This is a genomic window from Pseudomonas sp. AB6, assembly GCF_034314105.1.
GTDB lineage: Bacteria > Pseudomonadota > Gammaproteobacteria > Pseudomonadales > Pseudomonadaceae > Aquipseudomonas.
Genome location: NZ_JAVIWJ010000001.1, coordinates 517,272 through 715,000 on the forward strand (window position 1 = coordinate 517,272; position 197,729 = coordinate 715,000).

A 197,729-nucleotide genomic window follows, 5' to 3' on the forward strand; every position below is an offset into this window, starting at 1 on the left:
GGACAGGCCTTCAGCCTTGATGGTCAGGCTGCGAGTCAGGGATTCACCGACCAGGCTGTGATCGGGTTCGGGACTCCAATCTTCGCTCAGGCTCACATTACGGGCTGGCAACCATGGGCTGTCTGCGGGGTAGTCAGCCGGTTTGGCCTTGACCGACAGGTTAATTTCGGTCGAGCTGACGTGCACCAACTTGCCCGCCTTCGGGGCCGACGGCTGGAGGTTTTGGCCTTGGTCGTGAGTCTGGTTCGGCATGCCTTGCACTAAGGTTGCGCTGAATACCTGCGCCGGAATCAGTAGGTTACCGCTTTGCTGCGGATAGATCGCGTAGCGCATTTCGATGACGCCATGGCGAACGCCGTTGATCAGCTTTTCATAGGTGCGCGTATCCCCTAGTCGTTCGATTCGAGTGTCAGGGATAACCAGCGGCGTCAGGTTGCTGTCATCAAACAACGCAACTGAGTGATAAATGCGCAGCGTGAGTACAGCTTGAGCCTGAACGTAGACACTGTCTTGATCGACGCTGGCCTCAATAAACACGGGTGCCAAGGTGCTGCTTTTAGCGGGGCCGGCACCTTGGGTAACTTGCAGCGTGATGGGTTGGCTGGTGAGTTCCCCTAATTGCAAAGACGGAATCACAACGGTGCCGTTGCGTTTGGGCAGCAGGGTAATGATCCAGCGTGTCGTGGCTTGGGAGCCGCTGCCCAGTGTCTTCAGATGGTTAACCTGGCGAGTGCCTTGAACGATGAAGTCATCTTCTAGTGCACTAAGGTCCGGTTTGCCGAACAGGGTAGGGTTATCGGACTCCAGCGTCAGTTCCACGGTTTCTCCAGCGTTTAGCAGTGCACGGTCGACGCTGGACACCAGCATCGCGGCCTGGGCCGATAAAGCCACGCAATAAAGGGCGAGGCTAATCAATAACGTGGGTGCGCGACTCATCTAATCGGTCCTTGATGCTGCTGTTGTTCATACCAGAATTTACGTCGCAACAGCTCGCCGGGATCGTCCGGGATTTGCCGCAACCATTGCTCCAGCGCCTGACGCCGCTCGCCGTCGAGGGAGGTGTCACCGGGGCGAATCGGTGGTCGTGTAGTGGCCTCGTCGTCAAGCTGCGAGCCTGGAGCATCATTGCCGCCAGCCGTCGCTGTCGGATGGTTGAGACCCTGGTCCTGGGGGGTGGTGTCATCCCCCGACGGCGGGGTCGGTTGTTGCGGCGTTTGCTGCTCGATGGTCGCGCCCGGTTGAGCGTTCCGTCCGAGGTCTTCGGCTTTGCTATCGGCGGACTTGCCAAGCACGGCGTCGCGCCGCTGCTTTCTTTGTTCCAGCACCTGTTCGACCAAGGCTTTGTTGGCCAGTGCCGGTTTCAAATCCGGTTGCCGTTCGAGTGCTTGTTCATAGGCATCCAGCGCCGCTTCCAATTCACCGGCCTTGGCCAACGCATTGCCACGATTGTAATGGTCCGCGGCGGTATTACCTTCGGCGAATCGCTGAGCGGCACGCGTGTAGTCGCCGGCGTCATATAGCGCCACGCCTTTCCATTGGCTGTCTTCAAAGCGCCTTGCTGCCTCGGCAGGGCGACTTTCTTCGAGCAAATACTGGCCTTGCTGGTCGGGGCGTAACCACAGGTCGTTGAGTTCGAAGGCGTAGCTGGGCTGGGGCAGCATAAACAACAGCGGCAGGAAAAATAGCCAGCCTCTACGGCCAGCGCAGCCAGCCAGTAGCAACAACGGCAAGATCAGCCACGCCCCTTGATCGTCCCAGCTGTCCAAGTGCAGCGTTTGACCGTTTTTACGCAGTCGCTGTGGACTGTCCAGTAGGCCTAGGCCCCGCAGGTCCGATTCGTCCACGCGAGCTTGGCGATAGAGTCCGTCAACCTGGCTGGCGAAGTCCTTAAGACCTACGCCGTCCAGGCGCGGAAGAAGAATTGCGCCTTGGTCATCTTTGAGAAATCCCCCCTTTTCCTGGGCGACTGGCACCCCTTCAGCTGTGCCGATGCCAAGTAGCAATAGCGGCGGGGTGTCTCGGCCCATCACCTGCAGGATGCCTTCGCGCTCTTGCTCATTGAGTGAAGAACCAATCCACAACAAACGCCCCTGACCCTGTGCCCCTTGCTTGAGCAAGGCCAAGGCTTTTTTGACGGCCAGGTCGGCGCGGTGCCCGGCCTCGGGCATGATCGAGGGTTTGAGCGCGTCGAGCAAATTCCGGCTGGTGCCCAAATCATCGGACAACGGCACCAATGTGTGGGCGCTTCCCGCGTACACAACAATAGCGGTCTGCGATTCACTACGGCTTTGCAGTAGATCGAGCAATTTGCGTCGCGCTTGTTCGACCCGTGTGGGAGGCGTGTCGGTGGCCAGCATTTCCGGGGTCAACTCCAGCATCACCACCAGCGGATCAGCAGGTTTCTGGCTGATCTGTTCGACCCGTTGCCAACTGGGGCCGAGTAACGCTAGCACGGCGAGCGTCCAGCCCAGACCGAGCACAAGCCATGGCATCTTGCTTGCGCGGCCCCTGCCACCGCCGAGCAGCACCGCATGGAAGGCCGCTGGCAGAATCATCTGCCAGCGGCCGGCGCGTTGTTGCCGATGCCACAATTGCCAGAGCAGCCATGCCAGCACTGGTACCAGGATCAACCAGACGGGCCGAAGCCAGTGCGGCCAGAGCGCGATCATCGACGTCTCCGCAAACGCTTGAGCCGCTGCCGCCATTGTTCATTGGAGGACAGGAGCGTTTTTTGTTTGAAAAACCGCTGCAACAGTGTGTTCGGCCAGCGCTCTCTTACCACCAGAAGCAGGCTCAATAATAACGCGCCCGCCAACGGCCAGCGATAAAGCACCTGCGCCGGGCGCGCCTGGGTCGGTTGTTGAGCGACAGGTTCGAGTTTGTCGAGGGTCTGTTTGATCTTTTGCAATTGCTGGGCATCGCGGGCGCGAAAATACTGGCCGCCGGTGATATTCGCGATGTCCTTGAGGCTTGGTTCGTCCAAATCGAGGCTGGGGCTAAGGCCAAGCATGGCCAGCGAACCGCCTTGGTTAGGGTCAGCACCAATGCCGATGGTATAGATTTTCACGCCTTCGCCAGCGGCCAGACGTGCTGCGGTTACCGGATCGATTTGTCCGGCGTTGTTGGCACCATCGGTAACCAGAATCAGTACGCGGCTTTGCGCCGGGCGTTGGCGCAGACGTTTGATTGCCAGACCGATAGCGTCACCAATGGCAGTATTTTTACCGGCAATGCCGACTTTTGCTTCATCCAGCCAGACATGCACTGTGCGTCGGTCGAAGGTCAGCGGTGCCTGAACATAGGCGCGGCTGCCAAACAGAATCAAGCCGACGCGGTCACCTTGGCGACTGGACAAAAAATCCCCTAACAGGTGCTTGACCAAGGTCAAACGGCTGACGTCTTCGTCGTTCCAGCGCATGTCCGGGTAGTCCATGGACCCGGAAACATCCACTGCCACCAGCAAGTCGCGGCCACTGGCGGCAATTGGCAACGGATCACCCAGCCATTGCGGGCGTGCCGCTGCCATTAGCAACAACAGCCACAGCAAGATGAACGGGGCTTGCTGACGCCATGCGGGCAGATTCGCCCGCGCTCGTCGCCCGGCTAATTCTTCCAATTCGCTCAAAAATCCAATTTTCAGTGCTGCTTCGCCGCTATCTGCCGCAGGCAATAACACCCGCAATAACCAGGGCAGTGGCAGCAGGATGAATATCCACGGCCAGGCGAGTTCAAACATGTTTACGAATCCAGGTATCGACCGCCTGATTCAGGCCGGTAATGGCTTTGTCGTCGAGTTTGCATTCTGGTTTGTAGGCACCTTCGACCAATATCATCCAGCGTGTCAGGCCCGCAGCGGGACACCGGTTGTCCAGAAACGCCAACCATTTGCGACCGTTGAGGGTGTGGCTTTGGCTGTAGGGGTAGTGGTTGCGGCAAAGGCGTTTGAGCAGTGCGTTGAGTTGTTGTAACCATGCACCCGCTGGTGCACCGTCATAAGGTTTGGGTAGGTGTGCAAGTTCTTCCAGTGCGGCCAGGCGCAGTGGGTCCAGCGGCTGCTCGGACCTGACAATCAGGCGCTTCCCCGACCAATAACGACGAAGCCACAACACGCCCCATGCGGCGAGCGGCAATAAAACCAGTAAAATCCACCAGCCTGGTGCCGGCGGCCAAATGTCGATTGCCGAAGGCGATATCAGCGGTTGCAACTGCTCCAGGCTGCTCATCGTTTTTTACCGGGGCGCTGGGCGTTCAGGTATTCGCGCAATTGCTCGACCATTCCGCTTTTTGTGCTGAGCGGAATCGACAACACACGCAGTTTTTGCGCGAGCAATTTCCAGCGCGCAACCCGTGCTTCGCCCTGAGCGCGATAAGCCAGACGCAAATCTGGATTCAAGGTGTCGAGTTCCAATTGCGCGCCACGCTCGGCGAATCGCAACAAGCCAGCTGCGGGAAGTGCGTGATCAAGTGGGTCGGACAACGGCAACAGTAGTAGGTCGCAATGCCGTGAAAGCAGCGTTAACTGCTGCTCTGCGGCGTCGGAAATCGCTCGTTCATCGCAAATCACAAATACTAGGCTGCCGGGCCTTAATACTTCACGGGCACGGCGCAAGGCGATGCCGAACGCATCACGGTCGGCGGCGATTTCAGTGTCTAGCGATTGGTTGACTCGCACCAATCGATTGAGCAGTTGCAACAGGCTTTGTTTACTTCGCCGAGGTTTGATTTCGTAATGCTCATGGTCGCCGAACACCAGTCCGCCGACCCGGTCGTTATGGCCCAGCGCTGCCCATCCAATCAGCGCGGCGGTTTGAGCGGCCAATACTGATTTGAACATTAGTCCGGAACCAAAAAACAACCGACGGCTTTGTTCGACCAGGATGAAAATCGGCCGTTCGCGTTCTTCATGAAACAGCTTGGTGTGCGGTTCTTGAGTGCGGGCGGTGACGCGCCAATCGATAGTGCGTACATCATCGCCGGCCTGATAGACCCGCACTTGATCAAAGTCAACGCCTCGGCCGCGCAGTTTCGAGTGGTGCAGACCGATCAGTGGGCTGCGCTGACCGGGTGTGGAAAACAGCTGCACTTCGCGCACGCGATGACGCATCTCGATCAGTTCGTCGAGACTGACGCGAATTCCGGGGTCGGCAATCGGCTGCGGTTGCATGGTGTCAGGCGACAGCCACAACGTCGAGGATGCGCTGGATTACACGGTCTTGATCAATTCCGGCGGCTTCGGCTTCGAACGACAAAATGATGCGATGACGCAACACGTCGAACAGTACCGCTTGAATGTCCTCCGGGCTGACGAAGTCACGCCCGGCCAGCCATGCGTGAGCTCGTGCACAACGGTCCAGGGCAATTGAGCCACGGGGGCTGGCGCCATAGGCGATCCAGTCGGCCATCTCTGGGTCGAACTTGGCCGGCGTACGCGTGGCCATTACCAGTTGCACCAGGTACTCCTCCACGGCGTCGGCCATGTAAAGGCCGAGAATTTCTTTGCGCGCGGCAAAAATCGCCTGCTGGCTGACCCGGCGCTCGGGCTTGGTTTCGCCATTCAGCGCTTCGCCACGGGCCTGCTGTAGGATTTTGCGTTCGACGGCGGCGTCCGGAAAACCGATTTTGACGTGCATCAGAAAACGGTCCAACTGGGCTTCGGGCAGTGGGTAAGTGCCTTCCTGCTCAATGGGATTTTGGGTCGCCATCACCAAAAACAGCGGCGACAGTTCATACGTGCTGCGCCCGACACTGACTTGGCGTTCGGCCATGGCCTCCAACAACGCCGATTGCACCTTGGCTGGCGCACGATTGATTTCATCGGCCAGCACCAGATTGTGGAAAATCGGCCCCTGTTGGAACACGAAGCTGCCAGTTTCGGGGCGGTAGATCTCCGTGCCGGTGATGTCGGCAGGCAACAAGTCGGGGGTGAACTGAATCCGATGAAATTGCGCTTCGACGCCTTCGGCCAGTTCTTTGATCGCCTTGGTCTTGGCCAGACCCGGTGCGCCCTCGACCAACATATGGCCGTCGGCGAGGAGGGCAATCAGCAGCCGTTCGATCAGTTTTTCCTGGCCGAGAATCTGCGTTGAAAGAAAAGTTCGCAGCGCAATCAGCGCTTCACGATGTTCCATCGGATGACTGTTCCTGGCAGATGATCAGCGGCGCCAAATGACGCCGAAGCTGGGGGGGGTACTTTAATCCATCCGAGCGGTGCCGACTAACGGCTATAGGGTTTTTTTGGATTTTCGGAGGGGTGATCGGCTCCGGCCTCGCACAGATCCTCTGTAAGCGCGAGCGTGTTCGCGAAGCGGTTTGCCGGTCACACTCATGCGTCCGGTGTCAATCAGTCAATTTCACTGACGTACGTGCCCACATCATCAAGAATCAGTTGTAGGGTTTCGGCCACTTCCTGCAGGTCGGCTCCTGACATGCCGTGACGAATCTCATACTCAGTGTGGCCTTCCAGTTGTTTAGCGTCCTCAGGATCGATTTCGATCAGCAGGCGCTCAGCGCTAAGGGTCGCTTTCAGACTCTTCAGTTCAAGTGATTTGTCATCGCCCACGGTGATTTCCACTTGGGTCTCGTCCGGGAAGCGTGTCAGTAAAAACAGATCGCCGGTTTCGCCGTGGCAACTGAGCATAGCCATGTCGTCGTATTCGTCGTCGCAAGGATTAACGATGATGCTTGCAGTGTTGATCAGCATGATTGGACTCCGGGCTATCGAAAACGGGCAGGGCGTGATGATACCGCAGTGGAAGGCTCAGGTTTTCAAGGGTTCGTTTGTTGCACCCTCTGGCGTTAATCGTTAATCCTCGTTTCGCTCTCTCATGACGCCGTTACGCACCTTTTACGTACCGATGACCGAATATGTCGCCGTATCGCAAGCACTGGCACGTCTGCAATCGTTAAGCTGCGCAGCAGATAAATGCCGGTTGAGACACTGCCTGCTTGGGCAGTGCCTTTTTAGATACAGCGATCTTTTTTTCACCACGCCGAGTCAAAAAACAGATGTGACTACCCGTTCGCGACAAGCGTTTGTTCTATAGCTTCACTACCCTGTCATGCTGTGCTGCTTTTGTTCAATTCCAGCACGCGTGATGGCGATCCCCTAGAAGGGGGATGCGACGTTTCCATCAATAAAAGCCCAAGCGGAGTACCACAGATGGCGTTCTTCACCGCAGCCAGCAAGTCTGATTTCCAGCATCAACTGCAAGCAGCACTGGCGCAGCACATCAGTGAACAGGCACTGCCACAAGTGGCGCTGTTCGCTGAGCAATTCTTCGGCATTATTTCTCTTGATGAACTGACCCAGCGGCGGTTGTCCGACCTGGCCGGTTGCACCTTGTCTGCCTGGCGACTGCTAGAACGTTTTGAAAGTATTCATCCGCAAGTACGGGTCTATAACCCTGATTACGAGCGCCACGGCTGGCAGTCGACCCACACCGCGGTCGAGGTTCTGCATCATGATTTACCGTTCTTGGTGGACTCGGTACGCACCGAACTGAACCGTCGCGGCTACAGCATTCATACCTTGCAAACTACCGTGCTCAGCGCCCGTCGCGGCGCTGATGGCCAACTGCTGGAATTGCTGCCTAAAGGCAGCACTGGCGACGAGGTGCAGCAAGAATCATTGATGTACCTGGAAATCGATCGTTGCGCCAACTCTGCCGAAATGAATGTGCTGGCGCGTGAATTGGAACAAGTGCTGGACGAAGTTCGAATTGCGGTTGCTGATTTCGAACCGATGAAAAGCAAGATTAGCGAACTACTGGCTGGTATTGACACCCTGGAGTTCGCCATCGAAGAAGGCGAGAAATCCGAGGTCAAAGTATTCCTGCAATGGCTGGTGGATAACCACTTCACGTTTCTCGGTTACGAGGAGTTTGAAGTCCGTAACGATCAAACCGGCGGCTACCTGGTGTACGACGAGTCTTCTTTTCTCGGTCTGACCAAGCTGCTGCGTGCCGGGCTGACGAAAGACGACCTGCACATCGAAGATTACGCAGTGAATTACCTGCAAGAGCCGATGCTGCTGTCGTTCGCCAAGGCTGCCCACCCAAGCCGTGTTCACCGCCCGGCATATCCGGACTACGTGTCGATCCGCCAGATCGACGCTACCGGTAAAGTCACTAAAGAATGCCGCTTCATGGGCTTGTACACTTCGTCGGTGTATGGCGAAAGTGTGCGTCAGATCCCTTATATCCGTCGCAAGGTAGCGGAAGTAGAGCGTCGGTCAGGTTTCGACTCCAAGGCGCACTTGGGTAAGGAGCTGACTCAGGTCGTGGAAGTGCTTCCGCGTGACGATCTGTTCCAGACCCCAGTGGACGAGCTGTTCAACACGGTGATGTCCATCGTGCAGATTCAGGAGCGCAACAAGATTCGGGTGTTCCTGCGCAAAGACCCCTACGGCCGCTTCTGCTATTGCCTGGCTTACGTACCGCGTGATGTTTATTCCACTGAGGTTCGGCAGAAGATCCAGCAAGTGCTGATGGATCGCCTCAAAGCCAGCGATTGTGAGTTCTGGACCTTTTTCTCCGAGTCAGTCTTGGCCCGCGTGCAGCTGATCCTGCGTGTGGACCCGAAAAGTCGTCTCGACATCGATCCGCAGCAACTGGAGAACGAAGTCGTCCAGGCCTGCCGTTCGTGGCAGGACGACTATTCGAGCCTAGTGGTCGAAAGCTTCGGCGAAGCCCACGGCACCAGCGTGCTGGCAGACTTCCCGAAAGGTTTCCCGGCCGGTTACCGCGAGCGCTTTGCTGCGCACTCGGCCGTGGTCGATATGCAGCATTTGCTTAGCCTGACCGAAGCCAACCCGTTGGTGATGAGCTTTTATCAACCGCTTGCACAAGCGGGCAAACAACAACTGCACTGCAAGCTGTATCACGCGGACACGCCGCTGGCCTTGTCCGACGTCCTGCCGATCCTTGAAAACCTCGGCCTGCGGGTACTGGGTGAGTTCCCCTATCGTCTGCGTCGTACCAATGGCCGTGAGTTCTGGATTCACGATTTCGCCTTCACCGCTGGCGAAGGTCTGAACCTGGACATCTCGCAACTTAACGACACCCTGCAAGATGCGTTTGTACACATTGTCAGCGGCGACGCCGAAAATGATGCGTTCAACCGTTTGGTGTTGACCGCTGGTTTGCCATGGCGCGATGTCGCGTTGCTGCGGGCCTATGCGCGCTATATGAAACAAATTCGTTTGGGGTTCGATCTCGGCTACATCGCGAGCACCCTGAATAACCACACGGAAATTGCCCGTGAGCTGACGCGGTTGTTCAAAACGCGCTTCTATCTGGCGCGCAAACTCACTGGCGATGACCTGGAAGACAAGCAACTGCGTCTGGAACAGGCGATTCTGACGGCCCTTGACGACGTTCAGGTACTCAACGAAGACCGCATCCTGCGTCGTTATCTGGATCTGATCAAAGCCACCCTGCGGACCAACTTCTACCAGCCTGACGCCAACGGCCAGAACAAGAGCTATTTCAGCTTCAAGTTCAACCCGCGTCTGATTCCTGAGCTGCCGAAACCGGTGCCGAAATTCGAGATTTTCGTTTATTCACCAAGGGTTGAAGGCGTGCACTTGCGCTTTGGTAACGTCGCTCGTGGCGGCCTGCGTTGGTCGGACCGTGAGGAAGATTTCCGTACTGAAGTGCTGGGCCTGGTCAAAGCCCAGCAGGTGAAGAACTCGGTCATCGTGCCGGTAGGCGCCAAAGGTGGGTTTATTCCGCGTCGTCTGCCGCTGCTGGGTGGCAGCCGCGATGAGACTCAGGCCGAGGCCATCGCCTGCTACAAGATTTTTATCTCCGCGCTGTTGGACATCACCGACAACCTTAAAGACGGTGCCTTGGTGCCGCCGCTGAATGTGGTGCGCCACGACGAGGATGACCCGTATCTGGTAGTGGCTGCCGACAAAGGCACCGCGACCTTCTCCGACATCGCCAACGGCATCGCCATCGAATACGGCTTCTGGCTAGGCGACGCTTTTGCTTCCGGTGGTTCGGCCGGTTACGACCACAAGAAGATGGGCATCACCGCCAAAGGCGCTTGGGTCGGTGTACAGCGTCACTTCCGTGAGCGCGGGATCAATTCCCAGACGGACACCATCAGCGTTATCGGCATCGGTGACATGGCCGGTGATGTGTTCGGTAACGGCTTGTTGATGTCGGAAACCGTGCAATTGGTCGCTGCGTTCAACCATATGCACATCTTCATCGATCCAAACCCGGCGCCGGCCAACAGCTTCGTCGAGCGTCAACGCTTGTTCGATCTGCCCCGTTCGTCCTGGACTGATTACGACACCAGCATCATGTCCCAAGGCGGCGGAATCTTTGCGCGCAGCTTGAAAAGCATCCCGATCAGCCCGGAGATGAAAGCGCGTTTTGACATCAGCGCCAACAAGCTGACCCCAACCGAACTGCTGAACGCGCTGCTCAAGGCGCCAGTAGACTTGTTGTGGAACGGCGGCATCGGCACCTATGTTAAATCCAGTGAGGAAAGCCACGCCGATGTTGGCGATAAAGCCAACGACGCCTTGCGAGTCAACGGTAACGAGCTGCGCTGCAAAGTAGTGGGCGAGGGCGGTAACCTCGGCATGACCCAGTTGGGTCGCGTCGAGTTCGGCCTCAACGGCGGCGGCTCCAACACCGACTTCATCGACAACGCCGGTGGCGTAGACTGCTCTGACCACGAAGTAAACATCAAGATCCTGCTCAACGAAGTGGTGCAGGCGGGCGATATGACTGAAAAGCAGCGCAATCATCTGCTTGAAAGCATGACCGACGAAGTGGGCCACTTGGTGTTGGGTAACAACTATAAGCAGACTCAGGCATTGTCCCTGGCTGCCCGTCGTGCTTACGAGCGGATCGCGGAATACAAGCGCTTGATGAACGATTTGGAAGCGCGGGGCAAGCTTGACCGCGCCATCGAGTTCCTCCCGGCTGAAGAACAACTTGCTGAACGTATTGCGTCAGGCCATGGTTTGACCCGGCCTGAGCTGTCGGTGCTGATTTCATATAGCAAAATCGATCTCAAAGAAGCATTGCTTGAGTCTCGAGTGCCGGATGATGACTACCTCGTTCGTGACATGGAAACGGCCTTCCCGCCGTCCCTGGCCGCGAAATTCTCTGAGGCCATGCGTCGTCACCGATTGAAGCGTGAAATCGTCAGCACCCAGATCGCCAATGACCTGGTTAACCACATGGGCATCACCTTCGTGCAGCGGCTTAAAGAGTCCACCGGCATGAGCGCTGCTAATGTAGCGGGTGCATACGTGATCGTGCGGGACATCTTCCACCTGCCGCACTGGTTCCGTCAGATCGAGGCGTTGGACACTAAGGTTCCAGCTGAAATCCAATTGGCGCTGATGGATGAGCTGATGCGTCTGGGCCGTCGTGCCACGCGCTGGTTCCTGCGCAGCCGTCGCAACGAACTGGACGCCGGTCGCGATGTTGCACACTTTGGTCCGCACATCGCGACATTGGGTCTGAAACTCGACGAGTTGTTGGAAGGCCCGACCCGTGACGTCTGGATGAGTCGCTATCAGGCGTATGTCGAAGCCGGTGTTCCAGAATTACTGGCGCGCATGGTTGCCGGCACCAGTCACCTTTACACGCTGTTGCCAATCATCGAAGCGTCGGACGTCACGGGGCAGAATGCTGCCGATGTGGCTAAGGCTTACTTCGCCGTGGGCAGCTCGCTGGACGTGACTTGGTACCTGCAACAGATCAGTAACTTGCCGGTGGAAAACAACTGGCAAGCGTTGGCCCGCGAAGCCTTCCGTGACGATATCGACTGGCAGCAACGGGCGATTACCGTATCGGTCCTGCAACAGCCTAACGCTCCGGCAGAGATCGAAGCGCGTCTGGATGCGTGGCTTGAACAGCACATGCCGATGGTTGATCGCTGGCGTGCCATGCTGGTCGAGCTGCGTGCAGCCAGCGGGACCGACTACGCAATGTATGCCGTGGCCAACCGCGAGTTGCTGGACTTGGCTATGAGTGGGCAGACCAGCGTGGTGTGATGTTTGAGTTGAAGCGGTAAATCCAAAGCCCTGCATCGAGAGAGATGCGGGGCTTTTTTATGATCTGGAGCCAACTTGTTGGCAAGGCAAGCCACGCAGTACATTTTGAGCATTGTGTAGCTGCTTATATCGCCAACAAGTTGGCCCAGATAAATTAAATATCCAGGCCATAAAAAACCCCATCGCGTGGGATGGGGTTTTTTCAACGCTGTGTTTCTTTACGCTTGAATAACCGGGATGTTGGCATTGGCTGCCGACTCACGGAATTCTGCGATTTGATCGAAGCTCAGGTAGCGGTAAACGTCCGCTGCCATGGTGTCGATTTCTTTCGCGTAGGCCATGTACTCTTCGACGGTCGGCAGGCGACCGAGGATCGATGCTACGGACGCCAACTCGGCCGAGGCCAGGTAAACGTTCGCGCCATCGCCAAGGCGGTTCGGGAAGTTACGGGTTGAGGTCGAGACCACGGTGGAGTTTGGTTCAACGCGAGCCTGGTTACCCATGCACAGCGAGCAGCCCGGCATTTCCATGCGCGCGCCAGCTTTGCCGTAGATGCCGTAGTAACCTTCTTCGGTCAACTGGTGAGCGTCCATTTTGGTCGGCGGCGACAGCCACAGACGGGTTGGAAGCTGACCTTTAACCTTGTCCAGCAATTTGCCGGCAGCGCGGAAGTGACCAATGTTGGTCATGCACGAGCCGATGAACACTTCGTCGATCTTCTCGCCAGCAACGCTGGAAAGCAGACGGGCGTCGTCCGGGTCGTTTGGCGCGCAGAGCACAGGCTCTTTGATTTCGTCGAGGTTGATTTCGATGGTTTCGGCGTATTCGGCGTCAGCATCGGCAACCATCAACTCAGGGTTGGCAACCCAGGCTTCCATCGCTTGAGCGCGACGTTCCAGAGTCCGTGCATCGCCGTAGCCTTCGCCGATCATCCAGCGCAGCAGGGTGATGTTGGAGTTCAGGTACTCGGTGATCGACTCTTTGGACAGCTTGATGGTGCAACCGGCAGCAGAGCGTTCGGCCGAGGCGTCGGACAGCTCGAAAGCCTGTTCGATGCTCAGGTTGTCGAGGCCTTCGATTTCCAGGATGCGACCGGAGAACGCGTTCTTCTTGCCTTTCTTCTCTACGGTCAACAGGCCAGCCTGGATCGCGTAGTAAGGAATGGCATGAACCAAGTCGCGCAGAGTAACGCCCGGCTGCATTTTGCCTTTGAAGCGAACCAGGATCGATTCCGGCATGTCCAGTGGCATAACACCCGTGGCAGCAGCAAACGCGACCAGACCGGAACCTGCTGGGAACGAAATGCCCATTGGGAAGCGGGTGTGGGAGTCACCACCGGTACCGACAGTGTCCGGCAGCAGCATGCGGTTCAGCCAGCTGTGGATGATGCCATCGCCCGGACGCAGGGAAACGCCGCCGCGGGTCATGATGAAATCAGGCAGCGTGTGGTGAGTCTGCACGTCGATCGGCTTTGGATACGCCGCGGTGTGGCAGAACGACTGCATGACCAGGTCGGTAGAGAAACCCAGGCAAGCCAAGTCTTTCAGCTCGTCGCGGGTCATCGGCCCCGTGGTGTCCTGGGAGCCGACGGTGGTCATTTTCGGTTCGCAGTACGTGCCTGGACGGATGCCGGGAACGCCGCACGCCTTGCCGACCATTTTCTGCGCCAAGGTGAAACCCTTGGTGCTGGCAATCGGTGGCTCAGGCAGCTTGAACAGAGTTGAAGGAGGCAGACCCAGTTCGGTACGGGCTTTCTCGGTCAAACCACGGCCGATGATCAGCGGAATACGGCCGCCAGCGCGAACTTCGTCCAACAGCACTGGGGTCTTCATTTCGAAGGTGGCCAGGACTTCTTCGCTGTCGTGCTTGGTGACTTTACCGGCGTATGGGTAAACGTCGATCACGTCGCCCATGTTCATGTGCGTCACATCGAATTCGATCGGCAATGCGCCGGCGTCTTCCATGGTGTTGTAGAAAATGGGAGCAATTTTGTTGCCGAAGCAGAAACCGCCAGCGCGCTTGTTCGGCACGTTTGGGACGTCGTCGCCGAAGAACCACAACACGGAGTTGGTGGCTGACTTACGCGACGAACCGGTACCGACCACATCACCGACGTAGGCAATAGGGAAGCCTTCGCCGCGCATGCGCTCGATTTGCTTCATCGGGCCGATGGCGCCTTGTTGATCCGGCTCAATACCGTCACGGGCCATTTTCAGCATGGCGAGTGCGTGCAGCGGGATGTCCGGGCGGGACCAGGCATCAGGCGCTGGGGACAGGTCATCAGTGTTGGTTTCGCCGGTGACCTTGAACACGCGCAGGCTGATTTTATCGGCCAGGGTAGGGCGATTCTGGAACCATTCGCCGTCAGCCCATGATTTCAGGACTTCCTGGGCGTGAACGTTGCCGTTCTTGGCTTTCTCAGCCACGTCGTGGAACGCGTCGAACATCAGCAGGGTGTGCTTGAGTGCTTTGGCAGACTCGGGCGCCAACACGGCATCGTCCAGCAGGTCAACCAAGGTGACGATGTTGTAGCCACCTTGCATGGTGCCCAACAGTTTAACGGCGTGTTTTTTGTCAATCAGCGGGGAGGTGACTTCGCCTTTCGCCAGAGCGGACAGGAAGCCGGCCTTGACGTAAGCGGCTTCATCAACGCCTGGTGGAACGCGATTGGTGATCAGGTCGAGAAGAAAGGCTTCTTCGCCAGCCGGAGGGGTCTTCAGCAGCTCGATCAAGCCTGCGGTTTGTTCGGCGTTAAGCGGCTGGGGCACGATGCCCAGAGCGGCGCGCTCTTCGATGTGTTTACGGTAGGCTTCAAGCACAGTTATTACCCTCATCAGTGGTCCCAAATGGGTGTCCGGGACGCTCATCCAGAAATAACTCGCACCCTGCATAACGAAGCTTTTGAGCCCCTTGGTCAGAGAAACGGTTATTCCTTACAGAAGCTGTTTTCAAAGTTTGACGCCTGCAGGACGGCTGATGAGTGTCGACTCAGGGGATTTTACGAGGAATTCCTGGGTCGACACCGGACTGCGGGGTTACTTAACTGTGCTCGTGACGCTTTGAAAACAGCTTCTAACGGACATTGGCGCCTTAAAAGGCTCGCTGATTCTACGGCAAAAATTGCCTAAAAGTAAGTTAACCCCACCACGTTCAGGGGTGACCCTCGTTAGACAAAGGGCTAACATGCTGGCCTGTTTCGCCTGTCGTAGCCTTGTTTCCTATGTCCAATCAAACCATCAAAACCCCTTGCGTCGGCCTCTGTTCCACTGTTTATGGGGATCTGGTGTGCCGTGGCTGTAAGCGCTTTCACCATGAAGTGATCAATTGGAATGGTTACAACGAAGACGAAAAACGCGCGGTCTGGTTGCGTCTGGAACAACTGCTGGTGCAGGTCATGGCAGGCAAGCTTCAGGTTTTCGACGCTGCCAAGCTGCGCCTGCAATTGGAACAGCGAAAAATCCGCTTCGTGCCAAATCAGTCGGTGTATTGCTGGGCGTACCAGTTAATTGCTCGCGGAGCGCGGGTGATTACCCAGCTTGATGCGTATGGTGTGGTTCTGATGCCAGAGTTTCGCGACTGGAGCCTTCCAGATCTGCGGGATGCCATTGATCGCGAGTTTTTCCTGTTGTCTGAAGCCCATTACGAACGTTACATCGCGCCGGGGTTTTTGAAGGATACGTTTGGCGGTTAAGCGGTGGTGCGGCTTTCCCGAATAAATTCGGTCCCACAGAATGAACTGCGCATTACCCGGCGGGAGCGAACTTGTTCGCGAAGGCGCCATCGCAGGCACCGCATCAAATCAGCCGTTGACGGCCAATTCTTCCAAATGCGCAATAACCTCTTCGGTTTTCAGCACCAGCACATCACTTTCCAGCGAATCCAGAATCACTTCAGCGGTGTTGCCGATCAATGCGCCTGAAATCCCGGTACGTCCCACGGTGCCAATGATGGTGACTGCGGCATTAAGGGTGTGCGCCGTGTGCGGAATGAGCACGTCGGCTGGACCTTCTGCAATGTGCAAATGGCTGTCGTCAACGTCGAACTCGGTCTGAAACGCCAAGCATTGCTCTTGGTAACGCGCTTCGATGTGCAGGGCTGGATCTACCGCCGTGAGTAAGGGCGAGGGGTGAGCCGCAATGACGTGCAACTGCCCCTTGGTCATTGCAGCAATTTCAAAGCCGTAATCCACGATGCTGAAGTGCAGCGCCCGGTGTTCATCGTCAGTGTTACCCACATCCACCGCTGCTAAAATGACGCCGCCGGTCCACGAGGTCGCGGTCTTGACCATCAACACTGCGCTGGGACACTTGCGCAGCAGTTTCCAATCGTCGGGTGTCAGCAAGGCTTTTTTCAGGGGGTTGTCCGCAAAGTGCTGCTTGATCACCAAGCCGCAGTTTTCTGCTTGTTGCACATCAATGATGGTTTGATGCGTGCTGTCATTCCAAGCTTGCTGGGCAGTGGCGTTGAAGTCAGCTCTGAGCAAGTCTTCCTTCAGCTCTTCGAGCAGCAGCGAGTGATCGTGTTTTTTGTCGCAGATCAGCAGGTGCAGGTGCGCTTGGGTCACGCACGCGATCAGCTTGGCTCGGGTGAGGGCCAGGCTCTGGGCGTCATGAGGTTCGATTATCACAAGAATGCTGCGAACGGCTTGCATGGGAGAGAGCCTCGGCCGATGGCGGTAGTCACAACTATAGTTGCAGTCTGCTCACTCGGTCGTTGATTCAGATCAGGACAAATCCGCTACCTGGCGCTGTTTCATTCCCACGGCCCTCGTATAATGCTGCGCCTTGCCCACCCTGGCCGACTGTGAACCTATGCAACTGAATCCAGCAATCGACGCTCCGCTTTCTGCCGCCAAGGTCCAACGGGCTTGCGTGATGCCTGAAATCCATGAGTTCCTTGGCTGCAAAACCCCTGACGCGTGGGTTGAAGCCGCGCTGGCTGATCAACCGACGATGCTACTCGATCACAAAAATTGTGAATTCAAAGCCGCCAGCACCGCCATGAGCATGATCGCTAAATACGGTGCATACACCGACATGGTCCTGATGATGTCGCGGCTGGCACGGGAAGAGTTGGTGCACCATGAGCAAGTCGTGCGCTTGATGAAAAAGCGCAAGGTCGATTGGCGCCCGCTGTCCGCTAGCCGTTACGCGTCGGGCCTTCGATCTGCCGTGCGCAGCCATGAGCCAGTCAAGCTCAGCGATACGTTAGTGGTGGGCGCGTTCATCGAAGCGCGCAGTTGCGAACGCTTTGAGAAGCTGGTGCCACATCTGGATGAAGAACTGGGCGCCTTTTATCACGGCTTGCTCAACAGCGAAGCGCGGCATTATCAGGGTTACCTGAAGTTGGCCTACCAGTATGGCGATGCCGCCGATGTAGCACAGACCATCGAAAGGGTCCGGGTGCTGGAAGCCAGCCTGATCGACAGCCCTGATGTCGAGTTCCGGTTTCACAGTGGTGTCCCGCAAAACCTGGCCCAGCGCTAAAAAGCCGCGCCGCTGAACGCCGTTCAGCGGTCTCTTCGAAATAAAAGCAAAGCTTCCTATTTAATGCTTGGCCATTCGCTGCTTAAGCAGTAATATCTTGCCATATTCCTGTCTAGGCAGCTTTTTGGTGACTCGATGAAACACTTCACTCCCGAGAATTTTCACGCCGGTCTCATGGGCTTGCTGATAGGCCGCGTTGACGGCCTGAAGAATCGCATCCTCGACACCCATCTGGTGCCTTACGGCGTGACCTCTTCGCAATTCAAAGTGCTGATTATTGTGGGCCAGTATCAGAGTGATACACCGGTTGAACTTTGCCGACATCTGTCCCTCGACAGCGGTTCGATGACACGGATGATTGATCGTCTGGTGCAGAAGGGCTTGCTGGTCCGCGATCGATCGGAAACCGACCGTCGTCAGGTCAAGCTCGCGCTGACCGAAGAAGGCCAGAAATTGTCGGAGCGGCTGCCGCAGATTGGTGCCGAGGCAATGAATGACTTGTTCGGGGCACTCGACAGCGCCGAAGTAAAAAGTCTGGAGCAGATTCTGACAAAGGTGCTAGTGGCCGCTGACGATCAAATTACCATTGCCCGCCTCGGCTTTAACAAGGCGGGTAAGCAATGAACATCTTAGTCGTCCTAAGAGCCCCGTCTAAGCCGGCATTGTTGTTGCTGGGCCTCGCTATGAGCTTGTCCGGTTGTGCCAGCTATCACGGCCTGGAAACGAAGGGGACGAGCCTGGATGCGCAAAGCTTGCAGGCTACCCAGAGTTTTAAGGGCGTAAAACTGTCGCCAGCGGCCTGGCCAAAAACTGATTGGTGGAAAAGCCTCGGCGATCCTCAGCTCGACAGCTTGGTCACTGAAGCCTTGCGTGACAGCCCAGACATGCAGGTTGCCAGTGCCCGAGCGCATCAGGCCAGTGCTGCCGCGTATGCGGCCGACGCCCAACGAACCCCAACCCTGGATGCCGAAGGCGGTGTCACCCGTTCCCGTTTGGCTTCTGACCAGAGTCCGACGGGTAAAGGCGGTACTTACTCCACGGTACGTAACTTGGGTTTGAATTTTAACTACAACTTCGATTTGTGGGGCGGGCAACGGGCCACGTGGGAAGCGGCGTTGGGTCAGGCGCGTGCGGCTGAAATCGATCAACAGTCCGCCCGACTGACGCTCGCCGCCGATGTGGCGCGAGCCTACAGCAACCTCGGCCAGGCCCACGTGGTTTACGACTTGGCGAACGATGACTTAAAGCGCACCCGGCAAATGCTTGACTTGGGCAACCGCCGCCTCGCATCGGGCATTGACAGTCGCTTCCAGTTTCAGCAGACCCAAAGCCTGGAAGCAGGCTCCGAAGCCCAACTAATCGATTCCGAAAAGCGCCTGCGCAGCGCAAAAATAAGTTTGGCAGTATTACTGGGCAAGGGCCCGGACCGTGGCGATGAGATCGCCCGGCCGAACGTTCTTAAGCCCAGTGCCGTGGCGTTGCCTTCATCGTTGCCCGCAGAGTTATTGGGACGTCGTCCTGATCTGGTCGCGGCGCGCTGGCGGGTAGAGGCAGCGAGCAAGAATATTGTGGCCGGGAAAACCAATTTTTATCCCAACTTGAACCTGGGTGCTGCAGTAGGTACCGAGTCGCTGCTGGGGGATGCGATGTTTGGCTCGGCCAGTCGCTTCTTCAATATCGCCCCGGCGGTTTCCCTGCCGATTTTTGACGGTGGGCGCTTGCGTGCTGATCTCGATGCCCGCGATGCCGATTACGACCTCGCGGTGGCGCAGTACAACAAAAGCCTGGTTCAAGCCTTAGGCGATGTCAGTGACACCTTGTCCCAAATGCGCTCCATCAGTCGCCAAATCGAGGCGCAACAGCGCGCCAGCGAGATTGCCACTGCCTCCTATGATACGGCGACCCAACGCTTTGGCTCGGGTATTGGCAACTATGTCGACGTTTTAACCATTGAACAGCAATTGCTCCAGTCCCAACGCCAATTAGCCGACCTCACCGCTGAGCGAATCGACCTCTCGATTCAGTTGATGCAGGCCTTGGGTGGCGGATTTCAAAGCAGTTCTGCTGACCAGAACGCCGGACCGGGTACCCCTTCAACCGATTCGCAGACTGAATAACTCAAGGTAATCGTCATGGCTACTGCCGCTACCGAAAATGCTTCGACAAGCGACCCGAAAGATCAGAATGATCAGAAAGGTCAAACGCTGCAAAAAGATCAGACTCCTCCAAAGGACGCCAATCCCGGCAAACGAAAGTTCTGGCTGTTGCTGGTACTGGTGCTGGTCGTGGTGGGCGCGCTGGGTATTTGGTTCTGGTATGAAAAATACGGGCGCTGGAATCAAAGTACCGATGATGCCTACGTAAACGGCAACGTGGTTGTGATCACGCCATTGGTGACCGGTACCGTGGTGAGTATTGGCGCCGATGACGGTGACTTGGTCCGTGAGGGGCAGGTGTTGATGCAGTTCGACCCAAGCGATGCTGAGGTCGGGTTGCAAAGTGCTGAGGCAAACCTGGGCAAGACCGTGCGCCAAGTGCGCGGTTTGTACAGCAATGTCGACGGTATGAAAGCGCAGTTGGCCGCACAGCGGGCTGAAGTGCAGAAAGCTCAGGACAACTACAGTCGGCGTAAAAATCTCGCGGCGGGTGGGGCGATTTCTCTGGAAGAGCTCTCCCATGCACGGGACGATCTGACCACTGCACAAAATAGCTTGAACAATGTTCAGCAACAGCTGGCAACCAGCTCGGCCTTGGTCGATGACACCGTCGTTTCGTCGCACCCCGACGTCAAAGCTGCCGCCGCGCAGTTGCGCCAAGCTTACCTGGCCGACGCCCGCAGTACCTTGGTCGCGCCTGTCACCGGTTACGTGGCCAAGCGCACGGTGCAACTGGGTCAGCGGGTTCAGCCAGGTACTGCATTGATGGCGGTGATTCCGCTCAACGAAGTATGGATCGACGCCAACTTCAAGGAAACGCAGCTCGGCATGATGCGCATCGGTCAGCAAGTGGACATTGAAGCGGATCTGTACGGTGGCGACGTGAAGTATACCGGCACGGTTGATAGCATTGGCGCCGGCACGGGCAGTGCGTTTGCCTTGCTTCCTGCGCAGAACGCCACCGGTAACTGGATCAAGATTGTGCAGCGGGTCCCGGTGCGCGTTCACGTTAACCCGGATCAGTTGACCGAGCACCCATTACGTATTGGTTTGTCCACCGTGGTCGATGTCAATCTGCACGACCAAAGTGGTCCGGTATTGGCCCAACAGCCGCCGAAGAAACCGGTGTTCAGCACCAACATTTACGATAAACAATTGGCCGACGCCGACGCGATGATTACTCGGTTGATTCACGAAAACAGTGCCGCCACCAGCAGCAAAACTGCTCAGCGCTGATACGCCAATCCGTCAGCTCCGGTACCTGTGCCGGAGCGCCGCTGAAGATTTAAAGGATTCGCGATGAGCTCGAACGCCCCGGCCTCTTTTACACCGCCCAGTTTGTTGATGTGCACCATCGGCCTGTCGTTGGCGACTTTCATGCAGGTGCTCGACACCACGATTGCCAACGTCGCTTTGCCGACCATCGCCGGTAACCTGGGCGTGAGCTCGGAGCAAGGCACTTGGGTCATTACCTCGTTTGCGGTGAGTAACGCGATTGCGTTGCCGTTGACCGGCTGGCTTAGCCGTAGGGTCGGCGAAGTGAAGCTGTTTATATGGGCTACGATTTTGTTCGTGATGGCCTCGTTCTTATGCGGTATTTCAACATCGATGCCTGAATTGGTGGGTTTTCGGGTGTTGCAAGGGGTGGTCGCCGGGCCGTTGTACCCGATGACGCAGACGCTGTTGATCGCGGTTTACCCTCCGGCGAAAAGGGGGATGGCACTGGCACTGCTGGCGATGGTCACGGTGGTGGCGCCGATTGCCGGTCCGATTTTGGGCGGCTGGATTACTGACAGCTACAGCTGGCCGTGGATCTTCTTCATCAACGTGCCGATTGGTATCTTCGCGGCCTTGGTGGTGCGCTCGCAGATGAGCACTCGGCCGGTGGTCACCAGTCGTCAGCCGATGGATTACGTGGGGTTGATCACGTTGATTATCGGAGTTGGTGCGCTACAAATCGTGCTCGACAAGGGTAATGACCTGGATTGGTTCTCGTCCCATTTCATCATGATCGGGGCGGTGATCTCAGTAATCAGCCTGGCCATCTTTGTTATTTGGGAATTGACCGACAAACATCCTATCGTCAATTTACGTCTGTTCGCTCACCGCAACTTTCGCATTGGCACCATTACCCTGGTAGGCGGCTATTCGGCGTTCTTCGGTATCAATCTATTGCTACCGCAGTGGCTGCAAACGCAGATGGGCTATACCGCGACCTACGCGGGTTTCGCGGTGGCGCCGCTGGGTGTACTGCCGGTGTTGATGTCACCCTTTGTCGGCAAGTACGCGCATAAATTCGACATGCGACTGTTAGCGGGCATCGCCTTTTTCGCGATTGGGCTCAGTTGCTTTATGCGCGCTGACTTCACCAGCCAGGTGGATTTTTATGACATCGCCATGGTGCAGTTGTTCATGGGCGCGGGCGTTGCGCTGTTCTTCATGCCGACCTTGACCATCCTGCTGTCTGATCTGCCGCCCCACCAGATTGCCGACGGCTCCGGGCTTGCGACCTTCCTGCGTAACTTGGGCGGTAGTTTTGCGGCATCGTTGACGACGTGGATCTGGATCCGCCGGGCTGACCAGCACCATGCGTATCTGAGCGAGAGCATCAGCACCTATGAGCCCGCAACTCGCGACGCGATCGCCACATTGGGCGGCGCAAGCAGCAAGGCTTATGCGCAACTGGAAGGGATAGTCAATGCCCAGGCGTACATGATGTCGACCGTGGACTACTTCTACATGCTGGGTTGGTGCTTCTTTGCGTTGATCATCTTGGTGTGGATGGCCAAACCACCGTTCACCGCCAAGGCAGGGCCTCCGGCGGGGCATTAATGTAGAGCCGTAGCGCAAATACCGGTAGGGGCCAATTGGTTGGCGAGAGGCCTGAGGGGATGTCTCAATAAATCGCCTCCCCAACAAGTTGGCTCTACAGAGGAATTGGGTGATCCGGCACAAAATCAAACGCCGCTAACTGAAAACCCTGTTCATCCACCTGCAATGCCCAGCCCTGACGATCCCAATCCCCTAACACAATGCGCGTGGCCGGTTCATCACCGACGTGCAGTTTGTGGATGGCGGGGCGGTGGGTATGGCCGTGGATGAGCGTGTGTACGCCGTATTGCGCCATGATGCGTGGCACTTCTTCCGGTGTAACGTCGACGATGTCATTAGCTTTCATTCGGGTTTGTGTCTGGCTCTCACTGCGCAGTTTGCGCGCGAGCTTATGGCGGGTGCTGAGCGGCAAGTGACGGAGTACAAACAGCGTCAGTGGGTTGCGCAAGTAACGGCGCATGCGCATGTACGCTTCGTCTCGGGTACACAGGCTGTCACCGTGCATTAACAGCACCGGTTCGCCGTTGAACTGCACCACGCTGGGATCGCTCAATAACGTGCATCCCGCTGCTTTGCAGAAGGCGCGCCCGAGCATGAAGTCGCGATTACCGTGCATCAGGAAAATGTTAGTGCCGCTGTCGCTGAGTTGGCGCAGGGCTTGGCAAATCGACACCTGAAAAGGCGACATCGCGTCGTCGCCGATCCACGCTTCGAAGAAGTCGCCGAGGATGTACAGCGCGTCGGCTGCCTTCGCTCGCCCTTCAAGCAGATCAACAAGCGCCCGGGTAATGTCCGGGCGTTGTTCTTCCAGGTGCAAATCAGAAATCAGCAAGATCACTCAACGATCTCGGCGTTAGTGATGATCACGTCTTCAGTCGGTACGTCTTGATGACCGGCTTTCATCGTGGTGGCGACGCCTTTGATCTTGTCCACCACGTCGGTTCCTTCGACCACATGACCAAACACGGTGTATCCCCAACCTTGAGCGGTCGGCGCCGTGTGGTTTAGGAATTGGTTATCACCCACGTTAATAAAAAACTGTGAGGAGGCCGAATGCGGCTCCATGGTACGTGCCATGGCGACCGTGTACTTGTCGTTCGAAAGACCGTTGCTGGCTTCGTTCTTGATGGTGGCGCGGGTTTTTTTTTGCGCCATGCCGGGCTCAAAACCACCGCCCTGGATCATGAAATTGCTGATGACCCGATGGAAAACGGTATTGCTGTAATAGCCTTCTTTAACGTACTGCACAAAGTTGGCAACAGTTTCTGGCGCCTTTTCGGCGTTCAGTTCCAAGACGATGTCGCCGTGGTTGGTGCTCAATTTGACTTTGGACATTGAAAAATCGCTCGTTTTGAATTTTTGGAAGAGGCGCGCTGGTCGCAACACCTTGACAGCTTCGGCTATGATAAGCGCTTTGATTTAGTCGGCCTACCCAGGTCGCGCACTTGTACGCCCAAGGATCCTATGAGCAAGCCCACTGACTCCGCTGCGACTTCCAAGGCAGGCCCCGCCGTTCCGACCAATTTTCTGCGCCCTATCGTGCAGGCGGACTTGGATTCGGGCAAGCACACCAAGATCGTGACGCGCTTTCCGCCTGAGCCTAACGGCTATTTGCATATCGGCCACGCCAAAGCGATTTGTGTGAACTTTGGTCTGGCCCAAGAGTTTGGCGGTGAAACGCACCTGCGCTTCGATGACACCAATCCGGCCAAGGAAGATCAGGAGTACATCGACGCTATCGAAAGTGACGTTAAGTGGCTGGGTTTTCAATGGTCCGGCGCCGTGCGCTATGCCTCACAGTATTTCGACCAATTGCACGATTGGGCCGTCGAGCTGATCAAGTCTGGCAAAGCCTACGTCGATGACCTGACCCCCGAGCAAGCGCGCGAATACCGTGGCACCTTGACCGAACCGGGCAAGAACAGCCCCTTCCGTGAGCGCAGTATTGAGGAAAACCTGGACCTGTTCGCCCGCATGAAGGCCGGCGAGTTCATTGACGGCGCTCGTGTGCTGCGGGCCAAGATCGACATGGCCTCGCCGAACATGAACCTGCGCGACCCGATCCTGTATCGCATTCGTCACGCACATCACCACCAGACCGGCGACAAGTGGTGCATTTACCCGATCTACGACTTCACCCACGGGCAGTCGGACGCCATCGAAGGCATCACCCACTCGATCTGCACCCTGGAATTCGAAAGCCATCGCCCACTCTACGACTGGTTCCTCGACAATCTTCCGGTGCCGAGTAAGCCGCGTCAGTATGAGTTCTCGCGCCTGAACCTGAACTACACCATCACCAGCAAGCGCAAGCTCAGGCAGTTGGTCGATGAGAAGCACGTGTTCGGTTGGGATGACCCGCGGATGTCGACTTTGTCGGGGTTTCGTCGTCGCGGTTACACCCCCGCGTCGATTCGCAACTTCTGCGAAATGATCGGCACCAACCGTTCCGACGGCGTGGTGGATTTCGGCATGCTGGAATTCAGTATCCGTGACGACCTCGATCACAGTGCACCACGTGCCATGTGCGTGCTGCGTCCGCTGAAAGTCGTGATCACCAATTATCCGGAAGGTCAGGTCGAGAATCTTCAATTGGCCCGTCACCCTAAAGAAGACATGGGCGTGCGTGAACTGCCGTTTGCCCGTGAAATTTACATCGACCGTGATGACTTCATGGAAGAGCCACCAAAAGGCTACAAACGCCTGGAACCAAATGGCGAAGTGCGTCTGCGTGGCAGCTACGTGATCCGCGCCGACGAAGCGATCAAAGACGCTGACGGCAACATTGTCGAACTGCGTTGCTCTTATGACCCGCAAACACTGGGCAAAAACCCTGAAGGGCGCAAGGTCAAAGGCGTTGTGCATTGGGTGCCTGCAGCCGCCAGCGTTGAATGTGAAGTGCGTTTGTACGATCGCCTGTTCCGTTCGCCAAATCCGGAAAAAGCCGAAGACAGCGCCAGCTTCCTGGACAACATCAACCCTGATTCCCTGCAAGTCCTGACGGGTTGTCGTGCTGAACCGTCATTGGCTCAAGCGCAGCCGGAAGACCGTTTCCAGTTTGAACGCGAAGGTTATTTCTGCGCGGACATCAAAGACTCGAAACCTGGCCAACCGGTCTTCAACCGTACGGTAACTCTACGAGATTCGTGGAGTTAAGCCACGGCACTTGTGGTGGGGGCAGGCTTGCCAGCCCCCACAGGTATCAGCAAACCGGGTTAGGGATTTATCGTGCTTTCGATTTACAACACGCTCAGCAAGAGCAAAGAAGTTTTCACCCCGCTGGACGGCAACAAGGTGCGGATGTACGTATGCGGCATGACCGTTTACGACTTCTGCCACATTGGGCACGGTCGTAGCATGGTGGCGTTCGACTTGGTCACTCGCTGGCTGCGGTTTAGCGGCTATGACCTGACGTATGTACGCAACGTCACGGACATAGACGACAAGATCATCAACCGTGCACGGGACAACGGCGAGTCGTTCGAGGCCCTTACCGCACGCATGATTGCAGCGATGCACGAGGATGAGGCGCGGCTGAACATCTTGCCGCCTGATCTGGAGCCGCGTGCCACCAATCATATCCCCGGCATGCACGCCATGATTCAGACCCTGATCGACAAGGGCTACGCCTATGCGCCGGGTAACGGCGACGTGTATTACCGCGTCGGCAAATTCGTCGGTTACGGCAAGCTATCACGCAAGAAGATCGAAGACCTGCGCATTGGCGCGCGGATCGAAGTGGATGAGTCGAAAGAAGATCCGCTGGACTTCGTTCTCTGGAAAGGCGTCAAACCAGGCGAGCCAAGTTGGGAGTCGCCGTGGGGCGCCGGGCGTCCGGGCTGGCATATTGAGTGCTCGGTGATGTCGACCTGCTGCCTGGGCGAGACCTTCGATATTCATGGTGGCGGCAACGACCTTGAGTTTCCGCATCACGAAAACGAAATCGCCCAGAGCGAGGCTGCTACGGATAAGCCGTACGCCAATACCTGGATGCACTGCGGCATGATTCGCATCAACGGCGAGAAGATGTCCAAGTCGTTGAACAACTTCTTCACCATTCGCGACGTGCTGGAGAAGTATCAGCCGGAAGTGGTGCGCTACCTGTTGGTGTCCAGCCATTACCGCAGCTCGATCAACTACTCCGAAGACAGCCTGAAAGAGTCCAAAGGTGCACTGGAACGGTTTTATCACGCGCTCAAAGGTTTGCCTGCGATGGCTCCGGCCGGCGGTGAAGCGTTTGTTGAACGCTTCTCTGCTGCCATGAATGACGACTTTGGAACTCCAGAAGCCTGCGCGGTGCTGTTCGAGATGGTGCGCGAGATCAACCGCCTGCGTGACACCGATATAAACGCCGCAGCTGGTTTAGCAGCACGTTTGAAAGAGTTGGCCAGTGTGTTGGGTGTCTTGCAGCTTGAGGCCGATGATTTTTTGCGTGCCGGTGCTGAAGGCCGTGTGGACGCGGCCGAAGTTGAAGCGCTGATTCAGGCCCGACTGGCAGCTCGCGCTGGCAAAGACTGGGCTGCCTCCGATCGCATCCGCGACCAACTCACCGCCATGGGCGTGATGCTGGAAGACGGAAAGGGCGGGACGACCTGGCGTTTGGCTGACTGATGCAGTGCGCACAAGCTGCGCACGGCATTACCTGTGAGATCGAAATCATTTACGCCCTGATGCTGTCCATCAGGGCGGCGCAGTGTGCGCAGATAATTCGTTCTCACTGAGGGGATACGGCTCAGATGTGCAGCGTTTCCGCTGCGTACAAGGTGTTTTCCAGTAAGCAGGCACGAGTCATGGGGCCGACGCCGCCTGGAACAGGAGTTATCCATCCTGCTCGGGGCAGCGCAGTTTCGTACACCACGTCGCCCACCAGCTTGCCGTCTTCCTGACGGTTTATACCGACGTCAATAACGATTGCGCCTTTCTTGATCCACTCGCCCTTGACCAGGCCCGGTTTTCCAGCGGCAACCACCACTAGGTCTGCGCGGCCTACATGGCCCGCCAAATCCCGGGTGAAGCGATGGGTAACAGTGACGGTGCAACCCGCTAGTAATAGCTCCATCGCCATGGGGCGCCCAACGATGTTCGAAGCGCCTACCACCACGGCGTCCAGCCCATAGAGGTCAACACCGGTGCTCTCTAGCAGGATAATGATGCCTTTGGGCGTACAAGGGCGGAGCAGGGGAATGCGCTGTGCCAAACGCCCGACGTTATACGGATGGAAACCATCAACGTCTTTGTCCGGGCGAATGCGCTCTAGCAGTTTTGACGCATCAAGGTGTTCAGGCAGGGGTAGCTGCAAGAGCACGCCATCAATGTTGTCGTCGTCGTTGAGACGATCAATCAGATTGGTTAGCTCGTCCTGGGTGGTATATGTGGGCAGATCATAGGCTTGCGAGAGAAAACCAACCTCTTCGCAGTCTTTGCGCTTGTGCGAGACATAAACCTGAGAGGCGGGATCGTTGCCCACCAGAATCACAGCCAGCCCTGGCGTACGCAGGCCCTGCTGGTGACGCTCGGCGACACGTTTGGCGATCTGCTGGCGCAGATTGGCTGCGATCGCTTTACCGTCTATTAGTTTTGCAGTCATTACGCGTGATTAACCGTCGGAAGGGATTGAAAAAGAGCGCGCATTCTCGCATGTCATGACGCAAGGGCAAAGGCGCTTGGTTTGGATATTCTGCTAACTCCTTTATCTAGCTGAATTTTTTTCGAAAAACAGTTGACGCCTATCAGGGCCGTCTATAAGATCCGTCGCACTTGTCGGGCACAGCCTAGCACTGGTCAAGAAAGTCAGGCAGAGTGGTTGGTTAGCTTAGCGTGACTGAAGCTCTTAATTTGTAGTCAGTAAAAGATGCAGATTAAATAAGCGCCCGTAGCTCAGTTGGATAGAGCATCCGCCTTCTAAGCGGATGGTCGCAGGTTCGAGTCCTGCCGGGTGCGCCATTAAGGCAACTTTGGCACAAGTAAGCTGTATGCGGTACCGGTCACACGTTATATGGTGGGCGTAGCTCAGTTGGTAGAGCACGGGATTGTGACTCCCGTTGTCGAGGGTTCGATCCCCTTCGTCCACCCCATATTAGAAAAGGTGCCAGACCTAAACATCTGGCGTCTTCGCTCCAATAGTTTGAAGCGCGGATGTGGTGGAATTGGTAGACACACTGGATTTAGGTTCCAGCGCCGCAAGGTGTGAGAGTTCGAGTCTCTCCGTCCGCACCAAATATAACTTTGCGAATGATGTATTCGCAAAGTAAAAAGAAGCCGCCTAGTGCGGCTTTTTTTGTTTCAACATATTGGGTTTTAGATTTGTAGGCATTGGCTCTAGCTGATTTTATTCGCCGTCAGGCGTGTTTTTGATAGGCGGTTTTGGCTGGAGGTTGGCGGTTGTAAATCGGCGTTTTCTGCTTCCTTTTACAGGGCAGGGCTGCGCCAGACACTTCGCCTGCGCACCGGCTTTAGCTGTTCACAAGGATCGTCGTCGATCCCTCGCGCCGGTTGGACTCCAAGCCTTTTATTTGCCCTTTTTCAGTAGGGTGACTTCTTGAGTTTGACCCTCTAGAATGCATGCCCTTGATTCTGGGGTCGGAAACGGCCGGCTAACGTTTGTGCAACGAGGAATATCCATGCAAGTTTCTGTTGAAAATACTTCCGCTCTTGAACGCCGTATGACCATTGGCGTGCCTGCTGAACGCATCGAGACTGAAGTCAACAAGCGTCTGCAACAAGCGGCCCGTAGTGCCAAGATTCCAGGCTTCCGTCCGGGTAAAGTGCCTATGAGCGTTATCCGTCAGCGTTATGAAGACGGCGCCCGTCAAGAAGCCTTGAGCGAGCTGATTCAGGCAACTTTTTACGAAGCGGTGGTTGAGCAGAAGCTGAACCCGGCTGGCGCTCCGTCTGTAGAGCCAAAAACCTTCGAAAAAGGTAAGGACCTGGAATACATCGCTACCTTTGAAATATTCCCGGAATTCACGGTTGCAGGTTTTGAGTCCATCGCTGTCGAGCGTCTGAGTGCGGACGTGGCTGACTCCGATCTGGATAAAATGCTGGAAATTCTGCGCAAGCAGAATGTTCGTTATGAAGCCGCCGAGCGCGTTGCTCAGAATGACGATCAATTGAATATCGATTTCGCGGGCAAGGTTGACGGTGAAGTATTCGCTGGTGGTTCGGCTACCGGCACCCAGTTAGTACTGGGTTCCGGTCGTATGATTCCGGGTTTCGAAGAAGCCCTGGTCGGTGCTAAAACGGGCGAAGAGCGCGTTTTGAACCTGACCTTCCCGGAAAACTATCAGAATCTTGACCTGGCTAACAAAGCAGTCGAGTTCACCGTGACCGTCAATACCGTCTCTGAGCCTAAATTGCCTGAGCTGAACGAAGAGTTTTTCAATCAGTTCGGCATCAAGGAAACAGGCGTTGAAGGTTTCCGCACTGAAGTTCGTAAGAACATGGAGCGTGAGCTGCGTCAGGCGATTAAATCCAAGATCAAGAACCAGGTGATGGACGGTCTGCTAGCCTCCAATCCGATTGAAGTGCCTAAAGCGTTGCTCGACAACGAAGTCAACCGTCTGCGAGTACAGGCTGTTCAGCAGTTCGGTGGCAACATCAAACCGGACCAGCTGCCTGCAGAGCTGTTCACCGAGCAAGCCAAGCGCCGCGTGGAGCTGGGCCTAATTGTTGCTGAAGTGGTCAAGCAGTTTGACCTCAAGCCTGACGACGCTCGCGTTCGTAGCATGATTCAGGAAATGGCATCGGCTTACCAAGAGCCTGAGCAGGTTGTGTCCTGGTATTACAAGAACGATGAGCAACTGAACGAGGTTCGTTCTGTTGTGCTGGAAGAACAAGTTGTAGATACTGTTTTGCAGAAAGCTAGCGTGACCGACAAATCGGTCTCTTACGAAGAAGCTGTCAAGCCGGTTGAAGCTCCACAAGCCGACTGATCGTTTTCTCGTTCGAAAACACCCATAAGCCAGCCTTCGTGCTGGCTTATGTGTATTCAAGAAATGACTATTTGGGAGTGAATGCAGGACATGTCCCGCAATTCTTATATTCAGCAGAACTCTGACATTCAGGCCGCTGGCGGCTTGGTCCCGATGGTTATCGAGCAGTCCGCCCGTGGCGAACGCGCCTATGACATCTACTCGCGACTCCTTAAAGAGCGGGTGATCTTTCTAGTTGGTCCAGTAGAAGACTACATGGCCAACCTGATTGCGGCGCAGCTGCTGTTCCTTGAAGCCGAAAATCCGGACAAGGACATCCATCTTTACATCAATTCACCAGGCGGTTCGGTGACTGCGGGCATGTCGATTTACGACACCATGCAGTTCATCAAGCCGGATGTGTCGACTATTTGCATCGGTCAGGCTTGCAGCATGGGTGCCTTGCTGTTGGCTGGCGGCGCCGCTAAAAAGCGTTATTGCCTGCCGAATTCGCGAATGATGATTCACCAGCCGTTGGGCGGTTTCCAAGGTCAAGCGTCGGATATCGACATTCATGCCAAGGAAATCCTGTCCATCCGGGCTCGCCTGAATGAAATTCTGGCTCACCATACCGGGCAATCGATTGAGACGATCGAGCAAGATACCAATCGCGACAACTTCATGAGCGCCGAACGCGCTGCTGAATATGGTCTGATCGATCAGGTACTCACTCAGCGTCAAATGGCTAAGTAAGCCGCCCAATCGTGGGTGGTTGGCATTTCTTACCACCTGCGGACTTGAAAAAGCCCGCAATAGCCTTCATCTTGTGTTGCAAGCCTACCGGATTGGATCGATCGAATGACTGACACTCGCAACGGCGAGGACAACGGCAAACTGCTCTATTGCTCCTTCTGTGGCAAAAGCCAGCATGAAGTGCGCAAATTGATTGCCGGCCCCTCGGTTTTTATCTGTGACGAATGCGTCGACCTGTGCAATGACATCATCCGCGAGGAGGTGCAAGAAGCTCAGGCTGAAAGCAGTGCGCACAAATTGCCATCGCCAAAAGAAATCAGCGGCATCCTTGATCAGTATGTGATTGGTCAAGAGCGTGCAAAAAAAGTTTTGGCCGTAGCGGTGTATAACCACTACAAACGCCTCAACCAACGTGACAAAAAAAATGATGATGTTGAGCTGGGTAAAAGTAACATCCTGCTGATCGGCCCTACGGGTTCCGGCAAGACGTTGCTGGCCGAAACATTGGCCCGTTTGCTCAACGTCCCGTTCACAATCGCTGACGCCACCACCCTGACCGAAGCCGGTTATGTGGGTGAGGACGTAGAAAACATCATTCAGAAGCTGTTGCAGAAATGTGACTACGATGTAGAAAAAGCCCAAATGGGTATTGTCTATATCGATGAAATCGATAAGATTTCGCGCAAATCTGACAACCCTTCGATTACTCGCGATGTTTCTGGTGAAGGCGTGCAACAAGCTTTGCTAAAGCTGATCGAAGGCACCGTAGCTTCTGTTCCTCCTCAAGGGGGACGCAAGCATCCACAGCAGGAATTCTTGCAAGTGGATACGCGTAACATTTTGTTCATCTGCGGCGGTGCTTTCTCGGGCCTCGAAAAGGTTATTCAAAGCCGTTCCACTCGTGGCGGCATCGGCTTCAACGCTGAAGTTCGCAGCAAGGAAGAAGGCAAAAAGGTTGGTGAATCGCTGCGTGAGGTCGAGCCAGACGATTTGGTCAAGTTCGGCCTGATCCCGGAATTTGTGGGCCGTCTGCCGGTTCTGGCTACGTTGGACGAATTGGATGAGGCTGCTTTGATGCAGATTCTCACCGAACCGAAAAACGCGCTGACCAAACAGTATGCAAAATTGTTCGAAATGGAAGGCGTAGACCTTGAGTTCCGTGCAGATGCATTGAAGTCTATCGCCAAGCGTGCGCTTGAGCGTAAGACTGGCGCTCGTGGACTGCGCTCCATTCTTGAGGGCGTTCTGCTCGACACTATGTACGAGATCCCTTCGCAATCCGAAGTGAGCAAGGTAGTGATCGACGAGAGCGTCATCGAGGGCACGTCCAAGCCGCTGTTGATCTATGAAAACAGCGAGCCGCCTGCCAAGGTTGCTCCGGACGCGTAAGTAGTAATATGTAATGAAAAGGGGGCCTTCGGGGCCCCTTTTTCTTTATCTGCTTCAACGCTTGTTTTTTTGGGAATCTACCCCCATCTTGGTTTCAAGCTTAATTCTATCTGTCCGCGGCCTTGTGGCCGCCGTAGAGGCGAAATCATGAAGACAACCATCGAATTGCCTCTCTTGCCATTGCGTGATGTTGTGGTTTATCCGCATATGGTTATCCCGCTGTTTGTGGGACGTGAGAAGTCTATCGAAGCCCTTGAGGCCGCGATGACCGGTGACAAGCAAATTCTCTTGCTTGCTCAGAGAAATCCCGCAGATGACGATCCAGGTGAAGAGGCGCTTTATAGCGTCGGCACTGTTGCAACGGTATTGCAGTTGCTCAAACTGCCTGACGGCACCGTCAAGGTGCTGGTTGAAGGTGAGCAGCGTGGAACCGTCGAGCGCTTCATCGAGGTTGACGGTCATTGCCGCGCTGAAGTAGCGCTGATCGAAGAGGTGGATGCACCCGATCGCGAGTCCGAAGTGTTTGTGCGTAGCCTGCTGGCTCAGTTCGAACAATACGTGCAGTTGGGCAAAAAAGTGCCCGCTGAAGTTCTGTCTTCGCTTAACAGTATTGATGAACCAGGTCGCCTGGTAGACACCATGTCCGCGCACATGGCGTTGAAAATCGAACAGAAACAGGAAATTTTGGAGATCGTTGATCTTTCTGAGCGTGTCGAGCACGTGTTGGCGTTACTGGACGCTGAGATAGATCTGCTGCAGGTTGAGAAACGCATACGTGGCCGCGTCAAAAAGCAGATGGAACGCAGCCAGCGGGAGTATTACCTGAATGAGCAGATGAAGGCTATTCAGAAAGAATTGGGCGACAGTGATGAAAGTCATAATGAAATCGAAGATCTTAAAAAGCGCATCGATGCGGCCGGTTTGCCCAAGGATGCCCTGACCAAAGCCCTGGCTGAGCTGAACAAGCTCAAGCAGATGTCGCCGATGTCCGCTGAAGCCACGGTGGTTCGTTCTTACATCGATTGGCTGGTGCAAGTGCCGTGGAAGGCGCAGAGCAAGGTGCGTTTGGACTTGGCCCGCGCGGAGGATATTCTTGATGCCGACCACTACGGTCTGGATGAAGTCAAAGAACGCATCCTCGAATACCTCGCTGTTCAAAAGCGCGTGAAGAAGATCCGTGGCCCGGTGCTTTGTCTGGTGGGTCCCCCTGGTGTAGGTAAAACTTCCCTAGCGGAGTCGATTGCCCATGCAACTAATCGTAAATTCGTACGAATGGCGTTGGGTGGTGTGCGTGATGAAGCTGAGATCCGTGGTCACCGCCGGACGTATATCGGTTCGATGCCAGGAAGGTTGATACAGAAGATGACAAAGGTGGGCGTTCGCAACCCGCTGTTCTTGCTTGATGAAATCGACAAAATGGGCAGTGACATGCGTGGCGATCCCGCTTCGGCATTGCTTGAAGTGCTTGACCCAGAGCAGAACCACGCCTTCAACGACCATTATCTGGAAGTCGATTACGACCTTTCCGATGTGATGTTCCTGTGCACGGCGAACTCGATGAATATACCTGCAGCCTTGTTGGACCGGATGGAGGTCATCCGCCTGCCTGGCTACACTGAAGATGAAAAAATTAACATTGCGGTCAAATATTTATCGCCTAAACAGATTCAGGCTAATGGCCTGAAGAAAGGCGAAATCGAGTTTGACGAAGAAGCTATCCGTGACATCGTGCGTTATTACACTCGCGAGGCTGGGGTGCGGAGTCTGGAGCGGCAAATAGCGAAAATTTGCCGCAAGGCCGTTAAAGAACATGCGCTAGAAAAACGTTTCTCGATTCGGGTAACCGCTGAAATGCTCGAGGATTTCCTTGGCGTTCGCAAATTCCGATACGGTTTGGCTGAAGTTCAGGACCAAATCGGTCAGGTAACCGGCCTGGCTTGGACTCAAGTGGGGGGCGAATTGCTGACCATTGAAGCAGCCGTTGTTCCAGGTAAAGGACAACTCATAAAGACCGGTTCACTGGGTGACGTTATGGTTGAATCCATCACGGCTGCGCTGACGGTTGTGCGCAGTCGAGCCAAAAGTTTGGGAATCCCTCTGGACTTCCATGAGAAGCGCGACACTCATATCCACATGCCGGAAGGGGCGACCCCTAAAGACGGTCCTAGCGCAGGCGTAGGCATGTGCACGGCACTTGTTTCAGCTCTTACACAGATACCCGTGCGTGCTGACGTGGCAATGACGGGTGAAATTACCCTGCGGGGGCAGGTTTTAGCCATCGGCGGTTTGAAGGAAAAGCTGCTAGCGGCTCACCGAGGCGGGATCAAAACAGTGATTATCCCTGAGGAGAACGTACGGGATTTGAAGGAGATTCCGGACAATATCAAACGGGACTTGCAGATTAAACCGGTTAAATGGATTGACGAGGTCCTGCAAATTGCGCTGCAATACGCGCCACAGCCCTTGCCAGATGTGGCTCCTGAACTGGTAGCCAAGGATGAAAAGCGTGAGTCTGACGCTAAGGGCAGAATTAGCACGCATTAGTCTGCACGGCCTTCCTTGACACCTTTTTAGAGCCCTTGTTATAAAGCGGCTCTAAAAGAGTCTGCAGGCATTCAGCACTCGTTTTGCTTAATACCAAAAACTTAGAAACGTACTCAAAATAGATATAAGGGGACTTAGAGTGAACAAGTCGGAACTGATTGATGCTATCGCTGCATCTGCTGATATCCCGAAAGCTGCTGCTGGCCGTGCGCTGGACGCAGTAATCGAATCCGTCACTGGCGCTCTTAAGGCTGGCGACTCCGTTGTACTGGTAGGTTTCGGTACGTTCTCCGTAACTGACCGTCCTGCTCGTATCGGTCGCAACCCTCAAACCGGTAAGACGCTAGAAATTGCAGCGGCTAAAAAGCCAGGTTTCAAAGCCGGCAAAGCGCTGAAAGAAGCTGTTAACTAAGTTCCTTTCAAGCTTCTGCCTATCCAGTCAGAAACATTTCTGTCTGGCAGCGGAGCGGCAGGTCAACCGGCTCAAGTGCCGTGTTTGCCCACGGAGGTCGCGGATTCGAGCCTCGACCGCTCCGCCAGTTACGAGAAGGCGCATCCTCGGATGCGCCTTTCTTCTTTCCGGATTCTACCCACGCTCCGCGGTTGGTTTAATTCAGTACAACCGTTTCTGGGGGACGCATGCTGCAGAATATCAGGGATAACTCCCAAGGCTGGATTGCCAAGACAATCATTGGCGTCATCGTGGCGCTCATGGCATTGACCGGCTTCGATGCGCTTTTTCGGGCTACGAGCACCAGTCAGGATGCTGCCAAGGTCAATGGCGAAGAGATCACTCAAAGCGAGCTGAGCCAGGCGGTTGAGATACAGCGTCGACAGCTCGCGCAACAGCTGGGCAAGGATTTCGATCCTGCACTTCTGGACGAAAAAATGTTGCACGACTCGGCCCTTAAAGGCTTGGTTGATCGCAAGCTGTTGCTTGAAAGCGCCGCCGATTCCAAATTCGGTTTCTCCGAAGCAGCGCTGGATCAACAGATTTTGCAGACACCTGAGTTTCAGGTGGACGGCAAATTTAATCCTGACCGCTTCGATCAGGTTATCCGCCAGTTAGGCTTTAGCCGTTTGCAGTTCCGCCAGATGATGGCTCAGGAAATGTTGATTGGTCAGGTGCGCGCCGGTATGGCGGGCAGCAGTTTCGTAACCAACGCCCAGGTTGACGCGTTCGCCCGTCTGGAAAAGCAGACACGTGATCTCGCCACGTTGACGTTTGCTCCTGATATGGCGGCGGCAAAAGTGACCGATGCTGAAGTCAAAGCGCACTACGATGAGCACGCCAAAGAGTTCATGAGCCCAGAGCAGGTCGTGCTGGATTTCATTGAATTGAAGAAGTCCGCCTTCTTTGATCAGGTTGAAGTCAAGGACGCCGATTTGCAGGCAGCGTATCAGAAAGAAATCGGCAACCTCGCCGAGCAGCGCCGTGCTGCGCATATTCTGATCGAAGTGAACGACAAGATGACCGATGCCCAAGCCAAGGCCAAGATAGAAGAGATTCAAAAGCGCTTGGTAAAAGGTGAAGATTTTGCGGCGTTGGCCAAAGAGTTCTCACAGGATTTCGGTTCATCCAGTAAAGGCGGGGACTTGGGTTACGCAGGTGAGGGTGTTTACGATCCCGCGTTTGAAAAAGCATTGTATGACCTGAAGAAAGACCAGGTGTCTGCTCCGGTGCGCAGCAGTTTCGGCTGGCACTTGATCAAGCTGTTGGGTGTTGAAGCCCCGTCTGTTCCGAGTTTCGCCAGTTTGAAAAGCAAGCTGACCCATGAGCTGAAATCGCAGCAGGTTGAGCAGCGTTATGTTGATGCAACCAAAAAGCTTGAAGATTCGGCGTTCGAGGCGTCGGATCTGACGCAGCCAGCCCAAGAGCTGGGGTTGAAAGTGCAAACTGCTGCGCCGTTCGGTCGTGAAGGCGGCGAAGGTATTACAGCTAACCGCGCGGTGATCCAGGCTGCGTTTAGTCGGGAAGTGCTTGAGGATGGCTCCAACAGTGCCGCTCTTGAGCTTGATCCGGAAACGGCTGTAGTGGTGCGGGTCAGGGAGCACCGCCAGCCAGAGCAGTTGCCGTTGGAGAGCGTTGCTGGCAGCATTCGTACGCAGTTGATGAAGAATCACGCCAGCGATGCAGTCAAGGTCAAAGGCGAAGCCTTGTTGGCCGGCCTGCGCGACGGCAAGGTACCGTTTGCGGTAAAGCAGGATGGCCAAAGCTGGAAAGTGCTTGAGGCCGTGAGCCGCAGTCAGGAAGGTGTTGATCCTGCGGTGCTGCAAGCGCTTTTCCGTATGCCTAAGCCAGAAGGTAAAGGTAAGCCGGTCTACAAAAGCCTTAAAACTGCTGACGGTAGCTTCGTGATCTTGCGCCTTAACGGTGTCAATCAAGCCGCAGCGCCGACAGATGAAGAAAAGGTTCAGTACCGCCGCTTCCTCGCTTCGCGCGCGGGTCAGCAAGATTTTGCTGCTTACCGTGCACAATTGGAAAGCCAAGCCAAGATCAAACGTTACTAACGTCTGATCCAGCGACAAAAGAAGGCCGCTCTTTGAGCGGCCTTCTTTTTAACTTTTGTCCCGTCCTGAATAAGGTTTACACCTTCTGACCTATCCTCAGGAGGACGTAATGGATTCAGGGAAAAGGCGCAGTCAGCGCGATTACACACTGGCTTTTAAATTGTCGGTTGTTGACCAAGTCGAAAAAGGCGAGTTGAGTTATAAAGATGCTCAACGGCGCTATGGCATCCAAGGCCGGTCGACGGTGTTGGTTTGGTTACGTAAGCATGGTCGGCAGGATTGGAGCCAAGGCGCGTCTATTCGCGTGCTGAGGGTCAAGCCCATGACCGAGCCAAACCTACCGCTGACACCCGAGCAGCGGATCAAAGAACTTGAAGAACAACTCGTACTGAGTAATCAAAAGGCGCAGTTTTTCGAAGCCGTCGTGAATGTTTTGAAAAACGACTACGGCGTCTCTATCGTAAAAAAGCGACCCGGCAAGTCCTCTCGCAAGGGCAAATCCAAGACCTGAGCATCGCCAGGGCTTGCCTGTTCATGGGCATTTCGCGTCAGGCGTATTACAAGCGCAACCGAACGTATGATGCGCGTGTTAATAGTGACCAAAAAGTAGTGGATTTCGTTTTGGAAAAACGCCGCCGCCAGCCAAGGCTCGGTACGCGCAAGCTGCACTATTTACTGCATACCGAAGCAGAAGCAGCGCTGCAGGTGGGGCGAGACCGCTTGTTTAACATCTTGCGTGACGCTAGAGAACTTGTGCTCCCCAAACGCGCTTATCACAAGACGACACACAGCCATCACCGCTTCCGTCGCCATCCCAACCTGCTCAAGGCAGGTCCTGATCAGATCGTCGCCAGCGGCCCTGAGCAAGTTTGGGTTGCAGATATAACGTACTTGCCCACGCAAGAAGGCGTGGCGTATTTGAGCCTGATAACAGACGCTTACTCACGCAAGATAGTGGGTCATCACGTGCATGAGAGCCTGCATACGGAATCAGTGATCAAGGCATTCAAGAACGCAATTGAAGAGCGAAAAACCACACAGGCGCTGGTTCATCATTCTGACCGCGGCGCCCAGTACTGCTCTAATCTGTATCAGCGCACGCATATCAAATACGGGATCACCTGCTCGATGACAGATGGCTATGACTGCTATCAAAACGCTCTGGCCGGACGAGTAAACGGGATTTTAAAGACTGAATTCCTGCTACACCGTCCGAAGAATTTGGAAGAAGCCGTAAAAATGGTGAATGAATCGGTACGGATCTACAACGCTGAGCGCCCGCATCTGGCCCTAAAATACAAAACGCCCGATGCAGTGCACCGAGCGTTTTAAGACTGAGATAGGTGTAAACCTATTTCAGGACTAGACATTTTGCCCAGCCTTTCAGGTAACGGCGTGCCTAAAGAGGTTATCGGTTTTCTGTGGGAGCGACTTCGTTTGCGCAAAGGCATCGCGACGCTCCCGATCTCAATAAAAAGCCCGCAACTCCTAAGAGCAGCGGGCTTTTTCGCCTAACTAAAATCAGTCTTCGAGGTTGCCCATCGCGGTGGTGTTGAAACCGCCGTCGACGTACATAATCTCGCCGCTGATGCCGGACGCCAGATCGGAGCACAGGAAGGCGCCAGCGTTGCCGACTTCATCGATGGTCACGTTGCGACGCAGTGGGGTTTGCGCTTCATTAGCCGCGAGCATTTTGCGGAAATTTTTGATACCAGAAGCAGCCAAGGTACGGATCGGGCCAGCCGATACCGCATTGACGCGCGTGCCTTCCGGGCCAAGGCTGCCGGCCAGGTAACGTACACCCGCTTCCAGGCTGGCTTTGGCCATGCCCATCACGTTGTAGTTAGGCATGGTGCGCTCTGCCCCCAAGTACGACAGGGTCAGCAGGCTGCCATTGCGGCCTTTCATCATTTCACGGCCGGCTTTGGCTAACGCCACGAAGCTGTAGGCGCTGATGTCGTGAGCGATGCGGAAGCCTTCGCGGGTGGTTGCTTGGGTGAAGTCACCGTCAAGCTGGTCACCTGGAGCGAAGCCTACCGAGTGGACGATCACGTCCAGGCCGTCCCACTTCTTGCTCAGCTCTTCGAAGACCTTGGCGATCTCTTCGTCGCTGGCCACGTCGCAAGGGAAGCACAGTTCAGGGTTTGAACCCCAGCCTGCAGCAAACTCTTCGACACGACCTTTCAATTTTTCGTTCTGATACGTGAAGGCCAGCTCTGCGCCCTCGCGATGCATGGCGGCAGCAATGCCGGATGCGATGGACAGTTTGCTAGCGACACCGACGATCAGGACGCGCTTACCGGCGAGAAAACCCATGTGTTGTTCCTCTTCAGGTTAATCGACAGCTACCGGCGCCAAAAAGGCGGCCTCCAGCAGCTGCTGTGTATAGGGATGTTGCGGCGCGGCAAAAATGCTGCGCGCCGAACCTTGCTCAACGACTTGCCCTTGTTTGATCACCATTAACTGGTGGCTCAACGCTTTGACTACCGCCAGGTCATGGCTGATAAACAAATAGGTCAGGTTGTACTTTCTTTGCAGTGACCGCAGCAGCTCCACTACTTGGCGCTGAACGGTCCGGTCAAGCGCCGAAGTGGGCTCGTCCAGCAAAATCAGCGCCGGTTTTAACACTAATGCCCGGGCAATGGCGATTCTCTGCCGCTGCCCACCGGAAAATTCATGGGGGTAGCGGTGCCGAGTCTCCGGATCCAGACCTACCTCCTTAAGCGCCTCAATGATCGCGCTTTCCTGCTCGGTCGGGGTGCCCATGCGATGAATGCGCAGGCCCTCACCGACAATTTCACTCACCGTCATGCGTGGGCTCAGGCTGCCAAACGGGTCCTGAAACACCACCTGCATTTGCCGACGCAGGGGACGTATCTGCTGCTGCGTCAGGCAGTCTAGCGTTTTGCCTTGAAACCGTATCGCACCTTGGCTCCCGATCAGCCTGAGAATCGCCAGGCCCATGGTCGATTTGCCCGAGCCGCTTTCACCGACAATTCCCAGTGTCTGCCCTTGGAGCAGGCTGAAGTTAATGCCGTCCACCGCTTTGACATGATCGACAGTGTGCTTGAACAGCCTCTTCTTGATCGGAAACCAGACGCGCAGGTCTTCTACTTCAAGTAACGGGGCGCCTGCAATCGTGTTCGCCGGGCTTCCGCTTGGCTCTGCACCGAGCAGTACTTGGGTGTACGGATGCTGCGGTGAACGGAACAGCTGCTCACAGGACGCTTGTTCGACGATACAACCGCGCTGCATGACACATACGCGATGCGCAATTTGCCGTACCAGGTTCAAATCGTGGCTGATCAACAGCAGCGCCATGCCCAACCGGGCCTGTAATTCCTTGAGCAGTTCGAGGATTTTCAGTTGCACCGTGACGTCCAGCGCGGTGGTCGGTTCGTCGGCAATCAACAGTTCGGGTTCGTTAGCGAGGGCCATGGCAATCATTACACGCTGTCGCTGGCCGCCTGAGAGCTCGTGTGGCAGGGCTTTGAGTCTTTTGTGTGGCTCATTGATACCAACCAACTCAAGCAGCTCTAGCGTCCGCACAGTGGCCGCCTTGCCTTGCAAGCCCTTATGCAGGTTAAGCACTTCGTTGACCTGTTTTTCGATGGACTGCAACGGGTTCAGCGAGGTCATGGGTTCTTGAAAAACCATCGCGATCCGGTTGCCACGAATCGCACGCAGGCGTTTCTCACTGAGCTTGAGCAAGTCATGCCCGGCGTAATAAATCATCCCGCTGGGATGGCGTGCCAGCGGGTAGGGCAGCAGGCGCAATATTGAATGCGCGATGACAGACTTGCCCGACCCGCTTTCGCCGACCAACGCCAGGGTTTCGCCGCGACGGATATCGAAACTGATGCCCTCGACAACTCGATGGATATTTCCGTCGGCTACAAACTCGACGGCGAGATCACGGACTTCGATCAAATTGTCCTTGTTCATCTCATTTCCTTGGGTCAAAAGCGTCGCGGGCGGACTCGCCGATGAACACCAGCAAGCTGAGCATCAGGGCCAACACAGCGAACGCGCTGATTCCGAGCCATGGCGCCTGTAAATTGGATTTACCTTGCGCCACCAGCTCGCCCAGCGACGGCGAGCCAGCGGGCAGACCAAAGCCAAGAAAATCCAGTGCGGTCAGGGTGCCTATAGCGCCGGTCAGGATGAACGGCATGAAGGTCATGGTGGAGACCATGGCGTTGGGCAATATATGTCGAAACATAATCGCTACATTCTGCATACCCAATGCCCGCGCCGCGCGCACATATTCCAGGTTGCGCCCACGCAGAAATTCGGCACGTACCACGTCTACCAGGCTCATCCAGGAGAACAGCAGCATGATGCCCAGCAGCCACCAAAAGTTGGGTTGGACGAAACTTGCCAGGATGATCAGTAAGTAAAGCACCGGCAACCCGGACCAGATTTCCAGAAAGCGCTGGCCGACCAAATCCACCCAGCCACCGTAAAAGCCCTGAAGCGCGCCAGCGATGACGCCGATGATGGAGCTAAGAATCGTCAACGTCAGTGCAAACAACACCGAGACGCGGAAGCCGTAGATCACTCGAGCCAGTACATCGCGGCCTTGGTCATCGGTGCCGAAGTAGTTTTCCGACGAGGGCGGACCGGGCGCCGGAACTTTCAGGTCGTAGTTAATGCTTTGGTAACTGAACGGGATCGGTGCCCAAAGAGTCCAGGCGTCTTTGGTCTTCATCAACTCCTTGATGTACGGGCTTTTGTAATTGGCTTCCAACGGGAATTCGCCGCCGAACGTGGTCTCGGGATAACGCTTGAACACCGGGAAATACCATTCGCCGTCGTAACGCACGGCCAGCGGTTTGTCATTGGCGATTAGTTCGGCGCCGAGGCTCAGGCCGAACAACACCAGAAACAACCACAGCGACCACCAGCCACGCTTGTTGGCTTTGAAGCGGGCGAAGCGGCGACGATTGAGCGGTGAGAGCGTCATATCAGTGCTCCCTGCTTTCGAAGTCTATACGCGGGTCGACCAGCGTATAGGTAATGTCGCCGATCAATTTCACTACCAGTCCGAGCAGGGTAAAGATAAACAAAGTGCCGAACACCACGGGATAGTCGCGGTTGATCGCCGCTTCGAAACTCATCAATCCCAGTCCGTCGAGGGAGAAAATTACCTCCACCAACAGCGAGCCAGTGAAGAAGATGCCAATGAACGCAGACGGGAAGCCGGCGATGACCAACAGCATTGCGTTTCGGAACACATGGCCATATAGGACAGCCCGCTGACTCAAGCCCTTGGCCTTGGCCGTGACCACGTACTGCTTACCGATTTCATCAAGGAAGCTGTTTTTGGTCAGCAAGGTCATGGTCGCGAAGTTGCCGATTACCAGCGCGGTTACCGGCAATGCCAAATGCCAGAAGTAATCCAGAATCTTGCCGCCCCAACTGAGTCCGTCGAAGTTGTTCGAGGTAAGGCCGCGTAACGGGAACCAGTCGAAATAGCTACCGCCGGCGAAGACCACGATCAGCAATATCGCAAAAAGGAAGGCTGGAATCGCGTAACCGATAATGATTGCCGTGCTGGTCCACACGTCGAAATGGCTGCCATGGCGCATGGCTTTGGCGATCCCCAGTGGGATCGACACCAGATACATGATCAACGTGCTCCACAGCCCGAGAGAAATTGAGACCGGCATTTTCTCTTTGATCAGATCTATTACTTTGGCGTCGCGAAAAAAGCTGTCACCGAAATCCAGGGCGGCGTAGTGCTTGATCATGATCCATAGCCGTTGCGGCGCGGATTTGTCAAAGCCGTACATGTGCTCGATTTCTTTTATCAGCGCCGGGTCTAGACCTTGGGCGCCGCGATAGCTGGAACCGGCCACCGACACTTCGGCACCACCGCCAGCGATTCGACTCGTGGCGCCGTCAAAGCCTTCGATTTTGGCAATCATTTGTTCTACTGGACCGCCGGGGGCGGCTTGGATGATGACGAAGTTGATCAACAATATGCCGAACAGCGTGGGGATTATCAGCAGTAAGCGCCGAAATATATAGGCCAGCATCTTATTGCTCCACGCTCGCCGGCTTGGCTTGCTCAGGGGTTCGGCCGGGGATGGGCGCGGGAATAGCTTGGGTGGCGTCGGGTTTTACCCACCAGGTCGAAGGTGCCACATTGTACAGTGCAGTGGTTTTCGGATGACCAATATGGTCCCAATAAGCCACGCGCCACGTTTTGATGTGCCAATTGGGAATCACGTAATAACCCCAAAGCAGCGCCCGGTCCAGGGCTCGCGCTTGGGTAACAAGGCTTTGCCGCGAATCGGCGTTGATCAGGCCCTCGACCAAGGTGTCGATGGCCGGGTCTTTGAGCCCCATGAAATTGCGGCTGCCTGGTTTGTCGGCGCTGGATGAATCCCAGTATTCTCGCTGTTCATTGCCTGGGGAACTCGATTGCGGAAAACCGCTCACGATCATATCGAAATCCCGCGAGCGCAGGCGGTTAACGTACTGCGAGACGTCGACCCGACGCAGAACGAAATCAATGCCTAGGTCGCTGAGATTGCGTTTGAACGGCAGCAATACCCGTTCGAACTCAGTCTGTGTCAGTAAGAATTCGATTTGAACCGGCTTGCCTTGGGCGTCAACCATCTTGTCGCCGGCGATGCGCCAACCGGCTTCCTGCAATAGCTGGAATGCCTGACGTTGTTGTGGGCGAATCATCCCGCTGCCATCGGTCACCGGCAGCTTGAATTCATCGGTGAATACCTTGGCCGGGATCTTGCCGCGCAGGGGCTCAAGAATCGCAAGTTCATCGTTAGACGGTAAGCCACGCGAGGCCATCTCGGAGTTGTCGAAATAGCTTTTGGTGCGGGTGTAGGCGCCATTGAAAAGCTGCTTGTTGGTCCATTCGAAATCCAACAGCAGGCTGAGCGCTTGACGTACCCGAGGGTCTTGGAAAATAGGGCGCCGCAAGTTGAATACAAAACCCTGCATGCCGGTAGGGTTGCCGTTGGGGATTTCTTCCTTGATCAGCCGACCGGCTTTGACCGCAGGAGTGTTGTAGGCCGTGGCCCAGTTCTTCGCGCTGATTTCTAGCCAATAGTCGAATTGTCCAGCCTTAAGCGCTTCCAAGGCGACGGTGTTATCCCGGTAAGAGTCGAAGGTCATAGTGTCGAAATTATAAAAGCCACTGTTGACTGGAAGGTCTTTGCCCCAGTAGTCCTTGACCCGCTCGTATCGAATCGAGCGCCCAGCCTCGACATCTGCGACCTTGTACGGCCCGCTGCCCAGCGGAATTTCCAGAGTACCCTTGCTGAAGTCGCGGTGTTCCCACCAGTGTTTGGGTAGAACCGGTATCTGGCCGAGAATCAATGGCAGCTCACGGTTGTTGGTATGTTTGAACGTGAACAACACGCGCAAAGGGTCTTCGGCAATCACCTGATCGACATCCGCGTAATAGCCGCGAAACATTGGCGCACCGCTTTTGATCAAGGTCTGAAAGCTGAAAACGACGTCTTCAGCACGTATTGGGTGGCCGTCGTGGAAATGCGCTTGCGGGCGTAGATAGAAGCGTACCCAGCTGTTGTCGGGGGCTTTTTCGATTTTGCTGGCAATCAATCCGTATTCTGTGAACGGTTCGTCCAGACCTTGACGAGCTAGGGTGTCGTAGATCATGCCGATGCTGTCGGCAGGCACCCCCTTGCTGATAAAAGGATTTAGGCTGTCGAAACCCCCGAATCCTGCCTGACGAAACGTGCCGCCCTTGGGTGCGTCTGGGTTGACGTAGTCGAAGTGCTTGAAGTTCGCGGGGTATTTCGGCGCCTCGTTATACAGGGTCACGGCGTGTTCGGGGGCGGCTTGGGTGATGCAGGCTAACCCCATCAGCACGATGCCACTGGCCTGCAACCGCAGGGAGCGCATGGCAGTCATTGAATCTTCTCCGAAGGCTTTAGCCACCACGCGCGCAAACCCAGAGTATAGGGCGGGGTGGTGACCATGACGAACCGGTTGCGGTACGCCAGGCGATGATAATCGAGGTACCAATTAGGGATACTGTAATACTGCCAGAGCAAAACCCGATCCAGCGCACGTGTGGCGGCAAGTTGTTGTTCGTGGGTTTGTGCAGTGATTAGGTGATTTAGAAAGCTGTCAACCACCGGGCTGGAAACGCCCGCGTAGTTCTTGCTGCCCTGGGTCGTCGCCTGACTGGAATGGAAATACTGCCACTGCTCTAGGCCTGGACTCAGGCTCTGATTGAGAGTCATGGAAATCATGTCGAAGTCGAATTGGTCCAGGCGTTGTTTATACTGGGCAGGATCTACCGTGCGCAGGCGGGCTTCTATACCTATGCGTGACAGATCTTCAACGTAGGGTTGCAAGATACGTTCTAGGTTTGGATTCACCAGCAGTATTTCGAAGCGCAACGGCTGTCCGTTGCGGTTCAGCAGGCGTTGGTTAGACAGCGTCCAGCCCGCTTCGGCCAATAGACCAAGAACCCGGCGTAAGGTTTCTCTGGGAATTGCGCCGCCGTCAGTCCTGGATACGCTGAATGGCTCGGTAAACAGCTTGGGTGGCAGCTGGTTGCGCCACGGCGCCAACATTAGCCATTCGCGCCCCTCAGGCAGGCCACTGGCAGTGAATTCGCTGTTGGGGTAGTAGCTTAATGAGTGCGTATAGGCGTCGCTGAACAGCGTTCGGTTAGTCCACTCAAAATTGAACATTAGGCTGAGTGCTTCTCGAATTTTTACGTCTACAAAGTTGCTACGCCGCGTGTTCATGAACAGCACTTGGCTTTGTGTCGCGATCTTGTGACGAATCTGCGCTTTAATCACATCGCCGCGTGCCATCGCTGGGAAGTTGTAGCCCGAAGCCCAGTTCTTGGCTTGATGCTCAATGTAGATATCAAATTCATTGGCTTTAAACGCTTCGAACGCGACGTCGCTATCGCGGTAGAACTCAACCTCCACGCGATTGAAGTTGTACTTGCCGCGGTTGACGGGCAAGTCCTTGCCCCACCACTCCTTGACTCGCTCGAAGACCAAGCGCCTGCCGGGCTGCACCTGGGTAATTCGATAAGGACCACTGCCCACAGGAGGTTCGAACGTAGTGGCCTTGAAGTCTCGGTTTTTCCAATAGTGTTGAGGCAGCACAGGCAGTTCGCCCAGACGCAAAATCAACAGCGGATTGCCGAAGCGCTTGAACACAAAGCGAATCCGGTGTCTGCCAAGGATGTCTACCCGTGCCACTTCCTGCAGGCTGGTGCGGTATTGCGGGTGGCCTTCTTTGAGCAATATCCGATAGGAGAATGCGACGTCGTAAGCGGTGATTGGCTTGCCATCGTTAAACCGGGCCTGCGGGCGGAGGTTAAAAACTACCCAGCTGCGGTCTTCGCTGTACTCAACCGTTTGCGCGATTAAACCGTAGCTGGAGGTTGGTTCATCGCCGGAAGGGTCATATTGGCCGGTGCCGACCATCAGTGGTTCGTTGAGTTCGTTGACGCCGTATTGCAGTAGATTCGGCGTCGAAACCGGGCTGCTACCCTTGAAGGTGTAAGGGTTAAGCGTATCGAACGTGCCAAACGCCATGAGCCGCAAGGTGCCACCTTTTGGCGCCTCGGGATTGACCCAGTCGAAGTGAGTAAAACTAGCTGGGTACTTGAGTACACCGAACTGCGCATAGCCATGGCTTTCGCTGATGGTTGCGGCTACGGGAAAACTCGACACCAGGCTGACAAATAACAGGAGGAAACGTATCAAGTCTGGCATCCGACTTAGGCAGCTTAGACTGCTGGGTCGGTACAGTAACAGCTTGTATCGGCTGGAAAAAGACGTGAGCCTGTTCGGCAGGTCGAACTCAATCGTTTCTAAACACCGTCAAGGTCTCGCCAGGCTTCAACGCCATACCGCTGCGTGGATTCCAGCGTTTGAGGTGCTGCATTTCAACGTTGAAACGCTTGGCCACCAAGTACATCGAGTCGCCTTTTCGGATCGTGTATTGGGTAGTCGATTTTCTGCTGGTTTTGGATTTTGCACTGGCGACAGAGGTTGATCGGGTTTTGGTTTTTTTGCCAACACCTTGCATGACCAGCATCTGCCCGATTTTCAAATGCTGGCCGGAGAGGCCGTTCCAGTGCTGCAACTCTTTGACTTCGACCTTATGCGCTTTAGCGATGGTCGCCAAACTGTCGCCTTTTTTAACCTGGTAGCTGCGGTTCGTAGATGAGGCGTCACGGCTGGCTATTTCCTTGAACGCAGGTCCTGCGGGGGGCATGCCGGGGATAGTTGGAATGCTTAACGTTTGGCCCGCGTGTACACCTTTTGAGGACAGTTTATTCACGTCCCTAATGGTGTTGACCGACACCCGATAGCGGCTAGCCAAGCTTGCCAACGTATCGCCACGGCGCACCTTATATTGCTGCCAGTCCACCAACTCCTGCGGTTTCATATTCGACAAGCTGGCGGTCAATAACTGCGCCTTGGCCGTTGGCACCAGCAGTTGCTGGGGGCCGTCGATGGTCATGCGCTTTTTGAAGGCAGGGTTGAGCTGGAATAGTTCGTCTTCGTCGATATCGGCCATCGCGGCCACTTTTGACAAGTCCATCGTCCGATTAAGCTCGACGACCTTAAAATACGGCACGTTAGCAATTGGATTCAGATTGACGCCATAGGCTTCTGGCGCCATGACTACTTGCGAAAGTGCTAAGAACTTAGGCACGTAATCCTGGGTTTCCTGCGGCAATGACAGGTTCCAGTAGTCAGTGGGCAAGCCGAGCTTCTGGTTGCGCTCAATTGCGCGGCTGACTGTGCCTTCGCCAGCGTTGTACGCTGCCAAGGCTAGCAGCCAGTCGCCGTTGAACATGTCATGCAGACGCGTCAGGTAGTCCAGTGCCGCGATAGTTGACGCCGTGATGTCGCGGCGACCGTCATAAAAGCTCGTCTGACGCAAATTGAAGTAACGTCCGGTGGAAGGAATGAATTGCCACAAACCAACAGCATCGCTGCGCGAATACGCCATGGGGTTGTACGCGCTTTCAATCACCGGGAGCAGTGCTAATTCAAGTGGCATGTTGCGTTCTGCGAGGCGCTCTACGATGTAATGCATATAGAGACTGCCACGCTCGCCCGCCGCTTCCAAAAACGCCGGATTGTTAGCAAACCAGAGACGTTGTTGGTCTATGCGCGGGTTTTGGCCGTTGCCTTCTTGCAGTTGGAACCCCTGACGCATTCGCTCCCAAACATCCTGTGGCGCAAGCGGCGTCGGTTTTTCACTTAGGAAAATCGGTTTTTGCTTGAATTCTGTCGCCAGGCTAGCTGCTCGATGGCTGCTGACGGGCTGAATACTGCTCGTGGTCTGGCAGCCCGCCAGTGTGGCACTCAGGACTACAGCTATAGCCTGGGCTAACCGAGTCAATGCGTCTGAATTGATGGTTGTGCGTATGGATGACGACATTGGCTGGGGGGGTGTTCCAAGCGAAAATGTCGGGCGATTCTAGGAACCGCTTGGCCAATGGTCAACCTTTCAGAATTTTTGTACCGATAAAGGTCGCAATTAGAACTTATCTTTCCACGCGCGCAGGCTAGCAAAAATAGCTGTGGACGACCGATTGTCGGTGCCGGTCCGTTCGTCTGCTTTTTCTTTGACAGCGATTTCGTGGGTTCGAATAAACGGGTTGGTGCGTCGTTCCAACGCTAGATTGGAGGGCAAGCTGATGCGATTTTCACTGCGCCAGTGACTGACTTGAATGAAGCGTTCAGCGATATCGAGGTTGGCTGGCTCTACTGCTTGAGCGAAGCGAAGGTTACTGAGCGTATATTCGTGTGTGCAGTAAATTAGGGTGCTATCGGGTAGCCCTGCGAGGCGACTGAGCGAATCATGCATTTGCGCTGGCGTCCCCTCGAACAGGCGGCCACATCCCGCAGCGAATAAGGTATCGCCGCAGAACAATAGGGGGGCCTGCGGATCGTCATGGTAGAAGGCTATGTGGCCCAAAGTATGACCAGGTACTGCAAAGACGTCGAAACCCAGACCGAGAACGGTAATCGAATCGTTATCGTTGAGCGCGATGTCTCGCGCCGGGATTTTCTCCGCTGCAGGGCCGAGCACTCGGGCGCCGGTGACGGTTTTTAGCTGTTCGACCCCGCCTACATGGTCATCGTGGTGATGGGTGACCAGGATGTCGCTGAGCTGCCAGTCAGGGTGCTGTTTCAACCATGCTAAAACCGGTTCGGCATCGCCGGGATCGACCACGGCGCAGCGTTTGCTGGAAGCGTCTTGTAACAACCAAATATAGTTGTCAGTAAAAGCGGGTAGGGCATCAATTTGTATCATGGCTCAGTTCGCTAAGCAGGAAACAATGGTGCATCTTAGGGTTTGTTGAGGCGCTAAGCGAGCGCCCACTTGGAGATCACAGATGACTGATGAAGCTTTCGCCCAGGCTGATCCTGAATGGCTTGCTTTGATCAGCTCGGCCCGCGAATGGTTGTCTGAGCCGCTAGGGCAATTGTTGCTGGAGGAAGAGCGGAGGGTTCTCGAAGATGAGTTGGGCCGTTACTTTGGGGGCTACCTGGTCCATTACGGACCTTCCGCCGACGCGCCGCCGCAAGCCAAACAGGTTCAGCGTAACGTGCGCCTTGGCGCGCCGTTGCCCGGTGTTGAAATTGTCTGTGAAGAGCAAGCCTGGCCGCTTAGTGAGCATGCGGCTGACGTTGTGGTTTTGCAGCATGGCCTGGATTTCTGCCTATCGCCTCATGGCTTGTTACGTGAAGCAGCGGCGAGTGTTCGCCCCGGCGGCCATTTACTTATCATAGGAATCAACCCATGGAGTGCCTGGGGACTGCGACATTTTTTTGCCCATGACGCGCTACGCAAAGCCCGTTGTATTTCTCCTTCACGGGTCGCGGACTGGTTGAACCTGCTGGGCTTCGCGCTGGAGAAACGACGCTTCGGGTGCTATCGTCCGCCGCTTGCATCGACCGCTTGGCAAGCGCGACTGGCCGGGCTTGAGCGCCTCGGCGATAGTTGGCAAAGTCCGGGGGGCGGCTTCTACCTATTGGTGGCACGCAAAATAGTGGTTGGCCTGCGCCCAGTACGCCAAGTCCAGCGCCAGCCCATGGGCAAGCTCCTGCTATTGCCGATGGCAAAGGTCAATCGACGCAATTCGCAACCCTAAAAGCCTGATGGCCATATTTTTAAGATGGGAAGTTTGATGGAACAGGTTGTCGCGAACGAACGCGTTGAAATTTTTACCGATGGCGCCTGCAAGGGTAACCCTGGTCCCGGTGGCTGGGGAGCGCTATTGGTGTGCAAAGGCGTGGAAAAAGAGCTTTGGGGTGGCGAAGCCAATACCACCAACAATCGCATGGAATTAACGGCGGCCATCCGTGGACTGGAAGAGCTTAAGCGTCAGTGTGACGTGCTGGTGGTGACCGACTCCGAGTACGTCATGAAGGGCATGAAGGAGTGGCTGGTTAACTGGAAAAAGCGCGGCTGGAAAACGGCAGCCAAGCAGCCAGTAAAAAATGCTGATTTGTGGCAATTGTTAGATGAACAAGTCAATCGCCATACCGTGACCTGGAAATGGGTACGCGGTCATACCGGGCATGACGGCAATGAGCGCGCAGACCAATTGGCAAATCGTGGGGTTGATGAGATCAGAGGAGTGAAGCAGGGCTAAGGGCTTTCGGGCGCTAGTAGCACTTATTGTATAAATCCGGCGTCGCTCGGGGGATTTCGCGCGGGGCTCCCATGTCCCGTTCCCCCGCAGGATAGAATTCATCGCGAAGCTCCATGCCCCTCCCTAATCTCCCCACATTCAAAGCCTAAAGTTCCGTCTATTCCCATCAACAGCAGGCATTGCGACTATTGATACGCGTCAATGGCCCCTATTGCCTGGGCTGGATAGAGTCTTCACCCATAGCTCACGCCATGAGGTGTCAAATGCAACACTCGATTCGTCCCGAATCCAAAGACACCGCCGGAACAGTCGAATCCCAAGACCGTTTCGTCGGTCAACTTACTGCCCACCAAGTACTGATACGGATTGAATCCATCGGCATCAGCCCCTATGACGCCTTATGGCGCCTGAACCCGATTGCAGCTCAAACGCAATTGCCCCAAGGGCTAGGGAAAGAAATTGCGGGCATTGTAATCGCGGTTGGCAATGAGGTTACTGACGTGTCTCGCGGTGACAAAGTTGCGACCTATTCCTGCGAAGGAGATTACACAGATACCTTGAGCGGCAAGTACCTGGCATTGCCACGTTCGGCACTAACGGTCTACCCCGATGTATTGACCGCGGCCCAAGCCAGTGTTCATTACACATCATTGCTACTGGCGTATTTTGCTTACATCGACTTGGCCAAGGTCAGCTCGGGGCAGACTGTACTGATCACCGACGCAAGCCAGTGCGCTGGTCCTGCTTTTTTGCAATTGGGTAAAGCGCTTGGCCTGAACGTTATTGCGGCCGCCAAGAACAGCGTCGACAAGCAGCGCTTACTCGACCTGGGCGCGAAGATAGTCGTGTTGACGCAAGAGCATGATTTGATTCATCGGGTGAACAAATTGACAGGTGGTAAAGGGGTCGATGCCATATTCGACGGTTTGGGCGGTTCACAGATGAATCTGTTGGTGGATGCCCTTGCTCCACGGGGTAGCGTGGTCCTTTATGGTCTGAAAAGTGGCAATCAGACTCCGTTCCCGGCTCAAGAGGCATTCCAAAAGAACATCAAGTTTTTCGTACATTGCCTGAGTAACTTCACTGGCAAAGCCGAATTGGGCGTTGAGCCCAATCACGACGCGGTGTGTAAGGCGTTAGACGTCATCAACAAGCTTACGGCGCAAGGCCTGTTAACGTCGCAAGTCGATAAAGTATTTCCGCTGGAGAAAGCCCTGTCAGCACAGCGCTACATGGAGGAGTTTGAGGTCATCGGCAGGGTGGTGTTGAGGCCGTGATGTTCAAGTGTTGAATTCTGCGTCACCCCTGGGTCGCCATGCGACCGCTATTTGGCGCGGCGGTGTGTGCTAAAATTCTGCCCCTGTGCGGTGTTGAAGCGTTGAGAATTCACAATTTATGGTGCTTAGATCTGTTGTACTCGATACCGAAACCACTGGTATGCCCGTTACTGACGGGCATCGGGTGATTGAGATTGGCTGTGTTGAACTGATCGGCCGACGCCTGACCGGGCGGCACTTTCACGTGTATTTGCAACCGGACCGCGAAAGCGATGAAGGGGCCGTTGGCGTTCACGGTATCACCACCGAATTTCTGATTGGTAAGCCGCGCTTCAACGAAGTCGCTGAAGAGTTTTTCGAATTTATCAAGGGTGCTCAGTTGATCATCCACAACGCCGCGTTCGACGTTGGGTTCATCAATAATGAATTTGCGCTACTAGGTCAGCGAGACAAGGCTGATCTCACTCAGCATTGCACTATTCTCGACACGCTAGCGATGGCCCGTGAACGCCATCCTGGCCAACGTAATAGCCTTGATGCGTTGTGCAAGCGATACGGCGTAGATAATTCGGGCCGAGAATTACATGGCGCTTTGCTCGATGCCGAGATTCTGGCGGACGTTTACCTGACGATGACCGGCGGTCAGACCAGCTTGTCCCTTGCGGGCAACGCAACTGACGGCAATGGTTCAGGCGAAGGGTCTGGCAATACCGCCACAGAGATCCGTCGCTTGCCCAGTGATCGACGGCCTTCGCGCGTGATTCTGGCCAGCGACAGCGATATCGCTGAGCACGATATACGAATGGCTGCCATTGCTAAGTCTGCCGGAGCGCCCGCGCTATGGGTTCAATTGCTTGAGGCGCAAGCGACGATTCATTAGCCGCAGTTTTTATCAACCTCAGTCAGAGGTGCAATGACCGAAACTAACCCTGCACTGTCTATTCGCGTTGCGGATGAGTGCTTTGAGGATTACATCCTCAACAGTGAGTTCACCTTTACCGTCAGCGGCTACGCGCTTGCTCAGATTGGGCAGCGCGTCGAGCGCTGGGAGGTCGAACCGGTCTCGCCTTACCTCAAGAATTATGGGATAGACGCCCAAGAGTTCGATTGCTATCGGCATGGCCCTGAAAATACCGTATTGGTGGCTTGGTTAGGGGAGCAGGCAGTTGGCCATATGGTGCTCAGTACTCACTGGAACGGTTTTGCTCATGTCGATGAATTGGCAGTCGATGCGTCTGCCCGACGTACTGGCGTCGCCCGGTCGTTGCTTGAAGTCGCGCAATTCTGGAGTCGCAAGCGTAACTTGCCGGGCATCATGCTTGAAACACAAAACAACAACTTGGCCGCGTGCAAGCTTTATGAGCGTTGCGGATACACAGTGGGCGGAATTGACCACATGCTTTACCGTGCCATTGATCCTGACACCCGGGAAACCGCGATTTTCTGGTATTTGATTTTTGAGTAATCGCAAGGCAATCAAAAACAAAGCCCGGTGTTGTGGATCACCTGAACTGCCGCTTGGCGTCGTTCCTTATTTTTCCGCATGAAAGCGAAAATGAAAGCAGAGCTTTTAAGCGGCGCGCAGGGAATCAGATCACAGCGTAATTGATAACCTGAATCAGGTGCGGGTCATTTTTACTTTGGACTGGAGCAATTCGAAGTCGTCCCCACCCAAGTGGGTAACTCGATCACCAATGGCCAAACGATATGTTGTGACTGGCTCCTTGCCGCTCGCCGCATCCGGCAGTGATTCCTGGAATTCATGCACCGAATAGACACGGCCTTCCGCGTCCCTTGCATGAAATTGTCCAACGAGAACTGAAGCCATTTGCTTTGTAACCTCTGAGATAACCGCTCAATTGCGCTGACATGCTAACACTGCGCGAAGACAGTCTACGCCCGCTTGTAAGGTAAGTCTGAAAGAACAAGCTCAGTGACTGCCTACTTGTCGATCAGACCGTCATTTGATCAGCGAGTTTTCTAAATCGAAAAAAATAGTCAGGGGATTAATTACTGCATCAAAAGACGTTTTTGCAGGGATATTCTGCGCGGTGTCGCAGCGCTCGGCATTGAAAACCAGACGAAGTGTGCTGCGTCATCTATAACTGAACCACCTCTAACCGATATGTGGAGATTTCCATGAGCCCGGTCTACAAAATTGCAGTCCTCGTGGGCAGCCTGAGAAGAGACTCGATCAACCGTAAGGTCGCACTTGCGCTGACCGAGTTGGCGCCGCAAGGCCTTGAACTGAAGATCATCGAGATAGGAAACTTGCCTTTATATAACGAAGACATCGATGCAGGTGATCCCCCGGCTGCTTATGTGACGTTTCGCCAGCAACTAATGGCGGCAGATGGGTTTCTGTTCGTAACCCCAGAATACAATCGCTCCGTGCCGGGAGTTTTGAAGAACGCCATTGACGTGGGCTCGCGTCCGTATGGCCAAAGCGCTTGGGGGGGCGCCAAACCCGGCGCGGTTGTTAGTGCGTCGCCGGGTGGTATTGGTGGATTCGGCGCCAATCATCATTTGCGTCAGTCACTGGTGTTCCTCAACGTACCGTGTATGCAGCAACCAGAAGCGTATTTGGGCAATGCCGGCAGCTTTTTCAACGAAGCGGGCACGTTGTCTGAAAATATCAAACCCTTCCTGCAAACCTTTATCGACGCATTTGCAGCCTGGGTAGTGGTGCATAAAAAGATGTGATTTTTAACGACTATGAATCGGGCGGTTAGCTTTATGTAACGCAGGTAATAGCGTCAGCCACGGTAAGTTTCTTCTTCACGTCTAGCCGCTTGCGGGGTCCACTTCCCGAGAAGCGGCGTCCACGAAGGAAGCTTGTCATGTCGTCCCGTTCAATCCTGGCCTCTAACCCCTCAGATTCACGCCCTTACTTTCATACCGAATCACTCAAGCAGCGATTCACTCAAGATGTCATGGATGCGCTTGTTGCCGAGCGCATTGATGAGGCCGAGGCCTCATGGTTACTAACGTTAGTGAACCCTCGCCCCACGCACCAAGGCTGGAATCCGCCGCGTTTGGACAGCCTGATAAAAACCGGCGGTTTACCCTCCAATCTTGAGCTGGCTGCTGCAGTGCAGATCAGCTATCCATCTGGTTACACCATCGTTTATCTGAACACCTTGTTGTATGGCCTAGAGCGATTCGATGATCGCGAGCAACTGCTAGCCACTTTATTACAACGTTTCGGTTCGAGAACCGATGAGGTGCCAACCTTTGAAGATGCCGTCATTGAGCGGCCGTTGTTCGAACACAGAATGTTCGAAATCATCGATCACCAAGTTGAAAAAATCGAAGAGCTCGCCCAGCATTTGGGGCAGTTGCCTTCGCTGCATGCGGCATTGAAGCACGGCTTGCAACAAGCGTTCGTGACGGCAATGCCCGACATGGTTATTGATCCATCGACCCATCTTTTACAGATAGTGCAGGCCCCCGCGTCGGCGAAATCGGAACAATACATCGCTGGGGAGCAAAACCTCATGGCAGCGGTGCTGGATGATTTCTGTGGTGTTCCATTGCTCAATGGCAGCGAGCGACGTTATATCGATTTGGTTGGTAAAACCCTTGATGACGTTCAAGCACAACCGTTCCGGCAAGCATTGGTCAATACGATCCAGGGGCTGTCGGCAACGTTCGAAACTCAATTAGGTAAATTTTGGTGGTCGCCCGTTGGTAAGGGCCAGACGCGTCGTGAATATGTTGCTGACGCTCTGGCGGATGCTTTTCGTCAACAGCTGTATGCGCGCAGGCACGATGCATTTCTAAGCGCTCATGATTTTCGGCGAATCAGCATGCTCCTTGATCCGCATCTAATACATTGGGGCGATGGCGGACCCATATCAGTCGTAAAGCTTGCGTTTTCAGACGGTAACCAACGACGTTCAACGCTTGCCGGCGTGTTTGTGCTTGAGTCCGTCGTGCCTTCACTGCCGGAGTTAATTGTGTATTCGGCGGAAAAAGGATTGCGTCGGTTCCGTGATCGACTCGAACTCTGGAACCATTTTTCAACCCCCCAGGGGTGTGCTGAGCTGCTGAAGTATCTGCCGTTGCAAGACCATGCCTGGGTCAACGCCAAGCAGCGTTGGGCGTTGGAATTTGACGTCATTGATAGGGGCGAGCCGTTTTGGGCTTTCGTCGATTCGATCATCTCTCTGCAAAACAGTAATTTATTGTATGCACTTAAGCAGCCTCGGCTAAACCCCAGCCAAATCGTAGTGATGATCGACGATGCGTTGGACGTTCGTCATCTGATCGATCAGCGTCTGATCCGACTGGGAAGTCGTGATCGGTGGCATGAGGGACCGGCTACTTTCGATGAAACCTGGCGAACAACGCTATCTTCGCTACCCGCAGCCGCGGCTTCTGATGCAGGGGGGAGTGAGGCCGTTTCAAGTATGTCGTCATGGATAGAGCTGATACGGCTGCTCGACGACGGTACCGCACGAATGTGGAAAGCGCAGCCCAAGGTTGCAGAGTGTGCCAGGGCAGTATTGAACAAGCAGTTGGCTGTAATAGGCGAAGGTCATCTGGATGCTGGCAATGTCCAGGTGCAGTTGCTGGAACCGCAGCGGGTGTCGACGATGAATACCACCCCGCCGAGCCAGACTAATGTCGACCTTGTTACGTTACTGCTTGAGCGTGCCAGTGGACATCGCCGCGTCGATATTTCCGCCCACAGTCAGATTCTGATCACGCCGGAAACCTTGGTGCCGCCCGACAACGTTGTTCGGCTGACACCCCAGTTACTCAATTATGTGCTTGATCGCGCCAAGTCACAGCTTTTACCTGCTCTGACTTATCAGACTCAACAATTCGATGCACAGTACCTTCGCCGCGGTGACCGCGAACTGTTTCCCGCTGGGCTCTCTCGTCATATTTGGAGTGTCTTGTTACGTACTGAGCTGGATCTGGCCAGGCGTCTGGACACCTCTGATGTAGACGTTTGTGACGCCTTCGAGCAAGCGCTGAACTTTCCCGTGCGCAGTTTGCGCGGTACGTTCGGGAACGATGCCGTCGAAGTTCACAGCGTGTGGTTGACCTATAAACAGAACGTTCCTGCGGTGCAAATGACCAATGTTTTCGTGGTGCAACAGCCTCTGCGCACGAACAGTAAGCTGCTGTTCTGGGCACCTTCTCAGGGAATGCGTGTGCTCGACTCTGTTGCAGCACTTAAACTGGCTTTGATTGCTAGCCTCAGAAGTTGTGAGCAACGTGAGGATTGGCTGGATTTTTTTCCTGAGCTGGAGAAAAGGACTGTTCGCAAACAACTTGAGCTTCCCGAGGAGGCTCTGCTTTCAATTGATCTGCGTCAGATCGATGGGGATTTTATTACTCACCTGCAAACGGTTGAACTCAATCGCCGAGTTCAAGGCGTGGCGCACGCCTTTCAATTTGGTTCGCGGTGCGGGGTCGACGCAAAACTGTTCGGCAACCTCATCGCCGCCGCTCAGGCTGAAGAGTTGACAGGTGTAGCGTATGAACTCTTATCGGCGAGAATTCAGAGTGTGTTATTTGGAGCACGTTTGCCCGCCTGGTTAAAAAATGCCTCGGCGCAGGACTTGGATAAGTATGCAGAAGTGCTAATGGATTTCGCTCAGATCAGTATCTCGGAACATGGCTTTTTATTCGGTATTCCATACCTGAACGGGTTCGCTCGCGAACAAGTCATCAAGCAGTTGCAGGCCGATTTCCCCGATCAGTCATTCGATCCCAATCTTTTGCAAGTTACCCTCACGCGGTATGTCGGCGCTCCAACGGGTCCGGGTCAGACGCCGTCTTTTCTCCCGGCAGCAACGGACACCAAAACTGAAAGTTTGACTGCCTTTGCGTTGAATCATTTTGCATACGTGCAGGGTGCAACGCTGAGCCTAAGTTCCACTCAAAATGATCAGGCCTCTACACTGTTGACCCCTACTTATCTTAGAACGTTGATACGCACATTAGATGTAGGGGCCAAATTTCAACAATTACTGGCGCAAAAACTCGACAGCAGCGGGCTGGATTACCCTATCCGCAAAGCGCTTTTTCTCAAACAGTGGCCTGCGATGATGATCGAATTGGCATTCCAAAAAAAACTAGAGGGTCCACTCACTTCTCGCGCTTATGACTACATTGAAGCCTTGATGAATATGCCCGATCACCTTGCACAGCAGCCGGTACATGGGGAGGCAATAGCCCTGTATCCGTTGCAGCTGATAGCTAAAGCCGGGGCTGTGGTAGATACAATTCCAGGGTTTTATGTCATTGCTCCAAAGGACCCAGCCATAGGGCCGGTCATTCTCTATTCGGTTTTGAATTCGCAGTTTTGCTTTAAGGAATACGTTGACCGCGACAGTTTGTTAAACGACATCCGAAAATCAAGCAACTTGCAATCACAGGTGATGCAGCGTGTTTCAGCTGACGCGCAGGCGCGTTATGGGCATCACAGCTTCAACCTGCCCCCGCTCTGGAGTGTCGAATTTTACGTAGACTTTCCAATGTTTTCGTTAGGCCCAGTGGCGCTCAACTACGAACCCATACAAGGCAATATTCTGACGTATCTGTTTGAAGACACCGTGGGATTACTCAAGCAAGTTGCAAAACAACAGACGGTAACCACAGCACAGGCTGATTGGGAATCGTTCACCTACCTAATGACGCTCGGTGTCGAGCAGATGCTGATTTTCTTACCGGGTGAGCTCGGTGAGATGATAGCTGCCTGGCAAAGTCTCTTGTTTTTGGAGTCATCGGCGGCCTCGGTTGCGAGTCAAAATTGGGGTCAGGCATTGGGCGAATTCACCGTTGCCTTGTCGATTTTGGCGCTGACAAAGCAGTCTGTGGCAGAAGCGGCAGAGTTCAAGCGTCCTGTGACTTTTCGGTTAAGCAGGTTGGTTTCTCTGCCTGAATATTCATGGCAAAACACCCAGTTACCTGCGCAAGTAAAACGACGGTTACAGGCATTCGAAGCGTCGGAGATCGCACTCGGTGATTTGTTGAAGGATGAACTGCTCAACGTCTATCAGGCCCCGATGACGCTTAAAAGTTACGCGGCAGTGGCTGGCAAGGTTTACGAGGTACACAGGGACGGAGATGTCTGGCACATCATCAAAGGTGACAAAGTTGGTCCAAACCTCCGGCTTAATCAGGACCTGAAATGGGAGCTTAATATCCATTGGGGGCTAAAAGGAGGGGGAGGCAACCTGACTCGCATAAAGTCTCCCACCGGACTTACGGTCGATCAGGTTAACAGTTTGGTCGATGAGGAGTTTTCCGTACTGGCAACCGGAATGCCTCAGATACGGCAGTCGTATCGAGAACGCGCGCGACAGATTGGTCGCGCCCATTTACAAGCTAAACGCTACGTTGAAACGTGTTTGGATAATCTGAGCATACCTGGAACTGGCCTGACGCTGCATCCGAAGACGAATCAAATCCTCACTGTTTTTTTTGGTGTGCAAACACCCAGCGCAGAGCTGGTAGGCGCAATCAAAAAATCGGTGACGGGGTTGTTTAATTCAGTGATGGACGCATCGCTAGCCCCTTACTCGTCTCCCCGGTTTGTCATTGGATTGAATCGGATAGGAAATGAAACCACCGTTGCGTTCACGCTTAAACAAGATCCACTTCTTCGTATCTACCTGAGTGAGCTGTTCTTTCGGCCGCCACTTTATCAACTCAAGACTCCGGTTTTTGGAAGTCCCAGCTTCGAGTTGACCACTCATTCCCGAGCAGCCACGGTCATCCATGAGCTTTCTCACCTGAGTAACGATACGTTCGATATTGCGTATTTGGAGTCCACGGCGCCTTTCCTTGACTTGATGGCCGACGACACGCCCACCCTCGTTCAACTCAAGGCGGACGTGGAAGAAATGCAGCAACGTTTCCTTTCGCATCAGACGCCTATTATTCAGTTGTTCAAGCATTTTAAAAATGGTCGATGGGAAGACCTCAATGACGACCCAGGGGAGGGCAAAGTGTTCATTTTGGGTGTGACCGGAAAGGAGAACCTGGTAGAAGCTCGAGTGGAGTTTCTGGCCAACGACGAAATGCGTGGGAAGATTTTGCTGAACAATGCTGACTCGTTGACGCTGTTGATCATGCTGCTGGGCCGGGACAGTTTTATGCCCTGATGCGCGTGCCTACACCCAGATGAAACCTCGTTGAAACACGAGCCGCTTTTAAGCGGCTCGACCGTCTGGGATCTCAGAGGGAGTAGTGACGCAACTCACGGGCAATCACGAGTCGTTGGATTTCGCTGGATCCTTCGTATATCTGCGTAATTCGTGCGTCACGGTAGTAGCGCTCCACCGGATAATCTTCCAGGTAGCCGTAACCGCCATGGATCTGCACGGCTTTGGAACAGACTTTCTCGGCCATTTCCGAAGCAAACAGTTTGGCTTGGGACGCTTCTGATAAGCAGGGTTTTCCGGCAGTGCGCAGGCGCGCTGCGTGCAAGATCAGCAAGCGTGACGCGTTCAATTGGGTATGCATATCGGCGAGCATATTGGCGATGCTTTGATGCTCGATAATCGGCTTGTCGAATTGCACCCGCTCGCGTGCATAGGCCAATGCGGCTTCAAACGCGGCACGGGCGATGCCCAATGCCTGGGCGGCGATGCCAATGCGCCCACCTTCAAGGTTGGACAGGGCAATGCTCAGTCCTTTACCGCGCTCGCCGAGCAAGTTGGCAGCGGGAATCCTGCAGTCATTCAACGTGACGGCGCAGGTGTCGGACGCGCGAATGCCCATTTTGTGTTCGGTACGATTAACAATAAATCCAGGTGTGTCGGTGGGCACCAGAAACGCCGACAGGCCTTTCTTGCCCAACTCCGGGTCAGTCACCGCAAACACAATGGCCAGCTTGGCACGCTTGCCATTGCTGACGAACTGTTTGGCCCCGTTGATGACCCAGTGGCCCTCGTGCAGTTCGGCGCGGGTGCGCAGGTTATGCGCTTCAGAACCAGCCTGCGGTTCGGTCAGGCAGAAACAACCAATCGCCTGACCGCTGGTCAATGCCGGTAACCAAGTCTGTTTTTGGGCCTCAGTGCCGTAGTTGAGCACGGGGCCACATCCCACTGAATTATGGATGCTCATCAATGCGCCAGTGGCGCCGTCGCCCGCAGAAATTTCCTCTACGGCCAGCGCATAGGCTACGTAATCGAGGTACGTGCCGCCCCATGCTTCGGGAACCACCATTCCCAGCAAGCCCAATTCACCCATAGTGGCAACCAACTTATCGTCGATCCAGCCGGCTTTCTCCCACGCTTGGGCGTGGGGCGCGATTTCATTGCGGGCAAAGTCGCGCGCCATGTCGCGAATCATCACTTGCTCTTCGGTCAGCTCAAGATCGTGCATCGCGTCAGTCCCCTTGTTCGATGAAGAAGCGTTCGACGTGCTTGGCAGTCAATGCCTGCAAGGTGGGCGGGTTCCACTTCGGTTGTTTGTCCTTGTCGATGATCATCGCGCGCACGCCCTCAATCAGGTCGCCATGTTCGAACCACAAACTGTCCAGATGCAATTCCATTTCAAAACACGCTTCCAGTGGCAGACGACGTCCGCGACGCAGCAGTGCCAGCGTTACCGCCATCGCCAACGGTGATCGGCTTTTCATTAAATTGGCGGTTTGTAAAGCCCACGCGTGACTATTGGCCACGGTGACTTCGCGTAACTGCTCGACAATGCTCGGAATATCGGGCAGGCCAAAAAAGTGATCGATAACGGGGCGCAGCTTTTGCAGTGGCGCATCAGGCAACTGCTGCACTGCCATTTTTGCCAGCAGGCTTTGCAAGTCTTTGAGGGCATTGCCGCTCCATGGCAGGCGGTCCAGCTCCTTGTCCAGTCGCGGCAATAATTCGCTGTCCACCTGCCAGTCAGCCAGCCCGCAGTACAGCGCATCCGCTGCGCTGATTTGTACTCCGGTTACGCCGAGATAGATGCCCAATTCACCCGGTAGGCGAGGGAGAAAATAACTGCCGCCTACGTCCGGAAAATTACCGATTGATACCTGTGGCATCGCCAATCGGCTGCGCTCGGTGACCACTCGCAGATCGGCGCTCTGGGCCAAGCCTAATCCACCGCCCAAAACATAGCCGTCCATGAGCGCAAGCACTGGTTTGCGGTAATGATGAAGCGTCAAGGCGAGGGCGTATTCTTCGAAGAAAAAGTCCAAATGAACCGTTAGACCGTTCTTATAGCTGTCGTACAGCGAACGAACATCGCCACCTGTGCAAAACGCCTTGTTGCCGCAGCCGCGCAACACGACAGCGACGATTTGCTCATCTAGGACCCATTGATCGAGTTGCACTTGCAGCGTGCGAACCATTTTCAGGTTGATGGCGTTCATGCCAGCGGGCCGATTGAGGGTCAAATGACCGATCTGATTTCTGACGCTGACCAATACGGCGTCGGGGTCGTGAATCAGGGGTAATAAAATCTCGCTGCTCATTCACTGTATACCTGCATCTTTATTGTTCTGGTTCTCGCAGGGGGCGAGAAACACTGGCCGGATCCTGCCAGTGCGGTATGGCGGGCCGAGTTCGAGAGCAGGATCAGCTCAATGCAGCAGATTATTAAACAGAATATCAATAAGGCTTTTTAGCGGCTCGGTGCTGCGCTGAGCCTTTCCTATCAACACTGCACCTTGCAGGGAAGAAACAATGAATAACGCGGTATGTTCGCACTCGAACCCATCATGCAACTCCCCGGCGGCCACCGCTTGCTTAAGGCAGTCAGCGATGTTGTCCTGCAACGAAGCGAATATTTCTACCAGCCGATTACGGATGATGTCGCTATGTTCACTGGTTTCAGCGGCGAGGTTACCGTATAGGCATCCCATTTTAAGGCAACCGTTTTCAAGCGTTTGTTGATGAAAATCAAAAAAACTACGCAACCGTGCCAAGGGTAAAAGCGAGGCGTTGCGCAAGGTCCGATCAAGCACCACATGCGTGTTCACGGCATAAAGATCGAGAATCTCCAGACCAAAAAGCTCTTTGGAGATGAAGTGGTTGGTAAACGAACCTTGAGGTACGCCCGCCGCTTGCACAATGTCCCGCACGCTAGCGCCAGCGAATCCGCGTTCATGTACGACCTTAAGGCCTTCGGTCAGTAATTTGTCGCGATGTGTTGGTTTAGCCATGGCTCGATAATCTGCTCATACACCGTTGCAATCCATTCATGGGCTGGAGAATAGATTACCCACTGTAAACGGTGGAGCCCCCAGATACTAATGCCGATAGGATCGGAACACTGGCCCATATTTTGTCGAAAAGCTGGCTCGGCTACACAGTCTTCTTCAGGGCGCCAACTTGACGAAGAGTTTCACGCGACGCGTGTCAGATACGCAGCCTCTTCAAAAAGTTGGCTTCTACAGAAGAATAGAGACTCGAGTGTTACGCTTTCAAACTGAATAACGCCACCTGCGGCTCATCACTCACCCAGAAGTCATCCACTGACCAACCTGCGCTTGCGGCGAGGGCGGTAAACGATTCGACGGTAAATTTGTGGGAGTTCTCAGTGTGCAGGCGCTCTCCAGCGGCGAAGTGGAAGGTATGCCCAGCAACTTTGACCACTTGTTCATTCTGGCTGACCAGATGCATCTCCATGCGCTCGTCGACTTCGTTCCACAGTGCCAAGTGCTCAAATACGTCAACGTTAAAGTTGCCGTCGAGTTCACGGTTGATGCGGGTCAACAGGTTTTTGTTGAAACGGCCTGTGACTCCCTCGGCATCGTCATACGCGGCCACCAAGATATCGGCGTTCTTGACCAAATCTACACCGACAATGAAGTGTGCCCCTTTACCCAGCAGCGCATGGGCAGAGCGCAGAAACGTCACTGCCTGTGGGTGAGTAAAGTTGCCGATGGTTGAGCCGGGGAAGAACCCCACGCAGGTATGCCCAACGACCTCAGCAGGAAGTTGCATCGCTCGACTAAAATCATCGATTTGTGGAGCTACGTTCAGTGCGGGGTAGTTCTTTTTCAACAGTGCCGCAGCTTTCTTCAAAGCGTTGGCGCTGATGTCGATGGGCACGTAAACAGCGATTTGTGGCGCCGAATCGAGCAAAAGCCGGGTTTTTTCACTGGCACCGCTGCCAAATTCTACTAATGCCGCACCCGCTGGAATCAGTGCAGCGATCTGCTGCGCGACGTTGGCCAGAAGGCCCGTTTCGGCCCGAGTCGGGTAATATTCGGCGGTCTGGCAAATGGCTTCAAATAGTTCTGAGCCTGCCGCGTCATAGAAATATTTTGGCGAAAGATTTTTCACGGGAGCCGACAATCCGGTTACTACGTCGCGGGCAAACTCGCTGTCGTGACTGTTGACTACCCCAGGTTGGCGCTTATCGCGGGCCAGGCGTAGGCCGGAAAACATCCAACGCTTGTCCGGGCCGAAAAAATTGCGGTATGTGGTGCGGCAATGGCCCGGGGTGGTGATGCTGGCACCGCCGCGCAATACCATTACGTTCACCATGAATTTGCCGTTGTATTCACCCACTGCGCTGTCAGCTGGCCGGAACCCTGGATAGGCGCTGTATGCGCTTTGCGTCCATTGCCAGGCCACATCGTCGACTTGCTCCAGCAAGCCAGCTTCAGCGGCAGCTTCCCATTCAGCTTCGGTAGGAAGGCGCGCATCTGCCCAATGGGCGAAAGCCGCCGCTTCGTAATAGCTGATACTAATCACCGGGGCCGCAGGGTCAATTGCTTCCAGCCCGCGCAAGGTCATGTGCTTCCAACCCTGTTCATCGTGCTGCCAATACACCGGCGAGTTCCAGCCCTCGGACTGAACCGTTGCCCAACCGTCTGACAGCCAAAGCCCGACCTTGCTGTAACCGCCGTCTGCCATGAACGCTAGCCATTCGCCGTTAGTCACCAATCGATCACTGATTTCGAACGACTGGAGGAACGTGGTGTGTCGCGGGCCCTCATTGTCGAATGCGAACCCTTTGCCCTTATGGCCGATTTCAGTCAAGCCGCCTTTAAGGGGTTTGAACTGACCACGACGCCCAGACACATCTTTCGCCCAGCGCGGGTCATAAGCGGGTTTGAGCGAGGAAACGCTGAACAGGTGCAGGATGTCCATAAGCAACAGTTCTTGATGCTGCTCTTCGTGAGACAGGCCTAACTCGATCAAGTCCGACATCGATTTATTCAGCGGCGACTGCAACAGGATGCGCATGTGTGCGTCGACGTACTTGCGGTAGTCCACTATCTGATCCACGGTTGGACGTGTCATCAACCCACGGTGGGGGCGCGGCTGGCGCGGGCCAATGGCTTCGTAATACGAGTTGAACAGGTACGCGAACGTCGGGTCGAAGGGGCGGTAGTCCGCCATGTTTTCACGCAGTAGGAAGGTTTCAAAAAACCAGCTGGTATGAGCAATGTGCCATTTGGCGGGGCTTGCGTCCGGCATAGACTGAACGACCATGTCCTCGGCGCTGAGCGGTTCGATCAGGCTCTCGGTCCTGCATCGAGTGGTCAGATAGCGCTTGAGTAATGCGTTACTGTCGGGGGCGTCGCGTAGCTCGCTTGAGGTGCTGGTCATCAGGTTTTTCTCTCCGGTGAATCCGTCTTTCAGCGAGTCTGCTGATCCTTTGCCATTTCCAAAGGATGCAGGGCCTATTACGTTCTATTCATGACCGGGTCGAGGCGGAGTACCTATGCACCCCGTCCCGGCCCGAAAAGCGATAACGCGTTACGGCTCAAAAGCGTTTGGTTTTACCTTACGCGGCGTCTACCTCGAAGGTTACCTTGTCGGTGTAAAAGGCTACGTGTTCCTTTATTTCAGCCACCGATGGAAAGGGCTCATCATAGGTCCACACTGCGTTTAGAGCCGTTTTGCCGTCAGCGTTCAGGCTGTAGTAATGAGCTTCACCTTTGTATGGGCAATGGGTTTGATGTTCGGTGCGTGTGTAACGTTCAGCCCGAATATCGGATCGAGGAATATAAAAAACCGCTGGGTAATTAGCTTCTTGGAGTTTCACGGCGTTTTCGGTCTGCGCAACGACTACATCTTGGAACTTGACCGTGACACGCCCCTTAACAGGAGAGAGGGTAATAGGGTGATCGGGACCGGGAGTTTTCATGGGGATCTGACCTTATCAATGGGATGGCTTGGAAAAGCGTAGACGATCACTGCACAAGATATGGACGATCGTATTTTGATACCAAGCTGCCAAACGCCTGAGCGCTGGTTAAACGGTTTCAGGCCAGCAGGACCATTAGTCCACCTTGACGATCCAACGCGGCCAGATCATCGAAGCCGCCGATGTGATGATCGCCGATGAAAATCTGCGGCACACTGCGGCGGCCGCTCAGAGCCGTCATTTCCTTGCGTCGGACGGAATCGAATTCGATATTAAACTCCTGTACCTCCACGCCCTTGCTGGCAAGCAAGGATTTAGCGTTCCGGCAGTAGGGGCAGGTGCTAGTCGTATACATAGTCACGGTAGTCATGAAACGAACCTCTCGGAATCAAAAAGTCAGGCGCGGAGCTCCAGAATCAATTCATGATAGAGCGGTTAGCTCTGTTCTCGGGTGCAAAGGCTCGCTGGTTTGCGACAGATCGTCTAAATCGTGAGTTTCTCAGACGTTAGCGCCCGTTATCAGAACGGGCGTAAAGGCAGAAATTTTCCGTCAAGCGTGATGACCGCGCGGGAACCGCCTTCAGGGTCTTCAACTTTTTTTATGTCCAGTTTGAAGTTGATCGCGCTGATGATGCCGTCGCCGAATTGTTCATGAACCAGCGCTTTTAATGTGGTGCCGTAGATTTGAATCATTTCATAAAAGCGGTAGATGGTCGGGTCGGTTGGAACGCCGCCAGCAATGCTGCCCCGCAACGGAATAATTTGCAGACGAGCAATGGCGTCATCATCAAGGCCCAAGCGTGCCCCGACTATTTTTGCAGCGTCTTCTGGCAATGGATGTTGGCCCAGGATTGCTGCCGTGACGTAAGCCAAACTCAGGCCAGTGCCGTCGGTAAGGTCCTGCCATGACAGATTTTTGCGAGCTTTTATCGCCAGGATGTCTGTTGTCAGGGCCAACGTTGGGTCTTGATACGCATGTGACTGTTGCATGGGAATAACTCCGTTAGCGTTAAGGTACGCAGTAGGGTTTGGGCGGATCATGAGCGGGTACAGCAGTTAATTCCAAGACGCATATACAATCTGCACGATAAGTTCTGACTATAAGAGGCTTGCCGGGCTGCAGGACCGCTTCGCGCTCCATCGCAAGCAAGCCTACTCTCGCAAGTTTTACTCCCCCGAAGGCCTCCAGGTTTTCAACAGCAGCGCGTTGCTGACCACCGAGACGCTAGATAAGGCCATGGCGGCGCCGGCGATGACCGGATTAAGGAAACCGAACGCTGCCAATGGAATGCCGACCATGTTGAAGACGAATGCCCAGAACAGATTTTGCCGAATCTTCGCGTAGGTCTTGCGACTGATGTCCAGTGCAGCGGGGATCAGTAACGGGTCGCCGCGCATCAGGGTGATGCCCGCAGTGTGCATCGCGACATCGGTGCCCCCGCCCATCGCAATGCCGACATCGGCAGCGGCCAGGGCCGGGGCATCGTTGATGCCGTCGCCAACCATAGCGACCACTCTGGTTTTTTTCAGTTCAATCACCATGGCTGCCTTGTCTGCGGGCAGAACTTGTGCGTGCACATCGGCGATGCCCAGGGCTTGAGCCACCCATCGGGCACTGCCTTGATTATCGCCCGTTAACAGGTGGCTACTGATGTGTCGCGCAGTCAGTTGTTTGATGGCTTGATCGGCCCCAGGCTTGAGCGTGTCACCAAAAGCAAATAGCCCCAGTAACGAGGGTAGCGGCCCAATCTCAATCAACCAGGACAACGTTTGACCCTCGGACTCCCATGCCTGCGCATCGGCTGCCATCCCCGCCATGTCGAGACCGTTCTCTTGCAAGATCCGGTGGCTGCCCAAAGCCAATGATCTTCCGTCCACCGTGCCGGTGATGCCCCGTCCCGTCAAAGACTGGCTAGCCGTCACTGACGCGACAGATAAATGCTGCTCTTTACATGCGTCCAGAACAGCTTTAGCCAAGGGGTGCTCACTGCCCAGTTGCAGCGCGCCGGCCCATTGCAGCAACTGTTGTTGATTACCATCCACCGCAGATACATGGCTGATACGCGGTTTGCCCGAGGTTAAGGTGCCAGTCTTGTCGAGAACCACGGCCGTCACCTCATGGGCGCGTTCCAGAGATTCAGCGTCTTTGATTAGAATGCCAAAGCGTGCAGCAACGCCCGTCCCAGCCATGATCGCAGTGGGGGTCGCTAATCCCAGTGCACAAGGGCAGGCAATGACCAGCACCGCCACCGCATTGATTAGCGCAACTTCTACGGGAACGCCGACCCATAACCACCCCAGTAGGGTCACGACAGCGATCAGCAGTACTACTGGGACGAAGACCTCACTGACTCTGTCCACCAGCTTCTGGATCGGTGCTTTTGCCGCTTGAGCATCCTCCACCAGACGAATAATTCGTGACAATACTGATTCGGCGCCGATGGCGGTTGTTTTGACGTGCAGCCGACCTTCGCCATTAATTGCGCCGCCGGTCACTTTATCCCCAGGCTGTTTGAACACCGGCAGGCTCTCGCCGCTGATCAGAGCCTCGTCGGCGTGGCTTTGGCCTTCGATCACCTCACCGTCCACCGGAAAACGCTCACCGGGTTTGACCGACACCACGTCGTTCAAGCGCAGGGCGCTGATGGCTACGTCCCGTTCCTGGCCATCGACTATCTGTATTGCGCGCTCTGGACGCAGCGCTTCAAGGGCGCGGATAGCCCCGGCGGTTTGTCGTTTAGCGCGGCTTTCCAGGTATTTGCCCAGCAGCACTAAGGCGATCACCACCGCCGACGCTTCGAAATACAGATGCGGCATGTTGCCAGCTGAAGTCTTTGCCCATTCGTACACGCTCAGCCCGTAACCGGCACTGGTACCCAATGCGACCAATAGGTCCATGTTCCCGGACCTGGCCCGAACGGCTTTCCATGCGGCAATATAAAATCGGGCACCGAAAACAAATTGTACGGGGGTAGCCAAGGCAAATTGCATCCATGGGGCCAACATCCAATGCACCCCAAACGGTTGCAACAGCATCGGAACCACCAGTGGCACTGCCAAGATAATGGCCAGCAGCAGGATTAGCCGTTCGGTGTGCAGGTGTTTTTGCTGCTGCTTCAAGGTGGTCTGTCGGTCTTCGATGGGGCGTGCGCTGTAGCCGGCATCATCGACCGCGGCGATCAATGCAGCCAGGTCAGTGGGCCCGACCAGTTCAATCCGGGCGCGCTCGGTTGCGAGGTTAACGCTAGCACTCTTAACCCCTGCGACTTTGTTCAGCGCCCGTTCGACACGCCCCGAACAAGAGGCACAGGTCATGCCTGAAATAGAAAGGTTGGCGGTAGTGGACGCGATCATCACTGGGGCTCCATGGGTGATTTGACCCACAGCATCAACCTTGCCATCAGGTTAAGGTCAAGCGCCTTTTTTTTCGATTGATGAAGAGGGATCGTTACCAAGTCAGGTCAGAACCGGGTCATCGGTACTTCCATGGGTGAGCACGCCACCAGCCAGAGCGGCGACGTAACACCGGACTGGGCTGATGACGATAGAGGCAAGGCAAAGCATTCAAAAAATCTGAGTAAATAACCAGTACAGCGAACCGGATAGCACCATCGCCGCTGGCAGCGTCAACACCCACGCCATCGCCAAGTTGCGCAGGGTACGCATTTGCAGCCCAGAACCGTTGGCGACCATAGCCCCAGCCACACCCGACGACAGAACGTGGGTAGTTGAAACCGGCAGCCCATACATGTCCGCTGCACCGATGGTAACCATTGCCACCAGCTCTGCCGAAGCGCCCTGTGCGTAGGTCAGGTGGGTTTTGCCGATCTTCTCGCCGACGGTCACGACGATCCGCTTCCAGCCCACCATGGTTCCGAGGCCCAGTGCCACAGCCACTGCGATTTTGACCCACAGCGGTATGAACCGCGTAGCAGTGTCGATCTGCGCCTTAAACTGTTGCAACTTGGCCTGGGTATCAGCGTCGAAATTCCCGACTTTGTTCGCGGTGATCAAGCGAATCGTTTCTGATGTCAAGTACATGTCATTTCGTACGTTGGCCGTAGCTTCGGCGGGCACTTTCGAAAGCGAACCGTAATCGCCCACCTGAATGCCGATTTTGCCGGTCATGGCTGCAAGGGCCGGGATCAGCGTCGGCGTGGCCTGTTTAGTGCGCACGTAAGTCGTCAGCTCTAGGCGCGGATCGGCCGGGGCTGGCTGGGTAACACTTTTGTTTAATGCCTGTTGCGTGACCTGGGCCACTGCCGCGAACTGCACCGACTGATCAGCCGGCATCGCGCGGTTAAGTGCATAGGCCATGGGCAAGGTGCCGACCAAGATCAACATAATCAGGCCCATGCCTTTTTGCCCATCGTTGGACCCGTGGGCGAACGACACTCCGGTGCAGGTCAGAATCAACAGGCCTCGAATCCACAGGGGAGGCGGGGCGCTGCCTTCTGGTGCCCTATACAAAGCTCGGTTCTTGATAAATATGCGCATCACCACCAACAGCAATGCGGCGAACGCAAAGCCAATCAAGGGCGATAGCAGCAGCGAATAGCCGATTTTGATTGCTTGGCTCCAATCGACCCCGCTGGTGCCGTCGCGACCATGCATCAGGGCATTGGACACGCCGACGCCGATGATTGATCCGATTAAGGTGTGCGATGAAGAAGCTGGCAGCCCAAGCCACCATGTGCCCAAATTCCACAATATTGCCGCAATCAATAATGCGAAAATCATCGCAAAGCCGGCCGATGAACCCACCTGCAAAATCAGCTCTACCGGCAGTAATGCAATGATGCCGAATGCCACTGCGCCGCTTGAGGTCAGCACACCAAGAAAGTTGAAGCAACCGGACCAGGCCACCGCGAAATTGGGCGGCAGTGAATGGGTGTAAATTACCGTCGCCACGGCATTGGCGGTGTCATGGAAACCGTTAACGAATTCAAATCCGAGCGCGATCAACAACGCGACGCCTAACAACAGAAATGGCGTCCAAGTGATTACCGCAGAGCCTACGTTATCGACGTCATGCATCAGGCTGTAGGCAGTAAATAACAAGCCGCAGCCGAGTATGGCAAAAAAAACAATCCAGGTGAGCAAGCTCGGTTTACGGTCTATTCGCAGTCTAGAGCCAGATGCTTGGAGCAGCGAATCCGGCGCCAAGGAATTGCTGGGCATGATGTGAAGTCCTGTTTATTGGAGTTCACCCTATGATCATTACAGAATGTGACAAACTTATGATAGCGCTGAGCAACTGGTTATGTGTCTTTCAGCTTCCAGCAACCAGGCGGGTGGACGGTTCAGCACGCGCATGAGTGAACCCGGCTCTAGCGCCAACAGCCGATGCAAGCGCACCAACACCCGACGCATTGCGCCCAGGTCGGCACGGTTATCGCTCAAACGAGATGACAGCTGCTCGCTGACCGGGAAGCGCCTGTCATGGTTACAGGCTTGCGATCCCGCATCATGGCGAGCGCTTCTTGCAGTCTTTACAGCTAAAGTCAGGCGCTCAGACGGGCCGTGACTTCATTCAACTGACCCGATAAACCGTGCAGGTTACGACTGGCCGTTTCAGTGCGTTTTACGTTGTCTTGGTTCGCGTTGGCGATTTGAGTAATTTCGGTCAAGTTGCGTGAAATGTCTTCGGCAACTGATGTTTGCTCTTCGGCGGCCGTGGCGATTTGGCGATTCATGTCACGGATCGCTTCCACCGCTTCGGTGATACGGCGCAACATCAGGCCAGCTTCGGTGACTTGCTGCACACTTTCCTCGCTCCGGGATTGACCGCTTTCAATAGCTTTCACCGCTTCGACGGCGCCAGTTTGCACGGTGCTAATGATGTGATTGATCTCAGCGGTCGAAGCGGCGGTGCGTTGCGCCAGACTGCGAACTTCGTCGGCGACTACGGCGAAACCACGTCCAGCGTCGCCTGCGCGTGCCGCTTCGATGGCCGCGTTCAGAGCCAGCAAGTTGGTTTGCTCGGCAATACCGCGAATGACCTCAAGCACCTTGCTGATGCGGCCGCTGTCTGTTTCCAATTGGCGGATGACCAATGCAGTGTTGGAAATCTCTCCGCGCATATGAGTGATCGCAGAAATAGTAGTGCGCATGACCTGCTCGCCTTGTTGGGCACTATGGTCGGCTTGATCGGCGGCGGTGGCCGCTTGCGCAGCGTGGCGAGCCACTTCCTGAGCGGTGGCCGACATCTCATTCATCGCAGTGGCGACTTGATCGGTGCGGTCGAATTGCTCGGTGGTGCCCTGGGAGATCAACTGCGCAATCGCGCTTAGCTCGCCGCTGGCGCCGTCCAAGTCTGAGGCGCTGCGTTTCAGACTACTGAACGTTTCAGCCAGAAAGTCTCGCAGGGTATTGGCAGCCACCGCCAGGCGACCCAATTCATCTTGGCGTTCGGCGTTGACCCGCTGACCAAATCGGCCTTGACTGAGTTGAGCGACGTACTCGATCAGGCGTCGAATCGGATCGATCAAATTACGATTGAGCAGCCATAGGCTCAACAAGCCAATAGCCAGCCCCGACCCTAGCATGACCCCGATACCGAGCAAAATGGTGCGGTTTGCGTCAGCGCTAATCATTTCAGATCGCTGATTGCCCTGTGCTCGTAATTGGGTGACCAGCGTGCTCATTTGCTCGCTAGCTGCGCGATCCATGCCTTTAACGGCGGAATCGCCCACCGTTGGGTCACCGTTGGCAGCAACAAAGGCATCACGGCCTTTCTGGTAGTTAGTCCCCAGCACGCGATGGCTTTCCCGCAATTGTTCAATGCTCGACTTCAACGCAGGGTTGGCATTGGTCTCAGTGATCAGTTGACTCAGAATGGCTTGCACCTGAATTTGGCGCTCGTCGAACTGTCCCCAGTATTTGTTCAGCTCGGCAGGCTGCTTACCGCGCAGCAAGACGTTCTTCCACTCCTGAACCTGAATCTTGAATTGAAGATTGGCTTCATCAAGCAGTTGTGAGGTATGCAGCGGCCCCTCGATCAGTTCCTTATAATTTTGCACGCCGGTAGACAAGAAGTTAAAGCACGCCAACGCGATCACCAGCATCGCTAATAGGCTGCCGCCGAGTAACGCCAAAATCTGAGCTCTGAGGGATTTTTGCAAGAACATGGGCGGTATCTCGTGGCCAAGGGGCAGAGGCATTCCGCGCGTTGAACGGCGCGCGATGATGACGTCCATGTCCCTTTGAGTCCGGGTTTACCGTCCCCAAAGGCTTATAACCACAGAGTCGGCTGGCGCCGCAAATTCTTGAATCCATTTTGCTGAATAGCAGGTTTTTTAATCGGGTCTATCGGTTGCTCATATCATGGTTAGCGGTTGTTTATGAATGGGCGCAGGCCAGGCATTCTCGATTGCATTCAAGTCGTCGTCGCTCAATACCCACTGCGCGGCCACTGCGTTGAGGTGCAAGTGTTCAGCCTCAACCGCTTTTGGGATGGCGATCACCCCCGGATGGCGCAGAACCCACGCCAGACAAATTTGCGCCGGCGTGGCGTTATATCGGGCGGCGATAGCCCGTAGCACCGGACTTTTCAACAAGCGTCCGCCTTGGGCAATCGGCGAGTAGGCCATTAGCGGCATGCCGTTCGCCTGGCTCCAGGGCAACAGGTCAAACTCGATGCCGCGCTGTTCGATGTTGTACAGCACTTGGTTGGTGGCACAGGCCGGGTCGTCGAGCTCCAGCAGGTCAGAGACATCAAAATTGGACACCCCCCAGCGGCCAATCTTGCCTGCCTCCCGCAACCGCTCAAAGGCTTCGGCTGTTTCTTCGAGGGGGTATTGCCCAGGCCAGTGCAGCAGGTACAGATCGATGTAGTCGGTGCCCAGCCGCTGCAGGCTCCGTTCGCACGCCGCCGGAAGGCCTTTGCGGCTGGAGTTGTGCGGGTACACCTTACTGACCAAATACACCTGGTCGCGCCGCCCGGCAATAGCCTCGCCGACGACCCTTTCAGCATCGCCCTCGGCGTACATCTCGGCGGTATCAATCAACGTCATGCCAAGCTCGATACCTAGACGCAGCGCGGCAACTTCATCCTTTCGCTGGGAAGCGTCTTCGCCAATGTGCCAGGTGCCTTGGCCGATGACAGGAACGGATGAGCCAGCCAGATTGAGGGTTCGCATAAAACCTCCTGCTGATGAGTGATATTGAATCGGGCAGCGGGATCGGGGAGTGGTTCAAAGTTTAAGCGTTGGGATGAGTGTTGGCGAAGGTCCATCGGACTTATCGCAGCCTTCGGCAGCTCCTACAAAAATTTGGGCATCTCCAGAATCTTAACTGACCCCTTTCACTTGTTACGCGCACTCTCCCAACCACCCCCCAACGCCAGGAACAAGTCGATCTGGCCCATGGCGACTTGGGTATTGGCTGACGCCAGTTGCGCCCGCACATCGGTGTAGGTGCGGGTGGCCTGTAGGTCGGCGAGGAATGACGCCCGTCCGGCCTGAAAGAAACGGTGTGTCTGCTGCGCCGCCTGTTGCGCCGATTGTTGCGCATCGGCCAACGCGTCGCGGCGTTCCAGCAGGGCGGTGTATTGCGCCAGACTGGTCTGGGTTTCGCGGATCGCATTCAACACGGTCCCGTCAAACCGCGCCAAGGCAGCCTGGGTCGAGGCTTCGGCTTCGTGAATGCGCGCCCGGGAACCATTCGACGGGACGTTCCAGCTCAGTAACGGGCCAAAGCCCCAACGGTTGGTGGCCTGCTTACCCAAGTCGTCGAGGATGCCAACGGTGCCAATCGTCGCGCCGATGCTGATGTCCGGGTATAACTCGCCCGTGGCCACGCCGATATCGGCCGTCGCAACCGCGAGGCGACGCTCAGCCTGGCGCACGTCGGGCCGACGTTTGAGCAGCGCGGCGCCATCACCCACTGGCATGACCTGCGCGATGTGTGGCAGTTGGGCACAGGTCGCAACGCCAGCCGGCAATTGGTCGAGGGGTTTGGCCAACAGCATCGACAAACGGAACAACCCGGTTTGGCGCGCGGCAGTGTAGCGAGGTAGCTCGGCGCCCAAGGATTTGAACTGCGTTTGCGAACGCGTTACCTGAGTCTCATCGCCGCGGCCCGCGTCGCGAAGACGCTGGGTCAGCTTCAAGCTTTCGCGCTGCAAATCCAACGATTGCTGAGCGATGCCTTGTTCTTCATTGGCCGCGCAGACTTGGGCGTAGGCCCGCACCACATCGGCCACCAAGGTAATCCGAGCGGTGTCGGACGCGGCCTGGGTTGCATCGGCATTGGCCTGAGCGGCTTCGATTCCGCGTTGCAGGGTGCCGAACAGGTCGAATTGATATGAGGTACTGATGCCAACGTCAGCGACATTGGTCACCGGGACTTTTTCAGTCAGCAGATAGGCTTCGCCTGACTCCTGCAGCCGTTGCGCGCCGAGTTTCACGCTGCTGTGGAAGCCGCCAGCGGCTTGGGCTTCTTCTACCTGCATGCGTGCGCGCGATAGATTGGCCGCCGCTACCCGCAAGTCCGTATTGGTGGCTATGGCTTGCTGAATCAGCTGGTTAAGGCGCTGATCCTGATACAGCCGCCACCAGTCTTGCTCCACCGGTGCCGAGATCACATCGGCGCCTTTGCCGGCCAGTTCGCCCTGTAGATCCGGGCGATTGAGGGCGGCGTCTTTGGGCAAGTGATAATCCGGGCCGACCACTTGGCAGGCCGATAACAGCAAGCTCAGCGCGAGAGCGGTTAGACGGGCGCCGGGCTTCATTTCGCGGCTTCCTTATTTTTAGCGTCCTGAGTAGCAAGGTTGGCATCGTCGATCATCGATACTGTTGCAGTGCGGCCGGCAATCATGCGGAAGTCTTCGGGCACGCTGTCAAAGGCGATTCGTACCGGAATTCGTTGCGCCAAACGCACCCAACTGAACGCCGGATTAATGTTGGGCAGCAGATTGGAACCGCTGCTGCGGTCACGATCTTCGATAGCGGCGACGATGCTTTGCACATGACCACGCAAGCGGGTGGGATCGCCAATCACACGGATATCCACAGCCTGGCCGATGTGAATGCCGGACAGTTTGGTTTCTTCAAAATAGCCGTCGATATGAAACGATGAGCCGTCCACCACCGACAACACCGCACGACCGGCGCTGACGAACTCTTGTGCTCGCGGCGCACGGTCGTTGAGGTAGCCGTCCACTGGGCTGCGAATTACCGAGCGATCCAAATTTAGCTTCGCCGCGTCTACTGCCACCTGGGCTTGGCTTAATGCGGCCAGGCCTTGGGCCTCGCGGGACTGACTTTCTTCCAGTTGTTCCTGGGCAACCAGATTGCCCAAGCCCCGGTTACGTTTGTTTTCGCGACGGGCCTGCTCGTAAGCCTCCTGGCGTTCCGCGACCGTGGCTTGCGCCTGGCGCAGGGCCAGCCGAAAACGGTCCTGATCGATAACGAACAGCACCTGGCCTTTGCTCACCACCTGGTTATCCACAACCTCCACGCGTTGGATCAGCCCGGAAACGTCCGGGGCGATCTGAACGATATCGGCGCGGATGTGCCCGTCCCGGGTCCAAGGCGCGAACATGTAGTACATCACCATGCGCCAAACAACCACCGAGGCAAAAATAACAATCAGCAGGGTCAGGACCACGCGGCCCAATGTCAGTAGAGGTTTTTTCATTTCATCAGGTATCGACTGAGAGTATCCACAGCGCCGAGCAGCAGAGCGTATAGACCTACATTGAACAAAGCCCGGTGCCAGACCAGACGATAAAAGTGGGCGCGGTTGAGCAGCGCATGCACCCCCAGGTAGAGCGCGTAGGTGATACCCATCACCACCAGCAGCGTGGGGAGAAAGATGCCACTGATGTCCACATCACCGATCATAACGGTGCTCCGTCGAGCCCATAGGGCGGTAGCTCTGCAAATTCGCCAGCCTTCACGATCTCGACGCCAGGCAGCAGTGCCAGACGAAGACCACTGAGCGCGTGCAGTAAGTGGATGCGGGTGGGGTCATCGCCCATCCCGTCAAATGTCATTGAACGCCGCGCCCGATCCATGGTGTTCAACAGGCCTTTGGGTGCAGGCAAGCGTTCTCGAGCATCAAGGCATGCCTGAAAATAAGCGCTGACGTCATTGATCACTTGCCGCAACAGCGCTTGCGGCGCGGGATGAACACGGGGCAAGTACGCCAGTAAATCCAGCAAATTGAGGGTCACGCGCAACTCGCGCAGGGCGATGCCGGTGTCTTGAGCGGTGATGGTCAGGCGCGGCAAATGCTGCATCAAGCGGTCGAGCATTTTCACGGCCATCAGCCTGTGCTCATTGAGCGTCCCCGGCTGGCTGAGGCTGGCAATGTCGTGCCAACCGAAACGCGTCAGGCGCTTGGCTGCAAATTCAACCCCGAACGGCCGCACCACCAGGGTCCAGACAAACGCAAACAGGAGGCCAATCGGGCCCGCTAGGTTGTTGTTGATAAAAACCAGAAAGTCGGTGTCGTAGGTGCCCTGAATACTGATGAAGGTTGCCGTATTGACCAGCGTCAGCAAGGTGCCCAGGTAGAAGCGCGGCTGCACGGTCAGCGTAGCGATCCAGATAAACGGGACAGCGAATGCGAGGACCAGCATCGGGAAGTCGTTGATATTTGGCAGCACCAAAAACAGGTACAGACTGGCCAGGATTACCGCCACCGTGGTCCAGAAAAAGAAGCGATAAATCTGCGGGGCAGGGTCGTCCATGGCGGCGAAAAAACTACAGGCCACGGCCGCAAGAATCACGGCGCTGCCGCCTTCGGGCCAGCCCAATAAAATCCACAGTACCGAGGCGACGATGATCGCCGCGACTCCGGAAAGTACCGAATACAACATCAGGCCGCGATCCAGAAAGGGTGTCAGTCGACCCAGACGCCAGTGCCGATACACGGCGCGCCATGGTGATTGGTCATCAGTGCGCAGGGCATGTTGCAGGCTGCGGCAGTCTTGCCATAAATCCACCCATTCGTTCAACCGGTACAAGGCGTTGGACAACAGCAACTGATGTCGATCATCGAGTCTTTCCGGGCTTGGTTGCAACTGTTCAAGCGTGGCGCGTAACGCTTTCCACTTCTCTGGAGAGGCGTTTTCATGGGTGTTTGTCAACCAGGCACGAGCATCTTCAAGCGCTAATTTCAGATGCGCCAGCAGATCGGGGGTGCGCCGCTCTATGGCCCAGAGGGCGTCATCCAACGCATCTATAACCGGCAGCAAATGAATCATCCGACCACGCAATTCTTTACTGTTGCGCACGCTTTGTGAATGCACGCCTTCGTGGGACAACTGGCCGATCATCAGCTCCAGGGAATTGAAACTGCCCACCATGGCCGCGCGCAGTGAGCCTATCTCTTCAGACTGGTGAGTACGGCTCAAAAAGCGATCGCTATAAGCAGAGGCATCAGCGAACCATTTGTTGGTGGTGTCCATTACCACTGGGGCCAAGTGTCGGGGCCAGAACATGGCGCCAATCACGGCGGCACAAACGATGCCGAGAAAAATCTCTTCCGTGCGCGCCACGGCGATGTCGAACACCGCCATCGGGTTATTCACCACTGGAAACGCAATCAGCGGCAGGGTATAGCCGGCCAGCATCAAGGCGTAGCTATTTGCTGTGCGTAAATGCAGCGAAAGGAACAGCAATGTTCCGGTCCACAGGGCAATCACAATTGCCAACAAAATGGGGGTTTGCACAAACAGGGGTACGAAAAGTACTGCCGCTGCCGCTCCGGCAAATGTGCCGATAGCGCGATACAGCGCTTTGGAACTGGTCGGGCCAACAAACGGGCTAGATACGATGTACACCGTGGCCATGGCCCAATACGGCCGAGGTAGTTCCATGATTAAGGCGATGTACAACGCCACCATCGACGCGACGAAAGTGCGAAGGCCGAAGAACCAGTCGCGTGCGGGCGGTACGCTAGCAAAAAAACCTTTCAAGGCAGCCACTCCGCGTCCTGATGGCCAGCTTCTTCGAATGCGTGCAACACCCGCAGAGTGGCTTCCAAATCGCCGATTTCAACGTTCTTCAGCACCTTGCGGCGCAGGTTTTTCAGTTCGTCTTCGATGGAGAGCGCCAGCGTTCGACCACTGTCTGTCAGGCTCAAAGATTTGGCGCGGCGGTCAGCGGGGTCTTCGGTGCGCAAGACGATATCGGCGGCACACAATTGATCAAGCAGACGCACCAATGACGGACTTTCAAGTCCGGCAGCCTGAGCTACAGTCACTTGGCGCGCGCCATCACCCAGACGCAGGATCATCAGCAACGGCATCGCGCAGGCTTCGGAGATGCCGTAATTGACTAGCGTGTTCTGGCAAATCCTACGCCAGTGGCGAGAGGCCGCGACGATGCTCCGGCTGATGCTCATTTGCAGTAAATCTAGGGTCATCGCGTTGCCGGTAGAAATAGTTGAAGGTGATATTATTAGGACGCTAACTAATATCTTGTAACAGTGTTGCTATGACGTCAACCGGCATTTTTGCGGACTGACGAGATGAATTTGCACGGGGGTCTACAGTCCAACTGTCCATCAGCAGTGCGTGATGTTCCGAATACGTTCAATCGACAGGTGACCTGCATGAGTCGTTCATTCCGAAAACGTCTTACCCACACCTGGTTAACCGCCGGTGCGATGGCGCTGTGTTTGCAATTCACTGCGCAGGCCGCCCAACCACGTTTCACCCTCAGCATGCCCGACGCAGAAGACAACGCGTTTTTCTCCGCGGATAACGCCGCCAGTGCCAATGGTTGCGGGGGCAAGAACGTTTCGCCGGCGCTGTACTGGAGCAATCCGCCCAAGGGCACGCAAAGTTTTGCGTTGGTGTTGCATGACCCAGATGGGCAGATGGGCTTGGGCGTTGATCACTGGCTGCGTTATGGCCTGCCGTTTAGCCTCGGGCAGATCGTGTTGGGGGCCGGCGGCGAGTCGAAGCTTGAAGGGGCGGGCGGAATCAATACACGCGGCACCACCGGTTACATGGGCCCGTGTCCGCCACCAGGAGACAGTGCGCATCATTATGTAATCCAACTGTACGCCTTGGATTTAGCCCACGATGCGCTGAAGCCCGGTTTGAGTGGTGATGAATTGCGCACCGCCATCAAAGGCCATATTTTGGGGGTGAGCAGCGTGGTGCGGCGGTATGAGCGCTAGCGCGGGTTCATTCGCGAAAGGCTTGGGGCGTTGTGCCAGATACCCCGCTTCCCTAATGAGTTCGGTCCCTTCAGAGTCGCGTGCAAGCTACAGTTCGTTGGCCGGAAACCCCAACGCAAACCGAATCCGCCCGTTCGCCGGCTGGGTCACTTCCACCCTTCCGCCGTGCAGGTGCATGATTGCCGCAACAATGGCCAGGCCAAGGCCGTTGGAGTCGGAGCTTTGGTGGCGGGAGGCGTCGCCACGATAGAAGCGGTCGAAGAGTTTGGTCAGAGCCGCAGCGGCCAGCACCGGGCCTTGGTTTTCAACCTGGATCAGCCATTCACGGTGACGTTGTTCGACTACCACCACGATCTCGCTGCCTTCATCGGCATAACGAATCGCGTTGGCGACGAGGTTACTCAGCGCCCGCCGCAATAGGATCGGGTCAGCGTGTAGCATGCCGCCGCCCGTGGTGTGGATTGTCAGTTGGCGCTCGTCGGCCAAGCCTTCAAAATACCCGGCTACCCTCTGCATTTCGGTTTCCAGATTCAACGGTTGCCGCTCAAGCACGGCTTGAGCTTCGTCGGCCCGGGCGAGAAACAGGATGCTTTCCACCAGCCGCGAGATGCGCTCCAGCTCTTCCAGATTCGAGGCCAGCAGCGCTTGGTATTCATCAACGCTGCGGGTCTGCCTTAGCGCCACTTGGCAATGGCCCATCAACGATCCCACCGGGGTGCGGATTTCATGGGCTAAATCAGCGGAGAACTGCGTCAAGCGCTGGTAGCCTTCCGACAACCGATCGAGCATGGCGTTGAACGCTTCGGATAGCTGGTGTAATTCGACAGACGTATCTCGCCCGTCGAGACGGCTGTCGAGCCGGGCCGGAGTGATATCGGCTGCATGGGCCGCCATTCGCCGCAAGGGCCGCAACCCACGGCGCAGTAACAGATAACCGAGGAGGGCGGTGACGACGAAAGCCAAGGTCACGGCGGCATAAATGCGTTGGCGGAAGCTGGCAAGCATGGCCATTTCCTTAACCATCACGTGGGCCGCCACCAACTGCACTTGCGTTCCTTCTGAGAGTACTTGGGTCGATGCAGCACGCAACGGTACGCCTTCCTGGCTCATACCGCTGCGTAAGTCGGCGTCATTCAAGGCCCGGTCTTGCCCTGCCACGGGCAAATTCGGCAGTGGGGCGTGCAGCGGATTCACTGATATCACCGGCGGTTTGCCCGGCTCGCCAATGATAAAAATGTCTTCTTCGCTGTCGAGCATGTTCTCGAACAGTTGCGGGCTGCTCTTGAACTTGTCTAGCGTCAGGTCGTAACGCAACAATTTTCGAAAGTGATCGAGCCGCGCAAGCACTGCGTGGTCACTTCGCAGCATTACGGTTTCTTTCATTGACTCATATAGGTACAGCCCGGCCCCTGCCACGGTGAGCATGGCCACCAACGCGAACGCCAGCGAGGCGCGCAGAGTCAGGGATGGCTGGCGTCGGGCGCGCACGGTCGTACCTCGCAGACGTAACCGATGCCACGCACGGTATGAATGAGTTTTACCGGGTAGGGCAAATCGATTTTGCTACGCAGTCGTTTGATTGCTACATCCACCACGTTGGTGTCGCTGTCAAAATTCATGTCCCAGACCTCTGAGGCTATTTGCGCCCGGGACAATACCTCGCCCTCGCGGCGCAATAGAAGATGCAGCAGTGCAAACTCTTTGTTGGTCAGCACGATAACCTGTTGCTGACGGGTGATGCGACGGCGTAAGAGATCCAGTTCAAGATCGGCGATATGAAAATGGTCCGGCTCGCGGACTACGCCTCGGCGCAGCACAGTGCGAATGCGCAGCAGCAGTTCGGTGAAGGAGAACGGCTTGATCAAGTAATCGTCTGCACCCAGTTCAAGCCCGCGAATACGGTCTTGCAACTGATCTCGGGCAGTCAGGAACAATACCGGCACATCTTGTTTAGCGCGCAGCACTTCTATGATCTGCCAGCCATCAATGCCTGGCAGCATGACGTCAAGCACAATCAAATCGTAACGCTGTTCCAAGGCCATATGCAGGCCGTCGGCGCCATGTTGCGCCCAGTCGACTTTATAGCCGGACTCGCCAAGGCCTTTCTTTAGGTACTCGCCGGTTTTGGTGTCGTCTTCAATCAGCAAAATGTGCATCGTTTGGCTCCTTCCAACGAGGCGCGTTGGGCATGACCGACGGGTTTTGCGGATATCAAACACGCGGCGGTTCCGGAGTTTAACCAAGTGCCGGACGGGCGTTGGTGACATTTTTGTCATCCGGTTCCAGGCAGCGGCAAATGACAAAAATGTCATTTGCCAGTCATGGTACAGAGCCGGTTCGGGGGGGATGATGATTGCCAATTCACCACAACCAGGTAATGACATGAAGAATGCACTGTCCACTACATTTGGCCTTCTTTTGCTTAGCGCGGCCGTCATGGCTCAAGCAGCAGACATGCCGGTCGTCAAACCAATGCGCGGTACCATCGATAGCGTGCAGGCCAATACCTTGAATTTTACCGACCGGGCTGGCAAGCATGAGTCCATCGCGCTAACCGATAAAACAGCGATTCGGGTGATTTCAAAAACTGGCCTGGATTCGATAAAACCTGAGAGTTTCGTTGGCTCAGCGGCTACCGCTCAGCCAGACGGCACCTTGAAAGCGTTGGAAGTAACGGTCTTCGAACCCAGCCTGAAAGGCAGCGGCGAAGGTCACTACGGTTGGGAAAATGCTGATGGCAGCACCGGCACCATGACCAATGGCACCGTGGGTAAACTGTCCACTACCAACGGCCGTACCATGACCGTTATGTACAAAGGCGGCGAGAAGCAACTGGTTGTGCCGGATGACGTGCCTATCGCGTATGTTCAGCCAGGTGAGCGTGCCCAACTGGTTGCCGGTGCCAAGATCGTTGTGTTCCCGGGCGAAGACGGTAAAACCGCACGCGGTGTTGCAGTTGGCAAAAACGGTTTCGCGCCACCGATGTAATGACTGCTCAGCCAGCACGATGGCTCCTACAGGCCTATTCTGTAGGAGCCAACTTATTGGCGAAGCCATTTTCAAAGTTCCCCCCCCGGAGGCAGTCATGAGCACTCGACGTATCCACCCCTGGCCAGTGCGACTCACGCATTGGCTGAACGCGATGGGCATGGTTGGCATGTTCATGAGTGGCTGGGGGATCTATAACGCATCGCCGCTTTTTCCCTTCAGCTTTCCCCGCAGCATCACCTTGGGCGGTTGGCTCGGTGGCTCAATTGGCTGGCATTTAGCAGTGATGTGGCTACTGGTGATCAACGGTCTGGCCTACATGTTGTATGGCGTGTTCAGCCGCCATTTCAAAAGCGATTTATTGCCCGTCACCCCCAGCGCGGTAAAACGCGACTTCATCGACGCTCTGCGTTTTCGTCTGGCGCACCAACACGGGCGTTATAACGCAGTGCAGCGCTTGTCCTATTGGATCGTGATGGCGCTGGGGGTGTTGGTGGTCTTGTCTGGGTTATCCATTTGGAAACCGATACAGCTTCAGGTGCTGGCCAACCTGTTCGGCGGATACGACTTCGCTCGCTACGTACACTTTGGCGCCATGGCCGGGATCGGCGCGTTTGTCGTCGTTCATTTGGTGCTGGTGCTGTTGGTTCCGCGCACCTTTATGCCGATGATTACCGGCGGTACCCGGGAGAATTCCAATGACTGACCCTAAGCAACGCCCCCCTCGCATCATTCTAGAGCCGGCGCAGCAGACGCAATTATTCAAAATTCAACGTCGCTCTTTCCTGCGTGCTGGCCTGACCCTCGGCGCAGTGTCGATGCTTACCGGTTGCAACTTTGAAGGCGACGACGCCGTGGATAAAACCCTCTGGGCCATGTCGCGCTGGAACGACCGTGTTCAAGCCTGGCTGTTCAGCGGGCAACGCCTGGCGCCCACTTACGATAAGTCGAAAGTCACCAACCCGTTTCCGTTTAATGCTTTTTATGCCGAATACAACGTCCCCGAAATAGACCTGTCGACTTATAGCCTGGCGGTGTCCGGGTTGGTGCGGGATAAACAAGCCTGGTCTCTGGACGGTTTGCGCAAATTGCCGCAACGCACCGATGTGACGCGGCTGATTTGTGTCGAGGGCTGGAGTGCGATCGGGCAGTGGGGCGGGGTGCCGTTGCGGACCTTTCTTGAGCACATCGGTGCAGACACCACGGCCAAGTTCGTAGCATTCAAATGCGCAGACAAGTATTACTCAAGCCTGGACATGCCCACCGCGTTGCATCCGCAGACTTTGCTGGCGCTGGACTTTGGTGAAGTGGCACTGCCTCCAGATTATGGTTATCCGTTGCGAGTGCGGGTACCCACTAAGCTAGGGTTCAAAAATCCCAAACATATCGTCGAGCTGGTTGTGACGAATGAGTACCAAGGTGGGTATTGGGAAGATCAGGGTTATAACTGGTTTAGCGGGAGTTGATACTAAGCTTGCCGCATCTACTTCGGGTCTGACTGCAGAAAGGTAGACCGGAAGTCTGGATCGGCTGCATCCAAAAACAGAATGCAGCCTGTCGGAACTTAGTTCAGACCCAACTTGCCACGTAATGTGGACAGGTCTTCTGCAAGGGTGTTAACCGGACCAACCATTGCCCTACGGTCTTTGGCGCTCACTTTGTCATACGTCTCATAACCGCCGTCCTTTGTTTTGTACTTGGCCAGGATTTTATTGACCGAAGCGAAGTTTTTATCGACCTTGGCAGCGAAGGCCTTGTCTTGCTGTTCAATTTGCGCGTGGAACAGGTCGACGATTTTTTTCGCCCCGTTGACATTGCCTTCGAAGTCATAAAGGTCTGTGTGGCTGTACCGGTCTTCTTCGCCAGACAACTTGGTATTGGCAACTTCTTCCATTAATGCAGCAGCACCGCCAACGACTTTTTCAGGCTGGAACGTCAGATCGGCTGCGCGGGTTTGCAGTTCTTTTATGTCGTTATTCAGTTTTTCAGCCAAGTCGCTGAGGCCATCGGTCGTATTCTTGGCAAACAGGGCATATTCGATGCGGTGGAAGCCAGTGAAGTCGGGGGCATCTACGTTGTCAGCGTGGTCATCGACACGAGAGTCGATGGACTTGTCGAGGTCGTCAAACAGTTCGGCGACAGGCTCTATGGATTCGTACGAAACGCGGGTTGTCGGGTACAACTTCCTGGCGGTAGCCAGGTCGCCTTTTTTGATGGCGTCGGTGAACTTCTGGGTATCAACGGCCAGAATGTCCAGCTGTTCGATAACGTAGATTTTGTAGTCGGAAACAGGCCCCACCAAATCCAGCGGCGCCGTTGCCGCGAAAACGAATGGAGTCTGGAGCAAGCCAAGGGTAAACATCATTACGAACGGCGATTTTTTCATGGGGTATTTCCGGGTAGGTTTGTTATGAGTCATGCACTTTTTGCCGATGTGGAAGCGGCAAGCAGCGAACGACCTATGTAGTCCTGAGTACTGACAACACCAGGCAGGGTGAAGAAGTAACCGCCGCCAATAGGCTTGAGGTACTCCTCCAGCGGCTCGCCGTTGAGGCGGGTCTGCACGCTGATGAAACCTTTTTCCAGATCAGACTGGTAACAGATGAACAGCAGGCCCATGTCGAGCTGGCCGTTTTTGCGCACGCCGTTGGAATAGTTAAACGGGCGACGCAGAATACGATTGCGTTCGGTAGCGGCAGTACGCGGATTAGCCAAACGGATGTGAGAATCCATAGGGGTCACCTTGCCATCGGGGTCGGCAGCATATTGAGGTTCGTCGCTCTCTCGCTTGCCATCCAGAGGGGCGCCGGTGACCTTGTGCCGGCCAAAAATCGTTTGTTGTTCCTGCAGCGGCGTCCGGTCCCAGCGTTCAACGAAGTTGCGGATAATCCGAACTGCTTGGTAACTGCCGTTCGCGGTCCAAGTAGGCTCATCGGAGTCGGGTTGCACCCATACCAGGACGTCCATGGCTTTTTGGTCGTTGGAATCAGGGTTGGCCGAGCCATCGCGAAAACCGAGAAAGTTGCGTGCGCTTTCGGCCGGTTGGCCCGGTTTGAGCGGCGGTTGCGCTGGCACGGTACCTTCCTGCTTCCAACGCACTGACAGTAAATCCGGCATGTTCTTCACAATGTCGCGCAGGGCGTGGATATTGCTGTCCGGGGTATTGGCGCAGAATTGAATACTCAGGTCACCATGGCAGCAATCAGGTTCCAGAGCGTCGTTGGGGAAGCCGACCATTTCAATAAGGCGCCTGGGCTTGATTGCTGCAAGACCGAAACGCCCATCGAATAAAGAGGCGCCTACGGACACTGTGACCGTCAGGTTGTCTGGAGTCACCACCGGGCCGAGGATGCCCGAATCTGTGGGTGGAAACTTGGCGTCGATCTGAGGCACGGCGCCACCGGTCATCAGAAATGCGATGCGTTCGTTCAACGTACGAAACAGGCGCTCAAGGTCTTCACGATCAGTGGCCAATACGTCGAACGACACCAGCATGCCGGCAGCCGGGCGCGGGGTAACTATTCCGGTTTGATGACGCCCGTAGAAGTCGTGGTGATCATGGGTCTGCTCGCTGAGTGGTGCTTCGGTCACTTTTGCCTGAGTGGCTGCCAAAACGTTGCCGCTCAAGCTGCCACCGGCCAACGCAGCACCTGCCGCGCCAAGACCCATAAGCACTCGGCGGCGTTGAACTGACTCTGGAGCATCGGTGTTCTTTAAATCTTTCATGGGATACGTCTTCGCTTTAATTCAAAATCGAGAGGCCGGTGTTCAGAGATCCGATAGACCTAGTGCCGGATCAATTCCAGCGAGCGCATCGGCTAACGTCTGGGCCTTGGCTGATACCTGCTGACGCTGGTCGGCCGAGACTTGGTCGTACGGGCGGAAAACGCCGTCAATGCTGAACTCCTTGAGTTGCTCATCCAGTGCGGCGGTGGCGCTGTCGATGCGCTGTAAAAGGTCGAGGTGAGACATGACCAACAGCGGCCGCATTAGCTCGATCACCTTTCGGGCGCCGTCCAGGTTGGCAGCAAAGCCATTAAGATCGCTGTGGCTGTAACGTTCTTCTTCACCGTTGCTGCGAAGGTCTGCGAGGCTGCGCAGCGTGTGAATGACGCCGCCGACCAGTTGCTCGGGCTGCATTGATTGCGCCAGCATTTGTTGCTTGAGACGGGTGACGTCAGCTTGTAGCTTCTGCACCACTGGGCTCAGCCCTTCAACGGTATGTTGGTCGAACAGGCTGTACTCGATGCGGTGGAAGCCACCGAAATCGGGGTCTTGCTCGCGTTTCTCGTAGTAATAGGCTCGGGCATTGACGGCGTTATCGACTTCGGAAAACCGCTGGGTTGCAGGTGCAATGTGCTGATAGGCAGCGCGGGCGGGCAGATAGGCTGCTTGCGCCTGGCTCAAATCGCCGGCATCGACAGCGGCTTGCAACGCAGTAATCGCCTTGAGCAGCGCCGAGCTTTGCAGGCTCAGGTACACCCGGTATTCCGACAGCGGTCCGAGGAACGCAACCAGAGTGGGCTTGGCCTTGGCGAAGGCGTCGGAAGCGGCGGTCGGAATTACCTTCATGGTGCCATGCGGATTACTGAGCAAACCGCAGGTAATGGTGTAGTCACCAGGCTTGAGGTTGGCGTTGATCACTGCACTTAAACCGGGCGCAATATTCTCGCGCTCTTCGAGGACCATAACGCCGTCGAGGATTTCCCATTCAACCGCACGTTCTGAACGGTTAACGATACGAAACGTAGTTCGTCCTGCCGGGACGCTCAACGCATTCGGCTCACAGTTATGAGGGTGAATGGTGACTATTACTTCAGCGCTGCTACTGGCCTGACGCTTGTGCATCGCGGCCTGAGACGCGTAGTAAAACAGCCCGCCGGCCGCGATCATAACGACCACAGAGCCAGCGACCGCCAATCGCAAGACGTGGGCAGGCTTGGCTTTCTTAGGAAGCCCAGAGGGAAGATTCGACATGGGTGCCCTTATTTATTCGTTAGACAAGAGGGGTGTTGATGATGTCCAGGCTTGGTTGGCAGGCTAGCCGCCCGTGGTTGCGGCAGAAAAAACAGCACCAGGGCGGCGATCAGGTAGATCCAATAAACGCTGAGCGTGCTGATCGTTGGGGCGTCCTGATAACCAAACATGCCGGCTAACACCGATCCCAGCGGCCCATCCATTGGTAACGTAGCGCTAATATCGAAGACCACGGTCTGTAAGTGATTCCACAGCCCGGCTTCATGCATCGCTCTCACGGAGGTGGACAGGATGCCGGCAGCGACCACCAGAATAAACAGGCCGGTCCAGCGGAAGAACAGACTCAGGTTCAAACGCATGCTGCCGCTGTAGATGGCGAAACCCGCTCCAATTGCAAGGAGCATTCCCAAAAGGGCGCCTATCGGTGCTCCTGCGCTGTCGCTCTGCTGGAACACCGCCATCAGAAAAAATACGGTTTCCAACCCTTCACGTGCCACGGCAAAAAACACCATGGCAATTAGTGCATAGATTTGGTTTTTCGAATTGGAGAGTGCCGCGTCAAGCGACGCGTGCAAGGCATGCTTGATTGAGCGCGCCACTTTGCGCATCCAGAAGACCATGGAGCTCAGGATCACGACCGCAATCATGCCGACGATACCTTCAAACATTTCCTGCTGACGCTGCGGAAACTGCGCGCTCATTATTTCCAGACCACCCCCGACCATCAGGGCCAGCGCCAGAGCGAGAAATACTCCGATCCAGACGCCCGGCATCCACTCGCCACGCCCGGTTTGCTTTACGTAACTGGCGATGATGCCAACGATAAGTGCGGCTTCAATGCCTTCGCGCAGCATAATCAGAAAAGGAACAAGCATGTTTCACCACGTAATTCAGGAAGGTGACTTTAATGCGCAGCGCCGGTAACGCGCATGCCAATGAGTAACATAATGATACTCATTATCGATTAGAGCCAGCTTTTTTTGATATCAGCGTGATTTCGCCGTTGTAGGGAAGGTTGGGGGTCTAATGCATGGGGGCGATAGGCAGTGGAGACTGTAGAGCGGTGAGCGTGATACTGAATCGGGCTAGCAGTGCCCTGATCGCATTGGTGATCAGGGCTGCTTTATTGGGCGGGCTGGCTTCTGTACCAATGTTAAAAGCTGATCGGGTCTAAACAGGTTGCGCCCGGGATGAAAATGGTTGTATGCGCTTAAACCATGCGTTTCACGGTGTCGTCACGCCGCACAAAGTGATGCCAGAGTGTCGCTATGATGTGCAAGCCAATCACGTAATAAAAAATCGTCCCGAGCAATACATGCAACTCCTCAAGTGAGTCGGCGGTGGGTTGCGATAGGGCGAACGGCGAAGGTATTGACAGGGATGTCAGCGGAATAGGCACACTGCCGTCGCCCAGCCATACGCTAAACAAACCTAACAGCGGCTGAGCAAATAGAAAGGCATACAGCGCGTAATGCGACAAATTCGCAATGATCTGAAGAGTGCCTTGCAGCGGTGGGGTAATTTTAGGAGGGGCGTTGCGGCGACGCTCGGCGACGCGGAAAAAAGCCATTAGTAAAATCAAGATTCCGACCCAGAAATGAGTCTGGGTCACGAACATTTTTGGGTCAGAACCTTTGGCGAACTGACTTCGACTAAGGATCAGGATGTATGCCAGAACGATCAGCGCAGCCATCACCCAGTGTAACCAGCGGGCTTTGGCGCTGTAGCGCGGGGTAAGCAAAGGTTGATTCACAGTAGATTCCTTGGTCAATTATTTATGCAAAACGTGTGTATGCGCGAAATCGCGACGACTAACGTCAAGACCACCATGACAGGAAAACTGTCCGAACAAAAAGCGCAGCGGCCCTCTAGCGTTTTTTTTATGACGAACCTCCCGTAGCTCCGCTCAATTGGATGATATTTCTAAGCACAAATCTATTTCTATATTTTATTCCCGACAGTTTTATCAGCATGCGAATCAACATCATTTAAAGTTTTTTTATAGCAATTAATACTTAAAAATCATTTTGTCTGCTTTGACATTCACAGCCATTGGATCCAAGCTTTTAACGTTTCCTCGAATTTATTGGACAATCGGCATAGCCTTAATAGAAGCAAGCTAGCATTTTTGGTTATAAGCGTCGTATATAACCACCATGGATGAAAATTGCAGTGATCCATCGTTGCTGTTTGATTGATTCAATTAGACATTTTCGGGAATTTACTTCTTTCCGCAACGTGAGCGAAAAAAAACCATGGACAGAAAGAAAGTTCTCATCGTGGGTGCTGGAAATCTATGCTTTCAACTGCTTCAGATGTTGGCGCTTCGCAACAATTTTCACCTATATGTGGCCAGTCGTAATCTGGAAAAAACCACCCGGCTCTGCAATTTAGTACAGCTGACGACCTTGCAACTTGAGGTGATGAGTTCGATTACCGCTGTTGAGGCGGACCTTAACGATATCTATAAGGTAGCCGATGTTCTTACCCGGATCAGGCCCGATGTCATTGTTAACTGCGCTTCATTGCACTCACGGCAGACAATTGACGAGCTACCTAGGTGTTATGGGTATGAGCTTGGGCTATCGCAACCAGGGCCTTGGTTACCGATGCACCTTGCTCCTGCTTACGACTTGATGCGAGCGGTCAAGTTGTCAGGGTCTCGGGCAATAACCGTCAATGCGGCGTTTCCTGATGCCGTTAACGCGGTATTGGATAAAGCCGGCTTGGCACCGGTGATAGGAGTGGGAACCGCAGCTAATATGGTTCCGGCTGTGCGCATGGCAATTGCGACGATGGCCTCGACCCCTGTCGATCAGGTTCAGGTCAAAATCGTCGGTAAACATTATTTCAGCCATTATCTACCGCAGGCGATGCTGCAAAAGCCGAGCGTTTGTAAGCTCTCCTACCGGATTAGCGGCATGGAATGCTCAGGGCGGTTTTCAGATTCGGAGATTTTCCAGTGCGCCTTCGTGAACTTTCGTCACACCGGCGGGGTAGCCGGCCAGTCGCTTACGGCGGCTTCGGCGTTGACGGTGATTAACAGTATTGTTTCCTTTGACGAGGTAGAAGCTCACGCACCTGGTCCCAATGGCTTACCAGGAAGCTATCCTGTTCGGATCGGCATGGGCAAAGTATTGCTTTCGCTGCCTCATGACGTTTCCCGCAACGACGCCATTAGTATCAATAATAAATGTCAGACCCGGGACGGGATTCACTCAATAAACGCCGACGCTAGTGTCAATTTTGAGCGTGAACCCATGTCGATTATGGAAACGCTATTGGGCTTTTCTATGCCTCATATGAAGTTGCAGGATGTTCATCAATGGTCAGACGAGCTGGGCCGCAAATACTGCGATTTTGCGAACCACGCCAAGCGCGCGGTCCGCAGTTGAAAGGCGTCAGCGCGACGCGCTCGAACAGAGATTATTTGTTGTACTTGGCCTGTAACTGCTTGGCCATCTTCAAGTGATCCTGAAGCGTTGGTAAAGCTGCTTTAGCAAAAGCGGTCAGTTCTGGCGTTTTCGAGGTCTTGATTTCGTCCTGGAACAACTTGATGGTCGCTTGATGAGCCTTTACCTGGTTGGTGGTGTAAGCCTTATCGAAAGACCCGTCACGGTAGTTAAGAATCATCTTCTTGGCCTTGTCCATCATCTCGGCATCGCTGGCTGTTTTCAGGTTAAGCCCGGTGGCGATAGCGGCCAGTTTTTGATTAGCGTCGGTATGATCGGTGATCATCATCTGTGCAAAACTTTTAACGTCTGCTGATTTAGATTTATCCATGGCCAGTTGGCTAGTTTGGATTTCCGCCATGCCCTTGGCTGAAGCCTCTTCAACGAAAGTTTCGGGGGCCCCCGCATAAGCAGAAACCGTGGCTAAACTTAGCAGTAAGGCCAGGCCGGTGGCGCCAAGGGTGTGAGCATGTAGTTTCATAAGTTCCATACCTCAAGCCAATAAGGACCGCAGTCTCAAAAAAGGACGGGGATGATCCCGCCCTTTTTATACATAAAAAATAAATAAACAGCCCTTCCAAGCGCTTATTTATTTATGCCCGCTCGAACTTCCGCCCTTTTTTCCGGCTTCGGAAGCCTTTTCACGATCATTGGCAAAGTTGCCACCCGAGCCGCTGCCTTTTTTGTTGGTATCAGATTGTTTGCTATCGCCAGCTGGTTTTTTGCTGTTTGGCATGATCAATCAACCTCGAATGTGGAGTCGGTAACGAGGATTAGCCCTCGTCAATGTGTGAAGTCGTTCAGCGAAAATGGTTTAAACATTTAGCCGGGCAGCCGATAGACGGTATAGGGCGAATTTGCTGAATCGATTTCACTACTGGAACGAGTGATATTCGTTGAACCCGCGCGGATTACAGGTTTCATACGGGATGATATCGGACACTGAGTATCGGACAGATGAGCGAGATTCGCATCGGTATTTCTGGGTGGCGTTACGTGCCTTGGCGGGGTGATTTTTATCCCGAAAAACTGACTCAAAAAAATGAGCTCAAATTTGCTTCCCGCGCTGTGAACAGTATTGAAATAAACGGTTCATTCTATTCCTTGCAGTCGCCGGACCTTTACTCCCGTTGGGGGGCCGACGCCCCCGACAACTTTGTATTCAGCATTAAAGGTCCGCGATTTATCACCCACGTTCGACGCCTTGACGAAGTTGAAATACCGGTGGCTAATTTCTTCGCTTCTGGCATCTTTCAACTCAAACAGAAATTAGGCCCGATTCTTTGGCAATTTCCCCCTTCATTTAAATTCAATGTAGAAAAATTCGAACATTTTTTGTCATTACTGCCGCATACCACGATGCAAGCTAAGGCCTGCGCGAAACAATGTGATGAGCGTATGAAAAAACCTGATTATCTGGATATACCCAGTACTGGGACCGTGCGTCATGCCGTGGAAATACGAAACGCGAGTTTTGCCACCGATGAATTTATCGCGCTGTTACGCAAATACAATGTGGCGTTAGTGGTCGCGGATACGGCGGGTAAATGGCCCTACCTGGAAGACCTCACCAGCGATTTCGTCTACCTGCGGTTGCACGGCGAAAAGGCACTTTATGAAAGCGGCTATACGCCGGCTGCGATCACGCGTTGGGGCGATCGTATCGACGCTTGGCATCGGGGGACGCAGCCCAAAGATGCACACTTGGTCAGCACCAAGAGCGCACTCAAGCGAAAAGCTCGCGATGTTTATTGCTATTTCGATAACGACATCAAGGTCCGCGCGCCGTATGACGCTCGTAAACTGCTCGAACGGTTTGGCTTGGCAGAGGGGCTTGAAGTGGCGCCGGGTGATATGCGAGGCGTTAATTTTTAGTCGTTTCACCCTATTGCGCAGGCAGGGCTGGCCTGTGCTGATGCGACTGGATCGGATTTCTGCGCAATGCTACGACCTGTTTAACCAAGGCCCTGATCATCGACCTTGGTCCCATCTTTCTGGCCGCGCGCCATCGGCGGTGGAGGTGCGTTTGTGAAACTCTCCTGTGCCCAATATCAATGGCGTGACGGTAACTCAGCGCAGTTGCTAATCAATGGCGAAGATTTTTTCGCCCAAGTAGTTGATTGCATTCGGGCCGCGCGAAAAGAGGTACTGCTAGAAACGTTCATCATCGTTCAGGACCGGGTAGGAGAAGCATTACAGCAAGCGTTGATCGAGGCGGCTTTGCGCGGTGTACGGGTAGTGTTAACGATGGACGATTACGGCACCTCGGATTTGAATCCGGAGTTTTTGGCACAACTGCTCCGTGCCGGGGTGCTTGTGGAGTTGTTCGGCCAGCGCTCGCAAATGCTGGGTAAACGGACTCAGCTGTTTTACCGCTTGCATCGCAAAATTGTGGTAATCGATGCAGAACTGGCCCTGATTGGTAGCCCCAACTATAGCCTTGATCACATGAGCGACACCGGTCCGACAGCCAAGCAAGATTACGCACTGTTGGTACGCGGCCCCGTGGTTGCGGACATCTATCAGTCCAGCCTGAGCCTTGTCAGGTCCGCAACGCGTGGCGCAATGAGACCCTTACACGTCGTTCAGCATCAGACTGGCAGTGCCCGGATGCTGTTAGCCGTTCGCGACAATACAGAGCACACCGCCGACATTGAAGAGCAATACATGCTGGCGATTCGAAATGCCAACCAGCGGGTCACTATTGCCAATGCATGTTTTTTTCCCAGTTATCGATTTTTGCGAGAACTGCGAAACGCGGCGCGCCGTGGGGTCAAAGTGAATCTGATCTTGCAGGGGCAACCGGACCTGCCCCTGGTTCGGATGTGCTCGCGCATGCTGTATGCCTACCTGCTGCGTGAGGGCGTGATCCTCCACGAATTCACGCAACGGGTGCTACACGGTAACGTGGCGTTGATTGATCAGGAGTGGTCCACCGTGGGCTCAAGTAATCTTGACCCTTTGAGCCTGTCATTGAACCTTGAAGCGAACCTGTTCATCCGTGATCAGGCTCTTAACCAGAAATTGCACAAACACTTGCGTGAATTGATGTTGACACAATGCCGGCAAGTAACGCTTCAGCAGGCCAGACGCCGGGAGTGGTGGCGTGCTCCGTTGATTTTTCTGTGCTTTCACTTCCTGCGGCATTTTCCAGCCGTCGCCGGTTTGCTACCCGCACACGCTTTGCGGCTCAAACCGTTAAGCGTGGCAGGATCTGCGGTTGAGTCGGCACCGCAAGTCAGACAGGATGATCGCGAAGAATCGTTGTGAACAGTTAAGCCTGTCCGTTACGTTCACCCTCAATCTCAACTCATTTCCTGGCGAGCAAACATCTTCACTGCCGCCACAGCTTCGCTGGCGCCAGCGCTGATCTGCACAATGACCGATCCCGCCTGGTCGGCCAGTTCAACACCGCGGCTGGCAGTCGACCGCGTATTGTCCATGCTGCTAATGGCCAACTGGGTTTCGGTCTGGATGACTTGGATCATCTCCGAAATTTCCGCTGTTGAGCGGCTGGTACGCGCTGCCAGTTGGCGCACTTCGTCGGCGACCACCGCGAACCCGCGTCCTTGATCACCGGCCCGCGCAGCTTCGATAGCGGCGTTGAGGGCCAGCAAGTTGGTCTGGTCTGCAATGCTGCGAATCGTGTTGACGATGGCGGTAATCTGATTCGAGCGCTCACCCAGTTGGGCAACGATTCGAGAGGAGTCTTCAATATTTAGCGATATTTGGCGCATTTCACTCGCCGCTTGTTGAATGACTCGGGTGCCTACCTCCGCGACCTTCTGAGTTTCAATAGAGATGTGATAAGCCTGAGCGGCGCTACGGGCGTCTTGCTCGTGTTTTACAACTCGGTCGGTGATGTCAGATGCAAACTTGACCACTTTGTTCAGATTGCCGCGGGCGTCATATACCGGGTTATAGCTAGCTTCCAGCCAAACGGTCTGACCATGTTTGTCCATGCGCTTGAACTGTCCGCTGAAAAATTCACCTTTGTTCAGCCTGCGCCAGAATTCTTCGTAGTCGGTTGAGTTGATGACCTCGGGTGGGCAGAACATCCGGTGGTGTTTGCCTTTTAATTCGCTGAGGCTATAGCCCATCCGCTTCAGGAAGTTTTCGTTAGCGGTCAAAATTTGTCCACTGGGCTCGAACTCAATCTCAACCATCGCGCGATCGAAAGCCTGAAGTTTGTTTTTTGTTTCGTTTTCGGTTTGAATTTTCTCAGTTACATCCATGGCGTACTTGACGATTTTAACCACTTTGCCGGATGCATCCTTAACGGGACTATAGCTCGCTTCAAGCCAGACCGGCTCGCCGTCACCCGCAACCCGAAGGAAGGTCGACGTCACGAAATCACCGGCCCTTAAACGCGCCCACAGTTGAGCATAGTCACTGCTACGCACATATTCAGGTGTGCAGAAATGCCGATGTTCTTTACCGATCAGATCCTCTTTACGATAGCGCATGGTGTTTAAAAAGTTTTCATTGGCGCTCAAGACAACGCCATTTAAGTCGAACTCAATACTTGCCATAGAACGATCGATGGCTTGTAACAAACTCGTCTGTTGAGCAATGACATGCTGCAGATCCTGTATAACTTTTTTATGCGCGTTGAATAGCATGCTGAACTCGACTCAGGAAAACGGTAGGGAGGTAACAAGTTCCTGGTACATGGTCAACCGGGCGGAGTGCGGCCTACTGCGTTGCCTGTCGCAAGAAAGCTATCATACGTGCGGTTCTACAAAAATCGCCATAATTAGTTGTACAAAAAAACAACTCTGTACAACTGAATATGCGTTTGAATAGTTTTCTAATGTTTGGAATAGGTTGAGTGCCGCGTACGGGTGTAATTAATCATCAAACCCAACCTGCTCGTGTATTTGATCAACCTTCAACTCCAGTCGATAGGCGACCGCTATGAATAATGCCTGACACAAGCACAGCGTTGCACTGAGCGAGCGGAATGCAAAGGAACTGCCTTCGTTAACCAGTAACACTGCGTTGGCGCGTTTGGCCAACGGCGAGAGGTTGCTGTCTGTAATGATCAAGGTCTTGGCCTGATTGTGTTGAGCGATTCGCAAGCAATGCTGTGTTTCTTTGCCGTATGGGGTAAAGCTAATGGCGATTACCAAATCGTTGGCGCGTACGCTGCGCATCTGTTCGCGGTAGCTGCCACCTAGACCGGAAATCAGATGGATGCGTTTGTTGGTGTGTTGCAGGTTGTACACCAAGTAGTCGGCCACCGCGAAAGAGCGGCGCACCCCAACCACGTAAATATTGTCAGCGTTAACGACTAAATCTACCGCTGTGTCGAACACCACGTCGTCCAACTCGGCACCCAACCGTTCCAACCCGGACAGCGTCGCATTCACGCACTCGCGCGCAAGATCTCCACCGCTGGCTTTTTGCGACTTATTGGCGATCATGTTGCGGATTCGCTGTTGGTAGTTTTGAGCAGGCGTGGTTTTGTGGGTGTAGGCCTCACGAAACAACGCTTGCATTTCGCTGAAGCCACTGAAGCTAAAGCGTTGGGAGAACCGCACGATGGCTGATGGATGAACTTCGCATTCACGGGCAATATCGCTGATCCGGTCAACCATGATCCGGTCGCTTTGCTGAGTCATATAGGTCGCGATACGTTTGAGCTGACGCGGCAAGCTCTCGTATTCGGTGGTGATCAGCTTGAGCAGGCTTTCGGCATTCAAAGGCGTATCGGCACTGGTTACTGTCTGCTGATCGATGCTGGACATACGGTGGTTCCTTCTCAGACTTGTTCTTATAAGGCGCGGCCGGACAGGCGAGGCGCCCATGCCCCTGACAATGGACGGCTTAGTTTACAGGGCTGGCTATTTATAGCCTCGCCTCTTTAGGACCATGTGCTGTTCCATTACACATTAATGGAAAAAATATTCCACATAAATAATTTATAGAATAAATATTGATTGACGCCACGAGACGTTCTAGTCTGCATCTACCCAAAGCGATGCGTGCGCCCTCGCGTGAATCGCAGGCTGATAAAAATAATAGGAGCCAGCATGGTTCAGACACGTTTTTCCACTGGTCGTCCTTTGGATCTGATCTGCCTCGGACGTCTCGGCGTTGATCTATACGCGCAGCAGGTCGGTGCGCGACTTGAAGACGTCAGCAGCTTCGCCAAATACCTCGGCGGCTCTTCCGCAAACATAGCCTTTGGCACCGCCCGCCTGGGTCTCAAGTCGGCGATGCTCAGCCGGGTCGGTGATGACCACATGGGGCGCTTTCTGATCGAGTCATTGGTGCGTGAAGGCTGCGACGTCAGCGGCATAAAAACCGACCCGGAACGACTTACTGCCATGGTGTTGCTGGGCCTCAAGGACCGCGAAACATTTCCGTTAGTGTTCTACCGTGAAAACTGCGCCGACATGGCGCTGCGTAGTGAAGACATTAGCGAAGCCTATATTGCCTCCAGCAAAGCCCTGCTGATTACCGGTACACATTTTTCGACCGAACCCGTGTTCAAGGCCAGCAGCCAGGCGCTGGACTATGCGGAAAAACACAACGTCAAACGTATCCTCGATATCGACTACCGACCGGTGTTGTGGGGGTTGGCGAGCAAGTCTGATGGCGAGACCCGCTTTGTTGCCGACCAAAAAGTCAGCCAGCACGTGCAGCGTATATTGCCGCGCTTCGACCTGATCGTCGGCACTGAAGAAGAGTTTCTGATCGCAGGCGGTGGCACAGACCTGCTCAGCGCATTGCGCAAAGTGCGTGACCTGACCGCCGCAACCTTGGTGGTGAAACTGGGCCCGCAGGGTTGTACCGTGATTCACGGGGCGATTCCTGATCGTTTGGAGCACGGCGACATTTACCCCGGTGTTCGGGTCGAAGTCTTGAACGTATTGGGCGCAGGTGATGCGTTCATGTCGGGTTTTCTCATGGGCTGGCTGGACGAGGCTAGCGATCAACGCTGCTGCCAATTAGCCAATGCCTGCGGTGGGCTGGTGGTATCGCGCCACGCTTGTGCGCCGGCCATGCCGACCCTGGCGGAACTGGATTACCTATTTAACAGCAAGGAGCCAATCACGCGCCCGGATCAAGACGCCGTGCTGCAACGACTGCATCAGGTCAGCGTGCCGCGCAAGCAATGGAAGCCACTGTTTATTTTCGCCTTCGACCATCGAGGACAACTGGTGGAACTGGCGCAGAAAGCCGGACGGGATCTGGACAGCATTGCTCAGCTCAAGCAGTTGTTTATTCAGGCGGTAGAGCGGGTTGAAGTGGATTTGCGCCAGCGGAGGATCGACGCCGACGTTGGGTTGCTGGCTGATCAGCGCTTCGGTCAAGATTCACTCAACAGCGCCACCGGGCGCGGCTGGTGGATTGCTCGTCCGGTGGAAGTGCAGGGCTCGCGACCGCTGGCGTTTGAACACGGCCGTTCCATCGGCAGCAATTTGCTGGCCTGGCCTAAGGAACAGATCATCAAATGCCTGGTGCAATTTCATCCCGACGATGAGCCGTTGCTACGTTTGGAGCAAGAAGCCCAACTCATGGGCTTGTACCGCGCTGCGCAAACCAGCGGTCATGAATTGTTGCTGGAAGTCATCCCGCCAAAGGATCACCCCTCAACCCATCCCGATGTGCTCTATCGCGCGTTGAAACGCCTATACAACCTTGGAATTTTTCCGGACTGGTGGAAAATCGAGTCACAGACCGCCCAAGTGTGGCAACAGCTAGATGAGTTGATCAGCGAGCGCGATCCGTATTGCCGCGGCGTTGTGTTGCTGGGCCTCAATGCGCCGGCTGAAGCGCTGGCCGAAGGATTTAAACAAGCTAGCCGTAGCCGCTGTTGCCGGGGGTTTGCCGTTGGCCGGACGATTTTCCAAGAGCCCAGCCGCGCCTGGATGGCGAACGAAATCGATGACGCGACACTGATAAGCCACGTGCAACGTACGTTCACGTTCTTGATCGAATCCTGGCGCGAGGCGAGAGCCTGATGCGGTCGCGATGACTGAGCTGAGTCGTTCATCCAGCCAAAACCAGCGTTTAGTTGATACCGACATACAGGTGCACCCATGCCCACTTCGAACACCCATTCAGCGATCCGGATCGGCATTAACCCGATTTCATGGAGCAACGACGATCTACCTGCACTCGGTGGCGAAACGCCGCTGAGTACTGCCTTGAGCGAAGGCGCGGAAATAGGCTACGAAGGATTTGAGCTCAACGGCAAGTTCCCTAAAGACGCCAAAGGCGTCGGCGATGTGTTGCGTCCCTACGAACTGGCGCTGGTCTCTGGCTGGTATTCCGGTCGTTTGGCGCGGCGTTCGGTGGTTGAGGAAATCGAGGCCATTTCCTCGCATGTGCAGTTGCTTGCAGAAAACGGCGCTACGGTTTTGGTATACGGCGAAGTCGCTGACTCAATTCAAGGGCAGCGCATTCCATTGGTCGAGCGACCACGTTTTTACAGTGATCGGGCGTGGCAGGAGTACGCCGACAAGCTAACCCAGTTGGCGCGTTTCACTTTATCCCGCGGCGTACGTTTGGCCTATCACCATCACATGGGCGCTTACGTTGAATCGCCCCAGGACATCGATAAGCTGATGGCCCTGACCGGCAGCGAAGTCGGCTTGCTGTTCGATTCGGGCCATTGCTACATGGGGGGCGGCGAGCCACTGCAGGTATTGAAAAAACATATCGACCGGATTTGCCACGTGCATTTCAAAGACGTACGCAAGCCAGTGGTGCAACTGGCGCGCAACCATTTGTGGAGTTTTCCGGACTGCATCATCAACGGTACGTTCACCGTGCCGGGCGATGGCGACATTGATTTCGCTGCTTTGCTCGACGTCTTGTTGGCCGCCCACTACACCGGCTGGCTGGTGGTAGAAGCCGAGCAAGACCCGGCGGTCGCGCCCAGTTATGCCTATGCCAAAAAAGGCTGTGAGACCCTGCGCAGTTTGCTCGCCGATGCCCAACACAGGAGCGCTTGGTCATGAACCTGCTGGTGAAAAGTAACGCTGAAGGCCGCAACGTCGTTGCGCTGGCAGACGGTGCATTGGAGTACGTCGGCTTCGCCGCTTATCGTTTAAGTGTCGGTGAGAGTTTACCGGTCAGTGCCGGTGAGAAAGAACTGTGCCTGGTATTGCTTAGTGGCCGGGTTGATGTGACCGGCGAGGCGCCGGGGCAGGCCGCTTTCAAGTGGCAGAACATTGGCGATCGGCACTCGGTGTTCGAAGACAAATCCCCCTTCGCCGTGTACTTGCCGCCCCACAGTCAAGCTCAGGTGATCGCACTCAGCGCAGTACAAATTGCCGTGTGCTCCGCCGCCGGCGATGTTGCCAAGCAACTGCCGGCACGCTTGATCCGCCCTGAAAGCATGAAACGTAGCAGCCGAGGTAAAGCCGCTAATACCCGTTATGTGTGCGACATTCTTCCCGACACAGAGCCTGCGCATTCGCTGTTGGTGGTGGAAGTGCGCACGCCGTCCGGGCATTCGTCCAGCTACCCGCCACACAAGCATGACCAGGATGACTTGCCCCACGAAAGCTTTCTGGAAGAAACCTATTACCATCAGGTCAACCCGCCGCAGGGCTATGTGTTTCAGCGGGTGTACACCGACGACCGCAGCATTGATCAAACTATGGCAGTGGAGAACAACGACTTGGTCACGGTGCCCAAGGGTTATCACCCGGTCAGCGTGCCCTATGGCTACGAGTCGTATTATTTGAACGTGATGGCCGGTCCGAAACGCGCCTGGCAGTTCCACAACGATCCCCAGCACAGCTGGTTATTGGATCTTTAAACCTATTCGATAAGGAACAGCGGCATGAGCAACACTCCGATTATTGGTCACTACATCAACGGCCAAGTGCTTACCGGCTCTGCTCAACGCGAAGGCAGCGAGCGCTACAGCAATGTGTTCAATCCGGCCACCGGCAAGGTGCAAGCGCAAGTCGCGCTGGCCAGCGCGAAAACCGTGGACGAGGCCGTGGCTTCAGCGTTGGCCGCGTTTCCGGCTTGGGCTGATCAATCGTCGCTACGCCGCGCACGCGTGATGTTCAAATTCAAAGAGCTGCTGGATCAACACCATGATGAGCTGGCAGCGATCATCAGCCGCGAACACGGCAAAGTGTTTTCCGACGCCAAAGGTGAGGTCACCCGTGGTATTGAAATCGTCGAATTTGCCTGTGGTGCGCCGAGCCTGTTGAAAACCGATTACAGCGATAACATCGGTGGCGGCATCGACAACTGGAACCTGCGCCAACCCCTGGGCGTTTGCGCCGGGGTCACGCCGTTCAACTTCCCGGTCATGGTGCCGCTGTGGATGATTCCCATGGCCTTGGTCACCGGTAACACTTTTATTCTCAAGCCTTCCGAGCGCGACCCTTCGGCCAGCCTGTTTATGGCGCGTCTGCTCAGTGAAGCCGGTTTGCCAGACGGTGTATTCAACGTGGTTCAGGGCGACAAAGCGGCCGTTGATGCCTTGCTGCAACACCCCGATATCGAAGCAATTTCGTTTGTCGGTTCGACACCCATTGCCGAATACATCTACCAACAGGGTACGTCGCGGGGCAAACGTGTACAGGCCTTGGGTGGGGCCAAAAATCATATGATCGTCATGCCAGACGCCGACCTCGATCAGGCCGCCGATGCCTTGATCGGTGCTGCTTACGGCTCTGCCGGCGAGCGCTGCATGGCGATTTCCATCGCAGTGGCGGTTGGTGACGTCGGCGACCAACTGATCGAAAAACTGCTGCCGCGCATCGACCAACTCAAGGTCGGCAACGGCATGCAACGCGACATCGACATGGGTCCGTTAGTCACTGGCGAGCATAAAAGCAAAGTCTTGAGCTTCATCGATCAAGGTGTAGAGCAAGGCGCGGAACTGATCGTTGACGGCCGCAACTTCAGCGTCCCGGGTGCCGAAGAGGGCTTCTTTGTTGGCGCTACGCTGTTCGATAACGTTACCCCTGAAATGACTATTTATAAGCAGGAAATTTTCGGTCCGGTGCTGGGCATTGTTCGGGTGCCGGATTTCGCCAGCGCTGTGGCGTTGATCAACGCCCATGAGTTCGGTAATGGCGTGTCGTGTTTTACCAGCGATGGCGGTATTGCGCGTGCGTTCGCGCGCACGATCAAGGTCGGGATGGTCGGGATCAACGTACCGATTCCGGTGCCTATGGCCTGGCATTCGTTCGGCGGTTGGAAGCGTTCGCTATTCGGCGATCACCACGCCTATGGCGAAGAGGGCATCCGCTTCTACAGCCGCTACAAAAGCGTAATGCAGCGCTGGCCAGACAGCATCGTCAAAGGTCCGGAGTTTGGTATGCCCACCGCTAAATAATCTGTCGTCCGCGTTCGTTTAGGAGAATAAAAATAATGAGCCATCCCCTGCGTTTCGCTCTGAATCGTATGGTTGCGCCACGTCTTTCGCTGTCGGAATTTATTGATCTGGCAGTAACGCTGAAAGCGGATGCGATTGAACTTCGCAACGACCTTAAGGGTATCGGAATCGAGGGCGGCACCCCGCCCGATAGCATCCGCGAACAGTGCCAGACCCACGGTATTCGGGTGTTGTCGATCAATGCGTTGTACCCGTTTGATGTCTGGAACGACGAGCGTCGGACGCAGGCGCTGAAGTTGGCGACCTTCGCACGGGACTGCGGCGCCGAAGCGTTGGTCTTGTGCCCGTTCAACGGCCCCTCCGATTTACGGACTGCCGGTGAGCGAACGCTGGGACTAAGGACCGCATTAAGTGAGCTAGCACCTATTTTGCGCGAGTACGATATCTTCGGCTTCGTCGAGCCGCTGGGTTTTCCGCAATGCTCGCTGCGTCTCAAACGTCAGGCCGTGGATGCCATAACCGCTACCGGTGGGCTGGATGTGTTTCGAGTCGTGCATGACACCTTTCACCACCATCTTGCGAACGAAAAAGAGTTCTTCGCTGACCTTACCGGGTTGGTACACATCTCCGGTGTCGAAGACCGTGATGTACCGCTGGCGGGGCTTCGCGACGGGCACCGGGTGCTGGTGGGTGAGGGCGATATTCTCGGCAATTCGATGCAGATTGATCGATTGCTGCGCGATGGCTACGTGGGGCATCTGTCCTTCGAACCTTTTGCTGACAGCGTTCACGAATTGGTGGATATCACGCAGGCGGTCGCGGCGAGCATGGCCTATTTACAGGGTTGAATATGCAGGCCTTTTCGCAGGCAAGCCTGCACCCACAACGGTCAGTGTCGAGCACTCCTGTGGGACCAGGCTGGCTGGCGAAAGTCGCCCATGGAACAAAGGGAATCAAACATGAAAACAACAAAATTAACCATGGCCCAGGCGCTGGTGAGGTTCCTTGATAACCAGTACGTGGAAGTCGATGGGGTTGAGAGCAAATTCATTGCCGGTATTTTTACGATTTTCGGCCACGGCAATGTGTTGGGTATCGGCCAGGCCCTGGAGCAAGACAGCGGACAATTAATCGTTCATCAGGGCCGCAATGAACAAGGCATGTGCCACGCCGCCATTGGGTTTGCGAAACAACACCTGCGGCGCAAGATCTACGCCTGTTCGTCCTCGGTCGGGCCGGGTGCCGCGAACATGCTCACGGCTGCCGCCACCGCCACCGCCAACCGAATTCCGCTCTTGCTGCTGCCCGGCGATGTGTACGCCAGCCGACAGCCGGACCCAGTGCTGCAACAGATTGAGCAGTTTCACGACTTGAGTATCAGCACCAACGATGCATTCAAAGCCGTCAGCAAATACTGGGACCGTATTAATCGCCCAGAACAGCTGATGAGCGCCGCTATTAATGCTATGCGTGTGCTCACCGACCCGGCCGAAACCGGCGCTGTGACCTTGGCCTTGCCGCAAGACGTGCAAGCTCAAGCTTACGATTACCCCGATAGCTTCTTGCAAAAACGCGTACACCGCATTGACCGACGCCCCGCCAGCGACGCCATGCTCGGCGATGCCTTGGCATTGCTCAAAGGCAAGCGCAAGCCGTTGTTAGTGTGTGGCGGCGGGGTGCGGTATTCCGGCGCAGCGGATGCATTGCAGGCATTTGCCGAGCGCTTTGATATACCGTTTGCCGAAACCCAGGCGGGTAAAAGTGCGATTGTTTCGGCTCATCCTTTGAATATGGGTGGTTTGGGTGAAACGGGCTCACTGGCAGCCAACATGCTGGCCAAAGAAGCGGACTTGATCATCGGCGTCGGCACCCGCTATAGCGACTTCACTACTGCCTCGAAATGGCTGTTCCAAAACCCCGACGTGCAGTTCCTAAACCTCAATGTCAGCGCCTTCGACGCGCAGAAGTTGGACGGTGTGCAGGTGTTGGCAGATGCCCAATACGCGTTGCTGGCGTTGACCGATGCGCTGAGCGACAGCGGTTATCGCTCGGCGTGGGGCGATCAACCACGCCAGGCGAAGGCGCAATTTGACGCCGAAGTGGACCGTATTTACGCAATTGAATACCAAAGCCGCGATTTCATACCGGAGATTAATGACCACCTTGACCCGGCCGTGCTGCGCGAATTCATCGAACTCACCGGTTCCTGCCTGACCCAAAGCCGCGTATTGGGTTTACTCAATCAGCGGCTGCCCAGCGACGCCGTGATCGTTGCTGCTGCCGGCAGTTTGCCGGGTGATTTACAGCGCGCCTGGCGTAGCACCGGGGTTCACAGCTACCACGTCGAGTACGGTTATTCCTGCATGGGTTACGAGATCAATGCCGCGCTGGGGGTCAAGCTCGCCGAGCCGCAGCGGGAGGTTTACGCGCTGGTGGGTGATGGCTCCTACATGATGCTGCATTCAGAACTGGCGACCTCGATTCAGGAACGTTGCAAGGTCAACGTGATCCTCTTCGACAACATGACCTTCGGGTGCATCAACAACCTGCAAATGGGACACGGGATGGACAGCTTCGGCACGGAGTTTCGCTTTCGCAATCCGGAAACCGGCAAGCTTGACGGCGATTTTGTTCCGGTGGATTTTGCCATGAGCGCTGCGGCCTACGGTTGCAAGACCTACAAGGTCAATACCGTCTTCGAGCTGGAAGCCGCACTGATTGATGCACAGAAGCAAACGGTCTCGACCTTGATCGATATCAAGGTTCTACCCAAGACCATGATCCACAAATATCTGTCGTGGTGGCGAGTCGGCGTGGCGGAAGTGTCGACCAAGGGCGCTACCGCTCAGGTGTTTAAAGCGCTCAGCCAGGAACTGGCGAAAGCCCGCAAATACTGACGACTCACTCCACGATAACGACTTTGGGAGCAGTGAAATGACATTGAAATTAGGCGTGATTGGCACCGGCGCAATTGGCCAGGATCACATTCGACGGTTGAGCCAAACCTTGTTGGGCAGCCAGGTTGTGGCGCTGACCGACATCAATCTCGACCAGGCCGCCAAAGTAGCACGCGACCTAGACCTGACCGCTGAGGTCTACCCCGATGGCCACACGCTGATAAACACGCCAGAGGTGGAAGCGGTGCTGGTGACGTCATGGGGCCCGAGCCACGAAGAATTCGTGCTGGCCGCCATTGCCGCCGGTAAACCCGTGTTCTGCGAGAAACCGTTGGCCGTCACAGCAGACGGCTGCCGACGAATCGTTGACGCCGAAATCGCCTACGGCAAGCGTTTGGTCCAGGTCGGTTTCATGCGCCCGTATGACGAGGGTTATCGCGCGCTGAAGACCGTGATCGACAGCGGGCAGATCGGCGAGCCGCTGATGCTGCACTGTGCTCATCGCAACCCCACCGTGGGCGAGAATTACAAAACTGACATGGCAATCACTGACACGCTGATCCATGAAATCGACGTGCTGCGGTGGTTGCTCGACGATGATTATGTCTCGGTGCAAGTAGTGTTCCCGCGCAAATCCGGCAAAGCCTTCGCGCACCTCAAAGACCCACAGATTGTCTTGCTGGAAACCGCCAAAGGCACGCGCATTGACGTCGAAGTATTCGTTAACTGCCAGTACGGTTATGACATCCAGTGTGAAGTCGTCGGCGAGACTGGCATTGCGCGCTTGCCGGAGCCTTCACAAGTCCAACTGCGCAGCGGCGCCAAAGTGTCCAATGCCATTCTGATGGACTGGAAAGATCGCTTCATTGCGGCTTATGACGTTGAGCTGCAAGCGTTTGTTGACAGCGTCCGCGCGGGCCAGGTCGGCGGCCCGTCCGCGTGGGATGGATACGCTGCTGCAGTTACTGCCGATGCCTGTATCGAAGCACAAAAAAGTGGGGCGATTGTTCCGGTGAGCTTGCCGGCCCGGCCGGCGTTTTATGCCTGACAGTGTGTGGACAACACGGACCTGCGAAGGCCACACCACCCCATTCGAATCAGAGGACATTTCAATGCGCATTGGATTAGTGGGATATGGCAAGGGCGGGCGATATTTTCATGCGCCGCTGATTGCCAGCATGCCGGGTGCCCGTTTTATCGGCGTTGTCACTCGTTCCCCCGAACGGCGCTTGGAGCTGGCGCAGGACAATCCTGACGTCTTGGCGTTCGACACGCTGGCGGCGCTGGTGGCCAACGGCATCGATGCGGTGGTGATTTCCACGCCGCTGGCCTCCCGTCGGGCACTGATCCTCGAAGCTATCGAGCTGGGCGTGGCAGTGGTCAGCGATAAACCGTTCGCCAACGACGCTGCCCAGGCCCGGGAATTGGTTGAGGCCGCTGAGCGACGCGGTGTGATGCTAAGCGTCTATCAAAACCGTCGCTGGGATTCGGATTTCCTGACCCTACGCAAGCTGATCGACAACGGCGTGCTCGGCGACATCATGCGTTTTGAATCCAGGGTGGAGCGCTATTCACCTAAATCAGTGGGCAAGGCCAGCGGCGGCGGAATGCTTCGCGATCTAGGCAGTCACCTGGTGGATCAGGCCCTGTTGTTATTCGGTCCTGTGTCACGGGTGTACGCCGAACTGGATTTTGCGTCGGCGGACAACGAACTCGATTACGGCTTTTTTGTGTCGCTGACTCACGCAAGCGGTGTGGTTACGCACCTGTGGGGCAGTTGCTTGCAGAACTGTCCGGGGCCGCGCTTCAGGGTCAGCGGCTCAGCGGGTTGCTACAGTGTGGAAGGGTTGGACGGGCAGGAAGCGTCGTTGTTAGCCGGGCGGTCACCGAAAAGCGAAGGTGATAACTGGGGCGCTGAAGAACATCGACGCTGGGGTTGGTTCGAGCAAGGCCAGCAGCGCGAACGTATTCCTTCCGAACGCGGCTGCTGGAACGAGTTTTATCGGCAGTTGCAGGAAGCTGTTGCAGGTAAAGGCAAAAATCCGGTGGACCCGCGTGATGCGGTAGCGTGCTCAGTGGTGTTGGATGCGGCACGCTTGAGTGCGCAGTCGGGCACGGTGGTTGAGCTGTAGAAATCGCTTTTTGCAGGAGTTTTCGAAGGTGTGATTCTTCGTCAATCGCAACCTTGCGTAGCGCTTACAAATTTTGGGCATAAGCGAGCAGGGTGATAAAAATGAAAATAGAAATAAATTCTAAAACTAGTTGATATAGAAATTATTTTCCAATAAAGTCGTTCCTAGTTATCCATACAACTACAAAAACGTGGAGACAGACCGATCATGAATACCCCTATCCGTTTCACTTCACTTGCCCTGACACTCATGTTCGCCAGCGGCGTAGCCTTGGCCGATATGAAAATCGGCGTGAGCATGTCGCAGTTCGATGACACCTGGTTGACCTACCTGCGTGAAGACATGACCGCCAAAGCCAAGACCGTACCCGGCGGCGTTTCGCTGCAATTTGTCGACGGTAGAAGCGATGTGGTCCAACAGTTGACCCAAGTGCAGAACCTGATCAATCAGAAGGTAGATGCCCTGATCGTCAACCCGGTCGACACCGCTGCTACCGCCAAAATCACCCAGGCGGCCGTCGCTGCGGGTATCCCGTTGGTATACGTCAACCGCCGTCCTGATGATCTCAACCTGCCTAAAGGCGTGATTACTGTCGCCTCCAACGATGAAGAGGCCGGCAAGCTGCAAATGCAGTACCTCGCTGACAAGATGGGCGGCAAGGGCAGCATCGTGATTCTGCTGGGGGATTTGGCCAACAATTCCACCCAGAACCGTACCAAAGGTGTCAAAGAAATCCTGGCCAAGTACCCCGGTATCAAAATCGATCAGGAACAGAGCGGGACTTGGTTGCGGCAAAAGGGTATGGACTTGACCAACGACTGGATCACCCAAGGCAAGAAGTTCGATGCTGTGGTAGCTAATAACGACGAAATGGCCATCGGGGCGTCCATGGCGTTGAAGCAGGCTGGCATTGCCAAGGGTAGCGTCTTGATAGCCGGTGTCGACGGTACTCCTGATGGTCTGAATGCGGTAACCAAGGGCGACATCGCGGTGTCGGTATTCCAGGACGCCAAAGGCCAGGCAGATGGCGCTATCGACGCGGCGGTAAAAATGGCCAAGAAGGAGCCGGTTGAGCAGTCGGTCTGGGTGCCTTATCGCCTGATCACGCCAGAAAATGTTGCTTCGTTCAAATAACTGACCCCTCTTTCTAGAACAAGAACGTCGCGAGAGGAATTGTCACATGTTCACTTCTGGTACGACTTCACGTAGTGCTCCAACCGATCTGTTGGCTGGTGCGGCCGCGATCGACAGCCCATATCTGCTGGAAATTATCAACGTCAGCAAAGGCTTTCCTGGTGTGGTGGCTCTGTCTAACGTGCAACTTCGTGTGCGTCCCGGCTCGGTACTGGCCCTGATGGGCGAGAACGGTGCTGGCAAGTCCACTTTGATGAAAATCATTGCCGGTATCTACCAACCTGATGAAGGTGAGCTGCGCTTGCGCGGCAAGCCCATCAGCTTCGAGTCGCCGTTGGCGGCGCTGCAAGCCGGAATTGCGATGATCCATCAGGAACTCAATCTGATGCCCCACATGAGCATCGCCGAAAATATCTGGATCGGGCGTGAGCAGCTCAATGGCTTGCACATGGTCGATCATAAAGAAATGTTTCGTTGCACAGCGACATTGCTAGAGCGATTGCGCATTAATCTGGCGCCGCAAGACTTGGTAGGCACTCTGACCATTGCCGAGCGACAGATGGTGGAAATTGCCAAGGCAGTTTCGTATGACTCGGACATTCTGATCATGGATGAGCCGACGTCTGCCATTACTGAAAAAGAAGTTGCCCACCTGTTCTCGATCATTGCCGACCTCAAGGCGCAGGGCAAAGGCATCATTTACATCACCCATAAAATGAATGAAGTGTTCAGCATTGCCGATGAAGTGGCGGTATTTCGCGATGGCACTTATATCGGCCTGCAACGGGCCGACAGCATGGACGGTGATAGCCTCGTGTCGATGATGGTCGGCCGCGAGCTGAGCCAGCTGTTTCCTGAGCGTGAAAAACCTAAGGGTGATTTATTGCTCTCAGTCCGTGATCTACGTCTGAACGGAGTATTTGAGGGGGTTTCTTTCGATCTGCACGCGGGGGAGATCCTCGGTATTGCGGGGTTAATGGGGTCAGGGCGCACCAACATCGCCGAAACTATTTTTGGAATTACGCCCTGTGACGGCGGCAACATCCAACTCGATGGCGTGAGTGTCCGTATCACTGATCCGAACCTGGCGATCAAGAAAGGCTTTGCGCTGCTGACCGAAGATCGCAAGCTCAGCGGGCTATTTCCATGTCTGTCGGTGTTGGAAAATATGGAAATGGCAATTATCCCGCACTACGCAGCAGGTGGTTTTATTCGACAGAAGGCCTTGCGTGCCTTGTGCGAGGACATGTGCCAAAAGCTTCGGGTGAAAACCCCGTCGCTAGAGCAGTGCATCGACAACCTGTCCGGCGGTAACCAACAAAAGGCGTTGCTCGCCCGCTGGTTAATGACCAATCCAAGAATTTTGATTCTCGACGAACCCACCCGAGGCATTGACGTCGGCGCCAAGGTCGAGATCTATCGGCTGATTTCTTATCTGGCCAGCGAAGGTATGGCGGTGATCATGATCTCGTCAGAATTACCTGAGGTTCTGGGCATGAGCGACCGGGTCATGGTGATGCATGAGGGCGAGATGATGGGCATGCTCGACCGTGGTGAAGCGACCCAAGAGCGGGTGATGCACCTGGCTTCTGGCAATTCGATTCACTAGCGGGCCGACGCAGCAGAAGAGGAACAACCGCTATGAACGCAATTTTAGGAAACAAACCTGCCGCTGTGCCAGCCAGGTCGAAACGGCGTCTGCCAACTGAACTGAGCATATTTTTGGTATTAATCGGTATCGGGTTGGTATTTGAAGTGTTTGGCTGGATCGTCCGTGATCAGAGTTTTCTGTTTAATTCGCAACGTCTGGTATTGATGATCCTGCAAGTTTCTATCATTGGTCTGCTCGCCATCGGCGTGACCCAAGTGATTATCACCACGGGTATCGATCTGTCCTCCGGTTCGGTACTGGCGCTGTCGGCAATGATTGCTGCCAGCTTGGCGCAAAGCTCCGACTACACCCGTGCAGTGTTTCCGTCACTGACCGACCTTCCGGTATGGATTCCAGTGGCGGTGGGGTTGGCGGTTGGACTGGTGGCGGGGGCAATCAACGGCAGCATCATTGCGATCACCGGCATCCCGCCCTTCATTGCAACTTTGGGCATGATGGTCTCAGCCCGCGGCATGGCGCGTTTCTATACTTCAGGGCAGCCGGTGAGCATGTTGAACGACTCCTACACTGCTATTGGTCAGGGCGCAATGCCGGTGATTATCTTCCTGGCAACGGCGTTGGTGTTTCACATTGCTCTGCGTTACACCAAATACGGGAAATACACTTACGCCATCGGCGGCAACATGCAGGCTGCGCGCACGTCTGGAATCAACGTAAAGCGGCACCTGATTATTGTTTATAGCATCGCCGGTTTGCTGGCGGGGTTGGCGGGGGTCGTGGCATCGGCGCGGGCAGCCACCGGACAGGCTGGCATGGGCGTTTCCTACGAATTGGATGCAATTGCTGCCGCGGTGATCGGCGGTACTAGTCTGGCAGGCGGTGTGGGGCGAATCACCGGTACCGTCATCGGTGCGTTGATACTGGGTGTCATGGCCAGCGGATTCACGTTCGTTGGGGTCGATGCCTATATTCAGGACATCATTAAGGGCCTGATCATTGTCGTGGCTGTGGTGATCGACCAATACCGCAACAAGCGTAAAATCAAACGTTGATCGCTGAGCGCTCTTCGGGGGACCAGTTCTGGTCCCTGTGTCTTGTCTTCTCCCTTCAAGTTGGAACTGAGGCCAGGTTTTATGGGTCAGACGCTCGCGGCTGTCCGACCAGTGGTCTTTCAAGCCGCTGCGTGACGGCCTTAAGTGACTTGTTGCGCGAAACTGCTTCAATTATGTTGCTGTGTCCACAGCCCGGCCTTAGACTGCCGCCCCTCATAAATTGAGTGCCAGGTGGCGCTTAGAGACTGTGGCGCTTTTTCGGCAACGCTGAGTCGCTCCCTAATTCGCCCTAATGCACGTATTTTTTATAGAGAAATCAATGACAAAGGACAAGTTGCTGGCGATGCCGGCCGATGACTACATGAATGCAGAGCAGCACGCCTTCTTCGTTGAGCTGCTGCAAGCCATGAAAGTCGAGATCCATGAGCGTATCGATCAAAGCCGTATCGCGATTGAAAGCTTGGACACGCCCGCTGACCCTGCCGATGCGGCTTCGGTTGAAGAGGAGCGTCACTGGCTGGTCAACATAATTGACCGTGATCAGCGCATGCTTCCACAACTGGAAATGGCGCTTGCTCGCATTTCCGATGACAGCTTTGGCTGGTGCGACGACAGCGGCGAGGCCATTGGCCTTAAACGTCTGCTGATCAGCCCGACCACCAAGTACTGCATCGAAGCTCAAGAGCGTCACGAGCAAATCGAAAAGCATCAGCGTCAGGCCTGATCCCGCCACGTGTTGCTCTACGGGGGTACTCAGTGCCTCCGTATTTACCCGATCTTGTTTAACCCCTGCGCAGAACGCTAACGTGCTTTATGCACTTACCGCACCTTACAACTAACGACCCATAGCTAATGGCCAATGTCTGGCGTTTAATGCAGGCATAACAACCAAAAATGTAGATGGGTGACAAACATGGCTGGAGTTGGACCTCTCACGGGAACGCTGTCGTCGAAGGCCCAGGCCTCCAACGCATTGGCCACGAAAGCGCAACCTTCCCTCAGCAGCGCCCGCTGGCTGACCCCTTTGATGCAAAGCATTTTGCTGTGCCTGTTGCTGACGGCAATGGCCTTTCTCAGCGTTTCGGTCTACGTCAGCCTACCGTTAATGATGGTGGTTATCTGGCTGCCTCGCCTGTTTGCCGCGCCCTCGGTTGCGGTCGTCACGCTGAGCGGCGGCGACGGTCTGGAGCAATTGACCCGCGATCTGTCGTACGCCACCAGCCACAACGCACTGTCCGCCGCCAGCGTGGCATTTTCCGTAGGCCAGTTGGCAAGCAAGGTCCAGTCGCAGCTCGACGCGGCCGAGCAAATTGTCAGCAGCGCTGATGTGATGATTGCCACCGAGCAAGCAACTTCTCAGTTGAGTCAACAGGCACTCAGCGCCGCCAGCGAAGCCCGTGTCAGCAGCGATGCCGGGCGCAGCGTACTCGCCGAGTCCATTACACGGATGCACCAGTTGAGCAAGCGCGCCGTCAGCAGTCGCGAGCTGATCGAAGCCCTTAACCAGCGCAGCTCGGACATTCAGCGTGTCACCTTGGTTATCCAGTCCATTGCCAGCCAGACCAATTTGTTAGCGCTCAACGCCGCCATTGAAGCTGCTCGCGCGGGTGAGCACGGGCGTGGTTTTGCCGTGGTTGCCGATGAAGTCCGGGGTCTGGCAGGGCGCACGGCCAGCGCCACCGAGGAAGTCGGGCAAATGGTGGCCGATATCCAGCAGCGTACTGGGCAAGTAGTCGAACAGATTCGGCAATTATCCAGCGACCTGGACACGGGGGTCGAACAAGTAGAACGAACCGGTCAACATTTGGAGAATATTGCCCGGTTAGCCGCTGGAGTTGAAACGCAAGTCAGCGAAATCGCTGCAGGCGCGCAAACTAATCAACAACAATTGAGCAGCCTGTTTACCGCCGTTGAGCAAATGCGCGGCGATTTAGCCATCAGCGATGAGCAAACACAACAACTGGCAAAAGCGGCGGTGCAGATGGAGGGCCAAGCGGAAACCATCAGCGAGCGGTTGGCACAGGTTGGCTTGGATGATTACCACCAGCGTGTTTACGATCTGGCTCTTGAAGGGGCGCGTCAAATATCGGCTCAATTTGAAACGGATATTGAGCAACGTCGTGTCAGCCTTGAGGACTTGTTCGACCGCAGTTACCAACTGATACCGAAAACTGCTCCCCCCAAATTTCAAACGCGTTTCGATCGATATACCGACCAGGTGCTGCCTTTGATTCAGGAGTCGTTGTTGCCGCGCCATGAGGGCTTAGTGTTTGCCATTGCATGCACACCTCAAGGTTACGTGCCGACACACAATACCGCGTTCAGTCAGCCGCTGACCGGCGATACCCAATTAGACACCTTGCAGAATCGTACAAAACGCAAGTTCGATGACCGTACTGGCATTCGCTGCGGCAGTCATCAGCAGCCTGTGCTGTTGCAGACTTACACCCGCGACACTGGTGAGCTGATGCACGATCTTTCAGTACCCATCATGGTTCAAGGTCGTCATTGGGGTGGACTGCGTCTGGGTTATAAACCCGAAGGCGTGCCACCCTCCAGGCGTGGCTAAGAAGTGCCTTCGCAAATCAACGATTTCCGCTATCTACTTGTGGGGATCGTCTGAAGTTTAACTTCGGATAATCATCGACTCTGAGGATATCTATTTCCTTTGAAAGTTTAGTTTTATTTTTATTTGGCTATTTTGCAGGACGTTTAAGTTAAGTACCTCTCTAAAGTCGTTAACGTTTGTGGGACTGTTCTGGAATGTCGTGATGACCTTGACGTTGGTTCGTCGCTGAGCAAGCTGGTTTAAATCAACGGTATTTTTTGATTTAAGCAGTCTGACTTTCAGCTGCATTCCAAAGGCATTGAGCATTATGGTTTCTATATTTAAAACATTCTGTGAAGCGCGCGGCCCTCGCCCTCAAGTTCAAACGCGTGGTGTGACGGTGCGCATCGGCATGTTCTTCGATGGAACAGGCAATAACCGAATCAACTCTCAAATCGCGGCCGATTGCCGTGCCCAAGCGGCGATGAACAACAACGCTCATACTGGCGCTTGCGCGGGGCGTCATGCGAATTTAACCAGCAGTTATGCTAACGACGTCACAAACATTGCCCGGCTCTATGAACTTTATGTTTTGCGGCCCACTGCGCAAGAGACGCCACAAGGGTTAAGCGTGTGTGCGCCGATTTATATCAGTGGCGCAGGCACTACTGCTGGTAAGCACGACTCTGTTTGGGCTGGCCAAGTCTTAGGGCGCGGCACCACGGGTGTACTGGCCAAGGTCGCAGAGGGGGTGAAAATGCTCCGTACAGTACTGGAGACCTTTGAAGCCAATAATCACTGTTGCACAGTGGAGGGGTTGGAAATTGACCTATTTGGATTTAGCCGTGGCGCTGCCTCTGCTCGCCATTTCGCTAATGAAGTATTAAGACAGGACAAAGGCGCACTTGGCCCTTTGCTCAAGCTGCAAAGCATTCCCTGGGGGCCTGACTTCGCGTGGTGTAAGGGCAGCGTCCGCTTGAAGGTAATAGGTTTGTTCGACACTGTGGCGGCGATCGGTAGTCTTTCGGACTTTGGCAATGTCAGGGACGCTTTCAATCGTCAGGTCAACCTCTACCTGCCTCCAGGCAGTGCTCAACAGGTGTTTCATTTGGTTGCTGGAGATGAGCAACGGCGTAATTTTGCTTTGAACAGCGTAACGCCAGGTTGGCCCAAGGAGATTGTATTGCCGGGGGCTCACTCTGACATTGGCGGTGGCTACCATCTGAATGTTCGCGAAAAGGTGCTGCTCACCCGTCCTCGTCGCAGCGTCGTTAGTCTCGATACCGCTTTTAATGAAACGGTTGCCTGGCGGGAAAGCCAAGCTGACCTTCAGAAGATAGATGCAAGGGAATGGTTAGATCCGCAAGATACAGAGGCTTCGCTATCTATCGAAATTGATGAGCGTATCCCCAATGCGGGTAGCGAGAGGGTCGGGGTCAAAGCGGTTGTGGCGGCAGTTAGCATGAATCGCCGGATCTACGGTCATCTTTCCCGGGTTTATCTGCGTGTGATGCATGAGTTAGCCACCGCCGAGGGAGTTCCCCTGGAACCGGTGCCGGACAGTCCGGCGCTTAGCCTGGTTCCGGAATTACAGGTCATCGCGCAAAAGCTGATTGCTTACGCCAAAGGTGGCCCCTACTTGCTGGATGAAGGAGAGCAGCGTTTGTTGCGCCGACGTTTCATCCACCGATCTGCACATTGGAGTGCGTTGGTCGGCAGCGGAGCTGGCCCAAACAACTCGATTTTTGTTCATGCCCCAGAGTCTGGAGGAAGGGTTTGCCATCCAAACATCGGGCGACAGGGCCATTCACAATAACGTTCGCCATTGATATTGGGGGTTATTAGCTGTGATGTACCGAAGCTATGCGGGGCATAGCTTTTTCCCCAGGCGTGTAATCCCTAAAGTGGCGTTATCGTTACCTCGCTAATGAAGTTCTCGGGAGTACGCTCATGCAAGGCAAACTTGATGTCGCCGTCATGATAGGAAGTGGAGTTCCACCCTCGATTCGCGCCTTGGGCCAGCAGATATGCTGGGTCGTCTTGCTCAACGGTGAGCGCCGCGGCACTGCGTTTGCCAGCCGAAATGATGCCGAAGAATGTCGGTCAGCCTGGGCCGCGCAATTGTTGATAACCGCCTGAACGAAGCAGTTGCTGACTGTCTAGTTGGCTTCGTGCAGTAGCACATTGAGTTCATCCACTACAGGCGCCCAATCGGCGTCTATGTGCAGTTGCTCTTTAAGAAATTTCGCCTGTTGCAGTGTCCAGAAGTCGGCGTCGATCAGTTTGACGCCTTCCGGCAATGGGCCATGGCTGTCGACAAACGCATCAATACTGGCCTGATCGGAATCAAGGCCCAGTTGTTCGAATAACGTCTGTAAGGTCGGTGTAGTAAGGTCCATATCATCTCCGTGGCGGACAAGTAAACCGTTCAATGCGCAAGGCCACGTACCTTAACCTTGCAAAGATCTGAGGCTTTGGCTTGGAAAGAGTTCGGCGGAAAACTTCGAAGAAAAAAATCTGGACAAGGGTGGACTAAGCGCTTAATGCACCAGCGTCTACAGCCACTTTTAAGGCCTTGGCCGATTCCTTAGCCGCCGCCGCCGCGACGTCAGCGGTTTTGAACCATCGATCTTTTTCGACTTGGTGGTAGCTGATAGCGTTCTTACCTTCCTTGGCCCGCATTACAATGACAGCCTGGTACTCACCTTCGAGTTCTCTGGATTCACCCCAGATGAAGAATTCGCCGATATCAAATTCAGTCACTATTACCTTCCCATGATGACGAGTTGCTACTCTATGGCGTGCTTGTGCGTCGCCAGTAGTCTTGGTGTACGCGAGTATGGCAGTTGTTGGCGCACTCAGGCGTGGTTTAGCACTAACGGTGACGAATGACAGCCCGCAAGATCGGGCATTATTTGACACCGGCGTGCTTGCGGCGGGCGGGTAATCGGTCTATTGCTTAGTAGCGGACGAAAGGTATATATCCGTAATGCGCCGCTAGCCGGTAGAATTGCGTTTCTGTCTCCCCTCGGATTTACCATTCGATATTCCCCGGCACTGGGGGGTAACGTTCTGCAAGGTTAGAGCGATATTGCTAGGCTCCTAGCCTTGTGGGCCAAGACCCGTTTTCTGTGGCGCCCGGCACCTGTGGGCACACTCATTTTCAAGTTTGAGGATTTTTCATTGGCAGTCAGTAATCTGGACATGCACGCACTGTTCGTACTTGGCGATCTGCGCGCCAAGCTGGTCAAGCAGTTTCAATCCCGTTTCGTTTATGTCACCGAGCAAAATGCCGAAGGCATTTACATTGCAGAAATCGACACTGAAACCGCGCTGGTGGTGGACGATAAACCTCGACTCGAACTCAAAGTAGGGGATCATTTTCGCGCTGCGGTTTTGCCCAGCCGTGAAGGTGGAAAGTTTGAATTGAAATTTCGCGATATCAAGTTGACGGTCTACGGTCTTGGCGAATATGCCTATGTCGATACCGCTGACGGTCACGGTATTGTGTTCAAGGAAGGTCAGACCGTTGTCACGGTGTTCGCTGCCCATGAGCAGTTGCAAGGGACTTTGAGCAAGACATTGAAAGCGGTGACCGGCAAAGCCGCCAAGTGGCGTAAAGGTGAACTGACCTTCAAGGCCAGTGAATAATTAACTTATCGGCCACTGGCATCACGTTCGCCGCTGATTTCTGATGGCACGTCATCGCCGGCTATGCGTTTGCGAAAAAGCCCGGTACGCGCTAACAGTAGAGTAGTGACCGGGGCGGTGATCGCCAACAGTATCGGGATTAGCCAAGCGTGCAGCACCGGCCCGGATTTCAGGGTTGAGAAATAAATGATCGAAGCCAGCGCGACCAGCCACGCACCGAGCGTCGATGCCAGCGCTGGCGGGTGCATGCGTTGAAAGAAATCCTGCATTCGCAGCAGACCCAAGGCCCCGGTCAAGGCGAACAGGCTGCTGGATAGCAGCAATAGCGCAGTAACGACTTCGACCCAGAACGGCAAAACGCTGAGCGAGTTCACTCGATCACCTCCCCACGCAACAGAAATTTTGCCAGCGCAAATGAACCGACGAAGCCAAATAAGGCGATAAGCAACGCGGCCTCGAAATAGGTGTCGCTGGCGTAGCGAATACCCAGCACCAGCATCATTAACATGGCGAGCACGTAGAGATAATCCAGTGCTAGAACCCGGTCCTGCGCGGACGGGCCGATGAACAAGCGAATTAACGTCAGCAGCATCGCCAAGGCGAAGATACACAGGGTTAGCAGAATTGCGTTGGACAGCAGATCACTCATTGGAATATTTCCATCAGCGGGCGCTCATAACGGTATTTGAAATGCTCAATGAATTGCGCTTCATCGTTCAGATCAAACACATGCATCAACAATACGCTGCGGTCTAGCGCCAGTTCAGACCACACGGTACCGGGCACAACCGTGGAAATCATCGATAACGCCGCCAAGCCATTGGCATCGCGTAAGTCCAAAGGTACTTTGACGAACGCTGGATGAGGCGGGATTCGTTTGGCGTTCCACACGCTCCAACCCACTGCCAGGTTAGAGGTAATAACATCGCAGCCCACCTGCAGGAACAATTTCAATATTGTCTTTGGTTTGCCGATGTGAACCGGCAGCGGGCGCAGCGGCGCGGTTAGCACCGGTGCAACAAGCCCGAGCAGCGCGCCAAGCAGTACGTTGCCTAGGCTAAGTGACAGGTTCAGTAGGAGCCACAGGATCAAGAGTGCCAATGAAAGCCATGGGGCAGGAAAGAAGCGCTTCATGGTTGTATCTCCTCGGCAGCCGTCGGGCCGGGAAGGGGCCGCGCGGCCATCACCGACAACACATATTGCTGTGGATCATGCAACGCCGCAGCTGTGTCCTGTGTGTAGCGCAGCAAGGGTTCGGCTTTGAACGTCAGGGCAATGCATAGCCCCAGCAAAATCAGGATGGGCAGGCATTCGTAGCGGCGCAGCAGGGGGGCGGGCCGGTCCGCAGGCGTCCAGAAGCGCTGAATGCCGACTCTGGAAAAAGCCACCAGCGAGGTGAGGCCGGAAAAAATCAACAGTCCGATTAATGCCCAACTGGCGCCGGAAATCGCTTCGTCCTTGGCCACATTCAGGCCTAAGGGATTAAGCAATGCACTGAGTAGCGTCAGTTTGCCGATAAATCCGGACAGTGGCGGCATGCCGATGATCAACAAGGCGCACGCGATGAAACTCAGACCGAGGAAGGCCCTGGACATGGGTATAACCTGCCCGACCATCGCTTTCTGCTCATCATCAAGGTTGGTGCCCCGGGGCGGATGTAGCGACTCCACGGTTCTGGGCAACTGGTCGGCATCCTCCTCTAACGGTATTTCGTTTGCCGAACGCGAGCGTTCAATCAGTTCGGCCAGCAGAAACAGAGCGCTCAGAGTCAGGGTCGAGCTGACCAGATAAAACAACGCGCCAGAGGTCAAACTTGGTTGCGCAAAACCGATAGCAGACAACAAGATGCCGGCTGACGCCAGAATGCTCAGGCTGGCCATTCGCTCAAGACGTTGCGCTGCAAGAATGGCTATCGCTGAGGTCGCTATCGTCGCCATGCCGCCATAGATCAGCCAATTTCCCCCAAAGAACGCAGATGTTCCTGCCTGCCCCGAAAACAACAACGTCCAGAGCCGCAACACCGTGTAAACGCCGACTTTGGTCATGATCGCGAACATTGCCGCCACCGGCGCGCTGGCGGCCGAGTAAGCTGGTACCAACCAGAAATTTAATGGCCACATCCCAGCTTTGGTCAGGAAAGCAGTGGCGAGAATGGCCGCGCCCGCGTGTAGCAAACCTCGATCAGCCTCGGGGGTTAACGGGATTTTCATCGCCAGATCGGCCATGTTCAAGGTGCCGGTAACGCCATAGATCATTGCCGCACCAATCAAGAATAGCGATGAAGCCACCAGATTGATGGTGATGTAATGCAAGCCCGCCGAAACTCTGGCGCGCCCGGAGCCATGCAGCATTAGTCCGTATGATGCCGCCAGCAGCACCTCGAAGAACACGAACAGATTGAACAAATCGGCCGTTAAAAAGGCCCCGTAAACGCCCATCAGTTGGATCTGAAACAACGCATGAAAACTGGCACCTGCCCGGTCCCAGCGTGCCAGTGCAAAAAGAAGGGCGCAGACGCCAATGATTCCGGTCAACACCAGCATCAGCGCAGAAAGATGGTCCACCACCAAAACAATGCCGAACGGTGCCTCCCAATTGCCAGGCAGGTAGACACCGATGGAGCCCGTGGTGCCATCCTGCTGGACCCACGCCAACAAACAGATCGATATGCTCAGTCCGATGAGCGTGGACATCAGGTTGATTTTGGCTTTTAGGGGCCGCCGCTTTTCACTGAGCAGCAACATCAGGGCAGCGGTGAGCAGTGGTAGCAGAATTGGCGCGACGATCAACTGACTCATTAACGTCGTAGGATTCAGTCCGGTCATTACTTCGGCTCCCGACCATCGACATGGTCGGTGCCGGTCAGGCCCCGCGATGCCAGCAGCAACACCAGAAACAGGGCCGTCATGGCGAAGCTAATGACGATCGCCGTCAGGACCAGTGCTTGCGGCAATGGGTCGGTGTAATTGAGCAAGTCATGGGGCACACCGTCTTTGATGATCGGCTCCTTGCCGATGAACAGGCTGCCCATGCTGAACATAAACAAATTGACCCCATATGACAGCAAGCACAATCCCATTACCACCTGGAATGTTCGTGGCCGCAGGATCAACCACACGCCTGAGGCGGCGAGTACACCGATGGCGATTGCGATGATTTCTTCCATCAGGCGGCTCCTTGCGTGGCGATGGGTTTGGGCAGTGAGGTCGGACGATGGCTACGCACCGATTGGTGGGCCAACGCCGTGAGAATCAGCAAGGTCGAACCCACCACCACGGCGTATACGCCGATGTCGAAAAACAGCGCGCTGGCGATATGCAGGTCACCCAGTAAGGGCAGATTTAGATGCGCGGTATGGGTCGTGAGGAAGGGATAACCCAAGGTCATGGCACCCAGCCCTGTCAGGGTCGCGCAGAAAAGGCCAGTGCCCATCCAGCGCAAGGGTCGCAGGCTCATTTGCGCTTCGACCCACTGCGTGCCCGCGACCATGTACTGCAAAATGAACGCCACCGACATCACCAATCCGGCAACGAAACCACCACCGGGCTGATTGTGCCCGCGCATGAATAAGTACATCGACGCCACAAACGCGATGGGCAGGAGCAAACGCACCAAGACGGCAGGCACCATCATGAAACCCAACGCTGTGTCGCTGGCGCTGCGCGGGTTGACCAGATCGGTCACCACGTCGCGGGCCAACAGGCGTTGTTGCGCGGGCAGTGGAATGCTTTCCTTGGGCGGGCGGAAACGTCTGAGCAAAGCGAATATGGTAAGCGCCACGGCGGCCAATACGGTGATTTCACCTAGCGTGTCGAAGCCACGAAAGTCCACCAGCATGACGTTTACTACGTTGCTGCCGCCGCCTTGGGGTAACGCGCGACTGAGATAAAAAGACGAAATCGTATTGGGTGTTGGCCGAGTCAGCATGGCGAAAGAGATTAACGCCATGCCGCCACCGACGAGTCCCGACAGTGCCAGATCTCGTAGCCGTCGCGTGCGTGCGCGCTTGAGACTGTCGGGTGATGGCGCGACATTCTCGTTACGCCTGGGCAGCCAACGCAGCCCGAGCAAAATCAGTACCGTAGTGACGACCTCCACCACCAGCTGGGTCAAGGCCAGGTCCGGTGCAGAGAACCAGACGAAAGTCATACAGGTCATCAAGCCGCAGACGCTGACCATGGTCAGTGCCGCAAGACGGTGATATTTAGCCTGCCATGCAGCGCCAATGGCACAAGCGATTGCAATGAGCCACAAGGTTACGAACACCCCGGAGCCGGGTATTTTTGGTCGATCCCCCCAACTTAAACCACTATGAAACAGTGGAATCCAGCCGGCGATCAGTGCCACGAACACCAGCAAAAATAACTGCGCCTGTAAGCGGCGGGTGCTGACCATTCGCTCAAAACGACGTGCCCAGCGCATTTTAAGCACAAGGGCTCGTTCGAAAAGGCGTTTTCCATTCAAGCGAGAAACCAGCGGTGGTCCGTTAAAACGCTGCTGTTTGAACGAGGTACGCAACAGCAGAAACAGCACGATGCCGCCGCCCATGGCCACCATGCTCATGATCATCGGCGTGTTCCAACCGTGCCAGATCGCCAGGCTGTACGCCGGCAGCGTGCCCCCCACCACCGGTTGTGCGGCCGCAGCCAACAACGGACCTACGGACTGCGCAGGAAAGATTCCGACGATCAGGCAAGTCAATACCAGCAGTTCCACCGGGACCCGCATCCAGCGTGGCGGTTCGTGAGGGATATGGGGCAAGTCGGTAGCCTTTGGACCGAAAAACACATCCACCGTAAAGCGTAACGAGTAGGCAACGCTGAGAGCCCCGGCAATGGTTGCCACTATGGGCAGAGCGACCTCGACCCACGCGGTGGAAGAGATGAACACGGTCTCGGCGAAGAACATTTCCTTGGACAAAAAACCGTTGAGCAGCGGTACGCCGGCCATGGCTGCGCTGGCAACCATGGCCAAGGTGGCGGTATAGGGCATGAGTTTGATCAAGCCACTGAGCCGTCGAATATCACGGGTGCCGCTTTCGTGGTCGATGATCCCTGCGGCCATGAACAGCGAAGCTTTGAACGTGGCGTGGTTGAGGATGTGGAACACGGCTGCAACAGCCGCCAACGGGCTGTTCAGGCCAAGCAGGAGCGTTATCAATCCCAGATGACTGATGGTTGAATATGCCAGCAAGCCTTTTAGGTCTGTCTGGAAAATCGCCGAATACGCGCCGAGCAGCAGCGTGCAGGCGCCCGCGCCACTAACGATCCAGAACCATTGTTCGCTGCCCGATAGCGCTGGCCAGAACCTCGCCAGCAAAAATACCCCGGCTTTGACCATCGTCGCCGAATGCAAATAAGCCGATACCGGCGTCGGCGCAGCCATGGCGTGGGGCAGCCAGAAGTGAAACGGAAATTGCGCGCTTTTGCTTAGGGCGCCGATCAAAATCAACGGCAGGAGTATGGGGTACAACGCGTGGGCTCGGATCTGGTCACCCGCTGCGAGCACTTTATCCAGGTCGTAACTGCCGACCACATGACCCAGAAGCATGACGCCGACCAACAATGCCAATCCGCCGGCACCGGTCACCACCAATGCCATATAGGCTCCCCGTCGCGCATCGGCACGGTGGTGCCAATAGCCAATCAACAGGAAAGAAAACAGGCTGGTCAGCTCCCAGAAAAATACGATCTGGATCAGGTTGCCGGAAATGACCAGACCCAGCATCGCCCCCATAAATGCGAGAAAAAACGCGAAAAAGCGCGGCACAGGGTCGTCGGGGGACATGTAATACCGGGCGTAAAGCGATACCAGCGCGCCGATACCTAGCACCAGCATCGAAAACAGCCAGGCCAAGCCGTCCATTCGCAACGAGAAGTTCAGGCCCAGACTGGGCAGCCAAAAGAACTCTTGGTGGATCACGCCGCCGTGAGCAATTTGCGGATACCACAACGCAACTTGGATCGCCCCGGCCAAGCTAAGCACGCCTGCCAGAATCGATTCGGCGTTACGCGCGTTGTGCGGTAACAATGCCGCCAGACAGCTGCCGATAAAGGGCAATAGCAGCAGAACTATCAGGGACATAGGCTTCTACTCTGCAAGGGAATGGCGAGGATGATACGTATCCGGTTGCTGGGCACCAACCGACAACTATGGCGAGATCCTACAGATACGCGTTACTAGGCTAGCCTGTAATTGGTCCCCCACCTTTTGTTGTCGCGCAGTAAACACAGGGTTTTTGTAGAAGCTATCCCGTAAAGATAAAAACGATTTTAAATTCAATAGGATATGAATTTTTAACGTGGGCAGGGTATCGGTCCGTTCTCAATCCTCCTTGCCTACCCAATTAATTTCATCCTGTTCATTTCGGACCTTCGCCTTTGTTCGTCCTTTTATTTCACTGACGATCACGCCCGCCACGATCAATGCTGCGCCAACTAATGCAATGGCAGGCAAACGTTCGCCCGCCAGGCGGCCGGCGACTCCCGCCCAGACAGGTTCGCCTGCGTAGATAACCGTTGCGCGAGTTGGTGAGACGGTTTTTTGCGCCCAGTTCATGGCCACCTGAATGGCAGCGCTGGCAGCACCAAGCCCCATCGCGCTGATAACCAACAGCCATGAAAATTTTGGCAAGGATTCTGCCGTTGGAACTACGATCAAAAACGACAATAAAGATGCGGTGGCCAACTGGACTACAGTCACCCGACGCACATCGACTTTGCCGGCGTAGGCGCTGATCAGGATGATTTCTGCGGCGATAGCGATGGCGCTGACCACGGTGGCTATCTCGCCGGGGCTGAGATTAAGTGAGGCGCCATTGGGACCGGACAATAGGACTAAACCGGCGAACGCCAAACCGATGCCAAGGCTGGGCATCAGTCCTGGGCGCCGCCCGAGCACCAGCCATTGCAGCAACGGCACAAAAGGTACATATAACGCAGTAATAAATGCTGACTGACTGCTGGGGATGGTTTGCAAACCGATCGTTTGCAGTCCATAGCCCAGCATTATTGCTACACCAATCAAGACGCCGGCCTTGAATTCCAGCCGCGTCAGGTCGCGTAAGATGCGCAGCGAAAACAACGCGACGATGGATGCCGCGGCGGCAAACCGTAAGCCTACAAAGAACAATGGCCCGCTGGAACTCAGGGCATGTTGTACCCATAGAAAGGTTCCGCCCCAGATCACCGTGATCAGGATCAGAACCGCTTCTGCTTTACTGATGCGAGGCGTCAGGCGCATAGACTGCATATTTATTCACCGGGCGGGTGGGGCTTGGGTGCGGCAAGATGAGGCGCACAGCATATTGGTAGTGGGCAGTATACTGCGCATATAAATTTGAGCGAGCAATAGCGTGAACAAAGACAGTTCCCATAGAGCGCCAGTGCTACAGCATGTCAGCCAGAACGTACGCCGCCTCCGTAACGCGGCAGCGTTGAGCCAGAACGGCTTGGCGGAAAAATCGGGCGTCAGTCGGCGGATGTTGGTGGCCATCGAGGCGGGCGAAAAAAACGTCAGCCTAGCGACCCTTGATCGGATCGCCGAAGCGCTGGAAGTGGCGTTCAGCGATCTTATCCAGGCGCCGGATGTGCGTGACCCCAGCCGGATTAACGAAGTGGCTTGGGCTGGTTTGATTCCGGGAAGCAAGGCCGTGCTGTTGGCCAAGGCAGCGGCGAAACGTGAGGTTGAGTTGTGGGAATTTTGCCTGCAGCCCGGCGAAGTCTATTCTTCCGAAGCCGACCCGGAAGGCTGGAGCGAGCAGGTGTATGTATTTGAGGGAAGTCTTGGGGTCGGGCTGGGGCACGAAATACGCTACGTCGAAAGTGGCGAGTTTTTTATGTTTGCCAGTAACCAAATCCATACCTATCGCAATGACGGCCAGTTATTGGTGCGCTTCGTTCGAAACGTCGTGTTGTAAGCAATTCATCGAAGGACAGCATTTAATGAAGCAGTCAGGAAACATGTCCACGTCGCAGCTTGAACAGGCAAACCGCGCTGTCCGTACCGCCGATATCCTGATTGTCGGCGGTGGATTAAGTGGCAGCATGCTCGCTGCTCAATTGCTACGACTGCCGGGTAAGCGGCACATTTTGATTATTGAGACTCGCAGTGAATTAGGGCGGGGTGAAGCCTACAGTGCCAGCGAATTGGGCCACACTCTGAATGGGAATGCTGCACGAATGAGCGTCGAGCCCGATGATCCTGATGACTTGACTCGCTGGCTTGGTCGTTACATCGCGGCCGGCGGTTGGCCTGAATCCGCCGAACAAGCGGTGCCGGTGGCCGAACTGTTCCCTCCAAGGGGGATTTTTGGCCTTTACGTTCAGCAAAGACTGGCTGAAGCCCAAGCCCTGGGTGCCACTTACGGATCGAGCCTGGAGCATGTGTGCGATGAAGCGATTGACCTGCAAAGCAGCGATTTCGGCGTACGCATAACGCTTAAGAGCGGTAAACAGTTGCAAGGCAAGTTCGCTATTCTGGCCACGGGTCTGTTTCCCGCCGCGCGCACGCCGCAACGTGAGACCAGCGGGCTCAATGCGGCAGCGGTCGATCCTTGGGACGTTCGCACCATGAGCCAACTCGACCCGCAGGCTAAAGTGCTGATCATCGGCGCCGGGCTGACCATGGTCGATGCGTTAGTTTCGCTGCAACAGGCGGGGCATCGAGGACCCATTGAAGTGTTTTCGCGCCACGGTTTGTTACCGCACGTTCGTCGACAACCGCCGGCATGGGTGGATTTCTTGGCCGACGACCACAGTATTCGTAGCACGCGTCAGTTGTTGCGCAAGGTGCGCGAGCAATGCCAGCAAGCCATCGCGCAAGGCATCGATTGGCAAGCACCTCTGGATACGGTGCGCGCCCACATTGGCCGTTTGTGGAATCAGGCCAGTGATCTGCAGCGCCGGCAGTTCGTTCGCCATGTTCGGCCTTGGTGGGAGAGCCATCACCACCGCTCTGCACCCTTGAGCGCAGCGTTGTTAGCGAAGCTAGTCAAGGAAGGCCGGCTAACGATCCATGCGGCGTCGTTTAAAGAGTTGGAAATGCTATCCACAGGGCAGTTGCAAATTTGCGTCCGTCGACGAGGCGAGGCCGAACCCTCTCATATCATTGGTGATGCGCTGATCAATTCTTCGGGCATCGAATACGATTGGCGGCGAGTGGATCGGCCGCTACCTAAAAATCTGTTGTCCCGGTGCTTGATTCAACCGGGACATTTGGCGCTGGGCATTGCAGTACATGCCAGCGGCGCGTTGCTTGATGCGCAGGGGGATATATCGAAGAGACTGTTTGCGATGGGACCACCGTTGCGCGGTATGTGGTGGGAAACCACGGCGGTAACCGATGTTGCGAGTCAGGCTAAAGCGCTTGCTGAACGACTGGTTTCACTGCGTTAGTGGATGAAGCGTTTGGACTGATAAAGCAAAAACGCCGCTCGAAGTCTGAGCGGCGTTTTTCCATGCTGGTGTTAAGCCATGGACGTCAGCACTTAGCGGATGCTGTCGATGCTGCCTTTGTTGCCGGTGACTTTGACATTCACCTTCTTGAAGATGAAATAGTCTTCGACGTTCACTTCATAGCGTGGCGCAACGATCAGGTCGGAACCTGAGCTTTTCACTGCTTTGTAGGCCGCCGCCGCTTTTACGGCGGAGATTGGATCAGGCAAGCTGAGTGCGGAACCGCCAGCGCCACCGTACGTCACGCCGTCAGCGAACTGAGTGTCGCCACCCACGCTCAACCAGCCAAACAGGATATTGGTGGAAGATTCACCGGTGATTTTTTCGCCGACTTTTACGTTCGCTTTCAAGTCAGCGCTGACCGACCCGGAAATCGGAGCGGTGGGCTGGCTCATGTTATAGCTCACGCAACCGCTGGTCGTGGCGATCAACGTAGCAACGGCGGCGCAGAGGTATACTTTTTTCATTCGAAAGAACTCCTGATGGTAAGTGCTTGGCAAATTAAGCCGGCGCAACCTTAACGAGAGTTCTTCTAAGAAGATGTCAGCTGCGTCCTATGTGGTTGAGCGCTTCTTAACCATCTGTTGTAGGTAAATTCCGTTGGTATGTGATTGGCCGTCTTTTTCTCCCGGCATAACGTGAAAGCGGCTGCTAAGCCTGGCTATTTCATTGTTTTTAAGCACATCAGTGGCGGACGCTGTCGGACTGGGCTGGCGGTATGTCGTGGGCGATGATTCACCGAGTGGTCTAGTCAGGTTAGTTGCGCCGTGTCGAGCCAGGCTTGCGTAGGGTTCCGGCAGCAACGCAAACACTCGTTCGGTAAAACGATAGGCTTCTTCCAAATGTGGCGGCGTTTCGTCCAATGCTATCCTTGCCACCCGCGCTATCTCTCTAAAAAAGAAGCTACATGAACGCTAAAAAAGAAGCCGCACCGTTGCCGGAAGATTTGCGGGTGTTCTTGACCGTCATTCGCAAAGCCGGTTTCGCCGCCGCTGCCGATGAGCTGGGATTATCACCGGCGTACGTCAGCAAGCGCATTCAGATTCTGGAAAGCACGCTGGCTACCCGTTTGTTGCACCGCACCAGCCGTCGGGTATCGCTGACTGAAGACGGCGAACGTGTGCAGCGGTGGGCCATGCGTATTCTTGAAGACTTTCAGTTGCTGCACGACGAGCTGTCCGAAGCACATGCCGAGCCTCGCGGTCGATTGCACTTGTGCAGCAGCTTTGGTTTCGGCCGCAATCATGTAGCGCCGGCGATTTCACAATTGGCCGAATGTTATCCACAGCTGGAAATTCGTCTGGACCTTTTCGACCGGGTGGTGGACATCATTAGCGAGGGTTTCGATCTGGAAATTCGCGTTGGTGATGACATTTCTGGCCAGCACATCGGTCGACGTTTGGTCACTAATCGCCGGGTGCTCTGCGCTGCGCCCGACTACTTGAAGCGACGCGGTACCCCGCAGACGCTGTCTGATCTTGAGGGCCACGATTGCCTGGTGCTGAAAGAGCGCGACAATGCTTTCGGTCTTTGGCAACTGGAGCGCGAAGGCGGTCACAAAAGCGTGCGCGTCAGTGGGCCGTTATCGTCTAACAGCGGGGAGATTGTCTTGCAGTGGGCACTGGATGGGCGCGGGGTTTTGCTGCGTTCATTGTGGGACGTGCGACCGCTGCTGGAGCAGGGTCGTTTGGTGCAGGTGCTGAATGATTACACCCAGAGCGCCAATGTCTGGGCGGTTTACCCGAATCGGCTGGCGAACTCGGGCAAGCTGCGTGCTTGCGTCGAGTTCCTCCAGCATCACTTCCATCAGTTGTCGCTTTAAGCCTTAGTTCAGCCAAGGATTGGCGTGCAGATGCCGCTGTTCGAATTCACGAATCTGCGCGCTGCGTTGCAGGGTGCTGCCGATAGCGTCCAGCCCTATTAACAACGCATCCTTGCGCAGGGTATCGATCCGGAACGGCATGACGCTGCCATCTTGCAAACGGATTTGCTGAGCTTCCAGGTCCACTTCGATCCGAGCACTTTGCGCGTAGCTGACCATGCGCCCCAGCTCCTGAACTCGAGTTTCGTCCAGCGAGATAATCAGCACTCCGTTGCGCTGGCAGTTGTCGTAAAAGATCCCGGCGAAGCTGCTGCCGATCAGTGCACGAATGCCCATCTGCTTCAGACCCCATACCGCGTGTTCACGGCTGGAACCGCAGCCGAAGTTCGGCCCGGTGACCATAAAGCTTGCGCCCTGCCAAGGGGGTTGGTTGAGGATGAAATCCGGGTTGGGTTCGCCTGACGCTAGAAAGCGCAGGTCGAAAAACAAACCGCGATCCAATCCATTACGGTCGATGCCCTTGAGGAACTGCTTAGGCATGATTACGTCGGTGTCGATGTTGGCAGCCAGCATGGGCGCTGCGGTGCCGCTGACGGTGGTAAACGGTTGCATGTTCATCTCCTCAAGCGCGGCCGTCGAAGCGGCGCACGTCGGTCAGTCGTCCGGTGATTGCCGCAGCGGCGACCATGGCTGGGCTCATTAGATGCGTGCGTGCGCCGGCGCCTTGGCGTCCTTCGAAATTGCGGTTGGTGCTGGACGCGCAACGGTCGCCTGAGGCAAGCACGTCGTCGTTCATCGCCAGGCACATGGAGCAACCCGACTGACGCCACTCGAAACCGGCCTCGATAAAGATCGCGGCCAGCCCTTCGGCTTCGGCCTGATCGCGCACCGCCGTCGATCCCGGAACGATCATCGCCCGGACATGATTGGCGACGCGCTTGCCGCGCACCACGCTGGCGGCATCGCGCAGGTCTTCGATCCGTGCGTTGGTGCAAGAACCGATAAATGCGTGGCTGATGACGATATCGCTCAACGGCATGCCCGCTTCCAGGCCCATGTACTTTAGGGCGCGGACCATGTCCTGACGCAAAATAAGGTCGCTGATGGCAAGCGGGTCCGGCACCGTGGAACCGATGGCGGCAGCCTGATCCGGGCTGGTGCCCCAAGTCACCATGGGTTCGAGGTCATTGGAATTCATATGGATTTCGCTGTCGAAGTGAGCACCGAGGTCGGTGTGCAATTGGCGCCAAATGTCCACAGCACGCTCCCATAACTCGCCTTTCGGCGCCCGGGGTTTGCTCTTGAGGTAATCAAACACTTTGTCGTCGGGCGCCATGAACGCACCGCGCGCGCCGGCTTCAACCGCCATGTTGCAGATGGTCATCCGCGCCTCAACGCTCAGGGCATCAATGGTCGAACCGGCGAATTCGATGGCGTAGCCGGTTGCACCGGAGGCGCCTATTTTACCGATCAACGCCATGATCACGTCTTTGGAAGTAATACCCGAGGCTAAGGCGCCATCAACGGTTACCCGCATACTTTTCAGTCGTTTGTAGACCAGGGTTTGCGAGGCCAGCAGGTGCTCGATTTCGGACGTGCCAATGCCGAACCCAAAGGCCCCCAAAGCGCCATACGTGGTGGTATGGCTGTCGCCCGCCGCAATCACCATGCCGGGCAGGACAAAACCCTGTTCAGGTGCGATCACGTGTTCAATGCCTTGGCGCTTATCGAGGACGTCGAACAGCTCAATGCCGAATTTTTCGCAGTTTTGTTCCAGGTACGAAACCTGTAACGCGCCGCCTTCGTCCGCCATAGCCGCTACACGCACCGGCGCGGTTGGATTCACATGATCGACCACCGCCAAAGCCGTGGTCGGACGCCACACCTCACGGCCGGCTTCGCGCAAACCGCTGAAGGCTTGCGGGCTGGTGTATTCGTTGATCACCTGGCGGTCGATGTAGAGCAGAACATGCCCTTCGTCGTCGAGGTTGCACACGGTATGCGAGTCGATGTGCTTTTCGTATAGGGTTCTTGTTGGGGTCATGGTCGCGCTCGCGAAGAGAGCCCGTCGACACGGTTCGACAGACTTCTGTCTTCATAATAGGCGCGGTGATGATGCTATCAATGGCAAGAAGGTGATGGCATGGGCCATGGTTCGTGTTTGATTGAATAAGAAATATCAAAAATTAAACCTTTGCCCACCGGACCGCTACCCGAACCATCGCGAAAAAAAGCGCTTCTAGGTTACAGTTCGCCGGTCAAGGCGGTGAATGCGTTTGTCTGCTACCTCCAAGGCGCGGTTTTCGCAAGGGTTTGGCTGCACTGATTGTTAATTTCCCCTACGCCGATTTCAGGAGACACGCCCTATGGACATCCTTCCCTTTAACATCGCCATTAGTGACGAGGCGCTGGCTGACCTGAACGCCAGACTGGCCCGGACGCGATGGATCGAAGGCATCGACGATGCGCGATGGAGTGAAGGCACGGACAGCGAGTTTTTAAAGCGTCTGGTCGATCATTGGCGTACTCAATTCGATTGGCGCACGCAAGAGTCCAGGCTCAATGCATTGCCACAATTCATTGCGCAGGTGGGCAGTCAGCCGATCCACTTTGTCCATCAACGTGGCAAGGGTCCGGCGCCGTTGCCATTGATTATGACCCATGGCTGGCCGGGCTCGTTTGTCGAAATGGAAGCGATCATCCCGCTGCTGGCAGACCCAGGCCATTATGGTGGCGATCCTGCGGATGCCTTCCACGTCGTCGTGCCGTCGCTGCCCGGCTACGGTTTTTCCCCGGCGCCCCGGGCGAAGGGCACCGGCCCGTTTGAAATCGCCGGGTTGTGGGCCGAGCTGATGAACGGGTTGGGGTACGCGCAATTTGGCGCGCAAGGTGGCGATTGGGGCTCGAGCGTCTCGACTTGGCTTGCATATCGTTATCCCGATCAAATCAAAGGACTGCACCTGAATTTTTTGCCCGGTTCCTATCGTCCGCCAATGGAAGGCAATCAGCCGCCGCTGTCGGGTGAAGAGCAAGGCTTTCTCGACAAGGCCGCTGCTTGGCGTGAGCTAGAGGGCGCCTACGGAAAAATTCAAGGCACTAAGCCGCAGACGCTGGCGTTTGGTTTGAATGACTCACCCGCAGGATTGGCGGGCTGGATTGTGGAAAAATTCCAGGCTTGGAGCGACTGCGGCGGTGAGCTTGAACAGGCAATCTCTCTGGATGCGCTGTTGACCAATATTTCGATTTACTGGTTTACCGGGACCATCGGCTCGTCGTTCCGGTTATACCTGGAAAGCCGCAAACGGCCCGTGCACTTCTCCGTCGGTCAACGGGTGCTGCCGCCGCTGGGCGTCGCAAACTTCCCCGGCGAACTGCCCATGCCGCCGCGCTCTTGGGTTGAACGCAGCTTCAACCTGCAACGCTGGACCGAGATGGAACATGGCGGGCACTTCGCGGCAATGGAGCAACCACAGGCGCTGGCCGAAGAGATCAGGGCGTTTTTTCGGCCGTTGCGTTGAGGTCGTTTCGGAATGCGGCTGAGATCGAAGCAGTTCAATTTCTTGGAGCCAACTACTTTTGAGGCATATTAAACAATAGGTTGGCGCTGAGCTTCGTGTGTATATCCGGCCTTTATGGTTGCTGAAAGTAGGGTTTCGCTTTTACAGCGAGGAACCTTTTTCAAACGTCGGAGCGCCGAACTGCAAAAAGGTCCCGCGAAAAGGGCTTGCCCCACTATGCTGGACCTCGCTCCGGCTCGGTCTTCCCTCACTCCGGCATTGCTCCGGGGGTCGCCGTGAGCGGCCGTCCCTGGCCGCGCACGGCTATCTCGGCATCCTTGCCTCGTTACCCCCTGCGCAACGCCTGCGTTCGGCCGCATGGTTTCACGGGGCCTATTTCCGCATTCGATATTCAATTCGCTTGAGAATCACAGGCGGACAAGCATCTGTAGCCAACTTGTTGGCGAAGGTCCTTCGGACCTTATCGCAGCCTTCGACGGCAACAGAAACCCTGTGGGACCGAATTTATTCGGGAAAGCGTCGGTCCTGACACTCTGCGAAGCGCTATCCTGCCGCATCGCGACCTCCCGAGTAACGCCGCCCATGCTGCACAAAAACCTCACCCGCCGTCTGGACCTGATCACCCTGCAATTATTTGTGGCGGTGCATGAGGAGGGCACGTTGACCCGTGCAGCAGCGCGGGAGGCGATTGCGGTGTCGGCGGCCAGCAAGCGTTTGATGGAGCTTGAAGACGCGCTGGGCATCGGCTTGTTCGTGCGCAACGCCAAAGGCATGGCCCTGACCGCTGCCGGTGAAACCCTGTTACACCATGCGCGGCGAATGCTGTTCGACGTGGAAAAAATGGGCGTCGAACTGGACGAGCATATTCAAGGCGTGCGGGGTTACGTGCGGATGCTGGCGAACCTCTCGGCGATCATTCAGTTTTTACCGGAAGACCTGCACGACTTCGTTACCGACCACGCGCAAGTAAAAATCGACCTTGAAGAACGGCCCAGCAACGGGGTGGTGCAAGGCATCGTCGACGGCGTGGCCGACATCGGCATTTGCTCCGAAGACACCGACACCCAAGGCCTGTTCAGCGTGCCTTACCGCCATGACACGCTGGTGGTGGTCATGCGCAGCGATCATCCACTGGCCGGGCGCGACCACGTGGCGTTCGCCGACACCCTGGATTTCGACCACATCGGGTTGCATGCCGCCAGTTCGATCAACATGCGCACCCACGCCGCCGCCCGTGCTTGCGGACGCATACTGCGGCTGAGGATTCATGTGCCGGGTTTTGATGCCGTGTGCCGAATGGTTCAAGCCAACATGGGCATCGGGATCTTGCCGCGCAAGGCCTATGAATTGTTTGGTCACTCCCTCGGGTTGACGGCGGTGACGCTCAGTGATGACTGGTCCGAGCGCACTTTATTGCTGGTTGCCCGTGAGTTGAACGCGCTGTCTCCCGTCAGCCGGTCGCTGTTTGATCACCTTAGTCGCCTGGAAACCTTGCGTTAGACGCTTCGCTTCAAACGTTCGTGTTTGGCGAACGCTGCTTGCCAACTGACGGTTTGATTAGTCGGCGTCCAGTCCTCTAGCCTTGGCTCAAATTCCAAGAACAATGAGGTACTGACCATGACTGCTCCCCTGAGCGGAATTCGCGTAATCGAGATCGGTACGCTGATTGCGGCCCCTTTTGCGGCGCGCCTGATGGCGGAGTTCGGTGCCGAAGTCATTAAGATCGAATCGATGGGTCAAGGTGATCCTCTTCGTAAATGGCGAAAGCTCCATGAGGGCACGTCCCTCTGGTGGTACCTGCAGTCGCGCAACAAAAAATCCCTGGCGCTGAATCTCAAATCCCCTGAAGGCATTGCTATCATCAAGCAACTCGCGGAAAGCACCGACGTGCTAATCGAGAACCTGCGCCCCGGTGCGCTGGAAAAACTCGGCCTCGGTTGGGACGTGCTGCACGCTATTAATCCCAAACTGACGCTGGTGCGTATTTCCGGCTACGGCCAAACCGGGCCTTACCGTGATCGCCCTGGCTTCGGCGCCATCGGTGAGGCCATGGGCGGGATCCGTTACACCACCGGCACCCCCGGCTCGCCGCCGGCCCGGGTCGGCGTCAGTCTCGGTGATTCATTGGCCTCAATGCACGCAGTCATGGGCGCGTTGATGGCGTTGTTGCGGGTCAAAACCGGGCAGGGCGACGGGCAGATAGTCGATGTGTCGTTGGCCGAAAGCGTGTTCAACGTCATGGAAAGCCTGGTGCCGGAATACGACATGATGGGTCACGTCCGCGAACGCAGCGGTGGTGCGCTGCCGGGCATTGCGCCGTCCAATACCTACCCGACCGCCGACGGCGCGTATGTGGTGATCGCAGGGAACAGTGATCCGATTTTCAAGCGGCTGATGCAGGTTATTGGTCGCGCGGACTTGGCAGAAAATCCTGATTTTGCCCACAACGATGGCCGCGCGCCGCAAAGCAACCTGCTTGATGAGGCCATCAGCCAGTGGACGATGAGCCAACCCATCGACGCGGTGTTGCAAACGCTGGAAACCGCTGAAGTGCCGGCCGGCCGTATCTACTCGGTGGCTGACATCGTTGCCGATCCACATTATCAGGCGCGTGGGATGATTCTCGACGCGCAATTGCCCGGCGGCGCGGCGGTAAAAATGCCCGGTATCGTGCCCAAACTTTCAGAAACCCCCGGTGCGGTGAACTGGCAGGGACCGACGCTGGGCCAGCACACCGACAGCGTGCTCGACGGCCTTGGGCTGACTGCGGCGGACATTGCCCGCCTTAAAACTGAGGGGGTGGTGCAATGATTACCGACTATTCAGAACGCCTGATCGTCCAGGAAGTCGCCCCGCGCGACGGTCTGCAAATCGAACCGAAGTGGGTTGAAACCGCCGACAAGATCGCGTTGATCAATCAGCTGTCACTGGCCGGATTTTCCCGCATCGAAGCCGGCTCATTCGTCTCGCCCAAAGCCATTCCTGCCCTGCGCGACGGCGACGAAGTGTTTCGCGGCATCCAGCGTCAACCCGGCGTGATCTACGTTGCTCTGATTCCTAATTTAAAAGGTGCCCAGCGAGCGATAGACGCGGGCGCCGATGAGCTGAACCTGGTGATGTCCGCCAGCCAGACCCACAATTTGGCGAACATGCGCATGCGTCGCGAGCAGTCGCTAAGCGGGTTTGGCGACATTGTGGCCTTGGCCCGTGGCACCTCGCTGAGCCTCAACGGCACGCTGGCGACCACCTTTGGTTGCCCGTTCGAAGGCGTGATTAACGAAGACCTCGTGTTGAGCATTGTCGATGCCTACCTTGAGTTGGGGGTGCAAGGCATTACCCTCGCCGACACCACGGGCATGGCCAATCCACGGCAGGTGTACAGGCTGGTTCAGCGAGTTCTGGCCAAGGTCTCGCCGGCACAATTAACCCTGCATTTTCACAATACGCGCGGCTTGGGCTTGAGCAACGTACTGGCCGCGTATGAAGCCGGTGCACGACGTTTCGATGCTTCTCTGGGCGGCTTGGGCGGTTGCCCGTTCGCGCCGGGGGCTTCGGGCAATATCTGCACCGAGGACCTGGTAAACCTGTGCGACGAAATGGGCATCCAGACTGGAATTGATCTGTCGCACTTGCTGGAGCTGTCGCGCCGTTTGCCCGCGCTGTTGGGCCATGAAATGCCTGGTCAGGTCGCCAAAGCCGGACGCAACAGCGACTTGCACCCAGCGCCAGATAATTTGCCCACGTGATACCGCGACACGCTTGATCATTGGAGGTGTTGAAACCGCTTGCTTGCTCACCGCCGATCAGCCCGGTCATGGTTGGCCGCATAAAGACTTCACCGGCAGCACCACCCCGGCACTGTAGGTGATCGCCATCGCTTTGATAGCCGCCGTGCTGTTGATTTGGGCATTGCCCGCGAAACTGCGTGAGTTGGACAAGACGGGGGTAGTAGAGTTGGCAACTTAGCAACCCTGACTTAGGGTTGCTAAAACTTCAACAGGGATGCTGATGCGAATTTTTAAAAGCGGGCATGTGACGAGGCCGCCGCGCGCTTCCCGAACGATGCCGCAAACCTTAACGCGACTTACCGATTGCTGGGTGCGTCCGAGGCGGTGGCCTCATCTGAGTTAAAGCAAACCTTTAACACGCTGGATCGTTTCACGCCCCGTACCGGGTGGTATGTCATCGATATCGGCGGGAACAATTTGAGGTTGATAGCGGCCATCGATTTCGTTAAGCACTTGGTGTTTGTCAAACATATTTATAGCCACGCTGAATACGCCAGAGCCAACAAGTGGTACCAAGCACATAAGACGGGGATCAGGCCATGAGTGCCGCATTAACTGAAAGAATCGTTGATGGCGCCTCAATGCGCGAATTGGCTCAACGCATGGAAACCTTGCGGCTGGACATGGACCGCCTGGGAGCTCATTTCATTCATCACATTGAAACCGAAGCTGAGTATCAGAAAGCACTCGCGGTCATCGACGAGTTAACCGACGGGCAAGCACTGGACGCGGTTGAACAGACCTTGCTCGATACGCTCTGTGAAACGGTTGGTCGTTACGAAGATCACGCGCCGCAGTTCGGAGCATTTAATGCAGGTATCAATGCGCTGACCGATATTGATTTAATCAAGGCACTCATGCTGCAAAACAAACTAAGTGGGGCAGACCTTCCAGAAATCGGCGACAAGACGGTGGTGTCACGAATATTGAGTGGCCATCGTAAATTGACCGTAGAAATGATCGCTCGCCTTGCGGCCCGTTTTCATGTTGATCCAGGTGTATTTGTATCGCGTAGCGTTTAAGCCGTTTTAAACGTCCCACCCCATCGCCTCCCCGAAACTTTGCCTCTATGGCCCGGTCATCTAAAAGACAGGACAACACAGGGAATCAGGCGATGCCACGAGCAATCTGGAAAGGCGCGATCAGTTTCGGCCTGGTGCATATACCGGTCGCGTTGGTCTCGGCGACATCGACTCAGGGGGTCGATTTCGATTGGCTAGATAAGCGCAGCATGGATCCGGTGGGTTACAAGCGAATTAACAAGGTCACCGGCAAGGACATGACCAAGGAAAATATCGTCAAGGGCGTGCAGTATGAGAAGGGCCGGTACGTCGTGATCAGCGAAGAAGAAATCCGTTCGGCGCACCCAAAGTCGACGCAAACCATCGAGATTTTCGGTTTCGTTGACAGCGACCAAATTCCGCTGCAAAACATCGACACACCCTATTTTCTGACCCCCGACAAGCGTGGTGAGAAAGTCTACGCTTTGCTCCGTGAAACCTTGGTCGATACCAAGAAAGTCGCGTTGGCTAACGTGGTGTTGCATACCCGCCAGCACTTGGCTGCGGTGATGCCATTGGACTCGGCCATGGTCTTGGTCATTCTGCGCTGGCCTGCCGAAGTGCGCGGCCTCGATACGTTGGAACTGACGGAAGCGGTGACCGAGGCAACACTGAGCAAAAGCGAGCGCGACATGGCCCGACGGTTGGTCAAAGACATGAGTGCAAATTGGGAACCCGATGAATACCGCGACACGTTTCAGGAAAAGATCATGCAATTAGTCGAGACCAAGGCGCGCGAAGGAAAAATCGAAGACGTCGAAACCAATACGGGTGAATCTGAACGTAAAAGCGCCGACGTCATTGATCTGACTGAGCTCCTCAAGCGTAGCCTGGGTGGCAAAAGCGCGGCCAAACCGACGAGCAAGCCACCGGCCAAACCTGCCGAAGACGCACCGGCCAAAAGACGGGCACCCCCTCGCAAGAAGACCACTAAAGTGTCTTGATTTGAATCAGGGCAGTGAATCAGTATCCGATGTCCGTGCTGTACTGCCCGGACAGGGTACTTTTTTGATTCTGTCCTACAGCGTTGTCAGATCAAAGCTTCTAAAAACCGTTAGAATTCCTCTTTTTTTTACCGACATTCCACTATTTCGTTCTCTTCATCGCCAACCATCCCGCCGTTGGCCAGAAGGGAATATCCAATGCTTGAACCAACTTCAGAAAACCCGCAAAACCTCGATACCGTAAGCGACGCGGATTTAGCTGTCATCAATCTCAGCGCCTACGACACCTCATCCATCGTCGAATGGATTTCGTCGGCGTCGGGTAGCACGCTGTATAAAGGGTTAGCCGCGAGGACAGAGGGCGAATCACCTTTTCAAACGATTGTTTCTACCATGTTTCCCGCCCATGACGATTATCAAGACAAGGCGTTGTTGAACTCGTTGACTCAACAACTTGATTCACTCAGCGTGTTGTTATTGATCATTGAGAGCCTGAATGCGATACCGGCGTCGGAAACTGACAGCGCTGTGCTGCCGGTTGATCTGGCGACGCCCTTATCTACCGCTACTCGGCAACTGTACTTTCACAAAATCGCTGAATACGCAATGAACCCTGAAAGCCTGCCGTGGCTGAGCCAGGCCATCAGTAGTGCTCAGGCAATGCCGTCAATGCGGGCATTGTCGCTGGCCACTCGGTTGCTTCAAGAACGCTCCACTATCACTTCAGCATTCGCCCTGCGTACTGCCTCGTTATTAGTACCCCCGGCTGAGCCTGTTGAATCCACATCGCTCCAGGATGCTCCCGATCTTCAGGCGCTATTAAGCGATTACTCGGTACTCAACCGATGGAACCCAGGGCGCGGGGCGGATGAACTGTTCCTGGACGTGGGTATAGACCTGCTCAGTACCTCCGACGGATCGGGGCGCAAATTGCGTTTGTCGGCCCACGAAACATGGGAGGCTCTGGCACACACCGTCGCATTCAAAACTCTGTTTGCGCCGCTGCTCGCTGACATGGGCTGGTACGGCGCACAGGTAAATGAACACGCTTCTCCCAAGGTCACCCAAGCGTTGGCGGGTCACGCCATCGTCGCGTTCTTTTTGCTGGCCACAGAATCCGACGGTAACCCGATCGAACGTTTTTTCTACAGTGAACAGGCGGGCCAATACAGCCACGTTGGGCTAATTGAGCAATTGCGCAAAGAGGTTATCAAGCGCCAACCAACCGCCTCGCCGGCCGCCGTTAGCGTGTTGATGTACCTGTTGTTGCGTGAGATGGCCCCGGAACTGTTGGTGCAAAACCTGCCGGACTCCCTCAATTACGGCCGTTCGCTACAAAGCGTTTCGTTTTTGCAGGGTGTCTGTCTGTTGGAGGCGTTGGCCCCCGGCACCGCCCAGAGCAGCCGGTTCGACGAGGTGGTTTTAGTCAGCGTGCAAACGGTTAACTCCGACAATCCTCGGATTCGTGAGTTGTGGGCCAAGGCACGGGTCGTTCCCGCCTTGCGTTACGCCATTGCCCACAACGCAGTTGTATGGACCGAGGGTCGCGACATTCGCCAGGCGTCACCTGCGCAGGTCACGCAAGCGTTGACGTTCCTAAAGGAACAACAAGATTTGCACGCAAAAGCGTTGCACAACTTGCTGACCCTCAAGGTGCCCGACCGAGAACAGATAGCGCGTCACCAGTTGGGTGAGGCTGGAGTCAATCCCAGTATCTGGGGCGCAGGACCGAGGGGAGAGGAGGTATTTACCTATTTGGAAGGGCGGGGCTTTTATCGGGCACCCGGTTATGAGTGGTCACGGTTAACGGCCACAGGTGATGAATTGGGTCTTGGCAAGCAGGCGACGGTGCTTGAGCTGGTCATGATGGGTGAGTTGAAAGCCGTCGATAAACCCAGAGTGCCCGAAGTTTATAAGCAAGCGTTCGCGGCGTTTCACCAGGCAATGACGCAGGCCGAAACCGTAATTATCAGACGGTTGTTGGATGAGATGCCCTTAGCGCAGCGCACGCTACTGGCGACCTCTACCTGTGAAATCAGTCGCCTGCAATTTCAAGGAGGTGAAGGCGAGCAAGGTGTCTTCATCCGCTGTCAGCCGGGAGATCATCGTCACGACTACCACCGGCATACCGTGAACGAAGAAACATTCTTTGAAATTATTCCCGCTGCCGGCGTCGCCCGCCAGGTGTCTCAAGGGTTTGATTATCACGTGCCGGAACCCGACTACACGTGGGACATCGTCACGAACGGACAGAAAGAGCAACTCTGGCATCAGGCGCAGGCATTGGCGAAAGTGACACCGCTAAACCCTGTCGACAGTGATGCTTATTTGCTCGGATCAGTTTCTCGTTCCACGGTGCGGCCAGCTCATCCGCTGAAGGCGACGCTAATTCCTGCGCCTACATTGGTTTTTTTACCGGCTGCCAGCGAAGCCTTGGCGTTGGATGCCGTTGCCGCCGCGGTCGCTGAGCATTTGCTGACCGCAACCATGGCCTCCCTCAAGCAGCTTCACACCCATGAAACCGGCTGGGAGCAAATCTGGAGCGTCGAGAAAAAAATTGCTGACTTCACCGCTCGCTTCATCATTCCCTTTTACGGCTGCATCAAAGACCTGGCTGCCGGTGACAAGTCTGCGGGCACCGCGATTGGTTGCACGATGGATATTCTCTTTGCCTTAATCCCCCTCGGCGAGTTTGCAGGTTCCACAGCACGGCTTGTCATGCGCGCGGGGGAGCTGAGCGTCTTTTCCATCACTGAACAAATGTCTAAGGAAATGGCGCAGCTGGCGCTGAGTCTGGTCGAGCAAAGCGGCATTTTTCTCATTCGCGATGTGCCAAAACTGCTCTGGAAACTGTCGAATCCTGCTTGGAAAACTCTGCTCGAACAGGTTCCGGCACTGGCCAAGGTATTTTCTGACCGTGAGAGCGCAACGGGAGCCGCAATGTTGAAATCAGGGATGTACCTGTTACCCGAGCGCCTGGAAGACGTTTGGATTCCGGGCATTGAAGGAACGGATCAGCGTGCCGTGGTTGATGGCATCAACCCGGTGGCGGTTCGTAACCTGGGCACAACCGAGTCTCCAGTTTTCAGGCTGCTCGACCCTTACACGGAGAAGGCGTTCGGGCCAGCGCTTGCCGTTATTTCCACGGGGGAAGCGCTTGAACTGACGCGTCTGTCGGCGTCCGACGGACTGTCAGTCGGTCACTACCCTAAGGTTATTCCGGTGACCGTTGCGGAGCAGGGTGGTATTGAAATGCGGGTCGCGGGGGGCTGTGAAACGTCAACGATAGAACGCGAATCCGGGGTGTTCGACATCACCGTTGATGGGCACGCCTATCGCCTCGACAGCAACCAGACCGACCCGGCTTTACGCGCACTAGAGGTTGAGAAACTGTCTGCTCGGTCGGGGCAATTGGAAGAATTACCGACGTTGTGCCGAGCGGTCCGTGATCTCATCCCAGGTGCGCCGTGTGCCGACTACGTGAAGCTGGTCTTGCCGGCCATCGAAGTCCCGCTGGAAGTTGCAGGTGTGCCCGCAACGCTGGGACAGCATTCCAGCTCGGCTTTTTCCGCACGCGAATACCAGCTGGCCCGTATTACCCTCCCCCACGGCACCGTTGATGTGCTGACGCACGAAGGCAAGTTCTGTAAGTGGGATCATCAGGTTATTCCAGCAAAAGGCCGGCGTGTTGCTCAACTGTCGGCGGATAAAAAACTGATTCCGCTCACCCTCCAGGAAAAGTCCACACTGGGTTTTTCCGAACAACCGGTGTATCAGGATCGCGTTAGCGGCCGACTGTCACCACTCCAGCATTTGGGTGTGCCACCTGAGGTGGATGAGGGTTATGTGCAACTGATCATTCAGGCACTGCCTGCGGTTGAGCTTGATGGCATTGCACAGGGCGTTGCCGATAAACGCAGTTTGCGCGCTGTGCCCCTGGAAATCGGCGGCAGACATTATGTGGTCGTTGAGGCGGATGTTGGTGTGTTCTATCAGGCGCCGAAGACTTCCACGGGCCAATACGCATTCGTGCGGGTGACGGAAAAAACGGTGATTAACCAGTATTTATCCATCTCAGAGCAGTACCGATTGGTGGCGGAGCGCACGAATATTTTGCAGGATCGAGAAAACATTGCTCGGTTATTGTTTGAGCTGGAAAAGAACACCCCAGCGTTTGAGCAGCAAGTTTTGCTTGGCAAAACAGCCACATATGAGGCCTATAAAAATGCCTGTGAGCAGCATTCGCTTGAGAATGAGCTTTACGGTTACGCTCAGAAGTTGCTGACCGGCGAGGTCGCGCAGACTCGGTTTTTCGCCATGGCCAAGTCGAGCATTGCTGACTTCAAACGCTTGGGTGAAAGGAGTCTTTTGGGAAAGGAGCATCACGTCAAGGTGCTCAACACATTATTGCCACTGCAGTCACGGGCAAAGGATTGGGTGCCATTGACCGTCGGCAGTATCGCCTTGGCACAGACAGCTGAAAAGTTGTCTGTTGATGTTCAGGGCGCCAATTTCGCCTACGCCATGGTTGAAACTGCCGAGGGGCAACGTTCGGTTTATTACGCGTTTTCCGGGGGTCAGAAAGCCAAAAGCTTCAAGTTCAAACTGCACATACCGGACAGCGACACTCAGGTAATCGAAGGTGTTACTTACATCGATGCCGGGATTCGTATGCGCGGCCAAGCGGCTGATCCAGCATTCACCAGCTTGCCGGTGCTGCGCGATGCCGATCATTTGAATATCACGGAAATGCTGCGCTACCTGGACTCAGAGCGTTTGATTGCGACCATCCTCAAACAAGACCTGCAGGGGGTTGCACTGCGCGATATTCACTTCTTTACCTTGATGGACACCTGTAGGTCTTGCGGTGGTGTGATATTGCCGCAAACCCGGCTGATGTTTCCGGGGGTGAACTTCTCCGTCAGTTACCTGAAGAACTACAACCGAGTGTAATCAAGCCTGCATCAGCGTCGGCTACTTTCGATTGACTAAAGGATGCGGTACAGCAAGCGCTCAATCCGCACCCGGCTGACCCGGCGCAGGAAGGTGCGTACCGCAACCGGGTAATCGTTGAGGGTGTCGAGCTCATCGTACTTGCCCACGCGTAAGGTATTGCGCATCAGTTGGGTCAATTCAGTGTTGCGGGGTGCAGTCCATTGGCCCTGGGGATCGTCGATCAACAGGGCGTTTTCCAGGTCCAGTTGAAAGGCGCGTGGATTGAGGTTGTTGCCGGTCAGCAACGTGTATTGGTCATCTGCCCACAAACCTTTGAGGTGGAACGTGTTGTCGCCGTCCTTCCACAGGTGCAGGTTCAACTGATGTTTAGCAATGGGCTGCTGATGCTTGCGGGCAAATTTGCGCAGGCTGATTTCGTAGAGATACGGCAGCGCGGCGATGACTTTGAACGGCTCGTCGGCAGGAATGAAGAAGTCGTTGGCACTCTTGTCGCCAATGATGATGTCGATTTTTACCCCACGCTTAAGGGCGCGGTTGATTGCTCGGGTTACCACCAGCGGCAGGTTGAAATACGGCGTGCACAGGGTCAATTGTGTTTGGCTGGTGGCGATCAATTCGCAGATTGTGCGGCTAAGCGGGTTTTTGTTGCCTACACCCAGCAGCGGGATAATGCGCAGCTCACCGGTGCCCTCGATGCCGGCAGTGGTGTCGTACGCCGCGTGCTTAAGGTGGTTGCGGAATCCGCGAATTTCGCCGCGCAAGCTTCGGGAGGTAGGGGGTGAGGGCAGGTCTAACCGGTGTACAGCATTCGACGTAAGCACGTCCTGGCGCACCATGCGTTGCATCGAATCGGCCAATGCCTTGTTTTGCAACAAGTGATAACGGTCGAGACGATACTTGTCGAATTTATGCAGATAAACGTTGTTGATACTGGCGCCGCTGTAGATCACACAATCGTCGATCACGATGCCCTTGAGGTGCAATACACCGAACAGTTCGCGGGTTTGCACTGGCACGCCATAGATTGGCACTTCCACATCGTGTTCAAGGTTCTGCGCCTGATACCACGTTGAATTGCCCGGCTGCTTGCCGGCCCCGATCAAGCCCCGCTGTGCCCGGAACCAGTCCACCAACACCACCACATCCAGCTCCGGTCGTGCTGCTTTGGCTGCGTACAATGCATTGAGAATGTCCTGGCCAGCTTCATCTTGCTGCAGATATAGCGCAACTATGTAGATGCGCTGCAAGGCCGAGGCGATTTTTTCCAGAAGGCAGCGTCGATAGTCGGCGGCGCTTGGCAGCAACGTTATGGCCTCAGCTGAGGAGGCAAAACCACGAAGTGTAGGAACAACGGAGCGTCTGAACGTGGAGCGCATAAGCCTCTCGAAGTAATAACCGGACAACTCGCAAGCTTACACCAGTGCTGGGTCAGGTGGATGACAACATCAATGTCACCCCTGTCTCTTTAGGCATCAATTCGATGGGGTAAGTTTTCATACACTATAAGAACGTTTTTTTGCAAGAGGGTTGTAGTTGTTTTTGACGTAATAAATGGCGTTTATAGGCTCAGATCAGACAGCATCAAGTGTTATCCAAGTTTGGTTGGTGTACGCTAGCCACGTCTAGAAAAGGATGAAGTTGTTGAGTTTTCACGATGACGATAACAGCGTAGATCTGCTGCAACCGATTAAAAGAGCGCCAGTGCTATGGTTGGCAGTCATTGCGATTTTTTTGGTGTGTGTATCTATTGTCACGTTTAACGTGTGGCAGCTTGAGCACGCAAAAAATCATGAGCTTAATCAAGCTGAAATTGCCACCTCAAATCTTTCTAAATCCCTGGCTCAACAAGCCGAAGATACCTTCGACGAAGCTGATGTCATTTTGGTCGACTTGGAAGAGCGGATGGAAGTCGATGGGCGAGGGCCAGCACAAGTCAGCCGAATCGAACGCCTTCTGGCGCGGCATGTTTTTCAAACGCATCAACTGCAGGGTGTGTTTTACTTTGACCGCACAGGCCGATGGGTTATTAGCTCGTTCGGCATCAAGCCGCCAGATGCTAATAATGCGGATCGGGAATATTTCCTGTTCCACAAGCAAAACGCCAGTCTTGGACCTCACATAAGCAAGGCGGTGCGTAGCCGAACCACGAACGATTGGATCATCCCCGTTAGCAGACGCGTGAATGACAAAAATGGAAACTTCGATGGCGTGGTATTGGCCACATTAAACATGAAGTATTTTGACCAGTTTTTCGACAGTTTCAATATGGACAATAAGGGTGCGATCTTCTTGTCCATGACGGATGGCACGGTGTTGGCCAGACGTCCTTTTACTGATGATGTAATCGGTACGTCTCTCGCCAAAGGCCGGGTCTTCAGCGACTATTTATCCAAGTCCACATCGGGTACCGCAATGGTGACTTCGATTGTTGACAATGTAACCAGATTGTATGGTTACCGGCAGCTGGAGAAGTACCCACTAGTGGTAGCAGCGGCGGTTTCCGAAGAGTCGTTGTTGGATGAGTGGCGGCAGAACGCGTTTAAATCAATCATCATTATTGTCAGTGCCGTGATGGCCAACATTTTATTCGGAGTTCTGTTGATTCAGCAGATTAGATTTGGTCTGCAAGCGGAAGCGAAGATGCGTATCGCCCAAAGTTCGTTAGAAAAGCTCGCATTGCAGGACAGCTTGACCGGCTTAGCTAACCGTCGCCATTTTGAGCGAGTGCTTGATGTTGAATTTCGCCGAAGTGAGCGAAAAAAGGCGCCTTTAAGCTTGATCATGTTGGATATCGATTTTTTTAAAAGTTTTAACGATACCTATGGTCATTACGCCGGTGATCATTGCATCGTTGCAGTCGCGGATACCTTACGGACTTGCCTGAATCGTGCGGGCGATTTGGCGGTTCGCTATGGCGGAGAGGAGATGGCTATTTTCTTGCCAGAAAATGACGCGGCGGGTGCGTTTGCCTTGGCGGAAAAAATACGTTCCGCTGTGGTTGCCAAACAGATACTCCACGCCGATAACCCTCTGGGTATCGTCACGGTGAGCATGGGATGTTATACCTGTGTACCTGGCGAACAAAATACGATTGGGAAGTTGATACAAAATGCGGATGCCGCGCTGTATAGCGCTAAAAAAGGCGGGAGAAATCGCTGCGTGACTTTTGGAGGGGATGCTTAAGAAGGTAAGGTCCAATTTGAAGTACTACGCTTGATCGGCTGGCGCGAGCAACCCCGCGCCGAATTGCCCATAGATTGTTATCCCACCCTGGACAGCCATTTATGCAGAATATCGGAGGAAAGGGACTTCCGATCACCAAGCGTTTGTTCAAGTCGCGAGCGATAGGTTCGGCGCTCGGCTTTCTTTGTATTGCGGTCGCTACCTTCCCTTTACGCCCTCCCGACTGGGTATGGGCGTTGATGATTCTCAATGGATTTATCTGGCCAGCAGCTGCGTTTCAATGGTCGCGTCACTCCACCTTTGCGCTAAAAACCGAGCAACGTAATTTGCTGTTGGATTCGTTTTTCTGTGGTTTTTGGGTAGGAACGATGCAGTTCAACCTGTTACCCAGTGTGACGAGTCTGTCGATGATGGGAATGAATAACATCGCTTTGGGCGGCGTGCGTCTTCTGCTCGCAGGTTGGCTGGCCCAGGCCTTAGGCCTCGCAGTGTCAATGCTAATGCTCCCCTTTGCATTTCAGCCTGAGACCAGCACAGTGCAGATGTACGCCTGCGTGCCATTGCTGGCTATTTACCCATTGATGCTTGGCAGGATTGCCTATCAACAAAATCATCTGTTGAAAAGCCATAAACGCGCATTGTTGGCGCTTAGCCAGACTGACAGCTTGTCCGGGCTATTAAACCATGGGGCCTGGAAGGCTCATCTAGACCTAGAGTTTCAGCGTTGCACGCGAGCCCAGCAAGGCGGCACCATTGCTTTGATAGATATTGATCATTTCAAAGTAATTAACGATACGTACGGGCATGTGGTCGGTGACATCGTTCTGCGGCAACTGAGCAGAGTCCTCAACGAGAACTTGCGCTGTGCAGACTTGGCGGGTCGGTACGGCGGTGACGAATTTTGTGTAATTCTGCCCGACACCTCGTTGGCGACTGCGACTGAAATCATGGATCGCCTGCGCGACACCTTCAGTGCGACTCACTACGAGTTTGAACCGATGATGAAAGTCAGCCTCAGTATCGGCCTCGCGCCTTTTAGCCTGTCACATGTGGACGCAACCTACTGGTTAAGCGAGGCTGACAAGGCCTTGTATGGGGCGAAAGGCAACGGTCGCAACCGAGTCAGTTGCAGGGTAGATGGCGCTTTCCATCCAATTCTGATTGACCCGGCCTAGCCGCGTTTCAATAGCCGTTGCGGCGCAACAGTGTGTCAATACTGTCCTTTGATGGGCGTCCGTAAAACTTCAGCAACTGCGCTGCACGGTTAGTGAAGAAACCGTCGGCGCCACGCATGCTCAGCGCTTTGAAATCTTCGGCAGCATCGACGGTGTAAGGGTGAATCAATAGACCCCGGTCATGGGCCATTTTGGTCATCCACGGCTTGACCATGTCCATGTAACTCTGATCCCCACCGTGCTTGAGCACTGAGGCGGGACCAATCCCCGAGGCGCCGTGGGCTTTAGCCCAATCCATCCAAGCGGCAAACTCTGCTTCTGACTTTACCTCGCGTTTTGCGTAGAAGGCCGCTTTGTCCTTGGCGCCAGAGGCTTTGAAATCCACCGTCGAGCTAGCTTCCATGTAGCCGTCGCCGATCCACAGCAACAGTACTTTAGGCACTTGTGGCATGTTTTTTTGCAACAGTTCCAGGCTAGGCCTTTCGAAAGTCTGCAAAATCACGCGGCCCGGTGTATTGGCGACATTTACGTGGCCCTTGGCTGCCGCGGGGCGTTGGTCGAGCCAGCCGCGTTTGGCCAATAGTTTCTGCAAATCCTCTTCTACACCTGGAAACTGTGCCGGTAATTTGGTTTCGACATACAGCCCCGGCTTGTTCTCACCCTCTTCAGCGATGTTGATAACTTCATTGAGTGTCAGAATCTTCAAGCCGACATAGCTACTGCGCGCCCTGGCGGGGAAGGCTGCGTTAAACCAAGAACCGGCATCGAGGCGCTTGAGTTCTTCCAGAGTGAAAGTGCTGATGGGATCGTTAACCCGCTCGGGATAGACCTGCGCGATGTTGGTGGTGCGCCCGAGGGTATTGTCGTGCAGCGCAATCAGTACTCCATCTTTGGTGCGCTGAATATCCATCTCTAAATAGTCGGCACCCAGATCGCGAGCCAATGCATACGAGGGGATGGTCTCTTCAGGTGCATCGAATGAGGCGCCCCGATGGCCAATGACCGCTGGCCAGGGAACGCCAATTTTTTCTGCAAGCGCTTTGCCGGGATGTTCCATGGCTAAGCTTGTTTCGCTCAAAAAGAGGGCGCTGACTAGCAGTGTTAGAAGCCCGAGTTTTTTTGGAATTTGATTTAGCATCATTGGACCTTCCTTATCAGTCATCAGACAGTGGCGGTTGCACTGTAGCAAGTCATGCATGACGGATTGGCGAAGGATCGCGCCGCGACGCTATTTAACGTGGCAATGCTTTCAGGCGCCGGCGCACAAAGCGCAATAATGCAAGCATCAACCCCACCACAATGATTGCCAAAAGCGCATCTTGTTCGTAGCGCTTGATGTCCGCGAACAACCACTCCAGGGATTGACCGAATAGGAAACCGATCCCGGCTATCAGCGGTGCCCAAATGGCGGCCCCGATCAGATTAAGCAGGATGAAGCGCGAAGCCGGAACATTGCTCATGCCAATGGTGATGGGCCCCGCGATACGTAAGCCATACATAAACCGTACGCAGATGATCAGCCCGGTTTGATAGCGCTCTAGCAGGAGGCTAACCCGCCGGGCGCTGGGTTGCAGTTTCGGGAAGCGCTCCAACAGCCGACTGCCGTAGCGGCGCCCGATCATGAAGAACAACATGTCGCTTAATGCTCCACCGCACATTGCGATAAGCGCCAGTACCGGGAACGACAAATAACCTTCATGAGCCGCAAAGCCGGCAATTATCAGGACTGTTTCCCCTTCCAGGGCCGCTCCAATAAAAACGGCCAGATAGCCGTATTCAGCAATTACCTGTGTCAGCGTCATACGCCATCCTTATGAAGTAGGGCCATGCGCCTGAATTGACTGATCGCCGTGGCGGTTTGTTCCGTTGGCTGGCTGGCTGGTTCGAACTGCCAATTGCAGCCTTCGGCAGCGCCACAGAAGATCTGGTCCCCTAACCAATCGTCTTCTTCGGCAGGCCAACTCCCACAGAACCTGAGTCTGGCACGATTCTGGGAGCAGGCTTGCCTGCGAACGTTACGGGGCGGTGTGCACTGGCTCCAGGCGCAGCGGTTTATCGCGCCAAGACCATCGCGAAGTAGCCGAACACAGTCAGCAGAATCCCCGACACGGCATACGCCACGGGAAAGCCAATCCACGGCACGGTGCTGTCGATTTCTTTTGCTGCTTCGCGTGCGGGGCCTGAGTGGCTGCGGGCACCGGCGACGCCGCCCATGAGGATGGCCGGGTTGATCTTGAACACGTGGAAGCCGATGGCCCAGACGATAAACGGTGGAATGGTGCAGGCCACGAAGCCCAAACCGAATATCTTCAGAGCAATGATCGCGCTCAGTTGCGACACTAGGCTGGCCCCGGCATTGACGCCGACGATGGCGACGAAAAAGATCAGGCCCATGTCTTCCAGGATGTTCCGTGCAGCGTTCGGGGTGTTGCCGAAGAAGCGCACCCGCGATACCAGCGACGAAACGATAATGCCCGAGACCAACAGGCCGCCAGCGTTACCCAGACCCACCGAAGCGCCGAACGCTGGCACTTGCACCAGACCAATCAACAGCCCCAGCACCATGCCCAGCGACAGGGTGAGCAGGTCAGTCGCCGTGCTTGGACGTGCGACTTTGCCGAGGAGTGCGGCGGCTTTGTCGATCGCACTGCGCAGACCGATCAAGTGCAGCACGTCCATCCGCTGCAAGCGTGTTTCCAGACCGATAGGCAGCGGCGCGCCTCCTCGTTCGATGCCCAGCAACTGCACCTGGCCGGCAATTGGTGAAGTGCTGAATTCCTTGAGCGCCTTACCAATGGCGTCATGGTGGGTCACCAGAATCTCTGCTTCGTCTAACGGAATGTTCAGCGCACGGGCGTCTGGCACTTCAGGCCCGATCAGGCCCATATGGTCAGTCAGCACATCAAGGCTACCGCCCAAGGCGATGACGTCACCCAGTTGCAACACCAGGCTCGGGTCGGCACCGAGCAATTGGGTGCCGCGCTCGACGTTCTCGATCTGATATTGAGCAAAGTGCTCGCGAAACTGGCTGATGGTTTTGCCTTCGTACTCAGGATTGACCAGTCGATACGCCCGTAAGTCAAAGGGGCGATAACCGCTCAGGCCCGCATCATCGACGTTCGGAACGCCGTGTTCGATCTCATATTCCTTGGCCGCCTTGCGCGCATCCACGCCCCACCAACGTGGCAGGTATTTGCAGATCAGGATGATCCCCACCGTGCCCCATATGTAGGTGATGCCATACGATAAGGCAATCATCGCGGTGGCGGCTGCTGCCGTGGTGCCGGGTGGCAACGGCACAACCCCGGAAGTAATTGCCTGTTCCGCCGAGCCGATGGCTGCCGACATGGTTTGAGAACCGGCGAGAATCCCGCCCGCAGCACCAACCGGCAGCGACAACAGTTTCGTGCCCGCCACCACAATCCCCAACCCAAGGAACGACGACAAAACTGCCAGAAAGGTGAACTTCAGCCCGTCACCTTTCAAGCTGTTGATGAACGACGGACCCACACGAAGGCCGACGCCATACATAAACAGGTAATAAAACAGACTTTTGGTGAAGCTATTGAGCTCCAGGTGGATGCCATACGCGGCGGCCCAAGAGGCTATCGCGCAACCAATGACGATGGCGGCCGCCACTGGACCGAGGCCGTAGCCTTTAATACTGCCACGACCAACCCACACCGACAGACCAACCACCACGAACAGCAAAATGTACGGGTTGCTCTGTAAAAATGTCAGAAATGCAATCACTGTGACCTCGCGCTCTGCGATGAAACGCTATAAACACCGGGCAAACGCTTTGCCCGGTGGGGTTCAAGGTCGAACTAAGCCGCGTCGATTGGAGTGGCAGCGACAGCACCATGGTTGAAGCTCGGGCCGGCCTCAGACGCCAATACCGGATTCTTTTGCAGGAAGGCGATGGCCTTGCGCAAGTCATCCAGCAGCAAGCCAATCAGGTCGCGGCTGACACCATGCCGTACCAATACCCGCTGGACGACAATGTCCTGGCGGTCAGAGGGCAGTGGGTACGACGCAATCTGCCAGCCGCGCATCCGTACCCGTTCCGACAAGTCATACAGGCTAAACCCGTGGTCGATGCCGTCCTTGAGCTTGTAACAAACCGCTGGCAAACCGTCTTTGCCGTCGTAGACTAATTCCAATGGGCCGAGCTTGGTAATTTCACCCGCCAGCCACTGCGCAGTGTCCGAACAGGCTTGCTGGATGCGGGTGTAGCCGTCCCGGCCCAAACGCAGAAAGTTGTAATACTGCGCGATGATTTCACCGCCTGGGCGACTGAAGTTCAGGGCAAAAGTCGCCATGTTGCCGCCCAGATAATCGACGTAGAAAATCAGCTCTTCTGGCAGATCGGTTTTCGAGCTCCAAATGATCCAGCCCACGCCCAGTGGCGCGAGGCCATATTTGTGACCGGAGGCATTGATCGATTTGACCCGCTCGATCTGGAAGTCCCACTTCAATTCTTGCTGAATGAACGGGGCGATAAAGCCGCCGCTGGCCGCGTCCACGTGGATCGGGATATTCAGCCCGAGGTCACGCTGCATGGCGTCCAATTCGGCTGCCAACGCCGCAACGGGTTCGTAGATACCGGTAAAGGTCACGCCCAGCGTGGCAACCACACCGATGGTGTTTTCGTCGCAATATGCACGCAGGTCGGCTGGCTCCAGGCCCAACGCATTACCACGCAACGGTACTTCACGAATTTCCACATCGAAATAACGGGCAAACTTCTTCCAGCAAATCTGCACCGGACCGCACACGAAGTTGGGTTTGTCGGTGGTCAGACCGGCTTCTTCGCGGAGTTTTTTCCAGGTCCATTTCAACGCCAAGCCGCCGAGCATAGCCGCTTCGCTGGAACCGGTGGTCGAACAACCCACGGTTTGCCAGGACTTCGGCGCATGCCACAGATCGGCAATGATGTGCACGCAACGGTTCTCGATCTCGGCCGTTTGCGGATATTCGTCTTTGTCGATCATGTTCTTGTCGAGGGCGTCAGCCATCAACTTCTGCACTTCGGGTTCGACCCAAGTGGTACAGAACGTCGCTAGGTTTTGCCGGGAATTACCGTCCAGCAACAGCTCGTCGCGGACCAGGTTGTAAGCCGCCGATGGCGCAGTCGAATGATCAGGCAGCCGATACTTGGGCAGGCGTCGTTGCGACGTGCCACTGGAGTAAACATCTTCGATAGCGTCGTCGCGGGTTTCAACGGTTTGATGGAGTGCCATGGAATCCTACTCTGCAGAAATGAGGGAAAGGCGATAGCCCTGGCCGCGATGTACAGCAGATCCAGCCGCGTCAAAGCGTGCTGCAAAAACGTGAACCTAGAACAGACAAACGTTTGGACGATACGTGCGGCGAGAACTTTTACCGGCTCGGGGGGCGGCGTGTTCGGGGAAATGTAGTCAAATTCGATGCGTAACTAACCCCTGTAACCCTACGCTGAATAGGGTGGGTCTTTATTGATCCAGATCAGTTATTCAGAAGGGTCAGGTTTTTGTTCAAACCACGTTCTGTGAACTGACCCGAGAGTGGTTTAAATGTGATTGATCTCCTTCAACCAACTATCCAAGTCCATGATTTCGTTATCGCTGATGGTATGGCCAATCCCCAGATACGCATGGGATTCAGGCGTAATGCCCAATTCTTTCAACCAGGTTTCAGCGTCGGTTGCGCCAACATAGGGAACTCTCTGGTCGGCGGTGCCGTGACCGATAAACACGTCAAGCGCCTTGAAACCCGGTAGCGGCTGCAACTCGGATTTCAACATCGGCAAGATCTTGCCGCTCAACGCGGCAAATCCACGGAGGATGTCCGGGTGCCGCAGAGCTACCTCATAGGACATGATTGCGCCCTGACTAAACCCGATCAAAAACACCTTATCCGGCTGGGTGTGGTACTTCTCGGTGGCTTTGGCCACAAAGTCTGAAATCAACGCTTCACTGTTTCTCAGGTCGTCGGTCTCGCCATCGTAGGGGCCGTCGCCGGGTTTTTTGTTAAACCACTGATAGCTGCCGGGTCCGACCTCGAGCGGTGCTCGCGCCGATAAAAAAGTGTACTCGGTGGGCAGTTGATCCTTGATGTCGAACAGGTCGGCTTCATTGGCGCCGGAGCCATGCAGGAAAATAATCAGCGGCTTGTTTCGGGATTGTCCGTCAGTCTGTTCGAGGTAACTCAGGGGCAGGTCGGTCAGGAGGGGGGATTGAGCGTGAACGGCGGATGACGCGAGGATCAACAATGCAGCGAGGAATCTGATCATATGCCTGCCTTTCACAGCCTGTCCGGATCGAGGACGGAGCTTAGCATCTTGGGTTACTGCTATTTGTTATCGCGCATTGAACGCAAGTCTCCGGCTTCTCTTGCGCATCAGTGCACGGCATTATTGCGACCCACTCGAGAGCCACTGGAGCAGAAGATATATGGACACCCGCGATACCCCAGTCTTACGCGATGCCACGGACGACGACCTGCCCGGTGTGCAATCCATTTACGCGGCGCATGTGCTCGGGGGGATTGCCAGCTTTGAACTGGACGCGCCCAGCGTGGCCGACATGGTGAGTCGGCGGTCCGATATTCTTTCCAAAGGATTGCCCTATCTGGTCGCGGAGCTGGCGGGCGAGGTGGTGGGTTATGGTTACGCGACCCTTTACCGACCGCGTGCGGGTTACCGCTTTACGGTAGAGGATTCGGTCTATGTGCGTGACGGCATGGGCGGGAAGGGTATTGGCCAGGCGCTACTCGGCGCAATCATTGAGCGCTGTACCCATGGTGGTTCGCGGCAAATGATCGCGATCATTGGCAACAGCGAAAACTACGCGTCGATCCGGCTGCACGAACGCCTCGGTTTTCGTCGCGTGGGGGTGTTTGAGTCGGTGGGTTTCAAGCACGGGCGCTGGGTGGACACAGTCCTGATGCAGCGGGCGTTAGGTGACTAAGTGGCGCATTCCTACAAGGGCTTGGGTTTTGCTGTGCGCTCCATCCTGAGTCGCCAGCGCCCGTTAAAACTAAGCTCGGTCATCGACAGCGGTTCGATGTCGATGGCGTTGAACGCAGTCGTCGGGCACTGCAGCGCATGGACGATCGCTGCCCGGATGACGAAGGGATGAGTGATCGCGACAACATGGCCTGGGGTGCGCAAGGTCTCGAGCCACGCGCTGACGCGGGCGCAAACGTCGGCAATGGACTCGCCACCGTGGGGGGCGCTCATGCTGTCGGTAAGCCAAGTGTTAAGGGCTTCGGGTTCATGGGCCTGGAGGTCGTCGATGCGGTGCCCTTGCCAGCGTCCGAAATCGCAGTCGCGCAGAGCGGGCGCAATGTCCATCTCGGTTCCGAACAGCAGGGCGGTCTGCCGCGTGCGGGCTTCCGGTGCGCTCAGTAGCTGAGCCAAGGTTTTGAAGTGTCCCGACAACGATCCTGCTGACGATTGCCACGCCATCTCTATGGGTTCGTCTTGCGGAAAACGGCCGAGCTTTTGCGCCACGGTTCGGGCGTGGCAGATCAACGTCAGACGGGTTGCCATGGCGGTCCACACTGGTTTTACAAGTCGAGAAGAGTACACTGCCCGAGCATTTGCATCATCTTGCAAAGCAGGAAGCCGGTTTGAATCCGGCGCGGTCGCGCCACTGTGTTCGGTCAATGCCGTAAGCCAGACCTTGTTTTGTCCATCCTGTTATCCGTTTTGGGACGCGAGTTCCCTGGAGACACCATGACTTTTAATACGACCACTCATACCGATACTTCGCTGCCGATTATCCCGCTTGGCGAGATTTTGCCGTGGGCGGTGTTTGTTGGTTTGCTGTTGATGCTTGCGCTGTATTTCGTTGGCGCAGAACAAGGCGCAACATCGATGTTCTCCGGTATGTATGTCCATGAGTTTGTGCATGACGGTCGCCACTTGCTGGGCTTCCCTTGCCACTAACTTCGGGTACATGACATGACTGGGCAATTATTGGTAAGGGGAATGCTGGTGGGATTACTTGCCGGCCTTCTTGCGTTTGGCTTTGCAAGAGTTTTTGGCGAGCCACAGATCGACCGGGCCATTGCCTTCGAAGAGCTGCACCTGTCGGCGACGCACGACGGCGCACAAGAAGAAGAGTTGGTCAGCCGCCAAGTACAAAGTACCCTCGGCTTGTTCACCGGCATCATTGCGTATAGCGTCTCGCTAGGCGGCATCTTCGCCTTGGTGTTTGCTTATACTTTGGGCCGGGCTGGTAACGTCGGCCCGCGTGGGCTTGCGGCATTGTTGGCGCTTGCGGCCTTCGTTGCGATTATTTTGGTGCCGGGTTTGAAGTACCCCGCCAATCCGCCCTCGATTGGCGATCCTGCAACCATCGGCAAACGCACCAAGCTGTTCTTCTTGATGATGCTGCTCTCCGTGGCGGCGATGGTCATTGCGATCAACGCCGCACGTAAGCTAATTGCCACTCGCGGTATCTGGAACGGCGCGTTGTTGGCTGTAGGGTTATATGCCGTGATCATGATTTTAGCGGCGGCGATGTTTCCTACCGTCAATGAAGTACCGGACGGTTTTTCTGCCGTGTTGCTCTGGAAATTTCGTACCGCGGCGCTGGGCATTCAGATCGTACTGTGGACCACCGTTGGCCTGGCCTTTGGCTGGCTGGCAGAGCGAAATCTCAATCCACTGAACTCACCGCCTCGGGCGAAGCTTCAATCCTGAGAAGAGGCCCGCCGCGTGCGGGCCTTTTACTGTCTATCATCCTTCGTGGTTTAACGCTGTCTGACTCCGTTACGAGAGGGAAGTATGACGACTGTTCTAGTGCTGGTAGAAACCATCAATGACTACCTGCCGATTATTGAAGACAGTGGCTTTACCCTGATTCTTGCGCCGACCCCAGCGGAGCGCGCCAAGGCTATTGCCACCCACGGCGAGCAGATCAATGCGGTGTTGACCCGAGGTCCGCTGGGTTTCTACGCCGACGAAATCGCCGCGCTTCCGCATTTGGAGATCATCTGCGTGATTGGCGCCGGTTATGAACATGTGGATCTTAATGCCGCCCGGGCTCGGGGTGTTGTGGTAACCAACGGAGCAGGGGTCAACGCGCCGTCGGTGGCCGATCACGCCATGGCCTTGTTGCTGTCGCTGGTGCGGGATATTTCACGGGCTGACGCCTCGGTTCGACGCGGTGAATGGAACAAAATCATGCGGCCTTCATTGGCCGGCAAACGCCTTGGGATTCTCGGTATGGGCTCTGTGGGCATGGCTATCGCCAAACGTGCTCTGGGATTCGACATGTCAGTCAGCTACCACAATCGTCGCCCGCGCAGCGACGTGCCCTACGCTTATTGCGCCACGCCGGAGGCGCTGGCGAGTGCGTCGGACTTCTTCATCGTCGCCACGCCGGGTGGGGCTGGCACCCATCAGTTGGTAGACAAGGCCGTGCTTGAAGCGCTGGGTCCAGACGGTTTTATCGTCAATATTGCCCGTGCCAGCGTGATCGCGACGGCGGACCTGATCGATGCCCTGGAACACAAACGCATCGCAGGCGCCGCGCTGGATGTGTTCGATGACGAACCGCGAGTGTCCGATACGCTGAAAGCTTTGAACAATGTGGTATTGACTCCGCATGTCGCCGGTCTGTCACCGCAAGCGTCCCAAGGAACCGTGCAATTGGTGGCGGATAACCTATTGGCGTATTTTTCCGGAAAGCCCGTGCTGACGCCGGTTCCGCTCCCGGGGAGTTGAAGCTTAAACTGCATCGGACCTACCCTAACGCAGCCAACCTACAGCGACTTAAGTAAGCGGGGCGCTTGATGGTGTATGTTTCTTGGCGGTTCGCAGCGCCACCAAAGGCTAGCTGCCAGAGGAGTTTCGGCGCCAGCGCGAGTTAACTCAGGAGAGAATGGATGGGTAGCGAAAAAATACGTATTGCGCTAGTCGGTGATTACGATTCAACCGTAACGGCCCATCAGGCGATTCCTTTGGCGCTGGACCGGGTAGCTAATGACGAAGGATTGTCAGTTGCCTTTGACTGGTTACCCACGTCCGAGGCCCATGACAACCTTGCGTTGGCTCGGTTTGACGGGCTGTGGTGCGTTCCGGCCAGTCCTTATCAAGACCCCGAGGGAGCGTTTAATGCCATCCGTTTTGCCCGCGAGCAGCAGGTGCCGTTTCTCGGCACTTGCGGCGGGTTCCAGCACGCGGTGATTGAATACGCGCGCAATGTGTTGGGGTGGGAGGACGCGGAACATGCCGAAACCTCGCCCGAGGCGCAGCGCGCCGTTATCGCGCCGTTGAGTTGCGCATTGGTCGAAAAGGCAGACGCTATCGAACTCGTTCCAGGCTCACTGATCGCCAACGCCTATGGCGCGCTGAACACTACGCAAACCTACCGCTGCCGATTTGGCCTCAATACCGCGTTTGCGCAGGCGCTGCTGACGGGGCCTTTGACAGGTACGGGTCATGACCAGACCGGCGACATTCGGGTGGTAGAACTGGCAGGTCATCCGTTTTTTGTCGCCACTTTGTTCCAGCCGGAAAGGGCTGCACTAGTGGGGGTGACGCCACCGTTGGTGGCAGCCTTTATTCGGGCGTGTTTTCTGCGTCGGGCCAGTGTGACAACTTCAATCAGGGACTGAGACGATGATTGCCAAAACACCTGCAGCACCTTACTACGCTGTGGTTTTCACCTCGCTGCGTACTGCTAATGACAACGACGGCTATGCCGAGGCTGCCGACCGAATGGTCGAGTTGGCCCGACAACAACCCGGTTTTCTTGGCGTTGAGTCGGCCCGTGGAGAGGATGGGCTGGGGATCACCGTGTCGTATTGGTCCAGCGAAGCCGCCATCCTTTCATGGAAGCATCACCCTGAACATGCCGCCATCAGAGAACAAGGCCGCGCCACCTGGTATCGAGCCTGCACCACCCGAGTCAGCAAGGTTGAACGGGCGTATTCGTTTGAGGTGGGGTGAAGGGTCCACCTCCAAGCTCTACAGGTTGTTTGTTGTCGTACTGGTGGGTCGTATCACCGGCGCATGGCTGTGGTGTACGTTTGGTGCGGTGTCGGCGGTACGTACCAGCAGCCAGGTGGCCAGCGCCGAGATGATTGCCACTGTCGCCGCAACAAACAGAATCGCTTGGTAGCCTGCGCCAAAGCTGCTCGTGGCCAATGAATTCAAGCCTGGCGCACCTCCGGTCAAATCTCCTGCAGCGATACTGCGAGTCAGGGCGTAGGCGTCGGCCGCCGTTGCGTTGGGAAGTCCACCGATTACCGAAGCTGCGATGCGATGGAACAAAACGGCACCCAGCGCGGCGAAACCGATCACTATGCCGCTGAAGCGCACAGTTCCGGAGATGCCCGAGGCCATGCCCGCTCGTTCAGGCGCGATGGTCGACATCGCAACCTTCGCCGTTTCTCCATTCAAAATCCCCGCTCCTGCCCCAGCGAGCAAAAGACCACCCAGCATCGAAACGTAATCCAAACGCGTGACTTCCAGGCCGAGCCAGAACAACCCGACGCTAATCGTCGCTAGTCCGAAGGTCAGCAAGGTGCGGCCACTAAACCGGTGCGTCAGGTAGGCGGCGGTCACGCGCGGCACGATGAACAGCGGCACGGCAATGGGTAGCATCATCAGACCGGCGGTTTGTGGGCTGTAACCCAAGCCGCTCTGAAAATAGATCGGCAGGTAGGTCAGCATGGTCAGCAGCGAGGCCGCGTAAGCCAGGCCCGCGATTATGGCACCGACGTAGGTGTGCCGACGGAAAACTGCCAAGTCCATCATTGGGCGTTCTTGTCGAGTTTCGACCAGTAAAAACAAGGCGAACAGCAGGGCCGCGCTGGCCAGTTCGAGCATTACGCGCAGACTGCCCCAGCCTTCATGGTTGCCGGAGATCAACGCCAGGGTGATCAAGAACAGGCTGCTGCTGAAGGTCACCACACCGAGGTAGTCAATGGTGTTGGCCTGGGGATCACGGGATTCTTTCAACGTGCGCATCACCAGTACAATCATCGCCACCCCGACCGGAACGTTGATGTAGAACGCCCATACCCAGCCAAAATGCTCGGTGATATAACCGCCGACCACGGGGCCCAGGGAAATCGCGATACCGATTACCGAACCCCAAAACGCGAAGGCCTTGGCTCGGTCAGCGCCGCGAAACGAATGTGACAACGTCGCCAGTGCCGCGCTTAGCAACAGCGCGGCGCCCACCCCTTGCAGGGCACGGGCGGCGTTGAGCGCGGTGACATTGGGCGCGGTGCCACAAATAAATGAAGCCAGGGTAAAAATGGCCAGACCGATGATCAGCACACGCTTACGGCCGTAACGATCCGCCAAGGCACCGGCCGGCATGACCAGCGAGGCAAAGGTTAGGGTATAAGCGCTGATCACCCATTCGATGTCGGCAAAGTCAGCGTTGAACGACTGCGCAATGGACGACAGCGACACCGCGACTATATTGGAGTCCAAATTGATCATGAACGACGGAATAGAGACGCACAGCAAGATGAGGAATCGTTGCAAGCCATCGATGGGGCTATGGGTTTCGGTGCTCATGCGTGGCGGTCTCGGGTCGATGGATGAGCATTTGAACAGCGATTCGTTTGTGCAGCAAAACGAATGAGGGTATATGCTCCTATTGCAATTTGCGGGTATATGCCTGTAATCGTCAAGTGTTTCTTTTAGGTCCAATGCCCACAAGGGCCAGACACACAGGAACAAGCAGTCTATGAACAGTTCTTCCAGCAACCTCCGGGCACCTATTCAACTGAGCGGCGGTTTCGTGGTGCCCGAGCAAGTCCTTTGCCATGCCACCAGCTTGCGCAAAGCGACCCGGCGCATTTCGCAGATGTACGACGTGGTGTTGGCCCCCTGCGGACTGCGCTCAACCCAGCGCTCGATTCTGATGCAGATCGCCCGCAGCCAAGTGCCGTCGATGAGCGAGCTGGCAGCGGCACTGGTGCTTGATCGCTCCGCGCTTGCGCATACCCTAAAACCGTTGGAGCGCGATGGGTTTGTATCGGTGGAGATCGATCCGAAAGACCGGCGCAGCCGCCTGGTCAAGCTGACGCCAGTGGGGGAGGCCAAGCTGATTGAATCCCAGGCGTTGTGGCTGCAAGCGCAAGCCTGTTTCGAATCGGTCTTGGGTACCGAAAAGGCCAGCGAACTGCGCGCAGCTCTCACGTCCATCGCGTCAGGCGATTACCTGTAGGCGGTCGCGGCAGACTGAACCGGATCAGCTGGCTTCGCGCACTTGGGAGGGCGCGATGACCAATGCCGCTTGGCGTGCGGCTTTGGCGCGGCCGGTCTGGACGATGTATACCCCAGCAAGAATCGCGGCGACCGCTAGCAAATCCATCGGATGAACCGGCTCTTGAGCCACAAAGAAGCCAATCAATAGCGCCACCACTGGCGGGATGTACGTGACGGATGCTGCTGCCAACGCGCCCAGACGCTGGACGATGAAGTAATAAAGAATGTAGGCGACGCCAGTACCCAACAGACCCAGCCCCAGGGACACACCGAGAAACGCACGCTGGTCGACGAGCAGGTGATCGACGCCGTGCAGGTCGGTGACGGCGGCGATCACCATCAGCGCAAGGCCGATTTGATAGGTCGACAACGCCACCGCCGAGATCCCCAGCCCGGACACAAACCGTTTGGCGTAGACGAACGAGCAACCGAGGCTGAGCGAACCCGCCACCATGTACAGAACACCCTCAAGCGAAATGCCACCGGCGCCGGTGGCCCACGGCCGGGCAATCAGCAGTACACCGACAAACCCCAACGCGACGCCCATGCCGACGCGACGGGTCAGCGGTTCCTGGCGTAGAAACAAAAATGCGCAGGCGAAGGTAAACAGTGGAATCGCACCGCTCAGCATCCCGGCCACGCTGGACAGCAGCATCGAGGTGCCCTTTGCGAAGGCGTAGTAATAAATGTCAGTGGCCAGCAGCGCCATCACTAAAAAGTGATGGGCATGCCGTAAGTGGCTCCAACGCAACGCGCGGGTCGCCAAGGCAAAGATCAGGATGGGCAAGAAGCCAAACAGAACCCGCAGCAGCACGATTTGCGAAGGTGTGATCAGGGCCGCGGCCCATTTCATGTAGATAAAATTGGTGCCCCAGATCACGCCAAGTAAGGCAAAGGCTATGTAGGCGATATTTTTCATGGGGGTACCTGTGAGGTGAGGCGGTGAAAAACCGATTGTGCTCCGTCCGTTGGATCGGCTACAAATCATCATCTGTGCTGAATGGAATAGAAAATCTTCACCATGAAAAATTCACCGCCCTTAAAATCGCTGATTTACTTCGAATCGGCCATGCGGCTCAATAGTTTTTCTCTGGCTGCGGCTGAGCTGTTTGTCACCCCGGGCGCAGTCGGTCAGCAGATTCGCAGCCTTGAACAGTGGCTCGGTGTCGCGCTATTTACTCGGCACATTCGCCAAGTCAGGCCAACCGAAGATGGCTTGGCCTATTGGGCTCGGATTCAACCGGCGTTGGCGCAAATCAACGAGGCCAGCCACACGTTGCGCGACCGACAAAGCAACAGCGTATGGCTGACGATGCCACCAGGCTTGGCGGCCAAATGGTTTGCGCGACGCATGTCCGGTTTCCTTCGGCAGCATCCAGAGATTGCCCTGCACCTCAGTTCCTCTGTGGCGCTGGTGGATTTCGCTAACGAGCGGGTGGACTTGGCGATCCGCCATTTCGATGGGCATGCTCCCGAACTCGATACGCATTTGCTCTATCAGGATCAGGCGCGGCTGTATTGCAGCCCGAGTTACGCCGCCCGTTTTGGACTGAAAACGCCTGAAGATTTGCGCCAGACGACGTTGTTGCACAGCACCCTGCACCCGCATTGGAACGATTGGCTGACGCGCTTCACGGCGATACCGACGGGGCAGGTGGTGCAAATGGCGGGGATTCATTTCGATCAGTCACTGATGGCCATCGAGGCTGCGCGGCATGATCAAGGCGTGGTATTGACCAGCCCGATGTTGACCGAAGAGGAGGTGAGCAGTGGCGCATTGATTGAGCCCTTCAGCCAGCGATTGCCGCTGGCCAAAGGTTTTTACGTGGTTCAACCGCGGCTATCGATCTCGCGCCCGGCAGTGCAGGCGCTAAGGGATTGGCTGATCGCCGAAGCGGCGACGCCACCTCCGTAGCGCCCTCTGCAAGTGTTTAAGGCATGACCGGCGGGAGGTACGCCAGTGTGGTGCCAAGAAACCACAGCAGGAACAGCACCAGCGGGGTGTGAATCAGGAATTGTACGAACGAGAAACCGATGAGGTCCCGCGCCTTCAGGCCCAGTACACCCAGCAGCGGCAGCATGTAGAACGGGTTGATCAGGTTTGGTAACGCTTCGGCTGCGTTGTAGATCTGAACCGCCCAGCCCAGGTGATACTTCAGGTCATTGGCGACTTGCATCACGTACGGCGCTTCGATAATCCACTTACCACCGCCCGACGGAATGAAGAAACCGAGTACCGCCGAGTACACGCCCATCAACAGCGCGTAGGTGTCATGGGAAGCGATGTGGGTAAAGAAGGTTGAAATGTGGTGCGCCAAGGTCTGCGCATCACTGCCTTTGACCGTGGTCATCAGCGCCGCGATTGAGCCGTAGAGTGGGAACTGGATCAGCACGCCGGTGGTGGTCGGGACCGCACGGGTCACCGCATCGAGAAAGCTGCGCGGACGCCAGTGCAGCAGGGCGCCGACCATGATGAACAGAAAGTTGTAGGTGTTCAGACCCGAAATGGCCGTGATCGCCGGTTTGGTCGAGAACTCATGAAACAACCAACCCGCCGCCAGCAACACTAACAGGATGATCAGGATCGGGCTGTATTCAAGCCACTCACCCGGACGCGAACGCTTCGGGATGGTGGGGATACTGAAGCTTGGATCGACACCGCAGGCTGCGGCATCGCGAGCACTGGCCGGGCCTGGCGCGGTGACGTAAGCGATGATCAGCGAGACAGCGATCAGCACCGCCAGCATGACCCCGGACTGCCACAAAAAGATGGTTTGGGTGAACGGAATCATACCGGTGATGGCGAGAATCGAAGGGGGTAGACTTCCGGGGTTGGCTTGCAACTGAGCGGCCGAGGACGAAAGCCCCAACGCCCAGACCGCGCCCAAGCCCAGATACGCTGCAGCGCCGGCAGCACGGTAATCCATGCGCAGTTCGGTGCGGCGCGCCAGGGCGCGAACCAATAACCCGCCAAATACCAGCGACAGGCCCCAGTTCAACAACGACGCAACCATCGCGATCAAGGCGACCCATGCCACCGCTGAACGACCGTTTTTCGGAATCTGCGCCAAGCGGTCAATCAGGCGAACGGCGGGCGGTGAACTGGCCACCACGTAACCGCCAATTACCACGAAGGCCATTTGCATGGTGAACGGAATCAGCGTCCAGAAGCCGTCGCCAAAGGCGTTGGCGACTTCGGTTGGTTTAGCGCCCATCGCCATGGTAGCAACCGCGACAATAACCACGGCCAATACAGCAAACACCCAGGAATCGGGAAACCAGCGTTCCGCCCAATTGGCACAACGCAGGGCAAAGCGGGCATAGCGGCTGTCTTCGATTTCGGCGGCCATGGGTCCTACCTTTATTAAAATTATTATTGAGCGGCCAAGTATTTGGCCCGCTCTTGTGTGTTGCAAAGCACTGGAGCTGGAAGGATGGCACACCGTGATGGCATCTGGGTGCCACATCTTGAATGGCATACATAAAACCTGTGGGAGCAGGCTGGACTGCGAATGTTTCAATGCGGCCTGTTTGAAGGGCCGCGTCGTTTAATTCGCAGGCAAGCCTGCTCCCACAAGGAGGTGTCTATGCAATCCCTTTAAAACGTCATTTCAACCACGTCGTCCGGCACGATCAATTTGCCTGCGGTCTTGGCGATGATTTCTTCGATACTGACCCCCGGCGCGCGCTCGCGCAGGATGAAGGCGCCGTCAGCGATTTCGAGATAGGCCAGATCGGTCAGCACCTTGCGAATGCAACCGGCGCCGGTCAACGGCAGGCTGCAGCGTGACAGCAGTTTCGACTCGCCGTCTTTGGAGGCGTGGGTCATGGTCACGATGATGTTATCGGCACCTGCTACCAGGTCCATCGCGCCGCCCATGCCTTTAACCAGCTTGCCGGGGATCATCCAAGACGCGATGTTGCCTTCAACGTCGACTTCGAACGCACCGAGAACGGTGAGATCTACATGGCCGCCACGGATCATCGCGAACGACTGAGCCGAGTCGAAAATAGATGCCCCTATGCGTGCGGTCACCGTTTGCTTGCCGGCATTGATCATGTCGGCATCAATATTCTCCTCGGTAGGAAACTCACCCATGCCGAGCAAGCCGTTCTCCGATTGCAACATTACGTCGATGTCAGTCGGTACATAGTTGGCCACCAAGGTCGGGATGCCGATACCCAGGTTTACGTAAAAACCGTCTTTGAGTTCACGGGCAACGCGCTGTGCCATTTGTTCGCGGGAGAGTGCCATAGTCAGAATCTCTTGTTGTTCTGGAAAAAGATCGTACGAGTAAGAGGTTAAGAGCGGCCTCAGGCTTTCTTCACCGTGCGCTGTTCAATGCGCTTCTCGAAAGTTCCCAGAATGACGCGATCGACATAGATGCCTGGGGTGTGGATTTCACTAGGTAACAGCACCCCAGGTTCAACAATTTCTTCGACTTCGACCACGGTGATACGGCCAGCAGTGGCGACCACCGGGTTAAAATTTTGCGCGGTATGGCGATAAATGACGTTGCCAAAATGGTCGGCTTTCCAGCCTTTTACGATTGCGAAATCGCCAGTGATCGCTTCTTCAAGAATCACGTTTCGTCCATTGAACTGACGGGTTTCCTTGCCGTCCGCAACGGGCGTGCCATAGCCGGTCGCGGTGTAGAACGCTGGAATACCCGCGCCGCCAGCACGCATTTTTTCGGCCAAGGTGCCTTGGGGGGTAAGTTCGACTTCGAGTTCGCCGCTCAACAGCTGGCGTTCGAACAGCGCATTTTCGCCCACATAAGAGGCAACCATTTTGCGGATCTGCCGGTCCTCGAGCAGCACGCCCAGACCAAAGCCATCGACGCCACAGTTGTTGGAAACCACAGTCAAACCTTTAACGCCACGGCGTTTGATTTCAGCAATCAGGTTTTCCGGGATGCCGCACAAACCGAAACCACCGGACAACACAGTCATGTTATCGGTGAGACCATCGAGGGCTTCTTCGTACGTTGATACTCGTTTGTCGAGTCCAGCCATGGTAGATCCGCCTTTTGTAGTTGTTGTTCGACAAACGGATTGCCGAATCGCGTTCAGAACATCTTCTCTTGCCAGCAATGATTTGTTAATTTTGTTTTTCTGATGGATTGATAAAAAAAGCAAATATATGAACGTTAAACAGCTTCGCGCTTTTCTCGCCGTGGCCCAGTGCCTTAGCTTCGCTCAAGCAGGGGAGCGTTTGCACCTGTCGCAACCCGCGCTGAGCTTGACGGTAAAGAGTCTAGAAGATGAATTGGGCGGCAAGCTGCTGAGCCGCACTACCCGCAGCGTCAGCCTGACGCCAGAGGGCGAAATCTTATTGCCCTTGGCGCGCCAGTTGCTGACCGATTGGGACAATACCGAAGAGTTGTTGCGGCAGCGCTTCACCCTGCAACTGGGTAAAGTTTCCATTGCTGCAATGCCGTCCTACGCGGGAAATTTGCTGCCGGGGGCGCTCAAAGTGTTTCGCGGCCGCTATCCACGGGTCAACGTCGCGGTGCATGACGTTATCAACGAACAGGTTCTGGAAATGGTACGCCATCGGCGGGTGGAGCTGGGTATCGGCTTCGAGCCGGAGTCCAGCAATTCGTTGGTGTTCACGCCATTTTATATGGACCGCTTTGTGGCGGTGGTACCAAAAGGCTCACCGCTGGCTGAGCGCGAGGAATTGACCTGGAGCGAGCTGCTACGCGAGGATTTTATTGCCCTGCAACGTCCGTCCGCAGTGCGCCTGCTACTCGAGCAGGACCTGCACACCCAGCACGGAAAACTGTCCGTCGCGTTTGAGAGCCATCAACTGTCCACTATTGGCCGCATGGTCGCCAATGGTTTAGGGGTGAGCGCGGTGCCGTCGTTATGCATCCAGCAAATGCGTGAATTGGGCGCCCAATGTGTGGCGCTGTCCGAGCCACGCATTGAGCGGCGTATTGGTTTGATGATGCTTGCCGACCACAAACTGTCGGCTGCGGCGCAGGCGTTGCGTGATGTGTTGATCGAATGTGCTCAGAAACAGGGACAGGAAATGCTCTAAACAGGCCGACTTATTAGCGGAGGACGGCGCTCCGAGGCAGGAAGTTGAGGTATGGTTGCGCGCAATTGAAACTGGATGTTACTGAATCGGATTTCAACGCTGCCTTGCGAACCCCTGCTTACCCATAATAGCCCTGCTAATAAGGAGCACTGCTTTGGATTTTTCATCTGTTGCCTGGATGGCTCATGACACACGCCTCATGGTGTGTTGTCTCGTGGCAATTGCCATCATCATCGTATTGATCAGTGCAACCAAGCTGCCACCTTTTCTGTCGATTTTGATCGGCACGTTCATCGCCGGAGTCGGAGCGGGCTTACCGCCGGAAGACGTCGCGAAAGCCTTTAGCAAAGGGGCGGGCGGTATTCTTGGCGAAGCCGGGATCATTATCGCGCTGGGCGCGATGCTCGGTGCGCTCATGGCTGAATCCGGCGCTGCCGACCGAATTGCCACGACCTTGCTTGGTCTAGGCAAAGGCCGCTCGCTGCCGTGGGTCATGGCACTGGTGGCAATGGTCATCGGGTTACCACTGTTTTTTGAAGTTGGCTTGGTGATGATGGTGCCGATCATCTTCGTGATGGCGCGCCGCTCCGGGCAACCGCTGCTGAGAATCGCCATCCCCGCGTTGGCGGGCATGACCACCTTGCACGCACTGATGCCGCCGCACCCCGGACCGCTGATTGCGGTCAGCGCGCTCCATGCAGACTTGGGTCTGACCATGTTGCTGGGCATCATCATTGCTGTTCCAGCGGTGATCCTTGCCGGTCCGATCTACGGCAACTGGTTGTCAAAACGCATGCACGTTGGCGAGCCTGCCGACATCGGCGCGCTGTTTACCGCCAAACCGACGGCGACCCGCCAGCCAAGCTTTGGTGTTTCGTTGTTGATTATTTTGATGCCGGTTATCTTGATGCTCGGCAGCACGTTGGCCAAGGTGGCAATGACCCCGCAAAGCAATCTTGCGCTGACCTTGAAGTTTCTAGGCGAGCCCCTGGTTGCTTTGGGTTTGGCAGTGATTGCCGCAGTGATCTGTCTGGGGTGGGCCAATGGCATTTCCCGGGAGCACGTGGGTAATACGCTGCGTAAAGCCTTGGCGCCTATTGCGGTACTGTTGCTGACCATCGGTGCTGGCGGCGGCTTGAAGCAAACGCTGCTGGACGCCGGGGTGAGCCATACCATCAGTAAATTCGCAGAAGGCGCACACATGCCTTACCTGCTACTGGCGTGGGTAATCGCGGTCCTACTACGTCAAGCGACCGGTTCAGCGACCGTAGCCACCACCACCACCGCAGGGATTCTGGCGCCGTTGATGGCGGGCCTCGCTGCGACGCAAAGCTCTCTGATTGCGCTGGCGATTGGTGCAGGGTCGGTGTTTTTTTGCCATGTGAACGACGCTGGTTTCTGGATGGTTCGCGAATATTTTGGCTTGGAACTGAAGCAAACCATTTGGGTATGGTCAGTGCTGCAAACTATCGTCTCGGTGGTGGGACTGATTGGCACGTTCCTATTATGGGAATGGTTTGTGTAGCGATTAAGCTGCCCACTACACTCCCCCCCCGCCTTCGGATCTGTAGAGCCAACGTGCGCCATAGACTCAACGCGGCGCCGAAGACGGGGCCGCATCTGCTCCAGATATTCAATCCTCCACGCCTCTATGCTTCTTTATCTAGCGCCATTTCCCTTCGTAGACTCAGAATCGTCCTACATAACTCCCATTGCGCTTCAGATAGTCTGCGGCCCGTCCGGACAGCACCTGTTTTTCAGGTCGCTAGTGATGGCTTGCATGACAAAAGTTAGAACGTGGGAACCCTGATGTTGAAGGTTTCTAAATTTAATTTTCTGGAGCGTTTGATGAGTCTTCAACGTGCGTATAACCGTGCCCGTGTATCTGTCCTGTTGTTAGCTGTTGGAACATTGGCTGCTTGTGCCAGTGCGCCGCTGCCGGAAGAGCAGATCACCTTGTCTAAAAGCGCTGTAAACCGTGCTGTGTCTGCAGAAGCGACCCAGTACGCGCCGCTGGAAATGAAGTCGGCACAGGACAAATTATTGCTACTCGAGCGCGCCATTGGTGAGCGAGATGTCGCCCAATCCCGGCTGTTGGCCGAACAGGTCGAGGTGGATGCCAACCTGGCCGAGCGTAAAGCCCACGCGGTCAAGTGGCAGCAACAATTGGAAGCGTCCCGCAGCGGTATTCAAGTGCTGAGGCAGGAAATGCTTCAAGCGCCGGATGCCGGTCTCAATTCGTCTTCCGACGACTCTTTGTAAGGATTAGCATATGCGTACTTCATTGATGCTTCCCGTGGCTGCGGTTGCCAGTCTGTTGCTGGCGGGTTGCGCCGTTACACCGGAAAATGCCGACCTTTTGCAAGCCCGTAGCCAGTTTTCCGCGCTGCAGGCCAAGCCGCAATCGAGCACCTTGGCCGCCCTTGAAACCAAGGACGCGTTCATGGCTTTGGGCAAGGCGGATAAGCTTTCCAGCCAAAACCGCAAAGCACCCGCGATCGAGCAGTTGGCCTACGTTGCCAGTCAGAAAATCGCACTTGCCGAGCAGACGATTCTGGGGCGCGAAGCCGAAGCTGGTTTGAAAAGGATCGACGCTGAACGCACTCAAGTCCGTCTGGATGTGCGTACGGCACAATTGCGAGCATTGCAGGCGATGAAAGCGAAAACCACCGAGCGTGGTCAAGTAATCACGTTCGGTGACGTGCTGTTCGATACCGGTAAGGCCGAACTTAAATACGGCAGCCAGCGTAACTTTCAGCAATTGGCTGAGTTTCTGCGGGCTAACCCTGAGCGCAAAGTGCGAATCGAAGGGTTTACCGACAGCACTGGCGGAAATGATTACAACCAGCAATTGTCCGAGCGCCGGGCATTTGCCGTGGTGCGAGCCTTGGCAAAGCTGGGCGTTGGCACGGAGCGCATGACCGGTATTGGTTATGGCGCTGAACACCCCATAGCCGACAACGCCAGTGAGCATTCACGGCAACTTAACCGTCGGGTCGAAGTGATCGTTTCCAACGACGCCACGGTGGTTGAGACACGCCTTTAACAATTTTCCACATTGATCGATAGGACGCTAATGGAGCTGGCCTCACGCAATTCTTTTGCGTGGGCTAGCTTTTTGGTGAATCGCCAATGCGCCGCGAGGACGGGCAGGTCGATACAAAGTCGGCAAGTGTTTTCCTATAAAACAGTTATCGGTTAATGCGGTGTTTCAAATAAGCCATGATTCTCCATACTCAAAACAAAAAAATCCCCGCGTTTTGCAAGGCGGGGATTTTGGTGAGCGGTGAGGTTTAGTTCTTGAACGCAGCGCCTGTAGCGACGACGCTGGCCGATGGTAGCAAGTTGCTAATGTAACGATTCCAACGAGTGATGTTGGCGGGGCCGACAAACACCACGTCCTGCGCCTCAAGCGTGAACTGTCGCGCCAGAATGAAGGCAGTCGGTTTTTCCGCGTTCAGGTGGTAGACCGTAGCCGTCTGGCCATTAACATCGCCTGAGCGGATAACGTAGACTGCGTTTCCGTCGGCGGAATCAGGGGCGAGGCCACCGGAGTTGCCCAGCGCTTCCATCAGGGTCAATGATGTCGTACCAAACGAAATCACTTGCGGACGCACCACTTCGCCTAATACATACACCTTGTTGGGCGAGTTGCTGTTCAAGTGCAGGTAGTCACCGTCCTTAAGAAAAATCTTGCTGAGCTGCGAGTCTTTGCGGTTAAGCGCATCGACGTCGAGCACATATTCCTTACCGTCACGCTTGAGGGTCAGTCCTGCAAGGTTGGCGTCTGTCAGGTCCAGTCCTGCCGTACTGATGGCTTGCACCAAGCTCAATGGGATGTTGGTAATTGATTGCGAACCCGGGTTTTTGAACGCGCCCGACAGCAAGATACGCTGACTGTTGTAACGCAACACTTTTACGTCGACCTTGACCTCTGTGTATTGCGGTGCCAAACCCATTCGAAGTTGTTCGCGAACTTGCGCAACAGTTCTGTGAGCCGCTTGGATTTTTCCTACGTATGGGAAAAATACAGTTCCGTCGCTCAGCACTTCCCGGCTGTTAGCGTCCAGTTGAGCCTGCGAGCCGGGAGCCGTTAACTCCGGGTGTTCAAACACTGTAACCAATAATGTGTCGCCGGGACCGATGAGGTATTCGGGGGTCTTATAACCCAGCAGTTCCGTAGGCAATGGCTTGGGTTTGCGCCAGTTATTGGTTTGCAGCACGCTGGCAGTTGTAATGGCAACAAGTGTCACCTTGGGAGCGCCTGGCGTATTCTCTTCTACCTCATCTGGAGTCATATGCTGCCCGGGAGCAAAGGCACAGCCCTGTAAAATAAGGCTGAATAGCAGCACAACGGCTAGGGTTCGCTTCATAGAGTTTTTCCTTTCAAAAGTGCGTGACGCACCGCAGTGATTTCATTGCATCCCTTTCCAACACCGTTACAACTTCATCATCCACACAGGGGCGTGTCTCCTGATCGAGCCGGTTGCGTGGATAGATGAGTTACTTAAAAGGCGTTCTTGTTAAGAAAGCCTTTGAACAGAGTCAGCAGGATGATTTTTATGTCCAGCCAAACTGACCAATGCTCAATGTATTCCAAGTCGAATTCGACGCGTTTTTGCATCTTGTCCAGCGTGTCGGTTTCACCACGCCAGCCATTTATCTGCGCCCATCCAGTGATCCCTGGTTTAACTTTGTGCCGCAGCATGTAGCCGCTGACTTGAGTACGGTATTGCTCGTTGTGCGCCACCGCATGAGGGCGTGGTCCGACGATCGACATATCGCCGCGCAGTACGTTAAAGAACTGCGGCAACTCGTCGAGCGAGGTGCGCCGCAGAAAGGCCCCAAGCGGGGTAATTCGTGCGTCGTTGCGGGTGGCTTGGCGAACGACATCGCCGTTTTCCTGCACGGTCATGCTACGAAATTTGTAAACCATGATGGGTCGACCGTCCAGTCCGTAGCGGCGTTGCCGAAACAGCACCGGACCGTGCGAGGTGCACTTGATGGCGATGGCAATCAACAGCAACGGCAACGCGATCATTAACAGGATGAGACTGGACAAGACAACGTCTTCGAGTCGTTTAACCACACTCCAGGCGCCGTCCATGGGTGAGTCAAAAATGCTGATGCTTGTCAGGCCGTTAATGCTTTCGCTACGCGCATGAAGCAGCTCGAACATGAACATATCAGGAATCAAGTACACGGAGGCGGTGGTGTCACTCAAGCGTTTGACCAGCTCGCGCAAACATTCTCCCTCAAGGGTGGAGGTGACGTAGATCTTATCGATGTGGCCGTTACGGGCATCCTCGACCAACGCGTTAAGGCCGCCTCGAACCGGCACACGTCGGCCGATGGCCATAAGGTCCATCTGCTGCGGCTTTTCGTCGTAGAAACCCAGCAAGTCCAGCCCCATCCAGGGAGCAGCGGTGATAGACATGGCCAAGCGCTCGCCGCATTGTCCGGTACCGACGATCGCCACCCGACGAGTGTTAAAGCCTCGGCGCCGCAAGCCTTGCAGGGCAGTGCGGATCAACAAGCGGTAACCACACAGCACCGTCAACACCAAGGCATACCAAGCCATTTGGCCGTTGTTGGGCAAGTGTGTGCCGTGCAATAACAGGTAGTCTGCGGACAACAGTATTACGAACGTTAATGCCCAATAATTGAAGACCTTGATCAGTTCGCGAAGAATCTTTTCGCCGCGCCAGGACCCGTACAGCTGGTGGTATTCGCCGAGCCAGTGGAAGACCAGTACAGAGAGCATGATCAGCAACCAGAGCTCTGCACCTGTCGACTTGCCTTCAAGCCGGTTGACCCAATAGCCGCACAGCACGATAACGGCCAGATCAAGCAATCGGTGGGCCACGGACAGTAGCGATTGATGAGCGTGAAGAATGCCGCGAAATTGAGTGCTCATGGCCGGTACTCGCTCAAACAGATTTGATAGGGACGACCCGCCCGCTGTGCTCGGAATGGGTCACCGGTTCAGGTGCTGCGACGGGAACAGCGGCGGGCAAAGGGCGCCGGTGTGCTGTGCGAGCAACTGCCAATCGAGAGTCGACGAAGGTTTTGATTTCTCGCTCAAAACGTTCTGCGCTAAAGCGTTCGGCGTTAAGGCGACAGGCCAGGGCACTAATGCATGACCTGGCATTCTCAAATTCGGTCACCGCTGCCGTTAGTGCTTTTGCAGTCTGCTCGTAGTAAAAGACCCCCGTTGGTACCGGTTGGTCCAGACCATGAATGGTTTCTAATACGCCTCCCTTGGCGAAAGCGATGACGGGAGTACCGCAGGCTTGAGCTTCCACGGGGCTGATGCCGAAATCTTCCTCGGCGGCGAAAACAAAGGCCTTGGCATTGCGCATGTACTCAAGTAGTGAGGCGAAGGGCTGGTGGCCGAGTAGGGTTACGTTGGATGCCGAAATTGCTCGGCACTTGCCCATCTCTGGACCCTCTCCGATAACGATCAGGTGTTTGTCCGGCATTGCCGCAAAAGCTTCGACGATCATTGGAATGCGTTTGTAAGGCACCATGCGCGAGGCCGTCAGGTAGAACTCTTGCTTTGTTTCCTGCAGGGTGAAACCTACGGTATCTACAGGGGGATAAATGACCTTTGATTCGCGGCGATAAGTTTTGGCGATGCGGGCGCCAATGAAATGCGAGTTGGCGATGAAATCGTCCACGCCCGCCGCCGTTCGCTGATCCCACATACGGATGTAATGCAGAACCATCCGGGCGACTCGGCTCTTGAACCCCCGGTCTAAACCTGCTTCATGCAAATATTGGTGCTGCAAATCCCAGGCATAACGGATAGGCGAGTGCACATAGCTGATGTGCACCTGATCCGGTCCGCTAAGTACCCCTTTAGCCACAGCATGGCTGCTGGAGATGATCAGGTCATACCCCGACAGGTCTAGCTGCTCGATAGCGAGGGGCATCAGCGGCAAGTATTTTTGATAGCGGGTTTTGGCTTTCGGCAAGTTCTGGATAAATGTGGTTTTGGCTTTTTTCCCGCCCAGATGGACGCGGTCCTGATCGCTGAAAAAATCGATCACTGAAAACAGATCGGCGTTAGGCCAGACCTTTATCAAGGCGGCGAGCACGCGCTCAGCGCCGGCGTAAGTCACGAGCCAGTCATGGACGATTGCAATTTTCATGGCGTTGGGTTCCGTAAGTGCATGCTATAGAACGATCGCGGGCGTGGCGCGACAGGGCACGATTATTAAGCAGTTAGCGGGACGGGAGGCTTGCTCTCACGGTTTGCCCGAGGACGACTCAGCTGGAAATTTTTTGTTCACTACGTCTTGGGATGCCAGTGGCTTGACCGATGCGTGCCTCGTCTCGCCGATTAGCGTGTCGATACGTTGGGAGACCCGCAGTGCCGAGTCTTCCCAAGAAAATCGGGCTACGTTGTTAAGGCCGCGACGACGCAGCGATTGGCGCAACGGTAAATCGATCAATACCCGCTCTATGGCAGCAGCAATATGCTCTACATCCATGGGGTCGAAATACAGTGCGCTGGCTTGTAATACTTCTGGGATTGAAGCTGAGTTGGCGGCTATCACGGGGCAACCACACGCCTGAGCTTCTAGCGGAGGAATGCCAAACCCTTCATACAGCGAAGGAAAAATGAAGGCTGTTGCACCTTGGTACTGGGCTATTAGCTCGGCATCGGTGAGCCGACCCAAAAAATGTATGCGCGGATCGCTAGCAGCCAACCGATGCAGACTGGGATCAGAAAATATCTCGCTGGCGGCGCCAACAATATGCAGTTGTAACGCCTCTTGGTTACGCAACGTCAGAAACGCTTCGATCATTCGCTTGAAGTTTTTGTGGGCGCTGGGTGAAGACACGGCCAATAAATAGTCCTGATTGTCGTCTAGCGTCGGTCCCGGCTGGAAAGCGTCGCTGACGGCATTGGGCACAACGAAAATCTTGTTCTCCGGATAATGGTAAAACTGCGAAATTTCGCCCTTGGAAAAACTGCTGACGGTCAACAATGCTTTGATGTGCGCCAGCAGTATTGGCGTCATTACCCGATACAACGTGCGAAATGCTCGCGTGTAACTTTCCGGATGACGCACGTATGTGATGTCGTGATGGGTGGCGATCTGGTTGCCGTAGAACAGGGGAGCGGTGCTGCACAAGGAGACTAGCAAGGGATTGCCTAGTCGCCGCAGGTGCAGCGGCAGATCAAGTTGTTCCCACACGTGGCCACTGTTACGGCCGATACATTGGACATCAAGCGCTTTAGCGCTTTCGTGCATCTTGATGCCCGAAGGGGCGACGAATACCAAGTCGCTCCGGATCTGTTTGAGCGCCAAACACGTCTGTTCAGCAAATCGTTGTACCCCGCGCAATTCTTGGGTAAGAAAGCGAGCATTGATCACTATCATCGGAGGCGACCTGAAGAGAATAAAACGCTAAATCAAGGGGCTTCGTGCGCTTTCGCTCGCTACGGTTTTACACAGCTTTTATGGAGTAAACCGGTTACTGAGCAAAAAGTGGCGGACGCGTTCCCAAGCTGATTATTTTCGGAAATTCGTAGATTGGAACCTCGGCGGAGCACCTGCTGTCATCACACTTCCAAGGGCTTCCACTGTCAACGCGGTCTTTTTCCGGCTCGCCTGTATCAATCAACTGCACATTACCGCGCTGAATGCTGCTGGCCTCAACGTGTGCTGTTTGTCGACCGGTGACACTCCAAGCAACCAATATTTGTTCTGAGCCTTTAGAGAAACGCAGCAGATAGTGAGAGTCGGTCTCTCTACTTTTGTCGGCTTCGTAATGAAACTCACGCACGGTCAGGCTAATTGCTTTAAGTGTCAGATAGGCCAGTTTCGGCTCCAGGTTTTGCCCCAACAAACCGAAGTTCTGCTTTATATCGCGGCGGTCATTGCCATCGTTGACCAAGTCATACCACCACATACCCTTGATGTCGGGCAGCGTGCGAGCGAGGAAGAAACTGCGTGCCAAGTAGGCTGCTTGGGTGCGTTCATCTACCCCACATTTGCCGTCATTACTGGGCCAGCCCATTTCGGTGAGATACAACGGTACTGGTTTATTGGAGATTGACTTGAGGTCCGCATCGACATCCCGAAGCCAAGCAATCCAGTGTTCGGGGGTATGACGTTCCGGGTTGCGGCAGTACACCGATGGGTGTAGCGATAAGCCGTCTACTTTTGACAATACGTCGGCTTCGATCAAGCGATTAGCGAATCCCAGATCAATACCCTTGCTGGTCACGGCACCTGCAAGGATCTTCACGTGGTTATTCTGCGTGCGAATGCGTTGCGCCGTTTCGGTTACCAGGGTTGTGTAGTCGGCGGACGATGCTGTATCACCGGGGTTTTCGCCGTCCCATTCGTTCCATATCTCGTAATACCCCACCGCATTGCCCAGCCTGCGGCTGACAAACTTGGCGTAGCGGGTGAAAGCCCTTCTGATTTGCGGGTCTCGGGGTTTCGAGGTGTCGTCATAAAGCGGGTTGCCGTAGCCCAGGACCAGCAGCGGGCTAATAAGGCGCGTTCTGGTTTCACTTAAATAATTGAGCCAGACCGAGTCGATATGCAACTGGCCCCGCTTGGGCTCGACGGTAGACCATAGGGCATCGTCACGTACTGAGGTTATTCCGGCATCAGTGATTAGCTTCATGACATCGGTCAGCGAGCCCTTCTTATTCAATAACTGAGTACCGACACCGATGATGAACGGCTCGTCGGCCATGACCGGGAAACTTAAAAGTAGGCCTATCAAAAAAAGCATCAGGTACGGGCGCGACCTGGTCCGGTTCGAAGTGAACATATTGGTCTCATTAGGTGGCCGCAGACCGTAGCGTTTGCTTAGGGTCGTGGGCCGAGCAAAGACGGGCATCGGGTGCGCAATCAGCTGAAACGGTTACCCCGCGTGTGCCTGTCAACCTGCTTGTATCGGATACGGCACGGGATGATCCTTGCGTCGCATGATTTTCCCTTGGAGCGTCTCGGTGAAAATTCGTAAATAGTGGTCGAGCATTAAATCCTCGTCGAGCAGCGAAGCGACGCTGCTGCGCGCCTGAGCGCTGAGACGGGCGAGTAAGGCTGGCTGCTCGTACAAACTCAACATCGCTTGGCCTAGCGAGTCCGGTTCACAAGGGCTGCACAACAAACCGTTTACTTGGTCCTGAATAATTTCGGGCAATCCCCCCATTCGTCCGGCGATCACCGGCAGGGAATGAGCGCAGGCCTCGACGGCGACCATACCGAACGGTTCACTCCAGATCGACGGAACAACGGCCACGTCCACCTGACTGTAAAAAGCTTCCGGTTTCTGATAACCAACAAAACTGATGTTCGGCGATGTCACCATCGCTTTAAGCAGGGTTTCGTCATTGAGCTGGCCGCGGCCAGCAATCTGGAGGGTGGCGTCGAATGGCAGTTTTTGAAACTGTTCAATCAACCAGCTAACACCTTTGGCTTCAGACAATGTGCCCATATAACCGAATCGCAGCGGTTTGACGGTATTCACTTCATGCACCGCCGATGCCGGAGTAGCCGCGAATGGGCTGCTGTTATGCACGACGTGGGCCTGCGCCCCTTTGAAGTAGCCTTGGCCCTGGAGGGTTTCGAGCAAGAAGCGGCTAACTCCGATCACGCTGGCGACTTGCGCGGAGCGCGCGTCATAACCTTTACGAAACTGTTTGCAGCTGGCGCACAACTGCTCACAACATTTGCCGTTCTTGAACATCGTGCTGCTCGGGCAGAGCAAGTACATATCGTGCAGCACTTGTACGATCGGTATGCCAGCGGCAGTAATTTCATCCCAAGCGGACACCGACCACCCACTAAGGTTATGGCAGACCACAATGTCCGGGCGCTCGGCCCTGATTACTTCCCGAACGTACTCGCGCATACCACTGTTGTAGCGGTCGCGTATGTGCCAACCGATCCGGCTAAGGCGCCCCGGACGCTGGGCGGTGTAATGCCAGTAGAAGTTTCGCAGGCCAGCTCGATACACTTTGACTCGGTTCAGGCAATCGCTGGAAAGTCCGGTCTCGGGCCCCGTCGCGAGTACAACTACATGGCAACCGCGCCTATTCAGACCCTCTGCCGTCCGTTGCAGAATAATTTCCGCCCCGCCGCCAATGTGGGGGGGGTACAAGCTATTAATGAATAGTATTTTCATAACGGGTAGGACTGATTAAGACCCAAAACGCCTGACTCTCCGTCGTGGATTGCTTTTTCGATCAAGTTCAAGCGTTGCTCGGCACCCCGGCGTTTGGCGATCACGCGTAATAAACAAAAAAATACCCAGCGGTTGAGGCTGTAAACCCAAGATGAGGTAGCCCAAATATTTTTGTCGAACCAGGCCTGGTTCCGGGCACCGTAATAGGCACGTAGGTCCGAGCCGCCAAGCAGGAAACTTTCATAGATGTTGTTGGTTTTGGCTTTGATGTTCCACGACTCTTCAAGGTCATCGAGCAGGGCATCGGGCACCAAGAATATACGCCCGCCACCGGCAGTGATTCGCCAGGTGTATTCACTGTCATCGGCATACAGCAACAGCGCGTCCAATGGCAGACCAATGCGTTGATATAAGCTCCGATGGGCGAGAAGGCCGCCGTAGGTTGCAAAGGGTAATTGAACCATCGGCTGCTGATTTTGCTTCGCTTTGGGGTGGCCCCAGGGCAAGCGACGCCAAATCTTGTACGGCAGCTGCGCAATGTGAAAACCAAAGAAACTGGAGCGCCGCTGGATGGCGAAGCGCGTGGGGACACCGGCCGCAATATCGGCCTGATGAGTAGGGCGAAAACCCAGCACAGCGGCTTTGTCCCGACCATCAATACGCTCACGTTGGTATAGGCAATGGTGCAATGTGGCGATGGCATTGACGGTTGGCGCGTTGTCATCGTCCATCAGCCAGATGTATTCGGCACCCGCATCTATTGCTGCTTGAATGCCCACGGAATAGCCTTTGGCCGAACCGGTATTGTGTTGTAGATAAATCACCTGAACCTGCCCTGGCCATTTGCGTGTCAACGACTCAAGGGGGGCCACCGATGCATTACTGACAATTATCACCCGTTCGATTTGTGAGCTTGCTAGCGAGCGGCTGACTAGAGTTTGCAGGTAGGGCAGTCGGTCACCGTACGTCAGTGTCACCAGCGTTGTTTTATAAGTCATCGTGCGCTTCCAGACAATTTAGAAAAGTGGAGATGGCGCCTCGCGAACACGTTCGCTCTGAAAAAGTGATCCTGACCTCAGACTAGAGCTTCCATCCGTGCCAGGCTGCTTATAGGCAACGTGACCTTATGTTCGCGTTGCAGCAGATTTAGCAAAATGATGGCGCGCTCCTCCCCGTCGGCGGCGAGGAAAATAGCTTCAAGATCACAAAAGCTGCCGGTCTTGATTCTTACGTGTTCGCCTTGCTGAAATTCGGCTTTTGGCGGCGGTGAGGACAACCGTTGGCGAATTTGTTGGATCAAGTCATCGTGAACCGGCACCGGGTGTGAGCCGAAGGTAACGATACGCGCGACACCTCGAGTTGAGCGGATCGGATACCAATTGTCGTGGACCTGATCCATGCGAATAAACAGGTAACCTGGAAAAAGCTCCTCTTGGACGGCTGCACGCGAGTTGCGTTTTTTCGTGGCCCCGGCTTTTAGTGGCCGATAGCACTCGAATTGCTGACGCTGCAAATGTTCTTCGGCACGGGCTTCCTGGCGTGGTTTGGTTTGAATCAGGTACCAGCGCGCGGGATTTTCCATATGAGTCATAGGTACGCTCCATTGCAATCCAACTGTGACTGGGTAAGCACGGTCATCCCGTAGCTGTCATCCGTTTCACAGGCTCCTGCTTCGCGCCGCTAAAGACGCAATAGCAATTCAAGAGCTCTTGTACATGCTCGACACAGTTGAACATCAGGACATCAATAATCGACAGATTGCCCACAAAGGGTCGTTTGAATTGGCGGTACTCAATAGAGTCCATCTTGAAAAACTGCAAAAAAATACCGTTTTGAGCGAAGTATTCAGGGTCGTACAGTTCTATTCCGCCAATAGGATTGAGATAGCGATCACAGGAAAAAGTTTGCACGATTCGCAGCACTCGATCTTGTTTATCAGTGGGTGTGCCGATCTGCAAATCGGAGCTGCGCAAAATCGGCGTTCCTATGTGCAGGTAAGTGCAAATTTCCCTAATCGAGTGTTCGATGTAGAGCGCCAGGTTTTTAACTGGAAACTTGAGCAGTCGTTCCAGTAGCGGCATGACCTGAGCGAAGTAGGGCGCTTTGGCGTAACTTTGTGTAATCACGGCAATCAGGCGGTGCGCTTCTTCGTCAAATGTGTCACCCAACTGGCGCTGATTGATGGGCATGTCAAACCGGTCACGCTTCAGCGGAAACGTAACCAAGGTTGCCTCGTCATGGGTAAGAATTCGATTGCGATTAACCCACCCAGAGCGGATGTACTGCAAGTCGTCACCCAAGACGAATACATCCGCGGCAGCAATAAGTTGAAAGTAGCCCAAGTAAGGAAACAGGTACGGCTGCATTATGGCGATGGTCCGGACCATAGCTATCTCCGAGTGGGGGTAATAACGTCCGTCACTTTCGAGTCGGGCTGTAATCGTAGCCGTAGGCTGCGCAGTCATATGAGGCAGTTGAAGCCTTGCGCAGCACGCCGTTGAAAATGGCGCCTTTGATGACCACGCCATTTTGGCCAAGTCGGCGCTTGCAGGCTTCGATTTCCTTGACCGAGGTCAGACCAAAGCGGGTTACCAACAGCGTTGTGCCAGCCTGACGTCCGACCAGTGTCGCATCAGTGACCGCTAGAATCGGCGGCGTATCGACTATCACTAGGTCATACAGTGGAGCGAGGTCGGCAAGCAGTTTGTTGAAGTTGTCATGCATCAATAGCTCGGATGGATTCGGCGCAGCAAAGCCGCAGGAGATCAAATCCAGATTAGGTACTTCAGTCGCGTTGATCACGTCTTTACTGGTCAAACGCGCAGCTAGTGTGTCGGACAGTCCGTGCTTTGGTTGCAAACCGAATATTTTATGCAGGTAGCCTTTGCGCATATCCGCATCAATCAGCAATACCCGTTTACCGGTTTGAGCGATGATCACTGCCAGATTGCTCGATACAAACGACTTGCCCGATGCTGGCGTCGGGCTGGAAATCATCAACACATTGTTGCGCGCTTCAAGCATCGCGAAGTGCAGACTGGTACGAAGGCTGCGCAGCGATTCGACGGCGAGTTCGGTAGGCTCGGACACGCTTAGCAGTTTTGCAGCGCGACTTTGATTGTTCTTCTCCAGACGCTCTTGTTGGCGCGAATACGGCAACGAGGCGTACACCGGCATACCCAAGTTTTCGATGATTTCCGGATTGTCGACACCGCGATAAAAAGCTTGGCGCAAAAACACTACGATGACCGCTACCAGAACACCGAGTAAGGTTGCGAGGGCCACGATCAGCTTGCGCATAGGCTTTGCAGGCTCTTCAACATTAGCATCAGCGTTGTCGATAATGCGCACATTACCGATGCTGCCAGCGCGAAGAATGTCCTGCTCCTGGCTCTTGTTCAGCAGAAGCGTGTAGGTCTGTGTAGTTACTTGCATGTCACGAGTCAGGCGTAGCAGTTCTTGCTGGGTAACGGGTAGTGCCTGAATTTTTTTCAGTAAGGCTTGTTTCTGAGATTCAAGTTGGCCCATCTGCGTCATTAGCGCTCGATAGGTTGGGTGTTCAGGGGTATACAGGCGTTCAATTTCGACACGTTTTAGTTTCAGCTCAGACAGCATAGAGTCCAGATTGACGACTTGATCAAGCACCGACTTTGTTTCAATGCTCAGGTCCACCGACTTGGCGCTGGCCTGGAAAGCGTTCAAAGCTTGTTCTGACTGCTCTAACTGTTTGCGAACCAGCGGCAATTGCGAGCGCAAAAATTCCAGGCGCTGAGCGGCTTCCGCCGAACTGCGTTCGACGTTCTGGCGAACATACAGGTGACTGACTTCGTCAAGAATCGTTTTAGCCTGAACCGGGTCCGGGTCCTGGATCGACAAGTAGATGATCCCTGAATCTTTACCCGCTTCGGTGATGGTCAGGCGTGACTGATAGTCCAACGCGCTGGTCAATGTACGTTGCTTAATCAGGGTGAACTCTGTACCTGGTCGGGCCTTGAGCGTGGCGATCTGTATTTTTACGCCATTGCCTTCGACGGTCTGATTGGTTTGTCCGTTGAGCAGCACGCCACCGTCTTTGTCAAACAGCGAAAACGCATCGGCGCCGTTGGCAACAAGGGTCAGCTTTTGGCCAAGTAAGGCATCCGAAACTTCCAATTGAAAGACATCAATGTGCTCACCGCCCCAGGCGTAGTTCCGCAGACCAAATACCGGTTCTGCCAAAGCACCCGGCATGTCGGGTTTGAACGTGCGGGCCATGTAGGCGCCGAACACAGGAAAGTAGTTAGGCCTTTGAATAATATTGAGCTTGAGGTCTTCAACTACTTTGCCCAACACCGCTCGGGACTTGATCAATTCGATTTCGGTGGTGGCCTGGGAGACTGACAACGGTTTGTTATTGACCTCAGGGGTACCTTCTATGCCAATTTTTTTCGGCTCGATCTGAATCATTGCGTTGCCCTGGTAGATGGGCGTCGCCAACAAAGCGTATGCCAAGCCAACCAGCAGAAAAACGCTAACAATCGACGCAATTAGACCCTTGTGATCAAACAAGGTACGCAAGACGGTCGCCAAATCGATCTTGGTGTCTTGGTAATAGTCCAGCGCAGGGCGGTTCATGACGGTCATTTATCGGATTACTCCTGACTGTAGATAAGGAAGCCAGTCATCGACACAACGCGACAGGTGCTCGAAGGTCTGTTCGAAGGCTAATTTCGGGCGCCGGTAGGGGTCGTCTATTTCCAGTTCGTGTTGCCATTTGCCAATTAAAAACGTCTTGCCACGTACCTCAGGGGCCAGTTTCAAGATGTTTTGTAGTTGCTCGTTCTCCATCGACAAAATGAGTTCGGCGTCATGTAGCATCTTTCGATCAACCTGCCGGGCTCTATGCTTGTGCGCTGTAATGTGATGTTTTTTCAACACCTCCCGGGCCAGCGGGTCCATGGGCGAGGCGAGCATTGCGTGTATACCCGCCGATGATATCTGGACATCGGGCGATGATAGGCGCTGGCGGAACATCGCTTCAGCCATCGGGCTGCGGCAAATGTTGCCGACGCAAATAACCAGCAAATTATTGAACATGACCTTTTCTAACCGACAGCATGAGCCGCTTGCTGAGATTGACGCTGATGTTACGAGCGACTAACAGCAGCGCTTGTAACTTATGCAGTGGAGAAATAGCCGAAATCGATAGGCTAAACACTTGAATCAAGAAGTACTCGTACATTGCCTGATTGCCGATACGGTTGTAGTAGTTGGCAAGGCTTGAGCACGTCTGCAGGCTCATGTGTAATTTTCGTTGGTGTGAGCGCATCGAGAAGACGCCGCCAAGGTGTATGCGGTACATGGCTGGCTTGATCTCTTCGAGAAACTTTCCCTTGCCATGCGCACCCAGCAGCGACCACCAACATAGGTCATTGAGCGGCGCTAACCACAGTTCTGGCGGTAGTTCATGAAAGACGTTTCGAAAACATGTCGTGAGTGTCGAGATTTCTCTGGCTCTTTGCAGTTCGACAGCGGTGGCATCGGCGCGAAGATTGCCTAGTAGCTGGATACCACGCTCGCCTTCGCTGTCGAAAGACATTGCGTCGTGATAGGTCAGCACGTAATCAGGATGGCTCTCAAGGAAGTCCACCTGAACCTGCAACTTGCGCGTGTCAGTCCAGTAATCATCGCCTTCGCAGTATGCGATGTACTTGCCTCGAGCCTCTTTAAACAGCCCGGGCGTGCACAAGTTGCCTTTTGAGTATTGGTTCACCCGGTGGTAGAACGCCCGGATGATCGTCGGATACCTGGCGGCATATTGTTCTACGATTTGTGTGGTGCCATCAGTCGAAGCGTCATCGTTTATCAAAATTTCGATCGGGAAATTAGTTTTTTGCGCCAGAAAACTCTCTATCGTTTGAGTGATGAACCCGACTTGATTGTAGGTGGGACAAACGATGCTTAGCAGCGGCACAACGGGCGGCTGTTCAGACAGCGCTTTGGGTAGTTCAGAGGTTGAAGTGTTCACAGTGGCATCCATGGCTTATGTACTCGGTTTACTTAGCAAGACATAAAGTTTTACGGCTAACGGTTTGTAACTCATGGTTACTAACATCAGGGTGATGAAGCCGCTGACAGCCAAGCCCAGTAACGTGGTGAAACGGTCTTCTCCAGCGATCATGCGCAACAGCGGTTCGCTGACCGCTATACCGATGGCGGTCATCAGGGTGATACGCACGATGTCATGCACCCAGAGACCGTGAACCCCAGGGGCAAAACGGTTGTGAACAATCGACGGCCACACGAAGAAAGAGACCAGGCGTAGACCGAACCATGCCAGTGCAGCACCGTATGCACCTTGATAGTGGATCGCCAGAACCATTGCTGGCACGGTGACAATTGCCGACACCACGCTGTACCAGACATGTAGGTGGAGCTTGGCGTAGGCATACTGTAAGTAGAACTGAAACGAACTAGCCGCCATGATCGCGCTGCCCAGTGCGTACCAGAGCAATATGGAACGGCTCCAATGTGCGGCGACTGGATCACCTGTCCACGCAAAAATTAACGATTCAGCATGAAACCCAATCACCGCAGCCAATGGAAACAGCAGGGTGCAAACAAAGCGGCTGGCGCCTAAAAACAACGTGTGCATGTCGCCTTCACGACCTTCTGCCACCAGTACCGTTAAGCGCGGTAACAATGTCTGCGCCAGCGGGTTGGCCAGCATCAGGATGCCGGTTGTAATAAGCGCTACCAGCGAGAAATATCCATATTCTTTGAGCAACAACATCTCGGACAGCAGCACCTTGTCCATTTGCGTCAATACGATCCACAACACGGTGGTCAACGACATACTCGCGGCGAAAGGAATAATCGGTTTGACCAGTGACCAATTAAAGCCACTGAAAAAATGAGGGGCGGGTATCTGCTGATATGCACGAGCGCCGAAGATCAATGCTTCTATCAGGCCTACCATGATTTGAAATTCGAAGAAGTCCCGCGGATCTTGAGACAGGGTGCTCACCAGCACCAAGCCGCCAAAATACCGCAGAGTGGCAATAATGACGTTGGCGATGTTTAACCAAGCATGTTGTTCCAAGCCCTGAATGCCGCTTTTATAAAGCGTCGCATACAAGCGCAGCGCAATAATCACGCCCATCATGCTGATGCAGCTGATAAGAGTTTCTAGGTCCAACGTCTGCGCGTTTAACCACTTTGCGGCGATCCAAGGGCTGGCAGCGTAAATAGCGGAGGTGCAGATCACTGCCATAGGCAAAAACATGATTTCGAATGAGCGCAATAAGTGACCTGCACTATGCTCTTGATTCGCCAGCCCTTGCTGGTGGGCAACCGCACGTACCAAGCTGGGCGATAAGCCTGCATCGAGCAATTGCAGCCACGCTTGCATGACCGAGAAAAACCCGATTAGGCCATAGGCTTCAGCCCCAAGATGGCCGAGGTAAAAAGGCATGATCAGAATACCCACCAATAACGCATACGCCTGTCCGACGTAACTTAATGTGGTGTTTCTGATGACGGAAAGTGTTCTTGGCATGGCGTTTAAATAACCTGGGCGAGAGCGGGATCGTCATAGCTGACCCGACTCTGACTGCATTCTGTAATCACGGTGTCGATCACCTTGTCTTGGTCTTCCACGGCCAATCCTGGGTAGATTGGTAAACAAAGAACGCGTTGAGCCAAAGACCGTGAATTGCTCTGGGCGGCCTGCGGTTGCAGATAGTCGAGGGTATCCAGAGAGGGGTAGAAGTAACGCCGAGGATTGATGCCTTTGTCGTTAAGGGCCCCGCGCACCCGAAGCAATTGTTGCTCTCCCGTCAGTGCGACGGGGAAGTAACTATGGTTAAGCTCGCTGTCGGGTTCAGGACGTTGCAAGTCTAGGTAATCGCCCAGGTGTGACTGATAGCGGTGGGCAATTTCAGCACGCCTTTCGAGAATTTTTTCCATGTCATCTAGAATGCACAGACCCATTGCAGCGGAGAATTCATTCATCTTGGCGTTGATGCCGATCCCTTCTATCGTATCGACGCCAGCAATACCGAAATTGCATAGTAAATAAACCTGACGGGCCAGGTCGTCATCATTAGTGATGATTGCTCCGCCTTCAATGGTATGAAACAGCTTGGTTGCGTGAAAACTCAAAGTGCTGATATCGCCCCAGTTAAGTACTGACTTCCCTGCATGGCGTACTGCGAAAGCGTGCGCACCGTCATATACGACTTTGAGTTTATGTTTGAGCGCGATCTGTTCGATGCGCTCGACCGCGCAAGGATTACCAAACACGTGAGTGCCAACGATGGCCGTTGTATCGGAATCGATCCGGCTTTCGATATGTTCCGGAGAGATATTCCACGTGAATTCGTCTATATCGGCAAAGATCGGCCGGATGCCTTCCCATTGCAATGAGCTGCTGGTAGCGACGAAGCTGAAAGGGGTGGTCACCGCGCTTCCGCTTAACCCTAGCGCACGATAAGCGACTTGCAGCGCTAATGTCCCGTTATTAGTCAGTAGCACATGCTTTACACCCAAGTAATCCTTAAGCCGTTGCTCAAGCTCAGTCACTAACGGTCCATGATTAGTCAACCAGCCACGCGCGTAGATCCCGTCCACGTACGTTTTGAATTTGTTGATATCGCCCAAATAGGCCTTAGTCACATTAATCATCGAAGCCTCCATGTCTGACGTTGAACGCTGATTTCCCACATAAAAGCCCTGTTAGCCGGGCGTTGACTGAGTGGGTGGGCTTCCGGTTTTTTTGCTAATCAAGCGCGCACGGCGTTGATTGAATTTAAGAATCAATTGGGTTGCTAGACTTCCAGTGTGCGGATCACCGAAATGAAAGATGGCGGTAGCGCGTTTCAAGTTTGGACTGACAGGACGATTGGCATGCAGTGAACGATAACCCCAGAAAAAATAGATATTGCCGGGCTCAAGTTGCAGCGTTTTAGCTTTGAACCAGCCGCGATCAAGCGCCATGCAAATTAGCCTTCGACTGAACCGGTTTTGCACTAAGGCTTTTTCAATTACGTTAAACAGTACCCATGAACGCACCGTGCGCACGTTAGGGAATAGCATCAAATCCCCGCGTTCCGGACCGTGCTCAGGGATGAAAATGGGGACCAGTGCGGTTACCAGGCTTGCATCGAAATGGAAACTGTTTGATTCGCGTCGCCCCTGGTTTCCCTGAACGCAGCGCAATACCGGAAAAATTTGATCGCTAGGCGCCTGACCGCCCGAAGCCTGCCGGTATAAGCGGGCCAAAAGGGATTTGAATCCTGGATCGGCCCAGAGGGTAAACAATAGGCTTCCGGCTAACGACTTCTCTCCATGGTAGGCAAAATATTCGCCAGGATGGAGGCCCGCATGAAATTCAGTAAAGGTGCGCAACTGCGCAAGCTCGTCTTCGCCCACCGCACCGCTTAACGTGGCAAAGCCGTTACTGTTGATTTCATTGGCCAGCTGTTTTACTTGCTGTTCATCAATGTCAAAAGATAAAGGCATCTCATTGGGCTCTCTTGGAAGTGATGAAGCACGGTGTCATTCGGTGCAGGGCGTATTATAAAAAGTAACCCTTCGCAAAACGGTATCTATAATAGTTATGCAGTTGCTGCGTCTTCCCCCACGCTACCGCCCGAATCTGCTGACCCATTCGTTCATAAGAATGTTAATAGACGTTGTTTTACGTGCTCCTCCACCGATTCGAAAGGTGGCGAATTACTTACGATCAGGCAAAGCTACCGCACGACCGAGCATGCTCAGTAAAAATGAAGGTTCAGACAATCAATGTGACCCCACAGGTGCTGGAAAATCACACCTTCCCGCTAGTTAAAATCATGTGGGCAGAACTACAAGTCATGTTGATCAGACGTGGCGTACGCATTGCTCTTCGGCCGCTGCACTAGCGATAAATCGTCTGACAGGCATATATATCAATGGCGCGATCCTTCCTGTCAAATTATTTCGTCAACTAACTGTTAAATTTTTGATAAACGGCCTATTAGCCTTCGTAACTTGTTGATTTTATTGAGCGTCAAAAAAACATTATGCGCACTGTCTTAGTGCGGCGGCGGTTTTTAGACGCCCCAAGTAAGTAGGTTTAGCAAAAAGTTCAATATTAAGTTTGGTATTTTTACAGCACGCTAAGTAAGCGAGTGTAGTTGGGTTTTATTAACGAAGTTAATGTGCAAATGAGTGTGTTGACGGGGTTGAGGTATTTGAACGAGTGTTTTTTGGAGGCGAACGTTAAGACGCATTGACTCGGGTTTTGCCTTGTAGGCATTAACGAAATGTGTTGATGGGTCTAACAACTGTTTATATGCAATTTAGTGATGCAAACCAATAAATTAATAATATTTAGATCTATACGATTTCGGCATCATTGCATTATCCAGCTTCAATTTTTCGCAGAGCTTTTGGTGTCTAATCTCTGCTCCTCAAAGAAAATATCCCAGAAAAATACCCCTCTGTATTTCAACCAGGCAGATGATCGGCTTCTCCCATTAACCCCGGCCATGGGCACAGGTCTGTCTTGCGGACAGTTGCTCGGGCGCAAATGCTGCTCCATTATCAAGGGCGGAACACGTCACTAATCGGTGTAGCGGGAGAATCAATGAGTACGCAGCTAAAAACCAATGGTGTAGTCGCAGAACGGTTGGCGCAGGTTCGCGCGTTGATGAGCCGGGAGCGCATTGACGCTTATCTGGTGCCGTCCGCAGACCCACACCTTTCTGAGTACTTGCCGGGGTATTGGCAGGGGCGGCAATGGCTTTCAGGTTTTCAGGGTTCGGTCGGTACCTTGATCGTGACCCAGTATTTCGCCGGTTTGTGGGTTGACAGTCGTTATTGGGAGCAAGCACATAAAGAGCTTGCAGGCACGGGCGTCGAGCTTATGAAATTGCTACCGGGCCAACCTACAGCGTTGGATTGGCTAGCTGAAAACGCCAGCGATCAAAGCATTGTTGCAGTGGACGGTGCGGTATTGGCTGTGGCCTCAGCCCGCACATTGGCGGCCAAGCTTTATGAACGCGGTGCGAGCCTACGCACCGACTTTGATTTACTCAGCGAGGTATGGCTGGATCGGCCAAGCTTGCCTACAAACGTTATTTATCAACACCTGCCACCCCACGCCAGTATCAGCCGAGCTGAAAAGCTTGCGAAAGTCCGTCAGGTGCTGCAAGAGCGTGGGGCAGATTGGCATTTTATTGCGACGCTGGATGATATCGCCTGGCTATTTAACTTGCGCGGAGCAGATGTTTCTTACAACCCGGTATTTGTTTCCTTCGCCTTGATCGGCCCGCTGCACATTAGTTTGTTTGTTGACTCCGCCAAAATGGATGCTGAACTTCGCCAGACGTTGGAAGGCGAAGGTATTACGCTGGTCGAATACACCAAAGTCGCTTCGGCGCTGCGTAACGTTCCGCTCGAGGCTAGGTTGTTGATTGACCCCGCTCGCGTTACCTGTGGCCTGCTTGATCACCTCAGCGCCGAGGTGACATTGATCGAAGGGCTGAATCCGACGACCTTGTTCAAGTCGCAAAAAAGTGAAACCGATGCACAGCATATTCGCCAGGCGATGGAGCAGGACGGTGCCGCGCTTTGTGAGTTTTTTGCTTGGCTTGAGTCAACTCTTGGCCATGAACCTGTCAGCGAATTATCCATCGATATTCATTTAGGTCAGGCGCGAGCACGTCGTCCCGGATACGTTTCGGCGAGCTTCGCCACCATTGCTGGTTTCAACGGCAATGGTGCAATGCCGCATTACCGCGCGACTGAGCAAGAGCATGCGCAAATCGAAGGTAATGGCCTATTGTTAATCGACTCGGGTGGCCAATATTTAGGCGGTACAACTGACATCACCCGCATGGTGCCCATTGGAATACCAAGCGCTGAGCAGAAACAAGATTGCACCCGCGTTCTCAAGGGGGTAATTGCGCTGTCTCGCGCTCATTTCCCTAGGGGTATCGCTTCACCACTGCTGGACTCTATCGCGCGCGCTCCAATCTGGGCCGAAGGGGTTAACTATGGCCACGGCACCGGTCATGGCGTCGGATATTTTCTCAACGTTCACGAGGGGCCGCAGGTCATTGCGTATCAGGTACCGGCCGCTGCGCACACAGCGATGCAGCCGGGAATGATTACTTCGATTGAACCAGGGACCTATCGTCCAGGCCGTTGGGGCGTGCGAATCGAAAACTTAGTATTAAATTGCGAGGCAGGAACAACTGAGTTTGGTGAGTTCCTCAAATTCGAGACCTTGACTCTGTGTCCGATTGACACACGCTGCCTTGAAGCATCGTTATTGACTAAAGAGGAGCGCGATTGGCTCAATAACTACCACGTGCAGGTGAAGGAGCGTTTGAGTCCTTTATTAAAAGGGCCTGGACTTGAGTGGTTGCGCACTCGAACTGCCGCGATTTGATGCCGTCATCATGTCGCTGGTTTAACCATGCAGTGTCAAGTTAGGACTTGGGCCATGTAATCGACTAACGCCCGAACGCGCGCTGATTGCCGACGGTTTGCAGGCGACAAGGCATAGATCGGCAAGGGTTCAGGCGTGTAGTCCTGCAAAATTACCACCACTCGGCCTGCGAGCAAGTCATCGCGAAACAGCCAGGTCGGCGACAGCGATATCCCTAATCCAGCCAGGACCATTTCCCTGATGGCTTCTGAGCTATTGCTCTGCGCATTGCCTTTAATTCGAACCGAATGCGACTGCTGGCCTTTTTTGTAGCGCCACTGATTTTGCGTTACGAGCAAGTTGAACAGTAGGCAATTGTGCTGACTCAATGCCTGGGGGGTTTGCGGCGTGCCATTGCGGGCGAGGTAATCGGGGGTTGCGACGGTAATCCGGTGCGTTGTACCCACTTGCCTAGCGATTAGGCCGCTGTCACTGAGGTCGCCCATTCGAAATGTTACGTCCAGTCCTTCAGCCACCAGATCTTGGTTTTGATCACTAAGTTGCAGATCTATTTGTAATTCAGGATATCGCTGCAGAAAATCCCCCAAACGTGATGCGATCTGCGTACGCCCAAAGCTGACAGACGATCCCACTCTAAGCAAGCCGGCAACTGTTTCGCGTCCGGTTTGAAAACTGTGCTCGGCAGCATCTATTGCGGCGAGGATCCGGCTGCAATGCTCATAATAACGTTGACCCTCATCGGTAAGAGATAATTGCCGCGTACTTCGGGCGATCAATTTACCGCCCAAGGCGACTTCCAAGGCACGGATCAATTTACTGATAGTCGGTTGTGTAGTCTGTAGCTCTTTGGCGACAGCCGTAAAGCTTCTGCGCTCAACTACACGAACAAAGACTGACATTGCGTTGAGCTTGTCCATTTTTCAGATTCATGCGGTTTTGGAATGATAACTATAGCTTTGTTGCGTCTTATCGGCATGAATCGATAGCAGCAAAATGGCGCTCCACAGCCATACTGGCCCCGCTCGATTGAGACTGTTCTTATGACCCCTCCACTGACTATGCAGGCTTTACTTGTAGATTTTTCCGATGCGCCCCTGCGATTGACCCAGTTGCCTATGCCCATTCCTGAAGCCGGTCAGGTATTGGTTCGGATCAAAGCGAGCGGGGTCAATCCACTAGACACCAAAATCAGAACGGGCAAAGCGGCGCACGCCCGGCAGCCATTGCCAGCAGTGCTGGGGATGGACCTTGCGGGGGTCGTCCACGCGCTAGGTCCTGGGGTTGACCGCTTTAAAGTGGGAGATGAGGTGTACGGCATGGCCAGTGGAGTTGGTGGCGTGCAGGGGTCGTTGGCTCAATTTGCAGCGGTAGATACCGAGCTGTTGGCGCTCAAGCCGAGCAACTTGAGTATGCGCGAGGCTGCCGCGTTACCTTTGGTGTTCATTACCGCATGGGAAGGGCTGATTGATCGCGCGGACTTACAAGCCAATCAGACTGTTCTCATCCAGGGAGGGGCGGGAGGAGTGGGGCATATTGCGGTCCAGATCGCCCGTGCAGTGGGTGCCAAGGTCTACGCTACAGGCTCGGCGGTGCAACAGGCGTTAATCAGCGCTTTGGGTGCAACGGCAATCGACTATCGCGATCAATCTGTTGACGAGTACGTCAGGGCTCACACGGCGGGTGCCGGATTTGATGTGGTGTACGACACCGTCGGCGGGGCGACGCTGGATGCGTCGTTCGTCGCTGCTAGAATTTATGGCGGCCACGTAGTCAGTTGTCTTGGTTGGGGCACACATAGTTTGGCCGCGCTGTCTTTCCGGGCTGCAACTTACTCTGGCGTGTTTACTTTGCTGCCATTGTTGACGGGCAAAGGGCGCCGCCATCATGGCGATATTCTGCGGGAGGCGACTCGATTAATCGAGGCCGGACAAGTAAAGCCTCTGCTAGATGATAGGCGTTTCACCCTACAAACCGCACAGGCCGCCTATGATCTTATTGACGGTGGCACTGCACGGGGTCGCTTGGTGATCGACATTTAAGTCATGAGCGCTTCACGGACAAAATCCAACCGATCTTGACCAAAGAACAACTCATCTGCGACACAAATGCTCGGCGCGCCGAATACGCCGCGCTGCAGTGCAAGTTCTGTCGTGGTTTTGAGGCGTTCCTTGACCTCGGGATCGTTGACCCACCGCAGGATCAATTCCGGATCAAAGCTGTTCTCCGTTAAAACCCGGGCAACAACCTCCATGTCATTCAGATTGAGTCCGTCAATCCACAGGGCGGTGAACAGGCAGTCGATAAAAGTCTGAAAGCGCTCGGGCTGGTGCAATTGCATGCCCGCTGCTGCGCGCATCAGGTTGAGGGTGTTGATTGGGAAGTGCCGATTGAAATGCAGCGGTACGCCGTAGCGCTTGGCAAATCTGTCCATGTCTTTAAGCATGTACTGAGCTTTTGCAGGAACGGTAAGGGGCGACGCATTGCCGGTTGCTTTGAACACCCCGCCCAGCAGCATGGGCCTGTATACCAATTCGCTGCCGGTCTCTTCACAGATTTTTTTGAGTTGGGTGTAGGCCAAATAGCTGGTGGGACTGCCTACGTCGAAGAAAAAATCTACGGTTTTACTCATTGTTGATATCTCTTGTTGTTGTTTTTGTTTTGCGCGTCACCAGCGTTCGCTCCATGGCCGTAAATCCAGCTCGAAGGTCCAGGCGTCACGTGGCTGGCTGTGTAAGAACCAATAGTTATCGGCGATGTGCTCGGGATTTAGGATGCCATCCTCGTCTTTTAGCGCATAGCGATCTGGAAAATTAGTGCGTATGAAATCCGTGTCGATGGCGCCGTCCACTACTACATGGGCGACATGAACATTGAGTGGACCCAGCTCACGCGCCATGCTTTGCGCCAACGCACGGATACCGTGTTTTGCTCCGGCGAATGCTGCGAATCCTGCTGCGCCTCTCAATCCTGCTGTCGCTCCGGTGAAAAGGATGGTGCCTCTCTGGCGTTTCACCATGCGTTTTGCAACTTCGCGGCCATTCAGAAAACCGGAAAAACAGGCCATTTCCCAGATCTTGAAATACTTGCGCGCTGTTTCCTCAAGGATGCTGCAGGGCACGTTAGCGCCAATGTTAAAGACGAGTACTTCAATCGGACCAATTTCACTTTCAATCTGTTCAACTAACGCGAGGACGTCCTCCTCCTTACGAGCATCTGACGCAAAACCATAGGCTTGGCCGCCCTCGGCATTAATTGCGTTTACCAAAGGTTGTAGTTTATCCGCGCTGCGCCGAGTCACGCAGGCGATATAACCCTCGCGTGCAAATCGTTTGGCAATTGCGCCGCCGGTTGCATCTCCCGCGCCCACCACCAATATGACTTTTTTATTGTTTGAATCATCCGTCATGGTCTATCCTTTTTTGGTAAACGATCGTTTATCTAACGAACGTTATGCTACGATTTGGCTTGCGTCAAGTTGGTCATTTATTGGAGGTTATGTGCGTTATTCAGTCGTTCATAAAGAACAGATTCGAGAAAAATTGCTGCAAAGCAGCGGTGGACTGGCGAAAGAGCAAGGTTTTGCGGCAGTCGGCATCGATGGTTTTATGAGCGCTATAGGTTTGAGTGGCGGGGCGTTTTATGGTCATTTCTCGTCAAAAGACGAATTGTTCAGCGCTATTGTTGAAAGAGAACTGGGCAATAGCTTGCGGTTGTTGAGTACCGACGGCGAGCTAGACCGGCCGAAGCTGGAACGATGCCTGAAGCAATACCTGAACATGACTCATGTCGCTAATCCGCACAAAGGCTGCGTCTTGCCCGTATTGGGGGCAGAAATCGCGAGGGCTGATGTGGCTGTGCGTGAAAAGGCTGAGTACTGGCTTTCACGGTTGCAGCAAGCTTGGGCAGCTACTATGGGCTGTGAGCGCCTCGCCTGGGCAGCCTTGGCGCAGTGCATCGGGGCGTTGGTAGTAGCGAGAATGCTGTCCAGCCCCCCTCTTCAGCAGCAGGTCCTCGATGCCAGCTACAATTTGCTCGTCGGGCAAATCGACGCACATGAAGGTGGCGAATGACCGCTATTTGCAAATCACAATCATGCTGCGGCTAGTAAAACCTGCTGGATTGAGGCCAAACGGATAATCTCCCGGATCCTCCACCGCGTCGCCAGATTTGGCGATGACTCTGTAAGCATTGGCATCACAGGTGGTGGCCGCCATCTCGTAGCACTTTTCCCAAGAAGAGGTCAGGCCGGAACAATTGATATGTATTCCACGCTTACTGTGTCTGATGGGTTTACTTGTCGCTGCACAGCTGATGAGCGCCAGTGTTACGAGGATTATCAAAATGTATTTCATTACTATCCTTACCCTGGCGAACTGATTAACGCCAGTGCCCAGCTTGATTAGCCTGTCAACATGATACGGCTATGAAGTCCGAACCTGATGATTCCCTTAAATCTTCGGCTCGGGCCCAACATGGCTTAACCGGACTACAAATGCTAGCAACATCTATATCGATCCAGCACAGGCTTCAGTCTACCGGTAGGGGTGTAGGCGATTCAGAACGCATGGTCAGTGCCGCGCCTGCAGAGGCCACGATGATCGAGCCAATGGCTAGCCATTGGGTCAATGTCAGGTTCTCATGCAAAAAAATTAGGCCGGACAATGCGCCGAAGGCCGGTTCGATGCTCATCAAGGTGCTAAATGTACGGGCAGGCAAGCGCGTAAGTGCGACCATTTCCAGGCTGTAAGGCAGCGCCGTAGATAAGATCGCAACACCGATTGCAGTAGGAATAAGTGCTGGATTGAGTAAGGCAGAACCTGCGTACACGATTCCTACGGGGGCAATGAATATTGCTGCTATCAAAACCCCTAGCGCAGCTGTCTGAATACCGTTGTCTGCGCCCGCTTTCTGACCGAACAATATATACAAAGCCCAACAAGCCCCTGCGCCTAAAGCATAACCAATGCCCAGAAGTTCGATATTTCCGCTGCCTGCTCCCATTGGGATAAGGAGCAGCAAGCCGAGAATTGCTAAGGCGATCCAGACGAAGTCAATTGCTTTGCGTGATGAGATTAGCGCTACAGTTAGCGGGCCCGTAAATTCAAGAGCTACGGCAATGCCCAGTGGCACGGAACGCAGTGACATATAGAAGAGGAAGTTCATGCCGCCTAGGGCGACTCCGTAAACGAAAACGGTTCTTAGTGATTTGACGGTGAGCTGAGCGCGCCATGGCCGCAGGATTAATAGCAATATCAAACTGGCAAACGTCAGTCTTAATGTCGTGGTGCCTTGCGCACCTACCAGGGGAAAGAGGGACTTGGCCAAAGACGCTCCGGTTTGAATCGAAGCCATAGCGATAAGAAGCATGCTCACCGGGAATACTATAGAGGCGAGGTTGCGGGGTTGCTTGTTCATTGCGATTGATCATCCACGGTCATCTAGATGGGGGGCACCTGCGGCGGCACTATGATGCGTAATTGGCTTGATTTGAGCAATATATTGCTCAAATCAATGTTTCTTTATTATGCATGGACTGACTTCCACCTTATTTCATGCATTGGTTGTGTTTACCCTTGACATAACTTCTTCTGGGCCTATAATTCGCCCTCTTCCGGAGCAGACGAAACAAAAACTCCTTGGTAATCAATGAGTTAACCAGTTTTGTTAGCGAGGAAGAAGCTTCGGTCGCGGTGATCGGCAGCGGTGAGAATAGGCAGTTGACAGCGAGTTGAAACGCTGTAGAATTCGCCTCCAGCTGACGAGAGACGCGAAGTTGATCGAAGCGCAAGTGGTTGAAGTGACACGGGAAACCTTGAAACTTCGGTGAATTAACCGCTTGACAGTAACCGGCGCTGCTGTAGAATGCGCGCCTCGGTTGAGACGAAAGGATCAACCCACCGCTCTTTAACAATTGAATCAAGCAATTCGTGTGGGTGCTTGTGCCGTAAGACTGAAGTCAACTGATTATCAGCAGTCACCAGTTACTCCGCGAGAAATCAAAGAATAACCAACGATTGCTGAGCTAAATTTAGGGTTTTTTAAAAACCCAAAGATGTTTGAACTGAAGAGTTTGATCATGGCTCAGATTGAACGCTGGCGGCAGGCCTAACACATGCAAGTCGAGCGGCAGCACGGGTACTTGTACCTGGTGGCGAGCGGCGGACGGGTGAGTAATACCTAGGAATCTGCCTGGTAGTGGGGGATAACGTTCGGAAACGGACGCTAATACCGCATACGTCCTACGGGAGAAAGCAGGGGACCTTCGGGCCTTGCGCTATCAGATGAGCCTAGGTCGGATTAGCTAGTTGGTGAGGTAATGGCTCACCAAGGCGACGATCCGTAACTGGTCTGAGAGGATGATCAGTCACACTGGAACTGAGACACGGTCCAGACTCCTACGGGAGGCAGCAGTGGGGAATATTGGACAATGGGCGAAAGCCTGATCCAGCCATGCCGCGTGTGTGAAGAA

Annotated in this window: 165 protein-coding genes, 3 tRNA genes, 1 rRNA gene, 5 pseudogenes and 1 riboswitch (2 of these 175 cut by a window edge); of the genes and pseudogenes, 78 read left to right on the top strand and 96 right to left on the bottom strand. The window is 55.0% G+C overall.

From position 1 onward, the window contains the following. From RGW60_RS02450 to RGW60_RS02480, 7 genes are all read right to left on the bottom strand, one after another. Window positions 1–936 carry the 5' portion of a BatD family protein gene (locus tag RGW60_RS02450; RefSeq protein WP_322201818.1) on the bottom strand. 726 nt of this gene lie to the left of the window's left edge, so only the first 936 of its 1,662 coding nucleotides appear in the window; the start codon lies at window positions 934–936; the stop codon falls past the left edge of the window. Continuing rightward, window positions 933–2,669: a VWA domain-containing protein gene (locus tag RGW60_RS02455; RefSeq protein WP_322201820.1), complete on the bottom strand. Its 1,737-nt coding sequence runs from the start codon at window positions 2,667–2,669 to the stop codon at window positions 933–935. Before RGW60_RS02455 ends, RGW60_RS02450 begins: the two co-directional genes overlap by 4 nt. After that, window positions 2,666–3,736 (bottom strand): VWA domain-containing protein, encoded by a 1,071-nt coding sequence (locus RGW60_RS02460; protein WP_322201822.1) that lies wholly within the window; start codon window positions 3,734–3,736, stop codon window positions 2,666–2,668. Before RGW60_RS02460 ends, RGW60_RS02455 begins: the two co-directional genes overlap by 4 nt. Next, window positions 3,729–4,223: a DUF4381 domain-containing protein gene (locus RGW60_RS02465; RefSeq protein ID WP_322201824.1), complete on the bottom strand. Its 495-nt coding sequence runs from the start codon at window positions 4,221–4,223 to the stop codon at window positions 3,729–3,731. Before RGW60_RS02465 ends, RGW60_RS02460 begins: the two co-directional genes overlap by 8 nt. Further along, entirely contained in the window at window positions 4,220–5,164 is a 945-nt protein-coding gene (locus RGW60_RS02470) for a DUF58 domain-containing protein (RefSeq protein WP_322201826.1), read from the bottom strand. The genes RGW60_RS02465 and RGW60_RS02470 overlap by 4 nt, the downstream gene beginning before the upstream one ends. A gap of 4 nt (window positions 5,165–5,168) precedes the next feature. After that, window positions 5,169–6,128, bottom strand: a complete 960-nt coding sequence (locus RGW60_RS02475; RefSeq protein WP_219061506.1) for an AAA family ATPase — start codon at window positions 6,126–6,128, stop codon at window positions 5,169–5,171. Between the two features lie 212 nt (window positions 6,129–6,340). After that, window positions 6,341–6,700, bottom strand: a complete 360-nt coding sequence (locus RGW60_RS02480) for a hypothetical protein (protein WP_322201828.1) — start codon at window positions 6,698–6,700, stop codon at window positions 6,341–6,343. A gap of 459 nt (window positions 6,701–7,159) precedes the next feature. On the opposite strand from RGW60_RS02480, the gene RGW60_RS02485 reads away from it, so the two are divergent. Then, window positions 7,160–12,022 carry an NAD-glutamate dehydrogenase gene (locus RGW60_RS02485; RefSeq protein ID WP_322201830.1) on the top strand — a complete coding sequence of 1,621 codons (4,863 nt, stop codon included), beginning with the start codon at window positions 7,160–7,162 and terminating at the stop codon, window positions 12,020–12,022. A gap of 218 nt (window positions 12,023–12,240) precedes the next feature. On the opposite strand, the gene acnB is transcribed toward RGW60_RS02485, so the two are convergent. Continuing rightward, window positions 12,241–14,841, bottom strand: a complete 2,601-nt coding sequence (acnB, locus tag RGW60_RS02490; protein WP_322206830.1) for a bifunctional aconitate hydratase 2/2-methylisocitrate dehydratase — start codon at window positions 14,839–14,841, stop codon at window positions 12,241–12,243. A gap of 401 nt (window positions 14,842–15,242) precedes the next feature. Here acnB and RGW60_RS02495 point away from each other — a divergent pair, with 401 nt between their 5' ends. Then, window positions 15,243–15,713 carry a DUF1289 domain-containing protein gene (locus RGW60_RS02495; RefSeq protein ID WP_322201832.1) on the top strand — a complete coding sequence of 157 codons (471 nt, stop codon included), beginning with the start codon at window positions 15,243–15,245 and terminating at the stop codon, window positions 15,711–15,713. Between the two features lie 108 nt (window positions 15,714–15,821). On the opposite strand, the gene RGW60_RS02500 is transcribed toward RGW60_RS02495, so the two are convergent. Next, window positions 15,822–16,673 carry a universal stress protein gene (locus RGW60_RS02500; RefSeq protein ID WP_322201834.1) on the bottom strand — a complete coding sequence of 284 codons (852 nt, stop codon included), beginning with the start codon at window positions 16,671–16,673 and terminating at the stop codon, window positions 15,822–15,824. Window positions 16,674–16,896: 223 nt separating this feature from the next. On the opposite strand from RGW60_RS02500, the gene RGW60_RS02505 reads away from it, so the two are divergent. From RGW60_RS02505 to RGW60_RS02525, 5 genes are all read left to right on the top strand, one after another. Beyond that, on the top strand, window positions 16,897–17,508 hold the full coding sequence (locus RGW60_RS02505; protein WP_322206831.1) for a tRNA-(ms[2]io[6]A)-hydroxylase: 612 nt from the start codon (window positions 16,897–16,899) through the stop codon (window positions 17,506–17,508). Between the two features lie 135 nt (window positions 17,509–17,643). Next, window positions 17,644–18,132, top strand: a complete 489-nt coding sequence (locus RGW60_RS02510) for a MarR family transcriptional regulator (protein ID WP_322201836.1) — start codon at window positions 17,644–17,646, stop codon at window positions 18,130–18,132. Next, on the top strand, window positions 18,129–19,625 hold the full coding sequence (locus RGW60_RS02515; protein WP_322201838.1) for an efflux transporter outer membrane subunit: 1,497 nt from the start codon (window positions 18,129–18,131) through the stop codon (window positions 19,623–19,625). Before RGW60_RS02510 ends, RGW60_RS02515 begins: the two co-directional genes overlap by 4 nt. A 15-nt stretch (window positions 19,626–19,640) precedes the next feature. After that, a complete protein-coding gene (locus tag RGW60_RS02520; RefSeq protein WP_322201840.1) occupies window positions 19,641–20,900 on the top strand; it encodes an efflux RND transporter periplasmic adaptor subunit in 1,260 nt (419 codons plus the stop codon). Between the two features lie 63 nt (window positions 20,901–20,963). Next, complete coding sequence (locus tag RGW60_RS02525) at window positions 20,964–22,496, top strand: DHA2 family efflux MFS transporter permease subunit (RefSeq protein WP_322201842.1); 1,533 nt, start codon at window positions 20,964–20,966, stop codon at window positions 22,494–22,496. Window positions 22,497–22,590: 94 nt separating this feature from the next. Here RGW60_RS02525 and lpxH read toward each other — a convergent pair whose 3' ends face one another. Continuing rightward, window positions 22,591–23,334 carry a UDP-2,3-diacylglucosamine diphosphatase gene (lpxH, locus tag RGW60_RS02530; RefSeq protein ID WP_322201844.1) on the bottom strand — a complete coding sequence of 248 codons (744 nt, stop codon included), beginning with the start codon at window positions 23,332–23,334 and terminating at the stop codon, window positions 22,591–22,593. Continuing rightward, a complete protein-coding gene (locus RGW60_RS02535; RefSeq protein ID WP_322201846.1) occupies window positions 23,331–23,831 on the bottom strand; it encodes a peptidylprolyl isomerase in 501 nt (166 codons plus the stop codon). The genes lpxH and RGW60_RS02535 overlap by 4 nt, the downstream gene beginning before the upstream one ends. Window positions 23,832–23,960: 129 nt before the next feature. Here RGW60_RS02535 and RGW60_RS02540 point away from each other — a divergent pair, with 129 nt between their 5' ends. Both RGW60_RS02540 and cysS read left to right on the top strand, forming a co-directional pair. Next, window positions 23,961–25,652, top strand: a complete 1,692-nt coding sequence (locus tag RGW60_RS02540; protein WP_322201848.1) for a glutamine--tRNA ligase/YqeY domain fusion protein — start codon at window positions 23,961–23,963, stop codon at window positions 25,650–25,652. Between the two features lie 72 nt (window positions 25,653–25,724). Then, window positions 25,725–27,107 (top strand): cysteine--tRNA ligase, encoded by a 1,383-nt coding sequence (gene cysS / locus RGW60_RS02545; protein ID WP_322201850.1) that lies wholly within the window; start codon window positions 25,725–25,727, stop codon window positions 27,105–27,107. Window positions 27,108–27,228: 121 nt separating this feature from the next. On the opposite strand, the gene folD is transcribed toward cysS, so the two are convergent. Then, window positions 27,229–28,083 carry a bifunctional methylenetetrahydrofolate dehydrogenase/methenyltetrahydrofolate cyclohydrolase FolD gene (gene folD / locus RGW60_RS02550; RefSeq protein WP_322201852.1) on the bottom strand — a complete coding sequence of 285 codons (855 nt, stop codon included), beginning with the start codon at window positions 28,081–28,083 and terminating at the stop codon, window positions 27,229–27,231. 279 nt (window positions 28,084–28,362) lie between these two features. Between folD and RGW60_RS02555 the strand changes: the two genes are divergently transcribed. From RGW60_RS02555 to RGW60_RS02600, 10 genes are all read left to right on the top strand, one after another. Then, window positions 28,363–28,439: transfer RNA gene (locus tag RGW60_RS02555), tRNA-Arg, on the top strand. A gap of 55 nt (window positions 28,440–28,494) precedes the next feature. Continuing rightward, window positions 28,495–28,570: transfer RNA gene (locus tag RGW60_RS02560), tRNA-His, on the top strand. Window positions 28,571–28,627: 57 nt separating this feature from the next. After that, a tRNA-Leu gene (locus RGW60_RS02565) sits at window positions 28,628–28,712 on the top strand. A gap of 404 nt (window positions 28,713–29,116) precedes the next feature. After that, on the top strand, window positions 29,117–30,427 hold the full coding sequence (gene tig, locus RGW60_RS02570; RefSeq protein ID WP_322201853.1) for a trigger factor: 1,311 nt from the start codon (window positions 29,117–29,119) through the stop codon (window positions 30,425–30,427). 90 nt (window positions 30,428–30,517) lie between these two features. After that, window positions 30,518–31,159: an ATP-dependent Clp endopeptidase proteolytic subunit ClpP gene (gene clpP / locus RGW60_RS02575; protein ID WP_297835915.1), complete on the top strand. Its 642-nt coding sequence runs from the start codon at window positions 30,518–30,520 to the stop codon at window positions 31,157–31,159. Window positions 31,160–31,264: 105 nt separating this feature from the next. Then, the gene (gene clpX, locus RGW60_RS02580) at window positions 31,265–32,548 is read left to right on the top strand and encodes an ATP-dependent Clp protease ATP-binding subunit ClpX (RefSeq protein ID WP_322201855.1); all 1,284 of its coding nucleotides are present in this window, start codon (window positions 31,265–31,267) and stop codon (window positions 32,546–32,548) included. Window positions 32,549–32,695: 147 nt separating this feature from the next. After that, entirely contained in the window at window positions 32,696–35,092 is a 2,397-nt protein-coding gene (lon, locus tag RGW60_RS02585; protein ID WP_322201857.1) for an endopeptidase La, read from the top strand. A 139-nt stretch (window positions 35,093–35,231) separates the two neighbouring features. Next, a complete protein-coding gene (locus RGW60_RS02590) occupies window positions 35,232–35,504 on the top strand; it encodes an HU family DNA-binding protein (RefSeq protein WP_002552737.1) in 273 nt (90 codons plus the stop codon). A gap of 227 nt (window positions 35,505–35,731) precedes the next feature. Then, complete coding sequence (locus tag RGW60_RS02595; RefSeq protein WP_322201860.1) at window positions 35,732–37,603, top strand: SurA N-terminal domain-containing protein; 1,872 nt, start codon at window positions 35,732–35,734, stop codon at window positions 37,601–37,603. A gap of 109 nt (window positions 37,604–37,712) precedes the next feature. Beyond that, window positions 37,713–38,935 (top strand): IS3 family transposase gene (locus RGW60_RS02600; RefSeq protein ID WP_322201862.1). Its coding sequence is split into 2 segments (ribosomal slippage): window positions 37,713–38,064 and window positions 38,064–38,935, totalling 1,224 coding nucleotides; the frame shifts between segments, so codons are not numbered across the junction. A 189-nt stretch (window positions 38,936–39,124) separates the two neighbouring features. On the opposite strand, the gene fabI is transcribed toward RGW60_RS02600, so the two are convergent. The 8 genes from fabI to gloB all read right to left on the bottom strand — a co-directional run bounded on the left by fabI (window position 39,125) and on the right by gloB (window position 49,909). Next, entirely contained in the window at window positions 39,125–39,919 is a 795-nt protein-coding gene (fabI, locus tag RGW60_RS02605; RefSeq protein WP_322201863.1) for an enoyl-ACP reductase FabI, read from the bottom strand. 18 nt (window positions 39,920–39,937) lie between these two features. Then, window positions 39,938–41,548 carry an ABC transporter ATP-binding protein gene (locus RGW60_RS02610; protein ID WP_322201865.1) on the bottom strand — a complete coding sequence of 537 codons (1,611 nt, stop codon included), beginning with the start codon at window positions 41,546–41,548 and terminating at the stop codon, window positions 39,938–39,940. Between the two features lies 1 nt (window position 41,549). Then, window positions 41,550–42,569: an ABC transporter permease gene (locus RGW60_RS02615; protein WP_322201867.1), complete on the bottom strand. Its 1,020-nt coding sequence runs from the start codon at window positions 42,567–42,569 to the stop codon at window positions 41,550–41,552. A gap of 1 nt (window position 42,570) precedes the next feature. Further along, the gene (locus RGW60_RS02620; protein ID WP_322201869.1) at window positions 42,571–43,644 is read right to left on the bottom strand and encodes a microcin C ABC transporter permease YejB; all 1,074 of its coding nucleotides are present in this window, start codon (window positions 43,642–43,644) and stop codon (window positions 42,571–42,573) included. Window position 43,645: 1 nt separating this feature from the next. After that, on the bottom strand, window positions 43,646–45,511 hold the full coding sequence (locus tag RGW60_RS02625) for an extracellular solute-binding protein (RefSeq protein ID WP_322201870.1): 1,866 nt from the start codon (window positions 45,509–45,511) through the stop codon (window positions 43,646–43,648). Further along, on the bottom strand, window positions 45,508–47,337 hold the full coding sequence (locus tag RGW60_RS02630; protein WP_322201872.1) for an extracellular solute-binding protein: 1,830 nt from the start codon (window positions 47,335–47,337) through the stop codon (window positions 45,508–45,510). The genes RGW60_RS02625 and RGW60_RS02630 overlap by 4 nt, the downstream gene beginning before the upstream one ends. Before the next feature lie 97 nt (window positions 47,338–47,434). Then, window positions 47,435–49,030 carry a LysM peptidoglycan-binding domain-containing protein gene (locus RGW60_RS02635; protein WP_322201873.1) on the bottom strand — a complete coding sequence of 532 codons (1,596 nt, stop codon included), beginning with the start codon at window positions 49,028–49,030 and terminating at the stop codon, window positions 47,435–47,437. A gap of 99 nt (window positions 49,031–49,129) precedes the next feature. Continuing rightward, on the bottom strand, window positions 49,130–49,909 hold the full coding sequence (gene gloB / locus RGW60_RS02640) for a hydroxyacylglutathione hydrolase (RefSeq protein ID WP_322201874.1): 780 nt from the start codon (window positions 49,907–49,909) through the stop codon (window positions 49,130–49,132). An 82-nt stretch (window positions 49,910–49,991) separates the two neighbouring features. On the opposite strand from gloB, the gene RGW60_RS02645 reads away from it, so the two are divergent. From RGW60_RS02645 to RGW60_RS02665, 5 genes are all read left to right on the top strand, one after another. After that, window positions 49,992–50,750, top strand: a complete 759-nt coding sequence (locus tag RGW60_RS02645) for a methyltransferase domain-containing protein (RefSeq protein ID WP_322201876.1) — start codon at window positions 49,992–49,994, stop codon at window positions 50,748–50,750. A 36-nt stretch (window positions 50,751–50,786) separates the two neighbouring features. Continuing rightward, the gene (gene rnhA / locus RGW60_RS02650) at window positions 50,787–51,254 is read left to right on the top strand and encodes a ribonuclease HI (RefSeq protein WP_322201878.1); all 468 of its coding nucleotides are present in this window, start codon (window positions 50,787–50,789) and stop codon (window positions 51,252–51,254) included. A gap of 263 nt (window positions 51,255–51,517) precedes the next feature. Beyond that, window positions 51,518–52,531: a zinc-dependent alcohol dehydrogenase family protein gene (locus RGW60_RS02655; protein ID WP_322201880.1), complete on the top strand. Its 1,014-nt coding sequence runs from the start codon at window positions 51,518–51,520 to the stop codon at window positions 52,529–52,531. 118 nt (window positions 52,532–52,649) lie between these two features. Next, window positions 52,650–53,411 carry a DNA polymerase III subunit epsilon gene (dnaQ, locus tag RGW60_RS02660; RefSeq protein WP_322201882.1) on the top strand — a complete coding sequence of 254 codons (762 nt, stop codon included), beginning with the start codon at window positions 52,650–52,652 and terminating at the stop codon, window positions 53,409–53,411. A 33-nt stretch (window positions 53,412–53,444) separates the two neighbouring features. Beyond that, complete coding sequence (locus RGW60_RS02665) at window positions 53,445–53,996, top strand: GNAT family N-acetyltransferase (protein ID WP_322201884.1); 552 nt, start codon at window positions 53,445–53,447, stop codon at window positions 53,994–53,996. A gap of 153 nt (window positions 53,997–54,149) precedes the next feature. Here RGW60_RS02665 and RGW60_RS02670 read toward each other — a convergent pair whose 3' ends face one another. After that, window positions 54,150–54,359 carry a hypothetical protein gene (locus RGW60_RS02670; protein ID WP_322201886.1) on the bottom strand — a complete coding sequence of 70 codons (210 nt, stop codon included), beginning with the start codon at window positions 54,357–54,359 and terminating at the stop codon, window positions 54,150–54,152. A 311-nt stretch (window positions 54,360–54,670) separates the two neighbouring features. Here RGW60_RS02670 and RGW60_RS02675 point away from each other — a divergent pair, with 311 nt between their 5' ends. Both RGW60_RS02675 and RGW60_RS02680 read left to right on the top strand, forming a co-directional pair. Beyond that, window positions 54,671–55,234, top strand: coding sequence for an NAD(P)H-dependent oxidoreductase (locus RGW60_RS02675; RefSeq protein ID WP_322201888.1), 564 nt, complete (start codon window positions 54,671–54,673; stop codon window positions 55,232–55,234). A 137-nt stretch (window positions 55,235–55,371) separates the two neighbouring features. Then, entirely contained in the window at window positions 55,372–60,657 is a 5,286-nt protein-coding gene (locus tag RGW60_RS02680; protein WP_322201890.1) for a dermonecrotic toxin domain-containing protein, read from the top strand. A 73-nt stretch (window positions 60,658–60,730) separates the two neighbouring features. Here RGW60_RS02680 and RGW60_RS02685 read toward each other — a convergent pair whose 3' ends face one another. The 18 genes and pseudogenes from RGW60_RS02685 to RGW60_RS02765 form a co-directional block, all read right to left on the bottom strand. Beyond that, complete coding sequence (locus tag RGW60_RS02685) at window positions 60,731–61,882, bottom strand: acyl-CoA dehydrogenase family protein (RefSeq protein ID WP_322201892.1); 1,152 nt, start codon at window positions 61,880–61,882, stop codon at window positions 60,731–60,733. A gap of 4 nt (window positions 61,883–61,886) precedes the next feature. Then, window positions 61,887–62,972 carry an enoyl-CoA hydratase/isomerase family protein gene (locus RGW60_RS02690; protein WP_322201895.1) on the bottom strand — a complete coding sequence of 362 codons (1,086 nt, stop codon included), beginning with the start codon at window positions 62,970–62,972 and terminating at the stop codon, window positions 61,887–61,889. A 108-nt stretch (window positions 62,973–63,080) separates the two neighbouring features. After that, complete coding sequence (locus RGW60_RS02695; RefSeq protein WP_322201897.1) at window positions 63,081–63,662, bottom strand: TetR family transcriptional regulator C-terminal domain-containing protein; 582 nt, start codon at window positions 63,660–63,662, stop codon at window positions 63,081–63,083. 253 nt (window positions 63,663–63,915) lie between these two features. Then, window positions 63,916–66,063, bottom strand: coding sequence for an ergothioneine biosynthesis protein EgtB (gene egtB / locus RGW60_RS02700; protein ID WP_322201899.1), 2,148 nt, complete (start codon window positions 66,061–66,063; stop codon window positions 63,916–63,918). Between the two features lie 178 nt (window positions 66,064–66,241). Further along, window positions 66,242–66,604, bottom strand: a complete 363-nt coding sequence (locus RGW60_RS02705) for a DUF427 domain-containing protein (RefSeq protein ID WP_322201901.1) — start codon at window positions 66,602–66,604, stop codon at window positions 66,242–66,244. A 118-nt stretch (window positions 66,605–66,722) separates the two neighbouring features. Next, on the bottom strand, window positions 66,723–66,974 hold the full coding sequence (grxC, locus tag RGW60_RS02710; protein WP_322201903.1) for a glutaredoxin 3: 252 nt from the start codon (window positions 66,972–66,974) through the stop codon (window positions 66,723–66,725). Between the two features lie 149 nt (window positions 66,975–67,123). Beyond that, the gene (gene cynS, locus RGW60_RS02715; RefSeq protein ID WP_322201905.1) at window positions 67,124–67,594 is read right to left on the bottom strand and encodes a cyanase; all 471 of its coding nucleotides are present in this window, start codon (window positions 67,592–67,594) and stop codon (window positions 67,124–67,126) included. Between the two features lie 177 nt (window positions 67,595–67,771). Next, window positions 67,772–69,958 carry a heavy metal translocating P-type ATPase gene (locus RGW60_RS02720; RefSeq protein WP_322201907.1) on the bottom strand — a complete coding sequence of 729 codons (2,187 nt, stop codon included), beginning with the start codon at window positions 69,956–69,958 and terminating at the stop codon, window positions 67,772–67,774. Between the two features lie 210 nt (window positions 69,959–70,168). Then, entirely contained in the window at window positions 70,169–71,785 is a 1,617-nt protein-coding gene (locus tag RGW60_RS02725) for an inorganic phosphate transporter (RefSeq protein WP_322201909.1), read from the bottom strand. A 90-nt stretch (window positions 71,786–71,875) separates the two neighbouring features. Then, window positions 71,876–72,019 (bottom strand): annotated as a pseudogene (locus tag RGW60_RS02730) (magnesium transporter CorA); the annotation flags it as partial. 89 nt (window positions 72,020–72,108) lie between these two features. After that, window positions 72,109–72,822 carry a methyl-accepting chemotaxis protein gene (locus RGW60_RS23630; RefSeq protein ID WP_407074055.1) on the bottom strand — a complete coding sequence of 238 codons (714 nt, stop codon included), beginning with the start codon at window positions 72,820–72,822 and terminating at the stop codon, window positions 72,109–72,111. Between the two features lie 171 nt (window positions 72,823–72,993). Continuing rightward, a pseudogene (locus RGW60_RS23635) lies at window positions 72,994–73,803 on the bottom strand (HAMP domain-containing protein); the annotation flags it as partial. A gap of 120 nt (window positions 73,804–73,923) precedes the next feature. Further along, window positions 73,924–74,745, bottom strand: coding sequence for an aldo/keto reductase (locus tag RGW60_RS02740; protein ID WP_322201913.1), 822 nt, complete (start codon window positions 74,743–74,745; stop codon window positions 73,924–73,926). Between the two features lie 164 nt (window positions 74,746–74,909). After that, the gene (locus RGW60_RS02745; RefSeq protein WP_322201914.1) at window positions 74,910–76,337 is read right to left on the bottom strand and encodes an efflux transporter outer membrane subunit; all 1,428 of its coding nucleotides are present in this window, start codon (window positions 76,335–76,337) and stop codon (window positions 74,910–74,912) included. Further along, a complete protein-coding gene (locus tag RGW60_RS02750) occupies window positions 76,334–77,245 on the bottom strand; it encodes an HlyD family secretion protein (protein ID WP_322201916.1) in 912 nt (303 codons plus the stop codon). Before RGW60_RS02750 ends, RGW60_RS02745 begins: the two co-directional genes overlap by 4 nt. Further along, on the bottom strand, window positions 77,242–77,451 hold the full coding sequence (locus RGW60_RS02755) for a DUF1656 domain-containing protein (protein WP_322201918.1): 210 nt from the start codon (window positions 77,449–77,451) through the stop codon (window positions 77,242–77,244). Before RGW60_RS02755 ends, RGW60_RS02750 begins: the two co-directional genes overlap by 4 nt. Beyond that, window positions 77,448–79,532, bottom strand: coding sequence for an FUSC family protein (locus tag RGW60_RS02760; RefSeq protein WP_322201920.1), 2,085 nt, complete (start codon window positions 79,530–79,532; stop codon window positions 77,448–77,450). Before RGW60_RS02760 ends, RGW60_RS02755 begins: the two co-directional genes overlap by 4 nt. Beyond that, complete coding sequence (locus RGW60_RS02765; protein WP_322201922.1) at window positions 79,529–79,981, bottom strand: MarR family winged helix-turn-helix transcriptional regulator; 453 nt, start codon at window positions 79,979–79,981, stop codon at window positions 79,529–79,531. The genes RGW60_RS02760 and RGW60_RS02765 overlap by 4 nt, the downstream gene beginning before the upstream one ends. A 189-nt stretch (window positions 79,982–80,170) precedes the next feature. On the opposite strand from RGW60_RS02765, the gene RGW60_RS02770 reads away from it, so the two are divergent. Next, on the top strand, window positions 80,171–80,743 hold the full coding sequence (locus tag RGW60_RS02770; protein ID WP_322201924.1) for a YbhB/YbcL family Raf kinase inhibitor-like protein: 573 nt from the start codon (window positions 80,171–80,173) through the stop codon (window positions 80,741–80,743). A gap of 87 nt (window positions 80,744–80,830) precedes the next feature. Here the strand turns inward: RGW60_RS02770 and RGW60_RS02775 are convergent, their stop codons facing one another. Next, on the bottom strand, window positions 80,831–82,168 hold the full coding sequence (locus tag RGW60_RS02775; protein ID WP_322206832.1) for a heavy metal sensor histidine kinase: 1,338 nt from the start codon (window positions 82,166–82,168) through the stop codon (window positions 80,831–80,833). A gap of 35 nt (window positions 82,169–82,203) precedes the next feature. Continuing rightward, entirely contained in the window at window positions 82,204–82,899 is a 696-nt protein-coding gene (locus tag RGW60_RS02780) for a heavy metal response regulator transcription factor (protein WP_322201927.1), read from the bottom strand. Window positions 82,900–83,125: 226 nt separating this feature from the next. Between RGW60_RS02780 and RGW60_RS02785 the strand changes: the two genes are divergently transcribed. The 3 genes from RGW60_RS02785 to RGW60_RS02795 all read left to right on the top strand — a co-directional run bounded on the left by RGW60_RS02785 (window position 83,126) and on the right by RGW60_RS02795 (window position 85,197). Then, window positions 83,126–83,731 (top strand): hypothetical protein, encoded by a 606-nt coding sequence (locus tag RGW60_RS02785; RefSeq protein WP_322201929.1) that lies wholly within the window; start codon window positions 83,126–83,128, stop codon window positions 83,729–83,731. 97 nt (window positions 83,732–83,828) lie between these two features. After that, on the top strand, window positions 83,829–84,437 hold the full coding sequence (locus RGW60_RS02790) for a cytochrome b/b6 domain-containing protein (protein WP_322201931.1): 609 nt from the start codon (window positions 83,829–83,831) through the stop codon (window positions 84,435–84,437). Continuing rightward, the gene (locus RGW60_RS02795) at window positions 84,430–85,197 is read left to right on the top strand and encodes a molybdopterin-dependent oxidoreductase (protein WP_322201933.1); all 768 of its coding nucleotides are present in this window, start codon (window positions 84,430–84,432) and stop codon (window positions 85,195–85,197) included. Before RGW60_RS02790 ends, RGW60_RS02795 begins: the two co-directional genes overlap by 8 nt. Before the next feature lie 98 nt (window positions 85,198–85,295). Here the strand turns inward: RGW60_RS02795 and efeO (RGW60_RS02800) are convergent, their stop codons facing one another. The 5 genes from efeO (RGW60_RS02800) to RGW60_RS02820 all read right to left on the bottom strand — a co-directional run bounded on the left by efeO (RGW60_RS02800) (window position 85,296) and on the right by RGW60_RS02820 (window position 90,461). After that, the gene (gene efeO / locus RGW60_RS02800; RefSeq protein WP_322201935.1) at window positions 85,296–86,117 is read right to left on the bottom strand and encodes an iron uptake system protein EfeO; all 822 of its coding nucleotides are present in this window, start codon (window positions 86,115–86,117) and stop codon (window positions 85,296–85,298) included. Window positions 86,118–86,146: 29 nt separating this feature from the next. Continuing rightward, window positions 86,147–87,457, bottom strand: coding sequence for an iron uptake transporter deferrochelatase/peroxidase subunit (gene efeB / locus RGW60_RS02805; protein WP_322201937.1), 1,311 nt, complete (start codon window positions 87,455–87,457; stop codon window positions 86,147–86,149). A gap of 42 nt (window positions 87,458–87,499) precedes the next feature. Then, on the bottom strand, window positions 87,500–88,708 hold the full coding sequence (efeO, locus tag RGW60_RS02810; protein WP_322201939.1) for an iron uptake system protein EfeO: 1,209 nt from the start codon (window positions 88,706–88,708) through the stop codon (window positions 87,500–87,502). An 8-nt stretch (window positions 88,709–88,716) separates the two neighbouring features. Beyond that, window positions 88,717–89,583, bottom strand: a complete 867-nt coding sequence (gene efeU / locus RGW60_RS02815; RefSeq protein WP_322201941.1) for an iron uptake transporter permease EfeU — start codon at window positions 89,581–89,583, stop codon at window positions 88,717–88,719. 335 nt (window positions 89,584–89,918) lie between these two features. After that, the gene (locus tag RGW60_RS02820; protein WP_322201943.1) at window positions 89,919–90,461 is read right to left on the bottom strand and encodes a cytochrome b; all 543 of its coding nucleotides are present in this window, start codon (window positions 90,459–90,461) and stop codon (window positions 89,919–89,921) included. Window positions 90,462–90,963: 502 nt separating this feature from the next. On the opposite strand from RGW60_RS02820, the gene RGW60_RS02825 reads away from it, so the two are divergent. After that, window positions 90,964–92,103 (top strand): hypothetical protein, encoded by a 1,140-nt coding sequence (locus RGW60_RS02825; RefSeq protein ID WP_322201945.1) that lies wholly within the window; start codon window positions 90,964–90,966, stop codon window positions 92,101–92,103. A 31-nt stretch (window positions 92,104–92,134) separates the two neighbouring features. Here the strand turns inward: RGW60_RS02825 and RGW60_RS02830 are convergent, their stop codons facing one another. Together RGW60_RS02830 and RGW60_RS02835 are read right to left on the bottom strand one after the other, a co-directional pair. Further along, window positions 92,135–92,641 carry a DUF4142 domain-containing protein gene (locus RGW60_RS02830; protein ID WP_322201947.1) on the bottom strand — a complete coding sequence of 169 codons (507 nt, stop codon included), beginning with the start codon at window positions 92,639–92,641 and terminating at the stop codon, window positions 92,135–92,137. Between the two features lie 108 nt (window positions 92,642–92,749). After that, window positions 92,750–92,845: pseudogene (locus RGW60_RS02835) on the bottom strand (general stress protein); the annotation flags it as partial. Between the two features lie 272 nt (window positions 92,846–93,117). Between RGW60_RS02835 and RGW60_RS02840 the strand changes: the two are divergent. Continuing rightward, window positions 93,118–94,035, top strand: coding sequence for a DUF72 domain-containing protein (locus RGW60_RS02840; protein WP_322201951.1), 918 nt, complete (start codon window positions 93,118–93,120; stop codon window positions 94,033–94,035). Window positions 94,036–94,188: 153 nt separating this feature from the next. Beyond that, window positions 94,189–95,430 carry a cardiolipin synthase ClsB gene (clsB, locus tag RGW60_RS02845; RefSeq protein ID WP_322201953.1) on the top strand — a complete coding sequence of 414 codons (1,242 nt, stop codon included), beginning with the start codon at window positions 94,189–94,191 and terminating at the stop codon, window positions 95,428–95,430. A 35-nt stretch (window positions 95,431–95,465) separates the two neighbouring features. Here clsB and RGW60_RS23640 read toward each other — a convergent pair whose 3' ends face one another. The 3 genes and pseudogenes from RGW60_RS23640 to RGW60_RS02855 all read right to left on the bottom strand — a co-directional run bounded on the left by RGW60_RS23640 (window position 95,466) and on the right by RGW60_RS02855 (window position 97,910). Further along, complete coding sequence (locus RGW60_RS23640) at window positions 95,466–95,897, bottom strand: methyl-accepting chemotaxis protein (protein WP_407074056.1); 432 nt, start codon at window positions 95,895–95,897, stop codon at window positions 95,466–95,468. A 123-nt stretch (window positions 95,898–96,020) separates the two neighbouring features. Then, window positions 96,021–96,782, bottom strand: a pseudogene (locus RGW60_RS23645) (PAS domain-containing protein); the annotation flags it as partial. Between the two features lie 228 nt (window positions 96,783–97,010). Beyond that, on the bottom strand, window positions 97,011–97,910 hold the full coding sequence (locus RGW60_RS02855) for a MurR/RpiR family transcriptional regulator (protein ID WP_322201957.1): 900 nt from the start codon (window positions 97,908–97,910) through the stop codon (window positions 97,011–97,013). Window positions 97,911–98,195: 285 nt separating this feature from the next. Here RGW60_RS02855 and RGW60_RS02860 point away from each other — a divergent pair, with 285 nt between their 5' ends. From RGW60_RS02860 to RGW60_RS02930, 15 genes are all read left to right on the top strand, one after another. Further along, window positions 98,196–100,133: a bifunctional 5-dehydro-2-deoxygluconokinase/5-dehydro-2-deoxyphosphogluconate aldolase gene (locus RGW60_RS02860; protein WP_322201959.1), complete on the top strand. Its 1,938-nt coding sequence runs from the start codon at window positions 98,196–98,198 to the stop codon at window positions 100,131–100,133. Window positions 100,134–100,211: 78 nt separating this feature from the next. Next, window positions 100,212–101,135 (top strand): myo-inosose-2 dehydratase, encoded by a 924-nt coding sequence (iolE, locus tag RGW60_RS02865; protein WP_322201961.1) that lies wholly within the window; start codon window positions 100,212–100,214, stop codon window positions 101,133–101,135. Beyond that, complete coding sequence (iolB, locus tag RGW60_RS02870; protein WP_322201962.1) at window positions 101,132–101,941, top strand: 5-deoxy-glucuronate isomerase; 810 nt, start codon at window positions 101,132–101,134, stop codon at window positions 101,939–101,941. The genes iolE and iolB overlap by 4 nt, the downstream gene beginning before the upstream one ends. 24 nt (window positions 101,942–101,965) lie before the next feature. Beyond that, window positions 101,966–103,483 carry a CoA-acylating methylmalonate-semialdehyde dehydrogenase gene (locus tag RGW60_RS02875; RefSeq protein WP_322201963.1) on the top strand — a complete coding sequence of 506 codons (1,518 nt, stop codon included), beginning with the start codon at window positions 101,966–101,968 and terminating at the stop codon, window positions 103,481–103,483. Window positions 103,484–103,518: 35 nt separating this feature from the next. Next, window positions 103,519–104,331 carry a TIM barrel protein gene (locus RGW60_RS02880; RefSeq protein WP_322201965.1) on the top strand — a complete coding sequence of 271 codons (813 nt, stop codon included), beginning with the start codon at window positions 103,519–103,521 and terminating at the stop codon, window positions 104,329–104,331. A 111-nt stretch (window positions 104,332–104,442) separates the two neighbouring features. Then, window positions 104,443–106,380: a 3D-(3,5/4)-trihydroxycyclohexane-1,2-dione acylhydrolase (decyclizing) gene (gene iolD / locus RGW60_RS02885; protein WP_322201967.1), complete on the top strand. Its 1,938-nt coding sequence runs from the start codon at window positions 104,443–104,445 to the stop codon at window positions 106,378–106,380. A 37-nt stretch (window positions 106,381–106,417) separates the two neighbouring features. Continuing rightward, window positions 106,418–107,428 (top strand): Gfo/Idh/MocA family oxidoreductase, encoded by a 1,011-nt coding sequence (locus RGW60_RS02890; RefSeq protein ID WP_322201968.1) that lies wholly within the window; start codon window positions 106,418–106,420, stop codon window positions 107,426–107,428. Between the two features lie 64 nt (window positions 107,429–107,492). Continuing rightward, window positions 107,493–108,512 (top strand): Gfo/Idh/MocA family oxidoreductase, encoded by a 1,020-nt coding sequence (locus tag RGW60_RS02895; protein WP_322201970.1) that lies wholly within the window; start codon window positions 107,493–107,495, stop codon window positions 108,510–108,512. A gap of 207 nt (window positions 108,513–108,719) precedes the next feature. Beyond that, window positions 108,720–109,646 (top strand): sugar ABC transporter substrate-binding protein, encoded by a 927-nt coding sequence (locus tag RGW60_RS02900; protein WP_322201972.1) that lies wholly within the window; start codon window positions 108,720–108,722, stop codon window positions 109,644–109,646. Between the two features lie 46 nt (window positions 109,647–109,692). After that, on the top strand, window positions 109,693–111,255 hold the full coding sequence (locus tag RGW60_RS02905) for a sugar ABC transporter ATP-binding protein (protein WP_322201974.1): 1,563 nt from the start codon (window positions 109,693–109,695) through the stop codon (window positions 111,253–111,255). 32 nt (window positions 111,256–111,287) lie between these two features. Continuing rightward, window positions 111,288–112,310 carry an ABC transporter permease gene (locus tag RGW60_RS02910; RefSeq protein WP_322201976.1) on the top strand — a complete coding sequence of 341 codons (1,023 nt, stop codon included), beginning with the start codon at window positions 111,288–111,290 and terminating at the stop codon, window positions 112,308–112,310. A gap of 319 nt (window positions 112,311–112,629) precedes the next feature. Further along, window positions 112,630–113,034 carry a TraR/DksA family transcriptional regulator gene (locus RGW60_RS02915; RefSeq protein ID WP_322201977.1) on the top strand — a complete coding sequence of 135 codons (405 nt, stop codon included), beginning with the start codon at window positions 112,630–112,632 and terminating at the stop codon, window positions 113,032–113,034. A gap of 606 nt (window positions 113,035–113,640) precedes the next feature. Then, a complete protein-coding gene (locus tag RGW60_RS02920; RefSeq protein WP_407074057.1) occupies window positions 113,641–114,879 on the top strand; it encodes a methyl-accepting chemotaxis protein in 1,239 nt (412 codons plus the stop codon). Window positions 114,880–115,270: 391 nt separating this feature from the next. Continuing rightward, window positions 115,271–116,674 carry a DUF2235 domain-containing protein gene (locus tag RGW60_RS02925; protein WP_322201979.1) on the top strand — a complete coding sequence of 468 codons (1,404 nt, stop codon included), beginning with the start codon at window positions 115,271–115,273 and terminating at the stop codon, window positions 116,672–116,674. 134 nt (window positions 116,675–116,808) lie between these two features. Further along, a complete protein-coding gene (locus RGW60_RS02930) occupies window positions 116,809–116,997 on the top strand; it encodes a hypothetical protein (RefSeq protein ID WP_322201981.1) in 189 nt (62 codons plus the stop codon). Between the two features lie 20 nt (window positions 116,998–117,017). Here RGW60_RS02930 and RGW60_RS02935 read toward each other — a convergent pair whose 3' ends face one another. Beyond that, window positions 117,018–117,257, bottom strand: coding sequence for a DUF2789 domain-containing protein (locus RGW60_RS02935; RefSeq protein ID WP_322201983.1), 240 nt, complete (start codon window positions 117,255–117,257; stop codon window positions 117,018–117,020). Window positions 117,258–117,390: 133 nt separating this feature from the next. Further along, a complete protein-coding gene (locus tag RGW60_RS02940; protein WP_322201985.1) occupies window positions 117,391–117,621 on the bottom strand; it encodes a hypothetical protein in 231 nt (76 codons plus the stop codon). A 420-nt stretch (window positions 117,622–118,041) separates the two neighbouring features. Here RGW60_RS02940 and RGW60_RS02945 point away from each other — a divergent pair, with 420 nt between their 5' ends. Further along, entirely contained in the window at window positions 118,042–118,509 is a 468-nt protein-coding gene (locus RGW60_RS02945; RefSeq protein WP_322201986.1) for a hypothetical protein, read from the top strand. 5 nt (window positions 118,510–118,514) lie between these two features. On the opposite strand, the gene RGW60_RS02950 is transcribed toward RGW60_RS02945, so the two are convergent. The 7 genes from RGW60_RS02950 to RGW60_RS02980 all read right to left on the bottom strand — a co-directional run bounded on the left by RGW60_RS02950 (window position 118,515) and on the right by RGW60_RS02980 (window position 125,760). Further along, window positions 118,515–118,883, bottom strand: coding sequence for a Na+/H+ antiporter subunit G (locus tag RGW60_RS02950; RefSeq protein ID WP_322201987.1), 369 nt, complete (start codon window positions 118,881–118,883; stop codon window positions 118,515–118,517). Then, window positions 118,880–119,158 (bottom strand): K+/H+ antiporter subunit F, encoded by a 279-nt coding sequence (locus RGW60_RS02955; RefSeq protein ID WP_322201988.1) that lies wholly within the window; start codon window positions 119,156–119,158, stop codon window positions 118,880–118,882. The genes RGW60_RS02950 and RGW60_RS02955 overlap by 4 nt, the downstream gene beginning before the upstream one ends. Beyond that, entirely contained in the window at window positions 119,155–119,643 is a 489-nt protein-coding gene (locus tag RGW60_RS02960; RefSeq protein WP_322201991.1) for a Na+/H+ antiporter subunit E, read from the bottom strand. The genes RGW60_RS02955 and RGW60_RS02960 overlap by 4 nt, the downstream gene beginning before the upstream one ends. Further along, window positions 119,640–121,307 carry a monovalent cation/H+ antiporter subunit D gene (locus tag RGW60_RS02965; RefSeq protein ID WP_407074519.1) on the bottom strand — a complete coding sequence of 556 codons (1,668 nt, stop codon included), beginning with the start codon at window positions 121,305–121,307 and terminating at the stop codon, window positions 119,640–119,642. Before RGW60_RS02965 ends, RGW60_RS02960 begins: the two co-directional genes overlap by 4 nt. A gap of 26 nt (window positions 121,308–121,333) precedes the next feature. Further along, window positions 121,334–121,675 (bottom strand): Na+/H+ antiporter subunit C, encoded by a 342-nt coding sequence (locus RGW60_RS02970; RefSeq protein WP_322201995.1) that lies wholly within the window; start codon window positions 121,673–121,675, stop codon window positions 121,334–121,336. Beyond that, window positions 121,675–124,593: a monovalent cation/H+ antiporter subunit A gene (locus RGW60_RS02975; RefSeq protein WP_322201997.1), complete on the bottom strand. Its 2,919-nt coding sequence runs from the start codon at window positions 124,591–124,593 to the stop codon at window positions 121,675–121,677. The genes RGW60_RS02970 and RGW60_RS02975 overlap by 1 nt, the downstream gene beginning before the upstream one ends. Before the next feature lie 240 nt (window positions 124,594–124,833). Further along, the gene (locus RGW60_RS02980) at window positions 124,834–125,760 is read right to left on the bottom strand and encodes a DMT family transporter (protein WP_322201999.1); all 927 of its coding nucleotides are present in this window, start codon (window positions 125,758–125,760) and stop codon (window positions 124,834–124,836) included. A gap of 103 nt (window positions 125,761–125,863) precedes the next feature. Here RGW60_RS02980 and RGW60_RS02985 point away from each other — a divergent pair, with 103 nt between their 5' ends. Next, on the top strand, window positions 125,864–126,427 hold the full coding sequence (locus tag RGW60_RS02985) for an XRE family transcriptional regulator (protein WP_322202001.1): 564 nt from the start codon (window positions 125,864–125,866) through the stop codon (window positions 126,425–126,427). Between the two features lie 43 nt (window positions 126,428–126,470). Further along, window positions 126,471–127,904, top strand: a complete 1,434-nt coding sequence (locus RGW60_RS02990; protein WP_322202003.1) for an FAD/NAD(P)-binding protein — start codon at window positions 126,471–126,473, stop codon at window positions 127,902–127,904. A 92-nt stretch (window positions 127,905–127,996) separates the two neighbouring features. Here the strand turns inward: RGW60_RS02990 and RGW60_RS02995 are convergent, their stop codons facing one another. Beyond that, window positions 127,997–128,431 (bottom strand): hypothetical protein, encoded by a 435-nt coding sequence (locus RGW60_RS02995; RefSeq protein ID WP_322202004.1) that lies wholly within the window; start codon window positions 128,429–128,431, stop codon window positions 127,997–127,999. A gap of 217 nt (window positions 128,432–128,648) precedes the next feature. Next, window positions 128,649–128,812 (bottom strand): annotated as a pseudogene (locus RGW60_RS03000) (alkanesulfonate monooxygenase); the annotation flags it as partial. Window positions 128,813–128,871: 59 nt separating this feature from the next. Here RGW60_RS03000 and RGW60_RS03005 point away from each other — a divergent pair. Then, the gene (locus tag RGW60_RS03005) at window positions 128,872–129,786 is read left to right on the top strand and encodes a LysR substrate-binding domain-containing protein (protein WP_322202006.1); all 915 of its coding nucleotides are present in this window, start codon (window positions 128,872–128,874) and stop codon (window positions 129,784–129,786) included. Window positions 129,787–129,789: 3 nt separating this feature from the next. Here the strand turns inward: RGW60_RS03005 and leuD are convergent, their stop codons facing one another. After that, window positions 129,790–130,404: a 3-isopropylmalate dehydratase small subunit gene (leuD, locus tag RGW60_RS03010; RefSeq protein ID WP_322202008.1), complete on the bottom strand. Its 615-nt coding sequence runs from the start codon at window positions 130,402–130,404 to the stop codon at window positions 129,790–129,792. A 4-nt stretch (window positions 130,405–130,408) separates the two neighbouring features. Next, entirely contained in the window at window positions 130,409–131,830 is a 1,422-nt protein-coding gene (gene leuC / locus RGW60_RS03015) for a 3-isopropylmalate dehydratase large subunit (protein WP_322202010.1), read from the bottom strand. 322 nt (window positions 131,831–132,152) lie between these two features. Here leuC and RGW60_RS03020 point away from each other — a divergent pair, with 322 nt between their 5' ends. From RGW60_RS03020 to RGW60_RS03055, 8 genes are all read left to right on the top strand, one after another. After that, entirely contained in the window at window positions 132,153–133,304 is a 1,152-nt protein-coding gene (locus RGW60_RS03020) for an epoxide hydrolase (protein ID WP_322202012.1), read from the top strand. A 582-nt stretch (window positions 133,305–133,886) separates the two neighbouring features. Beyond that, on the top strand, window positions 133,887–134,804 hold the full coding sequence (locus tag RGW60_RS03025) for a LysR family transcriptional regulator (protein WP_322202014.1): 918 nt from the start codon (window positions 133,887–133,889) through the stop codon (window positions 134,802–134,804). A gap of 117 nt (window positions 134,805–134,921) precedes the next feature. Beyond that, on the top strand, window positions 134,922–136,115 hold the full coding sequence (locus tag RGW60_RS03030) for a CaiB/BaiF CoA-transferase family protein (RefSeq protein ID WP_322202016.1): 1,194 nt from the start codon (window positions 134,922–134,924) through the stop codon (window positions 136,113–136,115). Further along, window positions 136,112–137,050 carry a hydroxymethylglutaryl-CoA lyase gene (locus RGW60_RS03035; protein ID WP_322202017.1) on the top strand — a complete coding sequence of 313 codons (939 nt, stop codon included), beginning with the start codon at window positions 136,112–136,114 and terminating at the stop codon, window positions 137,048–137,050. Before RGW60_RS03030 ends, RGW60_RS03035 begins: the two co-directional genes overlap by 4 nt. Window positions 137,051–137,416: 366 nt before the next feature. Further along, window positions 137,417–137,635, top strand: a complete 219-nt coding sequence (locus tag RGW60_RS03040) for a type II toxin-antitoxin system HigB family toxin (protein WP_322202019.1) — start codon at window positions 137,417–137,419, stop codon at window positions 137,633–137,635. Further along, window positions 137,632–138,114, top strand: coding sequence for a transcriptional regulator (locus tag RGW60_RS03045; protein WP_322202021.1), 483 nt, complete (start codon window positions 137,632–137,634; stop codon window positions 138,112–138,114). Before RGW60_RS03040 ends, RGW60_RS03045 begins: the two co-directional genes overlap by 4 nt. A gap of 92 nt (window positions 138,115–138,206) precedes the next feature. Continuing rightward, window positions 138,207–139,097 (top strand): Ku protein, encoded by an 891-nt coding sequence (locus RGW60_RS03050; RefSeq protein ID WP_322202023.1) that lies wholly within the window; start codon window positions 138,207–138,209, stop codon window positions 139,095–139,097. A 198-nt stretch (window positions 139,098–139,295) separates the two neighbouring features. Beyond that, the gene (locus RGW60_RS03055) at window positions 139,296–144,050 is read left to right on the top strand and encodes a deaminase domain-containing protein (protein WP_322202025.1); all 4,755 of its coding nucleotides are present in this window, start codon (window positions 139,296–139,298) and stop codon (window positions 144,048–144,050) included. Window positions 144,051–144,085: 35 nt separating this feature from the next. Here the strand turns inward: RGW60_RS03055 and pssA are convergent, their stop codons facing one another. Next, window positions 144,086–145,429 (bottom strand): CDP-diacylglycerol--serine O-phosphatidyltransferase, encoded by a 1,344-nt coding sequence (gene pssA / locus RGW60_RS03060; RefSeq protein ID WP_322202027.1) that lies wholly within the window; start codon window positions 145,427–145,429, stop codon window positions 144,086–144,088. Between the two features lie 265 nt (window positions 145,430–145,694). On the opposite strand from pssA, the gene RGW60_RS03065 reads away from it, so the two are divergent. Further along, on the top strand, window positions 145,695–147,236 hold the full coding sequence (locus tag RGW60_RS03065; RefSeq protein ID WP_322202029.1) for a sensor domain-containing diguanylate cyclase: 1,542 nt from the start codon (window positions 145,695–145,697) through the stop codon (window positions 147,234–147,236). A 101-nt stretch (window positions 147,237–147,337) separates the two neighbouring features. After that, the gene (locus RGW60_RS03070; RefSeq protein ID WP_322202031.1) at window positions 147,338–148,411 is read left to right on the top strand and encodes a diguanylate cyclase; all 1,074 of its coding nucleotides are present in this window, start codon (window positions 147,338–147,340) and stop codon (window positions 148,409–148,411) included. Window positions 148,412–148,418: 7 nt separating this feature from the next. Here RGW60_RS03070 and RGW60_RS03075 read toward each other — a convergent pair whose 3' ends face one another. The 5 genes from RGW60_RS03075 to RGW60_RS03095 form a co-directional block, all read right to left on the bottom strand. Next, complete coding sequence (locus RGW60_RS03075) at window positions 148,419–149,468, bottom strand: glycerophosphodiester phosphodiesterase (protein ID WP_407074059.1); 1,050 nt, start codon at window positions 149,466–149,468, stop codon at window positions 148,419–148,421. 175 nt (window positions 149,469–149,643) lie between these two features. After that, window positions 149,644–150,213, bottom strand: a complete 570-nt coding sequence (locus RGW60_RS03080; protein ID WP_322202035.1) for a DedA family protein — start codon at window positions 150,211–150,213, stop codon at window positions 149,644–149,646. Window positions 150,214–150,463: 250 nt separating this feature from the next. Then, the gene (locus RGW60_RS03085) at window positions 150,464–152,164 is read right to left on the bottom strand and encodes a TrkA C-terminal domain-containing protein (RefSeq protein WP_322202037.1); all 1,701 of its coding nucleotides are present in this window, start codon (window positions 152,162–152,164) and stop codon (window positions 150,464–150,466) included. 74 nt (window positions 152,165–152,238) lie between these two features. Continuing rightward, a complete protein-coding gene (locus RGW60_RS03090; RefSeq protein ID WP_322202039.1) occupies window positions 152,239–153,654 on the bottom strand; it encodes a glutamate decarboxylase in 1,416 nt (471 codons plus the stop codon). Between the two features lie 308 nt (window positions 153,655–153,962). After that, a complete protein-coding gene (locus RGW60_RS03095; RefSeq protein WP_322202041.1) occupies window positions 153,963–154,685 on the bottom strand; it encodes a phospholipase in 723 nt (240 codons plus the stop codon). A 160-nt stretch (window positions 154,686–154,845) separates the two neighbouring features. On the opposite strand from RGW60_RS03095, the gene RGW60_RS03100 reads away from it, so the two are divergent. Then, entirely contained in the window at window positions 154,846–155,361 is a 516-nt protein-coding gene (locus RGW60_RS03100) for an N-acetyltransferase family protein (protein ID WP_322202043.1), read from the top strand. Between the two features lie 11 nt (window positions 155,362–155,372). Here RGW60_RS03100 and RGW60_RS03105 read toward each other — a convergent pair whose 3' ends face one another. Next, window positions 155,373–155,945: a histidine phosphatase family protein gene (locus RGW60_RS03105; RefSeq protein WP_322202045.1), complete on the bottom strand. Its 573-nt coding sequence runs from the start codon at window positions 155,943–155,945 to the stop codon at window positions 155,373–155,375. A 14-nt stretch (window positions 155,946–155,959) separates the two neighbouring features. Continuing rightward, window positions 155,960–156,101: riboswitch (cobalamin riboswitch) on the top strand. 30 nt (window positions 156,102–156,131) lie between these two features. On the opposite strand from RGW60_RS03105, the gene RGW60_RS03110 reads away from it, so the two are divergent. The 5 genes from RGW60_RS03110 to RGW60_RS03130 all read left to right on the top strand — a co-directional run bounded on the left by RGW60_RS03110 (window position 156,132) and on the right by RGW60_RS03130 (window position 159,356). Further along, entirely contained in the window at window positions 156,132–156,344 is a 213-nt protein-coding gene (locus RGW60_RS03110) for a CbtB domain-containing protein (RefSeq protein ID WP_322202047.1), read from the top strand. Between the two features lie 15 nt (window positions 156,345–156,359). Further along, entirely contained in the window at window positions 156,360–157,103 is a 744-nt protein-coding gene (locus RGW60_RS03115; protein ID WP_322202049.1) for a CbtA family protein, read from the top strand. An 84-nt stretch (window positions 157,104–157,187) separates the two neighbouring features. Then, window positions 157,188–158,129, top strand: a complete 942-nt coding sequence (locus RGW60_RS03120; RefSeq protein ID WP_322202051.1) for a 2-hydroxyacid dehydrogenase — start codon at window positions 157,188–157,190, stop codon at window positions 158,127–158,129. 161 nt (window positions 158,130–158,290) lie between these two features. Further along, complete coding sequence (locus tag RGW60_RS03125) at window positions 158,291–159,022, top strand: CTP synthase (RefSeq protein WP_322202053.1); 732 nt, start codon at window positions 158,291–158,293, stop codon at window positions 159,020–159,022. A 4-nt stretch (window positions 159,023–159,026) separates the two neighbouring features. Continuing rightward, on the top strand, window positions 159,027–159,356 hold the full coding sequence (locus tag RGW60_RS03130; RefSeq protein ID WP_322202055.1) for an antibiotic biosynthesis monooxygenase: 330 nt from the start codon (window positions 159,027–159,029) through the stop codon (window positions 159,354–159,356). Window positions 159,357–159,374: 18 nt separating this feature from the next. Here RGW60_RS03130 and RGW60_RS03135 read toward each other — a convergent pair whose 3' ends face one another. Continuing rightward, window positions 159,375–160,940, bottom strand: coding sequence for an MFS transporter (locus RGW60_RS03135; RefSeq protein WP_322202057.1), 1,566 nt, complete (start codon window positions 160,938–160,940; stop codon window positions 159,375–159,377). A 172-nt stretch (window positions 160,941–161,112) separates the two neighbouring features. Here RGW60_RS03135 and RGW60_RS03140 point away from each other — a divergent pair, with 172 nt between their 5' ends. Beyond that, the gene (locus tag RGW60_RS03140) at window positions 161,113–161,595 is read left to right on the top strand and encodes a MarR family winged helix-turn-helix transcriptional regulator (RefSeq protein WP_322202059.1); all 483 of its coding nucleotides are present in this window, start codon (window positions 161,113–161,115) and stop codon (window positions 161,593–161,595) included. 24 nt (window positions 161,596–161,619) lie between these two features. Here RGW60_RS03140 and RGW60_RS03145 read toward each other — a convergent pair whose 3' ends face one another. After that, window positions 161,620–162,555 (bottom strand): DMT family transporter, encoded by a 936-nt coding sequence (locus RGW60_RS03145; RefSeq protein WP_322202061.1) that lies wholly within the window; start codon window positions 162,553–162,555, stop codon window positions 161,620–161,622. A gap of 102 nt (window positions 162,556–162,657) precedes the next feature. Here RGW60_RS03145 and RGW60_RS03150 point away from each other — a divergent pair, with 102 nt between their 5' ends. Continuing rightward, window positions 162,658–163,551: a LysR substrate-binding domain-containing protein gene (locus tag RGW60_RS03150; protein ID WP_322202063.1), complete on the top strand. Its 894-nt coding sequence runs from the start codon at window positions 162,658–162,660 to the stop codon at window positions 163,549–163,551. 16 nt (window positions 163,552–163,567) lie between these two features. Here RGW60_RS03150 and RGW60_RS03155 read toward each other — a convergent pair whose 3' ends face one another. The 3 genes from RGW60_RS03155 to RGW60_RS03165 all read right to left on the bottom strand — a co-directional run bounded on the left by RGW60_RS03155 (window position 163,568) and on the right by RGW60_RS03165 (window position 166,652). Then, entirely contained in the window at window positions 163,568–164,986 is a 1,419-nt protein-coding gene (locus tag RGW60_RS03155) for a short-chain fatty acid transporter (protein WP_322202065.1), read from the bottom strand. A gap of 248 nt (window positions 164,987–165,234) precedes the next feature. Continuing rightward, window positions 165,235–165,891 carry a CoA transferase subunit B gene (locus tag RGW60_RS03160; RefSeq protein ID WP_322202067.1) on the bottom strand — a complete coding sequence of 219 codons (657 nt, stop codon included), beginning with the start codon at window positions 165,889–165,891 and terminating at the stop codon, window positions 165,235–165,237. Between the two features lie 59 nt (window positions 165,892–165,950). Continuing rightward, window positions 165,951–166,652, bottom strand: coding sequence for a CoA transferase subunit A (locus RGW60_RS03165; protein WP_322202069.1), 702 nt, complete (start codon window positions 166,650–166,652; stop codon window positions 165,951–165,953). A gap of 127 nt (window positions 166,653–166,779) precedes the next feature. Here RGW60_RS03165 and RGW60_RS03170 point away from each other — a divergent pair, with 127 nt between their 5' ends. From RGW60_RS03170 to RGW60_RS03185, 4 genes are all read left to right on the top strand, one after another. Then, entirely contained in the window at window positions 166,780–167,682 is a 903-nt protein-coding gene (locus tag RGW60_RS03170) for a LysR family transcriptional regulator (protein WP_322202071.1), read from the top strand. A gap of 178 nt (window positions 167,683–167,860) precedes the next feature. Beyond that, entirely contained in the window at window positions 167,861–169,207 is a 1,347-nt protein-coding gene (locus tag RGW60_RS03175) for a gluconate:H+ symporter (protein ID WP_407074060.1), read from the top strand. Window positions 169,208–169,530: 323 nt separating this feature from the next. Next, complete coding sequence (locus tag RGW60_RS03180; protein WP_322202076.1) at window positions 169,531–169,944, top strand: DUF4398 domain-containing protein; 414 nt, start codon at window positions 169,531–169,533, stop codon at window positions 169,942–169,944. A gap of 10 nt (window positions 169,945–169,954) precedes the next feature. Further along, window positions 169,955–170,728 carry an OmpA family protein gene (locus RGW60_RS03185; protein WP_322202078.1) on the top strand — a complete coding sequence of 258 codons (774 nt, stop codon included), beginning with the start codon at window positions 169,955–169,957 and terminating at the stop codon, window positions 170,726–170,728. A 247-nt stretch (window positions 170,729–170,975) separates the two neighbouring features. Here the strand turns inward: RGW60_RS03185 and RGW60_RS03190 are convergent, their stop codons facing one another. From RGW60_RS03190 to RGW60_RS03260, 15 genes are all read right to left on the bottom strand, one after another. Further along, a complete protein-coding gene (locus RGW60_RS03190) occupies window positions 170,976–172,055 on the bottom strand; it encodes a polysaccharide biosynthesis/export family protein (RefSeq protein ID WP_322202080.1) in 1,080 nt (359 codons plus the stop codon). Between the two features lie 134 nt (window positions 172,056–172,189). Then, a complete protein-coding gene (locus tag RGW60_RS03195) occupies window positions 172,190–173,599 on the bottom strand; it encodes an undecaprenyl-phosphate glucose phosphotransferase (RefSeq protein ID WP_322202082.1) in 1,410 nt (469 codons plus the stop codon). A gap of 13 nt (window positions 173,600–173,612) precedes the next feature. Then, the gene (locus tag RGW60_RS03200; RefSeq protein ID WP_322202084.1) at window positions 173,613–174,836 is read right to left on the bottom strand and encodes a glycosyltransferase family 4 protein; all 1,224 of its coding nucleotides are present in this window, start codon (window positions 174,834–174,836) and stop codon (window positions 173,613–173,615) included. Window positions 174,837–174,932: 96 nt separating this feature from the next. Next, entirely contained in the window at window positions 174,933–176,075 is a 1,143-nt protein-coding gene (locus RGW60_RS03205) for a glycosyltransferase family 1 protein (RefSeq protein WP_322202086.1), read from the bottom strand. Between the two features lie 94 nt (window positions 176,076–176,169). After that, complete coding sequence (locus RGW60_RS03210; RefSeq protein WP_322202088.1) at window positions 176,170–177,483, bottom strand: hypothetical protein; 1,314 nt, start codon at window positions 177,481–177,483, stop codon at window positions 176,170–176,172. 111 nt (window positions 177,484–177,594) lie between these two features. Beyond that, entirely contained in the window at window positions 177,595–178,842 is a 1,248-nt protein-coding gene (locus RGW60_RS03215; RefSeq protein WP_322202090.1) for a glycosyltransferase family 4 protein, read from the bottom strand. Then, a complete protein-coding gene (locus RGW60_RS03220) occupies window positions 178,839–179,840 on the bottom strand; it encodes a glycosyltransferase (RefSeq protein ID WP_322202091.1) in 1,002 nt (333 codons plus the stop codon). Before RGW60_RS03220 ends, RGW60_RS03215 begins: the two co-directional genes overlap by 4 nt. A gap of 77 nt (window positions 179,841–179,917) precedes the next feature. Next, window positions 179,918–180,433, bottom strand: coding sequence for a transcription/translation regulatory transformer protein RfaH (rfaH, locus tag RGW60_RS03225; protein WP_322202093.1), 516 nt, complete (start codon window positions 180,431–180,433; stop codon window positions 179,918–179,920). A gap of 43 nt (window positions 180,434–180,476) precedes the next feature. Next, window positions 180,477–181,229 (bottom strand): WbqC family protein, encoded by a 753-nt coding sequence (locus RGW60_RS03230; protein WP_322202095.1) that lies wholly within the window; start codon window positions 181,227–181,229, stop codon window positions 180,477–180,479. Window positions 181,230–181,260: 31 nt separating this feature from the next. Next, window positions 181,261–183,465: a polysaccharide biosynthesis tyrosine autokinase gene (locus tag RGW60_RS03235; RefSeq protein ID WP_322202097.1), complete on the bottom strand. Its 2,205-nt coding sequence runs from the start codon at window positions 183,463–183,465 to the stop codon at window positions 181,261–181,263. Then, window positions 183,466–183,918, bottom strand: coding sequence for a low molecular weight protein-tyrosine-phosphatase (locus tag RGW60_RS03240; protein WP_322202099.1), 453 nt, complete (start codon window positions 183,916–183,918; stop codon window positions 183,466–183,468). Then, entirely contained in the window at window positions 183,908–184,861 is a 954-nt protein-coding gene (locus tag RGW60_RS03245) for a glycosyltransferase family 2 protein (protein ID WP_407074054.1), read from the bottom strand. Before RGW60_RS03245 ends, RGW60_RS03240 begins: the two co-directional genes overlap by 11 nt. Before the next feature lie 3 nt (window positions 184,862–184,864). Continuing rightward, window positions 184,865–186,379 (bottom strand): lipopolysaccharide biosynthesis protein, encoded by a 1,515-nt coding sequence (locus RGW60_RS03250; RefSeq protein ID WP_322202103.1) that lies wholly within the window; start codon window positions 186,377–186,379, stop codon window positions 184,865–184,867. Between the two features lie 5 nt (window positions 186,380–186,384). Beyond that, window positions 186,385–187,506, bottom strand: coding sequence for a DegT/DnrJ/EryC1/StrS family aminotransferase (locus tag RGW60_RS03255; protein ID WP_322202105.1), 1,122 nt, complete (start codon window positions 187,504–187,506; stop codon window positions 186,385–186,387). Between the two features lie 51 nt (window positions 187,507–187,557). Beyond that, window positions 187,558–188,343, bottom strand: a complete 786-nt coding sequence (locus RGW60_RS03260) for a hypothetical protein (RefSeq protein ID WP_322202107.1) — start codon at window positions 188,341–188,343, stop codon at window positions 187,558–187,560. Between the two features lie 1,108 nt (window positions 188,344–189,451). Between RGW60_RS03260 and RGW60_RS03265 the strand changes: the two genes are divergently transcribed. Then, complete coding sequence (locus tag RGW60_RS03265; RefSeq protein WP_322202109.1) at window positions 189,452–191,260, top strand: aminopeptidase P family protein; 1,809 nt, start codon at window positions 189,452–189,454, stop codon at window positions 191,258–191,260. Window positions 191,261–191,295: 35 nt separating this feature from the next. Here RGW60_RS03265 and RGW60_RS03270 read toward each other — a convergent pair whose 3' ends face one another. Further along, window positions 191,296–192,177, bottom strand: coding sequence for a LysR family transcriptional regulator (locus RGW60_RS03270; protein ID WP_322202111.1), 882 nt, complete (start codon window positions 192,175–192,177; stop codon window positions 191,296–191,298). Window positions 192,178–192,300: 123 nt separating this feature from the next. Here RGW60_RS03270 and RGW60_RS03275 point away from each other — a divergent pair, with 123 nt between their 5' ends. Further along, window positions 192,301–193,299: a zinc-dependent alcohol dehydrogenase family protein gene (locus RGW60_RS03275; RefSeq protein ID WP_322202113.1), complete on the top strand. Its 999-nt coding sequence runs from the start codon at window positions 192,301–192,303 to the stop codon at window positions 193,297–193,299. Here the strand turns inward: RGW60_RS03275 and RGW60_RS03280 are convergent. Both RGW60_RS03280 and RGW60_RS03285 read right to left on the bottom strand, forming a co-directional pair. Continuing rightward, window positions 193,296–193,889, bottom strand: a complete 594-nt coding sequence (locus RGW60_RS03280) for a 2-hydroxychromene-2-carboxylate isomerase (protein WP_322202115.1) — start codon at window positions 193,887–193,889, stop codon at window positions 193,296–193,298. The genes RGW60_RS03275 and RGW60_RS03280 overlap by 4 nt on opposite strands. 36 nt (window positions 193,890–193,925) lie before the next feature. Next, window positions 193,926–194,666, bottom strand: a complete 741-nt coding sequence (locus RGW60_RS03285) for an SDR family oxidoreductase (protein ID WP_322202117.1) — start codon at window positions 194,664–194,666, stop codon at window positions 193,926–193,928. Window positions 194,667–194,757: 91 nt separating this feature from the next. Between RGW60_RS03285 and RGW60_RS03290 the strand changes: the two genes are divergently transcribed. After that, on the top strand, window positions 194,758–195,330 hold the full coding sequence (locus RGW60_RS03290) for a TetR/AcrR family transcriptional regulator (RefSeq protein ID WP_322202119.1): 573 nt from the start codon (window positions 194,758–194,760) through the stop codon (window positions 195,328–195,330). A gap of 3 nt (window positions 195,331–195,333) precedes the next feature. Here the strand turns inward: RGW60_RS03290 and RGW60_RS03295 are convergent, their stop codons facing one another. Both RGW60_RS03295 and rhtA read right to left on the bottom strand, forming a co-directional pair. Next, window positions 195,334–195,612 (bottom strand): hypothetical protein, encoded by a 279-nt coding sequence (locus RGW60_RS03295; RefSeq protein WP_322202121.1) that lies wholly within the window; start codon window positions 195,610–195,612, stop codon window positions 195,334–195,336. A 175-nt stretch (window positions 195,613–195,787) separates the two neighbouring features. Beyond that, window positions 195,788–196,675, bottom strand: a complete 888-nt coding sequence (rhtA, locus tag RGW60_RS03300) for a threonine/homoserine exporter RhtA (RefSeq protein WP_322202123.1) — start codon at window positions 196,673–196,675, stop codon at window positions 195,788–195,790. A gap of 643 nt (window positions 196,676–197,318) precedes the next feature. Here rhtA and RGW60_RS03305 point away from each other — a divergent pair. Continuing rightward, window positions 197,319–197,729: ribosomal RNA gene (locus RGW60_RS03305) — 16S ribosomal RNA — on the top strand; it runs 1,128 nt beyond the window's last position.

Coding starts and splice junctions, on each gene's coding strand:
- RGW60_RS02925 (WP_322201979.1), top strand. CDS start 115,271: ATGTTCTTCGATGGAACAGGCAATAACCGAATCAACTCTCAAATCGCG.
- leuC (WP_322202010.1), bottom strand. CDS start 131,830: ATGACCCCAACAAGAACCCTATACGAAAAGCACATCGACTCGCATACC.
- RGW60_RS02480 (WP_322201828.1), bottom strand. CDS start 6,700: ATGCTGATCAACACTGCAAGCATCATCGTTAATCCTTGCGACGACGAA.
- RGW60_RS02670 (WP_322201886.1), bottom strand. CDS start 54,359: ATGGCTTCAGTTCTCGTTGGACAATTTCATGCAAGGGACGCGGAAGGC.
- RGW60_RS02995 (WP_322202004.1), bottom strand. CDS start 128,431: ATGAAAAAAGTATACCTCTGCGCCGCCGTTGCTACGTTGATCGCCACG.
- RGW60_RS03055 (WP_322202025.1), top strand. CDS start 139,296: ATGCTTGAACCAACTTCAGAAAACCCGCAAAACCTCGATACCGTAAGC.
- gloB (WP_322201874.1), bottom strand. CDS start 49,909: ATGATACAAATTGATGCCCTACCCGCTTTTACTGACAACTATATTTGG.
- rfaH (WP_322202093.1), bottom strand. CDS start 180,433: ATGACTCATATGGAAAATCCCGCGCGCTGGTACCTGATTCAAACCAAA.
- efeU (WP_322201941.1), bottom strand. CDS start 89,583: ATGCTTGTTCCTTTTCTGATTATGCTGCGCGAAGGCATTGAAGCCGCA.
- RGW60_RS03050 (WP_322202023.1), top strand. CDS start 138,207: ATGCCACGAGCAATCTGGAAAGGCGCGATCAGTTTCGGCCTGGTGCAT.
- RGW60_RS03110 (WP_322202047.1), top strand. CDS start 156,132: ATGACTTTTAATACGACCACTCATACCGATACTTCGCTGCCGATTATC.
- RGW60_RS02525 (WP_322201842.1), top strand. CDS start 20,964: ATGAGCTCGAACGCCCCGGCCTCTTTTACACCGCCCAGTTTGTTGATG.
- RGW60_RS02460 (WP_322201822.1), bottom strand. CDS start 3,736: ATGTTTGAACTCGCCTGGCCGTGGATATTCATCCTGCTGCCACTGCCC.
- RGW60_RS03235 (WP_322202097.1), bottom strand. CDS start 183,465: ATGACCGTCATGAACCGCCCTGCGCTGGACTATTACCAAGACACCAAG.
- RGW60_RS03275 (WP_322202113.1), top strand. CDS start 192,301: ATGACCCCTCCACTGACTATGCAGGCTTTACTTGTAGATTTTTCCGAT.
- RGW60_RS03285 (WP_322202117.1), bottom strand. CDS start 194,666: ATGACGGATGATTCAAACAATAAAAAAGTCATATTGGTGGTGGGCGCG.
- RGW60_RS03295 (WP_322202121.1), bottom strand. CDS start 195,612: ATGAAATACATTTTGATAATCCTCGTAACACTGGCGCTCATCAGCTGT.
- RGW60_RS03175 (WP_407074060.1), top strand. CDS start 167,861: ATGGCTCATGACACACGCCTCATGGTGTGTTGTCTCGTGGCAATTGCC.
- RGW60_RS02775 (WP_322206832.1), bottom strand. CDS start 82,168: ATGCTCACCGTGGCAGGGGCCGGGCTGTACCTATATGAGTCAATGAAA.
- RGW60_RS02890 (WP_322201968.1), top strand. CDS start 106,418: ATGACATTGAAATTAGGCGTGATTGGCACCGGCGCAATTGGCCAGGAT.
- RGW60_RS03185 (WP_322202078.1), top strand. CDS start 169,955: ATGCGTACTTCATTGATGCTTCCCGTGGCTGCGGTTGCCAGTCTGTTG.
- RGW60_RS02975 (WP_322201997.1), bottom strand. CDS start 124,593: ATGTCCCTGATAGTTCTGCTGCTATTGCCCTTTATCGGCAGCTGTCTG.
- RGW60_RS02470 (WP_322201826.1), bottom strand. CDS start 5,164: ATGCAACCGCAGCCGATTGCCGACCCCGGAATTCGCGTCAGTCTCGAC.
- RGW60_RS02510 (WP_322201836.1), top strand. CDS start 17,644: ATGAAACACTTCACTCCCGAGAATTTTCACGCCGGTCTCATGGGCTTG.
- iolE (WP_322201961.1), top strand. CDS start 100,212: ATGCCCACTTCGAACACCCATTCAGCGATCCGGATCGGCATTAACCCG.
- RGW60_RS03180 (WP_322202076.1), top strand. CDS start 169,531: ATGAGTCTTCAACGTGCGTATAACCGTGCCCGTGTATCTGTCCTGTTG.
- RGW60_RS03125 (WP_322202053.1), top strand. CDS start 158,291: ATGGGTAGCGAAAAAATACGTATTGCGCTAGTCGGTGATTACGATTCA.
- RGW60_RS02830 (WP_322201947.1), bottom strand. CDS start 92,641: ATGAAACTACATGCTCACACCCTTGGCGCCACCGGCCTGGCCTTACTG.
- RGW60_RS02765 (WP_322201922.1), bottom strand. CDS start 79,981: ATGACCCTAGATTTACTGCAAATGAGCATCAGCCGGAGCATCGTCGCG.
- RGW60_RS02535 (WP_322201846.1), bottom strand. CDS start 23,831: ATGTCCAAAGTCAAATTGAGCACCAACCACGGCGACATCGTCTTGGAA.
- RGW60_RS02615 (WP_322201867.1), bottom strand. CDS start 42,569: ATGACGCTCTCACCGCTCAATCGTCGCCGCTTCGCCCGCTTCAAAGCC.
- RGW60_RS03200 (WP_322202084.1), bottom strand. CDS start 174,836: ATGAAAATTGCAATCGTCCATGACTGGCTCGTGACTTACGCCGGCGCT.
- RGW60_RS02745 (WP_322201914.1), bottom strand. CDS start 76,337: ATGAAGCCCGGCGCCCGTCTAACCGCTCTCGCGCTGAGCTTGCTGTTA.
- RGW60_RS02680 (WP_322201890.1), top strand. CDS start 55,372: ATGTCGTCCCGTTCAATCCTGGCCTCTAACCCCTCAGATTCACGCCCT.
- RGW60_RS02620 (WP_322201869.1), bottom strand. CDS start 43,644: ATGCTGGCCTATATATTTCGGCGCTTACTGCTGATAATCCCCACGCTG.
- RGW60_RS02665 (WP_322201884.1), top strand. CDS start 53,445: ATGACCGAAACTAACCCTGCACTGTCTATTCGCGTTGCGGATGAGTGC.
- RGW60_RS02500 (WP_322201834.1), bottom strand. CDS start 16,673: ATGCAAGCCGTTCGCAGCATTCTTGTGATAATCGAACCTCATGACGCC.
- RGW60_RS02540 (WP_322201848.1), top strand. CDS start 23,961: ATGAGCAAGCCCACTGACTCCGCTGCGACTTCCAAGGCAGGCCCCGCC.
- RGW60_RS02595 (WP_322201860.1), top strand. CDS start 35,732: ATGCTGCAGAATATCAGGGATAACTCCCAAGGCTGGATTGCCAAGACA.
- RGW60_RS02970 (WP_322201995.1), bottom strand. CDS start 121,675: ATGGAAGAAATCATCGCAATCGCCATCGGTGTACTCGCCGCCTCAGGC.
- fabI (WP_322201863.1), bottom strand. CDS start 39,919: ATGGGTTTTCTCGCCGGTAAGCGCGTCCTGATCGTCGGTGTCGCTAGC.
- RGW60_RS03270 (WP_322202111.1), bottom strand. CDS start 192,177: ATGGACAAGCTCAACGCAATGTCAGTCTTTGTTCGTGTAGTTGAGCGC.
- RGW60_RS03115 (WP_322202049.1), top strand. CDS start 156,360: ATGACTGGGCAATTATTGGTAAGGGGAATGCTGGTGGGATTACTTGCC.
- RGW60_RS03020 (WP_322202012.1), top strand. CDS start 132,153: ATGGACATCCTTCCCTTTAACATCGCCATTAGTGACGAGGCGCTGGCT.
- RGW60_RS02635 (WP_322201873.1), bottom strand. CDS start 49,030: ATGTCGTCATCCATACGCACAACCATCAATTCAGACGCATTGACTCGG.
- RGW60_RS02980 (WP_322201999.1), bottom strand. CDS start 125,760: ATGCAGTCTATGCGCCTGACGCCTCGCATCAGTAAAGCAGAAGCGGTT.
- RGW60_RS02625 (WP_322201870.1), bottom strand. CDS start 45,511: ATGACTGCCATGCGCTCCCTGCGGTTGCAGGCCAGTGGCATCGTGCTG.
- RGW60_RS03255 (WP_322202105.1), bottom strand. CDS start 187,506: ATGATTAATGTGACTAAGGCCTATTTGGGCGATATCAACAAATTCAAA.
- RGW60_RS02740 (WP_322201913.1), bottom strand. CDS start 74,745: ATGCGAACCCTCAATCTGGCTGGCTCATCCGTTCCTGTCATCGGCCAA.
- RGW60_RS02465 (WP_322201824.1), bottom strand. CDS start 4,223: ATGAGCAGCCTGGAGCAGTTGCAACCGCTGATATCGCCTTCGGCAATC.
- RGW60_RS03005 (WP_322202006.1), top strand. CDS start 128,872: ATGAACGCTAAAAAAGAAGCCGCACCGTTGCCGGAAGATTTGCGGGTG.
- pssA (WP_322202027.1), bottom strand. CDS start 145,429: ATGCGCTCCACGTTCAGACGCTCCGTTGTTCCTACACTTCGTGGTTTT.
- RGW60_RS02520 (WP_322201840.1), top strand. CDS start 19,641: ATGGCTACTGCCGCTACCGAAAATGCTTCGACAAGCGACCCGAAAGAT.
- RGW60_RS03130 (WP_322202055.1), top strand. CDS start 159,027: ATGATTGCCAAAACACCTGCAGCACCTTACTACGCTGTGGTTTTCACC.
- RGW60_RS03135 (WP_322202057.1), bottom strand. CDS start 160,940: ATGAGCACCGAAACCCATAGCCCCATCGATGGCTTGCAACGATTCCTC.
- RGW60_RS03240 (WP_322202099.1), bottom strand. CDS start 183,918: ATGTTCAATAATTTGCTGGTTATTTGCGTCGGCAACATTTGCCGCAGC.
- RGW60_RS02455 (WP_322201820.1), bottom strand. CDS start 2,669: ATGATCGCGCTCTGGCCGCACTGGCTTCGGCCCGTCTGGTTGATCCTG.
- RGW60_RS03215 (WP_322202090.1), bottom strand. CDS start 178,842: ATGAAAATACTATTCATTAATAGCTTGTACCCCCCCCACATTGGCGGC.
- RGW60_RS02515 (WP_322201838.1), top strand. CDS start 18,129: ATGAACATCTTAGTCGTCCTAAGAGCCCCGTCTAAGCCGGCATTGTTG.
- RGW60_RS02840 (WP_322201951.1), top strand. CDS start 93,118: ATGAGCGAGATTCGCATCGGTATTTCTGGGTGGCGTTACGTGCCTTGG.
- RGW60_RS02790 (WP_322201931.1), top strand. CDS start 83,829: ATGAGCACTCGACGTATCCACCCCTGGCCAGTGCGACTCACGCATTGG.
- RGW60_RS02920 (WP_407074057.1), top strand. CDS start 113,641: ATGATTGCCACCGAGCAAGCAACTTCTCAGTTGAGTCAACAGGCACTC.
- cynS (WP_322201905.1), bottom strand. CDS start 67,594: ATGCAACAGTCACATGCGTATCAAGACCCAACGTTGGCCCTGACAACA.
- RGW60_RS03090 (WP_322202039.1), bottom strand. CDS start 153,654: ATGGCACTCCATCAAACCGTTGAAACCCGCGACGACGCTATCGAAGAT.
- RGW60_RS02645 (WP_322201876.1), top strand. CDS start 49,992: ATGACTGATGAAGCTTTCGCCCAGGCTGATCCTGAATGGCTTGCTTTG.
- RGW60_RS03260 (WP_322202107.1), bottom strand. CDS start 188,343: ATGCCTTTATCTTTTGACATTGATGAACAGCAAGTAAAACAGCTGGCC.
- RGW60_RS23640 (WP_407074056.1), bottom strand. CDS start 95,897: ATGCGCCAAATATCGCTAAATATTGAAGACTCCTCTCGAATCGTTGCC.
- RGW60_RS02960 (WP_322201991.1), bottom strand. CDS start 119,643: ATGAAGCGCTTCTTTCCTGCCCCATGGCTTTCATTGGCACTCTTGATC.
- tig (WP_322201853.1), top strand. CDS start 29,117: ATGCAAGTTTCTGTTGAAAATACTTCCGCTCTTGAACGCCGTATGACC.
- iolD (WP_322201967.1), top strand. CDS start 104,443: ATGAAAACAACAAAATTAACCATGGCCCAGGCGCTGGTGAGGTTCCTT.
- egtB (WP_322201899.1), bottom strand. CDS start 66,063: ATGACCAGCACCTCAAGCGAGCTACGCGACGCCCCCGACAGTAACGCA.
- RGW60_RS03280 (WP_322202115.1), bottom strand. CDS start 193,889: ATGAGTAAAACCGTAGATTTTTTCTTCGACGTAGGCAGTCCCACCAGC.
- RGW60_RS03220 (WP_322202091.1), bottom strand. CDS start 179,840: ATGACTTATAAAACAACGCTGGTGACACTGACGTACGGTGACCGACTG.
- RGW60_RS02505 (WP_322206831.1), top strand. CDS start 16,897: ATGCCTGAAATCCATGAGTTCCTTGGCTGCAAAACCCCTGACGCGTGG.
- RGW60_RS02855 (WP_322201957.1), bottom strand. CDS start 97,910: ATGTCCAGCATCGATCAGCAGACAGTAACCAGTGCCGATACGCCTTTG.
- RGW60_RS03035 (WP_322202017.1), top strand. CDS start 136,112: ATGATTACCGACTATTCAGAACGCCTGATCGTCCAGGAAGTCGCCCCG.
- RGW60_RS03070 (WP_322202031.1), top strand. CDS start 147,338: ATGCAGAATATCGGAGGAAAGGGACTTCCGATCACCAAGCGTTTGTTC.
- RGW60_RS02860 (WP_322201959.1), top strand. CDS start 98,196: ATGGTTCAGACACGTTTTTCCACTGGTCGTCCTTTGGATCTGATCTGC.
- RGW60_RS02495 (WP_322201832.1), top strand. CDS start 15,243: ATGTCCAATCAAACCATCAAAACCCCTTGCGTCGGCCTCTGTTCCACT.
- RGW60_RS03195 (WP_322202082.1), bottom strand. CDS start 173,599: ATGAGCACTCAATTTCGCGGCATTCTTCACGCTCATCAATCGCTACTG.
- RGW60_RS02755 (WP_322201918.1), bottom strand. CDS start 77,451: ATGATCGGTGATGTGGACATCAGTGGCATCTTTCTCCCCACGCTGCTG.
- RGW60_RS02990 (WP_322202003.1), top strand. CDS start 126,471: ATGTCCACGTCGCAGCTTGAACAGGCAAACCGCGCTGTCCGTACCGCC.
- RGW60_RS02750 (WP_322201916.1), bottom strand. CDS start 77,245: ATGAAAAAACCTCTACTGACATTGGGCCGCGTGGTCCTGACCCTGCTG.
- RGW60_RS03030 (WP_322202016.1), top strand. CDS start 134,922: ATGACTGCTCCCCTGAGCGGAATTCGCGTAATCGAGATCGGTACGCTG.
- RGW60_RS02910 (WP_322201976.1), top strand. CDS start 111,288: ATGAACGCAATTTTAGGAAACAAACCTGCCGCTGTGCCAGCCAGGTCG.
- RGW60_RS02475 (WP_219061506.1), bottom strand. CDS start 6,128: ATGGAACATCGTGAAGCGCTGATTGCGCTGCGAACTTTTCTTTCAACG.
- dnaQ (WP_322201882.1), top strand. CDS start 52,650: ATGGTGCTTAGATCTGTTGTACTCGATACCGAAACCACTGGTATGCCC.
- RGW60_RS03250 (WP_322202103.1), bottom strand. CDS start 186,379: ATGCCAAGAACACTTTCCGTCATCAGAAACACCACATTAAGTTACGTC.
- RGW60_RS03210 (WP_322202088.1), bottom strand. CDS start 177,483: ATGTTCACTTCGAACCGGACCAGGTCGCGCCCGTACCTGATGCTTTTT.
- RGW60_RS02610 (WP_322201865.1), bottom strand. CDS start 41,548: ATGAACAAGGACAATTTGATCGAAGTCCGTGATCTCGCCGTCGAGTTT.
- RGW60_RS02965 (WP_407074519.1), bottom strand. CDS start 121,307: ATGAGTCAGTTGATCGTCGCGCCAATTCTGCTACCACTGCTCACCGCT.
- clpX (WP_322201855.1), top strand. CDS start 31,265: ATGACTGACACTCGCAACGGCGAGGACAACGGCAAACTGCTCTATTGC.
- RGW60_RS03145 (WP_322202061.1), bottom strand. CDS start 162,555: ATGAAAAATATCGCCTACATAGCCTTTGCCTTACTTGGCGTGATCTGG.
- RGW60_RS03170 (WP_322202071.1), top strand. CDS start 166,780: ATGAACGTTAAACAGCTTCGCGCTTTTCTCGCCGTGGCCCAGTGCCTT.
- RGW60_RS02770 (WP_322201924.1), top strand. CDS start 80,171: ATGAGTCGTTCATTCCGAAAACGTCTTACCCACACCTGGTTAACCGCC.
- RGW60_RS03075 (WP_407074059.1), bottom strand. CDS start 149,468: ATGGAACATCCCGGCAAAGCGCTTGCAGAAAAAATTGGCGTTCCCTGG.
- RGW60_RS02875 (WP_322201963.1), top strand. CDS start 101,966: ATGAGCAACACTCCGATTATTGGTCACTACATCAACGGCCAAGTGCTT.
- RGW60_RS02785 (WP_322201929.1), top strand. CDS start 83,126: ATGAAGAATGCACTGTCCACTACATTTGGCCTTCTTTTGCTTAGCGCG.
- efeB (WP_322201937.1), bottom strand. CDS start 87,457: ATGAAAGATTTAAAGAACACCGATGCTCCAGAGTCAGTTCAACGCCGC.
- RGW60_RS03120 (WP_322202051.1), top strand. CDS start 157,188: ATGACGACTGTTCTAGTGCTGGTAGAAACCATCAATGACTACCTGCCG.
- RGW60_RS02780 (WP_322201927.1), bottom strand. CDS start 82,899: ATGCACATTTTGCTGATTGAAGACGACACCAAAACCGGCGAGTACCTA.
- rnhA (WP_322201878.1), top strand. CDS start 50,787: ATGGAACAGGTTGTCGCGAACGAACGCGTTGAAATTTTTACCGATGGC.
- grxC (WP_322201903.1), bottom strand. CDS start 66,974: ATGACTACCGTGACTATGTATACGACTAGCACCTGCCCCTACTGCCGG.
- RGW60_RS03150 (WP_322202063.1), top strand. CDS start 162,658: ATGAAAAATTCACCGCCCTTAAAATCGCTGATTTACTTCGAATCGGCC.
- RGW60_RS02915 (WP_322201977.1), top strand. CDS start 112,630: ATGACAAAGGACAAGTTGCTGGCGATGCCGGCCGATGACTACATGAAT.
- RGW60_RS02485 (WP_322201830.1), top strand. CDS start 7,160: ATGGCGTTCTTCACCGCAGCCAGCAAGTCTGATTTCCAGCATCAACTG.
- leuD (WP_322202008.1), bottom strand. CDS start 130,404: ATGAACATGCAACCGTTTACCACCGTCAGCGGCACCGCAGCGCCCATG.
- efeO (WP_322201935.1), bottom strand. CDS start 86,117: ATGAAAAAATCGCCGTTCGTAATGATGTTTACCCTTGGCTTGCTCCAG.
- RGW60_RS03265 (WP_322202109.1), top strand. CDS start 189,452: ATGAGTACGCAGCTAAAAACCAATGGTGTAGTCGCAGAACGGTTGGCG.
- RGW60_RS03160 (WP_322202067.1), bottom strand. CDS start 165,891: ATGGCACTCTCCCGCGAACAAATGGCACAGCGCGTTGCCCGTGAACTC.
- RGW60_RS03190 (WP_322202080.1), bottom strand. CDS start 172,055: ATGAAGCGAACCCTAGCCGTTGTGCTGCTATTCAGCCTTATTTTACAG.
- folD (WP_322201852.1), bottom strand. CDS start 28,083: ATGACTGCAAAACTAATAGACGGTAAAGCGATCGCAGCCAATCTGCGC.
- RGW60_RS02895 (WP_322201970.1), top strand. CDS start 107,493: ATGCGCATTGGATTAGTGGGATATGGCAAGGGCGGGCGATATTTTCAT.
- RGW60_RS02795 (WP_322201933.1), top strand. CDS start 84,430: ATGACTGACCCTAAGCAACGCCCCCCTCGCATCATTCTAGAGCCGGCG.
- RGW60_RS02675 (WP_322201888.1), top strand. CDS start 54,671: ATGAGCCCGGTCTACAAAATTGCAGTCCTCGTGGGCAGCCTGAGAAGA.
- RGW60_RS02905 (WP_322201974.1), top strand. CDS start 109,693: ATGTTCACTTCTGGTACGACTTCACGTAGTGCTCCAACCGATCTGTTG.
- RGW60_RS03045 (WP_322202021.1), top strand. CDS start 137,632: ATGAGTGCCGCATTAACTGAAAGAATCGTTGATGGCGCCTCAATGCGC.
- RGW60_RS02705 (WP_322201901.1), bottom strand. CDS start 66,604: ATGAAAACTCCCGGTCCCGATCACCCTATTACCCTCTCTCCTGTTAAG.
- efeO (WP_322201939.1), bottom strand. CDS start 88,708: ATGTCGAATCTTCCCTCTGGGCTTCCTAAGAAAGCCAAGCCTGCCCAC.
- RGW60_RS03080 (WP_322202035.1), bottom strand. CDS start 150,213: ATGACGCTGACACAGGTAATTGCTGAATACGGCTATCTGGCCGTTTTT.
- RGW60_RS02900 (WP_322201972.1), top strand. CDS start 108,720: ATGAATACCCCTATCCGTTTCACTTCACTTGCCCTGACACTCATGTTC.
- RGW60_RS03155 (WP_322202065.1), bottom strand. CDS start 164,986: ATGGCCGCCGAAATCGAAGACAGCCGCTATGCCCGCTTTGCCCTGCGT.
- RGW60_RS02690 (WP_322201895.1), bottom strand. CDS start 62,972: ATGAGCAGCGAGATTTTATTACCCCTGATTCACGACCCCGACGCCGTA.
- RGW60_RS02685 (WP_322201892.1), bottom strand. CDS start 61,882: ATGCACGATCTTGAGCTGACCGAAGAGCAAGTGATGATTCGCGACATG.
- iolB (WP_322201962.1), top strand. CDS start 101,132: ATGAACCTGCTGGTGAAAAGTAACGCTGAAGGCCGCAACGTCGTTGCG.
- RGW60_RS03140 (WP_322202059.1), top strand. CDS start 161,113: ATGAACAGTTCTTCCAGCAACCTCCGGGCACCTATTCAACTGAGCGGC.
- RGW60_RS02930 (WP_322201981.1), top strand. CDS start 116,809: ATGCAAGGCAAACTTGATGTCGCCGTCATGATAGGAAGTGGAGTTCCA.
- RGW60_RS02825 (WP_322201945.1), top strand. CDS start 90,964: ATGGACAGAAAGAAAGTTCTCATCGTGGGTGCTGGAAATCTATGCTTT.
- RGW60_RS03165 (WP_322202069.1), bottom strand. CDS start 166,652: ATGGCTGGACTCGACAAACGAGTATCAACGTACGAAGAAGCCCTCGAT.
- RGW60_RS03100 (WP_322202043.1), top strand. CDS start 154,846: ATGGACACCCGCGATACCCCAGTCTTACGCGATGCCACGGACGACGAC.
- RGW60_RS03230 (WP_322202095.1), bottom strand. CDS start 181,229: ATGGTCCGGACCATCGCCATAATGCAGCCGTACCTGTTTCCTTACTTG.
- RGW60_RS03205 (WP_322202086.1), bottom strand. CDS start 176,075: ATGATAGTGATCAATGCTCGCTTTCTTACCCAAGAATTGCGCGGGGTA.
- clpP (WP_297835915.1), top strand. CDS start 30,518: ATGTCCCGCAATTCTTATATTCAGCAGAACTCTGACATTCAGGCCGCT.
- lon (WP_322201857.1), top strand. CDS start 32,696: ATGAAGACAACCATCGAATTGCCTCTCTTGCCATTGCGTGATGTTGTG.
- RGW60_RS02955 (WP_322201988.1), bottom strand. CDS start 119,158: ATGAGTGATCTGCTGTCCAACGCAATTCTGCTAACCCTGTGTATCTTC.
- RGW60_RS02720 (WP_322201907.1), bottom strand. CDS start 69,958: ATGATCGCGTCCACTACCGCCAACCTTTCTATTTCAGGCATGACCTGT.
- RGW60_RS02655 (WP_322201880.1), top strand. CDS start 51,518: ATGCAACACTCGATTCGTCCCGAATCCAAAGACACCGCCGGAACAGTC.
- RGW60_RS23630 (WP_407074055.1), bottom strand. CDS start 72,822: ATGAATGAGATGTCGGCCACCGCTCAGGAAGTGGCTCGCCACGCTGCG.
- RGW60_RS02695 (WP_322201897.1), bottom strand. CDS start 63,662: ATGGCTAAACCAACACATCGCGACAAATTACTGACCGAAGGCCTTAAG.
- RGW60_RS03095 (WP_322202041.1), bottom strand. CDS start 154,685: ATGATCAGATTCCTCGCTGCATTGTTGATCCTCGCGTCATCCGCCGTT.
- rhtA (WP_322202123.1), bottom strand. CDS start 196,675: ATGAACAAGCAACCCCGCAACCTCGCCTCTATAGTATTCCCGGTGAGC.
- RGW60_RS03245 (WP_407074054.1), bottom strand. CDS start 184,861: ATGGATGCCACTGTGAACACTTCAACCTCTGAACTACCCAAAGCGCTG.
- RGW60_RS03105 (WP_322202045.1), bottom strand. CDS start 155,945: ATGGCAACCCGTCTGACGTTGATCTGCCACGCCCGAACCGTGGCGCAA.
- RGW60_RS02935 (WP_322201983.1), bottom strand. CDS start 117,257: ATGGACCTTACTACACCGACCTTACAGACGTTATTCGAACAACTGGGC.
- RGW60_RS02880 (WP_322201965.1), top strand. CDS start 103,519: ATGAGCCATCCCCTGCGTTTCGCTCTGAATCGTATGGTTGCGCCACGT.
- RGW60_RS02725 (WP_322201909.1), bottom strand. CDS start 71,785: ATGCCCAGCAATTCCTTGGCGCCGGATTCGCTGCTCCAAGCATCTGGC.
- RGW60_RS03025 (WP_322202014.1), top strand. CDS start 133,887: ATGCTGCACAAAAACCTCACCCGCCGTCTGGACCTGATCACCCTGCAA.